Consider the following 199280-nt stretch of genomic DNA (forward strand, 5'->3'; position numbering starts at 1 on the left):
GACGCGTCGTTCGTCGGCCGACTCGAAGCGGTCGGCGGTCGCGTCCATCCACGCCCGGAACGCCGGGCGGTCGGTCGTCTCCGAGTGCGAGCGGTCTCGTGTCACGGTTGGGTCGGACAAGCCCCGGGACGCTCTTGAACGTCCCACACCGTTTACCCCGCGAGCGGCGAGTAGGGACCTTGAACGGCGAGGTAACGACCTCTGGAACGGCTCGGCCGACGCTCCGTTTCGCCCGTTCGAACCGTTCCGGCTCGAACCCGGACCGCTCGGATCAGGGTCGCCCATACGGCCGGACGAGCCCGACCCGGCCTCGGGCACGAGGCCCCTCGTCCGAGTCCGACGACCCCGGCTTCGGATCCGTCGATCCGGGCACTGAACCCGTCGATCGCGACGGACCACCGCCCGGTATCGATCGCGTACCCGCCGGTAACCGACTCCTTCCGGGGCCCCCAGCTTTTTCCTCGCCGCGACCGACCCCGAGGTATGGCACTGACCGGCCGACTCAAGGAGAGCTTCGTGGCGGGACTCATTCTCGTCGCCCCGCTCGCGGTCACCCTCTACATCTTCCGGATCCTGGTCTCCTTTTCCCTGCAGTTCATCGACCCGCTCGTCGCCGAGCTCGGGCTGATCGAGACCGCCGCGAACGTCGAACTCGCCGCGCAGATACTCGCAGTCGTCCTCATCGTCGCGGTCGTCACCGGCCTCGGCCTCCTCGCCCAGTGGTCGATCGGGAGACACCTGTTCGGGAACCTCGGGCGGACGATCAACATCGTCCCGCTCGTCAGCACCATCTACGGCGGCGTCCGGCAGGTGGCGACCTCCCTGGTCGACACCGGGTCGCAGTTCGAGCGGACGGTCCTGGTCGAGTACCCCCGCGAGGACATCTACTCGATCGGCTTCGTCACCGGCGAGGGTACGGCCAGCTTCGACGAGACCACCGGCGACCGGGCCCACTCCGTGTTCCTCCCCAACAGCCCCAATCCGACCGCCGGCCGACTCGTGATGGTCCCCGAGTCGGAGATCCACGAGACCGACATGAGCGTCCGTGAGGGGATGCGGATGATCGTCACCACCGGCATGGGGAGCGAGGCCGAAGGGGCCGACGCCTACGACGGCTACGCCGTGCCCGAGCCCGAACGGGCCGACTGACTCGGAGTATCCGTCGACGGGCCGTCACTCCGGAAGCACGTCCCCCAGCGACGCGCCGACGCCCATCACCACCGCGGTCACGAGACACTGCGCCGCGGCGACCTCGGGCTGGCTCCAGTCGACCCGCCGCCACAGCGTCATGAGTCCGACGGCCATCCCCCCGGAGATGGCGAGGATACCGACCAGTCGCCGCGGGACGACGCCGGCGATCAGGTCGGCCTCGACCGCGCCGAACTGGGCGGCGTGAAGGACGCCGAGGACGACGACGAATCCGAACGCGCCCGTGAGCGCGACGGCGACCGGTGAGTGGGCTATCGCCTCTCCGATCTCCTGGGTGCCGCCTTCGACGATCATCGGGATGCCGAAGAGGAACGCGCCGACGACCGCCTCGCCTGCGTCCCGCAGGTCGAAGGCGTCGCGGATGCGGCCGACGACGCGCGGCCTGTTCGCCCGGCGAGCGGTGCGCATCGTCTCGCGGACCTGCTCGCGCTCCTCGGGCCGGTCGACCAGTTCCTCCAGCGCCTCCAGGTCGTCCAGCACGTCGTCGATGTCCGGCTCCGGTTCGTCGCCGGGGCGCCCGTCCCGCTCGGTCATGTGCCCGTCATCGGCGGACCGCGGCAAAAACGTGTGGCCGCCGCTGGCGAGTCGTGGCGACGGCGAGAGAAACCGACCGCCGCGACTACGCGGCGGCCTCGAAGGCGTCAGTGAAGTCGTTGGACTTCTCGATGACCCGCTCGGCGCCGGCCTCCAGCGCGTCGAGCGCGTCGGTCTGCTCGTCGGTCTTGAGCGTCAGCACGGGGTCGGTCTGGCCCCCGGACTGCTCGGGGTTCACGTCGTAGGTCGCCGCGGTGATCCCCTCGGTCTCAAGCAGCGCGCCCTTCAGCACGTTCATGAACGTGTGACTCTCGCCGGCGATCTCGATAGAGATCATCGTCGGCTCTTTCTCGATGACCCGCAGTTCCATACGCGTATCCAGCCCCCTCGCGCGCATGAAACTTACGTTCCGGCCGCCCGAGCGTCCCGTCACCACGGGCCGGCGACGACCGCCGGCGAGCGCGCTTATACGACCGCGTACACCATCAGCAGGCCGAAATACAGCAACACCAGCAGCGCCAGCGCCTTCAGACGGAACCGCTGTAACTGGCCGGACTCGGCCTCGTAGGCGTCCTCGTAGGCCGCCCGCTGGTCGTCGGTGAGCGTCGACTCGTGAGCGCGCCCGCGGTGGAGCGCGAGCAGTCCCGCGGACTCGAACGGCCGTCCGCAGTACTCGCACTCGGCGACAGGCGCGTCCGGCGGCACGTCGTAGGCGGTGTCGTCGTCGGTACCGGTCGGTCCCCGGGAGGGGGTACTCGGACCCGTGGGGTCTGTCTGTGTCTCGGTCATTGGAGGTAGGGGAGGGGCACGTCCGGTCGGGTGACGATCCAGAGGCTCGCCATCGTGTAAAATATCATGACGGCGATGAAGGGGTACTGGCTGCGGATGGCCTGCAGGCGCCCCGGGAACATATCGAAGGCGGTGACGTGGGCGGCGAGGATGGCCAGGAGGTGTCCGCCGAGGACGCCGGCGATGGCGACGCCGCCGAACCAGCCCGGGACGACGATCAGCCCCGGGTTCACCGTCGCCATCGGCGCGGTCACCGCGGCGACCAGCGCCGGGACGAGCGAGAGGAAGTACCCGAGGAAGTGCGCGACGTGGTAGCCGGCGGCGATGGCCAAAAGCGGCGGCGCGAACCGTCGTGCGAGCGTCCCGCTGGCGACGTAGGTCGGCGCCGTCCGGCGGGCGAGCCGCGAGGCCAGCAGGTAGACGCCGAGGAAGAGAGCGAAGCCGACGACCATCGCGCTCGGGTACAACAGTGGGATCGGAAAGCCGAGGTTCACCAGCGACCGGGCGAGACCTCGCCAGGCCGGCGTCGCGACGAAGCCGTCGAAGGTGGTCACCCAGAGGATCGCGACGACGAACGCCGCCTCGTCGACGCCGTCGAGGCGGTCGGCGGTGAGTCCCGTTCCGGGGAATCGCAGCGAGAGCGACCCGTCGTCGTCGCGACCGACCGGCGCGACGGCGCCGTAGTAGCGAAACACCCGCGAGACGGGGTCGGCCTCGCGGAACCACGTCCCGGTCCCGTAGACGACGGCACCGGCCAGCGTCACGACGGAGTAGGCCACGACCGTGACCGCGAGGATCCGTGGTTCGTCCGCCAGCGGGCTCACGACCTCGATCCAGACGAGCGCGAGCAGGCCCGCGACGCTCGGCCAGGCGCCGAGCGTCCAGCGGTACTCCCGACCGAGGTCCGGCAGCGCCTCGGCGATCGCCCGCCAGGGGTTGACCGCCGGCCACGAGTTGCCGACGAGATAGGTGCTCATCGCGAACCCGGCCCACCAGCCGCCCCAGACGATCACGACGGCCGGGTTCGAGAGCGGGTCCGTCGGCCCGACGAACCCCGTGACGACGATGCCGACGAGCGCAGCCACGCCGAGAGCGCCCGCGGCCCACCGGAGCGCGGTCGGGGCCGGGGGCGCGAACCGTCTCCGGGCGTCGACCAGCCAGTCCAGCGCCGACCGGTCGGTCGCGAACGTCGCCAGCAGGAACGAGGCGCCGACGACCGCGCCGCCGGTCCCCAGCATCAGCCACGTCGGCACGCTCAGCGACTCGCGAGCCGACCCCCCCAGCGAGCCGCCGTGGGCGAACACGGGTCGCGCGGCCGCGGTCGCAGCGAGCACGACCGCGGCCGCGGCCACCGCACGGGCGGCCGCGACCGTTCGAGTCCGTCGTCTGTCCATCTGCCGGAGTTTAGACCCCCCTCCCGGTCAAAGTATCGAAGCCCGACCGCACGGGAGTCGCCGTCCCCGGCGGTCCGCGGTCACCGCCTCGGCGATCCGCGGTCACTGCCTCGGCGATACGGCGCCACCGCCCGCAACGGCCCGCGAACGCCTTCGGAAAACCGCGGGAACGGACGGCTACCGACACCGGGTCCGGACGGTTTGGGAGGCTTTTTAGTGTTGCTGGCGCAAGTCCCGAGTATGAGTCTCGCGGACGATACGTCAGAGGACCACGGGGACCACGGCGGGCATCACCTGCCGGCGGTCGAGGACTGGCCGCGCGGGTTCGGCGAGGCCAGCTGGTGGCCGTTCATCACCGCCGTCGGCGCGGCGGGCATCTACGTCGCCGCCGCCTTGTTCGTGCTCGGCCGAGGTCAGGAACCGCTCGTCGACCCGATGTACGGCCCGGTCGCGGTCGTCGCCAGCGTCGGCCTGTTCCTCGTCGGCCTCTACGGCTGGCTGTATCACGCGTTCGTCGTCAACTTCTGGGAAGGCGGCACGGACGAACACGGCAGCGGCACCCTCCGGCTGGCGATGATACTGTTCCTCGGGTCGGAGATCGCTACCTTCGGCGCCGGGTTCGTCTACTACTTCTTCATCCGCGCGGGGGCGTGGTCGACCGAGGGCTTCCCGGACTTGCTGGGCAGCCTCATCATCATCAACACGTCGATACTGATCGTCAGCAGCTTCACGCTGCACTTCGCACACACCGCGCTGCGGAAGAACAACCGCACCCGCTTCCTGCAACTGCTCGGGCTGACCCTACTGCTGGGTGTCGTGTTCATCGGCGGTCAGATCTACGAGTACTACGAGTTCATCGTCCACGAAGGGTTCACTCTCACCGGCGGCGCCTTCGGTTCCGCGTTCTACGGCCTGACCGGCCTCCACGGCCTCCACGTCAGCCTCGGCGCGGTCCTGCTGGGCATCGTCTTCCTGCGCGGCCTCAAGGGCCAGTACTCCGCCGAGAAGCACACCTCCGTCAGCACCGCCTCGATGTACTGGCACTTCGTCGACGTGGTCTGGGTGTTCCTCGTCGTCGTCCTCTACGTCGGCGCCGAGATCTGAGCGGGAGTTTCAAGACCGCGTCTCTCTTTCTGCGAGTATGGAACCGCTCGACGTCGAGGGACGCTTCGACGTACACGAGTACCGCCACGGCCTGAAACTGGTGAGTCAGGACCGGGCGACGATGCACCTCGAAAACCGTGAGGGGTTCGCCTGCCCGGCCTGCGGCGACGCGTTCGAGGACCTGTTCGTCTCCGAGAAGCGCGAGAACACCTTCGGGAGCCCCGGCGGCCCGTTCTGCGTCGTCCGCACCGACGACCAGGTGTTGCTCCTGACTCACTGACTGCACCGCACCCACTGCGGCGGCCCGCGTCTCGCTCGCTCAGGCCGACCCCGGACTCCAGACGCCCGCAAGTACCAGCGCCAACAGGAGGAAGTACGTCGCTAGCCCCCAGCAGGCCGCGGCGACGACCCACGGGCCACCGGCCAGGAGCGCGACCACGGCACCGCCGACCAGCGCGACCGCACTCCCGACCTGCACGGCGGGCCGCTCCCACAGCTCCGTGGCCGGCGTCTCCGCGACGAACAGCGACTCGACGGCCAGCGCGGCCGCGATCCCGGCCGCGGCGACCGCGGGCCGTGCGAGCAGCGACAGCGACTCCGTCAACGAGAGGGCCGCGGAGAGCGCACCGGCGCTCCCGGTCGCCAGCAGCGCATCGCGAGTCGTCGACTGCACGGGTGGATCGGGGAGGTCGGCGAAAATAGGAGTTGCGGCGCTCAGGTCGTGAACCCGGACTCGGCGTCGTGCTCTTCGAGCACCCACTCCAGTTCCTCGATAGCGCGGAGGATCGCGACCTCCGCCTCGTCCTCCAGCTCCGAGGTCGGTGGGTCCGTTCTGTCGTACGCGTCCTCGAGTTCGGCGATCCGTTTCCGGATGTCGTCCTCTGACCGCATACCGTGATCCACCGACCGGACGGGCTTGATGCTACCGGTCCATGAGACGGTGCCACCGCTTATCCCGCTCCCAGACTCCTGCCTCCCCGGTCGGTCTCGATCGCAATTCCGATAGCGGAGACCGACGCGACAACCGGTACCGACCAGTGGGTTTTTCGTATCGCTCGACTACGTACGGCCGTGAAAAATAGTAATCGCTCGAACAGTTCTGAGTCGGTCTCTTCCTCGCAGCGTAGCAGCCGGAGGATATTCGTCCGTTCGATGGGTTGTCTCGTTGGCGGTGTCGCGCTCGCAGGATGTTCTGGAGATGATATTAACTCGCCGGAACAGGTGACCGACGATCCAGACGGCAGCGGTGACGCTGACGGGGGGTCCGGCGACGGTGGGAAAGAGGGGTCCGGTGGGAGCGAAAACGGGGCCACCGACGAACGCACCGAGCGACAGCCGCCCCGAACCGTCGACGCGGCCCTCGGTGACGTCGTCGAGGACGACCGGCTCGGCATCGTCGCGTACAGCGTAGAGCGGACGACCGCTATCGACGAGTTCACCAGTGCCGACGCCGGGAACGAGTTCGTCGTCGTAGACATGGCCGCCAAAAACAGGAGTAGCGAGCAGTTCATCAGCTTCGCGTCGCTGTTTCAAGTCACGCTTCGAGATTCGGAGTCCTACGAGTACGACCAGTCGATAACGGGCTCGGCGGACGCGCTCGCCAGCGGCGAACTCGCCCCGGGCGAGCTCACGCGCGGGACCATCGTCTTCGAGGTCCCGAGGGAGAGTTCGGGTCTGTCGCTACACGTAGATCTCAGCGAATCGCTGTGGAGTTACGACGGAGCGATAATCGACCTCGAATCCGAGGGAACGGGACGACCCCTCACACAGAACCTCCGAATCGAGACGTACGCGGTCGGCGACACCGTCGAGTTCCGCGAAACCCGCTTCACTCCGAACGAGGTACGCACTTCCACCGGCGGGGAGTATTTCGGCCCCGACGAAGGCAACGAGTTCGTCATCGTCGATATCACTGTCGAGAACTCCAGTGATCAAGAGTTGGCGATCTCGACGCTCCTTCAGACGGATCTGAAAGACCAGGAAGGGCGGACGTACGGCGTATCGATCTCCGCGCTGGCCGAGATCGATCGCGGCTTTTCACAGGGGAATCCCATCGCACCCAACAGTACGCGGCGAGGAGAGATCGCGTTCGAGGTACCAGAGGGTCGTCACCGCTGTATCTGGTGATGGATTTCGATTTCCTCCGCGAAGGAGACAAGACGTTCTTCAGACTCCGGTAAGCGGGTCGCTGTCTGTCCACTTGCCTATTCCGAAGGAAAGAGCCGGTGGAGGGATTTGAACCCTCGGCCTAATCCTTACGAAGGATTCGCTCTAGCCAGTCTGAGCTACACCGGCGCGTTCGGTGACTCCGTTTCAACGTACCGCCGATAACCGCAATAAGGGTTGCGAATCGGGGCGACTCTGTGAGGCGATCACTCGGCTCGGCGCAGTCGCACGTCCAGACAGACGTTCAGCTCGTGGGGCGCGTACGACCGCACGGTGTGGCGCCGCTCGACGGTCACGTCGTACTCCGGCTCGGCCGCCTCGCGGATCGCGCGCTCGCCCGGGCCGTAGGGGTCGTCCTCGTGCTGGATGTCGTAGTAGTGGACCACACAGTCGTCGCTCGCCAGCGCGACGGCGGTGTCCAGGAACTCGTCGGCGCTGTGGGGCAGGTTCATCACCAGCCGGTCCGCCCACCCCTCGTACTCCGCGGCGACCTCCCGCACGTCCCCACAGATGGCCGTCACGGCCTCGGCGACGCCGTTTCGGCGGGCGTTCTCCCGCAGGTACTCGATGGCGTCTTCGTTGATATCGACGCCGACAGCGGTCGCGCCGCGCTTCGCGAACGGGACCACGAAGGGGCCGACCCCGGCGAACATGTCGAACGCGCGCTCGCCGTCCGCAACCTGCTCGGCGACCCGGTGGCGTTCGGTCGCCAGCCGCGGCGAGAAGTACACCGTCGCCAGGTCGAGCGCGAACTCGCAGCCGTACTCGCGGTGGACCGCCTCCGTGCTCTCGCCGGCCAGCACCTCCCAGTCGCGCACGCGCTCGGTTCCCTTGACTTTCGACGCGCGGTTGACGACCGTCTTCACCGGCAGCGCGGACTCCACGATGGCGTCGGCGAGCGCCCCCGCGCGCTCGGGGTCGTCCTCGTCGACGATGACCACGTCGCCGAGACGTTCGTAGGACGGGTCGAACGACAGCAGATCCGCCGGCATCGTCTGGGTCTCCCGCGGCTCGGCCTCGCGGCTGACCAGTTCGAACTCGTCGGGAACGGCCGAGGGGTCGGCGACCGGCACGTAGAGCGATCCGTCGCTCACCGCGATCTCGTAGTCCTCGTCGATCAGGTCGGCGTCGGCCAGCCGCCGACGCGTCGCCTCCCCCTCCTCGCGGGGCACCCGAACGCAGGAGACCTCCATAGCTCAGGTAGGTCGCCGTCGCGCGGTAAGCCTGACGCTTCGGGCGCCGTCGCTCACGACCGCGCCCCGCCCGCCTTACCGGCCACGTCGCGAGCGCTTCGCGGGGCTTAATCCCCTCGGCGACGGAGTCGGGGTATGCTCACCTTCGTCGGACTCGGGCTCTACGACGAGCGCTCGGTCACTGTCGCGGGCCGCGAGGCCATCCGCGCGGCCGACCGCGTCGTCGCCGAGTTCTACACCAGCACGCTCGCCGGCGCGACGCTCGCCGACCTCGAAACCGCACACGACACCGAGATCGAAGTCCGCGACCGCGCCGGTGTCGAGCAGTCGCCCGAGGACATCCTCGACGACGCCGCCGACTCAGAGGTGGTCTTCTGCACGGCGGGCGACACGATGATCTCGACGACCCACACCGACCTGCGACTGCGCGCCCACGATAGGGGTATCGAGACCCGCGTCGTCCACGGGACGACCGCACAGGCCGCGGCGAGTTCGCTCACCGGCCTCCAGAACTACCGCTTCGGCAAGGCGACGACGCTGCCCTTCGAGCGCTCGCACGCCGGTGACGACCTCCCTGGGAGCGTCGTCGCCACCGTCGAGGGGAACCGCGACCGGGGGCTCCACACGCTCGTCTTCCTCGACATCGACGGCGAGAACGAGGCGTACATGCGCGCCGACCGGGCGGCCGCGCGCCTGGCCGACGCGTACGAGGACACCCTCGGCGTCGTCGTCGCTCGCGCGGGAAGCTCCGACCCCGTCGTCCGCGCCGACCGGCTCTCGGCGCTGGCCGAGAGGTCGTTCGGCGACCCGCTCCATCTGCTCGTGATCCCCGGTGACCTCCACCTGATGGAGCGCGACGCGCTCGCCGCCCTCGGCGACGCCCCGACCGAACTCCTCGACGAGTTAGTCGTCTGAACGGGTACTCGCGCTCGTCTCCGCACCGGCCTCCGGCTCGCCCTCGGCGGCCGCTGGCACGTCCAGAGCGGCTCGGAGGTCGTACTCCGAGCCCGTCAGGACGAACAACAGGTCTTCGACGACGGTCAACACCTCCGGGAGCTCGCGGACGACGAGGTACGTGATCCCGACGAGTGCGACCACGGAGAGGCTCTGGGCGACGATCCGATCGACGACGATGTAGGAGACCTGCCGCGGGTCCGAGAGCCCGAACACCGACATGATCAGGCCCGGGAACAGCTGGAAGCGCTGTTCGCCGAATCCGACGGCGATCATGACGTTCCGTCCGAGGTTCAGCGCGTAGATAACCGGGATCGATACCGCGAACGCGCGGAGTTTCCGGCGCAGCGGCGCTTCGACGGCGGCGATCAGCCCGACGAAGATCGCCATGCTCCCGATCCCGGTACAGGCGATGACGATCGTGTAGAAGATCGGGCTCTCCCCGTCCGCGAACACGAACGTGTTGCGATAGAGGTGTTCCTTCTCGCCGACGATGTAGCCGTCGTACGCGACGACCGACTGGCCGTCGACGACCGCCCCGTATCCCGTGACGAGATCGGGGCTCGACCCGATCAGCGAGATCAGGGCGGCCGTCTGGTTCGTGACCGTCTCGATGAGGAACTGCCGCAACACGGGGATCGATTCGAACGGGAAGAAGACCACGCCCATCAGGAGGATCGCCCGCGAGAGGACGAACAGCGAGTCCCGCCCCGACCACAGCAGATACCCGACGTAAAACGAGGCAGGCACGGCGACGAGCGTCCCGACCCCCTCGATGACGCTCCGCTGGACGACCGCGAAGTGGTAGATGAGGCTAAACCAGAAGACGCCGAACAGTCCCCACGCCGCCACGCCCGCCTGTCGGGCGCGCTCGCGGCGGTCGGTCAGCTCCAGGGCCGTCGTCGCGAGAAACGTCCCGAGTACGAGCCACGCGAGCGGGTCGGAAAAGCGCGTGGCCCAGTCCAGACCCGAGAGGACGGCGTCGAGCATCGGTACTGACTCAACGTAACGGGATCGGGAGTATATGCTTTGTCGTTGCGCGCCCGGTGACTCACGAGCGCATGGGATACGAAAACGACAGAGAGCCGTCGCTATCCGGTGTAGCGTCCGAAAAAATGTCGAGCGGTTAGGGGTCGGGCGTCAGCCCGATAGTGCTGCCGTTAGTCGCGACGGCGCGCCGTGAGGAGCGCGGCCGCGAGCAGGGCGATGAGCGAGACGGCGACACCGAAGCCGGGACCGTCACCGGTCGTGGTCGGCTCGGGCGTCTCCGGCGGCTCCTCCGTCGGCGAGGCCGTCGGCGAGCCGCTGTCGGTGGCCGTCGGCGTCGGCTCGTCCGTTGCCGTCGGCGTCGGCTCGTCCGTTGCCGTCGGCGTCGGCTCGTCCGTTGCCGTCGGCGTCGGGGAGTCGGTCGGGGTAGCCGTCTGACTGCCCACGGAGACGGACGCGCTGTCGGTCACTGCGCTACCGTCGGCAGTGTACGGCGCGTCGGCCTCGGGGAAGTCGTACAGGTTGTTCGAGTTGTCGTCGAGGTGCGGCATGGCGACCAGCGTGGTGGTCTCGTTGATCGGGCTGTCGAGGTCGACGCGCACGTTGGAGCGCTGGCCGGCCTCGAGGTAGCGGCTGGTGCCGATTACGTCGCCGCTGGCACTGCCCTCGTGGATGGCGATGAAGCCACCGTCGGAGAGCGTGACGGAGTCGACGACGACTTCCTGGTTGCCCTCGACAACTGCCTGGTCACTGAACGTGACCGTGGCAGTCGCCTCGGCCAGGATCATACCGTCGTAGGCGCTGCCGAGCGGGGTGCCGCCACGGCGCGTCTGGACGGTGAAGTTGATACCGGAGCCGCGGTTGCTGAAGTCACCCGTCGCCGCGAACGTGCGGTCCTCGGTGACGTGGGTGTTCAGCGTGATCAGGAACGGACTCGTGTCCGACTGACTGTTGATGCGGAGGCCGAGCTGGGTACCCGGGGCGACGTTCGTGTCACCGCGGATGGTCTGGCCGGCCTGGTTGCGGATGATGACTTCGTCCTCGCTGTTGGTGTCGATGGACGCGGTCGCGTCCTCGTAGGTCCACAGCGAGCTGACGGTCCCTTCACCCTCGCCACCGATCGTCGGACCGATGGAGTTGTAGCTCTCGAACTCGAAGGAGGCGTTCCAGACTCGCTCGTCGGTGAGCAGGTCCTCGTTGACCTCCGAGAGGTCGACAGCCACGTAGTAGGTGTCGTTGTCGTAGTCAGGGATGACGGCCGTGTTGTCGACGTTCAGGTTGAATTTCTCGCGAATCTGGTTCGCGACCTGGTTCTCCTGGGTGAACGTCGCGTTGAACACGCCAGTGTTCTGGCGGTTGTTGGTGTCGGCGTAGTTCTGCTCCTCGCGCAGGAACGCGATGGTCTCGTTGTCACCGGCGTCCGTGCGGTTGCGGAGCACGCCCTCGATACCGGAGGCCGAGATCTGGTGAACGACCATCTCGTCCTCGGCGGCGAGGTCAGACTGGGTCAGGTTCCCGTCGATCGGGTCCTCGGTGTTGTCGACGTTCTCGTCGATGAACTCGAGGTCGACCTGATCCTTCTTCTCGGACGGGACAACCCACACCTGGCTGCTCTCAGTGGCGCGGGAGTTGATGGAGACAGTGCCGACGTCCTCGGGGTCGACACCGTTATCGCTGAAGTTGTAGTCGCCGCGCTCCGTGACTTCGCTCACGTCCTCGGTGTTGGCCGCGACCATGAGGTCGTAGGAGGCGGAGTCGAGGATACCGTTACCGGCGTAGTCGAGGCTGGAGCCGACGTTCTCGCCGCCGCGAACGGCAGTTACGAAGCCGCCGCGCTCGCCGCCGAACGCCGTGACGTTGTCCTCACCTTCGGCGGTGAAGATACGGTCCTGAACGCCCGTGCCGGACATGTAGGTGTTCCACAGCAGGTTCACCTCACCGTCACCGTCCTCGTCGGCCACGGTCACGTTCGTGATGTAGTTGGTGTCGCTGAGGTCACCGACCGCGACGGTGGCCTGAGCGCCCTCGCTGCTGTCGGAGAGTTCGATCGGGATGCTGACGACGTCACCGCGCTCCTCCTCGAAGACACCGCCACCGAAGGAGGCGGAGGAAGCCGAGGGGAACTCGTCAACCGAGAACTCACCGGCAGTGACCTCGGCGCCGGTGGCGACGTCGGTCACGGTGACCGTGTAGTCGCCCGCGTCGAGGCTCGTCGTGTAGTTGAACGTCTCTTCGAATTCGCCGAGGTTGTTGTAGCCGGTCGTGTCGTACTGCGTCGACGGGCCGTCGACCGTCACCTCGACGCCGTTTGCGTTCGTGCGAACGGCGCTACCGGAGACGGTGATCTCGGCGTTCTCGTTGTGCTCGAACAGCGTGCCGTCCTCTTCGAGGTCGGCGTTGAAGTCGAGCGGGTTGATTCGGAAGTACTCCGAGTCGCCACCACCGAAGTCAACGCGGTAGGTGGTGTCAGTCTGGAGCCTGTTCGAATCGTAGACGATGCTCTCCGCACCGGTGTTCATCCGGGCGTCGAGCAGCAGCGTGTCCGTGTCGTTGTTGTAGAGCTCGAACGGCTCACCGGTCGTGTCGGAGACGATCCGGATCGGAGAGCCAGCGTAGATACGCTGGGGACTGGAGTCGGTTCCAGTGTCCGAGGTGTCGACGACCGTCGCAGACGTCAGGTCGACGGAGACGTTACCGAGGTCTTCCTCGCTGTTGCCTGCGCTCGCGGCCTGCGCTCGGACCGTACCGAAGTCGACGAGCACGTCAGCGGCCGGCGAGATGTCGGAGCCGGTCAGACCGGCGGTGTCGATCGTGTAGCGGAGGTTGTTCCCGTTGTTGGACGGGTTCACGTCCGCGCTACCGACCTCGTACTCGGTGTAGTCGTCCGCGTCGTCACCGGGCTGGCGGACGTACACCTCGGCCTGACCCGCGGCGCTGCCGATCGCGCTGCCGGTCGAGGCGTTGACGGTGTCAGTGTTGAACGTCACGAAGAGGTCGCCGTTGTCCTCGTTGGCCTGCAGGACCTCGGGCGTGGCGGGCGCAGCGTCGTTGATGGTGACGGGCGTCGAACCGCTCACGTCGCTACCGCCGCTGTCGGTGAACTCGTAGTCCACGTCCACGGTCGTCTGAGAGTCGACGGCCGGGAACTGGACCGTCACGACACCGGAGAACTCGATGTCGTACGGGGTACCAGTGTCGAAGTCGGAGCTCTCAGGGCTGATCGTGACGATCAGCTGGTTGTTGGTGCCGCCGTTGGCGTCAGCGAAGCTGACGTCGTCGACGGCGATATCGTTGTCCTGGCCGGCCTCGGTCACGGACGCCGTGTTGGAGGCGCCCGTGTCGAAGGAGGCGACGGAGGGAAGCGTGACAGTCAGCGTGTCAGTGTTCCCGTCGGCCTGGAGATCGTCGATATTGATCTGATAGTCGTGCGTTACCGTCTCTTCGTCGTTCACTGTGCTCGGATCGAGCGTGTCGAACGACGAGGAGTTAGCAGCTGCAGCAGCCGACCCGGTCAATGCGATGGTGCCCGCGAAGACGGACGTGACCATCAGCATCGCCAGGAACAAGCTGCGGAGCTTGTCGTTAGTTCCTGTCATAGTTTGTTAAGTTGTCTGTCAGCGGCCACAGCAGCTTTCCGACCACGCGGACACGCGACCATCAGTCGGCCACGCCGAACCAGCAATGGTGTACTCAATACTGCAGCCATGGGTAGGGGTACGGTAGAAACCACCGGCGGATGTAATAAATGCTTTGTGGTCATACCCGAAGGAAGAAGGGCCGCCCCCCGCCGCAGATCGGCCCGCAGAACGCGTTTGTGAGTGGTTCACGCACTCGTAGCTCGTGTCAGACGCCTGTCTCACGCACCGCTGACGGACGGCGTATTAAATACCGGAAAAACGGCGGTACAGGACGCCTACGACACTGGGGAACGAATGCGACCGTCCGGAACCAACGCAACCGTCCGAAACGAACTGGGCCGTCCGCGATGAACGGGGCCGACCACGACGTGACCACTTCGATCTCGTGGCCGTCCGGGTCCTTCCCGATCATCTTTTTCCGCGTCGGGTATCCTCGGGCCTCCGGCCCTGCGGGTACCACTCGCGCAAAAAGATGGGGCAAAAAGCGGACGCTCGCTTCGCTCGCGTCCGAACGAAAATATAGCTACGACGTGACCACTTCGATCTCGTGGCCGTCCGGGTCTTTCCCGACCACCTTTTTCTCCTCGGGTGTCCTCGGTCGCTGTGCTCACGGCTTCACCGAAAGACTCACTTCGCTCGTCTTTCGAGCCTGCGCTCGCTTCGCTCCCGCAGACGCCGTTCGCATCGAGGCCTCGCTTTACTCGGCCTCGCACTCCCTGTGGGCACCTCTCGTCGAAAAAGATGGGGCAAAAAGGCGGCCGCTCACTCCGTTCGCGGCCGTGCTGTGATCTACGACGTGACCACTTCGATCTCGTGGCCGTCCGGATCCTTCGTGAACGCGTAGTTGTTGTCGCAGCTCTCGGGGTCGCGGTAATCCTCGGCCTCGCGGGTCATGAGGGTGTCCCAGCCGTCGTCGAGGTCGTCGACGCGGACGGCGAGGTGGCCCCAGGCGTCGCCCAGCTCGTAGCTGCGCCCGTCGTAGTTGTAGGTCAGCTCGACGGCCATCGCCTCCTCGGGGGCGCCCTCGGGCTTCATGAAGTAGTTGGCGAAGCTGTCGGCCTCCCACCGGCCCGTGTGCTCGTACTCGAACTTGCGGCTCCACCAGCCGAGGTGGTCGTCGGCGTCCTCGACGCGGACCATCGTGTGGTCGATGCTCCAGCGGGCGCCGTGGTCGCGCTCGACGATCTCGATCTCGTGGCCGTCCGGGTCCTTCACGAAGGCGTAGCCCGGGTTGTCCTCGGGCCGCCGGTAGTCCTCGACGCCCTCGTCCATCAGTTCGTAGTAGGCGTCGTTGACGTCTTCGACGCGGACCGCGATGTGGCCCCACCCGTCGCCCATCGTGTACGAGCGACCGTCGTGGTTGTAGGTGAGTTCCAGCAGCGCGCCGTCGTCGTGAACGTCCTCGGGGCCGAGGAAGACGTTGGTGAAGGTGTCGGCCTCCCAGCGACCCTTCTCCTCGTAGTCGAGATGTGTGGTGTACCAGTCGAGCGATTCGTCGAGGTCCTCGACGCGCATCATCACGTGATCGAGCGTGGCGTCCATACGCGATCGGAGGGTTGCCAGTTCGAAAAGGATACCGAACGCGGAACGTCAGGGACGGCTCGCCCACGCCGCGAACGCGAGGAAGACGGCCCCGAGCGGATAGGCGAGCGTCCCCGCCCGGAACGACGAGAACCCGAGGACCGCGTAGCACACGTCGAACGCCGCGAGCGCGAACAGCCCGGCGGTGACCCGGCGGTCCTCGCGGTCGACCAGCGAGAGCGCGGCGCTGGCGACCCCCGCTCCGTACAGCAGGGTCGCGGTCGGCCACGCCAACAGCTCGGTCGGCAACCCGCGCGTGTACACGAACACGTAGTGATAGACGGACGTGGTCGCGAGCGTCTCGGTGTTGGCGAGCGTCACCGAGAAGACCAGACCGACGGCGTCCTCGTAGGGGATGACGAGCCAGGGGACGACCCCCGCGGCCAGAACGGCGAGCGCACGGCGGTACCGGGAGAGCGACGCGACGGCGGTCCGGCGGGCGCTCATCGGGTCGTCAGGATTCGGAGGACGTCTTCGTCGGCGAGTTCGTGGTCCATCCCGACCTGCTGTTCGTCGTGTTTGGCGCTCGGGCCGGAGACGCGGGCGAAGCGGAACCGCTCCTCGAACTCGCCGCCGAGCTTCGTGCAGGCGTCCTCGATGGTATCGCCTTCCCGCAGCACCAGCGGCTCGTCGTAGTCGACGCCGCGACCGGGCTTGTCCATGTAGACCCGGATGAGCCCGAGTTCCTCCCAGATAGCCTCCTTGAGCGCGTCGAGGCCCTTCTCCTCTTCGGCGCTGATGAAGATCGTCTCGTCGGGGTCGATATCGTAGTCGCGCAGTTGCTCGTGAACGGTGTCGAGGTAGTCGGGTTCGATGAGGTCTGCCTTGTTGACCGAGACCAGCGAGGGGAGGTACTCGCGGTTGTCCAGCACGCCGTCGAGGAGGCGGTCGATGTCGACCTGCTCGCCGATGTTGACGTTGGCGTTGACGTACCCGCGCTCGCGCAGGACATCTTTGATGGTCCGCTCGTCGAGGTCGAGGTCGACGCTGGAGGTGACGCTGATCCCGTCTTTGTGCTTCTTGCGGATGGAGACGTTGGGGGGTTCGATGTCGAGGCGGACCTTGTTGTTGTACAGTTCATCGTAGAGACGCTGGTACTGGTCGATCTCGAACACCGAAAGGACGAACACGACGAGATCGGCGGTCCGCACGACCGAGAGGACCGCCTGGCCGCCGCCGCGGCCGTCGGCGGCACCCTCGATGAGCCCGGGCACGTCCAGGATCTGGATGTTGGCGTCGTTGTGTTTGAGCATGCCCGGGTTGACGTCGAGGGTGGTGAACTCGTAGGAGCCGACCTCGCTCTCGGCGTTGGTGAGCGCGTTCAACAGCGTGGACTTGCCGACGCTGGGGAAGCCGACGAGCGCGACGGTGGCGTCGCCGGTCTTCTCGACGGCGTAGCCCCCGCCGCCGCCGGCCGAGGACTGGTTCTCCAGCTTCTCCTTCTTGTCCGCGAGCTTGGCCTTCAACCGACCGATGTGCGCCTCGGTCGACTTGTTGTAGGGCGTCTCGGCGATCTCCTCTTCGATCTCGCGGATCTCCTCTTCGAGCCCCATTACGATGGAGTCGGCAACCGGTACCGAAAAAGGTGTTCCTCCGACCCGGTCGCGACCGCGGCGGTCGGCCACCGGCCCCGGTCGCCGTCGGAAGCGGTCGCGGACCGACGCGTCACGCGAAAATGTTCTCGATCCGAGACGAATCGCGTTTCGACAAACTAATACGACGAGCGCCGATGAGGATCGATCATGTCCGATCCGGACCGGCTCCGTGACAGTACGGAGATCCTCCTGCCAGCGGACGCCATCGAGGGGTTGCGTGAGGACCTCGAGCGGCGGTTCACGCTCACGATCCGCCGGGAAGAGTGTCGGGTCCGGATCATCGGGAGCCCGGTCGAGATAAAGAGCGCCAGCGACTTCCTGGCGCGCAACGGTATCTCCGTCGCCTGACGGCGGGCAGTAGCCGCGGTCGATTTTCGGGCGCTACGCCGACTCGTGAGCCGGGGATCCGGAGCGGATCGCTTCGGCGAGCAGCGGTTGCATGAGGCCGACGAGCGGGGCGCGCTCGTCGTCGGTCCAGACGGCGCTGTGGCGGTCGACGCCCGGGAGGTCCGTCTCCAGGTCGGAGCTGACGATCAGCTCGCGACCGTCGGCCATGAGGATCGAACTGATCTCGCCGGCGCGGATAGGGTGGGTATCCCACCAGGTCCAGGTCTCGACGACCGACGCGCCGGGGGCGGCGTCGGCGACGGCGTCGCGAACGTCGGGACTCGGCGAGCCGACGGTTATCTCGACGCCGCGTTCGTCGGCCTCGGCGAGCGCGTCGCGGACCTCGTCGGTCAGCAGGCTCTCGACGGCGACGACGACGAGCAGTTCGTCGCCGGCGTCGCCGGCCAGCGCGGCCAGGCGGTCGCTGACGGCGTCGTCGCCCTCGACGACCCAGACGCCGGCCCGCTCGTCGCGGGGCTCGGGTGACTGGAGTCGGGGGAGCAGCCCTTCGAGCCGGTCGAGGCGCTGGCCGTACTCGCGACGGATGGTCTCGACGGCGTCCCGGGGGTCAGGGGCGCGAAAGCGTCGCGGCTGGGCGTCCTGTACGTCGGCGAGCCCGCGGTCGGCGAGCGACTCGACGCTGTCGTAGACGCGCGGGCGCGGCACGTCCGCGACTTCGGCGATCTCGCGGGCGGTGCCGTGGCCGATGCGCACCAGCGCGACGAAACACTTGGCCTCGTAGCTCGTCAGTCCGAACGTCTCCAGCAGCGACGCGGTCTCGGCGACCAGGTCGTCTCCGTCGGGGCCGACGGCTGACTCGTCGTGGGACATGCGGGTTCTCTCAGAGGACATTGCGCGGTCGGTGGTATAACGGTGATCGTTCGCGACGCCGGCCGGGGACGGCGCGACGCTGGACGGCCTCGACTCGGTCGCCTGTCGGCACGGTCGTCACCTCAGGCGACCCGGTCGGCGGCGTCGAGCAGTTCGGTGTAGCGGTCGCGGATCGTCACCGCGGACACGTCGGCGGCGTCGGCGACCTCGTGCTGGGTCACGTCGACGTTGGTGAGCCGACCGGCCGCGTAGATGGCCGCCGCGGCGAGCCCGACCGGGTTCTTCCCGGAGTGGACCGCCTCCCGCTTGCCCGCTTCGAGCAGTTCGACCGCCCGCTGTTTGGTCTCCTCGGGCAGGTCGAGGTCCGAGACCAGCCGCGGGACGTACTGGGCGGGGTCGGTCGGCTCCATCGCGAGTTCGAGTTCGCGCGCGATGTACCGGTAGGCGCGCGCGAACTCCTTGCGGTCGACGCGGCTGACTGTCTCCAGTTCGTCGAGCGTCCGCGGGACGCCGGCCTGACGGGCGCCGGCGTACAGCGACCCGGTGGCCATCGCCTCGATGGACCGGCCGGGGATGAGTTCCTCGTCGAGGGCGCGCCGGTAGATGACGCTGGCCGTCTCGCGGGCGTCCTTGGGGATGCCCAGCGCGCTCGCCATGCGGTCGATCTCGCCGAGCGCCTGCTTGAGGTTCCTGTCCTGGGCGCTCTGGGAGCGGAACCGCTCGTCCCAGGTGCGCAGTCGGGACATCTGCTCGCGCTTTTTCGCCGAGAGCGTCTGGCCGTTGGCGTCCTTGTTCTGCCAGTCGATGACCGACGACAGCCCCTTGTCGTGAAGCATCTCGGTCGTCGGCGACCCGACGCGACTCTTCTGGGCCTTGTCGCGGGCGTCGAACGACCGCCACTCGGGCCCGCGGTCGACCACGTCTTCCTCCAGCACGACGCCGCACTCTTGACAGACCGTCTCGCCCCGTTTTTCGTCGGTGATCCCCGCCGCACCGCACTCCGGGCACTCGTCGCGCTCGCGCTCCGACTCGGACCCCGATTCGGTCTCCTCGTCCGTGCGTTCGATGGGCTGGACGTGACGGCCCGTGACTCGCTGGTTCGTGCTTGTCATGATGTGTCCGGACCGACGACGTGTCGCCGCCGACCCGTGGTTCGCATTCGATACTATGGACTACTAACGTAAATAGTTACTGCGTAGTTGTTACAGAAGTAGTTACAGCACCGCCAGCGTCGTAGACGGCCGGTCCGGGCGGCGAACGGCCACCGATCGGTCCGGGCGGGTCGCCGAGTCGGAGTTGCGGGGCAGTGGTATTGATTGTCGTACCCAACATGTGTCCTTCTCCGGATGTCGTCTGCGAAAAGCAATTCTTAAACCCGCCCCGACGGTTTCGTCGTGTATGGCTGGAACTATCGAAGTGCTCGTCCCGGGCGGGCAGGCCAATCCGGGCCCGCCGCTGGGGCCGGAACTCGGTCCGACGCCCGTGGACGTGCAGGCAGTCGTCCAAGATATCAACGACCAGACCGAAGCGTTCGACGGCACCGAGGTCCCCGTCACCGTCGAGTACGACGACGACGGGAGCTTCGAGATCGAGGTCGGCGTCCCGCCGACGGCCGAGCTCATCAAAGACGAAGCCGGCTTCGACACGGGCAGCGGCGAACCCCAGGAGACCTTCGTCGCTGACCTCTCGGTCGACCAGGTCATCCAGATCGCCGAGCAGAAGCAGACGGACCTGCTCGCCTACGACACGAAAAACGCCGCCAAGGAAGTCGTCGGGACCTGCACCTCGCTGGGCGTGACCATCGAGGGTAACGACCCCCGCGAGTTCAAACAGCTCATCGACGACGGCGAGTACGACGACCACTTCGCCGACGAAGCGGCCGCCTAACGGTTTCGACGGGCCGTCGACCGGTCCGACGAGTTTTCCGGAATTCCGCACCTCGTAGCTCGGCCTATCCGGCTCCGATCGGCCTGCGAGTTCGCCGACGGCGCGCTGCCGGCCACAACGTTATACGCGCCACGGTCGATATTCTGTGTGGAGGTACCACATGACACGGACTCCCGAGCAGGTCGCGGGGCGCATCCAGCACACGGAGGTGAGCCCCACGGCCGACCAGGACCGCATCGAGGAGCTGTGCGAGGAGTGCATCGAGTACGGCTTCGACGGGGCGATGGTACAGGCGTGCTGGGCGCCGCTGGCGCGCGACCGACTCGCCGACACCGACGTGACGGTGTCCAGCGCCGTCGGCTTCCCGATGGGCGGCGACCGCCCGATATCCAAGGCCGCGGCCATCCGGGACGCCGTCGCCGCCGGCGCCGAGGAGGTCGACGTGATGCCCAACATCGGGTTCGTCAAATCCGGTCGGTTCGAGGCGGTCGGTCGCGAGATGGACCTGATCGTCGAGGCCAGCGGCGACGCGACGGTCAAGGCGATGCTCGAACTCGGCGCGCTCGACGACGACGAGGCCGAGCGGGTCGTCGAGTTGGCCGTCGACGCCGGTTTCGACTACGTGAAAAACTCCAGCGGCTGGGGCGAGGGCGGGACGGCGACCGTCGAGCGGATCGAGTTCCTCCGCGAGCGCGCGCCCGAGGACGTGAAGGTGAAAGCCAGCGGCGGGATCAAGACGCTGGCTGGCGCGAACGAGCTGCTCGACGCGGGCGCGGACCTGTTGGGGGCCTCGAGCGGCGTCGAGATCGTCACCGGAGCCGTCGGCGATGGCGAGTACTGACCCGGTCGTCGCCGTCGTCGGCAGCTACAACGTCGGCCTGACGATGCAGGTCCCGGCGTTCCCGGCGCCCGGCGAGACCGTCGTCGGCCGCGAGTTCGCCGAGGGACCGGGCGGCAAGGGGTCGAACCAGGCCATCGCCGCCGCCAGACTCGGCGCCGAGTCGCGCTTCGCCGGCCGAGTCGGTGCGGACCGCTACGGCGACGACGCGGTCGCGCTCTGGGAGGCGGAGGGCGTCGACGCCGAGGCGGTCGGGAGGGACGACGCGGCCCACACCGGCGTCGGCTTCGTGGTCGTCGACGAGGACGGCGAGAACGAGATCACCGTCGCGCCCGGCGCCAACGACCGCCTCTCGGCGGCCGACGTGCGCGAGCGAGCGGCGGCCATCGAGACCGCCGACTGCCTGCTCGTCCAGCTGGAGATCGGCGACGAGCCGGTCCGTGCGGCGGTCGAGACGGCCGCCGAGGCCGGCACGACGGTCGTCTGCAACCCGGCTCCCGCCAGGGAACTGCCGCCCGCAGTACTGGAACAGGTCGACTACCTCACGCCGAACGAACACGAGGCCCGGACGCTGGCTGGCGTCGCCCGCGATGACGACGAGACGGGCAGCGACAGCGACATCACCGACGAGGCGGTCGCTCGCGAGCTGCTCGGTCTGGGTGTCGGTGCCGTCGTCCTGACGCGCGGGAGCGCTGGCGCCCTGCTGGTCTCGGACGACGGTGTCGAAGGAGTCGAGGCGCCGTCGGTCGAGGTCGTCGACACCACCGGCGCGGGCGACGCGTTCAACGGCGCTCTCGCGGTCGCGCTCGCGGAGGGGCTGGACGCCCGGGCGGCCGTGCGGTTCGGTTGCGCGGGCGGCGCGCTCGCGGTGACCGCTCCCGAAGTGGTCCCCGGCCTTCCCGAGCGGGGCGCCGTCGACGACCTGGTCGCCGAGTCCTGGTGACCGCCGCGCGCGTCGGAGCGGTCGGGCGACGGTGGGCGACCTGTTTCACGGCGACTCGCCGTACATCTCCTCGTAGCGCTCGCGGTAGGCCTCGGGCATCGCGACGTTCTCGCCGTCGAACCAGGGCTTCGGGTCGGTCCCGCACTGGAGCACGACGTTCCCCCAGGGCAGGAACTCGCCCGTCCGGACGACGGCTTTCGCCCCCTCGCCGTGGTCGAGGATCTCCTCGTGGGGGACCGTTTCGAGGTCGGCGCCCGACCCGTCGTACAGGTCGCGCAGGAACGAGTCGAAGTCGGGGTTCATCTCCGGTACGTCGTCGGCGTAGACCACTCGTTCCGGGATCAGTTCGTCGTGGATCGCTTCGAGGACCGTCGCCACTTCGGGGACCCCGCGGGTGAGCGCGAGGTCGATCCGCCAGGCGTCCGCCGGGATCGGGAACCCGGCGTCGACGACCATTAGGTGGTCGGTGTGGCCCATGCTGGCGACGGCGTGGCTCAACTCGGCGTTGAGGATACTGTCGGGGTCGCGTTTCATGCCATCGAGTACCACGGCCGAGAGCAAAAAGGGCGGTCACGGTCCGAGGACGGAAGAGACAGCGGCGCCCTCAGCGGCGGATGAAGATGTCCAGCACGACGGCGACGATGATGACGACGCCGGTGAGGAACTCCTGTAGCTCGACGGGCATCCCGTTGAGGACGAGCAGGACCGGGATGACGCCGATGACGAGCGAGCCCAGAAACATGCCCAGCAGGGTCCCTTCGCCGCCGAAGAGGTTGGTCCCGCCGATGACGACCGCCGCGATGACGAGCAACTCGAAGCCGATGCCGGCCGAGCCGAACATCGACCCGAAGTAGGAGATGGCGACGACGCCGGCGAACGACGCCAGTACCGCCGTCAGCACGAAGTTGAGTATCTTGACCCGGTCGGTGTCGATGCCGGCCATGTCGGCGGCGTCCTGGTCGTCGCCGGTGGCGTAGACGTGGTAGCCAAAGCGGGTCTTCTGGAGCAGGAAGCCGAAGACGAGCGTCAGACCGATCGCCCAGAAGATCTGGTTCTGGATCTCCAGCCCGGCGACCGTGACGCTCCCGCCGAAGACGTCGATCAGCGCCAGGTCCGGCGTCTGTCTGGACCCAGCGGGGGTGAAGTAGTAGGCGATCCCGCGGAGGACGCTCATCATCCCGATGGTCGTGATCAGCGACGGGACACCGACCTTCGTGACGACGACGCCGTTGGTCAGCCCCACGATGCCGCCGACCACCAGCACCGCGGCGAGGGAAGCGAGGACGGTGAGGTTGAAATCGTTCAGCAGCATCGCGAAGGTGATTCCGCCGACGGCGTACATCGACCCGACCGACAGGTCGAACTCCCCGCCGATGATGAGGTAGGTCATCCCGATGCCGATGATGATGTAGGGGGCGACCGAGCGGAACAACCGCGAGGTGATGCCGGACATCGAGCCCCAGTTGAAGAAGATGTCCGGTCGCGTGACCGCTATCAGCCCGAAGAGGACCAAGAACCCGAAGAACACGCCGACCTCGCGCCGCGCGATCAGTCGTCCCAGCAGCGAGTCGCCCGAGCGATTCACCGCGCGGGCGTCGCCGGTGTCGGCGGTCCCGCCGTCGGTGGCGACCGCGTGTCCGTCGGTCTCGGGACCGTCGGGACCGGCGGCCGCCCGGTCCGGCGGGGTATCGCGGGCGTCGCTCATGCGGTGGTCTCCTCCGAGTCGACGGTCCGCGAGAGGTCGAACTCCTCGAACTCGGACTCGTCCTCGGCACCCATCATCAGCGCGATGACCTCGTTGCGAGTGACCTCGTCGGCCTCGCGGACGCCCATCAGCCGGCCCTGCGCGAGGACGGACACCCGGTCGGCGATCCCCAGGACGTGGCGGATGTTGTGGCTGATGAGGACGATCGTCAGCCCCTGGTCGCGCAGGTCGTCGATCACCCGGAGGACGTTGCGCGCGCCCTCGATCGACAGCGCGCTCGTCGGCTCGTCCATGATGAGGATATCGGGGTTCGACTGGAGCGCGCGCGCGATGGCGACCGCCTGCTGCTGGCCGCCGGAGGTGTTCTTGACTTTCGCTTCGGGGTCGACGGGGATCTTCACCCGGTCGAGGTTCGTCTCCGCCTCCTCGACCATCCGCTCCTCGTCGACGAGGCGGAGCCAGCGGCCGAGCGCCCCCATCCTGGTCGGTTCGTGGCCGAGGAAGACGTTCGCGGCCACGGTCTGGTTGGGCGCCAGCGCCAGCTCCTGATAGACGGTTTCGATCCCGTGCGCGCGCGCATCGTTGTAATCGTCGAACGACACGTTCTCGCCCCCGACGAATATCTCCCCGCTGGTCGGCTCGTGGACGCCACAGAGCATCTTGATGAGCGTCGACTTGCCGGCGCCGTTGTCGCCGACCAGCGCCATGACCTCGCCGTCCCGCACCTCGAAGTCCACGTCCTCGACGGCGTGGATGTTCCCGAACCGTTTCGTGAGCCGTTCCGTGTAGAGTATCGGATCCTGTTGGGACATTGCTGGAGAATCTCGTGGTGACGGCGCTCGGCGGTCAGGCGCCGTGGTACTCGCGGAGCTGGCCCCAGCCGCCCGAGCGGTTCTGGGCGAACTCGATGTTCGACTCGTCGATGACCTCGGCACCGGTCGGGTAGTCCTTCGGGGGCATCCCACGGTCCATGTAGGCGAACATCTGCATCGTCGGGACGTACCCCTGGCTGTAGGGGTCCTGCCCGGTCGTGTATTTGAGGTTGCCGCTGTTGATGTGTTCGAGCGTCTCGGCGGTCAGGTCGAACCCGCCGCCGACGACGGAGTCGGCCATCCCCTGGTTCGCGATCGCGTTCCCGATGAACCAGGTGAACGCGTCGGCGCCCATGATGCCGTCCAGGTCGGGGTTGGCGGTGAGGTGGTTCTCGATCCGAGAGACCCCCTCGTTGGAGTCGCCGGTGTAGTTGAGCCGGTCGGTCACCTCGATGTCGGAGTTCTGCTGGACGGCCATCTCCATCCCCTCGGCGCGGGCCGACAGGGCGCTGTGGCCCGGGTCCGAGAGACCGGGCGTCACCCGGCTCGCGTCGTCCGGGAGGTTGTCCAGCATCGACAGCCCGCAGACGTAGCCCGCGGCGACCTGGTCCTGGCCGGTGTAGGCCAGCGCCCGGTCGTACTTCTCGCGCATCTGCTCGCGGTCGAGCGCCAGCGTGTTGTAGGTCACCACCGGGATGTCGTTCTCCAGCGCCCGGCTGATCACGTCGTCGTAGGCCGCGGGGTCGGCGATGGTCGTCGCGATGGCGTCCGGGCCGGAGTCGACGACGGAGTCGAGGATGTTGACCTGCTCCTGGACGCTGAACCCGCTCGACGGGCCGGTGAACGTGGCTTCCCAGCCCAGCTGGCTGGCCGCGTCGTGCAGGCCGCCGATCGTCGGGTCGAAAAAGGAGGTGCTGGCGTCGTGGGTGACCATCGTGATCTGACGCGACCCGGGCTCCGACGAGAAATCGAGCGTCGTCGGCGGCGGATTCAGCTGGACGAGCTGATATTCGGGGGCTCCGCCGGATCCCCCGCCGTTGCCACCGTCGTCGGTTCCGGTGGTACCGCCACCACCCGCCGTGTCCGTGGAATCGTCTCCCTGGGTACACCCGGCGAGCCCACCGAGCCCGCCGACCGCGGCGACCGCACCGAGCTGCTTCATGACCTGGCGGCGCGATACACCCTTGCCCACTCGGATCTCGGTAGCGTCTGTGCTATCGCGAGACATGGAACACGGTACCAAGCAGCGCCATTTAGTATTATTTATAATTATGTTACCAGACACTAATTACTACCTCCACACTTTGTTCGGTCTTGGTCACTGATCGGTAGTGATGTGGCTCACAGGTGAACGGTAAGTGTGGTCTCTGTGCGGACCCAGGCGACCGCCTCGCCGCGACGGTGCAGGACCTGATCCAGTACAGCGGCCAGGTCGGCTACCTGCTCCCCGACAACGAGCAGGAACGACTGGGCGCGCTGGACCGTTACGACCTCGACGGGATAGACGTGGGCGAGTGGGCCGACCGCATCGCGACGCTCGTTTCGAACCACTTCGACGTACCGGTCGCCTTCGTCGGCCTGGTCGAGGAGGACGAGGAGAACTTCCTCGGCTGCCACGGGGCCGACCGGGACTCGCTCAACCGTGAGGGAAACATCGCGGCGGGCCTGGAGAAGGCCTTCGCCGGGCGCGTCGAACTGCGCCGCGAGGGTGGGCAGACGGAGATCCGCGCCGACGGCCTCGAAGCCGGCGCCGACGAGTGGCAACGCGTGACGCTCTAGAGCGCGTTCGACGGCTTTAAGTGTCGCATCGGCGTTCGCCGAAACGAGACAGGCTTCGCCTGTTTCACTGACCCGTAGGAGCCGCTGGCGTACTACGGAGGTGAACAATGGCAGATCAGGAAATAGAGAACGCAGTTTCTCGCGCACTCGAGGACAGTCCGGCCCGGAACTTCCGGGAGACGGTTGACCTCGCGATCAACTTGCGCGACATCGATCTAGACGATCCGTCGAACCGCGTCGACCAGGACGTGGTCCTCCCGTCCGGGACCGGACAGGAGACCCAGATCGTCGTGTTCGCGGAGGGCGAGACCGCCCTGCGCGCCGAGGACGTTGCGGAGCAGGTCCTCAGTAGCGACGATCTCGCCGACCTGGGAGACAACGACAACGAGGCCAAGGACCTGGCCGACGAGACCGACTTCTTCCTCGCGGAGGAGTCGCTCATGCAGGACATCGGTCGCTATCTCGGGACCGTCCTCGGTCCGCGAGGGAAGATGCCCGACCCCATCGCGCCGGACGACGACGTGGTGGAGATGGTCGAGCGACTGAAAAACTCCGTCACCATCCGGAGCGGCGACCGACGCACCTTCCACACCCGCGTCGGTGCCGAGGACATGTCCGCCGAGGATATCGGCGACAACATCGACGTGATCCTCCGCCGCCTGCACGCAGACCTCGAGAAGGGTCCGCTCAACATCGACACCATCTACGTGAAAACGACGATGGGTCCGGCAGTGGAGGTCGCCTGACATGAGCGCCGAACGCAAGACCGAGACCATCCCGCAGTGGAAGCAGGAGGAGGTCGCCGACGTCGTCGAGATGATCGAATCGTACGACAGCGTCGGCATCGTCGACATCACCGGCATCCCCTCCCGACAGCTCCAGGACATGCGCCGGGACCTGTACGGGACGGCCGAACTCCGCGTCTCGCGCAACACGCTCATGGAGCGCGCGCTCGCTGAGGTCGACGCCGGTCTCGAGGACCTGACCGACTACGTGTCGGGCCAGGTCGGCCTCATCGGCACCAACGAGAACCCCTTCGGCCTCTACCAGCAGCTGGAGGCCTCGAAGACGCCGGCCCCGATCAACGCCGGCGAGGTCGCCCCCAACGACATCGTCATCCCGGAGGGCGACACGGGCATCGACCCCGGACCGTTCGTCGGCGACCTCCAGCAGGTCGGCGCGGACGCCCGCATCCAGGAAGGGTCGATCCAGGTGCTCTCGGACTCGACGGTCCTCGAGACGGGCGAGGAGGTTTCGAACGACCTCGCGAACGTCCTGAACGAACTCGGCATCGAGCCGAAGGAAGTCGGGCTGGACCTGCGCGCCGTCTTCGCGGACGGCGTGCTGTTCGAGCCCGCGGAACTCGAACTCGACGTCGAGGAGTACCGCGCCGACATCGAGGCGGCGGCCGCCCGCGGTCGCAACCTCTCGGTCAACGCGGTGTACCCGACGGACCGCACGGCCGCGACGCTGCTGCAGAAGGCCCGCGGCGACGCCAAGAGCCTCGCCCTGCAGGGCGCCATCGAGAGCCCCGGGGTCATGGACGACCTCGTCTCGAAGGCCGACGGACAGGTGCGAGCACTGGCGGCGCAGGTCGACGACCCCGAGGCCCTGCCGGAGGAGCTTCAGGACGTCGACGAGCCCGCCGCAGCCGAATCGACAGACGACCAGACCGACAGCGACGATGGCGCCGACGAGTCCGACGACGACGCCGAAGCCGAGGCCGAGGAGGCCGAGGACGACGATGACGACGACGACGAGGACGTCGGCGACGCCATGGGAGCCATGTTCTAACAACAATGGAATACGTTTACGCAGCACTCATCCTGAACGAGACGGACGCAGAGATCAACGAAGCAAACCTGACCGACGTGCTCGAGGCCGCGGGCGTCGACGTGGAGGAGTCCCGCGTCAAGGCGCTCGTCGCGGCGCTCGAAGACGTCGACATCGACGACGCAGTCGAGCAGGCCGCCGCAGTCCCCGCCGCGACCGGTGGGGCCGCGGGCGGCGCCGGCGGCGCCGACGAGTCCGCCGACGAGGGCGACGACGACGACGAGGCCGAGGAAGCCGAGGCCGACGAGGGCGGCGACGACGACGACGACGAGGACGACGAGGCCAGCGGCGAGGGCCTCGGCGAGCTGTTCGGCTGATTCCGGCCACACCTTCCTTCGATTTATTCCGCCGTCGAGTCGCCGGTATCGCCTTTTTGCGGGTCGCCGACGGCCGCGACCGCTCGAGGCCGGCGTCGACCGACGGTGACGACCACGCAACTCGCGATACGAGCGGAGTGTCGTCGATTTCCACACCCAAAGCGACTTTCTCCGGGAGACCTTATCGTCGACTGTCATGGTCGCACTCGACTCCGAGGCGGACGCGTTAGACCGCGGCGACGCCGCACCGGCCTTCGAACTGCCCGGCGTCGACGGCGAGACACACGCGCTGGACGACTTCGCCGACAGCGACGCCCTGCTCGTCGTGTTCACCTGCAACCACTGCCCGTACGCGCAGGCGAAGTTCGACGAGCTGAACGCGCTGGCCGCCGAGTACGACGACGCTGCCGTCGTCGGGATCAACCCCAACGACGCCGAGGCGTACCCCGAGGACTCCTTCGAAACGATGGTCGAGTACGTCGAGGACGGGCGAGTGCAGTACGACGCCTACCTCCGCGACGAGAGCCAGGAAGTTGCCGCTGCCTACGGCGCGACCTGTACGCCGGACCCGTTCCTGTTCGCCCGCGAGGACGGCGAGTTCCGCCTGGCGTATCACGGTCGCCTCGACGACGCGACGAACCCCGACGACGAGCCGACCGAGCGGGAGATGAAGCACATCATCGACCGCGTGCTCGCCGGCGAAACGGTCGACGACGAGTTCCTGCCCAGCCGGGGCTGTTCGATCAAGTGGAAGGACGACTGAGCACGGCGCTGGGCGCCGAGCCTGACGGGTCGCTCGTTCGCTCGGGACAGGTCGAGCGGCGCGACGGCGTACCGGATCGCACAGCGGCCGTCGGCCACGTGCGTCGAAGTCAGCTGGAGTAGTCGCTCGCCTCCGAGGCGCTCACTGCGTTTCCGCCTCGCTGGCCTCGATGCGGTGAACCGGTGCCTTCGGCGTTGGATAATCAGTACTGACAGGTATCCCGACCGGCAGTCGTCCGCTTCACGCGTCGAGTTCGACGCGCCGGCCGCTCTCGGCGGATTCGTACAGGGCTTCGATAGCGCGCATGTCGACCATCCCGTGTTCGCCATCGGGCTCGGGGTCGAGCCCGCGCTGGAGGTAGTTGGCGAAGTAGTCGAACTCCTCGCGCATCTGGTCGACCGGTTCCGGCCGGAACTCGCCCTCGATGTCCGGGCCGGAGACACGGAGTACCTTCCGTGTGTTCGGGAAGAACAGCCCCTCGATGGTCAGCTCGCCCTCGGTGCCGACGAACCGGAGGCTGGAGGTCACCGTCGCGCTGTGGGTGACCGTACACGAGGCGAGCGTGCCGTCGGGGAACTCCAGCTGGAACGCCCCGTGTTCGTCGGTGCCCTCGTAGGCCGGCTGTTCGGACTCCGTCCGGGCGTACACCGCCTGGGGGTCTTCCTCCAGGACGAACCGGATCGTGTTCAGCGGGTAGATCCCGATGTCGTTGAGCGTCGTCCCGCCGGCCAGCTCGGGGTCGAACCGCCAGCTCGTCTCGTCGGCGGCGTCGAGGATCGTGTCGGACATGTGCCCGAGTATCGAGACGACGTCGCCGACGGCGCCGTTCTGTATCAGTTCCCGGGCGCGGCGAGCCACCGGTTCGGTCTGGAGCCGGTAGGCGACCATCAGCGGCACGTCCGCCTCCCGGCAGGCGTCGACCGTCGCCCGGGCGTCCTCGACGGTCGCCCCCAGGGGCTTCTCGCAGAGGACCGCCTTGTCGTGTGCGGCTGCGGCCTCGACGTGGCCGCGGTGGAGTCCGTTCGGCGTGCAGATGTACACCGCGTCGTAGGCGTCGGTCGCCGCGCCGTCGGCGTACTCGTCGTAGGTGAGCGTTCCCTCGATCCCCTCCATGTCCGCCGCGACATCCTCGGCTTTCTCCGTACTGGAACTGACCAGGACCGTCGTCGCGCAGTGGTCGGCGTCCTCGACGGCGGGGAGCGCTTGCTCGCGCGTCCACCACCCGAGTCCGACCATGGCGAGCCGGACCGGGTCGGCATCGGTGGGTACCTCCCAGTCGCGGGCGCTGAAGCTGTCGAGATCGATGTCCATGGACGGTTTTCGTCGGCCGCGATAAATAATCTTCACACGCCCCCCGCCCGCTCGCACAAACCACGGAACCGGCTCCGACGGACCGGAGCCACAACAGCAAAGTGGAGACCCGCGGATCCCCGGGTATGAAGGCGACCGCGAAGGCCCACCCGATCCAGGGGCTCGTCAAGTACCACGGGATGCGCGACGAGGAACTGCGACACCCGTACCACGACTCCATCAGCCTCTGTACCGCCCCGAGCCACACGAAGACGACCGTCGAGTTCGACCCGGAACTGGACGAGGACGACTACGTCGTCGACGGCGACCCCGTCGAGGGGAAAGGCGCCGACCGCATCCGCACCGTCGTCGACGAGGTGCGCGACCGCGCCGGCGTCGACCACCGCGTCCGCTTCCGTTCGGAGAACTCCTTCCCGACGAACATCGGCTTCGGCTCCTCGGCCTCCGGGTTCGCCGCGGCGGCGATGGCCCTCTCGGAGGCCGCGGGACTGGACCTGACCAGGCCCGAAGTCTCGGCGATCGCCCGGCGCGGCTCGGCCTCGGCCGCCCGCGCGGTCACGGGCGCCTACTCGCACCTGCGCACCGGCACCGACGACGAGGACTGCCGCTCGGAGCGCATCGACGTGGCCGACGAACTGGAAGACGACGTCCGGGTCGTCGCCGGGATGGTCCCGAGCTACAAGGAGACCGACTCCGCCCACGCCGAGGCCGCCGAGAGCCACATGTTCGAGGGGCGGATGGCCCACATCCACGGCCAGATCGCGAAGATGCGCGGCGAACTCCGCGACGGCGACTTCGACGCCGCCTTCGAGCGCGCGGAACACGACTCCCTGTCGCTCGCGGCGACGACGATGACCGGCCCCTCGGGGTGGGTGTACTGGCAGCCCCGCACGATCGAGATCTTCAACGCCGTCCGCGAACTGCGCGAGGAAGGCGTCCCCGTCTACTTCTCCGTCGACACCGGCGCCAGCACCTACGTCAACACCACCGCCGAACACGTCGACCGCGTCGAGGAAGTCGTCGCGGACTGCGGCGTCGACACCCGCGTCTGGACGGTCGGCGGCCCCGCCCAGATCCTCGACGAGGACGAGGCGCTGTTCTGAGCCGCCGGGGCCATCCCCGAATCAGACCGCATCGCTGCCGCCGAGGCTGGCCGTCAGCTGCTGGTGGGTCTCCAGACCCGTGTCGAACCGCTGGAGGATCTGCGACTGGTGTTCGGGACAGGCGGTGAGAACGACCATGCCGCCCTCGACCGAGACCATCGGCCGAGTCGTGTCGTAGCGGGCGTTCCGGCAGGCGGGACAGGCGACCCNCCCCGCCGGCGGGGTAGTGGTCGAGCACGCGGGCGGAGTCCTCGGTGGTCAGCCCGCAGATCGTCGAGAATCGGTCTAGATGCGTCTCGCAACTTCGGACCGGGATCGTGAGGTGGTCGAGCAGCAGGAAGGAGACGGTCCGGTCGCTCTCGTCGTCCATCACCGACTGGCAGGCGTCGCAGTCGACGACCGAGCGGTCGCCGCGTCCGTCCGGGTCCGACCACGGAGGCTCCTCGTCCGACATCTACCGGATTGGAGGCCTCCAGACGGGTAAGTGGTCGGTTGCCGGACGATCACTCGGTGTCGTCGGGGTGGACGGCCACCACCGGTACGGGCGACTGGGAGAGGATCCGCTCGGTCGTACTCCCGAGGAGGACGCGGTCGATCCCGGTCCGGCCGTGAGTCCCCATCGCCACGAGGTCCACACCGGCCTCGTCGACGTAGCCGAGCAGGTCGGCGGCGGGGAACCCGTGCTCGACGCTCGTCACCGCGTCCAGGCCCGCCTCGTGAGCGCGCTCGGCGACGGCGTCGACGGCGGCCTCGCCGGCCTCGGTGTATCGCTCCAGCTGCTGGGTCGGCGGTTCGACGCCCGACCCGGCGGCCATCCCGCTCAGGTCGACGATGTTGACCGCGTGGACGGTCGCGCCGAACGCGTCGGCGATAGCGAGCCCGTGGTCGACCGCCGCCTCGGTCGCGTCGCTGCCGTCGGTCGGTACGAGCACGTCGTCGTAGTCGGTGACGGGGTCGCCGTCGGTCTCGCGGGCGGTCAGGACCGGTCGCGTCGTGTGCCTCACGACGTAGCGCGCGACGCTCCCGAAGACGAGCCGCGAGAGGCCGCGTCGACCGTGGGTCCCCATCGCGACGGCGTCGAACTCCTCGTCGTCGGCGTAGTCGACGATGGCCTCGGCGGGGTCGCCGTCGACGACGGCCGTCTCCACCGGGACGCGGTCGTCGGCCAGCGCGGCCGCGTCCTCGACCGCCGACTCGGAGCCCGCCCGCACGCGCTCGCGGAACTCGTCGTCGATGCCGCCGGCGCTGAACGCCCCGGCCGCCCGCTGGAGGTCCGCGACGCCGAGTACCGTCACGGTCGCGTCGAACGACTCGGCCAGCGAGACCGCGTGGCGGGCCGCTCGCTCGGCGTGTGCGCTCCCGTCGGTCGCCACCAGGATCGTCTCGTACATAGCTGATAGTTCGACGCGACGGTATTTGAAACCGAGCGACCGTTCCCGAGCGGCGGGGATCGCGACCGGGACCGCCGCCCGCTCGCCGGGGCGCCGTCAGTGGGCTTTTCTCGATTCGGCCCGCAGTCCCGCCATGCGCGTCGCCGTCCTCGGCGCCGGATACGCCGGCCTGACACTCGCCCGCCAGCTCGAATCGTCGCTCCCAGAGGCGGTGGACCTCGTCGTCGTCGACGAGGACGCCAGTCACCTCGTCCAGCACGAACTCCACCGCGTCGTCCGTCGCCCCGGCCTGGCCGAGGAGATCGTCGTCGAACTCGACGACGTACTCGATCGGGCGACCGTCCGCGAGGCGACCGTCACCGACGTCGACACCGCGGCCGGCGTCGCCACGCTCGACGAGGGCGGAGACGGCGATGACGACGGGAGCGGGACCACGGAGCTGTCCTACGACGCGGGCGCCGTCTGCCTCGGCGCCGAGACGAACTACTACGACCTCGACGGCGTCGAGGACCACGCCACGCCGCTCAAGCGCCTCGCCGACGCCGAGGCGGTCCGCGCGGACTTCCTCGAGGCCGTCGACGCGGGGACGGTCGACGACCCCGCCCGCGTCGTCGTCGGCGGCGCGGGGCTGTCGGGCGTGCAGGTCGCCGGCGAACTCGCCGCGCTCGCCCGCGACGAGGGCGCCCGCGACGCCGTCGAGGTGGTCCTCCTCGAACAGGAAGACAGCGTGGCGCCGAACTTCCCCGAGAACTTCCAGCGCGCCGTCCGCGAGGAACTCGACGCCCGCGACGTGCGCGTCGAGACCGGCCGCGCCGTGGCGAACGCGGACGACGAGACGATCGCGTTCGCCGACGGGTCGGCCGAGGACTACGAGGTGTTCGTCTGGACGGGCGGCATCCGCGGTGCCGACGCCCTCCGCGGCGAGCGCCCGGTCGTCCGCGGCGACCTGCGCTACGAGGACGGCACCTTCGTCGTCGGTGACGCCGGGCGGATCGTCGACACCGACGGCGAGGCCGTCCCCGCCAGCGCCCAGGCGGCCATCCGCGAGGCCGGTGTCGCCGCCGACAACATCGTCCGCCTCGTCGACCACGAACTGTCCGGCGAGGGCGGCTTCGAACCCCGCCTCGACGGCTACCGCTTCGACTCGCTCGGCTGGCTGGTGAGCGTCGGCGACGGCGCCGTCGCGCAGGTCGGTCCCAAGGTCCTCCGCGGCCGCTCGGCGAAGGCGCTCAAGACGACCGTCGGCGCCGGCTACCTCTCTAGCGTCGGTGCCGTCGAGAACGCGGCCGACCTCGTGCGGGAGGAAGTCGGGTGGCCCGACGAGATCGAAAAAGCGGAAGAAGACGGGGACGAACTCGCGGTCGACGACGACCGCTGAGGGGGACGACCGCCGACTAGCCGGCCACTTCGTCCAGATCGAGTTCGGGCGTCGTCCAGATGACGAACTCGCCGTCGCGGTCGACGACGCCGTTGATGTGGTCCTGGTCGACGGGCGAGTCGTTGACCTCGTCTTCGGTGATGGGCGTCACCTGGTTCACGTCGTCGACGACCCAGCCGACGGCGCCCTGGTCGTCGAACGCATCCGGGTCGAAGACGACGATGAGGTCCTTGCTCCCCGCCTCGTCGATGTCGAGCAGGATCTTCGGGTCGAGGATGGTCGTGATCTGCCCGCGCAGGTCGACGACGCCCTCGACGCAGTCGGGGGTGTTCGGGACCCGGGTCACCGTCTCGCGCTTGACGATCTCCTCGACGTACTCGATGTCGAGACAGTACTGCTCGTCGCCGAGCGCGAACTCCAGCACCCGGGTCTCCTCGCCGGTCTCCTGTTCCGCCGCCGCGGCTCGGCCCGCCGCGCCGATCCCCATCTCGGCGGCCTCGGTGTCGTCGGCCGCGTCGTCGCCAGCGGCCGAGTCCGCGGCACTCAGACCGGCCTGGCGCGCCATCTCGGCCACGTCGACGTCCACGTCGCCCACGTCCGCGCCGGGGATGTGCATGGTGCCGTCGCCGTCGTCGGTGTCGGCGTCCCCGCCACCGCCGACCGCGCCCTCGTCGATATTCAGGTCCGCCACCGCCTCGGCGGCCGCCTCGGAGACGGCGTCGTCGGCGGTCTCGGTCGCCTCCCCAGCCGCCGCGGACTCGCCGGGGTCGTCAGCCGCCGCGGGCTCGCCGGAGTCGTCGTCTGCTTCGGGGCCGCCGTCTGCCTCCGTCTCGGCCGGCTCGGCCGGTTCGTCGACGGTCGGCTCGTCCGCTGTGGACTGGTCGTCGTCCGCGTCGCCCGCGCCGTCGGGGGAGCCCTCGTCCGCGTCGTCCTGGTCGTCGCCCTGTGCCTCGTCGTCCGGCCGGGATCCCTCGCGCATCTCGCGGATGCGCCGGGCCCGGTCCATGCGTTCGTCGTCGGTCATGCTGTTACCTCCGCGTAGCCGAACTGCCGGTCGAGATCCGCCGCGATGTCGAGGAACACGTCGGCCATGTCGAGCGACGGGTCGTAGGCGAAGATGGACTGGCCCGCCGAGAACGCCCGCTGGAGCGCCACGCGCTTGCGGACCTCCCACACCGGGTCGTCGGCGAACACCGCCTCGAACCACTCCAGCATCGTCTCGTCCTCGCCGGTGGTCTCGACGCGGTTGGCGACGACGCCGAGCGTGTCGACGGCGATGCCGGTCTGCCCCTCTAGGGCGCCCATCTGGTCGATGAGCAGCTCGATGGCCCGCTCGGAGGTCGCCTCCGTCAGCGCCGGGACGAGGATGTTCCGGGTCGCGTAGATGCCGGTGTCGGTGAGCTTCCCGTAGAACGGCGGGGAGTCGACGACCACGTAGTCATAGTCGTCCTCGACGTGTGAGAGCGCGTCGTCGAGCGTGTCCAGGGCGTGGCCGCCGGCGACGGTGTCGGGAGTGACGTTGACCGCCAGCGCCGACAGCGCCGCCGGGTCGATGTCGACCGCGCCCTCGGTCGCGCGAGCCACCAGGTCCGCGATGGTCAGCTCGCGCTCGGCCTGGAGCATGTCGATGTTGCTCGGGACCACGTCCATCTCGGGGTGCTCGACCACCAGATCGCTCATCCGGTCGCGCTGGCCGCCGTCGGTCAGCACGTCGAACAGCGTCGGCGGTGCCGCGTCGTACTCCTCGAGCAGGCCGAGGCCCTCTGTCGCGTTACCCTGCGGGTCCAGGTCGACGAACAACACGTCGCGGCCGCGCTCGGCGAGCGCTCCCGCGACGTTGATCGCGACGGTCGTCTTGCCGGTCCCGCCCTTCGCGTTGGTCACGCAGATGCGCGCCGGTCCGGTACGTCTCGCCACGTTGTCCCCGAGTCGACGCTACCACCTCAAAAAGGTACGCGCCGGGCTATCAAACGTTGAAATCAGCCGACGGCGCCCGGCCGCCGGACCGCCGGCGACTGGTGCCCGCCCGGGGGGTCGCCGGCAATCGACGGACGAGAGCGGTGCCAGCGGCGCCGAGACGCCGTCAGACGGGCGTCTGACCGTGTGCAAGATTTATCAGGACGGGGCGGAATAGGTTAGCAACGATGACTATCAACCCCCGAGATTATGACCTGAACGAGTTGCGCGAGATGGCGCGCAAGCGCGACGACCTCGACGACCCGCGGTCGAGCGACGGCCGGCCGGAGGACCCGCGACCGGACGACCCGAGCGAGGGTGAGTGGGGCCCCCTCGACGAGATGGGCGACGCGAGCATGTCCGCCGGTGACTCGTTTCGCGCGGGGCTGTACCGCGAACTCCTCCCGCTCGTCGGCGGTCAGGACGACTTGGAGAAACCGTATCTACGGTCGGTGCCGGACACCTACGCCGCCGAGTTCGTCGTCTTCGAGTGGCTGGAGTTCATGCTGATGCACGCCGGCTACAAGGGCGCGGCCGACGCGCTGGGGTACTACGAGTCGATCGACTGGATCACCGAGGACGTGGCCGGCCAGCTCAACGACTACCTGCTCGGGATCGACGAAACCGGCTCGAACGAGGGCAACGACCTCGACGTGGACGACCACATGCTCAGCCTCGTGTACGTCGCGAAGCTCACCGGGATGCAGTAACTCCGAAGGAAGACCGAACCGCACGCACAGACCACGACCGCACCGGTCGCGGGGGTGACCGGCGCTACAGTTCTGCCTCGATATCGTCGACGACGTGGCTGCGCAACAGCTCCAGCAGGACCGTCGCGATGCCCGTGTCCGCGCTCCAGATCGCGGTTTCGGTGCGGATCCCCGGCAGTTCCTCGCCGCCGAGAACGCTGAGCAGGACGGTGTGGCCGTCGACGGCGAGTAGCCGCCCGGCCCCGTCGGCCGTCGGATCGTCGGGGAACGGCGCGAGCGTCACCGCGGAGTCGGCGAACGCCTCGACGAGTTCGGGGTCGTCGACGGTCGCGCTACAGACCCACACGCCGATCTCGTCGGCACGCTCGCGGAGGGTCGCCGCGACCTCCTCGTCGAGCAACTCCGTCCCGCCCGCGTAGAGGACGCTCTGCTCGGCGTCGGCGACGATCTGGCGGATCCGCGAGGAGACGTTGTCGCGACCGTGGACCGTCCAGACGCCCTCCTGATGCTCGTCCTTGTGGTCGGCCCCGTCCCGGGCGCGTTCGAGGTAGTCGAAGGCGCGGTCCTGCTCGCGCTCGAAGCGCTCGGCGAGCGTCTCGCGGGCCTCCTCCAGCGGGACCGCGCGATACTGGATCGGGTTCGACTGCTGGACCTCGACGAGCCCGCGCTCTTCTAAGTTCTCGGCGGCGCCGTACACCTGCGAGCGGGGCACGTCCGTCATCCGGTCCACGTCGCGGGCAGTGCCGGTCCCCAGCCGTTCGAGGGCGACGAACACGCCCGCCTCGTACTTCGAGAGGCCGAGCCGCTGGAGCGCCTCGACCGCTTCGGCCTCGCCGTCGTCAGTCATCGTCTCCCTCCGTCCGACGGTCGTCCGGGCGCGGTTCGGCCCGGGAGTCGCCGCGGGCCCCGTTCGCGTCCGCGCCGTTCGCGGCCGGGCCGCCCGTCGGTGGGCCACTGGCGTGTTCGTCGAGCCACGCGTGAGCGACGCGTTCGAACGCCTCGGGCGAGAGCCGGCCGGCCGCGAGGTGGCGGCCTACGTCCGCGATGTCGCGCTCCTCGACGGGGCCGTCGGCGAGGATGGCCCCCGCCACGTCGGTCGTGACCGGCGCCGCGTCCGGGCCGGCGACCGGAACGGCGTGGTCGGGCAGGAGCAACTCGCCGTCGAAGACGACGGTCTCGCCGTCGGCCAGTCCCGCCGGGACCGCGAGCGTGTACTCGAGCTCCGCCGGCTGGCTCCCTTCCTCGTCGAGTTCCCAGACGGCGTACACCCGTCCGTCGGCGGCGACCCGCTCGATGGGGTCGGGCGAGACGCGGTCGAGGGTGACCGACCCGACCGAGGGCGTCTCGCGGAGGACGACCCGGCCCGAAGCCGACGGGAGCGTGACCGTCACGCGTGCGGTCCCGCCGGGATAGACCCTGGTCGGCTCGACGGATCGAGTAGCGTAGGGCACCGCGTCGCCGTTCGTTCGAGCGCCGGCCGTCGGAGCCGCCCCGGTAGTCGCCGCGCTCGATCCCGGGGCCGCGTCGGTCGTCGCGCCGGTCGCGACGCCGTCACCGCTCCCGGCCGATCCGCCGGCCGCCGGGGACTGACCGTTCGCGCCGCCGATCGGATCCGCGGTCAGCGCGTCGCCGTCGGGTCCGTCGTCGGTCCCGGTCGCGTCGAAGGCGCCGGCGGGCCCGAGGTGGCGACTCCACACCGCCAGCAGGCTCGGGAGCACGAACACGCTCGCGAGGAACGCGTAGACGATGGTGAGCCCGGTGATGAAGCCGAACTGCTGGAGCGGCGGCAGGATGGCGAAGACGAGGACCCCGAAGCCGCCGACGGTCGTCGCCGCCGACCCCAGCAGCGCGCCGCCGGTCCCGGTGACGGCGGTGTGCATCGCCTCGCTGCCCGATCCGGTCCGACCGAGCTCGAGACTGAACCGCTCGCTGAGGTGGATGCTGTAGGCCACCCCGAGCCCGATGGTCAGGCTCGTGATCATCCCCGTCAGCACGTTGAACGGGATGTCGAGCAGGTACATCGTCCCGAGGATCCACGAGACGTTGAAGACGACGGGGAGCAGCGTGACCAGTCCGAGCGTCGCCGACCCCTCCGCGACCCGATAGACGACCATCAGGAAGACGAAGGAGACGACGAGCGTGATGATCAGGCTCTCGACGACCGTGGTGAGCAGGTCCGACTGGACGATCTCGTTGACGATCGGCCGGCCGGTGGCGGTGACGGTCACGTCGCCGCCGGTGACGGCCGACTCGACGTCGTCCATCTGGGTCGTGACCGCCGATCCGGAGGCGCCGCCGCGTAGCGACGCGGTGAGCAACAGCGCCTCGTACTCGTCGCCCTCTCGCTGGACGTACTGGCGGGCCTGGTCGGGTGCGGTCTCGTAGAGCGCGTCGAAGACGCCCGCCACGTCGCGGTCGGGGACGCCGTCGCCGTCGGTGTCGCTGGCGGCCAGCGTCGCGTTGAACGTCTCGTTGGTCGCCGCGACCGACCGCATGACGGTGAGCGGGCTCCGCACGTCCGCCTCGCCGTTCGAGAGGGTGACCGTCACCCCTTTCTCGGCGGCGAGTTCGCCGGTCCTGTCCACCCGTTCGAGCGCGTCGGCGGTCGCCACCTCACCTTCGAAGAGGAACTCCGCCGTGGCGTCCTCCCGGAGGAAGTTGTCGTTGACGTACTCGAAGGTCGCCCGCATCGAGTACTCGCCGGGCTGCATCTCCTCGGGGAGGTTGTCCATCCAGTCGGGGGGCTCCTCGGCGATGAAGTCCGTCTGGGCGAAGGAGGTGTCGACGTTGGTCGCGCCGTAGGCGCCGCCCGCGCTGATCAGCAGCGTGAGGACGATGACCGCCCACGGCGCCCGGTCGGCCGCGGTCGCGCCGACTTCGAGCAGTCGACCGAACGCGCCGCCGCCGGTGCCGAACGCCCGCTTGCGGCGGTCGAAGCCGCGGCCTTCGAGGAAGGCGTCGGCCTCGACCTTGAGCGCGGGTATCAGCGCGCCGAAGACGACCAGCGCGCCGACGATGCCGACGGCGCTGACGACGCCGAACTCCCGGATCGGGCCGACGGGGCTCGTGAGATTCGAGAGGAAGCCGATGACCGTCGTCGCGGTCACCAGCACCAGCGCCGTGCCGACGCCGGCCAGCGCCGTCCGCATCGAGCCGGCGACCGCGGCGGGCCCGTCGCTGTCACCCTCGGTGCCCCGCTCCTCGCGGTGGCGCATGAAGACGTGTATCGCGTAGTCGATCGAGAGCCCGATCAGCAGGACCGGGATCGCGACGAACAGCTGGTTGAACGCGACCCCCATCCAGCCCATGTAGCCGAACGTCAGGAGGAGCGTGAGCGCCAGCCCGAACACGCCCAGCAGGATGTCCAGCAGGTCGCGGTAGGCGATCGTCAGGACGAGCAGAACGAACAGGACCGCGAACGGTCCGACGACGGTGAGGCTGTCCTGCATCGACCGGTTGGTCTCGTCGGCGATGATGCCCGCGCCGAAGACCATCGCGTCACCGCCCAGCCGGTCGCGTGCGATCGTCTGGATCTCGGTCTGGGAGTCCTGGATGCGCGCGCTCGCCGAGCCCTGCGCGACCGCCGACTCGGTCGTCTGCGTGACGACGACCATCGTCGCGTCAGCGCTCGTCGACCCGAGCTCGTAGCTCGTCGGCATCAGCGCGAACGCGCCCGCTCCGCTGCCCTCGCTCAGCACCCCTTCGACGCCCGCCTCGACCGCCGAGGCGTTCATCGACTCGATCTGCTCGATCTGCCGGGTCAGCGGCGGCGTCGACCCGTTCTCGACGGCGGTCCGGAGCGCGGTCCGGTCGGCCTGTAGCGCCGACGCCCGCTCCTGTAGCGCGCGTGCGTCCGGCGCGAGGACGCCCTCGATACCGGCGTACACCTCGCCGAACTGGCGCTGTATCTCACCGGACCGCTGGCGGTAGGTCGACTCGTTGATCTCCCCTTGCCCGTAGGAGGCGTTCAGCGAGGCAAGTTGCGACTGCAGCGTCCGCGCCTGCGAGGTGAGATTCGCGAACATCTCGCTCTGGTTGGCCGACAGCCCCGCGGTGGCGTCGGTCCGGACGGCCGTCAGGTTCCGCTCGATGGCCGCCGACCGCTGGCGGTAGGTCGCGTCGTCGACCTCGCCCTGCGCGTACGAGCGATTGAGCGCGACGTACTCCCCCTGGAGCCCTCGCGTCCGGTTCAGGGCGTCGCTCAGCCGCTCGCCCGTCGCGTTGAGCCGCTGGCGGTCGGCCCGCAACGCCCGGCCGCGCTCGGCGAGAGTCGCCGCCTGCTCCTCGCGGATCGCGGCGGTCGCGACGACGTTGGCGATCCCCGCCGGCGCCTGCGACGTCGAGAGCGTCCGGTTTATCGAGTCGTCCTCGGCGAGCGCGCGCTCGAAGCGCAACTGTTCGAGTAGCGACCCCCTCGCGAGGACGTTGTCCTCACGGACGATCACTTGGACGGTCGTCGTGTTCCCGCTCGACCCGAAGTTCGAGTCGACGTATGCGAGCTTCTCGGCCTCCTCCGAACTCGTTTCGAACTGCGACAGCGACGCCGAGTCCTCGACCTGCGCCGCGCCGACGCCGACCGCACCGATCACCACGAGCAGGGCGACGACCACCAGCCGCCGGTGCTCGACGATCGCGTCGGCCACGTCGTCCATCCCGACCATCAGCGGTCCCTCCGTCGGTCTCTCGATCTATCTGCGTTCATCAAGAACAGCTCTGTTGGTAGTATCCTACTAACGGCTTTGCTTAAACGTGCCGAAGCGACCGCGGGCGTCGCGTCGTCGGAGGGACAGTCCCGACCGGAAACGTCGGACCGGCCGACGGATAGCGGCCGAAGTGTCCCTGTCCCCTAATTTCCGAACCGGCGATCCCTAATTTCCGAGGGGTTCGACGTTCGCAGAAACGATAATGTACGGGGTACATTTATCCGGGGTGACCGTAAAGCCGGGGACATGAGCGACGACGAGCCGGTGCCCATCGGCGTGAAGCTCGGCAGTACCCGCACGGTGATCGCCTACCCCGACGACGACGGCGACATCGAGACCATCCGCACGCTGACCTGTCTGGCGACCTATGAGGACGCGCTCACCGGGGAGGAACGGGTCCTCTACGGCGAGGAGGCGGCCACCGAGTACCCCGACGAGGTCCAGTTCATGCTCCGGTCGGGCCTGCCCGAGGACGAGGAGCGCGCGGAGCTGACCAAGACCTTCTTCGAGGAGGTCATCGACGCCAACGACGTGCCCGAGAACTCCGGCGTCGTCTACGCCATCCCGACCATCGACAACCCCGAGGGCCTCGAAAACCTCGAAGGCGTGATCGAGGACTCCTCGATCGGGTCGGCGCTGGTCGAGAGCTACCCCGAGTCGCTCTGCGGCGCGATCCCCGCCCGCGGCGACGACCTCGAAGCGATCGAGGAGATCTTCGTCGCCGTCAACATGGGGTCGACGAACCTCGAAGCGTCGGGCTACCGCCGCGGCGAGCAGCTCGCACCCTTCACCACCGGCGCCGTCACCGGCAACGAGGTCGACCGGATGATCGCCAACTACGTCGAGGAGGAGACCCAGGGCCGGGTCAACATCGACACCCAGACCGCCCGGGAGTACAAGGAGGAACACGCCGACTTCGACTCCTTCGAGCCGTTCACGGACATCATCCAGCAGCCCGGCGGCGGCTCCCACGAGTTCACCATCGAGCGCAGCGTGATGGACGCCTGCAACGAGTACCTCGACGACGCCGTCGAGGAGTTCTGCAACACCTTCCTGCCGGAGCTCGCCAACGACTACATGAAGGTCTACCAGCTGGCGCTGGACAACCGCATCGTCCTCACCGGCGGCATGGCCTGTATCCCCGGCATCGTCTCCGAGTTCGAAAAGCGGGTCAGCGAGGAACTCGACCGCGAGGTCGAGGCCGTCGCCGCAGACCACCCGGACATCTCGCCGTCGCTGGGCGCCCAGCGCATCGCCGGCCGCCTCGTCGACACCGTCTGAGCAAGCGGCCCCGCGTCAGGCGCCGGCCCAGCACTCGACCCAGGAGACGAACCCATGGGTCGCCGCGTCGACCTCGCCGTCGTCGGTCCGCCGGTCGTATCGGGCCGCGCCGTCCGCGCCCGTCCTGTCGTCCGCACCCGTCCGCTCGCCCGAATCCGCTCCGTCGCCCGCCAGTTCCGCGGGCAACTGTATCGTGAATCGTGCCATCCACGGCCCTCTTTCGAAAGATCGCACGTAAAACTCAGTCAGACGCGCGTCTGCCGGCGGTTCGCACCGAAGCCGACGAATCGCACTCTCTCCGGCGTTTTCGCCAGCCCGACGACCTGTAGGCCCCGAGCGTCGCGACTATCGTCGACGAGGCGCCGGAGCGTAACTATTTATACTGTCCCCCACTGTATTAGGAATATAATGCCCCAGTGCCCGAACTGCGGCGAGCGCATGAGCCACAACGACGAGACGACGAAGCTGACGGAGTACGTCTGCGCTCGCTGTCACCGGACGGAGATCGTGCGAAAGCCCGCGTATCGCGTGACAGCCGAGGAGTCGGCGGCGGTCGGCGCGGTCGCCGACGACGACTGATTCGGAGAAGGCTCGTTCTGTCCGCTCGCGACGCTCGCGAGCCGTGCGTATCGTGGCGAAAACGAGCGGACCGCGACGCTCAGCGGTGGAGGACCGCGTGGCGCTCTATCTCGGGGCCGTCACCGACGGGTTCGACCGTCTCGGTCGGCCAGTCTCCGGTACCGGTCAGTAGCTCGATATCGTCGTCGGTGACCAGGTGGGTGTCCTCGCTTTTCGCGCCCTGAACCGTCGGGTTGTACGCGTAGGTCATGGGCAGGTGGACCGACGCCGCCGAGTCGGGCGTCCCGAACCACTCGCGGCCGGCGTAGGCGGCGGCGCCGCCCTGGTGGTGGTTGCGCCACTCGCCCTCGTAGCCGACCGCGGCGTAGGCGTCCTCGATGGCGTCGAACACGTCGCCCGCGGTGCCGCCCTCGCGACCGACTCGCTGCGTGGCGGCGAGCGCGCTCGCTTCGACGCGCATGGCCGCCTCGGCGCGCTCGTCGAGCCACTCGGGCGCGTCGAAGGCGACCGAGCGGGTGATGCTGGCGTGGAGCCCGTCGCGGACGGCCGTGACCGAAACGAGCGCGTAGTCGCCGAGTTCGCCGTCGCGGGTGGTGTAGTGGCGGTACTTCCGGGTCCGCTCGCCGCTGCCGACGAGGACGACCGGCGAGTCGATGCCGCGGGCGAACAGCCGGTCGCGCAGGCGGCCGCCCACCTCGCGCTCCTCGTCGTCGGCGCTCGCCTCGCGGACGACGGTCTCGACGACCTCGGCGGCGTCCGCGCCCAGCGACCGGAACCGTTCGACGTCGGCGTCGGTCAGCGGCTGGCGGAGCCCCGTCGGGTCGACCGACGCGAACCCGGGCACGTCGAAGTCGGCGGCGGCCGGTGTCGGGCTGTACCGTTCGACGGCTTCGGGGAGGTCCGCCTCGTACCACTGGACGGTCTCGACGGTCGCGTCGTCGGGGAGTTCCTCGTCGACGAGCCGCTGCGCTTCGATGTTGTCGGTGACGACGACGAGGCCGTCGCCGTCGTAGCCGGCGGCGGCGACACCCACGTCGGCGGCGCGGTCGACGACGTTGGTACCGCCGGTCAGCCACGCGAACGAGGGCGGGCGGGCGAACCAGACGGCCTCCAGGTCGTTGTCGGCGAGATACGCGTCGAGTCGCTCGCGGACCGCGTCGGTGTGCGACATGCTCGGTACTGCTCGACAGCGGGAGTTAAAGGCGTCGCGAGGCGCGCCCTGGTGCCACTCGGCTGTGGCGCTCCGCGCGTCGACGGCTGCTATCTGCGCCGGGCGAACAACGCCCCGGCGAGGAGCGCCACCGCCGCCCCGACGAGGCCGAACCCGGGGCCACTACCGGCTGTCCCCGTCGGAGTCGAGGCCGCGCTCTGCGGATCGGACGACGCCACGTCGATCGAGACTGTCTCGGTCGTCTCGCCGTACCGGACCGTCAACGACTGTTCGCCGGTCTCCGCGAGCGGGACCGCGACCGACCCGGCGCCACCGAGTTCGTAGACGCCGCTCCCGTACTCGACCACCAGATTGGCGGTGGCGGCTCCGTCCGCTTCGGCCTCGACGCGCGCTTTCTCACCGCTGACGAACGTCTGTCCCCCGTCCGTCGGGGTCACCGTCACGTCGATCGTCACGTCGTCCCCCGAGGACTGCGACCGGAGCCCCTCGATCGTCTCGTTTTTCGCCGCGAGCCGCGATCGGAGTTCGCTTACCGTCCGATTGCGCGCGTCCAGCAGCGACTGGAGTCGCTCGATACGCTGTTGCTGCTCGTCGACGCGAGAGCCGAGCGCGTCGACCCGGTCCCGAAGTTCCTCGGACGCCGGGACGAACTCCGGAGGCTGTGGGTCGTTCTCCGCGAGCGAGAGCCGCCAGTCGTACGGGAGACGCTCGGGTGTTCCCTCGTCGTCGATCTGGAGACAGAGGACCCCGTCGGCTTGCGGCCAGACCTCGTAGGTCCCCTCGACGCCGGCGGCGATCTCCCGTTCGTAGTCGTAGGTGTTGAGGTCGATGTGTTCGACCGCTCCGGACTCGTTCCGGAAGTTGATCTCCGGGTCCGGCGGACTGGAGACCACGAACGTGTCCGCGCCCTCGCCGGCCATGGCCCGGACCGAGAGATAATCGCCCCGCTGCGCCTCCAGCCGGACCGAGTCGACGTCGCTACCGACGTCGATAGTCCCGCGGAGCGTGGTCGGCGTCTCGACCAGCGGTGCCTCATCGCAGTCGGCGGGGTACTCGTCGGTCCCGGCCGCCGGTTGCGCGACCGCTGTCGCGGAGACGATCACCAGCAAGAACACTACGATCGATGCGCGAGTCATCACGTCTGAGACTGCAATAGAGAACTCACAAAATAGTTTGGAAGACGGCCGCTCGCGGCCGATACCGACCCTACTCGGTCTGGTAGCGTTCGAACAGCGCCGAGAGCTGCTCGGCGCGCATCGTGAGCATCTTCGCGTTGACGTACATCTCAGAGAGCGCGAGGTTCTGCTCCTCGGCGATGGCGGCGACCTGCTCGGCCTCCTCGACGTTCTGTTTGCTGGTTTCGGCGGCCTCGTCGGCGATAGCCGCGACCTCCTCGGAACTGGCCGCTTGGTCGTCGGTGGCGTTGGAAATCTCGGTGACGCCCGAGGCGGTCTGCTGGACGTGTTCGAGGATCGATTCGAGGGCGTCCAGCCCCTCGCCGACCGTCTCCTTGCCCTCGTCGATGGTCGACTGCATGTCGGTGATCTCGTCGACGGTCTCGTCGGTCTGGTTCTGGATCTCGCCGATGAGCCCCTCGATCTCGTTGGTGGCGTCTTTGGTCTCCTCGGCGAGGCTCTTGACCTCGTCGGCGACGACGCCGAAGCCGTTGTTGTTCGCCCCCGCCGAGGCGTGGGCCGCCTCGATCGAGGCGTTCAGCGCGAGGATGTTGGTCTGCTCGGCGATGTCGTCGATGAGGTCGACGATCTGGCCGACCTCGTTCATCCGCTCGTCGAGTTCGGTGACCGTCTCGACGACGCCCTCGATCTGGTCCTGGGCTTCGTCCATGGTGTCCCGAGCCGAGCGGCCGGCTTCGATCCCCTCGACGGTCGAGCGCTCGGTCTGGTCGGCCTTCTCCTTGACCTCGTCCGAGGAGGCGGCGATCTCCTCGATAGTCGCGGACATATCGGACATCTCGTCCGAGATCCCGCTGATCTGTTGGTGTTGATCGTAGAATACGTCCGCGATCTCCTGAATGCGCTGGGCGACCTTCTCGCTGGAGTCGGTCACCGCCTGGGTCGCCGTGGTCACCTGCTCGGAGGAACCGACGACCTCGTCGCTGAAGCCGGCGGCGGCGTCGAACGTCTGCTCGAAGGTCGCGGCCATCTCGTTGAACTCCGCCGCGAGTTCCGCGAGCGCCTCGGAGTCGTCGTCGGCGTCGAGACGCTGGGTGAGGTCGCCGTCACCGAAGGCGTCCAGCGCCGTCCCGACGGTCCGGACGCTCCCCTCGTAGTCGGCGAGCGCGGCGTCGTCGGCGGTCTGGACGCCACCGTCCGGAGCCGCCACGACCGGCGCGGCGGGCCGAGCGTCCGGTCCCGCCGGGCGGTCCGCGAGGTCGGATTCCGCGTCGTCCAGCCGCGACCGGAGGTCGTCGCGCTCGCGCTCGGTCTCCGCCACGACGGTCTGCAGCTCCCGGCGCTCGCTCGCCCGGTCATCGAGCGCCCCGCCGATATCGCGGTAGGCGTACGCCGTCCCCGCCGCGGCCGCGAGAAACCCCAGTCCGCCGAGCGCCGGCCACAGGTCCGGCGCGGCCAGGAGAACCACCACCTGATAGCACGCGTGGGCGAACTGCCCGCCCAGCGCGAACCCGATCCGTCGCTTGAGGGTCGGTCGCATATCCCTACGGTATATCGAACACTCATATAGTCCCTTCTCCCGCGATACAATCTTTGAGAATGGGATGACGCGGACCGCGCGACGCCCGGGGATCCACTCTCGGACCGGTCGCTGGTCTCGCCACCCGTCCCGTCGCCCGGGGGTCCCACCGGCTGTCGCTCGAGTCGCGCCCGACACGTTTAAGTTAATGTACTGATTCGTACATCGTAGAACGAAACAGTCCATCGGTGACACACATGGAAGCATACATCGAATCCGTCACAGACGGGAGAGACCTGACGCTGGAAGCGGCCCGGGAGGCGGCGACGGCCGTCTTCGAGGGCGCGACAGAGGCACAGATCGGCGCGCTGTTGGCGGGGCTGCGCGCGAAGGGCGAGACCGAGGCGGAGATCGCCGGCTTCGCGCAGGGCATGCGCGAGGCCGCCCGGACTATCGACCCCGACCGGGCGCCGCTGGTCGACACCTGCGGCACCGGCGGCGACGACTACGACACCATCAACGTCTCGACGACGAGCGCCATCGTCGCCGCGGGCGCCGGCGTCCCGATCGCCAAGCACGGCAACTACTCCGTCTCCTCGTCGTCGGGGAGTTCGGACGTGCTGGAGGAGGTCGGCCTCGACATGGACACCGCGCCCGAAGCCGTCGAGGCGACCATCGAAGAGGCCGGGATCGGCTACATGCACGCGCCGGCGTTCCACCCGGCGATGAAGGCCGTCATCGGCCCGCGCCGCGAAGTGGGAATGCGGACCATCTTCAACGTGCTCGGTCCCCTCACGAATCCCGCCGGCGCCGACGCGCAGGTCATGGGCGTCTACGACGAGGACCTGGTCGGGCTCATCGGCCGCGCAGTCGCCGAGATGCCCGTCGACCACGCGCTGATCGTCCACGGCTCGGGCATGGACGAGATCACGGTCCACGACGAGACCGCCGTCGCGGAGGTCGAGAACGGCGAGGTCACCGAGTACACGATCACGCCCGAGGACCTCGGACTGGAGACCCACGACATCGAGGCGGTCGCGGGCGGCACGCCCGCCGAAAACGCCGAGGACCTGCTGGGCATCGTCGAGGGCGACGTTCGCGGTGCCAAACGCGACATCATCCTCGCGAACGCCGGCGCGGCCGTCTACGTCGCCGGCATGGCCGACTCGCTGGAGGCGGGCGTCGAGGCGGTCGCCGACGGTATCGACTCCGGCGACGCCGCGAGCAAGCTCGACGACCTCCGGGAGGTCAGCCGTCGCGTCGCCGCCGACGGGGGCCGATGAGCGACGTGAACCGCCCCGATTCGGGAGGGTCGGCGACCCGCGTGAAGGTCTGCGGCGTCACCCGCGCGGCCGACCGCGAGGCCGTCGTCACCGCGGGCGCCGACGCCGTCGGCGTCATCAGCGACGTGCCCGTCGACACGCCCCGCGAGGTCGGCGCGGACACCGCCGCCGACCTGCTCGCGGGCGTCCCGCCGCTCGTGACCGGCGTGCTCGTGACGATGCCGTCGACCGTCGAGGAAGCGGTCGACCTGGTCGAGACCGTCGACCCCGACGCCGTGCAGGTCCACGGCGGCCTCTCGCCGGGCGAACTCGGCGCGCTCGGCCACCGACTGAGCCAGGACGTCATCGTCGCGGTCGACGCCGCGGCCGACGACATCGCCGACTACGCCGACCCCGCCGACGCCCTGCTGGTCGATTCGGTCGACGCCGCCGGCGGCGGCGGCACCGGCGAGACCCACGACTGGGAGCGCACCCGCGAGATCGTCGCCGACCTGGACGTCCCGGTGGTCCTGGCCGGTGGCCTCACCCCCGACAACGTCGCCGCGGCCGTCGAGACCGTTCGACCGTTCGGCGTCGACGTGGCGACCGGCGTCGAACGCGTCGAGGACGGCGACCGCGTCGGCGGCGAGAAGGACCCCGAGACGGTCCGCGAGTTTGTCGCCGCGGCGACGCGGCGGGAGGTGGCCGCGTGAGCGACGCCGCCCTCGAACTCGAACCGTCGAAGGAGGAGTTCGTCGAACTGGCAGACGCCGACGGCCCCGTCGTCGTGCGCGCCGCGGTCGAGTTGGACACCGACCTGGAGCCGCTGGAGGCATACGCCGCGCTGTCGGGCCGGACGACCGACATCGAGGGCGCCGACTACACGTTCCTGCTTGAGAGCGCCGAGAAAGTCGCCTCCAGCGACCCCGACGGCGCGTTCGCCCCGACGACGGAGGATCGGCACGCACGCTACTCCTTCGTCGGCCACGACCCGAAAGGCGTCGTCACCGTCGACGCCGACGGCGCGTCCGTCGAGACGTTCGACGACCGCTACGACAGCTTCTTCGACGCCGACGGCGGCGATACCCTCGACAGCGTCCGCGGCGCGATGCCCGACGTGCAGCGCCGCGGGTTCCCGGACATGGACCGCGAGCACTTCGAGGGCGGTCTCCTCGGCTTCGTCGGGTACGACGCCGTCTACGACTGCTGGCTCGACGAGGTCGGCCTGGAACATCCCGACTCCCGGTACCCCGACGCCCAGTTCGTCCTCACCACGACCACGCTCGTCTTCGACGAGGTCGAGGGCACCGTTTCGCTCGTCTGCACGCCCATCCTCGAACCGGGTGACGACGCCGCCGCACGCTACGAGGAACTGGCGGCGACGGTCGAACGCGTCGCCGATCTGCTCGACGGCGCCACCGACCTGGAGACCGGCGGGTTCGTCCGCGACGCCGAGACGGCCGGCCCGCAGGACGAATACGAAGAGGCCGTCGAGACGGCCAAGGAGCATGTCCTCGCCGGCGACATCTACCAGGGCGTCATCTCGCGGACCCGCGAGCTGTACGGCGACGTGGACCCGCTGGGGCTGTACGAGTCACTGCGGTCGGTCAACCCCTCGCCGTACATGTACGTCCTCGACTACGACGGCCTCTCGGTCGTCGGCGCCAGCCCGGAGACGCTGGTGGCGGTCCGCGGGGACCGCGTGCTTTCGAACCCCATCGCCGGCACCTGTTCCCGGGGGACCAGCCCCGTCGAGGACCGCCGGCTGGCCGGCGAGATGCTCGCCGACGGGAAAGAACGGGCCGAACACACGATGCTCGTCGACCTGGCGCGCAACGACGTGCGCCGGGTGGCCGAGCCCGGCTCCGTCCGCGTCGAGGAGTTCATGAGCGTCCTCAAGTACAGCCACGTCCAGCACATCGAGTCGACGGTCACGGGCACTCTGGCCGACGACTCCGACGCCTTCGACGCGGCCCGCGCGTCGTTCCCCGCCGGGACCCTCTCGGGCGCGCCGAAGATCCGCGCCATGGAGATCATCGACGACCTCGAACGAACGCCGAGAGGCCCCTACGGCGGCGGCGTCGGCTACTTCACCTGGACCGGCGACGCCGAACTCGCGATCGTCATCCGCACCGCTACGGTCGAGGACCTCGACAGCCGCTACGGCGTCGGTGTCCCCGACGAGGCCGCCGACAGCGCCGACCGGATCACGGTGCAGGCCGGCGCCGGTATCGTCGCCGACAGCGATCCGGCCAGCGAGTACGAGGAGACCGAGCAGAAGATGCAGGGCGTCCTCGACGCGCTGGAGGCGATCGAGGTCCCCGACGGCGAGTTCGGTGCCGCCGACGGCGAAGACGCGACCGGAGACACCGTCGAGCCCGAGGAGGTGTCCCGATGAGCGCCGGACAGCGCGAGCGGAGCGACCAGCGGCGGGTGCTGTTCGTCGACAACTTCGATTCGTTCACCTACAACCTCGTCGAGTACGTCAGCGAGCACGCCGACACCGAGGTCGTCCGCAACACCGCCTCGCTGGACGACGTGCGCGACGCCGACCCCGACGCCATCGTGATCAGCCCCGGCCCGGGCCACCCGAAGAACGACCGCGACATCGGCGTCACCAACGACGTGCTGACCGAGATCAGCCCGGACGTGCCGACGCTGGGCGTCTGTCTCGGCCTCGAAGCCGCGGTCTACGCCTACGGCGGTGCGGTGGGTCGCGCGCCCGAACCCATCCACGGCAAGGCCTTCCCCATCAGCCACGACGGCGAGGGCGTCTTCGCCGGGCTCGACCAGGGGATCCGCGGCGGTCGCTATCACTCGCTGGTCGCGACCGAGGTGCCCGACTGCTTCGAGGTGACCGCCACGACGGCGGCCGAGACCGACGACGGCGACACCGTCGACCTGGTGATGGGCGTCCGCCACCGCGAACTCCCCATCGAGGCCGTCCAGTTCCACCCCGAGTCCGTGCTGACCGCGGTGGGCCACGACGTGATCCGTAACTTCCTCGACGGCGTCTAACCGTTTTGACGCCTGCTTCTCCGGCTCCGGCGCGTCGTCCGAGATTCGGAAATCGGCACTCACGCGCCGAAGACGGCGACCGCGTTGTTGACGACGACCAGCGAGGTGACCGCGGCGAACAGCCCGAGAAAGACCGATGCGTTGCGGTCCGAGAGCAGCGACCAGCCGGCGACGAGCCAGCACGTCGCGGCGAACTTCACCGTCCACAGGCCCGCGGGACCGAACGACGCGACCATCGCCCGGACGACGGGGTTGCCCTCCGGGAGCCCGCCGGCCAGCCCGACCATCGTCAGGACGATATCCGCGGCCGTGGTCGCGAGGATCACGACCCACAGCGCGGCGTGAGTCCGGGTCATTCGGCGCTCGCGGCGACGGACGAACAGCCGGTCCTGCTCGCGGCCGTCGGGGACGGACGACTGCGTCACGACTGGCGCTTGGAGCGAGCGAGCAAAAGTCCACTGACGGGACCCGTCGGTCGCCCGCTCGGGTGGGAGCCGCTACAGGACGGAGAAGCCGAGGACGCTGAGGATGTACAGCGTCCCGACGATGATGATACCGATGATCACCAGCCGCCAGGCCATCGACAGCAGGAATCGACCGATCAGGATGATCGCCGCGAGCAGAATGAGGACACCGAGGATCCCCACGGGTTGCGTGAGAACGTCTAACTGGAGTACCACTGCGCTGAGCATACCGGATACAGGCCGGCCCGTGACCATAAGCTTCCGGGCCATCCCGCCGGCGGTCGACGGGCGAGCGCCCCGTTCGACGGTCGGTCCGCGGTCGACGGTCGCTCGCACACTGCGAGGGCACCGCACGGCCCACCGATAGACTCAGTCCTCCTCGACCGGTTCCGGAGACAGCTGGCCGGACTCGACCATCGCTTCGAGCGGGTTGTCGTCGACCCGGAGCGGCAGGTCCACCCGACCGCGCCGTCGCGCGGACTCCCAGGCGCCGAAGATCACTTCCGTCACCGACAGCGCCCGCCGCGCCGAGCACTCCGGTTCGACGCCGTCACGCAGGCACTCGACGACGTGGTCGATGGCCGGCGGGACCGCCGCCGCGTTCTCGACGCCCGAGACCAGCGTCTCCCACCCCTCGCCGTCGCGGCGGACCCGGGCCTGGGCCTCGCTCCAAGGCGTCACCTCGATGACGCCGTCGGTCCCGTGCAGGCGGTGGTGGACGCCGACACCGTCCTCGCCGAAGCCCGTCGTCGCGATACCCTGGACGCCGCCGTCGTAGGCCCACTGGACCAGTCCCTGGTTCTCGTTGTGGGCGCCGTACTTGACGTACTCCTCGCGGTAGTCGACCTGGCCGATGACCCACTCGACCGGCGCCTCGCTGGCGTACATGTGGGCGAGGTCGATGTGGTGGGTGCCGTTGTCCAGCAGCGTGCTCGTGCCGACCTCGACCCGCCGGAGGTCGCCGATGGCGCCCTCCTCCAGCACGCGCTTGGGTTCGCGCCACACCGGCGAGAAGCGCCGCTGGTGGTTGAACGTCAGTTGTACGTCCCGGCGGCTCGCCTCCTGGGCCATCAACCGCGCGTCGCCCCACGTCGTCGCCATCGGCTTCTCGCAGTGGATCGCCTCGGGGACCCCGCTTTCGATGCAGTCCAGCACGATCTCGGCGTGAGTCGGGACGGGCGTCGAAACCGAGACGATGTCGGGCTCGACGGCGTCGAGCATGGCCTCGTAGTCTTCGAAGATCCCGTCCTCGTCGACGTCGAACTCCGCGGCGAAGGCGGCGACGTTCTCGCGGACGATGTCGGCGGCGGCGACGATCCGGCAGTCCTGGCGCTCGCGGTAGCCCTCGGCGTGTCGGTAGGCCATCGCTGCGCTCTCGCCCCACACCGGGTTCTCCGGCTCCGGCCCCGTCCCAATAAACGCGATGTCGTAGGTCATACCCTCCGCGTTACGGCGGCGGGGTAAAAGTCCACGCCTCCCGGAAGGGTGAACCGGCTCGGCGGGTTCTGGACGCCTACGACCGGTACCGGGCGTCGCCCGAGAACAGCACCGCCCCGGTCGGTCGAACGAGCCCGACGCCGACCCCGATCGCCACGCCGGTCAGGTGGCCGACGACGCCGACCTCCGCGGTTCCGGTCGCGAGCGCGAGCAGGCCGAAGACGGCCTGGCCGGCGATCACGGTCCCAAAGAAGACCCACAGCCAGGTGAAATCGCCGTGCCAGCCGCCGGTCGCGACCCGATACCGGACGCTGTCGACGACGACGAGCGCCGTCATCGCGAGCACGACGCCGCTGGCGCCGAGCGTTCCCGCGACCCGACCCGAGACGCCGAGCGACACGTACCAGGCGACCTGCGCGCCGGTCGTGGCCAGCCCAGAGACCGCCGCGAGCGCGAGGAACTGCCGGCGGCCCAGCCGGCGCTCGACGACGCCGCCGAACAGCAACAGCTGGACGACGCTCGAAAGGAGGTGCCGGGGGTCCGTCGGCAGGTGTGCCAGCGGCGCGAGCAGCCAGCCCGGGGACGGTTCAGGGGTCGCGATGAACAGCGTGACGAACGTCCGGTAGCCAAAGCGGTCCCAGACGAACCACTCCGTGGCGAACACGAAAACGAAGAGTCCGCAGAGAGAGACCGTCGCCGGCACGCTCCGTAGCCAGGCGAGCCCCCGCGACGACGCGGAGGCCTCGTCCATCTACCTCAACACTCCGACCAGCCGCAGGACTCGCAGGTCTTGCAGCCTTCGGAGTAGTACAGCGACAGCGACGAGCACTCCGGACACTCCGGGCTCTCGCCGGCGTCGATCAGCTCCTGCTGGTCGCCCTCGGCGGCCTGGCCCGCGTCGGGACCCGGCTCACCGGCGTCGCTGCCGGGCGCGGCGCCCATCGAGACCGAGGCCCCGCCGTCCGTCTCCGGTTCGGCGGTACCGACGTCCTGGTTCGGATCACTGCTTTCCCGGCGCTCTTCCTCGGCGGTCTCCTCCAGCGTCGCCTGCTGGGGGTAGCCCTTGTCGATTTCGTCGTCGAGGTAGCGACGCAGGGCCGTGCCGATGGCGTCCGGGATGGACTGGATCTGCTCGCCCTTGTCCCAGGCGACCTTCGGGCTGCGGATGCCCTGCAGCTCGTCGGCGATCTCGTGGGGGTCGACGCCCGCACGCAGCGCCGTCGAGATGGTCTTGGCCAGCGCCTCGGTGAACGAAGCCGTGAAGCCGCCGGAGTTGCCGATGTTGGCGAACAGCTCGAACGGGCGCTCGGCCTCGGGGTCCTCGTTGATGTTGACGTACAGTTTCCCGTAGCCGGTGTCGATGCGCTGGGTGACGCCGTGGAGCACGTCCGGGCGCGTGCGCTTCTGGGCGTAGTCGGGGCGCTCGCCGTCGGCGGCCGAGAGGATGCCCGAGACCTCGGTGTCGATGGCCGACTGGACGGCGTCCTCTTCGAGGAAGGCGTCGAAGCCGCCGAAGACCTCCTCGATCTGGGCGACGACCTCCTCGGCGTCCATGTCTGCGAACTCCGCGTTCTGGGCGCGGGTCGTGAGCACCTGCTTGGAGCGGGTGCCGTCGCGGTAGTAGGTGACGCCCTTGCCGCCGTGGTCGTAGATGTACTCGAAGACCTCGGCCGCGTCCTCGACGGTGGAGTCGTTCGGGGCGTTCACAGTTTTGGAGATCGCCGAGTCGACGCCCTCCTGGCAGGCGACCTGGATGCCCGCGTGCTGCTTGGCGGAGAGGTCGCCGGTGGTGACGAACAGCTCGCCGACGGCGTCCGGGACCGTCGAGAGGCCATCCACGCCGTCGAACTCGTTTGCGGCCATCTGCTCCTGGGCCTCCTCCTTGACCGCGTCGACGTCGATGTCGTTCTCCTCGAGCACGCGCAGGAAGTAGTCGTCGAACTCGACGAGCATCTCGTCGCCCTGCACGTCGTCGGAGACGTTCTTGTAGTAGGCGACGTTGTAGATGGGCTCGCAGCCGCCGGTGGTGTTGCCGACCATCGAGGTCGTGCCCGTCGGCGCGATAGTCGTCGTGTTGTGGTTGCGCAGCGCGAAGCCGTCTTCCCACTCGTCTGCGTCGAGACCGGTCTGCTTCTCGAACCACTCGCGGTACTCGGTGGGATCGGCGTACTTGGAGTTGTCCCACTCCTCGAAGGTGCCCCGCTCGGTGGCGAGGTCGTGGCTGGCCGACTTCGAGCCGTGGTTGATGTGGCGCATCAGCTGGCGGGCGACCTCGTTGGACACGTCGTCGCCGTACTTCATGCCCAGCTGGATGTACAGCTGGGCCAGGCCCATGACGCCCAGGCCGATCTTGCGCATCTCCCGGACGGTCTCCTCGATCTTCGGGACCGGGAAGTCGGACATCGTGACCACGTTCTCGAGGAACCGGGTCCCCATCTCGATGCGGTGGTCGAACGCCTCGAAGTCGATGGCTTCCTCGAGGAACGCGTCGACCGCGTCCTCCAGGGAGTCGTAGTCGTCGGCGTGTGCCTCCGACCAGACGCGCCAGTCCGGCGCGTTCGTCGCCGCGAGCGTCGAGAGGTTGATGTGGCCGAGGTTACACGCCTCGTACTCCTCCAGGGGCTGCTCGCCGCAGGGGTTCGTCGCGAGGATGCGGTGGTCCGGATGCTCCTCGACGTCGAACGAGTGCTCCTTGTTGATCCGTTCGAGGTAGACGACCCCCGGCTCGCCGTTCTCGTGGGCGCCGTCGACGATGCGCTCCCAGACCTTCCGGGCGGGCACCGAGAGCACTTCGTCCACCTCGACGTACTCGCCGAGGTCGAACATCTCGTACAGTTCCTTCGTCTCCGCGGTCGCGACGTGGGGTTCGTCGGTCCGCGGGTTGGTGAACGTGAACTCCTCGTCGGCCTTGACCGCGTCCATGAAGTCGTCGGTGATCCCGACGGAGATGTTGAAGTTAGAGAGATGGCCCTCGACGGCGTTGCGGAGGTGTTTGGGCACCTTGCCGTCGTCGTCGATGAGCTCTCTGGCCTCCTCCAGCGCGTCGGCGAAGGAGTTGTGCGTGAAGTCGTCGGGGTCGTTCAGTCGCAGGGTGTGCGCCAGCGAGACGTCCTTGTTCTTGGCGTGGATGAACTGGATCACGTCCGGATGGGAGACGCGCATGACGCCCATCTGTGCGCCCCGACGGGCGCCGCCCTGGGCGATGGTCTCGCACATCTGGTCGAACGTCCGCATGAAGGTGATAGGGCCCGAGGCGATACCGCCGGTCGACCCGACGGCGTCCCCGTACGGTCGCAGGCGCCAGAAGGCGTAGCCCATCCCGCCGCCGGACTGGAAGACTTCGGCGGCCTCCTTGGCGGTCTGGTGGATGTTCGTGATGTCGTCGTCGGGCGAGTCGACGAAACAGGCCGACAGCTGCTGGAGCTCGTCGCCGGCGTTCATCAGCGTCGGCGAGTTCGGCATGAACGACAGATCCTCCATCAGCGTCTGGAACTCCTCGGCGGTCTCCTCGACGTGGGTCCGAACCCCCTCGGGCAGTTCCGGGACGACCGTCTCGTAGGCGAACTTGTTGACGTTGTACTGGTTCAGGGTCGTCTCGGCGTCGTCCTCCGCGGTCGTGCCCGTACCGAAGACCTCCTCGGCGAGCTCGTCGCGGCGCGGGTGGTCGGGCTTGAGCTGGTCGGGCGTGACCGTGACCTCGACGCCCCGCTCGTCGGCCTCGTAGACGGCCTCGGCGAGCGCGATGTTCTTCGCGACGCGGACGAACAGGTCCTCCTGCTGTTCGACGAGTTCCCCGTCGGCGTCCTTGCGGAGATAGCGCGCGGGCAGAATATTGTGATACGCGTTCCCCGTGAGACGCTCCTCCAGCGTCGCCCCCTCGGTGCGCTTGATCGGCAGGTCGATATCGTCGACCGCGAGATCGCCGCTACTCATGTGTCCTGTTCCTCCCACTGGCGATACCGGCGCCGGATCGAGAGCGTGTCCGCTGTGGCCTCGTACCTATCATCTGTGACGGAAATTCTGTTTGTTTGGGTCCACAATAACGCTTTGGTTTGCGGGTATTCGTCGCTCGATTCGAATGTCCGAATTCCGAGTAGTCACGTCGCTACTGGCGTCTCAGTCACGCAACCGTGCGTTCCGTTTCATACGGTGATTACCTCTTAAACGTAGGTGAACCGTGGTGAAAGTAGTTCCGAATTGCCGAAGATCGATAGATAGCGGTCGAATCTGCAGTGGAAGCGATCGGGGGTTTCGACTGGAAATCACGTCCGTCCGTCCCCAGTGAACGGACACCACGGGGACAGATCCATGTGTATAATTGTTCTTATATAATTGGATCGCCGAGGGAGACCGCACCTCGCGTGTCACGGACGCGGAACGGGCCGATATTTTATATAAGAATTGAGTTACGTTCGGGCGAACGCCGGGTCAGTCGACCCAGCGGGGGTAGTCCCGGTCGGCCACCAGTCCGAAGGGATTAGCCGCGGGGCGACCAACGAGCGAGCGTGACACCGGACCGGAACGTACTCGGCACCGAACTGGCGACGTGTAGCGAGGACCCGATGACCGGCTACGGCCGCGACGGCTGTTGTCGGCACTTCCCCAACGACGCCGGCCGACACGAGATCTGTGCGGTGATGACCGACGAGTTCCTCCAGTACAGCAAATCACGCGGCAACGACCTGATCACCCCGCGACCGGAACTGGAGTTCCCCGGCCTCGAAGCGGGCGACCGCTGGTGTCTCTGTATCGACCGCTGGCTCGAAGCCGAGGCCGCCGACGCCGCCCCGCCCATCGTCCTCGAAGCCACAGCCGAGGAAGCGCTGGAGCGGGTGCGTCTGGAGACGCTCGAAGCCCACGCTTACGCGGAGTAGACAGCTCCCACGGAACGGACGGCAGCCGCCGACTCCCGTCACTCACGGTTCTGGTGCGACCGGAACTGTCGCGACTCGCAGGTCTGCGAGGAAACCCGAGGCAGAAAAAGGTGGTAGTGGACTCGCGGGGTAGGTGTAACTCGGCTCTACTGCGTGATTTCGGGTGTTAGAGGCCATATTACTCGTCTGGGAGGTGGTCAGTTCGCACGTCCATTTTCTCGCGCTCGGTGCGGGCGTCGTAGTGCTGGTACAACACTTCGAGCGACACGTCCATCCGCTCGCTCACCGTTTCGGGGGGCGTGTCCTCTCGCAGGTGGTAGGTGATGCTCCCGCGGCGGACCGCGTGGGGCGAGCGAGACGACGGGCAGGCGGCGACGTTGCTGTTCCTGCCGCGCGCCTCGCACGTCTCGGGCGTCCGGTCATGCGGGCAACTCGCGTAGGTGCAGGGGTGTAGCGCCCGCATCAGCCAATTGTAGATCGACTGTGCGGTCGGCCGGCCGCCGTCGGCCTTCGTGAACAGCGGGCGCCGGCCATACTCGTCCGTCCCCTGCGTCCGGTTGGGGTTGGCGGCGTAGTCCTCGATGATCTGGTACCACTTCGGGCCGAGGAAGACCCACCGCTCGCCGGACTCGCCGTTCTTGAGCTTCGTGCCCTCGTCGATACGGTGCTCAAGACGGACAGCGTGATCGTCGGGACTGAGGTCCTCCACGTCGAGCGAGCGGACCGCGCCGCGCCGCATCCCGGTTCGCCAGATGAGTGCGAGCAACGCGTGATCGCGACTGGCGTACTGGTACTGACCGAAGTAGGCGAGCGCCCGCTCGGCGCGCTCCGGGTCCAGGTGAACGTCTCGGCTCTCGGCGCCGTCGGGCAGCTCGGGCGCGTGGACCTTCTCGGCCAGCCCCTCGTCGACGGCGTCGATGTCCGCCCACCACCGGCACGCCTGCCGGATCGTGGATAGTTGCTTCTGGAGCGTGATCGGCGCGATGTCCGTTTGCCGCCACGCGACGAAATCGGCCAGTTGCCGGCCGGTCAGCTCGTTCAGGTTGTCGATCTGCTGCTCGTCGCACCAGTCGAGAAAGTGCGCGAGTCGAGTCCGTCCGTTCTGAAGCGTCGACTCGCGGACGGACGGCTCGCGATGCTGTAGGAACCGGTCGACGCCCTCCTCGGGCGCCAGCGGTACGAGGTCGTCGCTCACCGCCGACCACCCGAACAGTCCGGGCACTCGTAGCTTGCGACGCCGGTGCGCGTAGAGCGCGCGACGAGACGGCACCCGCAGTCGGGACAGAAGCGGTACGTCCCTCTCATGGGCCTTCATCACCGTCGTCGTCACTCTTTTCCTCGCTCGCGTCGGTATCGGAAACGGGGGCTTCCGGGTCACTGGACATGATTTAGGCGGCCCCCTCGTTTCGACGACCGGTTTCGCCGTTTTCGTAGTTCTCGTCTTTGCAGAGCACGGTTTCCGGAGTATCGAAGGGCGAGTCGTTCGCCTGCCGAACGCAGTGGCGAACGTACTCAGAGAACTCCATACCGTACTGTTCTCTGTGTTCGTCGATTTCGTCGGCCATCTCCGATGGCATGGAGACGGACGCAATCACTGAGCGCGTCATGCGTTATTAACCAAGTAAGACGTATGCACATAAATTTTTGCGTATGCGAATAGGTTAGGTCTAACAGACTGATTCACCACAGTAATGCTTAGTTAGTTATTAACGAGTAGATAATGCGCTACTCCGGGGACTGGATGGTTCTCGCAGACGACCGCATACTCGAATACATCAGAAAGAACGAGGCTGCGGGGTCTACTGAGATGGCGAATGGAGACTATGTTAGATACTCACAAAGCTACATCTCTCGAAGATGTAAAAAGATGGTAGAGCGCGGTTTACTCAGAGAGGTTGGCTCAGGCGTGTACATGATTACTGAGCGCGGGGAGAAGTACTTAGACGGCGAGATTGACACGTCTGAGGATGTCCCGGACGAGATCCCTGAGTCCGAAGATAATGGCCCGTCAGCAGGCAACAACCACGAAGAGGTCTAAGAGTGGACGACCGAAAGTCGGCTGACTGGATGATGCAGCTCGACGAGCGGATCATGGAGTACATCGACCGCGAGGGATGGGTGTCGCCACGTTTGCTCGCTCGTGAGCGTGGGTTCCCAGAGACAGAGGGGGTAATCCGAGACCGGTGCAAGCGCCTCCGCTATACCGGGTTCATAGAGCCGTTCCACGGTGAGATGTACGATATCACGATAGAGGGTCAGCTTTATCTCGACGGCGAGATCGACGCTCGTCACCAACCGTTCCCAAAGGCGAGTGCAGTGTTTGGCAGGTGGGATTTCCCGCCAGGGTGGACCCCGGGGCCAGTTAGGTTTCGGATATAGTTCAGCACAGTTGTGGCTTCCAGAAGATCTGATCCTTAGAGAATTAGGAAACCGATGAGTTAGAGTCACTCGACCTTTTCGCGCTCAGGAAACCTTCCCTTATGTCGACGGTCAACCGGTGTCTCAGGCAGTAGGCGGGTTTAATGTCGGGCGCTCTGGAGGTGATACACATGGAAGAGGATTCAGAATCTGATTCACAATCATATTCCCAAGAGAGGTTTCGTGGGGAGGTGGATCAAGAACCTGAATTGAAAGAGGCAGCTTATCTGCAGTTTTTCAGGGTTTCAGCCATTTTGGGTGCGCTTCTCGCAGTGACGTTACCGCCTCTGTTCGGATTAGGCGTGGCGACAGTAGTCGGCCTCATGATTCCACATGAGTTCAAGATCTCCGTTGCGGGTACACGCTTACCAGTTGTGTTGCTCGCGCAAGGGGCATTCACCATAGAGATTTTAAGAGGAACGGCCCAAGTAATGTTACAGGACAAACCCGAGTGGAGAAACATCGAACGATGAGCCCCTACGTAATGCACTGGCCCTCGATGGGACTTGAGAACGGCGAGTTCGTTGGCGATGACTTAGATGTAATGAACGACCCCCTCGCTCGTCGCGTCGTTCTTGTTGGCGGCGCTATAGTTGGCCTGCTAAGCCCGTTGCTTCTCTTAGGCGTCTCGATAGCAGCCACCAACATGTACGCCGCAACGGCAGGGCTGAGTATCTTCGGAGGCTCTGCTTTGACCGCGGTGTTCGCGATAGCGCTCGCGATTGCAGGGTTGGATGTCGTGTTGCAAGAGATCGTCTTTTCACCACTAAGACACATCTCGGGGATCTTAGCCCTTTCCGTCGTATATCCGGTCCTTGTGGCGGTCTTGTGGCTCCGCAGAGACTCTACTGAGGTCGAGGACCCGGAGCGACTCGCATCTCTCGCTGGTGAAGGTGCGGCACTCCGAGTACTTTTCTCTCAGATGGTGAATCGCCGACGGAACCGAGTACTCACGGACGGCGGTCAGAAGATGAAATAGTCACGCTGCGTCGTTTTCTGCTTGATAGGTTACTCCTCACCGACCGAGAACTCGTGACTGTACTCGACAGGCAGCTCGGGCTGGCCGAGGATCTCCGCGATCTCCTCGGGCGTGACGCTACCCTTCTCCGTAGCGCGCTGCATGAGAGTCTCGACGGCTCCCGTCGGCACCGCGGCCGTACCGCCGGCCATCCGTAGGTAGTAGTCTGCGGCGGCGTCGAGTGCGCCTGAGCGGGTACTCTCGCCAGTGGCGTCTTCGAGGTTAGTGTATTTGCGTTCGCGAGCGTCGGTGAGTCGGATGCGGGTTGAGTCGGCCATAGATGTGAACACAGTTTCGAGATCCTAGACTTTTGCGCTCACTCGAAAGGGTGGATCGGCCCGGATCCGCCCGTTTTCTCTCACCTTCGCGAAAGGTTCCGGGCCGATTCGGCCGGCGCTCGGGAGAAATTGAACACGGGGGTCTCGGCGATGTGTTCAGATCCGGTCTTTCGAAAAGGCGGACGTGCAACCGCGTGGGTTCGTGGTGGAAGGGGCTTTGTCGCTAATACAGACACAAAGCCTATGCCGAAATATTAGAACGTCTGAATATGCGAGATATCGAGTTCCCTAACCGACCCGGCGGATACGAGTTCATGAACTGGCTGTACTGTCCAGAATGTGGTAGCAAAGCGTCGATGAATCGGCACTCTCCCCGATTCGAACTCAGTTGTCTTGAGTGTGATGAGGAGATGGATGTCACCCTTGGAGTCACCCCACCCTTCCACAGGGTCAAGCCGAGAGACATTGAGCAAGCTGCCGAACAGAATGCAGAACGGGACCCGATGCCCTACCAGCAAATTAGCGTCTCACGAAAGCTCAAGGAGTTGGATGATGAGGAAGTCGCTCAGGAACTAGAGAGGGGAGGATATTCCGACCTCGCTGACAGACTGACGGGCGACTGAGTACCTCCATAGGGTGTCCGTCTTCTCGGCCTTTCGGACGCTCATCAGCACGTCATCGGTGTGGTCATAGTGGAAATCCCCCCTCTATCGGTCTCTAATGTCCGCGACTGTACGAACCGGACAACTGAATCAGTAAAGTAGATCCAATTAAACCCTGTTGAATGAGATTACTTCACCCTCTCCATCTTCTTTGTCAGGGTTCAGTTCAAGCCCTTCGTGAACAACAGCAGTGACCTTCTCTGCATCCAGAGAATGGTGAAGACACCAAAGTCGTTCCTCCGTCTTCACATCTATATCTTTGAACTCAGCGAGATGCTCAGTCAACGTCACTTCGCCTTTTGCGGACCCAAGTTCCTCCACTTCAAACTGCACAAGATCCCCTTCTTCAGCTTCTAAATATTCGTCAAGCATAGAACACCATTTGGCTGACTGCATATATAAACTTTCCAACCCACCTTTATTTGACCGGCTTGGCTTGGGTGCGTTTTCGGACAGTTTGTGTCCGCGATTGGACGCAGAACCGGACACTAACTTCAGAAGGATATTTGAGAGCTATGCGCTCAGTTTGGATCCAAATTCATCCATTGGCGACGGTCCGTTTCTTTGGGTCAAAGTATGCGCCACACCGATAGCACCTGACTGCGACAATTATCTATCAGGTGGTCCTTGATCCAGTAGATAGATTTTGTCTGCAAGGTCTGTTTCTACACCAATCGACTCAAGGTCAACTTCTTCAGATAGGCCATCAGAACACTTCGTGCATTGAAGAAGGAACTCACCATCATCGCTGCTAACTATTTTGAATTTAGAATTATAGCATGTCTCACAAATTACGGCAGGTTTTGTGTAGAGTTCAATACCGAGGTATGACTGTAGAGTTTTGGAGACTCGAAGAATAACATCAAATTTCAGATAACGGTAATAATATACGACCGCTAACCTCATAGGAGTCGATAAGGCCCAGAACAGGAATGTAAATCCGACAAATGTGGTCATAAGGCCCATCTCGGTGCCGATAAGTCCGATAAGAATCAAAAATTGCAGTTCACTGCTGAAATCGTGTAGAAGCCCGCCACTCATAGTGGACTCTGACCAAGTTCCCAACAAATACACTGCAAGAACTGGGATTACTGAAGCGATCGCTATAGATAAAACGGTTGAGAAATATCGGCGGAACGGTGATTTGGTGAGTTTCTCTAAAAGGATATCCTTTCCATCTGACTCTCTTCCAGCCTTCAGAAACGTGGTATGTGATACTTTTAGAAAATTGTACATTTTCAGCGCAATTGTAGAGCCAATCACCCCTAATAGAACCTGAGTAAAGCGCCCGTATGGCAAAAATGGAAACGAGGGTGCAAATAAAAGAAGAGTAATCGTCAAAAACCCAAATGCTGCTAGAATTAGTGACACGCCGACGCGTACGAGGTTTACATAAAGAGAAATTCCAAGGTCGTCATCGGTACTAGATATCGCATTTACATACATCTGGTTAATGGTCGGTTTCAAATCCTCGGGAGCAGACATACTAGTCAATACAAGCAGCTACTATCTTATAATAGTTTTACAGATGTAAGTATAGGAAGCCTACCGCTACGGTTCTTACTCGTCAGACAACCATTTCAAGTCTGACACGATCTTTCGATGTCTCCAGTCCTCCCGATCGGCACCGACCTGCGCTTTCAGGTATAAGGCCTCTTTTCAGCACCAGTCCAGTTCGGCGAGGATGTCGGAAACGTCGCTCACCGGTGAATCACCTCGTACCACGAGACCTTGTGCTGCCGCCCGTTCCGCTGGGCATGCCCGGCGTCGTTCCACTCGCCACCGACGATCTCGGTGACGGTCGACGGCTTCCGCCGGACCACCTCGACCACGTCGTCACTCTCGTCGAATAGCACGAACGCGTACCAGGCGGTCTGGCCCTCTGCGCCCTCCGCCGCCGTCAGCGAGCGGTGTTGGTCCTCCCACAGCCGGAACCGGCCTGCGGCGCCGCTCGCAAGCGTCTCGTGGGTACTCTTCACCTCGTACTTCGTCCCGCGAGGATGCACGCAGTCGTACCAGTCCGCCTCGTTCGGGACGTGCGCCAGCCCGTAGCTCTCGGCGACGTACCGCTCGGCAAAGGCACCCTGGCGCTCGTTCGGATAGCGACGCTGGCTCACTGGGTCCCTCCGTCGCCGTCCGTCGCCGCGTCGGTCGCCCGGATCTCCGCTGGCTCGACGCCGAGACGCTTCGCGAGCCACGCGACCCACACCCGCGACAGCGCCGAGGCGTCGGTCGCCGCCAGCCCGACCGCGGCCATCACGACCGCGGCCAGCTCGACGACGGTGAGCGTGAGGGTCATGCTTCCACCTCGTCGCGATCGGCGTCGGCCGGGTCGAGTAGGTCGGCGCCGCGGAGCGCCTCGCGATGCTCGTGGACCATGTCGACGACACCGCCCCACTCGTCGACTTCCTCCTCACCGCGGAGGATCCGCGAGTTCGTCTGTGCCTCGCGGGCGGCGTCTCGCGCCCACTTGGCCGCGGCGACCGCTGCCGAGGCTGTCACCGCGGCCGCGACCGACACCGCGTAGGCAGTGAACGCAGGCATGGCTACGTCGTCACCAGGGTATTCTCCCCGGTGTTGCCGTCGGAGTCTTTCGCTCGTGCCACGAGGTCGCCGTTGCTGTCGAACCCGATAGCCCACTCGCCGTTTTCGAGAGAGCCGAGCGGGACCATGCCGTCATCCGTCCCGGAGACACCGCCACGGACGACCGTCGTGTCGCTTTCGCTGGCCGTGACGTTGCCGAGGGCCACAGAACCAGTTGCGGTCGCAGTGGCTTCGGGTCCGACCGCGGTCGCATCGTCCTGGCTCGCTGTCGAGCCGTCACCGACAGCCGTCGACGAGGCGCCGTCTGCACTCGTCTCTGCACCGACCGCAGTCGACCGATTGCCGCCGCCGACGGCCTTGTCGCCCATGCCGGTCGCTTGCCCCGCAGAGGCTTCGGCGGCATAACCGACGGCGACACCCCGACCAGTTGACCCAGAATCTACCGTCGTCGACGGACCGACGGCGACGTTCTCCGAGCCGCTCGATATGGCGCTGTCGCCTATCAGGATGTTGGCAGTCTCACCGGACGGAGTCGATCCACTCCCGACAGATATCGAACCACTGCCGGTAGCAGAGGCATTGCCGAACGCGACGGTGTTGGAGCCGTCTGCCGCCGCCTGGTATCCGAACGCGACCGAGAAAAACCCAGTAGCGGCCGCCTGCATCCCGAACGCTTGTGAGTTGATGTTGCTCGCCTCTGCCTCGTGTCCGACTGCGGTCGTCCCGACCGAGGTCGCCGCCGCATCGACTCCGACAGCGGTCGAATCGTCTCCGCTCCCGGATGCACCCGGCCCGATCCCGAGTGCAGACATGCCGCTCGCGTCAGCCGCCACATCGGCCAGTAGCGGCGCGAGCGTCTCCACAGTCGTCCCACCAGTCGACTCAGGGCCGTCGCCAACTTGGAATTGCCCGCCTTCCATCGTCATCGGACGTACACCCCCACAGCGGCCAGCGCGAGCGCTCCGATGACTATCAGCCCCGCCGGGCCAACGGTCCCGGTGACGAGCCCGACGAGCTGACCGAGCATCTTCGCGGGGTTCACAGAACCACCGCCATGAGAACCGCGGCCACGAGAGCCGCGGCGCCGGTCGTTTGCTTGCGCGTCAGGCCACCGACGGCCGGGAGCGTCGGGAACCCGGCCGAGTCGTCTCCCTGGTCGTCGCCCTCGTCGGTGCGGAGCGAGTGAACGCGGATCGTCTGCCGGGCGACCATGCTCGACCCACGGAGTTCGGCGCGGAGCGTCTGTTCGCCGGTGCCGACGGCCGCCATGAGCGTCTCCCACGAGGCGCGGACCGAGACCGTCGCGGTCTCGTTCTGGGGCACGGACCGGCTCCGCTCGCCGACGAGATAGTCCCCGACGTAGAAGGCCACCATCTCGGTGTTCGCGCCGTCCGTCACGTTGTCCAGCGTGGCCGTGAACGTCGGTTCGTACTGGTCCCGGCCGCGGGCGTCCTCCCGCGATCGCACCTCCCGGCTCGACGCGCTCACGCCCGTCAGGTTCACCGGGTCCAGGGGCTCGGGCGGTTCGTCGTCGCCACCGCCACCGCCACCACCACCACCACCGCCGGGGCCAGTGCCAGGGCCGACTCTAACCAAGGACGACACCCCCCAGGGCCAGCGCCCCGATAGCGAGTGCCCCGAACGCCATGTTCCGAGAGACGCCGAACCGTTCGGTGAGCATGTCGGCCAACGCACCCACGAGCGGGAGCGAGCCCCCGCTTCCAGGGTTCGGGTCGGGCTCGGGGTCCGGCGTCGGCTCCGGTTCCGGATCGGGCGTCGGATCGTCCGAGTCGTCGGTGGTCGTGTTGACCGACACCGACGCCGACCCGAGTTCCACGTCGAGCCGGCTGCCGGAGCCGACGGGTACCTCCGCCTCCATGCGCTCGCTCCCGTTCGGGCCGAGCGAGAGCGGGCGGGTACCGAGTCGTTGGCCGTTGACGGTGAGCGGCAGGTCCTCGGTGATGGGCTCCGAGAGCGTGTTGGTCCACTGGACCGAGACCGTCGCCATGCGGTTGCGCATCGGCGGATCCGGCGAGATACTCAGGTTCGAGCCCGTGAGGTAGCCGCTCGTGTTGCTCGTGTCCGATGCGTCGGCCACCGAGATCGTGATCGCGTCCGCACCCTTCGGAACGGGCACCGTCACGTCGGTCGTCGTGGTCTCCTCGGGGTCCAGCGCCTGAGTGAGTACGGCCACCTCGTCACCGTTGACGGTGACGGGCTCGCGGACCGCCAGCGGCTCCGTGGTCCGGTTCGTCAGGCGCACCTCGACGCTCGTCTCACCGCCGCGCGTCGGCCGGTTCTCCTGGGTGTACAGCCGCGTCACGTCTACCGCGTTCACCCACCGACCGGGCGGGCTCAGGCCATCGACGCGCTCGCCGACGGGCACCGTCTGAGGCATCACAGCACCCCCAGAAGGACGATCGCGCCGATTGCACCCGCGGCCAGCATCGTCGTACTCGCACCGAGACTCTTGGCGATGCTCTCGACGTAGCCCATGAGAGACTCGGCTGGCGTCTTCCGAGACGGGTCCCTCGCGTTCTCGTCCGTAGTGACCGTCTGGCGCACGTCGTCGTAGGTGCTCGATTCGATGTTCTGTTCCCAGGTCTGAAAGAGCGGGATCGCGTCTCCAACCTGATGGATACGCACCTCGACGGTGTGCTCTCCGGGGGAGAGCGAGAGCGAGAAGATGGCTTCCCGCTCATTGTCGTTCGCGAGACACAGCTTCTCGGTCCCCTGGCGCTCGCCGTCGACCCAGAGGGTGACGGGCGTCACCCATCCGGTCGGGTCACCCGTCTTGGTCGGACAGGCGCCCGACGACATGATGGGGTCGCCGCCCCGACCCTGCCGGGCGGTGACGGTGATCTGGAACGTGTCTCGCGGCGGTACCTCAGTCGGGATGTCGACGGCCTTGATGGAGGGATTGCTCGACGCCATTTCAGGCACCTCCAGCCGTCTGCGTGCTGTTCGTGGTCATTCGAAGGCCACCATGTTGAACGAAGTGTTGCTCGCGCTCTCGCTGGTCTTCCGGTAGTACAGTTCAGACGCTCCGAGTCCGCCGGGCGGCGCCACGGAGAAGGGTGCCTCGGCGCTCGTGAGCGGGATGTCTCGGTCGGCCCGCTTGCGCGGCTTGAACGCGACCGTGATCGGCGCATCGAACCCGTAGATGAGTACGGAGCTGGCCGAGTAGTCCCAGGCGATCGATTTCTCGTCGGTAGTCGACACCGACACGTCCGTCTCCGAGTAGTAGGCGGCTTCAGCGTCCGCCTCTTCGCCGCGCTGGCCGCGCATCTCCATGAGCATGCACGCCAGCAGCGCGGTGCCCTCGTCCTCGGCCACCTCGTAGAGTAGCGAGTTCGGGCCTTCGCCGAAGTACTCGGCTATCAGGTCGTCTATCGGCGTCTCGGAGCCGATGAGTCCGACGTTCATAGCGCCCCCCGGCCGCGGATGAGCGCGGCGACTGTCGCGGCTTGGACGAGCGCGGTGAGCAGCTCGCTGACCGGCGCGATCACGTCGGCGATCGTCCGGGCCATGCCGGCCGCTCGCGCGAGTAGCGAGCGCCCGCTGTCTTGCTCGCCGTCGGGCTCGGGCTCGTTGACGTCGTCGCCCGCGGCGGTGTCGGTGCTGTCGCTCGTCGTGGTCTGTTGGTTCGGGAAAGAAGCCATAGGTGCGAGAGCGAGCCGCTACGGCCCGCTCATGTTGTTCGCGACCTTGCGCCGGAGCGTCGCGGGGTCCTCGTCCTCGCGGACGGGACGCTGACGCACCGGGATGCTGATCTCGAGGTTGGCGTCCTCGACCTTCTCCGCGTCGAGCGCGGTCGCGTAGTCCTTGTCGAAGAACACGAGGTCCAGCTTGAACTTGGGCGGGATCACTCCCCGGAGTCCGGAGTTGCGCGGGTCCCAGGTGATCTGCCGGTCGCTGTTCGGGTCATCCGGGTTGCTGAACGCCCAGGTGATGCTGTCCTCGGTCTGGAGTTCCTGGGCAGAGTTGCCCTTCCCCGAGGTCCGCTTCTGGATACGGGTGTAGCCGTTGCGGACCACGGTGTACACGTCGACGTCCTCGTCCTCGGCGCCGTTGCCGGAGAACTCGACGGCGTCGATGAAGTCGCCGTCCGAGCTGACGTTGCCGGAGTAGCTGACGCCCGTCGAGTCGGTGACGAGCGTGTCCTTCGACCCGTCGCCGCTCTCGTCGTAGTAGGCGACCACGTTGGCGTCCGAGGTGTACTCGCCGTCCGCGATGTTGGGCATGAAGTCGACCACGGGTGCCTCGGGGTCCAGCGTCTTCGAGACGCCCGAGTCGCCCGAGGCGACTGTGATCGTCTGCTTGGCGACGAGAGCGACCACCAGCGGCTCGCCGACCGGAACCCGCCACACGGAGTTTTTGGGCACGGTCGCCGTCGCCACGATGTCCTCGGAGCCCGTCGAGTACGGGAAGTACTCGAACTTGTCGTTACCGAGGTACACCGGCCGTTCGGGCCGTCCTTCGCCGGATTGGGTACTCGACATGGGTTACTCCTCGCGGACGTTGAGCGGGTAGTTCGCGAACAGGCTGTCGGGGTCGATGACGGTCCCCGAGTTGGCGAGTAGGGCCACCTCGTCGGTGTCGGTGAGCGAGATACTGCCGCCGGGCACCCGCTCGGGGTGGAACGTCACCCGGCGGCGCTCGGCGTTGTCGCCGCTCTGCTGGTCGCGAAGCGAGAGCGTGTTGAACGGAGCCATCGTGAACTCCGCGAACACGGTCCAGGCGCCGAGCGGGTCGTTGGGCTCGCGGTAGCCGAGCCCGAGCCGAGCGCCCCGCGGCATGTCGCCGCCGCCGGTCCGCTCCACGTCCAGGATCATCGGGTAGTTCTCGACGAGTTCCCACACCTGGCCGTCGGGCACCTCCCACACACAGACCGGCGTGGGGTCCTCGGCCACGTTCGCCTCGGTGGTCGCCTCCCGTTGCTCAGTGCTGAGGGTCTCGTCTGCCATTTCAGGCACCCCCCTCACCGAACGCGCGGAGACCGACACCGGTGAACCCGACACCGAGCCCGGCGATGATGACCCCGAGCCAGTCGTCGATGTCCGAGAGGATCGCGCCGAGAATCATCCCGGCGCCGATGACGGACGAGCCGATTCCGGTGACGAACGCGGCCGAGCCGCGGTCGCCCTCGAAGACGGCGTCTGCGAGCGATACGAGTAGTTCGTCGAGGCCCACCATGTCGACCACGGTGGGAACGACCATTGCGGCGCCAGCGCCGCCGACTGCGTGCTTCTCTTCGACGTTGAAAGTCATCGTTCAGAGCACCCTCCAGAAGAGGAACAGTGCGATTCCAGCACCGACGACGAGGCCGATGCCGAGCGGTTCGGTCAGGAAGCTGATGGCTTGGCCCATCAGCCCGGTCGAGCCCCCGGTATCATCCGGGGAGTCGTTGGTCGCTGCCATGCACCCCCTACTACCGGGTGGGTGTGATTATCTATTTGTTCGTTGTCAACAGGATAGCGAACCGCCTACGAGAACGCCTGAAACGCTACGTTTCGCTATTGAAGATGTGACGGGATAGGAACTGGACCGCGGATGTGGCTCTCGGCGCCGGCCACGTCCTTGTAGTAGAGGAACTGGTAGCTGTTCGGGTCCATCTGAGTGACTCGTTCCTTTCCAGGGATGCTAACGCGCCGGAATTTGCTATCTTCGTGCTCGCCGTAGGCGAAGATGATGTAGTTGTCCGTCTGCGTCCAGATCTGGTCGTGAATCTCCTTCGCCTTGTGGGCCGCAAGCACGAGCCCGCAGTTAGAATGCGTGACGTGCCACTTCACGAGGTGCTGAAGGATCTCGGGGATGTAGTTCGCTCCCATCCAGTTGTGCGCCTCGTCGATGTAGAGGTAGCACTCTTGGAGCTGGCCGAACGCCCGGCAGTACTGTTCAAGCACGTCCTCGGTGAACGGCACTTCGCGGATCACCTGCCGAGTCCGTCCGTTGACCCAGTGCCGCAGCACATCTCGGGGGCTGTCCGGGTAGACCGCACCCGGCGGGCCGTGTTCGGCGTTCGGATCGAGACAGATGAATCGCTCGGTTTGGGCGAGTAGATGCTCGAACAGCACGGATTTCCCGCTATTTTTCTGTCCGAGGATGGCGGTGATTTCGCTCAGGTCGATGTCCATCGCGTCACCCCCTACTCTCCCACATCCACAGGGTCGCGCAGGTCGCCCCGCGTCGGCGTCTCGATGTCGAGTTCGTCGTAGAGCCCGCTCCGGGTGAGCGCCTCGTCGAGCGTCCGAACCAGATAGGCAGTCTTCGCCGGGTGCGCTGTCGCGTACTGCCCGCCGAGTGAGACGAGCATACTGTCGACTTGCGTCGGGTCGATCCCGAGCCACGGTGCGAACTGCGCGGCGAACTGTTCCAGATCCTCCATCTCGTCGGGGTTGCGGACCATCTCGTAGCGGATGAACCCGCGAATATCCTGTTCCAGCTCATAGAGTGTTTCAGGGTCGACGCCCGCTCCGGCCGCCGCGGTGCTGAGTCGGTCTGCGCGCTGTTCGTCCGTCTCGTCTGCCTCGCTCGCCGCTTCCTGGGCGAGAGTCATGATTTCGTCCATCGTTAGTTCCAGGTGTCCGAGTCGTCGAAGTCGAATTCGTCCTTTCCGCCGCTCTCGCGCTCGTCTTCGCTCTCGTCCGGTTCGTCGTCGGTCTCGCTCTCCGAGTCGTCCCTCTGGCGCTCTCTGTCGGGCCGCTCTCTGTGCTCGCCTCGCTGGTTGCTATCGTCGCTCTCCTGCTTGCGATACCGGGCGTAGCCCGCTGCCCGTCCACCTATCGTCTGGACCAAACTCATCGCGAGCAGCGAGCCCGTCGACAGGTCGATGTTCTGTTCGTCGCAGTAGGCGACGAGCAGCTGGGCATTCGCCTGTTTCTCGGATTCGGAGAGCGTCCAGCCATCCCAACCGGTCGCCTGGGCGGCTTGGTCGAAGGGCATCCCGAAAAGCGTCGAAACGAGGCTTTCGTCGACGACCATGCCGTTCTGCATCTGCGTCGGGTCGGGCTCCTCCGGCTGGTCCGCGGCACCCGCGTCCGGGTCCGAGCCCTTCAGTGCGCTGAGTACGTCTTCGCGGCGCTCCCGCTCCGCCGGGTCATCCGTATCCTCGACGATTTCCTCTGTACTTCGCTGTTCGTCGCTGTCGTCGCCCTTGATCTTCGAGAGTAGCCCGCCGCTCTCGCTCTGGTTGCTCTCGTTCTGTTCCTCCGGCACCGAGGGCTGTGGCTCTGGTTCTGTCTCTTGTTCCTCCGTAGGCGCCGGCTGAGGCTCCAAGTCGTCGGGCCCGATACCTTCGAGATCCAGCCCCTCGGGCGGTTCTACTGCCGTCCCATCGTCGTCGGGGGCGTTCTCGGGGGAAAGCTTCTCTTTGCCCTCGTGTCCGACTCCGAGACCGTCTGTCTCCGCTGTACTCGCGTCTTCGGTGGTGCTGTCGCTCACTGTGTCTCTCTCGCTGTCCGGCTCTGGTTCGCTACCGGCCTGTTCGTCTGGTTCCTCCGCTCGCTCGTCCGTCTCGCTCTGTTCCGCTGTGGCTTCGAAGTCGAGCGTGTCGGTCAGGTAGTCCTCTAACTCCTGTTCCTCGATACCGACGATACGACCGAACCCGTGTTCGGCCGCGAGACTCTGTTTTTCGCCGTAGTCCAGTGATTCGAGTTCGGCGGCAGAGTCGGGGGTCGGCGGATCGACGGATTCGCTGTTGCTGGCTGTGCTCATGCTATCGAAAGGGTCGGAGCCCTAACTTCTCCCGAATCCACTCAGACCGGCTCACATAGCCGTCGCTAGCGGCTCTCTGATTGAGTTGCTCTAATTGAGCCGGTGAGAGCGAGAATCCGATTGTCTCACTTGACATATGGTACAGCAAATAGTGAGACGGCTACCGATAAAAAACCTGTTAGCAAGTAAATAAATAAGTAATTAACTTACTAAGACCGGGAGAGGTGGGGCTGTCGCAGGTCGGTGGGCGCGCCACCGACTCGGTAACGCTCAGTTCCGTCTGTCATGGAACCACCACCCAGGCGCTGAACTCCTCATTTTTCTCGAACCAGTCCCGGAGAGCGTTCGGAACGCGGCCGTAGACGCTGTAGACTACGGGGAACGCGGCGTCCCACTCGTAGCCAATAAAGTTCACGCGGTCGTCGGGGAACGCCAGCAGGTCGGCCTGAAGCGCGTAGTCGTGGAACCAGTCCGCCGAGGGGTCACACTTCGACAAGGCGACAACGGTCTCGGCTTCGCACTTGACGGCCTTCCGAAGCCAAGGGCCGGGGTCACTGAACGGGTGGTTCAGCCAGACCGTCCCGTAATCGTCCCACGAACGGGAGAGACCGCCGCTCTCGCGAATGTTATCGGCTGCGAGATTCGACGACTGCGAGGCGCAAGGGTCCAGGTCGAAGCCACTGAGAATCTCGGAGATGTCCGAGACGTATTCGAGCGGCGTATTCGCCTTGTCCGACCCCTCTACGAGGTCACCGACGAGCTGGGACTGGCCGGCACCCTCTCGACGCTCACTATTGTCCGAGGCGGTATCACTCACCATCGATGCCCTCCGCGATCTCGTCGCGCTCGGTCAGCGGACGAACGCCGACCTTCCCGCACCGTACGGATATCAACCCGCTCGCCGCCAGCGGGTCGAGTACTTCGCTCCGGATCAGCTCCTTCGGCGTGTTCGGATGCGACTCCCGAGAGAGGATATCTTCGGCCATGTTGACCGAGAGCGTACGCGGTTCCTCGCCAGCGAGAGCGAGGTAGGCGTCCGCCAACTCGGGGTCAGAGGGCAGTACGTACTGCGAACGCTCCGAGGCAGGCAAGTACTCGTCGAGCGCTTCCCGCACCACCTCGCTCTTGGCTTCGCCGTGGGCGTCGAGGTAGTCCGTGAACCGGGCCGCCAGGTCGCCAGAGAGACGCGCTTCGGCGCGTTCCTCGCTCTTGTGTCGGTCGGCGCTCTCGGAGTCGCCGGGGAGTCGGCTACCAGACGAACTCATGCCGCCCTCCTGTCCGCAGATCGGCCGACCGTTGCGGACACAGATGAAACGGGGGTTCGGTGACCCCGCATCCGGGGGGCGGTGAACCTTGGGTTCACTTCGAGTGGACGGTATGGTGGCGGACACCCCCCCGCACCTCTGCGAGAGAGTGGGGTCGGGGTCTCCCCCGTCATCGGCCGACACCTCCGAGGCTCTCCCGAGCCCAGCGGAGTAGGTTGCCGACAGTACCGGGCGCACGGCCGCTCAGGTCGGCGTACTCGCGGACGCCCATCTCTCCGAGATCGCAGGTCAGATAGGCGTCGAGTTCGGCGGGAGAAAGGTCGTCGTAGCGGTCCGGGTCGTCGTCGAGGCGTAGCCAGGCTGGTGGCTCTGGGTAGTCCCGTCCAGTATCGAGGTGCGAAACGACGATCCGACCGCGGGACCACTGCCACCACAGCGAGGCGACGTGAGCGCACCAGCCCTCGTTGAACCGATGACCCTTGCAGGAACAGTCGGCAACGAGGGTCCGGCCCTTCAGCGCCCACGTCACTCTGTGTGCGCTCTCACCGTCGCTGAGTCGGACCATGCGCTCGGCGTCGTTGATGGGGGCGCCCGTGTCAGTCTCCCGCTGCGCGCGCTCCCACGGCGTCGAGAGCGTCCAGTCGTCGGGCATCGCCAGCGTGGGCGGGCCGCCGACTCGGTTCGGGAGATCGTCGCTCGGCTGCCAGCTGCGGCTGCCGAGACTCATGGGCGGACACCCCCGCTATCACTCGCCTCAACGCCGGACGGCGTCGGGGGGAATCCCGCGGCGTAAATCACTGGATCTGCCGCGTCGGTTTCTTTCGGGATTCGCGGACCGAAAGATAGCTCTCTGAGGGGTAACGCTCTAAAAGCCGAAACCCTCGAAAACGGGCCGCACAGCGATGGACTCGCGGGGATTTGAACCCCGGGCCTCTTCCTTGCGAAGGAAGCGATCTGCCACTGATCTACGAGCCCGCGTATATCGCTCGCAGCGCGGAGGGGATAAGTCCTGCGCGTGAGAGCGGCTTCGGCAATCGGTCACACGGTCGCGCCGTCGGGCGACCGGGCGACTGCGGTGGCCGGTGCCACCGTCCCCTCTAGTCCTCGAGGACGATCTCGATGGAGACGTCGTTCGGGACCTGGATCCGCATCAGCTGGCGCAGCGCGCGTTCGTCGGCGTCGATGTCGATGAGCCGCTTGTGGACGCGCATCTCCCAGTGCTCCCACGTCGCCGTCCCCTCGCCGTCGGGGGACTTGCGCGTGGGGACTTCCAGCGTCTTGGTCGGCAGCGGGATCGGCCCCGACAGCTCGACGCCGGTCTTGTTGGCGATGTCGTTGACCTCGCCGCAGATCGAGTCGAGGTCTTCGGGACTGGTGCCGGCCAGCCTGACGCGTGCTTGCTGCATGAGTTAGTCGCGCTCGTTGACGGACATGACCTGCCCCGCGGCGATGGTCTGACCCATGTCGCGGATAGCGAAGCTCCCCAGTTCGGGGATCTCGTTGGCCGACTCGATGCTGAGCGGCTTCTGCGGGCGGATGGTGACGACGGCGGCGTCGCCGTTCTGGATGAAGTCCGGGTTCTCCTCCTCGGCCTCGCCCGTCGCGGGGTCGATCTTCTGGTCGATGGACTCGATGGTACACGCGACCTGCGACGTGTGGGCGTGGAAGACCGGGGTGTAACCCGCCGTGATCACGGACGGGTGCTGCATCACGACGATGCGAGCCTGGAAGGTCTCGGCGACCGACGGCGGGTCGTCGGCGGGACCACAGACGTCACCGCGGCGGATGTCGTCCTGGCCGATGCCGCGGACGTTGAACCCGACGTTGTCACCGGGGCCGGCCTGCGGGACTTCCTCGTGGTGCATCTCGATGGTCTTGACCTCGCCACCGACGTCCGAGGGCTGGAAGCTCACGTTGTCGCCCGTGTTGAGCATCCCAGTCTCGACGCGTCCGACCGGAACCGTACCGATGCCGGAGATGGTGTAGACGTCCTGGATCGGGAGGCGAAGCGGCGCGTCCGTCGGCGGCTCCGGCTCGGGCAGCGCGTTGAGCGCCTCCAGCAGAATCTCGCCGTCGTACCAGTCCGTGTTCTCGGACTCGTCGGCGATGTTGTCGCCCTCGAAGGCCGAGACCGGAATGAACTTCGCGTTCTCCGTGTCGAAGCGGACCTGGTTGAGCAGGTCGGTGACTTCCTCGACGGCCTCGTGGTAGCGGCTTTCCTCGTAGTCGACGAGGTCCATCTTGTTGATGGCGACGATCATCTCGCCGATGCCCAGCGTGCGGGCCAGGAAGACGTGCTCCTGGGTCTGGGGCTGGACGCCGTCGTCGGCGGCGACCACGAGCACTGCGTTGTCCGCCTGCGAGGCGCCCGTGATCATGTTCTTGACGAAGTCGCGGTGGCCCGGACAGTCGACGATGGTGAAGAAGTACTCGTCGGTGTCGAACTCCTGGTGGGCGATGTCGATGGTGACACCGCGTTCGCGCTCCTCGGCGAGGTTGTCCATGACGTAGGCGAACTCGAAGCCGCCCTTGCCCTTCTCCTCGGCCTCTTCCTTGTGCTGCTCGATGACGTGCTCGGGGACGCTGCCTGTCTCGTACAGCAGTCGCCCGACGAGCGTGCTCTTCCCGTGGTCGACGTGGCCGATGATGGCCAGGTTCTGGTGCGGTTTGTCGCTCATTGATTATCTCACGCGCAGAGGCGCTATGTGGGATTCTTTTGGTGGTTAGTGTTAAAACCATTTCGATAGCGATTCCACGTGATCCCTACGCCGTCCTGCGATTTGACAACCGGTCTCACGGACCACGGGTGCACCGTGGGGTGGCGGCCCGGGCGGCTGGCCGCCGGGATTCACCCGAGCACCTCGATCAGTTCGCGGGCGCGGCTCTCCCGGACGGCTCCCTCGGCGACCATGCGGGCCGCGACCTCCGCGACGAGCCCCGCGGGGGCGCCGGCCTGCCGAGCGACGTTCTCCGCGTGGAGTTTCATGTGACCCGCCTGGATGCCTTCGTCGACGAGCGCGCGCAGGCTCGCCAGGTTCTCCGCGAGCCCGAGCGCCGCGACGACCCCCGCGAACTCGTCGGCCGCCTCGACACCCAGGACCTCCATCGCAGCCCGGCCCGCAGGGTGGACCGCGGTCGCGCCGCCGACGGTCCCGGCCTGAACGGGGAGTTCGATGCGACAGACCAGATCGCCGTCCGCACCGACTTCGTAGGTCGTCAGCGGTCCGTACCCTTCCCGCGCAGCGTACGCGTGGGCGCCCGCTTCGAGCGCGCGCCAGTCGTTGCAGGTCGCGACGGCCAGCGCGTCGACCGCGTTCATGATCCCCTTGTTGTGGGTCGCGGCCCGGTAAGGGTCGCCCGCGGCGAACGCCCACGCCTCGACGATGCGGTCGCGGACGGTCTCGCCGTCGAGGCCGTCCGCTCTCTCAGGGTCGTCCTCGTCCTCGACGAGCGCGGCGGGTTCGACGCGACACCTCGCCCGCGCGAGTCGGCAGTCGGCCAGGTTCGACAGGACGCGTAGCGAGACGCGGCCGCCGGTCGCGTCCGCGACGACCGGCGCGACGGCCTCGCACATCGTGTTCACCGCGTTCGCCCCCATCGCGTCGCGAACGTCGACGAGGAGGTGGACGACGACGGTCTCGCCGGCGGGAGTATCGACGACCCGCACGGTCACGTCCTCGCAGCCGCCCCCGTGGCTCACGAGGACGCCCTGATCGTTGGCGACGGCGGCGATCTCGTCGGCCCGTGCCAGCACCCGCTGTCGGGCGGCGGTCGGATCCGACACGTCCGCGACCTGGACCTGGCCGATCATGTACGGCCCGTCCGTGTCCGTGGTGAACCCGCCGCCTGGCCGGGCCAACAGCGCCCCCTTCGAGGCGGCAGCGACCACGCTCGACTCCTCGACGGCCATCGGTACCAGCAGGTCTTCTCCGTCGACGACGAAGTTCGTCGCGACGCTCAGCGGGTACGAGACGCTCCCGACGACGTTCTCGCTCAGGCCGTCGACCGTCTCGCCGACCGCGCCGTCGGCGTCGAGCGCGTCGACCGCCTCGGCGTCGAGATCGCAGCGCTCGACGACCGTCGACAGCCGCTCGGAACGGTCCTCGGTGTAGAATCCGGGGATCCGCGAGTTCATGCCCGCCAGAACAGACGGGTCCGCATAGGGCGTTTCGGTCCCTCGGGGCCGCGCGGCGGGGTCGAGACTCTCTGGCTATCGCTCCGGCAGCCGGCCCACGTCGGCGAGCACGGCGCTCGCGGTCTCGGGGCCGCCCGCGCCGCGTCCGGAGATGTTGAGTTGTCCGGCGTGTTCGGTCTCCAGCTGCACGATGTTCTCGGTACCCGTCACGGCGAGCGTCCCGTTCGCGGGGACGAGTCGCGGCCCGACGCGCACCTCGCCGGCGGGCGTGACCTCGCCGATGAGCCGGACGGTTCGACCGTCCTCGGTCGCCAGGTCGAGCGCGCTCCCGGGAATCTCTTCGATGCCCTGCACCTCGGCGTCGTCGAGGGTGTACTCGCGGCCGTTCCCCGCGAGGACGTTAGCGACGATGACGCACTTCAGCGCCGCGTCGGTCCCCTCCACGTCGAACGCCGGGTCGGCCTCGGCCACGCCGAGGTCCTGGGCCTCCGCGAGGACGTGCTCGTAGTCGAGCCCCTCGGCGGCCATCCGCGTGAGGATGAAGTTCGCCGTCCCGTTGAGGACGCCGCGGGCGGCCGTGATGTGGTCGGAGTCGAAGTCGGCGATCGTCGAGAGGACCGGCATCGCGCCGCCGACGGTCGCCTCGAACAGCACCTGCCCGTCGCTCTCGCGTTCGAGCGCGCGCACCTCGCCGTAGCGCTCGGCGACCGGTCCCTTGTTAGCGAGGACGACGTGGCGGTCGCGTTCGAGTGCGGTCCGGACGTGGCCGAAGCCGGGCTGAGCGTCGCCGAGCGTCGTCGGCGTCGCCTCGACGAGAACGTCGTATTCGCCGTCGAGCGCCGCCTCGGGGTCGTCGCTTCCGACGGCGCCGTCGGTCCGCTTGGACTCCAGCGCGGTCGCCACGTCGATCCCCTCGGGGTCGACGGCGGCCGACGAGGAGTCGGCGAGCGCGGTGACGGTGTGACCGTAGTCGGTGGCCAGCTCCGCGACGGCGGCGCCGACGGCGCCGGCGCCCAGTACCGCGAGTCTCACGCCGCATCACCTACGGTAAGCGGCTCGACCAGACGGAGGTCCTTCTCGGCGGCGATGTCGCGCACGGCGCCGAGCGTCGAATCGGTCTCCCCCTCCTCGGTAGCCAGTCGCAGGCGCGCGCTCGATACGTCCTCGGTCCCCTCAGGCGCCGACAGCGAGAGGTCCGTCACCGTCGCCTCGGTCGTCTCGCGGATGCGCGAGAGGGTGTTCGAGAGGTCGCTGTCGACGATGTGGCCGGAGAGGACGATCGTCAGCGACTCGCTGTAGTGCTGGGCGCCGGCCTGGATGACGTTGATGCCGGCGTCGCGGAGCGCGTCGACGATCTCCTCGAAGCGCTCGGGGGTGGCCTCCAGGTCGACCTCGACGGGGATGTGCCCGCGCGGCGTGAGGTTGCCCCGCTCGTGGAAGATCGAGAGGAGGTTCCCGCCGTTGTCGGCGATCGGGTGCAGCGCCCGCAGCAGTTCGCCCGGCTCGTCGACGAGTTCGAGTCGAACTGTGTACGCGCGTACCTCGTCGGTCGAGTCGCTCATCGCCCGATCACCTCCTCGGTGCGCTCACGTGCGCTCATTAGGGGAGACTCACAGCGGGCGGCTATATCAATCCGGCCATTCCGATCGTCCGACGCCGGTCGCCCGACCGCGACCTCGGCGCCGCGAGCGCCCACGGCGAAACCGATACTTATTACTGACATGTTCGAGTAGATGTAAACGGAATGCCCTCCATACCGACAGGCACGGTTAGCAGTACAGCAGCCAAGGCGCTCGTCGTCGTCGCGTTCCTCGCGGTCGGCGGCGTCGCCGCGGCACAGATGGGCGCACTCGACGGCGTCACGGGCTCGCAGGACTCGGCCCTGCTCGAGCCGGTGCCCGACGGTGTCGACAGCGTCGCCGTCTTCGACGCGAGCGTCATCGAGTCCGACACGGCCGAGCGCCTCTACGCGACGGGGTACAACGCCACGGTCGGCTCGGTCAACGCGACGGAGCCGGGCGAGGCCGACGAGACCGACGACGAGATGGCAACCACCTCGCCGGTCGAGATGGTTCCGGCGAACCTGACGGGCGCGTTCGACGAGGTCGAGAACGAGACCGGCCTCGACCCGCGTGCGATGGATCAGGCCATCGTCTACAGCCAGCGCCAGGCGAACTTCACGTCGCCCCCCTATCAGGGCGTCATCGTCGAGGCCGACTGGCAGAAGTCCGACGTGGTCGACGCGGTTTCGGAGCAGACCAACCGGACGTACCGCAACACGACCGTCGACGGCGTGACCGTCTACAAGCCCGAAGAGCGTGAGGAGGACAACGTCACGACCTTCGGGCCGCCCGAGCCCGACCAGTGGGTCGCCGTCCTCGACGGTAACGAATACGTCTTCGGCACCGAGCAGGCCGTCGCCGACGCCGTCGACGTCGAGGTCGACGACGCCGACCCCGTCGACGGCGACCTGCGCCGTGCGTTCGACGACACTCGTGACGGCTACTTCCGGTACGCACAGAGCTCTCAGAACGTCAACGTCACGCAGATCAACCGGACGATGGGCCAGTCGACCGGCCTGAACGTCACCGCGTACGCCGAGGCGTACAACGACCTCCACATCACCTCGGGGACCTACTACATCACCGAGGACGGCGAGGCCCTGGGCACCGAGTCGCGCATCCTGACGAACTCGACCGACACCGCCCGGGACGTCGAGGACCTCGCGCAGGGGTTCATCTCCATCCAGGCCGGCGCCATCCAGAACGAGACCCTGGAGACCGAGCTCCGCGAAACCGACGTGAGCCGTGACGGCACGACGGTGACCGTCTCGCGGGAGACGGACATCGAGACCGCCGAGACGCTCATCCGCTGGTACGGGTCGATCCTGACCGGCGGCCAGAGCTCGGCGGCGACCGGCGTCGCGACGGGGGCGGCCGCGGCACAGTTCGCTTAAGACGGTCCCCCGTCTCACTGTTCTCGAATGGACGCACCGCTCCTCCGGAAGGAACTGTTCTGGCTCCGCCGCAACTGGCGAGCCGTCGCCGTCGTCTTCCTGCTCGCCCCCGCCCTGTTCGGCGTCGCTACGACCTCCTTCGACCGGACCGTCCCCCAGGACGTGCCGGTCGCGGTCGTGCCCGCCGACGACGCCGTGACCGAGGACGAACTGCAGGCCGTCGCCGGCCTCGCGCGGACGGTCTCCGCGCCGCGGAGCTACGAGTCGCTCGATGCCGCGCGGACCGCGCTCGACCGTGAGCGGGTGTACGGCGTCCTCACCGTCGGTCACGGCCTCTACGAGAGCGGTGCGAACGTCACCCTCTCGCTGGCCGTCGACGGCGGGATGGTCACCTACGTCGACCCGTCGGTAGCGGTGACGGGGACCCTCCGCGACCGCGCGGGCGTGTTCCCGTCGACGGTGACCGTCGAGCGACGGATCGTCGGCGCCCAGCGGACGCTCCCTGAGTTCCTCTTCACGACCGGACTCGTCTACCTGCTCGCGATCTACGCCTTTACCTACGTGCCCTACCACCTGGCCCGCGAGCAACGGGTGTTCGACCGCGTGCGCGTCGAGTCGTCGCTGTGGGCGCTGCTCGCCGCGAAGGCCGCGCTGTTCGCCGCGCTCGGCGCCGCCGCGGTCGCGAGCATGGGCCTCGCCGGCGTTGCCCTCGGCTATCGCGTCTCGGTCGCCGACCCCGCGGCGCTCGCCGTCGTCGGACTGACGGGCGCCGCGCTCGTCGCGGTGAGCCTCGGGGTCACCTTCGCGACCCGATTCTCCGTCGCCGGCCGGTTCGTCAACGTCGCGCTCCTGGGAGGAGTCGTCGCCTTCTCGAACCCCGTCTACCCGACCGGCTTTTTCTCGGCGGTCCGTCGGACCATCGCCGGCTGGAGTCCGGTATACCACGCGACGGTCGTCGTCCGCGCGGTCGCGCTGAAGGGCCTCTCGCCCGGGCTGTTCACCGGCCGTCTGCTCCTGCTGGTCGGTGTCGCCGTCGCGGCGGGCTGCTGGCTCGCGGCCAGTGTCGTCGCCTACGAGCGGAGGGGTCCCGATGGCTGACCGCCACGAGGGGGCCGACGGCGATCCGGCCCACGAGATCCGCCTCGACGGGGTGGTCAGGCGCTACGACGGCGTCACCGCGCTCGCCGGTGTCGACCTCCGGATCGAGGCCGGCGACCTCCACGCGCTGGTCGGCCCCAACGGGTCGGGCAAGTCGACGTTGCTGTCGCTCGTGGTCGGTCTCGACCGGCCGACTTCGGGGACGATCTCGCGTCCCGAGGGCCGGATCGGCTGTGGCTTCCAGACGCCGAGCGTCTACACCGACCTGACCGTCGACGAGAACCTGCGGGTGTTCGCCGCGATGGGCGACGCCGGCGACGACTGGCTCGCGAACGTCCGGTCGGGTCTTGGACTAGACGAGGTTCGCTCGCGCGTCGCCGCGGACCTCTCGGGCGGCTACCAGCGCCTGCTCGACGTGGCGCTGGCGTTCGTCCGCCGGCCCGCCTTCGTCCTGCTCGACGAACCGCTCGACGAACTCGACGACGCCGCCCGCGAACGCGTCGTCGGGTTCGTCGCCGATTACTGCGAGGGCGACCCGACGGTGGTCGTCTCGACCCACCACCTCGACGCCTTCGGTCCGTCGCTCGACCGGCTGACCGTCCTCGCCGACGGCGACGTGCGCTACGACGAGCGCGTCGACGGGAGCGACGACTACCGCGCGATCTATCGCGACCTGGTCGGGTGAGCGACGCGGTGACCACCCCGACGCTGAGGGCTCGCGAGACGGACGGATACCCAGCGCGACTGTAGACAGTTTCTACCGGGAGTCACCGAGCCGGCGAGAAGACCGAAAGAACGGGGTGCGGAGTTAGAAGTAGCCGATCGCTTCGTGGAGTTCCTGCTTCATGCCCTTGCGCTCGCGGATCTCCATGATGGTCTCGCGCTGGAGGTTGTCGGCCATGACCTGGAAGCCGGCGTTCTCGGTGTTCCAGGAGGCGCGACCCTCGGTCGCGCTCCGGATGTCAGAGGAGAAGCCGATCATCTCGTCGACGGGCGCGACGCCCTCGACGACCATCAGGTCGCCTTCCTGGTACATGTCGTCGACGCGGCCACGACGACCCTGAATCTCGCCCGAGGCGGCGCCCATGTGGTCGTTGGGCACGTCGATGCGGACCTCCTGGATCGGCTCCAGCAGGCGCACCTCGGCGTCGATGAGGGCGTTGTGGATGGCCTGGCGGGTCGCCGGGATGACCTGGGCCGGGCCGCGGTGGATGGCGTCCTCGTGGAGCCGCGCGTCGTGGAGGCGGATGAGCGAGCCCTGAACCGGCTCGGCGGCGAGCGGGCCGTCGTTGAGCGCCTCCTCCATCCCTTCGAGGACCAGCTCCATCGTCTCGTTGAGGTGCTGGATCCCCTTCGTGTCGTCGATGATGACGTTCGTGTTGTGGATGTGCTCGACGTTCTGGGAAGTGTCCTTGTCCATGCCGGCCTCCTGGAGCGCCTCGCGGCGTTCCAGCTCGGGCATGTCCATGGAGGCCTCCCCGTGCTGAATGGCCTCGACGATGTCTTCGCCGAGCGGCGTCACGGTGATGTAGAAGCGGTTGTGACGGTTCGGCGAGATGCCTTCGACCTCCCGGGAGTCGGTCTGGGGCGCCTCGCGGAAGACGACGATCGGTTCGCCGGTGTTGATCGGGATACCCTGGTTGCGCTCGATGCGCTGGCCGATCACTTCGAGGTGGAGCTCACCCTGACCGGAGATGAGGTGCTCGCCGGTGTCCTCGTTGATCTCGATCTGGATGGTCGGGTCCTCCTTGGCGACCTGCTGGAGCGTCTCGATCAGCTTCGGCAGGTCGTCCATGTTCTGTGCCTCGACGGACTTCGTGATGACCGGCTCCGAGATGTGTTCGATGGACTCGAACGGCGTCATCTCGATGGACGAAACCGTCGATCCGGCGATGGCGTCGCGGAGACCGGTGACCGCGGCGATGTTACCGGCGGGGACGCGGTCGACCTCCTGGCGCTCGCCGCCCATGTAGATGCCGACCGACTGGATGCGGTTCTTCCCGGCGGTCCCGGAGACGTACAGCTCCTGGCCCTTCTCGATGGTGCCCGAGAAGACGCGGCCGGCGGCGATCTCGCCGGCGTGGGGGTCGATCCCGATGTCGGTGACCATCAGGACGACTTCGCCGTCCTCGTCGACCAGCTGCATCGTCTCGGCCACGTCGGAGTCGGCGTCGCCGCGCCAGATGCGCGGGATACGACGGGGCTGGGCGTCGATGGGGTTCGGGAAGTGCTCACAGACCATGTCGAGCACGACGTCCGAGAGGGGCGTCCGGTCGTGGAGCTCCTGGCGGTTGTCCGCGCGTTCGAGCTCCATGATCTCGCCGAAGTCCATGCCCGTCCGCTGCATCGAGGGCATCGAGACGCCCCACTTGTACAGCGCCGAGCCGAAGCCGACGGTCCCCTCTTCGACGGAGACCGTCCAGTCCTCGTTGATGTCCTCCATCTCCTCGGTCATCCCGCGGATGAGCTCGTTCACGTCGCGGATGACGGCGAGCAGGCGTTCCTGCATCTCCTCGGGCCCCTCCTGGAGCTCGGAGATCAGGCGGTCGACCTTGTTGATGAACAGGGTCGGCTTGACGCCCTCGCGGAGCGCCTGTCGCAGGACGGTCTCGGTCTGGGGCATCGCGCCCTCGACGGCGTCGACGACCACGAGCGCGCCGTCGACGGCGCGCATCGCGCGGGTCACGTCACCGCCGAAGTCGACGTGGCCCGGCGTGTCGATGAGGTTGATGAGGTGGTTGGTGTCCTCGTACTCGTGGGTCATCGAGACGTTGGCCGCGTCGATGGTGATCCCGCGTTCCTGCTCGTCTTCCTCCGTGTCCATCGCGAGCTGCTCGCCCGCGGTCTCGTCGGAGATCATGCCCGCGCCGGCGAGCAGGTTGTCCGTCAGCGTCGTCTTCCCGTGGTCGACGTGCGCCGCGATGGCGATATTCCGGATCTGCTCCGGCTTGTCCATCAGTGTCTCGCATTCCTGTACGATTTTCTTACGTCGGCCCATTATACGGCATTCTATCAATGGGGGCGTCAAAAGGGTGCTGTTTCCATTCGCGTGCGACAACTCGAAGCACGCGGAGCGGCGCCCCGTCGACCGGCGGAACGGCCCGAAACCGTGCCAATTCCCCGCAAGAGTAATACTGGCGTAAACCCTGACTCGGAGCGTATGGACGTGCGAGTGCGCGGCCCCGGTCCCGAAGCGCCGATTCTCGGGGCGCGCGACCTCTTCGAGACCGAACGGACGCTGAAGCGGCCAGTCACCGTCGAGATCCGCGAGGATCCCGACGAGCGGACACGCGTGAGCCACGACGAGGAGAGCCACCTGTTCGTCATCTCACAGCAGGCGGCCACGTCGGCGATGGCGCGCGAGCTCGCGCTTCACGAGTTCGCGCACATGCACCACTACGAGCGGGACCACCCCTCCCACACCCAGTCGATGGAGGAAGTCATCTTCCTCGCGCTGGCCGGTCGGTCGGTCGAGCGGCGCAAGCTCACCCACTGTTACCAGATCGCCAACCACATGAAAGACATCTACGCCGACGACGTGTGGCTGGAGGTCGCACCGGCGGACAAGCTCGTGCCCTTCCTCGAATCCAGCCTCGCGGCGGCTGTCGCGGACCGACCCCGTGACCCGCCCGCATGGGACCGCCTCACCCCGGCAGCGGACCCCGACATCACCGCAGTCAACGCCGCCTTCGCGCTGGGACTGGTCGAACGCCACGACCTCGTCGACGACGACCATCGGATCTACGACCTGGCGCACGCGGCCGCACAGGATGCCCCCGAGATCGACGTGGCGTCGTTCACCCGCCGCTTTCGGACGCTGGCGCGCGACCCCGGCGACAGCGAGTACCGGAAGGCGCTGGTGGACGTGACCCGAGCGTACGCGACCGGCGGCGAGCGGGCCGCGGACTGACCGGAAAACGTTGGGCTGCCCGCGACTCTACTCCTGCGTGAGCCGGACGAGCACGTCGTCCTGCTCGCGGGGGAACCCCTCGTTCGCGCGGCCGTCGCGGTTGGACGTGATCACGTAGATATCCCCGTCGGGCGACTGCTCGACGTGGCGGATGCGCCCGAGTTCGTTCTTCATCGTCGTGTGAACCGTCGCGGTGTAGGCCTGGTCCGACCAGTCGTCGGTCACCTGGGTGTAGGCGTCCTCGGCAGGCGGAAGCGTGCCCCCCTCGGGGGTCAACGTCGTGACGATCAACTGCTGGCTGACGAGGCCGCCGGTGACCATCCGATTCCGCAACGCCGGCACGGCGTCGCCGGTGTAGAACAGCGACCCAGTCGGCGCGAAGCTCTGGGCGCCGGTGTTGAACAGCGGCGGGTGGAAGCCGCTGCCGGGGTAGTCATCGGGCTCGTACACCTCGTTCCAGCTGTAGTTGTCGCCTGGGACCAGCCGGTTGATCTCGTCGCGGCCGGTCGGGCCGTGCTCGGAGTTGACCGGCGTGCCGTCGGGCAGCCAGACGACCCCCTGGGGGTTGCGGTGGCCGTAGGTGAACACTCTGGGGTCGGCGTCGCCGCCCAGGTCGGGGTTGTCCGGCGCGGGCTCTCCCGAAGGGGTCACGCGGAGGATCTTCCCGGCGAGGCTGCTCGGGTCCTGGGCGTCGTCGGGCTGGCCGCCGTCGCCGCAGGTGACCCAGAGGTAGTTGCGCGGCCCGAAGGTGATCCGCCCGCCGTTGTGGTAGCTGTTCGCCGGGATGCCGTCGACGACCGTCGAGACCGGCTCGCCCGGGGTCTCCGACTCGACGTCGAAGGCGGCGACCTTGTTGTACTTCGTCCGCTCGCCGTTCTCCGTTGTCGTGTAGGTGTAGTAGGCGAAGATGTGCGCGGGCTCTGGGAACGTCGGGTGGACGGCGACCCCGAGGGTGCCGCCCTCGCCGCCCTTGACCCACCAGGGGCGCTCGTCCGAGCCCGGTTCCGTGGAACCAGCGTCGATGGCCTCGGTGGGTTCGGCGACTGTGCTGACGTTCTCGCCGTCGAACCGCAACACGCGTCCGACGCGCTCGGTGACGAACATGTCCCCGTCGGGGGCGAACGCGATGTCCCACGGGACCTCCAGGTTCTCGACGAGAACCTCGGCGCCGAGCGTCGCGTCGAGCGGCGAACTCGTCGGCGGTTCCCATCCGGGGTCGTAGCCCGACCAGGATTCGAGCGGGGTGCCGACGACCGACTCCGGGGTGGTCGTGTCACCGGTCGAGCCGCCGTCCGCGTCTCCGTCTGACCCGCCGCTGCCGTCACCGTCGGTGCCGTCACCGCCGCTCCCGTCGGTCGGACCGCCTCCGTCCGTCTGTGTCGCTGTCTGGGTCGAACAGCCAGCCAGGCCGGCGACGCCGGCAGCGGTCAACGCGAGGAACCGCCGGCGCGACCGCCCCCGGGCGGCCGCGTCTCGGTCCGTCGAGTCGCTTTGCATGTCCGATTCCTATTACGCGACCGGAATGAATCTTCCGGGAAGGTAGACGACCAGCGGCCAGGCCGCGAGCGCGACGCCCAGCGCCGCCACCGGGTAGTCCCGCCGCCGAAAGGCGAGCGCGGGGAGCGTCGGATTCCAGGCGAAACACCGGGCGCGCAGCGCGAGCGCCAGCCGGTCGGCACGCAGGAACGACCGCTGCAACCCCCGGGTCAGGATCCGTCGGACGCGGTCGCGCAGCGGCCGGCGGCCGCCCGCCCTGGCGTGGACCGCCCGCCGGGTCGCCCGCAGGTCCGCCAGCACGACCGGGAACAGCCGGAAGACCAGCCCGACGCCGACGCCGAACAGCCGACCGACCTTCCCCGGGACGACCCGCTGGATCGCCGCCCGCGTCTCGCGGACCGGCGTCGTCCGCACGTAGACCGCCCCGACGAACACGACGGGGACGACCCTCGCGACCGACCGCAGCGACTCGACGGCCGGTCCGACGCGGAACCACGGCTCGCCCAGCGCCACGCCGCCCAGCAGGGGCCCGACCGCGAGAAACAGGAAGACCGCCCAGTACGTGCGGACGACCCGCAACGGCGAGAGCCGGCCGGCCGCCAGCGCGGCCAGGGCGACCGCGCCGCCGACGGCGAACCCGCGGGCGGTCGGGTCGGCGAACACCGCGATAGCGAGCCCGAACTGGACGGCGAGTTTCGCCCGCGGGTCGAGCCCGTGGGCGGGCGAGTCGCCGGGCTCGTAGGTCAACATTGCGGGTCGCGGACCCCGAGCTCGTCCAGCCGGTCCAGCGCCGCAGGGGTCGGTTCGTCTAGCGCGACGCGGCCGTCGGTCATCCCGACCACCCGGTCGACCAGGTCGGCCACGTCGCGCAAGTCGTGAGTGACGACGACGAGCCCCGTCCCCTCGGCGGCCAGCGCGTCGAGATGGCCGAGGACGGACTCGCGAGCCGACAGGTCGAGGCCGACCAGCGGCTCGTCGAGCACGAGGTGGTCGGGTTCCATCGCCAGCGCACCCGCGAGGGCGACCCGCGCCTGCTCGCCGCCCGAGAGGCGGTCGATCCGCTCGTCACCGCGGCCGGCCATGTCGACCGCTTCGAGCGCCCCGTCGACGCGGCGGTCGATCTCCGGCCGGTCGAGTCCGAGGTTCTCCGGCCCGAAGGCCACGTCGGCGCCGACGGTTCCGGCGACGAACTGGTCGCGCGGGTTCTGAAACACCATCCCCACGCGCGTCCGTGCGTACACGGGGTCGTCGGTCACGTCGCGTCCGTCGACGCGGACGCTCCCCTCGTCGGGTTCCAGCAGCGCGTCGAAATGCCTGACCAGCGTCGTCTTGCCGCTGCCGTTGGCGCCGACGACCGCGACGGCCTCGCCGTCGTCGATTGTCAGCGAGACGCCGTCGACGGCCGCGGCGTCGCCGTAGCGGTGGACGAGCGACTCCGTCTCGATCATTCCCGGACGGCGACGGCGCCGCCCTCGACGACGGCGACGGTCACGAACACCTTCACCACGTCCGGGACGGCGTACGGAGCCATGAGTCCGGCCGCCCTCCCGACGGAGACCCCCAGTACCTCCGCCATCCACGGGAGACCGACCGCGTAGACGACGACGAGCCCCGCGGCCACCGCCACGAGTTCGACCGGGACGGACAGCTCCGAGACGGGTCGCACCTCGATCCCACGATGGGCGACCGCACCGACGACGACCGCCGACAGCGCGAACCCGACGAGGAAGCCACCGGTCCGCCCGCCGAAGTGGCCGATGCCCGCCGCGCCGTTCGAGAACACCGGCGCGCCCGCCGTCCCCGCCGCGAGGTACAGCGCCATCGCGAACCCACCCCACAGCGGGCCGAGCACCAGCCCGGCGAGGAAGGGGCCGAACGGCTGCAGCGAGAACGGCACCCCGACGCTCGGGATCGGGATCGACAGCTGTGCGAGCGCCGCCGTCAGCGCGGCCAGTACCGCCGCCCCCGCCAGGTTTCGCACCGTGTCGTCGCCCACGAGGTCGACCGATTCGTACTCCTGTGCCATGGGCCACCCTGCTCCGTCAACCGGTAAATAGTCACTGGTATACGAGATCGGCCGGGCAGATGCCGGCCGCGACCGCCGACCGGGGATTTACCTCCCGACAGTTCGCAGTCGGCCCATGGAACACGTCACCGTCCAGGGCGTCGAGGTCCCCGCTGTCGGCCTCGGGACGTGGCAGCTCACCGGTCGAGAGTGCTACGAGACGGTCTCGGCCGCGCTCGAACTCGGCTATCGCCACATCGACACCGCCCAGATGTACGACAACGAAGAGCAAGTGGGTCGCGCCCTCGCTGACTCGGCCGTGGACCGCGAGGACGTGTGGATCACGACTAAGGTCACGCCGGGCAACGCCCGCCGCGACGACGTGGTCGAGAGTACCCGGGAGAGCCTCGATAGACTTGGAACCGACTACGTCGATCTGCTCCTGCTCCACTGGCCGAACCCGCTCGTCTCCTTCCGCGACACCGCCCGCGGCATGGCCGAACTGCGCGACGACGGCCAGATCCGCCACGCCGGCGTCAGCAACTTCCGCCGCTGGCGCCTGCGGCGCGCCCGCGAGAAGTCGACCGTCCCCATTCTCGCCGACCAGGTGCGATTCCACCCCTTCTACACCCACGGGGCGCTCCGCGAGTACTGCGCCAAAGTCGACACGATGCTCACGGCCTACAGCCCGCTCGCCCACGGTGGCCTGCTCGACGACCCCGTCCTCACCGAGATCGGCGAGCGCCACGACAAGACCCCCGTCCAGGTCGCGCTCCGGTGGGTCACGGGCTTCGAGAACGTCGCCACCATTCCCAAGACCACCTCCCGCGAGCACCTCCGCCAGAACGCCGCGATCTTCGACTTCGAACTCACCGACGACGAGCGCGACCGGATCGCCCGCCCTTCCTACCTGAAGTCCACTGGCCTCTTTCTCCGCAACGAGATGGGGATCTGAGTGGCCGAACCTGGAGATCAGCCACAGTGGCGCACGCTGTCGCGCGCTTTCGTGCGCGCGACGGAACCGTGCGAGGGATGAGGAGCGCAACGGAGTGAGCAGCGAGGGAGCGGAGCTCCCTCGGGCCATGCGGGCGACTCGCGGGTCGCCCGCAGACACCGCAATCGGCTGGGGAGGTGTGTGGCCGTCGGCGGTGCCGTGCGGGGCGGTAGCTGCCGCGGTGCCGTGCGGTTCCTGGTGGACTGAAAGGGCGAGGCCCGCTCGCGTTCACGTGGTCGCCTGAGCGACCCCTATCCGAAGCGGCCCTCGACCGCGAGGATATGTCGTTCAGCGACCGCGAGCGGGCCGAGGGCTTTCAGCGCCTGCTGTCAGGTGCGGTCGCTCCTCCAGCTAGCGAGCGGGGCGGGGCTTTCAGCGCCTGCTGTCCCCAGCGAGCACGGTTGAGGCGATTCAGAGCGAATTGGGCGATCCGGTTCAGGGCTCACTCCCGTTCGGACTCCAGTTCCTCGACGCACTCCTGCAGTTCGTCGACCTCCCGGTCCCGGCGAAGCGCGCGCTTCAGGAAGACACCGACGATCAACACCACCGGGACCGACAGCACGGTCGCGAACAGGAGGATGGTCAGCAGTTCCGCACCGCCGCCGGACTGGAGGGGGAGGGGAACCATTGTCGGCCGTGGAACCGCCCTGCGGTTGGGTCTTACGGACCGGTGGGCGTGGGCTCGATGTGGGGCTATCCGAGCGCGTTCGATCGACCAGGCACGAGAGAGATTCCCACGCCGACCACAGGTTGATTGACGGGTCCGGCCAACTCTCGCCCATGGTCGACTCGGGGATCCGACGCTGGAGTTTCACGCGCGACTACGAGGTCGGCGGGGGACCGTGGCCGACCGAGGACGAGGCGACGGTCGCGTACGACGACGAGGAGACGACGGTCACCGTGAGCGGCGTCTTCTTCGACGGCGGCTCGAACCACGAGGGCTGTGCCCGGCGAGTCTCGTACGCACCGAACGAACGGCGACTCGCTGTCGACGTGGGCACCGTCTCGACCGGCGAGGAGTTCGTGATGGACCTCGTCCAGCGGATCCACTACGAGGTCGAAGTCGTCTTCGCCGGCGAACTCCCGGCGGTCACCGAGGTCCGACACGTCTCCGCCCTTGGAAACGAGCAGTTCGCGACGACGCTCGAGCAGTCGGAGGCGTGAACGAACCAGCGGCTCACGGACGAGCGAAGACGGAAAAGCGGAGAGAGATTACCGGGCAGCGGCGGCGACGCGTTCCTTCTCCTCTTTCTGGTTGACGGCGTAGGCGGAGACGTCGTCGTTGGCGGCCGAGGCGAGCTGGTTGGCCAGCGCTTCCTCGGCGTCGGTCGGCGTCTTGAACGAGTCGCTGTAGACGCCCTCGGCGATGAACTTCAGGGCCTGGTCGACGCGGCGCTGGGGCGCGACGTCGACGGCCTTCGGGACCGAGATGCCACCGTACTTCAGGCGGACGGTCTCCTCGCGCGGGGCGGCGTTCTCCACGGCGGAGACGAGGACCTGGACGGGGTTCTCGTCGGTGCGCTCGTGGATGATGTCGAAGGCGTCGCGCGTGATGCGCATGACCTTCTGCTTGTCGCCGGTGTTCTCCTCGGTCTGCATGAGTCGGTTGATCAGCCGCTCGACGATGCTGATCTCGGACTTCTGGAACTGCTTGCCGGCGTGGCGACCCATCGTGTGGGCGATGGGGGTGACGGTGATGTAGCGCTCGGTCGAGGGGTCAGAGTAGTCGATGTTGGTGACCTCCCACTCGCCGAAGAGCTTGGCGGGCGCGTCCTCGTCGTCTGTCCCGGCCGGGGCCTCGGGCTCGGGGGCTTCGTCGTCAGCACTCATGATTATCGGACCGGTTTCTCCGCGTTGCCGCGAACGAGTTCGATCATCGAGACGCCGTTGACCTTCTCGACCTTGTAGTTGACACCCGAGAGGTCGCCCATCGCGCGACCCTTCGCGCCGCCGATGCCGGCGATGGTGACCTCGTCGTGCTCGTCGATGAACGAGATAGCGCCGTCACCGGGACAGAACGCGGTGACCTGCTTCCCGTTCTTGATGAGCTGGACCCGGACGCATTTCCGGATCGCGGAGTTGGGCTGTTTCGCTTCGATACCGACCTTCTCCAGGACGATGCCACGCCCCTGGGGCGCGCCCTCCAGCGGGTCGGACTTCTGTCCGAGGCCCCGCTCGCGGCGCGCGTAGTCGGAGTCGGACCACCGATGCTGTTGGCGGTCCTTCTTCAGTTTGCGGGCGGCGTATTTGCCGTTCGCCATAGTGGCCGTGGATACCCGACGGAGGTACTTAAGCGTCCTCTTTCGGCGCGTGGCCTGTGACGGTCCCACGTGGCCCGGCCGGAGCGGTTTCCACCCGTTGCGGCCTCGACGACCCCTGCGACACCGGCCCGGGCGACACCGGGTCTTTTGCTGCTGGACGTTCCACACACGAGGTATGTCCCGTCCGCTCGACGATGTCATCGACGGCCTCGCCGGTGAGCGCCGCGAACTCGTCGCGGTCAACGCCAGCGAAGGGGCGCCGCTCGACGACGTGATGGCGTATTTCGACCGGTTGAACCTCTCCGACGTGACCCGCGTCGACGACCCCGCGCTCCCCACCGAGACGCTCCTCGCCACCGACGGCGACCGCTGTCTGGGCGCCGTCGACCTCGGCGACCTCCACGCGTACCTCTTCGACTCCGGTGTCGGCACCGGTGCGCTCACCGACGGCGAGCGAGAGGCGAGCGGCCCGGCGGGCGACTCACCGACCGGCGCGAACGACGTGGGCCCGCTCACGGAGATCGACGTGGCCGGAGTCCAGCAGTCCCTCGCCCGCCTGGACAACCGGGTGTACACGGTCACCGGCGAAGCGCGGACACCGATGGTCGGCGTCTCACGCCACATCGAACAGCGGGCGCTGGCCGCCGGCGAGGGGACCGTCCACGCCGGCTTCCAGCGCCTGTCCCGGTTGCGCGACAAACGCCACACGCTGGACACGTACCTCACGCTCGCCGAACGGGGGATGGACACTAACCTCTACGGCGTGCCCGACTGGCGACCGCCGACGGCTGATGGACTGTCGGTCCACGCCGACGACGACGGCGACGTTGTCGGCGACCACTGGTTCGTCGTCGTCGACAGCGACCGGGGCGGCGGCGCGCTCGTCGCCCGCAAGGACGGCCCCGGCGCCTACACCGGCTTCTGGACGTTCCGTCCGAAGCTGGTCGCAGACGTGGTCGAAACGATCGAGACCGACGTGCGACCGCGACTCCGACGAATCGGCGAGTGACGGACCCTGGCGCCCGCCGAGGCCGATTCGCGAGTGCCGTTCGAATAGACAATAGAAAATAATTTATTGTCTTCCAATAGTATTGGTGGGTCATGGGTGTGACAGATCCAGTGCGGTCGGCGCTCCCGGACGACGTGAGCGAGCGAGTGGACGACTTCGAGTCGGTCGCGCTCCTGGGTGCGGTCCTCGTGGTCGCGCTGGTGGTCCGTCTCCGCGCGCTGACGGCCGAGAGCCTCTGGATGGACGAGGTGTACTCGATCACGTACGCGACCGAGCGCTCGACGCTGGCGATACTGACGGAACTTCCCCTCGAAGACCCGCATCCGCCGCTGTACTACCTGTTGCTCCGCGGGTGGACCGCGGTCTTCGGCGCGAGCAAGGTGGCGACCCGGTCGCTGTCGGTCGTCTTCGGCGTCGCGGCCGTCGGCCTGTTGTTCGCGCTCGGGCGGCGCCTCTACGACCGCGAGACCGCTACCATCGGGGCAGCGATGCTGGCGCTGTCGGGAATGCACCTCTACTTCTCGCAGGACACGCGGATGTACTCGCTGTACACCGCGCTGGCGGTCGCGTCGCTGTACTGGTACGTCCGGCTCGTGTTCGACGGCGACCGCTCCCGGCGAACCGTCGCCGGCTACGTCGCCGCGACGGTACTGCTCGGCTACACGCACGTCTTCGGCTTGTTCCTGGTCCTCGCCCAGAACTGCTATCTGGTTGTCCACGCGCTCCGGTCGGAGCGGTCGCGAGCGACCGAGCTCCTCCGGGACTGGGTCGGCCTGCAGGCCGTGACGGCCCTGTTGCTCGGCCCGTTCCTGGCAGTGCTCGGGATGCGGCTGCTGGGATACCCGCCGTTCGACAGCGCTTCGCCAACCTGGATCCCGGTCCCCGAGCCGGGCCTGCTCGTCGACACCGTCGCCCGCTACTTCGAGTACGGCTGGCTGTGGGACTCGTGGGCCATAGGGTTCATCGTCGCCTCGCTCGCGCTCGCCGGCTGGGCGCTGTTCAGCGACGCCGACCCCGAGCATTCGCCGACCGGACGACTCGACCGACTGCTTCCGTCGCGGCGAGCGACCTTCCTGCTGGTCGTCCTCGTCGTGCCGGTCGTGGTCCCGTTCGTCGTCTCGCTGACGGTCGAACCGATCTACCGGGCGAAGTACACCGCCGCGGCGTCGATCGGACTGTTCCTCCTCGTCGCCCGCGGGATCGCCGAACTCCGCTGGACGCAGATCGGCGCCGGCCGCTTCGCCGTCGCGGGGCTGCTCCTGCTGGCGATGGCCGGCTCCGTCGTCGTGCTCCAGGGCTCGCCGCAGAACCCCCAGTGGGAGGGCGCGGTCGAGGGCGTCGAGCGACACGGCGAGGACCCGCACATCGTCGTCGTCGGCGGCGAGGTGCCCGGGCGGTTCTACCCCACCGTCCACGTCGCCGGCGGGGAGTCGACCACCGCCGTCCGGGCGAGCGAGGCCGACACCGTCGGAGAAGTCGTCGCGGAACGGCGCGCACGGGGCGACCAGGTCTGGCTGCTCGTCTCGGAGTGGCGGACCAACCGCTCTCAGCGCCGCGCCATCTCCGAGCAACTCGACAGTCGCGACTTCTGGTACGACGGCCAGCTCGAGTACTTCGCCGTCTGGACGTTCCGGATCGGCAACGTCACCGAGGACGGGTCGAACGCCGAGAACCGACGACCGACCGCTGTCGGCCGAGCGGACGGGAGCCTGCGGGGCGGGTGACGCCGCTGCCGTCGAGAACCGGGCCGGAGAAGTCGGGGGCAGAAAGTCGGCGAGCGGATGTCCGGAAGCGCCGCCCTACGTCAACTCGATCTCGTCGATGTCGAAGTGGCGAGCGGCGAGTTCGCGCGCGGCGTCGATGTTGCGCCCGCCCTTGCCGATGGCGGCGCCCCGATCCTCGTCGGCGACCTCGGCGTAGGCGACCCGGTCGTCGTTCTCGCTGATCGTGACGTTGTACACCGCCGCAGGCGAGAGCGCGCTGGCGACGAAGTCCGCCGCCGTGGGCGCGTCCTCGACGAGCTTGATCTCCCGGTCGAGCTGCTGTTCGACCGACTGGACGTGCTGGCCGCCCGGGCCGATGGCCTCGCCCATCTCGCCGGCGGCGACGAGAAAGACCAGCCGGTCGTACTCCTCGTCGACGACGCAGTCCCGGGCCGTCGCGCCGGTCTCGTCCTCGAACAGCGCGATGAGTCCCATCGCCTCGTCGGAGAGCGTGACGGTCATGCGTCCCGGTCCGTCATCAGTCGGCCTCTTCGGCGCCGTCGCCGCGACCCGCGGCCATCCGCAGGTCCACGTCGCCGGTACCCAGCTTGATCGGCTTGCCGACGATGACGTTCTCGGTGACGCCGTTGAGGTCGTCGACCTCGCCGTGGATGGCGGCGTCGAGCAGGTGGTTGACCGTCACCTCGAACGCCGCGCGGGCCAGCACGGACTCCTTGTTGCCGGAGATGCCGTGGCGACCGATCGATTCGATGGAGCCGCGGTTGGTCATGATGTCCGCGACGAGCATCAGGTGGCGGATGTTCACGTCGTCGAGCCCCTGCTCTTCGAGCGTGTTCATCGTCTCGTTGATGATCGCCTCGCGGGCGGCCTCGATACCGAGCTGGCGGTGGATCTCGTGGATGTTGTTACACGTCGTCCGCGAGGCGTCGACGCCGTCGAGCCCGAGCACGTCGCCCAGGGCCGACCCCTCGGTGTAGAGGACGAACTCCTCGCCGTCGTCGGTCTCCTCCTTCCGGATGACCACGCGCGAGACCTCCTCGATCCCCTTGAAGACGATGTCGCGCAGCTCCTCGACCAGCTGGAGCAGGTCGCGATAGCTGGGCTCGTCCGGGCCGAACTGGACGACCGTCGGCGCCGGCGTCTGCACCTCGACGCCGAGCTTCGATTCGATGGTCGAAGCGATGTCGGTGACGACCGATTCGAGGTTGTCGGCGGTCGGCCACCGCTCTTCGAGGGTGTCCTCGTTGAGGTCGACCTGGACGAGCATGTCGGCGACGTTCGTCGACACGTCGCCCAGCTGGAGGATCTTCGTCGACTCGATCTCCCAGACGACCTCGTGAGCGCGCTCGCGCTCCTCGGCGTACTCGTCCTCGAGGTGGATCGTCATCATCGGGGTGTCGGGCTCCTTCCGGGCGTCCACCAGCTCGATGAGCCGGGGCAGCCCCTGGGTCACGTCGATCTCCGCGACCCCCGCGTAGTGGAAGGTGTTCATCGTCATCTGCGTCCCCGGTTCCCCGATGGACTGGGCGCTGACGGTCCCGACGGGGTCGAGCGGGTCGACGCGCGTGTCGACGTACTTGCTCTCGACCGCCTTCGCGATGTCGTCGACCTGTTCGAGCGTCAGGTCGCCGTGGGATTCGAGCCGCTCGTACACGTCGTCTTTCAGTCGGCGCGGGAGCTCCGTGTCCTCGACCAGGGCCCGCACGTCCTCGGTGATCTCCACGGTCAGTCACCCCCCGCCGCTTCCATCCACCAGTCGTCGGCGTGCTCGGAGATGTTCGTCGGCTCCGGCTCGCGTTCGATGAACTTCGCCTTGTCGGCCTCGGAGTCGAACTCCGCGTCGACGACGCGGTCGACGATATTGTCCACGTCGACGGCCGGGCCTTCCTGGTTCGAAGAGACCTCGACCGGCGAGGTGCCGTCCTCGCCGAACTCGAACTGGACGATGGTGTCGCTGGTGTCCCGAACCGTCCCGTCGTACTGCGTTTCGAGTTCGGACAGCGCGTTGATCAGCCGCCGCTGCAGGTAGCCGGACTTCGACGTACGCACTGCGGTGTCGACCAGCCCCTCGCGGCCGCCCATCGCGTGGAAGAAGAACTCACGCGGTTCGAGCCCGCTCCGGTAGGAGTGCTCGACGAAGCCGTGGGCCTCCGCGGAGAGGTCGTTGGGCTTGTAGTGGCTGAGCGTGCGGTCCTCGTAGCCGCGGTTGATCCGCTCGCCGCGGACCGCCTGCTGGCCGACACAGCCGGCCATCTGCGTGAGGTTCAGCATCGATCCACGCGCCCCCGAATCGGCCATGACGACCGCCGGGTTCGCGTCGCCGAAGTGGTCCTCGGCGATGTCGCCCGCGGTGTCGCGGGCCTTCGAGAGCGTGGACATGATCTTCATCTCCAGGGTCTCGTCGACCGACCGACCGGGCAGCGACTCCAGCTCGCCGGCCTCGTAGGTCTCGATGAGCTTCTGGACGCGACTGTAGGCGTCGTCGATGGCCTCGTCGATCTGGCCCTCGGCCTCCCCCGGGATCGACTCGTCGTCGATGCTGATGGAGAACCCGAAGTGCATGATCGAGCGCATCGCCAGCGTCGACACCTCGTTGACGAAGATGCGCGCGCGGGTCTTCGAGTACTCCTTCGCGATGGTGTCGACGACCTCGCCGCCGAAGCCGCCCACCGCGTCCTCGTCGATGGTCCCCGAGAGCAACTGGCCGTCCTCGATGACGACCTCGTCGCCCGCCGAGGAGGTGAACTCGACGTTCAGGTCGTCGGGCAGCAGCTCCGAGAACAGCGTCCGACCCGTCCAGTAGGCCTTGCCGTCCTCCTCGCCGTCGGGCGCGGGCAGCTCGTCGATCCGGGTCGCACGGAGCAGGTCCAGCGCCTGCGTCTCGTTGAACTGCGGGTTCGTGTGTGTCAGCAGGTAGGTGCCCGTGATGTGGTCCTGGATGGCACCGATGATGTTCTCGCCGAACCGCGGCGAGAGCATCTGTTCCTGCACGCGCATGAGGACGCGCGCCTCCGCGCGGGCCTCCTCGTTCTGCAGCGCGTGCATGTTCATCTCGTCGCCGTCGAAGTCGGCGTTGTACGGCGGGCAGACCGTCGTGTTCAGGCGGAACGTCTTGTACGGCATCACGACCACTTCGTGGGCCATGATGGACATCCGGTGCAGCGACGGCTGCCGGTTGAAGATCACGATGTCGCCGTCGATGAGGTGACGGGACACTTCCCAGCCGGGCTCGACCTTCTCGGCGAGCTCCTCGCAGTTCTTCTCGGTGACCTTCAGGCGACGGCCGTCGTGGCGGCGGACGTAGTTGGCCCCCGGATGGGCCTCGGGGCCGTTCGACACGTAGCGCTGGGCCTCTTCGAGGTTGCGCTCGTTGACGTTCATCGTCTGGGTCATCTCAGTCGCCACGCGGTCGGGGACGCCGACCTCGTTCAGCGACAGCGTCGGGTCCGGCGAGATGACGGTCCGCGCCGAGAAGTTGACGCGCTTCCCGGACAGCGAGCCACGGAAGCGGCCCTCCTTGCCCTTCAGGCGCTGGGAGAGGGTCTTGAGCGGCCGGCCGGAGCGGTGCCGGGCCGGCGGCGTGCCCGAGATCTCGTTGTCCATGAACGTGGTGACGTGGTACTGCAGCAGCTCCCAGAGGTCCTCGATGATCAGCTGGGGCGCACCCGCTTCGCGGTTCTCCATGAACCGCTGGTTGATGCGGATGATGTCGACCAGCTTGTGGGTGAGGTCGTCCTCGGAGCGCTGACCGTTGTCCAGCGTGATGGAGGGACGAGCGGTGACCGGCGGGACCGGAAGCACCGTCAGGATCATCCACTCGGGCCGCGAGCGCTCGGGGTTGATCCCCAGCGCTTCGATGTCCTCGTCTGGGATCTCCTCGAACCAGTCGCGGATGTCCGAGGGCATCAGCTTGTCCATGTCCTCCTCGACGAGGTACTCCGCGGCGGAGCTGACGTCTTCCTCCAGTTCGTCGAGGTCGTTGAGCCGACCGAGCGCGCGCCCGAGATTCTTCAGGCGCTCGATGTCGTTGCGGTCCGGACGGTAGGTGCCCGAGAGCAACTCGCGGATGCGGTCGGCCTCGAAGTCGTCGTCGTCGAGCTCCTCGGCGATATCGCTCGGCCGGACGGCCTCGCCCTCCGGCGGGTCCATCGCGCGTTCGAGGCGCTTGGAGAGCTCCCCGTGGGGGACCTCGATGATCTCGTAGTAGGTGGTCGGCTTCTCGTGTTTGATGTCGAACTGCTTGGCGCCGCAGTACGGGCAGTAGTCGACCTTGCGGCACTCGCGGATGGCCGACTTGAGCACGTCCGACATGTCCTCGTTGAGCTCGGCGGTCCGTTCGAGCTTCTCGCGGTACTCCCGTTTGCGCTCCTCGGCCTTCTGCTCGGCGTCGGCCTCGCGGCGGCCGTCGACGGGGGTCAACCGCGAACACTCTCGGCACGTCCCGCGGAGCAGGCGGCGGATGAGCTTCGCGAAGCCGACGTGGATGACCGGCGCGGCCAGCTCGATGTGGCCGAAGTGGCCGTTACAGGACCCGGAGTGCTTGCCGCAGGTCTTGCACTCCAGCCCGGGGTCGATGACGCCCAGGCGGGGGTCCATCAGGCCCATGTCGATGGGGAAGCCGTCGTCGTCGTAGGTGTCGGCCGTGATGACCTTCGTGGCCGACATCTCGCGGTACTCCTCGGGGTCCATCAGCCCGAAGCTGATCTGACCGATCTCCTGGGGTGTTCCTTGCGCGGACATGTTAGACTGCGTCCTCCAGTTCGATGCGCGGCGCGATGCCGAGCGCCTTCATCTCGTCGAGCAGGAGCTTGAACGCGTAGCTCATCTCGACCTCGTGAATCTCGGTCTCCTCGTCGCAGTTGGGGCAGTAGACACGGCGCTGCTCGACGTTCTCGACCGCCGTCATCCCGCACTCGCCGCAGACGTTGATGAACTCGCGGTCGGACTCGTCGAGCAGTCGCTCCTTCAGCGCCATCGCGGCGCCGTGCCCGATGAGCACGTCCCGTTCCATCTCGCCGACGCGCAGGCCGCCCTCGCGGGCGCGCCCCTCGGTCGGCTGGCGGGTCAGGACCTGCACCGGACCGCGCGAGCGGGCGTGGATCTTGTTCGAGACCATGTGGTAGAGCTTCTGGTAGAAGATGGTCCCGAGGAAGATCTCCGCCTCGATCTGCTCGCCCGTGATGCCCGAGTACATGATCTCCTTGCCGCTGGACATGAACCCGTGGTCCTCCAGCGAGCCGCGGAGTTCGTCCTCGTCCTCGCCGGTGAAGGCGGTGCCGTCGACACGGCGACCTTCGAGCGAGCCGACCTTCCCGCCGATCATCTCGAGGATGTGTCCGACGGTCATCCGCGACGGCAGCGCGTGCGGATTGATGATCAGGTCCGGGACGACGCCCTGTTCGGTAAAGGGCATGTCCTCCTGCGGCGCGATGTGACCGACGACGCCCTTCTGTCCGTGCCGGGAGGCGAACTTGTCGCCCAGTTCCGGGATGCGCTCGTCGCGCACGCTCACTTTGGAGAGCTTCGAGCCGTCCTCGCCCTCCATCAGCGTCACCGTGTCGACGACGCCCGATTCACCGGAGCGCATCGTCACGGAGGTCTCTCGCCGCTTCTGCGGGGAGAGCCCGCCCATGTCGTCCGGCTCTTCGAGGAACCGGGGCGGCGAGGTCTTCCCGAGCAGCACGTCGTTCTCGCCGACGTGGGTCTCGGGGTTGACGAGGCCGTCCTCGTCGAGGTGGGTGTACGCTTCCTCGCCGCGGGCGCCGCGGACCTCGTCGTCGGGGATTTCGAAGTGGTCCTCCTGACCGCCGGGGTAGCGCCGCTCCTCGCCCTCGTAGGTGCGGAAGAAGTGCGACCGGGAGAGGCCCCGGTCGACCGACCCCTTGTTCATGACCAGGGCGTCCTCGATGTTGAACCCCTCGTAGGACATGACCGCGACGACGAAGTTCTGCGCCGCCGGGCGGTCGTCGTACCCGATCTGCTCGGTCGTCTGGGTCTTGACCAGCGAGAGCTGGGGGTAGTGCAGGAGGTGCTGGCGCGTGTCCGGACGGATCCGGTAGTTCGCGCTCGGCAGCCCGAGCGACTGCTTGATCATCCCCGACCCCATCGTAATCCGGGGCGAGGCGTTGTGTTCGGGGTAGGGGATCATCCCCGCGCCGATACCGAACATCAGCTGCGGGTCGACTTCGAGGTGGGTGTGGTCCTCGTTCAGCTCCTCCTCGTTGACGGCGACGTAGATGTCCTCTTCCTCCTCGGCGTCGATGAACTCGATGTATCCGCGCTCGACGAGCTCCTCGAACTCTATGTCGCCGTCCGTGACGGCCTCGACCTCCTCGTCGGAGATGATCGGCTCGCCGTCCTCGATGACGAGGAGGGGGCGGCGGGCGCGACCGGCGTCGGCGTTGACGATGACCTCGCGCGTGCGGTTCTTGACCGAGACGTTGACCATCTCGCTCACGTCACCGCGCCGTCGGGCCTGTCGGATCTGGTCTGCGAGCTGATGCGGGTCGGGGTGCGTCCCGACCAGGCTCCCGTTGACGTAGACTTTGGCTTCTCGTGTTTGCTGGCTCATGTTAGTCGTCCGCTGGCTGCTGGTCGATGGACTCGATGCCCGGGATGCCCGAGACGCCCATCGCCGCCAGTTCCTGTTTCAGTCCCTGTTCGTCCTCGACGTTCTGGGAGAGCTCCATCGCCTGCGCGAAGTTCTTCACCAGTCCGCAGTTCGGTCCCTCCGGCGTCTCCGAGGGACAGATGCGACCCCACTGGGTCGCGTGCAGGTCCCGCGCCTCGAAGTGCGGTTGCGAGCGACTGAGCGGCGAGCGCAGCCGGCGCAGGTGGGAGAGCACGCCCATGTAGTCGGTGCGGTCGACGAGCTGGCTCACGCCGGAGCGGCCGCCGACCCAGTTGCCCGTCGCGATCGGGTGCTCCAGGCGCTCGGTCAGCACGTCCGAGCGAACCACGGTCGACACGGAGAGCTGTCGATTCCGCATGTTCGCGCGTTCGAGCTGGTACTTCACGTCGCGGGCCAGCTTGTTCAGCGCCGTCCGGAACAGGTCCTTCATCAGGTCGCCGCTGACCTTCAGGCGCTTGTTGGCGTAGTGGTCCTTGTCGTCGGCGTCCCGGCGGTCGAGGGCGAGCTCGAAACACGCCTCGGCCATCCGGCAGAGGTAGTACGCCTTGTTGATGCGCACGTCCTCCTCCTCGACGCCGTCCTCGTGGAGGTGCGGCAGGAGGTAGCGGTCGATGACGTAGTTGGCCCGCTTGAGCTGGTAGTTCTTGCCCTGGCCGGAGGCGACGCGTTTGCCGAGTTCCTCGATGGCCTCCTCGGTCGACTGAACCTCGGCAGCCTCCAGGTTCTCGAGCATGAACTTCACGATCTCCGGGTCCTCGGAGACGCGGTGGACGATCTCCTCGTCCGACTCCAGCCCGAGCGCGCGGATGAGCGTCACGAAGTTGATGCTCCCCGAGACCGACGGGAACGAGACTTCGAGCAGCCCGTCGCGGGTCCGCTCGACGAGCACCAGCGCGCGGTAGCCCCGGCGCTGGGAGAACGTCTTCGCCACCTCGATGGTGTCGCCGTACTTCGTGTCCGTCTCGGCGAGGATCTTGTTCGGCGCGAGGTCCTCGCTGGTCATCAGCACCCGCTCGGAGCCGTTGACGATGAAGTAACCGCCGGGGTCGGCGGGGTCCTCGCCGATGTCGATGAGCTCCTCGCGCGTGAACCCGGCGATGTTACACTTGTCGGAGCCGACCATGACCGGCATGCGACCGATCTTGGTCTCGGTCTGGTCGACCACCCGCTCTTCCTCCTCCTCGCCGCCCTTGATGATCGCCATCTCCATGAAGACGGGCGCGGCGTAGGTGATGTTGCGCAGGCGCGCCTCCTGGGGGTAGAGCAGCTCCTCGGAGCCGTCCGCCTCCCGGACGCGCGGGGTGACCACCCGCACGTCCCCGAGTTCGACGTAGACGGGCTCTTCGCCCTCCTTGTCGCCGATGTCCGTCTCGATGGTCGCCTTCTCGTCGACGACTTCCTGCATCCCCCGGTTGAGGAACGCGTTGAACGAGCGGAAGTGGTGTTCTGCGAGCCGTTCCCTCGAGAAATACTCACGCGATATCTCGCGTCTGTCCTGAATATTCATGTTATTCTACGACGAGTCGGTATACGACTGCCCGGTCGGTCGTTCGCGAGTCCCGCGTAACCTGGACTACGTCGCCGGTCTCGACGTCTGCTTCGAGGTCGCGCATCGCGGGGTCGGTCCGCTTGATCTTCGGCAGGTCTGTTTTCTTGATGTTGTACTCCTCGAGCACGCCCTCGATCTCGTCGCTGTCGAGGACCGTGTGGTCGGGAACGAGTTCGTGTTGGCTTACGTCTACCATGTGTTGGCCTGTCTGGGAGAAGTTGCTGTCACGAGATACTACAGGCGCCTATAACCGCGAGCTATAAAACGCTTACCAAGTTCGCCGAGCGGAGCTACTCGCACCGCGAGCAATCGTCGTGAGACCGCGACGTGTTCGGTTCGTGCCCAGGGATACGCGGAAGTCCTTGATAGGTGTTGGGGTATGGGAGGTATTGACACAGCCGAGACGCCGCGATCCGGCGAAGGCGCCGTCGTAACTGGAAAGCCTTTTCCGTGTCTCCCTCGCAGATGTGAGTGTAGCCCGGGTGGTGTAGTGGCCCATCATACGACCCTGTCACGGTCGTGACGCGGGTTCAAATCCCGCCTCGGGCGCTTCTCTCGAACTCGAACCGCGAGCGACCAGCTTGCTGTGTCGCGAGCAACCAAGTTCGAGGAACGCCGTTCGGATTTGAACCCTGGCAGTCGCGCGCAGCGAGCGGAGCGAGCGAGCACGTCTGCCTCCGGTTCAAATCCCGCCTCGGGCGTCTTCTGCTGCGAACCTCACGGCGAGCACCTCGTGTGCTCGCCAGCGTGAGCAGCGAAACGCACTCAACGCGGAATCTGAACCCTATCAGTCGCGCGCAGCGAACGTAGTGAGCGAGCACGTCTGATTCCGGTTCAAATCCCGCCTCGGGCGCTTCTCTGAATCCAACTGGCGAGCGGCGCGTTTCATCGCGCCGCGTACTGGATTCAGTGTGCGCCGTCGTGAGATTTGAAGTAGACCGAGGTTCTGCGCCGGAGGCGCAGGTTCTCGGGCGTGGTTCAAATCCCGCGAGACGCCATCGGCGTCTCTCGACCCTCGCGAACGCTCCGCGTTCGCTCGGTCCCGCCTCGCTCGTCTTCTGTCGATGTCGACTCGCCAGCGGTCGCACCGTCGCGGTCGCTCGCAACCGCTTCGACCGCAGCGGACAGCAGGCGGTGAAAGCCCTCAGCGCGCTCGCTCGCAACCGCTTTGACCGCAGCGGACAGCAAGCGATGAAAGCCCTCGCCGCGCTCGCGGTCGCTGACCGGGATATCCTCGCGGCCTGCGGCCGCTTCGGATAGTGCCCGGTCAGGCGACCACGAAGCGCGAGCGCGCCTCGCCCTTTCAGTCCACCAGGACAGCAACCGCCCCGCACAGCACCGCAGACGGCCACAAACCTCCCCAGCCGATTGCGATGCTCGCTTCGTTGCGCTTCTCATCCCTCGCACAGTTCCGTCGCGCGCACGAGAGCGCGCGACAGCGCGCGCCGAATCGGAGGGGAGACATCGTTGCCCGTCGTGAGTCAGTCCGTCGTCGCTACGCTTCCTGTCGGCCGAACGAACTATGTGGCGAGCCCGTCTCGGTCGGCGTATGGAGTCCGAGAGCGGTCGCCGGTGGCTGCCCGACCAGGCGCCGACGTGGCGGAGGTGCTCGCCGGTGGGCTGGCTGGGGTGCTGTTCCTGGACGACCTGGCGGCGCGCGCGGGCCCGGGATGGACCTGGATCGCCGGGGGATTCGCCGCGACCGTACTGGTTCTCTGGCCTGCCGCGTTGTCGCTCGGTGCGCGCACGGGGGAGTGGTCGCGAACCGGCGGGTCGCTCGTCGGCCTCGCGCTGATCGCGGTGTTCGTCGCGCTGGCCCAGATCGCTCGCGACGTGGGGGGCGTTCTCCAGGCGATCGTGTCCGGGCTGACAAGCGGCATGCTCCTCGCGGCGGCGGTGTTCGTGGCGACCCACGTCTGCTCCCGGGGGACCGTCGAGGGGTGGTGAACGGGCCCGCGAGCACCGACACGGTCGCGTGTCCGCCTGTAGAGACGGGACCGGCGTTAGAGCGGCGCGACGGCGCCCGCTGTGACCAGTCTCGTAGAGTTTTCTCTCGTAGAGTTGTGTCAACCAAACTACTTAACTTGGACGTGTCCCACGGTCGGAACATGGGACACGAGCGCCGCGCCCGGAGTTGGATGCCCGACCGGACCCCGGAGTGGACCGAGGTGCTGGCGGGCGCAGTCGCGGTCGTCCTGTTCCTGAGCAACGCACCCGAGGTAGCTCCGGCCAACAGGGTCTGGATAGTCGGCGGGTCCCTCGCGGCCGCGGCGCTGCTCGGGCCGGTCGGGCGGTCGTCGCTGGCCGAGCGCGCGAGCCGGTGGTCGCTGGCCGTGCAGGGTTTCGCCTTCTACGCGCTGGTCGCGGCGTGTGTCGCGTTCGTCTGGGTCGTTCGCCGGACTCTCGGCTTCCCGTCGGGATCGCTCACTGCCGTGGGGACCGGCGGCTATCTCGCGGTGGCGGTGTTCGTCGCGGCACGCGTTCTGTGGTGGGCGGCCCGGCGAGTCGGTGAGCGGGTCCGCCAAACGGTTTGACATCCTCCCCGCCCTGAAGGGCGAGGATTCCCGACTGCGTTGGGATATTACGGTTCGCGGTTAGCAACCTGTTCTTGTGGGGCGAAACAGCCCTCACTACGGTCGAACAGGTGAACCGCTGGCTGTGCCAACCAGCCGTTATCCCTATCACCGCCATCCGTGGCGAGACTCGGGAGTACCTTTTGCCGAATGTTCTCCGCACCGTTCACGTCCGCGTTCGCCACCGTATCGCACGCCTCACACACGTATAGCCCACGTTCAACTCGCTGATCGTCGTTAGTGTGGCCGCACGCCGAACACGACTTCGACGTATCGCGTTCCGACACCAACGCCACGTCGATGCCTTGGGCTTCTGCCTTGTAGTCGAGAAGCGTCGTGAAGCGATCGAACGCCCACCCGTGCAAGTAGAGGTTGCCGTGGTCGCCCCGATCCCGAGGTTCGCCGTTTTCGTCATCCTCACGGATGCCACCCAGGTCGCCAACGACCAGCGTCCCGACACCTCGTTCGACACACTCCTCGACGATGGCTTTCGAGAGGGAGTGCAGGAAGTGCGTCCGACGGCCCGTTCTCTTTCGGTCGAGACGCTTTGCTTCGCGTGACGCCGAATCGTCCGTTTCGGCACGCTTCTTGGCGAAGTAGTATTCGTCCTCTTTGAGCGCGCCACCGGGATACAACACCGATTCACCACCGAACGAAACAGCGGCAAAGTTGCAGATCCCGAGGTCAACACCGGCCACCTCGTCTCCCGGCGGTTCCGGGTCGATGGTGGTGCGACAGACGAATTGTAGTCGCCACTCGTCGTGTTTGTAGACGGCGCGAACCTGTTGAATGTCCCATTCGGTCAGGTCAACATCCGGGCGAGTTTGGTACTCGCACAGGATGAAGTCCGAACGGTGTTCTTTCAGATTGCGACCTTTCGAGAGGCGAACGCGGGCAAACTGTGCGTCGTGCTTGAAGCCGGCCGCTTTGAACGACACGGTTGAGCGTGGGTGGGAGTCTCCGTTTTTGCGGTAGCCGGGCGGTCGGGCACGGTCGTCGCCGCTCCGACGCTTGCCGAACCAACCGTTGAACGCTTCAGCGAGTTCTTCGAGAACGCGCTGACTGGATTGAGAATGCAAGTCCGTGTAGCGTTCGTGGTCCTTGAGTTCGGTTTTGAGTTCCCCATCGTCGGGAATCTCGCCCGTTTCGTCCCACTGTTGTTGTGCGTAGTAGCGACCGACGTTCCAGAGTTTCGAGGCGGCCCATCCGAGTTGATCGAGGTCGTCCCGAACCAGTTGCTGGTTCGTTATCGTGGCCTCGAAGGTTCGGACGGTTCGACTCATTTTCTGGCTTCATAACCAGTTATGAACGTCGTTATGGTAATAGTGTCGGTTGACGTGGAATATCCAGTTTTGCCATCGAACAGTGGATTGTGTAGGAGCTGTCGGCTGTATCCCCGCCCTGAAGGGCGGGGTTTTAGCCTTGTAACTTCTATAAGCCTGCATGCGAATGGGGCGGTATGGACGAGATCGACAGTCGGGCGATGCCCCGCGTGCTCGTCGAGGAGTTCCTCGAGCGCGAGGAGGGGACACGGACGCTGCTCGACGACCTGGAGCGGGCGACGCTGGAGGGCAACCACGACGTCGTTCGCGAACGCATCCGGGACCTGGCGGAGAACAACCAACACGTCTTCTACGCGGTCGCGCTGTCGCTGTCGGGGTCGAAACAGTTCTACGGCGACGTCGAGGCCCAACTCGGCGTCGAGGCCGCCGACGCGCTTCGGGACCTGGGCGACACGTACCCGGCGCTGGCCGAACCGTTCGGCGTCGTCCGCACCGAACAGACCCGCGAGCGGCGCAACCCCGTGACCGAGCTGGAAGCGACGACGACCTACCACGGGGAGGCCGAGGTCCCGGTGGTGAGCTACACGCCGAAATCGGGCGCGGTGGACCTGTTCGAGGGGCAAGGCTCGCCCGAGGAGGTGCTGCAGTTCGCCTCGTATCTCGTCCAGGCGACGACCGACTCGCTCGACAGCGCGCTCGACCACGACTACTCGGTCAACACCGAGGAACTCGGCGCGCTCATCGACCGCCAGGAGGAACTGGAGAGCGAACTCGGGCGACTGCGAGACCAGATCGACGAACTCCGGCGGACGCCGGTCGGCGACGAGTAGGGCCGCGAGTGACGACGTGCGCGGTCCGGGCGGTGGCGCGCAGCCCTCGTCGTCTCGACCGCGTCACGTCGGATTCGGCACCTGCGACATTTATTACGGACGGGGGGAATAGACCCGGTGGGCTTTCATGGTGGAACGACTGACCAAACAGGTCGAGAAGGAGGAACGGGACCTGCGGATTCTGGAAGCGGTGATCGAGTCGGGACCGATCGGGATCGTCCGGCTGTCCGAGGAGACGGACGTGCCCGAACACAAGGTGCGCTACTCCCTGCGGATGCTGGAGGACGACGAACTGGTCGATCCGACCCCCAACGGGGCGATCCCGGCGGACGGGCTCGACGAGCGCCTCTCCCGAATGAACGACGGCATCGACGACCTGATCGCGCGACTCGAAGCCCTCGAAGACATCTTCTGACGCGACCGCGGGAGCGCCTCGACGGAACCGGCCGCCGGCGGAGCGGTCGCGGGCGGCGTGACACGGGCGTGGCCGTCGCGGGTCCGACGACCGCGAACGAGCGAAACGATCGGTCGGCGAGTAGCCGTTGGGACCGGTCGAACGTCGGCGAACCCCGGTAGGCCGCGGCTACCGCCGAGACCGGGACCGAGGAGTCGTCACCGCGCCGGCCGACCGCAGCCGACCCGTATGTCAAACGGAATTTGAGATTGACCAACCTTCATGAGGGGGTCGTCCGTTCTCCGGTGTGTATGGTGGATAGAACAGACTCGACCAGGACGACCACGGTGTTGTACGTGATCGTCGTGGTCGTCGCCGTCCTGATTGGCACCGTACTCGCGCCGGTCGTCTGGAGTGCCACGCAGTCCGCTTCGGGCGATTCGGGGGACCCCGCCGTGTCGGTCATCACGCTGCGGGCCGGGACAGACGCCGGCCCCGTGAACGACATCAAGGAAGACCTCAGACAAGCGAGAACCAACGAGTCCGTCGAGGCGGTCGTGTTGCGGATCGACAGCCCCGGCGGCGCCGTCGCGTCGAGCGAGGAGTTCTACCTGGCGGTCAACCGGACCGCCGCGCAGATGCCGGTCGTCGCCTACGTCGAGGGGACGGCCGCTTCGGGCGGCTACTTCGGCATCGCGCCCGCCGACAAGATCTTCGTCAAGCCGAGTTCGACCGTCGGCTCAATCGGCGTCATCGTCAGCGCGCCGCTGAGTACGGTCGAACAGTCCGAGGCCCAGAGCAAGACGTATCTCCGGACGGGCCCGGACAAGGCCACGATTGACAAAGACCAGCTGCGCGAGGAGATGGAGACGCTCCACAACGCCTTCGTCGACACGATCGTCAAACACCGCGGCGCCAACCTGTCGCTGAACCGTAGCGGCGTCGCTCACGGCGACGCGTACATCGGCCCGACCGCGATCCGGAACGGCTTCGCCGACGAGATGGGCGACCTCAACTCGGCCATCGCGGACGCCGCGGCGCGGGCCGACGGCATCGACGGCGACCAGTACGACGTCGCCTACAACGAACCGGTCAGCCCCTCCGGCGGCACGATCGTGCTCTCGGAAGACCCCGCGAGGGTCGACGGGAACATCGTCTACGTCGACGGCTCCGACGACGAGGGGACGGAGTTCCAGCAGCCCTACGAGTTCCACGCGGTCTGGGGCGTCCCGGTCACCGAGGACGCCGGGGAGGTGACCAATGAAAGCGAGTGAGATACTCAAGCCGCTCGGCGTCTTCGCGGTCGTGATCGCGGTCGTCCTCGCGGGCACGGCGCTCGTGGGGACGCTTGCCGGGTCGGGATCCGCCGGACCGGCCGACGGCGAGGAGATAGAGGGACAGTCGCCCGGTCAGTTCGCGCCGGAGAACGTCCTCGCGACGAGCGCGCCCGAGGACGGCGAGATATCGATAGACAGCTCCGGCGAGAGCAAGCGCATCCTCGTCGATAGCGGCCACAGCAATCGGTACTCGCGGTCGGACTTGGCGCCGCTCGTCGAAGCGCTAGCCCAGGCCGGTCACGAGGTCGACTTCACGCCGAGCACGCCCGGCGACGGCGGCGGGTTCGGCGAGACCAGCTACAACGCGACGCTGCGCCACTACGACGCGGTGCTGATCGTCCAGCCGACCGCGTCGTTCTCCGACGGCGAGATCGCGGGACTGAGCGCCTACGCCGACGGCGGCGGTCGCATCGCCGTACTCGCCGAGCCGCCCCAGCTGTCGGTGGGCAGCGGCCTGAGCGCACAGGTCACGCAGATCCGCTTTGGCGCCCAGGATCTCGTCGGGGAGTTCGGCCTCCGGATGGGGGGCGAGGGGCTCTACAACATCGAGGACGGCGGCAACGACAACAACTACGAGAGCATCATCGCCAGCCCCGACGGGTCGAGCGCGCTGACCGAGGGCGTCTCGAACGTGACCTTCGATTCGGCGGGCTACGTCGTCCAGACCGGCGACGACTCGCAGGTTCACATGCGCGCTCTCTCCGGCACGCGGACGCTCGAACGGCGGCAGGCGAGCCGGTACCCCGTCGCGGCCCAGAGCGGTAACCTGGTGATGGTCGCCGACACCTCCTTCCTCAAGTCCTCCGAACTGTACGACCTCGACAACGAGCAGTTCGCCGGCAACCTCCTGGAGTTCCTCGTCTCCGGCGACAAGGACGAGGGCGTGCCACAGGGAAGCGACGGTAACGGCGGCTTCGGTAACGGCGGCGGAGACAGTGGCGGCGGAGACGGCGACACCACACCGATCACCCCGACCCCGTAACCCGCTCGGATCCGCGTTCCGACACGTCTCTCGTTCGACCGCTACAGACCCGGAACGAGGCGCGTTCGGTCCGTTATCCTTTCTTGAAACCGACGAGGAACCCGCCGGTGAACCCGGCGCTGACGGGGATGACCGACAGCAGGCTCACGACGATACCGGGGGGTTGGCTCCCGGTCGCGACGTCCGTCGCGGCGCTACTCGCGTTGACCAGGCCCGCGGAGAGGCGCTCCCAGTCGACGACGAGGATGCCCTGCGACTCCAGAAATTTGAACAGCGCCAGCTCGACGCCGACCAGGATCGCGATGATCTTCGCGACTTTCTTCGCCGCGAAGCCGATCAGCCCCCCGATCACCGCGCCCGAGCCCAGTTCCAGCCCGATCTGTTGCAGGCCGATGTCTACCATATCCGTCTCGGTGACGGCGGCGGAATAAGGCTCTTGTGTCCGCCGGCCGGGCCGGGTAACCCCCGTCTACCCGGCGGGTGAGAGGCTGTCGGACCCCGAATCTCGGACGGAACCGTCCGGCGGGCCGCCCGCGTGCGGGTCCTCCGTCCCGACCGACCAGAGTTTAAATACGCGGGCGCCGTACTCCCGCGCGAGTGACGGAGACAGGATCCCAACGGCGGGCTGTCGTCGCCAAACGCGTCGACAGCGGACGGTCCGACACGACGGAAATACGCGAGCTCGCACGCGCGGCGGGGTACGACGTGGTCGGCGAGGTCACCCAGACCAGGAAGGAGGACCCCGCGACCCACATCGGGGAGGGGAAAGTCGCCACGCTCGCGCGCACGGTGATCGAGACCGAGGCGACGGTCGTGGTCTTCGACAACCAGCTCGGGCCGTATCAGACGTACAACATCGGCAACGAACTCCCCGAAGGGGTCAAACTGCTCGACCGCTTCCGGCTCATCCTCGAGATATTCGGCCAGCGCGCACAGACCCGCAAGGCCCAGCTCCAGGTCGAACTCGCGGAGCTGCGCTACGAACTCCCGCGAGCGGAGGCGAAGGCCAGCCTCGCCCGGCGCGACGAGCGACCGGGGTTCATGGGGCTGGGTGAGTACGACGAGAGCCGCGAGCGGGACATCAAGTCCCAGATCTCGCGTATCCGCGACGAACTCGAACGGATCGAAGAGACCGAGGAGCATCGCCGCACCCAGCGCCGCGAATCCGGGTTCGACCTGGTGGCGCTGGCCGGCTACACGAACGCGGGGAAGTCGACGCTCCTGCGTCGTCTGGCCGAGGACGTCGACGTGGACGAGAACGAGGACCTGCATCCGGACCTGGACGCGACCGCCGAGTCCGAGGACCGGCTGTTCACGACGCTGGGGACGACGACCCGACGCGCGGACATGGACCAGCGGGACGTGCTCGTGACCGACACCGTCGGGTTCGTCTCGGATCTCCCCCACTGGCTCGTCGAGTCGTTCAAGTCGACGCTGGATTCGGTCTACCGGGCTGATCTCGTCCTGCTGGTCGTCGACGTGAGCGAACCGGTCGAGGAGATCCGCGAGAAGCTCGTCACGTGTCACGACACGCTCGCCGAGCGCAACGAAGCGCCCATCGTGACGGTGTTGAACAAGGTCGACACGGTCGACGACGAAGAGGTGGCCCGCAAACGGGACGCGCTGTCGGCGCTGGCGCCCAACCCGGTCGCGGTGTCGGCCCGGACGGGCGAACGGGTCGACGACCTCCGCGAGCGCATCCACGCGGAACTCCCGGACTACGAGCGCGAGCGGCTCGTCCTGCCGATGACCGACGACACGATGTCGGTCGTCTCGTGGATCCACGACAACGCCCAGGTCGACTCGGTCGACTACGGCGACCAGGTCGTCATCGAGTTCGAAGCCCGCCCCGCGGTCGTCGAGCGGTCGCGCTCGAAGGCGGGCGAGCTCGTCGAGGCGTCGGCCTGAGCCGGTCGGTCTCGGGACCGTCCCGACCCGCCTACTCCTCCCGGTCCCGACGCCACTCCAGCGCCCGCTCCCGGAGTTCCCGACAGCGCTCGCCCTCGACGGTCAGGTCCGGGACCGGCACGGGCGAGCCGTCCTCGTCGATGGCGACGAAGACGAACTGCGACTCGGTGGTCATCTCCTGTTCGCCGGTCCGGGGGTTCTCCCGGGCGGCCCGGAGGTGGACGTTGACGCTGGAGCGGCCCTCGTCGTAGACGAACGCCTCGATGACGACCACCTCGCCGGTGGGGACCGGCCGGTGGAAGTCCATCCGGTCGATCGAGGCGGTCACGCAGGGTTCGCCGGCGAAACGCATCGCCGACATCGCGCCGAGTTCGTCCATCCACTTCATGACGTTGCCGCCGTGGACGGTCCCGTAGTTGTTGGCGTGGTTGGGCTGGACGCGCCATCGGTTCTCCAGGTAGGTGTCGCTGACTCTCGGCATAGTTCCCTTGACGGGCGGGAGGGTTGTCGGTCTACCGACCGTCCCGTACCGGCCCGGATCGGTTACGGCTCGACGAGCACCTTGATCGCCTCGCGCTCGTCCATCGCGCGGTAGCCCTCGGCGACGTTCTCCAGCGAGACGGTCTTGTCGAAGATGGGCGAGGGGTCGAGCGTCCCCTGGAGGACATCGGCGAGCAGTTCGTCGGCGTAGGCCCGGACGGGCGCGATGCCGCCGCGGATGGCGACGTTGTCGCCGAAGAAGTCGAACAGGTCGAGGCCGTCACCCATGCCGTGAGGGACGCCGACGTAGCCGACGGTGCCGCCGGGACGGGCGACGCCGGCGGCCGTCTCCATCGCGCTCGCTGCGCCGACGCATTCGAGGACGTGCTCGGCGCCGCCGTGCGTCAGGTCAGTGACGTGACCTACCACGTCGTCGACGCCCTCGGACCCGCCCAGCACCGTCTCGGTGGCGCCGAACTCCTCGGCGATGTCGAGGCGGTCGGCGTGGTGGCCGACCGCGACGACGCGGGACGCGCCCAGGCGCTTGGCCGCGAGGACGCCGCAGAGCCCGACGGCGCCGTCACCGACGACGACGCAGGTGTCGCCCTCGCCGACGCCGGCGCTGACCGCGGCGTGGTGGCCGGTGCCCAGCACGTCAGTCAGCGGGAGGACCGACCGGAGGGTGTCCTCGTCGTCGGCGTGGCGGTCGGGGATGCGCACGAGCGTCCCGTCGGCGTGAGGTGACCGGACGTACTCACCCTGGGCGCCGCCGTTGTCGCCGCCCCACCCGTCGCCGTTCACGCAGGAGGTGTGCAGGCCGCGCCGGCAGAACTCGCACTCGCCACAGCTGACGACGAACGGCGCGTACACCCGGTCGCCCGGCTCGACGCTCGTCACGTCCTCGCCCACTTCCTTGACGATGCCCATCGGCTCGTGGCCGATGGGCGAGGGGGTGTCGCGGTCGCTCTGCCCGCGGTAGGGCCACAGATCCGACCCGCAGACGCAGGTGTGGGTGATCCGGACCAGCGCGTCGCTCGGGTCCTCGATCTCGGGTCGCTCCACGTCTTCGACGCGGATGTCCCGCTCGCCGTGGTAGATGGCTGCGCGCATACGTAGTATCACTGAGTCCTCTGAAGGCAAAAAGGCGAAGGTCCCCGCAATCGCGAGATGCCACTCCGTCGAACCGGTCGTGGCGGCGGAACCGACCGGCTCGGCGAGCGCGGACGCCGTCAGTCCAGCACGGTTTCGAGGTGGTCGGCGACGCCGTCCCCGATGGCCATCATGCCCTCGTCGCCGGGGTGGAGCACGTCCCACGTCAGGTCACCGGCCGAAACCACGTCCGTCCCCTCGACGAGCGAGAGGTTGTCGTGGGGCGACTCGGCGACGACCGAGCGCAGCGCCTCGCGGAACGCGCCGGCCCGGTCGGGGTCGCCGCTCGCGGTCACGTCGGCGAAGTACGGGAACAGCGTCACCGCGACGACGGGCTTGTCCGGATGCGCGCCGGCGACGGTGTCGACGAAGTACTCGACGCGCTCGCGGAACTCCGCGGTCGTGAACTCGGCGTTGGCCATGTTGACCGACAGCGCCAGCGTCGCCACGTCCCAGTCGTCGCGCTCGGCGACGTAGTCCGCCAGCTCGGGCTCGCAGTGGGCCGACCCCGAAGACCCGAGGTTCACCGCGTCGAGGCCGCAGTTACGGGCGACCCGCGAGACGTAGCTCAGGTGGGCCGCCGACGCCTTGGCGCCCTCCGTGATCGAGGTGCCGTAGGCGAGATACCGTCGCTCGGGGAGTTCGTCCTGTTCGGGCGGCCGGCAGTCGCCGGACACGTCGTGGAGGGCGACCGGGACGAACCGCTCGAAGACGAGCCGACAGACCCGGCGGTCGAACCGACCGGTGTCGACGGCCTCGTCGAGTTCGGCGAGGCGGTCGGGAACGGAGAGCGTCAGCGTCTCCTCGCCGGGGCCGATCTCGCGGGCCTGCCAGGGCTGGAACGACCCCCAGAAGACGCGCATCTCGGCACGCTCGGGCGTCGAAAGGGTCACCTCGACCTCGGCGTCGTCGCCGTCCGGGACGAAGCGGACCTCGCTGTGAGAGACGCAGGACTGCCGTTCCCGGCCCATCTCGGTGAGCGACTCCCGGACCGACGCGGGGACGCGACAGAGTCGGTCGCCGCCGTCGGCCCAGTCTGCGGGCTCGGTCTCGGCCACGTTGTGCAGGGAGACGGACGGGTACGTATCGGTCATCCGGGCGACTCGTCGGTACCACGGGACATACCGCTTGCGCCTCCGGCGAGGCCGGCCGCCAGGCCGCGACGGGGGTGAGCCGGGACTGTCAGAGGGGGCGCTTGGTCTTCTCGACGACTTCGACCGAGTCGATGCCCGTCTCGGGGTACTCGCCGTCGGCGTCTTTCTCCGCCGACTTCACCATGTCCCAGACGACGTTGAGCCCGGTCGTCGTCCCTTCGAGGGCCTCCATCTCGCAGCCGGTCTTCCCTGTCGTCTCGACGGCGACGGTGAGTTCGATCGTGTCGTCGCCGAGGGCGAACTCGGTGTCGACGTTCGTGATCGGGATCTGGTGGCACATCGGGATCGTCTCCCAGGTGTGCTTGACCGCCTGGATCGCGCCGACGCGAGCGGTCGAGAGCACGTCGCCCTTGTCTACCGCGTCGTCGCGGACCGCATCAACGGTCTCGGGGCGCAACCGGATTACCCCGCGCGCGACGGCGCGACGAGCGGTGTCGGGCTTGTCGCCCACGTCGACCATCTGGGCCTCGCCGGACTCGTCGGTGTGCGTGAGGTCGGCGTCTGCCGATTCAGTGTCGCCGTCGCCCTCGCTCACGCCTCGCCACCCCGGTCGGTCCAGAGGACGCTCGGGATCTCCTCGTGGAGGTCGGTGGCGACGAGACCGTTGTTGCGGCGCTCGTAGACGCGATCGCCGGCCTTGCCGTTGGCGTAGACGGCCATCGCGGCGGCGTGGACCGGTTCCTCGGTCGCCGCGAGCGCGCCGGTGATCCCCGCGAGCACGTCGCCGGTGCCGCCGACGGTCATGCCGGCGTTGCCGGTGCGGTTGACTCGCGTGGTCTCGCCGTCGGAGACCACGTCGTACTCGCCTTTCACGAGTACCGTCTGGCCCAGATCCGCGGCGAACCGCTCGACGATCTCGGTCCGTTGCTCCCAGTCGTCGGTGACGCGCCCGCCCATTTCGGCGAACTCGCCCTGATGGGGCGTGCAGATCAGGTCGGCCTCGGTGTCCACGTCCGGGACCCGCGAGAGTGCGTCGGCGTCGACGACGGCCGTCCCGGAGTACCCCGAGAGGATCCCCTCGACCGCTTCGAGGGTCTCCGCTTCGTCGCCGAGGCCCGGGCCGATGACCACGGTGTCGTGGTGGCGGGCCATCTGGAGGAGAAAGCCCACCTGTTTGGGTTCGAGCTGTTTGCCCTGGTATGGCCGGACGATGAGGTCCTCACCGAAGCCCTGGAGTTCGCGGCCGACGACCATCGGGCACGCGACGCGGACCAGATCCGCCCCCGCGCGGAGGGCGGCCTTCGCGGAGAGTGCGGGCGCGCCGGCGTAGGGTCCGCCGCCGATCACGAGCACCTCGCCGTTCTGTCCCTTGTGGCTCCCGGGGTCGCGGTCGTCGAGGCGAGTGAGGTCGCCCCGCTCGACGAACCGCTCGGCGGCCGCCGGGATGCCGATGTCCGCGACGGTCACCTCGGCGTCGAGATCGGCCAGCCCGGGCTTGGTGTCGTGAAACGTGACCACGCTATCGGCCTCGACGGCCGTCTCGGCGAGCGCGCCCGTCTCGGCGTTCATCCCGGAGGGCACGTCGACCGAGACGACGGTCGCGTCGCTGTCGTTGATCGCGGCGGCCGCGGTGCGTTCGGGCTCGCGCAGGTCGCCCGCGATACCGGTCCCGAGCATCGCGTCGACGACCACGTCGGGGTCGCCGAGGTCGAACGCCGAGGAGTCCCGGACCGTTTCGGTGTCGTACTCGCCGGCCGCGAGGGCGTCCCAGTTCTCGCGGGCGATGTCGGTCGCGATCGCCTCGGGGCGACCCAGCAGACTGGTCGTCACGTCGAAGTCGTCGAGAAAGCGGACCGCGACGAAGGCGTCGCCGCCGTTGTTCCCCCGGCCGGCGACGACGCGGACGCTCGCGCCCGCGTCGGCGACCTCGCGGACCGCTCGCGCGACCGCGTGCCCGCTCGACTCCATCAACTGCTTGCGCGGGACCCCCATCGCCGCGGCGTTCTCGTCGACCACGGCCATCTCGCTGCCCGTAATCATGAACGAGCGTTCGCCCGCCCGCCGGATAAGGGTGGGGGCAACCGGCCGTCCGTTCCGGCGATTTCCCCCGACAGTGACCGGACGGTCCCAGTCACCGCCGGATCTCGAACCCGTCCAGTCCCTCCGGCTCGCCGTACTCCGCTTCCACGTCCTCGACGTGTGCGCGGTCGCTGCCCTCGTGACACCACTCGACCATCGCCTCGACCGCCTCGACCGGGCCCTCGAAGACCGCTTCGACCCGACCGTCTTCGAGGTTCATCACCCACCCGCCGACCCCGCGCTCGCGGGCCTCGTCGCGGGTCGTCGCCCGGTAGAAGACGCCCTGTACCCGCCCCGTGACGTACACGTGTGCTCGCGTCCGGTCTGTCATACACGCCGATACGACGCCCCCGTTCAAAAACACGCGTCACGAGGACCGGTCCTCGGTCCCGGTGGTCCGCCGCGGTGAAACGAGCCGCTGTGGGTTGTACACCTGTCGATATGCCCGTCGACAATTGGACGATACCGGATCGATTCGCCGGAACAGTGTCTGAAGTTCGCGCCCGGCCGCGCAAAACTACGACGTGTTCCAACAGTACTTTGACGGTTTCCCACGGAGGCGTGAGCATGAGTGACGAGGATCTGAACCGCGGGCTGGAGGGAATCAGGGTGGCGGAGACGCGACTGAGCGACATCGACGGCGAGGCGGGCGTCCTCACCGTCGGCGGGTTTCCCGTCGACGAGCTGGCGCGCAACGCCACCTACGAGGAGAGCGTCTTCCTGCTGTTCGAGGACCGGTTGCCGTCGGCCGACGAACTCGCGGAGTTCCGGGCGGACCTGGCCGGTCGTCGGGCGATCGGTGACGAGGTCCGGGCGGTCCTGCAGCGGGCGGCCGAAGAGGAGAAACCGGCGATGGACGCGTTGCGGATGGGCGCGGCGGCGGCGAATCTCGGCGCCGGCGAGGAGGACCCGGAGGCCGACGCCCGGCGCGTGATCGCCGTCTTCCCGACCGTCGTCGCGACCTACTGGCGCTACCGCGAGGGTGACGAGCCGGTCGAGCCGCGCGAGGACCTGCGCCACGCGGCGAACTACCTGTACATGCTGAACGGCGAGGAGCCGGACGAGGCGGCCGTCCGGGGGCTCGAGACGTACCTCAACACAGTCATCGACCACGGGCTGAACGCTTCGACGTTCACCGCCCGCACCGTCGTGTCGACGGAGTCCGACGTGGTCTCGGCGGCGACCGCGGCCGTCGGCACGCTCAAGGGACCGCTCCACGGCGGCGCGCCCGGCCCCGTCCTCGACATGCTCCGGTCGATCCACGAGTCGGGCGACCCCGAGGGGTACGTCCACGAGAAGCTGGAGGCGGGCGAGCGACTGATGGGCTTCGGCCACCGCGTCTACCGCGTCCGCGACCCGCGGGCCGCAGTCCTGGAGGCCGCCGCCTCGGAGTTCTACGACGAAGCCGGCGACTCAGACTTCTTCGAGACGATCACGGAGTTCGAGGACGTGGCCGTCGAGGTCCTCGCCGAGCACAAGCCCGGCCGCGACCTGGAGACGAACGTCGAGTTCTACACCGCCGCGCTGCTCGACGGCGTCGGCGTCCCGAAGGAGCTGTTCACGACCTGTTTCGCCGTCTCGCGGGTCGGCGGCTGGACCGCTCACGCGCTCGAACAGCTCGACGACAATCGACTCATCCGCCCGCTTTCGTCCTACGTCGGCGACCGCGACCGCTCGTGGACGCCCGTCGACGAGCGATAGCGGTCCGGCGCGGCCGGAGCCGCTTCTGCGCTATCGCAGGTAGTGGAACACGTAGGTCTGCGTGTACCCCGCGTACTCGCCGCCGAAGGCCGCGCGGATTGCCCGGGAGGTCTCGGCGTAGTTGCCGCGGTCGCAGTCGGGGTAGTACTCCTCGATGGTCGTCCGGATCCAGGTGTCCAGCGGCACGGCTTCGAGGTAGTCAAGTGCGAACAGGGCCACACAGTCGGCCACCTTGTCGCCGACGCCGACGAAGCGGGTGAGCGACTCGCGGGCGTCCTCGTAGTCCAGCCCGACCGCCTCCTCGGGGTTGGCCTCGCCGTCGGCGACCATCCGCGCGGTGTCGCGGACGTACGGTGCCCGATAGCCCAGGCCGAGATCGCGGAGGTCGGCCTCGCTCGCCTCGGCCAGTTGCTCGGGCGTCGGGAACGCGTGGAAGGTCCGGCCGTCGAACTCGACGGTCGAACCGAACGCGCGTTCGAGTTCCCGCTGCATCCCGTGGATGCGGGCGACGCGCATCTGGGCCGAGCAGATAAAGGAGACGAGCGACGGGAACGGCGGATCGTCGACGAGGCGCATCCCCCAGTAAGCGTCGAAGGCCGACTCGACCACGTCGTCGTCGGGCGTCGCCCGGCGGATGGCCGGGAGGTCGTCGTCCAGCCGCAGGCGCTCTCGAAGTATCGGCGCGGCGTCGACCGACGACTCCCACTCCAGGCGGTCGTCGACCTGGCGGACGCGGACAACGGCCGGCTCACTCTCGACCCGGACGACTGTCTCGTACCAGGCGTCGCCGCCGTAGGTGCCGCTCTCGTCGTACATCCGGCCGTCGGCGCGGTCCCAGAGGTACGACTGGCCGCTCTCGACGGTCGACTGCAGGTCGAAAGGCCCCGGGAACTCCGCGAGGGCGATCGCGCCGCGTTCGACACTCATACCCGGGCCAGGCGTCGAGCCGTCTTCGACCTTTCGAGAGCGTCTCGGCGCGCGAGGCGGGTCACTGCGGAGGCGCCCCTCCGCCGACCGGTGTGTGTCGTGCTATCGAGGCGAACCTTCATGTCACTGCGAATCGAAGGCGGGCACATGGACTGCAGAGTCGTCGTCGAGGCCGCCGTCCCCGTCTACGACGTCGAGACGGCGGACGAGGCGGTCCGGATCGCCATCTCGAAGACGGGTGAGATGCTCAATCCGGACCTCAACTACGTCGAGATCAACATGGGCGAGCGGTCGTGTCCCCACTGCGGCGAGGAACTGGAACCCGCGTTCCTCGCCGCCGACGAGAGCCTCGTCGCGCTCGAACTGGAGATAATGGTGTTCAACGTCGAGCGCGAGGAACACGCCGCCCGGATCGCCCGGAAAGAGATCGGCCAGCGCCTCGAGAACATCCCGCTCGAAGTGCTCGAGATCGAGCAGACCGACGACGACGACGAAGGCGACGAGGACGAGTCGTCGGCCGACGGGAGCGGATCACAGTCGGACGAGTCGCCCCCGTCGGACGGCGACAGCGCCGACGAACGCGGCGACGGGGGGGCCGACGACGACCGCGGCGACGACGTGCTGCCGGAGTTCGAGGAGCTCATCGACGAGTCGTAGCGAACCCCGTAGTTCTCTGTTTTCCCCGGTCCGGGACGAACGTCGTCAGTTCGCGCGCACGACGAAACCGAGGACAATTGCGCAACTGCTGAGCGGTCGTGAGTGCGACAGAACGGGACGGGTCGTTCAGTCGGCGGACGCTGGAACGCGCTCGCGCGTCTCGGACTCCATCTCGGACGTGATGCCCTTCGCCAGAGCGAAGACGGCGTTCTTGTGGTCGGTCTTCGATTTATGGATCGAGGTCGGCCGCACCCCCAGGGAGGTGTACTCGTCGTGTTCTACCTCCTCGCCTGTGTCCATCTCGTAGTGATTCTCCACCTGAGCAAGCAGGCCGTGAAGGTGAATGAGCTCCTGCTTTTTCATAGTCAACCGGTCCTAACCACTGGAGGGTAATAGTAGTATCCTGAGTCGCGTTAACACACCGCTGCATAAAAACCGTGTACAAAAGGCTCTCGATATCGGTTTCGGCGGCGCGGTCGAGCCGACAGTGGGGCCCTCGGGCCGATCGGTTCGGGGGTCCGGGCGCCGCGAGCCCGGGGTTGAAAGACTTTTAGGCGGGGACGGGCTTCTCACGGGTATGGACTACGACGACATGCTCGACCGGGCGATGGAGGAGACGCCGGAGATCGAGGGGAGCTCCGACCGGTTCGAGGTGCCGGACCCGAACATCCGTCAGGAAGGGAACGTGACCGTCTACGAGAACTTCCAGGACACCTGCGATCGCCTCGGCCGCGAGGACGACCACGTCATGCAGTTCCTCCAGAACGAGCTGGGAACTAGCGGGCACATCGACGAGAGCGGCCGCGCCCGCCTGACCGGCGAGTTCAGCGACCGTCGGGTCACCAACGCCATCGACGAGTACGCCGACGAGTTCGTCCTCTGCTCGGAGTGCGGGCTCCCCGACACCCACTTCGAGCGCGAGGGGGGCGTGCTGCTCCTGCGCTGTGAGGCCTGCGGCGCGCGCTCGGCGACGAGCGGCTAACCGAGGCTCTTCAGCGTCTGCAGGTCGCGGTCGGTCCGCGTGAACTCCGCGAGCCGCCGGCTCGCGTGGCAGTTGGGACAGTGATAGAGGGTCGTGTGTTCGGGGAGGTCCGTCGGCGTCGACTCCCAGTCTTTGGTGCATTCGGGACAGAGCAATCGGACGTACGCTTCCTCCATGTGTGATATCATCACACAGGACGAATACAAAAAGACTGGTGCGGCGGACGCCGCGAGCGACGGGTGGCGGTCGAGCCGGAGAGCCCGCCGATCAGGCCGGGGCGTCGACGGATTCGAGGAGTTCCTTGTAGCGGTTGCGGATAGTGACCTCGGAGATGTTGGCGACGTCGCTGACCTCGCTCTGGGTGACCTTCTCGTTGGTCAGCAGGGCGGCGGCGTACACCGCGGCGGCCGCGAGGCCGACGGGGCTCTTCCCGCTGAGGATACCCTGGTCGCGCGCGCTCACGATGAGTTCGCGGGCGCGGCGCTCGGTGTCGTCGCTGAGTTCGAGGTCCGAGACGAACCGCGGGAGGTAGCTCTCGGGGTCGGCCGGCTTGATCTCCAGGTTCAACTCGCGGACGACGTAGCGGTAGGTCCGCGTGAGCTCCATCTTCTCGACCCTGGAGACGGCGGTCATCTCGTCGAGGCTGCGCGGGGTGTTGGCCTGCCGGGCGGCGGCGTACAGCGACGCCGTCGCGACGCCCTCGATGGAGCGGCCCGGCAGGAGGTTCTCCTCCAGCGCGCGGCGGTAGATGACGCTGGCGGTCTCGCGGACGGTCTTGGGGAGCCCGAGCGCGCTCGCCATGCGGTCGATCTCACCGAGGGCCTGCTTGAGGTTGCGCTCCTTGGAGTCGCGCGTCCGGAAGCGCTCGTTCCAGGTGCGCAGGCGCTGCATCTTCTGGCGCTGGTTCGACGACAGCGAGTTGCCGTAGGCGTCCTTGTTCTGCCAGCCGATGTTGGTCGAGAGGCCCTTGTCGTGCATCATGTTCGTCGTCGGCGCACCGACGCGGGACTTCTCGTCCTTCTCGGAGGGGTTGAACGCCCGCCACTCGGGCCCGCGGTCGATCTCGTCTTCCTCGACGACCAGTCCGCACTCCGCACACACCGTCTCGCCGTGCTCGGTGTCCGCGTCGAGCCGACCGCCACACTCGGGGCACTCCTGTTCTCGCTCGCTCGCCGACTCCTCGGTCTCCTCCCGCAGTCGTTCGCTCGTCTGTTCCTCGGCGCCGGTTCGAATTGTCGTGTCGCTCATGATTGGTCTCCGGAGCGGCTCACCGGTGGCGAAAGCCATAAAAATCCGATGCCGCGTTTCCTAACAACACGTAAGTCCGAAAACTACTTAAAGGTTTCGCCGGAAATAGTGTGTGATTTGATCGCAAACAACAAGATGGCGCTGGGATCGGTGCCGTTTCCGGCGGTTCCGCGGTGAGCCGGTAGGCGGGGGGGTTGTCGTGGCCCGTGTCCCGCCCGTCGACGAACGGAGCAGGGCCGGACTGGGCGTCGAGACCGGAGCCGACCGGGCTTCAGGCGCGTTCGACGCGCAGAAGTATCACGGCAAACACCCACATGAATAGGGCGCCGACGGGGACGGTCGGCTGGTGCTGGAAGAACATGGCGGTGGAGACGGAGAACGCGACCGCGAGCACCGCGAAGCACGCGCCGAACACGCGGACCGGGTCGAGCGTCAGGCGGGCCGCGATGGAGGCGGGGACTGCGTCGGTGAGCGCGTCCGGGGCCGCGTCGGCGACCCGCACCTCGGCCCGCTCGGCGGCGGCTTCGAGCCACTCGTCGCGCGCGTAGTAGACGACGCTCAGCAGGAGCATGCACCCGAAGAAGGCGGCGGTCGCGAGCCAGAGTCGGCCCTCGGGGACCTGATTCGTCGGGACGAACCCGGGGATCTCGAAGACGAACTGGACGAGTCCGTCCAGCGACTGCCGGCCGAGGGCGATCCCGAACAGATAGTGAAACTGGAGGAAGACGAAGCGGATGTTGACGACGGTGAACGTGCCGTCGATCCACGACGGCGATTCGCGCAGCACCGAGACCGACCACGGCAGGAGGGCGGTCAGCCACGTCGCGAGGACTGCCAGTTCACCGGCGTACTCCGAGCGGACCCACATGGTCTGGGAGACCCGGCGTCGCCACAGGTATAAAAGCTACCGGCTCCGGGGTCGGAGCGTCGGAGCCGAGGTGGTCCGGCGTCGAAGCGAGCAGCGGGCGCGGTCATCGGTCGCGTCGGCGTTACGTTCATGCACGCCCGTTCCCTAGTGGCGGATATCGAATGAGGCGCGATTACGTCACGCTGGAACTCCGTCACGTCGACCGGGACGGCGACCGCCTGCCGACGGCCGTACTTCGCTACGACGGTCCGTCGACCCTCCTCGAGGAGCGCCTCACGGACGCCGGGGGTGAGCCGCTGGGCCGCGAGCGCGTGGATATCGCCTTCCGCCTGCGGACGGCCGACGGCGACGCGACCGGCGTCTTCAGTCTCACTAACCGGCTGACCGGGGAGTTCGTCGTCGAGGTCAACGCCGACGCCGAATCGGTGCGCGAGCTCGTCGACGCCGCCCGCCGGGACGACGACCCAGACGACGCCGACGGTTGCTACCGCGTCGTCGTCGAGCGCGACGGCGAGGCAGTCGCCAGCTACGAGAAGCGGACCCTGCTCGTCTACGACGACGAAGGGGGGCTCCTCCGACAGCACAGCCTCATCCCCAGCGGCGTCGAGCTGTAGCCGCTCTCGGGATCGCACCGCCTGCGCCGGCTGCCCGGCCGGTCGTCCTACCCGTCGAGCGCCGCCGCCAGCGCCGGCAGCGCTTCCGTCGCGTCGGCGCGGAGGTCGTAGTCCGCCCGCTCGGAGTAGTCCGTGGCGTCGAGGTTGCAGACGGCCAGCGTCGCTCCCGACTCCGCGGCGACCTCGGGCAGCAGCGCCGCCGGTCGCACCGTCAGCGACGACCCCACCGCGAGGAACACGTCGCAGCGGCGCGCGGCGGTCTGGGCCCGGTCGAACGCCTCGTCCGGGAGCGGCTCCCCGAACAGCACCACGTCCGGCTTGAGCACGCCGCCGCAGTCGCAGGTCGGCGGTCGCTCCCCGTCGCGGACGCGCTCCCGGACGGGACCGGCCGACCCCGTGGCGCCGCATCGGTCACAGACCACGCGGGCGCTCGTGCCGTGGAGTTCGACCACCGCGTCCGACCCCGCCGCCGCGTGCAGTCCGTCGACGTTCTGCGTGAGGAGTGTGTCGAGATGCCCCCGCGCTTCGAGCGCCGCCAGCGCCTCGTGGGCGGCGTTTGGTTCGACGCCGCCGCCGTACATCGTCTCCCGGAGCGCGAGCCGGTCGGTCCAGAACCCCTCGGGGTCGGCGTCGAAGCGTCGCCGGTGGAAGTCGGCCGGGTCGTGGCTCTCCCAGACGGGGTCGGGCCCGTCGTCGCTCGGCGCTCCCCGGAACGGCGGGATCCCCGACGGAACGCTCACGCCCGCCCCGGTGAGCGCGACGGCGCGCTCTGCCTCGCCGATTTCGGACGCCAGCGCCGACAGCACCGCGTCGTTCGCTTCCATGTTCTCGCCGAGGGGCGAAACCGGCAAAAGTCACCCGTCGGGACACCGGTCCGGAGGATTAAGTTCGACGACGCCCGAGACGGGCCCATGTGCTACGAATCGCTTTTGAACGGGGAGGCGACCGAGCGCTCCGTCCGGGAACTCCTCCGGCAGGAGCGCGCGGCCGCGCTCCGCAACGGGCTCGCCGCCGCCGCGCTGGTGGTCGCGGTGCTCGTGGCAGACGGCGCCACGGCACCGCTGGTCGCCGGCCTCGCGGTCGCAGCGGTCGCGCTGGGCGCGGTTCTCCATCAGGCCGTCCTGCTCGCCGGTGCGACGGCGCTGCGGGTCCGGTACCGCCTGGGCGCGACCGACCCAGCGGCGTCGTGAGTGACCGCACGCGTCGCCGTTGTCGAGGGCGGGAACCGGAGAGATGGGGCGGGTGCAGTGGAGCGAAAGAGGGGGTACGGCACCGACACGCGTGATCGGTTTTTCCGGCAATAGATGCCTCGTGGGCCAATTTTCGTGAACGATGTCTGTCGGTGTACTCGGTTCCGGGCCGGTCGATACCGTCGGGATTTAAGCGCTCGCCGACCGCGAGTTCGAGTGACATGCGACTGCACGAATATCAGGCCAAGCAGGTCTTCTCCGACGCCGGTATCCCGACACCGGCATCGGAGCTCGCGGGGACCGTCGACGAGGCGGTCGCCGCGGCGGAGGAGATCGGCTATCCGGTCGCCATCAAGGCACAGGTACACGTCGGTGGGCGCGGGAAAGCCGGCGGGATCAAGCTCGTCGACGACGCCGAGGAGGCCGAGGAGGCCGCCGAGGACATCCTCGGGATGGATCTGAAGGGCTACACCGTCGACCGCGTCCTCGTCGAGGAGGCCGTCGACTTCGAGAACGAGCTGTACGTCGGCGTCACGATGGACCGCGGCGAGGGCAAGCCCGTCGCCATGGTCTCGACGAAGGGCGGCGTCAACATCGAGGAGGTCGCCGAGGAGGACCCCGACGCCATCGCCCGCGAACACATCGACCCCGCGTTCGGCATGCACCCCTACCAGGCCCGCAAGGCCGTCTACGACGCCGGCGTCGACAGCGAGATCGCCCGCGACGTGGCCTCGGTCCTGACGACGCTCTACCAGCTGTGGGACGACCGCGACGGCGCCGACGCCGAGATCAACCCGCTGATGGTCACGAGCGACAAGGACGTCATCGCCGCCGACGCCGTCTTCAACGTCGACGAGGACGCCATGTTCCGCCAGCCCGAGCTCCAGGAGATGGAGGAGGAAGGGGAGTTCGCCGAGAGCGAACTCGAACAGAAGGCCGACGAGTACGGCTTCGACTACGTCCGTCTCTCCGGGAACGTCGGTATCATCGGCAACGGTGCGGGTCTCGTCATGACGACGCTGGACCTCGTGGACTACTACGGCGGCGAGCCCGCCAACTTCCTCGACGTGGGCGGCGGCGCCAAGGCCGACCGCATCGCCAACGCGCTCGATATGGTGTTCTCCGACGACAACGTCGATAGCGTCGTCTTCAACATCTTCGGCGGGATCACCCGCGGCGACGAGGTCGCCAAGGGGATCAACCAGGCGCTCGAACAGTTCGACGAGATCCCCAAGCCCGTCGTCGTCCGCCTCGCCGGCACGAACGCCGCGGAGGGCATGGAGATCCTCAACGAGGACCTGGTGACCGTCGAGCAGACCCTCGAATCCGCGGTCCAGCGTGCGGTCGATTACGCCGAGGAGGTGGAAGCATGAGTGTTCTAGTCGACGAAGACAGCCGCGTCATCGTGCAGGGTATCACCGGCGGTGAGGGCAAGTTCCACACCGAACAGATGATCGAGTACGGGACGAACGTCGTCGCCGGAGCCGTCCCCGGCAAGGGCGGCCAGGAGGTCGCGGGCGTCCCCGTCTACGACACCGTCGCCGAGGCCGCCGAGGCCGAAGACGCCGACACCTCGGTCGTGTTCGTCCCGCCGGCGTTCGCCGGCGACGCCTGCTTCGAGGCGCTGGGCGTCGACGAACTCGATCTGGTCGTCACCATCACCGAGGGCATCCCCACGCAGGACGTCTCGCGAGTCTACCGCCGCCTGCAGGAAACCGACGCCTACCTGGTCGGTCCGAACTGCCCCGGCGTCATCACGCCCGGCGAGGCCAAGCTCGGCATCCTGCCGGGCAACATCTTCGAGGCCGGCCGCGTCGGCCTCGTCTCCCGCTCGGGCACGCTGACCTACCAGGTCGTCGACAGCCTCACCCAGCGCGGCATCGGCCAGTCGACCGCCATCGGCATCGGCGGCGACCCGATCATCGGCACCTCGTTCGTCGAGGCGCTCGCGCTGTTCGAGCAGGACGACAAGACCGACGCCGTCGTCATGTGCGGCGAGATCGGCGGCGAGGACGAGGAGGAGGCCGCCGAGTACATCGACGAGTACATGACCACGCCCGTCGCCGGCTTCATCGCCGGCCGCACCGCCCCGCCGGGCAAGCGCATGGGCCACGCCGGCGCCATCGTCTCCGGGTCCGGGACGGGCACCGCCCAATCGAAGATCGACGCGCTCGAATCCGCGGGCGCCCCCGTCGGCGACACCCCCGAGGAAGTCGTCGACAACGTCGAAGACCTGCTGTAACGGCTCCGTTCTCTCCGTTTCTGGCGTCCATGCGAACTGTTTTCCGTAGAGTATTCGAACGGCCGACAACATGGCCGCCCTCCCCGACGACAGGACCGCCCCCGGGTCCGTGGACGGGACGCTCGTCGACCTCGGCTGGATGGTCACCGGTGTCCTCGTCTTCGGGTCGCTCGTCGTCTTCGAACCGCTGTTCGTGTCGGTCGACCCGACACCCGCGACCGTCGCTGGATCGGCGCTCGCCGGCGTCGTCGTCGGGACCGCGGTCGTCGTCCTCTCCGTCGAGAGCGAGCGGGCGCGTTCGTTCTGGGCCGAGAGCGGCCGCCGCCGGTTCGTCGTGCTATTCGCGTTCATCATGGGGATGCAAGCCGTCTTCCGGCTGTTTCCGGGCTTGACGGTTCTCTCGGCGCTCGTCGCCTTCCTGGTCGCGATTCCGGCGCGACTGGTGTCGTACTACAGACACCGCGACCGCCAGTGATCGTTCGGGCGCGGTCCGTCGCGTGTCCGCGGCCGGAAGGTACTTTTCCGTTCGTTTGAGACTGTGAGTGACTGTGACGAACTCGACGACGGACGTGGACCCGCGGTTCGAAGCGACGACGGACCCGACGGGGGTCCGGATCGTCGACCCGGTCGAGTCGGTCGCGTTCGCGATGGGGACGGACCGGCGGGTCGAGCCGACACCGGTCGACACCGACTCGTTCGATGTCCCCGTAGACGCCGCGACGACGGTCGAGACGGGCGCGATCCGGTTCCCCCACCACGTCGGCGTCGTCGTCAGGACGAGAGACGGCGAGCAGGTCGAAGACCTGTCGTCGTCGGACGAGCGCCGACTCTCCGCGGGGAGATACACGCTCGAACTGGGTACGACGCCGGTCAAGCTCTACTTTCACGTCGACGGTCCCGTCACGATCCGGACCCACGACGACAACGCGGGGTTCGAGTTCGGGTCGCCGAGACGCGTTCGGATCGGTACCCGAAGCTATCACGAACGGCCGGTGGCGACGGTCACGACGACCCCGGACCCGTCGGAGGTAGCCGCGGTCGTCTCCCGGTTCGGGACGGCGCTGAAGACGACCTCTCCGGAGCGGTCCTGGCCGACGCTCCGCGGGTATCCGCCGCTCGTCGAGGTGGGCGACGAGACGGCGGTTCCCGACTCCCTCTCGCCGCCGGATACCGGCGTCTCGATCACGGTTCGACCCGACCTATCAGACTGCTTCGCGGTCGCGCCGCTGGCGTTCTACCTCGGTGCGACGGTCGAGGTGGGAGCGGAGCCACGCCTCCGCGCGGACGGCCGGGAGTGGTCGCTGACGGCGACCGGCGACCTCTCGGCGACGGCCACCGACGTCCTTCAGCGACAGTTGACGCTCGACTGTGTGGTCCGAACCGCCGGACGCTTCGACCTCGAGTTGGTCGAACGGAACGCCCTCGAACCGCGCCTGCCGTTCGACCTCGAAGCGATGTACGAGGCGGACCTCGCCGACCGGGTCGGCGCGTACATGGACGTTCCCCACGAGCGGGTCGCCGACGCGGTCCCGCGGTGGAAACTGACGGTCGACGTCGTCCCGAGCGCGGACCGGCTGGCGGCCCTCCCGCATCTGGCCGCCGAACTGGCGGCGGTGCGCTGTCCGGACGCCGCGACGCTCGACGACCCCCGATCGCCGCGCCGAGCGGAGAACTCCGACCCGTCCCGAACGCGGTGGCTGCCCGACGGGACGAGTGCGGGGAGCGCGTCGATGCGGTCCGCCGGAGCGACGTGGGACGAGTCGCTCGTTTATCCTCCGCCGAGTTCCAGCGTCGAACACGCGTACCTCGGCGACGGCGTCCCGGTCGGAACGAGCGAGATGTCGCCGGCGGCCTACGAGCGGAAGTTCGACCGCGAGGTCTCCGACGACACCGGGATCGGCGTCACCGTCGTCGGCCCCGGCGACCGGGCCGGCGAGGACGATACGGTCGCGGACATCTACGCCCGGCGGGGACTGGAGTCGTTCGACACGACCGTCCTGGCCGACCCGTCCACGCCGGAACTCCGGGCGGCGCTGGCGTCGGACGTGGACTTCTTCCACTACGTCGGCCACGTGGACGACCGCGGGTTCGAGTGCGTCGACGGGTTCGTCGACGCTCGAACCGTCGACGACGTTGGGACCGAGCTGTTCTTCCTCAACGGCTGTACGTCGTTCGCCCAGGGACGAGCCCTGGTGGACGGCGGGGCGACCGGCGGGATCGTGACGGTCGCAGACGTCTTCGATAGCGTCGCCACTCGCGTCGGCGAGACGCTGGCGCGGCTGCTCGGCCAGGGCTACTCGCTGGCCTCGGCGCTCCGCGTGCTCGGCGCCGCGACGACGTTCCCGGCGGAGATCTACACCGTCGTCGGCGACGGATCTGTCGCCGTGACCGCGAACGAATCGGTCACGCCTCTGGGGTTTCGCCTCTCGTGGGACCATGGGCTCGTCGCCGTCCCGTTCTGTTTCCCGACCGAGCGGGCGCCGCTCGGCACCGTCACCGTCCCGTTCGCCGCCGAGGACGGCCGACACGTCATCGCGTCCGGCGACGGCGCCTCGATCGAGACCACGGTCGACGCGTTCGTCGGCAATCTCGACACCGAGCCCTACCCCGTCTTTCTCGGCGACGAACTCCACTGGTCGCCCGACCTCACCCGTGCGGACATCGAAGCGTGGGTCGAAACGGTGCGCGACCGGACGTGACCGGCCGACGCGCCTTTCACCGCGCCGGCCCAACGCCGAGGCGTGATAGTCGCCGAGACGGCCGAGGGCTATCAGTTCGTCACACAGCCCGACCACGCCGCCCTCGCGGGACAGTTCGCCGACGCGTGGGGCTCCGAGTCGGTCGACCGCCCCGACCCCTTCGACTCGCTGGTCCTCGCGGCGTACGCCCACGACACGGGCTGGCGGACCTACGACCGTCGCCCTCACCTCGCCGACGGCGACCCGGTCGACTTCCGGGAGATGCCTCCCGACACCTGGATCGACCTCTACGACGAGGGGACCGACGCCGTCGTCGGGATGGACGCCTACGCCGGCCTGCTCGTCTCGATGCACGGCGCCGGCCTGCGGAACCGCCGCTACGGCCTCTCTCCGGAGTGGCCCGCGACGCCGGCCGAGTACCGCGAGTTCGTCGAGCGCGAACACCGGCGCCAGCGTCGACTGCTCGACGGCCTCCTCGACGACCCGGACGGGACCACCGGCGGAGGCGGAACGGTCGGCGAGGACGAAGCGATCGGTGGAGGCCGAGCAGGCGAAGCGGACCGCGACGGGCCGGTGGGCGAGGCCGACCGCGACCTGCTCCGCTCGCTCCACGCGGACGAGGGCGTGCCCGGAGACTACGACGGGCGGCTGTGGGCGGACTACCGCCGGCTCCAGGCGTGGGACGCCCTCTCGCTGTCGTTCTGTATCACGGACGATCCGCCCGGGTACGGGGAGGTCGAGGCCGTCCCGACGAGCGGGCCGCGCGGCGAGGCGACGCTGTCTGTGACCCGCGTCGGAGCCGGGGAGTACGCGGTCGACCCCTATCCGTTCGACGAGTCGCCGCTGACCGTCACGGTTCCCGTCCGGACCGTCACGACGCCAGTCGACGACGACTCGTCACTCGCGCGGGCCTACTACGCCGCGGGCCGCGAGACGCGACGGTTCGCGCTGCGACGAGGCGAGGCGTAACCGTCGGCCCCGGGACGGGCGAGCCATACGCTTATTAACGACCGGGTCCCCCACTTGACAAGGAGACATCATGGGGGAGATGGGACGCGACGTGCGGGTGCTGCACGTCGACGACGACGAGGACCTGGCGGCGGTCGCGAGCGACTACCTCGAACTGGAGAGCGACCGGCTATCGGTGGCGACTGTCTCGGACCCGGAGCGGGCGCTGGAACGGGTCAGGTCGGAGTCGTTCGACTGCGTCGTCAGCGACTACCAGATGCCGGAGATGTGTGGGTTCCAGTTACTGGAGGCGGTGCGGGCGGAGTACCCGGACTTGCCGTTCGTCCTCTTCACCGGGAAGGGGAGCGAAGAGGTGGCGAGCGAGGCGGTGTCGGCCGGCGTGACCGACTACCTCCAGAAGGAGACCGGAACCGAGCAGTACGCGGTGCTCGCGAACCGCGTCGAGAACGCCGTCGCCGCGGCGCGGGCCGAGCAGCGGGCCGAACGCCAGGAGCGCATCACTGCACTGGTCAGGGACATCAACCGGCGGTTGGTCGAGGCTGACACCATCGCGGCGGTCGACCGCGCGGTCTGCGAGGCGTTCGCCGACTCGGAGACCTACCGATTCGCGTGGATCGGCGAGCCAGACCCGGAGACGGGCGAGATCGTCACGCGTGCCGCCGCGGGCGGGGCCGACGAGTACCTCGACGGGGTGACGGTCCGTCACGACGACACGCCGCAGGGGCGAGGCCCGGCCGGCCGGGCGGCTCGCTCGGGCGAGGTCCAGTACGCCGCGGGCGTCCCCGACGACGAGACGCCGGCCGCCTGGCGGACCGTCGCCGAACGTCACGGGGTCGAGTCGGTCGTGGCCGTCCCGCTGTCGGCGGACGCGGGGTTCCACGACGTGCTCGCCGTCTACGCGGACACGGCCGACGCCGCGAGCGAGACCGAGCGGGCGGTGCTCGCGGAACTCGGCGACACCGTCGGCGAGGCCCAGGCGGCCGCCGAGACGCGCCGCCGGCTGGAGGGGTTGCACGCGGTGACCCGCGAACTGGTCGACGCGGAGACGAAATCGGAGGTGGCGCGGCTGACCGTCGACGCGGTCCGCGACACGCTGGGCTACCCGAACAACCTCGTCAGGCTCGTCGACGACGACGACCGGCTCAGGCCCGTCGCCATCTCGGAGGGCGCGGCGGTGATGCTCGGTAACCGACCCGCCTACCCCGTCGGCGAGGGGACCGCCGGGCGCGCCTACGCCGACGGCGAGACGCTCGTCGTCGACGACGTGCGGGCGATCGACGACGGCTACGACCGGAAGGACGCCCGCGCGTCGATGTACGTCCCGATCGGTGACCACGGGACGCTCTCGATCGGTGACACCGCCACCGGCGTGTTCGACGACTCGGACGTGTCCCTCGCCGAGATATTCGCGGCCAACGCCGAGGCGGCGCTCGACCGCGTCGAGCAGGCCCAGACCCGGAAGCGACAGAACGAGCGGCTGTCGGCGTTCACCAGCGTCGTCTCCCACGACCTGCGGAACCCGCTGTCGGTGCTCGTCGGGTCGCTCCCGCTGGCGGAGGAGACCGGCGAGGACGAACACTTCGAGCGGTGTTACCGCGCGCTCGACCGGATGGAACGCCTCATCGACGACCTCCTCCGACTGGCCCGCGAGGGCGAGACGGTCGACGCGCCGGCGCCCGTCGGCCTGGCGACCGTCGCCCACGACGCCTGGGACACCGTCGACACCGCCGGCGCCACCCTCCGCGTCGAGACCGACGCGACCGTCATCGCCGACGGGTCGCGCCTCCGGCAGCTCGTCGAGAACCTCTCCCGCAACGCCGTCGAACACGGCGGCGACACCGTCACCGTCGGCGACATTCCCGAGGACGAGGGTTTCTTCGTCGCCGACGACGGCCCCGGGATCGACGAGGACGACCGCGAGCGCGTCTTCGAGAGCGGCTTCTCGACGTCGCCCGAGGGCACCGGGTTCGGGCTCGCGATCGTCGCCGAGATCGCGTCGGCCCACGGCTGGTCGGTCTCGGTCTCCGACAGCGACGCCGGCGGCGCCCGGTTCGAAGTCCGCGGGGTCGACGTCCGGGAGTGACCGGACCCGGCGGACCCGCGGCGGACAAGCGATTTATCGTCGGCCGTCCACGTGGTGTGATATGGAAGACCAGGCGTGGCGGTCGGTCGAGGTCGTCCGAAACAAACAGGGGGAGCCCCACGTGCTCCAGCAGAAGGTGACGGTGTACACCGCCGGCGTCACCGAGGAGTCCTCGGGCTACACGAAACCGGAGGTCCAGCACCGGCTCGTCCCGCTCCGGAGCCTCGTCGAGTTCGACGGCGGCTGAGTCGAGGGCCGTCGACGCGCCGGTCGCCAGCGCGTCGACTCGACTCAGCAACGGGCGCGCTCGCCCGGGAGCGCCACGTGCGATACTTTATGAGGGAGTCCGCGACCACTCACCATCGCCGTGGGAGCGCGCACGCTGGTCGCGATCGAGCGCGACGCCGACGGGTACGACCTGCACCGCTCGCAGTGGGGCGGCGAGCACGTCGACCGGCTCGTCGACCTCGTCCGGGCCGACGAGGCGCCCCCCGACCTCGTCGACCCGGAGCCGTTCCGCTCGGGCGTGTCTGCCGACGAACTCCTCGACTCGCTCGACCCCCGGGAGTTCGAGGCGTTCGTCGTCGCCGACGACCGGACCGAGGCGTACCTGGTCTGCCGGCTGGGCATCGAGACCGGTCGGGAGGCCGCGACCGCGGACGACGATGCGGTCGCCGCGACCGGCACCGAGTCGGCGGCGCTCGTTCCCTGGCCGGGCGAAGCCGCCGCCGAGCGGCTCCGTCGGTTCGTCCGCACCGCGAAGGACCTGCTCGGCGACGCGGTCGACGCCGGCCTGGTGCCCGCTCCCGCGGCGACACAGTATCTCGCCGTCCGGATCGCTCGCCACCCCGATACGCCCGACCCTGCCGCGATCCTGTGGGTCGAGGGAGGTGGTCCGGGACCGTAGCCCGCCGACTCGTCCCGTGTCGCGCGGTTTTTACCCCCTGACGCCCAACCGGGAGGCGTGACTGCCGTCGAGGACGGACTCCGGCTGGAGACGCGCGAGCGCCCGAGCCACGGGACCGCGCGGGACCTCGTGGCCGAGGCCATCGACACCGGCGCGCTCGTGACGGTCGTCGGCCGCTGCACCGTCGACTACGAGGGCCGTGCGTCGAGCACGCTCGGTCCCGGCGAGCGACTGGTGATGCTCAAGCCCGACGGCGCCGCCCTGGTCCACACCGACGAGGGCCAGCAGCCGGTCAACTGGCAGCCGCCGGACTGCGACCACGAGGCCCGCCTGGCGGATGGCCACCTCGTCGTCGAGAGCCACCGCGAGACGCCGGAGGAACACCTCCGGGTCGACTTCGAGGCGGTGCTGGAAGTGTCGGCCTACGGCCTGACCGACGAACGCGACCTCTCACTGGAGGGGACCGAGGAGGACCTTCGCCAGCGGATCCTCGACGAGCCACACCTCATCGAGGAGGGGTTCGTCCCGCTGGCGACCGAGCGGGGGACACCCGCCGGCGCCGTCGACATCTACGGCGAGGACGCCGAGGAACGTGCCGTGGCCGTCGAACTCAAGCGACGCCGGGTCGGACCCGATGCCGTGGGCCAGCTCGGCCGGTACGTCGACGCGCTGGAGCGGGACCTCCACGCCGACCGAGAGGTGCGGGGCATCCTCGTCGCGCCGTCGGTCACCGACCGCGCGAGTCGGCTGCTCGCCGAGCGCGGGCTGGAGTTCGTGCCGCTGACGCCGACCGGCGGGACCGCCGACGACTGACCGCGAAGCCATTCCTCGGCGGTCTCACGCCGCTACTCGTCCAGTGACTCCTTCAGCTCGGCGAGGGCGTTCATCGCCTCCAGCGGCGTCATCGTCGCCACGTCGAGTGCCACCAGCTTCCGCTCAAGATCCGAGGCCGGGCGGTCACCGCCGCCTCTGGTCTCTTCGTCGGCGGTGCTGCTCACGCGGACGTTCTCGCCGGGGTCGTACCCGTTAGCGTCGGCCGCGGGTTCGCCGCGCTCGTCGGAACCGCTCTCGCCGAGCAGTTCCCGGGAGCGGTCGACTACCTCGGCCGGGACGCCGGCGAGCTTCGCCACCTCGATGCCGTACGACGCGGCGGCGGCGCCGGGCGCGACCTCGTGCTCGAAGGCCACCTCGCCGTCGGTGCGCTCGGTCTCGAAGTGAAGGTTGAACACGCCCGACAGGTCGTCGGCGATGGCGGTCAGCTCGTGGTGGTGCGTGGCGAACAACGTCGTCGCGCCCACCTCGTCGTGGACGTGTTCGGTGACCGCTCGGGCGATCGCGAGGCCGTCGGCGGTGCTGGTCCCGCGGCCAACCTCGTCGAGCAGGACCAGCGAGTCCTCGGTGGCGTTGGTGAGGATGTCGGCGAGCTCGGTCATCTCGACCATGAACGTCGAGCGGCCGCCGGCGATGTCGTCGCTGGCGCCGACGCGGGTGAACACGCGGTCGACGACCGGCAGGCGCGCCTCGGCGGCGGGGACGAAACTCCCCGCCTGAGCGAGTACGGAGGTGAGCGCCACCTGGCGCATGTACGTCGACTTGCCGCTCATGTTCGGGCCCGTGACGACGGCGAAGAAGTGCTCGTCGTCGAAGTGGGCGTCGTTGGGGACGAACCGCTCCTCCGTGCGCTCGACGACGGGATGGCGCCCCGCCGCCACCTCGAACTCGTCGGCCCCGACGGCGGGCCGCGTGTAGTCGAACTTCGCGGCCACGCTCGCGAAGGAGACGAACACGTCCAGCCGGGCGAGACGGTCGGCCAGCGCCTGCACGCGCTCGGACTCCTCGGCCACGTCCCGGCGGACCGCACAGAACAGCTCGTATTCGAGGTCGTCCGCCCGGTCCTCGGCGCGGATGATCTCGTCTTCGCGCTCTCTGAGCTCCGGCGTGACGAACCGCTCGGAGTTCTTCAGCGTCTGTCGGCGCTGGTAGTCGTCGGGCACGCTGTCGAGGTTGGGGTCTGTCACCTCGATGTAGTAGCCGTGGACGGAGGTGTGGCCGACCTTCAGCGAGTCGATACCGGTGCGCTCGCGTTCGCCCGCTTCGAGGTCGTCGATCCACGCCTTGCCCTCCCGTTCCGTCGCTCGCAACTCGGCCAACTCCTCGTCGAAATCGGGCTCGACGATGCCGCCCTCCGTGAGGTCGGCGTCGGGGTCGCGCTGGATGGCCTCGTCGATCAGCTCGCGCACGTCGGTCAGCGGGTCGAGGTGCTCGCGCAGCTCGACCAGCGTCGCCGAGTCGGCGTCGGCCAGGGCGGCTTCCACGTCGGGGACGACCGCCAGCGTGTCGTGTAGCGACCGCAGGTCCCGCGCCGTCGCGCGGCCGCGGGCGACACGGGATATCAGTCGCTCGATGTCGTACACGTCGTCGAGCAGGTCGTGCAGGTCCTCCCGGAGCGTCACGTCGCCGGTCAACTCGGCGACGGCGTCGTGGCGGGCGGCGATGCGGTCCTCGTCGAGCAGCGGGCGGCGCAACCAGTCGTCGAGCTTCCGCCGGCCGAGCGCGCAGGCCGTCTCGTCCAGCGCGTCCACGAGGGTGAGCGCCCGGTCCCCGTGGACCGCGCGGCGGTCGAACAGTTCGAGACTCTCCAGGGCGACCCGGTCGAGCAGCATGTACTCCCGCGGGTCGTACCGCGTGAGGGGGTTGATGTAGTCGAGCGTCGCCGTGTCGTCGACACCGTCGTCGCCCGCGGTCGAACCGGGGCCGGCCACTTCGGCCGTCGAGTCGTCACCGATGTCGCCGGCGTCGGGGTTGCCGCCGCGAGTGTACTCGGCGTAGGCCAGCAGGGCGCCGCAGGCCCGGACCTCGGCTTCGTCGGCCAGCCCGAGGTCGCCGAAGTACGCCTCCACGCGCTCGCGCGCCCGCTCGGCGTCGAAGGCCGTCCGTTCGTAGGGCGAGACCATGCAGTCGCCGTCGAACACGTCCGCCGGAGCCGCCGGACCGACGATCGCCTCCGCTGGTGCGAACCGCCCGAGTTCGTCCGCGATGGAGTCCAGTCGGTCGGCACCGGTCGCGTAGCAGTCACCCGTCGACACGTCGAGCAACGCGAGGCCGTAGGGCCCGTCCCCGTCGCCGCCAGCGCCCGCGCCGCCGCCCGCACGGCTCGTGTCTCGCGTCGACGCGTCGCCACCCGGGCCGTCCGCAGTGAGACAGGCGACGTAGTTGTTGTCGGCGCTCCGCAGGAGTTCGTCCTCGGTGAGCGTCCCCGGCGTCACGACGCGGGTGACCGCCCGGTCGACGACGCCGCTGACCTCGTCGGGGTCCTCGACCTGGTCGGCGACCGCGACGCGATAGCCCGACTCCAGTAGCCGCTCGATGTACGACTCGGCGTTGTCGATCGGGATCCCCGACATCGCGTACTCGCCCGTCGAGTCCTCCCGTTTCGTCAGCGTGATCTCGCAGATGCGAGCGACACGCTCGGCAGCTTCACAGAACGCCTCGTAAAAGTCACCTACTTGAAATAAAACGAGCGAGTCGTCGTACTCGCGACAGAGTTCGAAGTACTGGGCCATCATCGGCGTCAGGTCCTCTTCGCGCTCGGCCATCTTCGCCGGCGCACCCAGTGCCGCGTCCATGGGTGTGTGAGAGCGGGTCGCTCGGGTTATATCCATCGGCTTTCCGTCTCCGACTCCGTCGACGATCCGAGGAGGGCCGAGCGTTCGGTCCGTGTTGCGTATCATCACCGCTTCAGTAGCAATGGATAGTCTTGGCCGTTTCAAACGATGGCGGTTCGGTCGCTGATCCAATTTCTGAATCCCCTTCCGTGCGCTCGATCGTTCGAGAGGTTACCCGGTACCACGCTCCGAACGGCATATCCAGGATCGGGGGCGGTGATGGCGTCTCTGTAGCTGTAACTGGTTCCATGTCTACCGCTTCTGTACTCAAATGGCCGGTGACTCCCGCGACGTACCCGTCGGGTATCTCTGACACGGCCGCAGTACCCGTTCGTGTCAGAATCGACGGTGTCTCGGGTACCGTGGGTTCGGCGACGTAGCGATTGTGTCGAAGTACTTTCTCGAAATCCTCTGCCCACGATGCTACCGAGGATTCGGTCACTGACCCGGGAAACTCGGGGTATTCCAGTGACCCGATCCCGCCTGCTGTCGGTTCTGTCGGCTTCGGGATGTCTTCGGCAGTACACGGTTCCGGCGTCCGAGTCGGAGTCTCTTTCGATGGAGTCTGTGACGGCGACAGAGCCGATTCTGTCGTCGATGTCGGTGCTCCCACTCGCTCTGTCTCACTGAGAGAACAGCCTGAGAGGGTAGCGAGACTTCCGAGTGTGGCCAAAATAGCCCGCCTGCGGTACGAAACCATACAGTGAAACGGAAGAGTTCAGAGTAAGTGCTTTGTGTCGCTGAGAAGACGCTACCGAGTGTCATCCGTTTCGATGCACTCGGCGGACGGCTCCCCCTCTACTGAGCATTCGCGCGCCCTCGGCGCGCGATTCACGGGACCGAACGCAGTGAGGTCCCGCTTTTTCACCCATGTTTTTGCACCGGGGGTTCCCACAGCGAGCGAAGCGAGCGAGGAAACCCCCGGTCGAAAAAGATGGAAACTAGATGGTCTAGTAAGTCTTCGCCCAGTAAGCGGTCTCCTGGGCGTCCTCGCCACAGATGGCGCAGTCGTCGTGGATCGGCTCCGCGTCGCGGTCGAGCGGGACCATGACGATCTCGGCAGCCAGCGCGTCCTTGATCGGATCCTCGCAGTCCTCGTCGCCGCACCAGCCGGTCTTGACGTAGCCGCCGTGCTGGCCGATCGTGCCGAGGATCTCCTCGCGGGAGTCGGCCTCGCGGATCTCCCCTTCCAGCGTCTCCTCGGCGCTGGCGTAGAGCTTGGCGTAGACCGTATCGAGGTGGTCCTCGACGGTCTCGGCGATGTCGGCGCGGTCCTCGACGCTGTTCTCGCCGTCGGGGCGGTGGACGAGGGTGAGCTCGTCGTCGTCGACCTCGTTGGGCCCGACCTCGATGCGCAGCGGGACGCCTTTCAGCTCCCACTCGTTGTACTTGAAGCCGGGGTTGCGGTTGTCGCGGTCGTCGAGGTTCACGCGGACGCCGGCCTCGTCGAGTTCGGCGGCGGCGTCGGCGGCGTACTCGACGACTTCGTCCTTGTTGTCCTCCTGCCAGATGGGGACCATGACGACCTGCGTGGGGGCGAGCGTGGGCGGGAGCACGAGGCCCTGGTCGTCGGAGTGGAGCATGATGAGCGCGCCCATCGAGCGCCAGGAGAGGCCCCAGGAGGTGGTGTGGGCGGTCTGCTCTTCTTCGTCCTCGTCGGCGTAGGTGATGTCGAACGCCTCGGCGAAGCTCGTCCCGAGGTAGTGTGAGGTGGCGGCCTGGACGCTTTTGCCGTCGGGCATCAGCGTCTCGATGGTCGTCGTCGTGTGGGCGCCGGGGAACTTGTCGTGGGGCGGCTTGCGGCCCTTCAGCGCGGGCATGGCCATCACGTCCTCGTAGAGGCGCTCGTACTGGTCGAGGCGGGTCATCGTCTCGTCCCAGGCGCCGTCCTCGTCGCGGTGGGCGGTGTGGCCCTCCTGCCAGAGGAACTCCTTGGTGCGGAAGAACGGCTTGGTCTCGGTGGCTTCCCACCGGACGACCGAACACCACTGGTTGAGCCGCATGGGCAGGTCGCGGTGGCTGCGCACCCAGTCAGCGATGAAGGGGGTGATGATCGATTCGCTGGTGGGGCGGACCGCCAGGCGCTCTTCGAGTTCGTCGTAGCCGCCGTGGGTCACCCACGCGACCTCGGGGTCGAACCCTTCGACGATGTCCTTCTCCCGTTCGAGGAAGCTCTCGGGGATGAACATCGGGAAGTAGGCGTTGTCGACGCCGGTGTCCTTGAACCAGCCGTCGAGGTGGTCCTGGATGCGCTCCCAGATCGCGTAGCCGCGAGGCCGGGTGACGATGAACCCGCCCATCGGTGCGTAGTCGGCCAGCTCAGCCTTCTGGACGACTTCCGCGTACCACTCGCCCGTCGAATGCTCCTTGCTCTCGGTGATACCGAGCTCTTGCTCGCCACTCATTGATTGAAACTCAGACCGCGCTGTATTAAACCGACTGTGTTCTCCCGACCGGCACTCGCCCGTAGATACATAAACAATCTCCCGACCATCCCCGGACGCGGCTGTGTCCCGGAGTTCCAGTCGGACGCTCGTGAGATCGAAGCAACCTAACACGTAGCGAGCGGAAGCCCACCTCTTCAGGAGTGGGTGTGAGCGACAACACGGCTCATCAATCCACGCGCTACGCCTCGTCTGGATGTTCCGCCGCCTCAAGTCCCGCTTCGATTACCTCTCGATAGGCTTCTTCGAGACTCTTGTCTTCCTGTTCGGCGTAGTCTTTCACGCGCCCGTTCAGCGTGTGCGAGATGTCGATGTTTGGACGCATCGTCTATGTCCAAAAGACACTTAGACATAGAGTTACAAATGTCTGTCGTCGTGAGGCGAACCAACACGTTCGCGGTGCGCCCGCGCTCCGAGCAAGACGAGCAACTGCTCCGCGACCTGTTGGACGCCTCCGCCAGCCTGTGGAACGAACTGAACTACGAACGGCGTCAGCAGTTCTTCAATGGCGACTCTGTGTGGGATACCGCCGACTACCGCAAGCAGTACGTCGGCGTCCTCGGCTCTGCCACCGCCCAACAGGTCATCCGGAAGAACAGCGAGGCGTGGCGGTCGTTCTTCGCCGCCCGCGAAGACGGCGAAGACACCGCCCCGCCCGGCTACTGGGGCAACGAAGACGACGGCAGGGAGTTGCGGACGTACATCCGCAACGACCAGTACACCCTCGAAACTGGCGAGCGGAGCCGCCTCGAAATTCCGGTCGGCCAAGACCTCAAAGACGAGTATGGGCTTGGCTACCACGACCGCTTGCGCCTCGAAGTCGCTGGCGACTCGAAGTGGAAGGGCGAACAGGGCCGGTTGGCACTGTACTACGACGAGGTGAGCGACACGTTCAGGGCCATTCAACCTGTCACCGTGCCTGCTTCTCGACAGGATTCACCACTAGCCGACGAAGCGGCTGCTCTGGACGTGGGCGCGAACAATCTCGTCGCCTGTACTACCACAACTGGCCAGCAGTACCTCTACAAAGGCTGCGACCTGTTCGCCCGCTTCCGCGAAACCACCGAGGAAATTGCTCGCCTGCAATCCAATCTCTGCGAGGGACGGTACAGCAGTCACCGAATTCGACGCCTGTACCGCAAACGAACACGACGGCGCGACCACGCACAGGGCGCGCTCGTCCGCGACTTGATGGAACGGCTGTACGACGAAGGCGTAGCGACGGTCTACGTGGGCGACCTCACGGACGTGCTCTCGGAACACTGGAGTGCCGAGGTGAACGAGAAGACCCATCAGTTCTGGGCGTATCGCTCGTTCATCGGCCGACTTGCGACGACCGTCGAGGAGTACGGCATCACAGTCGAAGTCAAGTCCGAAGCGTACACGACAGTCGAGTGTCCAGCGTGTGGCGAGCGCGAGAACACGAAGCGCAACGGAGATGTGTTCCGATGTCCGTGTGGCTACAAGGGGCACGCCGACCTCGATGCGTCGCGGACGTTCCTCGAACGACAGGCTAGCGAACTCGGAGTCGGGTCGATGGCACGGCCCGTGCGTCTCACGTGGGACGACCACAACTGGTCGGAGTTATCACGCTCTCCCGAGAGGGCCAGTCCCAATGAGGAGCGCACAAACCGGAGTACCGGCGACGGGAAACTTGCCTCCGTGGATGCGGCATAGCCAACATCCCCACCGGAGGAATCCCACGGCTTCAGCCGTGGGAGGATGTCAAGAAGCCCCGGTTGGCCGTCTCACACCGGTCGTCCTTCGTGACCGTTCCGGGACCCGCCGTCCAGAAGGCATTTGTTAGTTAGGGGTACATTCAGGGCCATGGACAGGGGGCGGCGTCGGCTGGCGATCGTGGGACTGCTGGCAGCGCTGGCGGTGCTGGCGGGGTGTTCCGGGCCGGCTCCCGAGACGGAGGTGGTCTGTGACGAGTGCGTGGACGCGGTGTCCGCGGTGGCCGAGCGGACGAACCGGTCGGTCGCGGTCGGCGAGAGCGCGACGCACGTGTATCTGAACCGGAGCGGCGACCCGTGGGTCGAGGGGCGCGTCGCCCTGGACGGGTCGGGCGTGGAGGCGCTCCGCACGAACGAGACGCTCCTGAACCTGGTGGCCACGGAGCTGACGAACGCCGACGAAGCGCGCTACGAGGACGGATACAGCCGACCGGCGTTCGACAGGCGAGGGATCTCGGTGGCGATGGACGGTGGGACCCTCGTCGTCGGCTACCGGGTCCCCGAGGTGACCGAACGCACCGTCGGCGGGACGGTGTTTCTCGACCGGTTCTACCGCCAGGACGGCGAGGGTCGAGCGGACGAGACCGACTTCGACGAGCCGATCGCGATCGAGACCGACCGGCTCGTCGTCCACGGCCCCGAGGGCACCGAACCGCTCGTCGAACCGCCCGGAGCGGCGACCCGCGGCGGCCGCGTGGTCTGGACGGACGACTCCATCTCGACGCGAACGTATCTGGTGTTCGGGAGCCCCGGGACGCCAGCGGCGCTCGCGACCGTCGTGACGACACTCGACGTGCTGGCGTGGGCGGGTCCCCCCGCGGCCTGGGGGACGGCCTTCGCGTGGGTGGTGCTCGTGCCTACGCTCGCGCTCTGTCTCAACTACACCGGTCGAGTCGAGCGGTCCGGCGGCTGGTCACCGCGGTCGGACAGGTGGTTTCAGGCGCTCGTTCTCGCCCCACTCGGGGTCGGCGTGGTCTGGGGCGGACTGGAGTCCCTCGGGAGTCTGATCGCCCTCGCCGTCGTCGTCGCCGTGGTGGTCGTCGGCGGCAGCTACGTCCCCTGGGAGTCGCTCGCGCGCTCCGAGGACGCCACCGACGAGCCGAGCGACGACGGGCGAGCGGACGGAACGGAACGGGACCAGGGGCAGACGACTGCCGACGGCGAGTACCCGAGGGTGTACTACGAGGACACTGCGACGACGATCGGACGGCTCGCCCCTGACATCGTCGCGACGCCGCGAGCGCGCGAACGGGCGCGGGTCGCCGCGGCCGCTGTCGTGGTCACGGCGCTGCTGACGCTCGTTCTCGCCGCGGCCCACACTGCGTCCTACGCCGGATGGGTGGTGAACATCGCGGCCCTGACGACGCCGGCGGCCTTCACGGTGCTCGGCTTCGCAGTGGCCGACCGAGCACGCACACGACTGCAGTGGACCGCCACGGCAGCCGCTCTGACCGGAGTGTGGCTCCTCGCGTTCGGCCGGCTCGTCGACGTCGGTGCGCACGACGGCAGCGTGGTCTGGCTGGTGATCGGCTGGGGAGTCGTCGCGTCGTACGTGGGCTCGTTGCTCTTTTACGCCGGTCTCTGGGCGTCCACTCGCTGATCCAGTGAGCGCAGTCCGTTCGGACTCGACGGGTCTCCGCCGCCAAACCCACCCGCCGCGCTCTTGCGACGAAAAGACGGACGTTCGTCCGGTGTGGTGTCCGATACCACACAATAATTAAGTATAAACCACGCTTCCCTTCACGTATGTCCTCCGCCAGCCCGGTGCGGACGGCGCCCCTTTCGCTGCAAGACCGACGCGACGCGCCGACCCGACGTTTCCCGACACCGCCGGTGGAGCCTTTCGCGACAACATAGTTCGACTCAGCGGCGCGCCGGCCGCGGCGCGACCCACCTCGACGGTTCGACAGCGCACGCACTGCGAACGACGAGCGGTCCACCACACCATGAGCACCATACGAGACACGGATCTGATACGGACGAACGACTACGCGGAAGACAGCGGCGAGGTACGGGTTCTCGACCCGGACGGCAGCCTCCTCCCGGGCGCGACCGAGCCCGACCTCTCGGACGAGGCGCTGGTGACGATGTACGAGGCGATGAAGACGGCCAGGCGCTTCGACGAGCGGGCGGTGAGCTGGCAGCGCCAGGGCCGGCTGGCCACGTACGCGCCGATGAGCGGCCAGGAGGCCGGCCAGGTCGCGAGCACGCTCGCGCTCGCCGACGAGGACTGGGTGTTCCCGACCTACCGCGAACACGCCGTCCGGCTCGTAGCGGGGTTCGACCTGCCCGACATCCTCCGCGGGCTGATGGGCGCGGAGCTGCCCGTCGGATCTGCGGGCGGGCCGACCGTCGCGCCCGAAGCGATCCCCATCGCCACCCAGCTCCCGCACGCGACCGGCGCGGCGATGGCGGCTCGCCACCGCGGCGACGAGTCGGTCGCGCTGACCCACTTCGGCGACGGCGCCACGAGCGAGGGCGACTTCCACGAGGCGCTCAACGTCGCCGGCGTCTTCGACGCACCGGCCGTCTATCTGTGTCACAACAACCAGTGGGCGATCTCGGTGCCGCGGGCGCGCCAGACGGCCAGCGCCACGCTCGCACAGAAGGCCGACGCCTACGGGTTCGAAGGGATCCGCGTCGACGGGATGGACCCGCTGGCGGTGTACTCGGTCGTGCGCTACGCCCGCGAGAAGGCGCTCGACCCGGACGCGGAGGATTTGCGGCCGACGCTGATCGAGTCCGTCGAGTACCGCTACGGCGCCCACACGACCGCCGACGACCCCGACGTGTATCGCGACAGCGAGGAGGTCGAGTACTGGCGCGACCGGGACCCCGTCGACCGCCTGGAGACGTTCCTCGTCGAGACCGGCCGGCTCGACGAGTCGGCGGTCGAGTCGATCGACTCGCGCGTCGACGACCGCGTCGCCGAGGCCATCGAGGCGGCGGAAGCCGAGGCCGCACCCGACCCGGACGACCTCTTCGAGGACGTGTACGACGAGATGCCAGACGGCCTCGACCGGCAGCGCGAGCAGTTGCGGCGGCTACGCGAGCGCCACGGCGACGCGCTGTCGCGGGAGTGAGGACCGCCGGGCGGCCGAACGGCTACTCGCTGCCGGTACCGTCGCTCCGCTCGACCGCAAACGGACTGTCGCCCTCGCGCCACTCCCACCCCGGAAGGCGTGTCTGGAACCCCGCCGCGAGCGCGGCGTCCAAGTCGTCGAGCCCCGCTGGGTCGCCATCGTCGACGCCGGCGGGGCCGACCGTCTCCTCGACGGCCACGTCCGCGTAGTGGAAGGTAGCCTCGCCGAGCAGTCGAAGCGGCTGGTCCCCCGCGATCGTCCCCGCGAGTTCCCGCCCCAGCAGTTCGTCGACGACGAATCCGGGGTAGTCGTCGACCACGTCGAGGTCTCTGAGGATGCGAACCAGCGCGGCGACGTTGACGGCGCGGTCGCCGTCGGCGAACACCTCGTCGACGGCGCTCCGGTACTGCTCGGCGGTCACCTCGTCGACCTCGGTGTCGAACCGCTCGCCGAGTTCGGCGCGCGTCTCGTTTATCAGCGCGACGACGACGGGCGCTCGTTCGCGGACCCACTCGCGCTCCTCGGCGACGACGGCCGGTGTGATTCGCATATCGGCCCCTCTCGTCGGAACGTCTACTGTTTTGCGAAGGCTTTTATAACGCCGGGAGGTTAGGGCCAAGTAAGCCGGTTTTCCGGACACTTCCGTCTAGGGTCCGGAGTGGATTCCCCCAGTAGGAAAACCGACCTATGAATATTCCTTCCAGACTCCGGCAGGCACGCCGCGACGTGCGGGACGGCGAGCGGGCAGGCGCTCCCGACGCCCGGCGACCGGCCGGTCCGACCCTGTTTTCGCAGCTATGAGTCAAGTAGACAAGCAACTCGACGATATCAGAGCAGAGATCGAACAGGAGGTCCCGAGCGGCATCTCCATCACGGAAGTCGCCTACGAGGGACCGGAACTGGTCGTGTACACCCGCGATCCGAAGACGTTCGCGAGCAACGGCGACCTGATCCGCAGGCTCGCCTCGAAGCTCCGCAAGCGCATCACCGTCCGGCCCGACCCCTCCGAGCTCTCCGAGCCCAGCGACGCGAAGGCGACCATCGAGAACATCATCCCCGAGGACGCCGGCGTCACCGATCTGGACTTCCACCACGACACCGGCGAGGTCGTCGTCGAGGCCCAGAAGCCCGGGATGGTCATCGGCCGCCACGGTTCGACGCTCCGAGAGATCACCCAAGAAGTCGGCTGGACGCCCGAGGTCGTCCGCACGCCGCCGATCGAGTCCTCGACGGTCAAGAACGTCCGCAACTTCCTCAAACAGGAACGGGACGACCGCCGGGACATCCTCGAACGCATCGGCCGCCAGATCCACCGCGAGGAGATGTCCGACGACGAGTGGGTCCGCATCACCACGCTGGGCTGCTGTCGCGAGGTCGGCCGCGCGGCGTTCATCCTCTCGACGCCCGAAACGCGCGTCCTGATCGACTGCGGCGACAAGCCCGGCGCCGAGGACGAGGTACCGTACCTCCAGGTCCCCGAGGCGCTCGGGTCGGGCCCGAGTTCGCTCGACGCCGTCGTCCTCACGCACGCCCACCTCGACCACTCTGCGCTCATCCCGCTGCTGTTCAAGTACGGCTACGACGGCCCCATCTACTGCACGGAACCCACCCGCGACCTGATGGGGCTGCTCACGCTGGACTACCTCGACGTGGCCTCGAAGGAAGGGCGGACGCCGCCCTACGAGTCCGAGATGGTCCGCGAGGCGATCAAACACACCATCCCGCTGGAGTACGGCGACGTGACCGACATCGCGCCGGACATCAAGCTCACGCTGCACAACTCCGGCCACATCCTCGGGTCGGCCATCTCCCATTTCCACATCGGCGACGGCCTCTACAACGTCGCTTTCTCCGGGGACATCCACTACGACGACACGCGCCTGTTCAACGGCGCCGTCAACGAGTTCCCCCGCGTCGAGACGCTCGTCCTCGAATCGACCTACGGCGGCCGCAACGACTACCAGACCGACCAGGCCGACTCCGAGCGCAAGCTCAAGGAGGTCATCAGCGACACCATCGAGCGCGACGGCAAGGTGCTCATTCCCGCGTTCGCCGTCGGGCGCTCCCAGGAGATCATGCTCGTCCTCGAAGAGGCCATGCGGGAGGGCGACATCCCCGAAGTGCCGGTCCACCTCGACGGCATGATCTGGGAGGCGACGGCCATCCACACGACCTACCCCGAGTACCTCCGGGACGACCTGCGCGACCGGATCTTCCACGATGACCAGAACCCCTTCCTCGCCGACCAGTTCAACCACATCGACGGCGGCGAAGAGGAACGCCAAGAGGTCGCCGACGGCGGCCCCTGCATCGTCCTCTCGACCTCCGGGATGGTCGAGGGCGGTCCGATCATGTCCTGGCTCCGCCACGTCGGCGGCCAGGACGAGGGCACGATGGTCTTCGTCGGCTACCAGGCCCAGGGGACGATGGGTCGTCGCATTCAAAATGGCTGGGACGAGATCCCCGTCAACGACGGCGGCGGCCGCGCCGATACCCTCTCGCTGAACATGGACGTCGAGACCGTCGACGGCTTCTCCGGCCACGCCGACCGTCAGGGCCTGGAGAACTTCGTCCGCACGATGAACCCCCGCCCCGAGAAGGTGCTCTGCGTCCACGGTGACGAGTCCTCGACACAGGACCTGTCGTCGGCGCTGTACCACGAGTTCAACATGCGCACGTTCGCCCCGAAGAACCTCGAGACGTTCCGGTTCGTTTGAGGCCTCCGCCTCGGTGACCGACGCCGCACTCGCCGAACCGAACCGCATTTCTCGCCGCCACGTGCAAGGCCGTCCGTGAGCGCGCGCTTCGACCGCCTCGACCCCAGGTATCCGCTCGCCGCCGGCGCCCTCGTCGCCCTCGTCGCGACCGCGGGGAGCCTCTACCTCTCCGAAGGGATGGGACTGGTGCCCTGCGAACTGTGCTGGTACCAGCGGGTGCTGATGTACCCGCTGGTGGTCGTCTTCGGCGTCGCGCTGGTCGAGGGTCGTCCCGGCGTCTACCGCACCGTCCTCCCGCTGTCGACGCTCGGGGTAGCCGTGGCGGCGTACCACTCGTGGCTGCAGATCGCTGCTGGCGGTCGGTGCGGGCTCGGCGGCGGCTGTGCGGCGGTGCAGCTGCGCGTGGTCGGGCTGACGATCCCGAACCTGTCGCTGATCGCGTTCGGCCTGATCACTGCGACGGTGACGGGGCTGTTCGTCGTGGAACGGTGACGACGCGGCCGGGGCGACGACGCCGCCGAGCGTCGAGACGCTACGTCGGGTCCCCGTAGCCGAGCTGCTCGTCGAACTCCGACTCGAGTTCGTCGAGTTGGGCTTCCAGTTCGTCGATCCGGTTCTGGAGGCGGCGGAACTCGACGCTGTCTTCCAGCGCCGAGGGGTGTTTCTCGACTTCGAGGACGTTGCGCTTGACCCGGAGCGTGCTGAGTTCGCGCTGGGCCTCGTCGTACTCGTCGAGCAGTTCGAGGCGCTCGACCGTCTCGACGAGGTCGTCGCGGTCGACCGGTTTGACGAGGTAGTCGTCGCAGTCGATCGTGACGATGTCGAAGTCGGGGTCGACGGCCGTCACCAGCGCGACCTGACAGTCGACGTTCCGGGCGCGGATCTCCTCGAGCACCTCGTCGCCGGAGCGGTCGGGCATCCGGCGGTCGAGCAGTACGACGTCGACATCGTCGTCGACGGCCGCGAGCGCGGCTTCGCCGCTGTCGACCGTCCGGACCGCGTAGCCGAGCGGTTCGAGATACAGCGCGAACGACTCGCGGACCACCTCTTCGTCGTCGACAACGAGGATCGTGGTTCTGTCGTCCGAGGACCCGTCGGATGACTCCGTCTCCCCTCCCTGCATCGGCCAGACGTAGGATGTTCCGATAGAAAAACCCACCCGTCTCGGAACGGCGATCAACTATCCAACAGTTTTTGTAGCCGGGCCGAGTCCGTGCCACCCCTCGGCATCGCACGAGCGGCCGGTTCCGGTCCGGAAGGCGCTTCCGGGACCCAAGCGGTTACCACCGCTCGCTCACACTGTCGCGGTATGGAGTACGTCCGACTCGGCTCGACGGGACTGCAGGTATCGCCCATCTGCCTCGGCACCTGGCGCTTCGGCCTCGAACACGAAGACAGCGGCGTGATGGAGACCGACCGCGAGGACGCTCACGAACTGCTCGACGCGCTGGAGGAGCGCGGCGGCAACTTCATCGACACCGCCAACGGCTACGGCGGCGGTCGTTCCGAGAAGTGGATCGGCGAGTGGCTCGAAGACAGGGACCGCGAGGACTACGTGATCGCCTCGAAGTGCTACTGGTCGGACGTGTCTCGCTTCCAGGAGAACCTCTCGAAGAAGAACGTCAAGGCCGAAGTCGAAGGGTCGCTGGAGAAGCTGGGAACCGATTACCTCGACTTGCTGTATCTGCACCGCTTCGACGACGACACGCCCATCGAGCGCACGCTTCGGGCGGTCGACGACCTGATCAGCGAGGGCAAGGTCCACTACGTCGGCATCTCCTCCTGTGACGCCTGGAAGCTCACGAAGGGCCTGTGGAAAGCCGACGTGAACAACTACGAGGCCTTCTCGGTGACACAGCCCCAGTACTCGGCGACCTACCGCGACCCGGTCTCGGAGTATCTCGACGTCTGTGCCGACCAGGACATCGCGGTCTGTCCGTACTCGCCGCTGCACGGCGGGTTCCTCACGGGCAAGTACGAACGGGTCGGCGACGGCGAGGTGGAGACGCCCGACGGGTCGCGGGGCGACCTCGACGAACACTTCACCGACTGGTATCTCGACGACCAGGCCTGGGACGTCCTCGACGAGATCCGCGCCGTCGCCGACGAGGTCGACGCGACGCCCGCGCAGGTGTCGCTGCGCTGGCTGATGGACCACGAACGGTTCACGTGCGTCCCGATCGTCGGCGCCCGCACCGTCGACCAGCTCGACGAGAACCTCGACGCCATCGAAGTGTCGCTGTCCGACGACCAGTGGGACCGTATCGACGCGGCCACCGAGGCCTGACGGGGGCGTTTCGGTCGCCAACGGCGGCCGGTCGGCCCTGCGTCCGGTGGTTGTCTGAACCCGCCGTTCGCCGACGTTAAGCACCCATTTCTCGCCGTCCGGCGGTGAATACTAAGGGCGCGGTGGGCCGTACCGGGTGGCAGATGAGTATCGATCCAGCCGACGGGCCCGCCGCGGTCGTCGTTCCGGCGATCGCCGCACCGAGCAGCGTCGCCTGCGTGCGTTCGCTCGGGAAGCGCGGGATCCACACCATCGTCGTCTCCGAAGACGAGGACGCCGCCGCCTTCCGGTCGCGTTACGCCGGCGAGACGGTCGTCGTCCCCGACCCCCACGAGGATCTGGTCGCCTACAAGGACGCCCTGCTCGCGCTCGCGATGCGGCCGGACGTGCTGACGGTCCTGCCCGTCCGCGAGGAGGACGTGTACGTCCTCGCACAGCACCGCGAGGCGTTCGAACCCCACGTCGAGACGCCCTGGCCGACCGCCGAGGGACTGCGGCGGGCCCAGGACCGGGTCGAGCTGTTCGACGCCGCCGAACGGGCCGGCGTCCCCGTCCCCGACACCCGCCTGCTCGACGAGGTCGACGACTGGGACCGCGAGTGGGTGGTCAAGGGCCGATACACCCTGCTCGCCGACGCCTACGTCGACGGCCTGCCGCCCGAGCGCTCTCGGGACCCCCCCTCGACGCAGTACCTCAACGGCGACAAACCCGAGGTGGAGACGATCCGGCGTCAGAACGGTCACACCCCGATCGTCCAGGAGTTCCTCCCGACGACCGACGAGTACGCCTTCTTCGCGCTGTGCGACGAGGGCGAGCCGGTCAGTACCTTCCAGCACCGCCAGGTCCGCGCGTACAACTACGCCGGCGGCCCGAGTTCGTTCCGCGAGTCGGTCTCGATCCCCGAGCTGGACGAGGCCGGTCGCGCGCTGCTGGACGAGCTGGAGTGGCACGGCCTGGCGATGGTGGAGTTCCTGCGCGACGAGGCCGGCGAGTTCCGGCTGATGGAGATCAACCCGCGGCTGTGGTCGTCGCTCCCCTTCTCCATCCGAGCGGGCGCGGACTTTCCCCACGACTACTGGCTGCTCGCCCGCGGCGAGCGCGATCGGATCGCCGACGATTACGAGGTCGACACGGCCGGCCACCTCATCCGGGGCGAGCTCTCTTATCTCCACAGCGTCCTGTTCGACGAGGAGGAGCTCGTCGAGCGGCCGGCCCGCAGCGAGGCGTTCTCGGCGGTCGCCGAGTCGCTCCGGGAGCACCCCCGCTTCGACTACCTCCGTCTGGACGACCCGCGCCCGTTCGTCCGCGATGCGCTGAACACGCTACGCTGACCCGCGCCGTCACGCCCGAGCGAAGATGCTGCCGCCGGTGGTCCTCGACGCCTGCACCGAGCGCCCGCTTGGCTCCGCCAGCCGCCTCTCCGCCGGTCGCCGCCCTCGCGCGGTCAGGACTTGACGCTATCGTACACCGAGTAGAGGCGCTTGTAGACGGGATACGGCGTCGCGCGGGCGACCGACCGGAGCGCCCGGTCGGCCGCCGGCGGCTCGGAGCGGTCGGCGATGGCCTCGATGTCCGTCTCCGCCAGCCAGTTCGCGAACCCCCGGGCGCCGTCGACGGGGTAGTCGCGGTCGGGGTCGACCCGCCGGGCGAACTCCGTCCAGTAGACGCCGTGGTGGTGGTCGACCAGCCAGTTGCCGGCCTCGATCTCCCGGCGGGCCCGCTGGAAGGTCGCCGCGTCCACGTCGAAGCCGTGGTCGTTCGGGTCGACGCCGGCCATCGCCAGTCCGAACGCCGTTCGCGCGCACTTCTCGCAGCGGTTGCAGTTGCTCGCCTCCGCCGAGGCCTCGCACGCCCGGACCGGCACGTCGTCGTCGCGCTCGTCGAAGAAGTCGGCGACGACCTCGATCCGGTCCTGGCGGGTGAGCGAGAATCCGTCGTGGACGACCGTCGTCCCGGTCCAGGCAATCTCGTCGTCGATGGCGGGGTCGGACCCCCAGGGGATCGCCCCGCCGTCCCAGTACTCGAACCGGTCGGGCGTCGGGAAGCCCTCCCAGTGGCTCGCCGCGATGAACAGCCGCTCCATCCCCTCGGCGACGGCCAGCGGCGCGACCAGCCCCGCGAGCCCCAGGCCGCTCCCGACGGCGCTGTACCACGCGCCGTCGTGGTGGGGTTTGAACTCCGCGTCCAGTTGCCGGGTGTCGAGGAACTCCAGCATGTTCGAGCGGACGAACTGCGTCTCCGCGCCGAACCGCTCGCCGTACTCTTCGATCCGCCGGGTCGTGTGCGCCCAGGAGCGGTCGTCGTCGACGCCCACGAGCCAGCCGCGGACGTTGATCAGCGTCGGGTCCGCCTCGCGGTGACGGGCGTAGGTCGCCAGCGAGTCGACGCCGCCGGTGAACAGCATCCCGGTCTCGCCGTCGACGGTCGAACGCTCGGTCTCGGGGGCCGACTCGGCGACGACCCGGCCGCCCCGGACGAACGGATACATCCCGTAGAGCGCCGCGCCGACCGTCTCGAGACACGAGAGGAACCGCCGGTCGACGGTCGGAACCCGAACGTCCGCCCCGACCGCCCACGCGACCGGGCAGACGTGCGCCAGCACCGGGATCGCCAGGATCGACTTCGGCAGGTCCGAGACGTCGACGTCGTACTCGACGTAGAAGGGGGAGTCGTCGAAGAACGGGCGCAGCTCGTCGCTGTAGGAGACGGTCGACTCGATGCGGGAGCCCTCGACGGTGACCGACTCGACGGTGACGGCCGGCGACTCCGCGCCGGGGCCGGACCCGGTCGCTCCGTCGGCGTCGCCGACGGCCGCGATGATCGGGGGGACAGCGGTTCGGAACACGCGGCCGACCAGTAGTGCGCCGATATAAAGTATGCGCCCGATACGGCCGCTCTCGCGGGGTCGGCGCCCGTCTCGGCGGGGACCGCCGGGGAGGCGCGACCGTTCAGGACCGGGGAGACAGTTCGCGCACGGCGTCGTAGGCGGGGGACAGCCGGGCGTACACCGGAGCGGGGACCGCGCGAGCGGCGGCGCGGACGACCCGGTGGGAGACCGGCGGGCGGGACCTGGCGGCCGCCGCTCGAAGGTCGGCCGTCGCCAGCCAGTCGGCGAACGCGTCGACGCCCGCGAGCGGGTACGAGGCGTCGGGGTCGACCGCCGCCTGCAGGTCGAGCCAGTAGGCGAGGATGTGGAAGTCGACCAGCCAGTTGCCGGCCTCGATCTCCCGGCGGGCCCGCTCGAAGGTGGCCGCGTCCACGTCGAAGCCGTGGTCGTTGGGGTCGCGGCCGGCCAGCGCCAGCCCCAGCGCCGTTCGCGCGCATTTCTCGCAGCGGTCGCAGTTGCTCCCGGTCGCCGACGCCTCGCAGGCCCGGAGCGGCAGGTCCGGCGCGTGCTCGCCGAGGTAGTCGGCCAGCACCTCGACGCGCTCTTGGCGGGTGATCTCGAAGGCGTCGTGGACGACCGTCGTCCCGCTCCAGGCGATCTCGTCGTCGATCGCCGGGTCCGACCCCCAGGGGATCGCCCCGCCGTCCCAGTACTCGAACCGCTCGGCCGTCGGGAACCCTTCCCAGTGGGTCGCGGCGAGGTACAGCCGCTCCATCCCCTCGGCGACGGCCAGCGGCGCGCAGAGCCCGGTCAGTCCCAGCCCGCAGCCGACGGCGCTGTACCACGCGCCGTCGTGACGGGCCTTGTAGTGAGCGTCGAGCATCGCGGTGTCGAGGAACTCCAGCATGTTCGACTCGACGAACCGGGCGTCCGTACCGAGGCGGTCGGCGTAGTCGGCGATCCGTCGCCTGGTGTGTGCCCACCGCTCGTCGTCGTCGACGCCCACGAGCCAGCCCCTGACGTTGATCAGCGTCGGGTTCGCCTCGCGGTGGCGAACGTACGTCGCCAGCGAATCGACCCCGCCCGTGAACAGCATGCCGGTGCCGTCCGCACCGGCGGGGTCGCCCGCGGCGAGGGCCTCCGAGCCGGCTGACCCGGTCGTCACCTGCTCGTCCCACTCGGGCGCACGCTCGACGAAGACGCGCCCGCCCTCGACGAAGGGATACATCTCGGAGAGCGCGCGACCGACGGTCTCGAGCGAGTCGAGAAAGCGGCGGTCGGCGACCGGGACGCGCACGTCGGCGCCGGCCGCCCACGCCACCGGACAGACGTGCGCCAGCACCGGGATCGTCAGGATCGATTCGGGCAGGTCGGACACGTCCACACCGTATTCGGCGTAGAAGGGGGAGTCGTCGAAGAACGGTCGTAACTCGTCGCTGTAGGAGACGGTCGCCTCGATACGAGGGCCGTCGGCGGTGACCGAATCGACGGAGACGACGGGCGACTCGGCGTCGGGTCCGCTCGCGCTTCGACCGACCACAGACAGAAGGGGTTCGCCACTCGGGATCACGGACCAAACGACTCGCGCCACCGGATAAAGTATGTTTCAGCTATCGGGCGTAGCGCTCCGCCTACGCACAGTTGTCGAGTTGTAACCGGGAGTACCCAACGAGTTGGGGTGTGCCTACGCCGGGACCGGCGTCGTGGCCGGCCGTCGAACGGTTCGGTCGAACAGCACCGCCTCGTGTTCGGCGACGACCGCGTCCCAGTCGTGGGCCCCGGCGGTGACTCGGCCTGCGCGGCCGAGCGCTCGAGCGTCGACCGCGCCGCCGACCAGGTCGTCGAGCGCGTCGACGAGCCCGTCGGCGGTCCCGTCGTACAGCAAGCCGTTCTCGCCGTCGTCGACCAGTCGTCGGTGGGCGGGGATGTCCGTGGCGACCACGGGGGTGCCGGCGGCCATGTACTCGAGCAGCTTCGCGGGGAAGCTGATACGGTAGGACTCGACGTCGGCCAGCGGGGAGACGGCGATATCGGAGTCGGCGAGCACCTCGGGAACCGCCTCGTGGGGAACGATCCCGAGCCAGGTGACCCGGTCGCCGATCCCGAGGTCGCGCGCCCGCTCGCGGAGGGACGCCATGTAGTCGTCGCCACCGCCGCCGGCGACCCGGAACTCGACGTCGCGGTCGGTCGCCGCGACGGCGTCGAGGACGTGTTCGAGCCCGCGGGGCGGACCGATCGAACCGACGTAGGTGATCACCCACGTGTCGTCGGGGCCGCGGGCGGGTTCGCGCGTCGAGTCGACGGCGAAGCGGTCGGTGTCGACCCCCATCCCGATGACGGCGGCCTCCGAGAGGTCGACGCCGTACTCCAGCTCGGTCGTCTCGCGGATCCCGTCGGTCAGACAGACCACCTCCGAGGTGCGGTCGAGCAGGCGACCGACCGCCCAGGCGTACCTGGCTTTGACCGCGATCCGGGCTCGCCTTCGGGGGGACAGTCGCCCGTGGGCGGCGTCCGAGAGGTCGCGCTTCTGGCGGACGGGGACCGACTGGAGCCCGACGACGAACCGCGAGCCGCCGGCGCGGGCGGCCAGCCACCCCTGGATGATCGTCTGCTGGAAGCCGTAGACGGCGCCGAAGCGGTAGCGAGCGCCCAGCGCGACGGCGTACAGCGTCGACGCGACGAGGAAGAGCAGTCCCGAAAGGATGGGCACCTCGCCGGTCGAAATCTCGTGGTGGACCACGCTGTCGGGGAACTCTCCGTCCTCGTCGCGGTCCGAGAAGCGCCGGCTCAGGACGTGGACAGTGTGGTCCGCCGAGAGTTTCCGCGAGAGGTAGTGGGGGACGGTCGCGCTGTAGGGCGACGATATCTCGCGGTGGTGGACGAGCAACACCGAGTCGCGGTCGCCGCCCCCGCCGGACCGACTCATCGGCGGACCCCCGACCAGTCGCGATACGGCCGCGGTGGTTCGCGATACGGTCGAGCGGCTGTCCGGCGGGCACCGGCGACGGTCGTCGTGCGCGACCGGCCGGCTGCTGGGAGCCGCGGGTCGACGACACCGCGAGTCGCGATACCTGGCATCGGGCGACCCGACCGACCGACGCCCAATAAGTAAGAGCCGGGTAACTCGCCGTCGTCGCCAGTCGCCCGGCGACGGCTATCGACCGGATCGAACGGCAACGGTCGTCACAGGCCACGACCGCACCGCGAACGACCCCGCACGCCACCCGTTCACACTCGGTAGTCGGTCGCCGAGTGCGTCGCGGCGCTAGCAGAAGGATACCGGAGCGCCCGCCGCCGTCGACGCCGCGTAATAGTCCATAGGCTGATAATAACATTCCCGGGTGGTCCGGTGAGGTGGCGTATGAGCATCGGCATCTACGGCGTCGGATTCGTCGGCAAGGAGGTCGCGGAGCTGGCCGTCGAGCGCGGGCGGTCGGTCGCGTGCGTCGACGTGGACCCCTCGGTCGTCGAGCGGATCGAGGCCGAGGAGTACCTCGCGGTCGGCGACCACGAGCGCGTCTCGGCGACCACGGACGGCGCGGCGGTCGCCGCCGAGGCCGACACCTGCCTCGTCACCGTCCCGACGCCGGTCGACCGGGCCGAACGGGTCGACCTGGGTCCGCTGCGGGCGGCCAGCGAGACCATCGCCGAAGGGCTGCGGAGCCGCGACGCGCCCGAGCCCTGCCTCGTCGTCGTCGAGTCGACCATCCCGCCGGGGACCGCCCGCCGGGAGATCGCCGAAGTGTTCGACACCTACGGGCTCGAACTCGGGACCGACTACTACCTCGCGGCCGTGCCCGAGCGGGTCGACCCCGGCAACGAGGCGTGGCCGCTCGAACGGATCCCCCGGGTCGTCGGCGCCCTCTCCGAGCCGGGGCTGGAGCGGGCGACCGCCTTCTACGACAACCTGCTCGACGCCGAGGTCCACCCGGTCGACAGCGTCGAGATCGCCGAGGTCTCGAAGATCGTCGAGAACGCCTTCCGCGACATCAACATCGCCTTCGCCAACGAGATCGCCGTCTCGCTGGACTCGCTGGACGTGGACGCCCGCTCGGCCATCGAGGCGGCGGCCACCAAGCCGTTCGGGTTCATGAGCTTCGATCCCGGCGCCGGCGTCGGCGGCCACTGCATCCCGGTCGACCCCCACCTCCTCATCGGCGAGGCCGAGGACGCCGGGTTCACTCACGAGCTGCTGACCGTCGCCCGCACGATCAACAGCCGGATGCCCGAGTACGTCGCGGACATGACCGTCGACGCGCTCACCCGCGAGCGGGTCCTCCCGCAGGACGCCACTGCGCTGTTGCTCGGCCGCGCGTTCAAGCCCGACCTCGCGGACGACCGCAACAGCCCCTACTTCGGGGTCCGCGAGGGGCTGGCCGACTACGACGTGACCGTCGAGACGTACGACCCCATCCTCGCGGCGGAGTCGTCGGTCGACTCGCCGTACCAGCCGGTCGACGCGGTGGTCGTCGTCACCGACCACGAGGCGTTCGCGGACCTGGATCCCGAGCGCTTCGCCGAGCTGGGCGTCTCGACGGTCGTCGACGGCCGCGACGCCTTCGACGCCGAGGCCGTCGAGGCGGCCGGACTCCGCTACGAGGCCGTCGGGGAGGTCTGAACCGATGCGGGTCTTCGTGACGATCCAGCACCCCGCCCACGTCCACTTCTTCCGCGAGGCCATCGCGGAGCTGGAGGCGGCGGGCCACGAGGTCTCCGTGTTCATGCGCGACGTGGCGATCGCCGCCGACCTGCTGGAGAGCTACGGCATCGACTACGAGGTGCTCGCCCCGACCAGCGACTCGCTCCCCTCGCTGGCGCGCTCGCAGTTGCGCTACGAGATCGCCCTGCTCCGGCGGGCGCGCCGCGAGGACCCCGACGTGGTCACCGCCATCGGCGAGCCGGCGGTCGCCCACCTCTCGACGCTGCTCGACTGCCGGTCGGTCGTGTTCACCGACACCGAACACGCCACCCTGCAGAACCGGATCACCTTCCCGTTCGCCGACCGCGTCTGCACGCCCGAGGCGTACATGGACGACCTGGGCGACGAGCAGGTCACCTACCCCGGGTTCCACGAACTCGCCTACCTCCACCCCGACCGGTTCGAACCCGACCCATCCGTCGTGGCTGACGCCGGTATCGACCCCGACGAGCGTCTCGTCGTCCTGCGACTGGTCGCCTGGGACGCGCTGCACGACGTGGGCGGCGGCGGGTTCGCGGACGCCCGCGCGGTCGTCGACGAGCTCGAACGTCACGGGACGCGGGTGGTGATCACCGCCGAGGCCGACCTGCCGCCGGATCTCGCCGACCGGCGGGCGACCGTCGCGCCCGAGGACATGCACCATCTGTTGGCCCACGCGGATCTGTTCGTCGGCGAGAGCGCGACGATGGCCGCCGAGTCCGCCGTACTAGGGACGCCCGCCGTCTTCGCCTCGACGCTCGAACTCGGCTACCTCGAAGCCCTGGAGTCGGAGTACGGCCTCGTGGTCAACACGACTGGCGAGGACCGCCAGGCCGAGGCGCTACGGCAGGCGAGTTCGATCCTCGCCGACCACGACGGGATCGACTGGGCCGGGCGCCGGGAGCGGTTGCTCGCCGACTGCGTCGACACGACGGACGTGATCCTGTCGCAGATCGCCGATAGCCCTGCCAAGCGACCGGCCGCCGAGGTCGACGCCCCGCGGCCGGTCGCCGAGCAGCGGTGACGGCGGGGCGCCGGTGGCGAGAAGCCCCGGCGACACCTGACCGGCGGGTAAACGACTCCTACGGGAAGTACAGGAGACATAACAAATGCGCCGAGGTGCTACGAACGATCAAATGGCCCCCGATCGGTTGTCACGACGACGATTCCTCAAAGGGACAGCAGCGGCCGCGATAGCGGTCGGCGCGGCGGGGTGCGGGTCGGACGAGCGCGATCCGACCGACGGTGAGGACGCCGGGACGCGGATCGACCCGGCCACGCCGACGGACGCGCCGACGGCGACGGCCGAGCCGACGGCGACCGGGTCGCCGACCGCGACTCCGATCCCGGAGGTCGTCGCCGAGTACGGCGACCAGTTCGACTCGATCGTCAACGTGGCCGACGCCGGGGCCGACCCGGAAGGGGGTGAGCCGATCAACGACGTGCTCACCGACGCGATCGCCGAGGACACGCTCGTGTACTTCCCCGCCGGCCGCTACGCGCTCGACTACATGGAGATCGAGGACGTCTCCCGGTTCGGACTCGTCTCGATCCCCCACGAGCGGACCGTCATCGTCCCGAACGGACCGATAGACGAGATCGGCAACCACTTCGTCGACTTCAGGGGCGTCGGGGACATCCTCCTCGACGGCCTGGAGTTCGACTTCACCGAGTCCGGCGTCGGCGGAGCGGTCAGGACGATCGCCGAGGGGAACGTCATCGCCCGGAACCTCCGGACCCACGGGAAGCTGCCCGACCGGAACAGGGAGCGCAAGCACGTCGCCTATCGGTTCGAGGTGCGGAACCCACAGAGCAAGGGGCTCGTCGAGCGGGTCGTCGCCCGCGACGGCGGCCACGACGGCGGTAACGGCGTCGGCATCTACGTCGGCAAGGACCACGCGGGCTCGCTCACCTTCCGCGACTGCGAGATCGCCAACTTCCCGAACAACGGGCTGTACGCCTCGGCGCCGGGCCAGACCCTCGACGGCTACACCGGGAACAACGGCGATATCCACGTCCGCGGCGGCCGCTACGAGAACAACAACATCGCCAACGTCCGGATCGGCTCGACCGGCTCGACGGTCAAGGACGTGACCGTCGTCGTCGACGAGGTACCGCCGAGCCCCTCGCGGAGCCACCTCAACGTCCGCGGGATCAGGCTGCGAGCCCGCAGCGACCAACTGGTCGAGAACTGCGAGGTCCGGATCGGCGCGAACGCGGGCCGCGGGTTCGGCGCGATCTCCTACCACCCGGTCCACGGGAGCTCGACGGTCCGCGACACGACGATCACGGTCGACCGCGACAACTTCAACGCGATCGACGCGACCGACTCCAGCAACGGCGGCTCGGAGGCGCCGCTGACCTTCGAGAACGTCACCGTCACCGGCGGCGCCAGCGGCGGCGCGGCCGTCGACATCGCCGATCGCCCGGGGACGACGCTGCGAAACTGCCGGATCGAACAGTCCGGGGCAGACCGCCGCGGGATCGTGTTCGTCGACTCCGAGAACTGCGCCGTCGTCGACTCGACGATCCGAGTGACCGGCGTCCCGATCGAGACCAAGAACGCCTCGGTCGACCGCCGGAACCTCTCCATCGAGACCCTGCGACCCGGGCAGGCCACGGTGGCACCCGTCGACGACGACGGCTGATCCGCACCGCCGGCGGTCCCCGGCCCGCCGGTAACCGGCCGGTAACGACTGCTTACCGGGCCCGTGACGCGTGACGGCGACGCGTGTCGCCCGCCGAAGTGGGGGGACGGACCCGCGTCGCGGCCCGCTCGCAAGCCGCGCTCGACGGTACGTATCCGTCGCGACGTGGCACGGACTCCGCAACCGATCGGTACGGAACCGAACGCAACGGTCGGAGATCCGGTCGTATCGGGTAGCGTCCCCGCAGGTACCCTTTTCCCAGTAGATACGGCTTACCCGCGATATGGTGAACGGTAACCAGAACGAACCGGATAGCACGAGCGAGGAAACTCGTCGCACCTGGCAACCATCGGGCGACGAGTTCGGCCGCCGCTCCTTTCTGAAGCTCGGCGCCGGGGCCGCTGCCGCCGGCACGCTTCTCGCCGGCGAGGCCGCCGCCGCGCCGACCACACGTCATCTGGAGATCGTCTCGACGGACGAGCCGACCGAGACGGGCGGGCTCGCGGTCAAATACGAGTTTACCGCGACAGGGGAGATCGTCCCCGATACCGGGAACGGCCGCAACTCGTCGGAAGGCAACGACTCGGTCGCGCAGAATGACGACGGCACCTGGACCGCCACGGGCAAGACCGGCAACGGCTTCGGCGACGCCTACAGCGTGACGGGCCGGATCGTCGACTTCTCGGCGGCGGGCTCGTTCGAACTCTACCTCGACGGCGAGGCGGTCGCCGTCGGGGACGTCGTCACCGACTACGAACACACGATCGAGGTCCTGACGACCGAGGACCCCTCCGAGCTGGACTACACTTTCACGACCACCGGCGAGATCGCCCCGGACTACGACAACGGCGACGACTCCGCCAGCGGCAACGACTCCGTCACCGAGAACGACGACGGCACCTGGACCGCCGACGGCTACACCGGCAACGGCTACGGCGACGCCTACTACTTCGACGGGGAACTGACCGACTTCGGCCCCGTCGAGGCGTTCGCCGAGGTACGGGTCGACGGCGCCGCGGTCGACCTGAGCCGGTTCGAGTCCGGGCCCGACCGACACACGATCGAGGTGCTCACTACCGAAGACCCCTCGGAGCTGGACTACACCTTCACGACCACCGGCGAGATCGTCCCGAACTACGACGCCGCGGAGAACGCCGCCAGCGGCAACGATTCCGTCGCCCAAAACGACGACGGCACGTGGACCGCCGACGGCTACACCGGCAACGGCTACGGCGACACCTACTCCTTCGAGGGGGAGCTGACCGACTTCGGCCCCGTCGAGGCGTTCGTCGAGGTGCGGGTCGACGGCGCCGTGATCGACCTGAGTCAGTTCGAGTCCGAACCCGACCTGTCCGCGACGGCGGGGCGAACGATCGAGGTCCTGACGACCGAGAACCCCTCCGAACTGGACTACCGCTTCGCGACCACCGGTGAGATACGGCCAGTCACTGACGCCGAGGAGAACGCCGCCAGCGGCAACGACTCGGTCCGCGAGAACGCCGACGGCACCTGGACCGCCGACGGCTACACCGGCAACGGCTACGGCGACACGTACACCTTCGACGGGGAGCTGCTGTGGTTCGGTCCCGACGTCGACCACGCCGAGGTGCGTATCGACGGCAGCGTCGTCGACCTGAGCGGGTACGAGCCGCCGGAGCCGGCCGTGGTGATGGGCGGCGGCGACGGCTACTCGGGGACCGTCCCCGAGTCCGAGGCCGACGTGGTCGTCTCCTCGCGCGGCGAACTCACGTCCGCACTGGGCGGCGCCGACAGGGGTGACGTGGTCTACGTCGACCCCTCGGCGAGCATCGATGTCCCTGACCGGGAGCTGACGATCCCCTCGGGCGTGACGCTGGCCTCGGACCGCGGTATCGGCGGCTCCGACGGCGGGGAGATCCGCGCCGACCGGGTCTACGGCGAGGGCCCCCTCCAGACCGGCGACGACGTGCGGGTCACGGGCCTGCGGGTCAGCGGCCCGATCACCGAGTACGTCGACTACAGCCGCCCGGTCCACAGCGGCGTGACGGTCAAGGGGACCGGCTGTGAGATCGACAACGTCGAGATCTCCGGGTTCAGCTACGCCGGCGTCAAGCTCCAGGAGGCCGCCTACGTCCACCACTCGCACATCCACACCAACGCGATGGACGGGCTGGGCTACGGGATCGTCTGCAACCAGGAGGGCGGGGACACGCTCGTCGAGTACAACGAGTTCAACCTCAATCGCCACTCCGTCGCCAACCGCGGCTACGCGGGCTACGAGGTCCGCTACAACCACTTCGGCGAGGACGCCATCGCCTACCAGGTCGGCACCCACCGCCCCGGGGCGACGACCCTGGAGATCCACCACAACACGTTCGTCCCCACGCTGCACCTCAATTCGGGTGAGGACCCCGAGTCGCACGTCAGCATCCGCGGGGTGCCCGACGACGTGGCCGACATCCACCACAACTGGTTCCACAACCCCCGGCGCCCGGACCCGGGCCGCGGCAGGGAGTCCATCATCCAGCCCCACGTCGAGGAGTTCACCAACCTCGACTACCGGAACAACCACTACGGGAGCGACGAACCGGCCGACGACGACATCGGCTGTCCCTGACGCGACTCGGGCCCGCCCGCGTCGGGACCTCCGACAGCCCCCGTCTCCCGCGCGCACGCGAGGTAACCACCCGTTTCTGCCCGGTCGACCGCGGACCTCGTTCGAGGGGGTCCGGAGTGCGCGTTCCCCGCTCGTCGGCCGTCTCGGGTAGGCCGTTCCTACGCAAAGGCTCGGGAAGCCGCAACTAACCGGACGGATCCGGTACGGAAGCGGCGCGCAACCGTGGGGTCTACGCACCGCGAGCGCAGGTAGCCTTATCCCAGAAGCAGTGACTTACCGCGATATGGTGTTCGGAAACCAGAGCGAACCGACGGGTGGCGAAACACGAGACGGACGTAATCGGTCCCTACCGGGCGGTTCCGGCGGGCTCGGGCGACGGTCGTTTCTGACGGCGGCCGCCGCGGCTGTGGCCGTGCCGCTGGTCGCGGGGAGCGGGCGGGCCGCGCAGGGGTCGGGCGGCCGGCGCCGGATCGAGATCGACAGCACTGGCTCGGAGCCGGTGAACTACGAGTTCACCGCGACGGGCGCGGTCGAAGCCGTCCGCGGCGACGCCGAAGGCAACGACTCGGTCGCCGAGAACGACGACGGCACCCGGACCGCGACCGGCGCGGTCGGCTCGTGGGGCCGGGATACCTACACGTTCGAGGGCCGGATCACCGGCTTCTCGCCGACCGAGGGCGAGTTCGAACTCCGGGTCGACGGCGTCCGGGTCGACCCCTCGGCCGTCGCGAAGGAGGAGACGCTGAACTCGCTCCCGACGGCGAGCGACGTGCTGGGCGGCGGGACGGGGTACCCCGATGCGGTGCCGCAGTCGGCGGCCACCACGGTCGTCTCCGACATCGACGGGCTGGAAACGGCGCTGAACGGCGCGTCGAGCGGCGACGTAGTCTACGTGGCCCCGTCGGCGACGATCGCGGTCGGTAAGCGGGAGCTAACCGTCCCCTCGGGCGTGACGCTCGCCTCGAACCGGGGCATCGACGGCGCGAACGGCGGGGAGATCCGCGCCGACGAGGTCCACGGCGAGGGGCCGCTGCGCACCGGGAACCAGGTTCGGATCACGGGCCTGCGGGTCACCGCACCGAACGACGAGTACATCGAGTACCGACGCCCGGTCCACAGCGGCGTGGTCGTCGACGGGAAGGGCTGTGAGATCGACAACGTCGAGATCTCCGGGTTCACCTACTCTGCCGTGAAGCTGCTGCACTCGGCGCGGATCCACCACTCGCACATCCACTCCAACCCGATGGACGGGCTGGGCTACGGCGTCCTCTGTATCGGCGGCGACAGCACGCTGGTCGAATACAACCGCTTCAATTACAATCGCCACTCCGTCGCCAACCAGGGCACCGCCGGCTACGAAGTCCGCTACAACCACTTCGGCGACAAGGCCGTCGCCTACCAGGTCGGCACCCACCGCCCCGGGGCGACGACGCTGAAGATCCACCACAACACGTTCGTCCCGACCAAACACATCAACTCCGGGGAGGACCCCGAGTCGCACGTCAGCATCCGCGGGGTGCCCGACGACGTGGCCGACATCCACCACAACTGGTTCCACAACCCGCGCCAGCCGGCGCCGGGCCGCGGTACGGAGTCGATCATCCAGCCCCACTCGAACACGTTCAAGAACGTGAACTTCGACACCAACCACTACGGCCCGAAGCAGCCGTCCGACGCGACGGTCGGCTGCCCGCGGTAAGGAAACGGCCGCCGGGAACCGACGCCGGTCGCCGCGGAGCCGACCCCGGGCCACCGAGGCCGGACCGTCAGACATGCACTCGCGGTAAGGGAACGGACCCGCTTGGGCTCTCCGCGGACGCGCCGTCTCTCTCCTCTTCTCTCGACCGCTCAGAGGTACCCCAGGTCCTCGAGCCGGCTGGTCATCCGCTGCTCGGCGCCCTCCGAGACGGCGGTCGTCTCCAGTTGGCGCTCGCGGGCGACGTGTTCGTCGACGATCCCGCGCAGTCGCTCGACGACCTCGGGGAACTCGTCGGCGACGTTCTCAAGCTCTTCCGGGTCGGATTCGAGGTCGAACAGCTGGCACAGTTCCCGGTTGCGTCCCTGGATGTACTTCCAGCCGTCGTAGCGGACGCCGTCGAGCCAGCGCTCGCGCTCGCCGGAGGCGCCCACGGCGCGGACGTGGGCCGGTCGGTGGTCGATCGACCCCGAGAGGAGGTCCTGGCCGGACACGCCGTCGGGCCGGTCCACCCCGGCGGCGTCGAGCAGCGTCGGGAAGATGTCGACCGAGCGGACCTGGTCGTTCACGCGACCCCCGTTCGAGACGCCCGGGCCGGCGACGGCGAAGGGGACTCTGGTGAGGAAGTCGTAGACGTGGTAGCCGTGGCCGATGCGGTGGAAGGCGTTGGGGAACTCGGTGGCGCTGGCCTTCCGCAGGGAGTTGTACCACTCCTCGGTCTCGATGCCCCGGGGCCGGAGGTACTGGTCGTACACGTCGCTGCGGACGTTGCGCGTGCGCTTGTCGGTGAAGGGGATCGGGACCTGGTTGAAGCCGATGATAGCGGCGCGGTGGCGCCACGTGCCGTCGGCGAACGCCTCGCCGTGGTCGCCGGTTATCGCCACGACCGTCTCCGAGAGGTCGACGACCTCCAGCAGGCGCTGGACCTTCTCGAAGACGCCGCGGACGGCCGCGTCGTAGTCGATCTCGTCGCCGTCGGCGTCCGGCGGCAGGTCCTTGTGGACGTGGGCCTCCCAGAGGTGGAGGTACCTGAACCACGGCCCCTCGGCCTCGTCGAGTTCCCGTCGGTACTCGTCGAACCAGTCGGTGTAGACGGTGGTGTCGCGCTCGCGGTAGTCGTAGCGGTCGAAGCCGGCGTTGAGGCCGGTGTCGTCGGTGATCGGGCCGGTGACCGACGCCGAGGTGTCGTAGCCGGCGGCGTCGAACGCCTCGGCGAGCGTCGTCGCGTCCTCGGCGAGCGAGAAGTCACGCAGCGAGAGGACGCCGTGGTCGGGCGGATAGGTGCCCGTCATGTAGCTGGCGACGCAGGGCGTCGTCGACGACGCCGCGGCGACCATCGTGTCGAAGGCCGTTCCCTCGCGTTCGAAGAACTCGAAGAGCGGCTTGTCCGCCCCGTAGTCCCCGAACGCGAAGTCGCTCCGCAGCGCGTCGACACAGACGAACAACACGTTGGGGCGCGCTCGGTCCATACGCGGCTCGACCGGGCTCTCGCCATTAGCTATGACGACCGTAAACCCCGATACTTCGACCCTACTCGTGGGTAACGGCCGTTTAACAAGGGAGAGCGCTCGCGGACGGGGGAGACGAATGACTCAGGTTCGCGCGAGGCGACAGCGGGCAGCGACCCACCGAACGGGCCGACGGTCGAGCGCGGCCCCCGGAACGTAGCATGAACCTGCGAGACTCTATCCTGAAGCTGTTCTCCGGCAGTATCGTCCTCGCGCTCGTCGAGTTCGCCGCGATCGCCTGGTTCACCCAGACGCTCGGCACCGGCCCGATGGGGTCGTTTTTCGTCTTCCAGGCGGTCGTCGGGATGCTCGGCATCCCGATCGACCTGGGCATTTCGAAGGCTGCCGAGAAACAGCTCTCCTCGACGGGGTCGACCGGCGAGATCCTGACGACCGCCGCCCTCACGAAGGGCGCGCTGATGCTCCCGTGGATCGGCGCGCTGGTCCTGTTGACGCCCCGAGTCGAGTCGTACGTCGACGTGGCCGGGGTCGTGCCGCTGGTGGTCCTCGGCCTGGTCGCCGCCCAGAGCCGCGGGCTGACCCTGCGGTTGCTCGCCGGGCAGATGCGCGTGGACAAGAACGCCGCGCTGAAGGTACTCGGCAAACTCACGTGGGTGGCCGTCGGCGTCGCGCTCGTCGTGCAGGGCTGGGGCGCGAGGGCGCTCATCGTCGCCTACATCGCCGGGCGATTCGTCACGGCGCTGGGCGCGCTCGTCCGGATGGATCTCGCTGTCGCGTTGCCCAGCGTCGCGCGAGCGCGGAGCCTCGTCGACTTCGGCCGGTACGTGTTCATCGGGAACGTCGGCGGCTTCGTCTACCAGTGGATGGACGTGGCGATCCTCCGGCTGTTCGTCGGGGTCGACCTCGTCGGCGCCTACGAGATCGCCTGGCGCGTCGCCAGCGTCGCGATGATGCTCACCGAGGCGATCCGCACCTCGCTGTTCCCGCAGATCTCCCAGTGGCACGCCGAGGACCGCATCGACCGGATCGAGTCGGCCTTCGAGCAGTGGCTCCAGATCCCGCTGTACCTGACGATCCCCGCGTTGGCCGGCGCGGTCGTCCTCGGCCGGGAGGTCCTCGGAACGCTGTTCGGTCCCGAGACGGTCGTCGCCTATCCCGTCCTCGTCGTCTTCATGACCGAGAAGATCCTGCGGTCGGTCCAGCTGGTGTTGGGCCCGTCGCTGTTCGCGATGGACAAGCCGAGCCTGGGCTACCGCGGGAGCATGGCTGCCATCGTGACGAACCTCGTCCTGAATCTCGCGCTGGTGCCGCAGTTCGGTATCCTCGGGGCGGCCGTCGCGACGACGCTGTCGGCGGCGACCGCGGCCGTCGTCGCGCTCACCTACGTCACCCGCTTCGTCGACGTGGTCGTCCCGTGGGGACGGATCGCCTGGAGCGTCGGCTCGGCAACGGCCATGGGACTCGCCGTCTACGCCCTGCAACCGTACCTCCCGGGCGGCTGGCAGCGCGTCGCCGTCGGCGTCGCGGCGGGCGTCGCCGTCTACGCGCTCCTGTTGCTCGCCCACGAGGGCATCCGCCTTGAGATGCGCACCGCGATCGAAGACGTGACCGGCTCGTGGTCCTGACCGCGGCCGGACCGACGGTTCGAGTGAGCCCCGTTCGTTCGGGCATTGGGCCGAGATCCAACAGGGTGAGCGGGGTTTATATCCCGGATTCCACGGGATCGCGAACGCACGCGTGCGTCGTTAGTCGCGGTGATAAACGGCGTAGTCGCATCATTACAATGGACGAACCGGGGAACGATCGGGTGTGAACGGGTTCGAACGTACAGTACAGTCGAGGGGTTCGAACCGGCCGACCGGCCGGGGCGGCGCCGTCCGGAGGCCGACCGCGTCGCGAGGGTCACGACGGACGGTGGAACGATAGATGGTTCGAACGCTTCAGCTGGTCACGTCGCGCAGACCGTTTTTCGAACAGCAAGTAGCGGTGCTCGAACGCAACGGAGTCTCCTGCACCGTCGTCCCGGTCCCGGGCGGGGGGCGCGGGCGCTCGCTGGCGGAGTACGTCCGCTTTTACGCTCGCGTACTCAGGGCCGCTCGCGGTCCGGAGATCGACCTCGTCCACGCCAACTACGGCCTGACAGCGCCGGCGGCGCTGGCCCAGCCGGTGCGGCCGGTCGTGCTCTCGCTGTGGGGGTCGGACCTGCTGGGCCGCTACGGGCCCGTCAGTGAGCGGTGCGCGCGCTTCGCCGACGAGATCGTCGTCATGTCCGACGAGATGGCGACCGCCTTAGACCGGGAGGCGACGGTCGTCCCCCACGGGATCGACACCGAGCGGTTCGCCCCCCGGCCCCGCGAAGAGGCCGTCGACGCCGTCGGCTGGGACGGCGACGCCGCGCACGTTCTCTTCCCGTACGACACCGAACGCGCCGAGAAGAACTACCCCCGCGCCGAGCGAGTCGTCGAGCGGACGCGAGGGGCCGTCGAGGGGCCGCTCGAACTCCACGCGGTCTCGGGCGTCCCGCACGAGGAGGTGCCGACCTACATGAACGCCGCCGACGCGATGGTGCTCACCTCCGACCGCGAGGGGTCGCCCAACGCCGTCAAGGAGGCTCTGGCGTGTAACCTGCCGGTCGTCGCGACACCGGTCGGTGACGTGCCCGATCTGCTCGACGGCGTCGACTGCTCGGCCGTCGCCGACACCGACGCGGGCCTGGCCGACGCGCTGGCCGGCGCGCTCGCCCCGTCAACCGACCCGAACGGTCGCGAGCGAGCGCGCGAGTTCGGGCTCGACCGCATGGGCGAGGACCTGCTCGGCGTCTACGAGCGGGCCCTCGACGAGGAGGTGAGCGCCGCGTGAACCGACACCCGACGACCTGGCTTCCCGACACTCGCTTCGACGTCGCGGTCGCGGCCGTCGGCCTCGCGCTCGCGATAGGGCTGCTCCCGCTGGCCGTGCTGACCTCGTCGCTGTACGTCCGGACGGTGCCGGTCGTTCTCGGCACGGCCTGTGGCGTCTACCTCCTCTCGGTCCGCCGGGACGACGACATCGAGCGGCGACAGCCGACGATCGACGCCAGCGGCGTCGCAGCCGCCGAACTGACCGCGATCGCGCTGATCGCCGTCGCGACCTGGGCCGCGCTGGCCGGGACGCGAACCCTCGGGATTCTGCTCGCGAGCGGCGCCGTCGGCGCGTTCATCCTGTTACAGACCGTCTTCCTGGCCGACGACGCGCTCGACGAACGACTCGTGCTCGCCCAGATCCTGGCCCACGCGTTCGTGGTCCGGTTCACCGGCCTGTTCACGACGCCCGGGTTCGTCGGCGTCGACAGCTGGGAACACGTCACCCAGTACGCCGCGGCCGTCCAGGCGGCCGACTCGCTCGCGCCGCTGGCCGGCGCGAAGTACTTCTTCGCCCCGTTTCACCACCTGGTGACCGTCGTCGGTTCGGACCTGCTCGGCGTCCCGCTACGCCTCTCGCTGTACCTGGTCGTCGGGAGTACAGTCGCACTCTCGGTGCTGCTCGTCTACGGGACCGCCCGCTACTTCGTGGACGCCCGCTGGGCGCTAGTGGCGGCCGGTGCCTTCGCGATGACCGACCAGGCGATCCGCTGGGGGATGCACATCATCCCGACGAGCCTCGGGCTCGTCTTCTTCCTCGGCGTCGTCTTCGCGGTCGCGCGCCTGCTCCACGCCGAGACCGGCTACGCCGACTGGGCGCTGCTTGGCGGGCCGATCGTCGCGGTCACGCTCACCCATCAGGTGTCGGCGTTCGTCTCGCTGGTGTTCGTCGGGTCGGCGGTGGTCGCCCAGCTGGTCGTCGGCCGCGCCGGCTGGGCGAACCCGGCCGGGATCGCGGGCTCGATGGATCTGGGCGCCGAGTCGGGCGACCCGATCACCGACGGCGCCTCCCGAACGTCGCCCGGCGTCGTCGGCCTCCACTGGGCGTTCGCCTTCCACCTCCTGTTCACGGGGGCGGTCTGGGCGGCCACGCCCTGGAACGGCCAGCCGTTCCTCACGCGGATGGTCGAACTGGTCGTCCTGACGCTACGGAACTCCGCGGGATTCCTGAACCTCGCCGGGAGCGGGGGCGGCGGCGCCGCCACCGCGGCCGTCGGCACCGAGACGGCGTCGCAGCTGATGACCCGCGTGGCGACCTACGTCGACGCCGTCGGCTTCCTCGTGCTCCTGTTCGCGGCGGTGCTGGGCGGCCTCGCGCTGGTTCGACGCCACCGCTCGCCACAGGCCTCGCACACCCTCGTGATCGCCATCGGCGCGATGCTCTTCTTCTCGCTGGGGCTGCCGCTGTTCGGGATCCGCTCGTTCCTCCCCGGCCGGTGGTTCGCGTTCGCGTACGCGCTGATGGCCGTCGTCGGCGCCGTCGGTCTGCACCACCTCGGGGCGGCGTTCTCGGCCCGCGCCGCGGCGGCCGTGCTGGTCGTCCTCCTGCTGGTCTTCCCGTTCGCGATGGTCGCCGGCCAGAAGGCGACGCTCGACGACCCGACCTTCGACGACCAGTGGTCCCAGTACGCCTACTCCGAGTCGGAGATCGCCGCCATGGGGACCATCGGCGAGACGACCCCCGCCAGCGCCGGCGCGGTGTTCACCGACCACCCCTGGCGCACGGCGTTCAAGAGCAGCGGCGCGTATTTCAGCGACACGATCAACCTCACTCGCGTCGACGGGACGGACCCGCCGTACGACAGGGTAGTCTACCGCGACTACCAGTCGACGGGCGCGCCGAAGTTCGTCACCACCGGCGGCGCCGTCGTGACCCGTCGAGTCACCCACGACCAGATCTGTCCCGGCGGCAGCAACCGGGTCTACCAGAACCAGAACGCCGAGCTGTGTACTCGACCGGGGGCCTGACACCATGAGCCACGAGTCCTCACCACGTTTCGGCGGCCTCGCCGACCTCGCGCTGGTCGTCGTCCTCGTCGCCGTCTTCGATATCGTCGTCGCGCTGTCGATCGATATCCCGGCGCTGCGCGTCGCGCTGGGGCTCCCCGTCGTCCTGCTGGCGCCGGGGTACGCGGTCGTCGCCGCGCTGTACCCCCGCGGGCATAGCCGCTCCGACCCCAGGCGGCCCCGCGCAACCGCCTCGCCCGCGAACGGGTCGTCGGTCGACGCTATCAGTCCCCCCGTCCGCGCCGGCCTGACGGTCGCGGCCAGCGTCGCCGTCGTCGCGGCCGTCGCGTTAGCCGTCAACGCGAGCCCCTGGGGCATCGCAGCGCTCCCGGTACTCGCGTGGCTCACCGTCGCGACGCTGGCCGCCGTCGCCGTCGCGGCCTACCGCCGCAACCGGGTGCCCGCGCACCGTCGCTACGCCCCGTCCCTTCGACTCGGATCGGCCGCTCGCGTCTTCCGTCCGCGGCTCTCGGCCTCGTTCGTGCTCGGGCTCCTGCTGGTCGCCAGCGCCGTCGGCGCGACGGCCGTCCTCGCGACGACCGACACGAACGCCGCCGGCACCGACGAACAGTTCACCGAGTTCGCCGCGCTGACCCAGAACGCCTCCGGCGAGTACGTCACCGCCAACTACACCGGCGCCGTTGAGGCCGACCGGCCGATGTACGTCGAGGTCATCAACGGCGAGGGCGAACGCACCGACTACACCGTCGTGCTCGTCCGCGAGACGGTCGACCGCCGGGACAACGTGACCGTCGTTCGTTCGGCGACCGAACGGGCCCGCGAGGACCTCTCGCTACGCGACGACGCAGTCCGGTACCTGGAGTTCGACCCCGAACCGGCCGCCGGCGACGCGCCCAGTCGGCTGCGGGCGTACCTCTACCGCGGCGACGCGCCCGACGTGCCCTCCCGTGCGTCGGCCTACCGCTCGCTGCAGGTGTGGTACACCGACGACCCGATCGAAGAAGCGACGGCCGCCGCGAACGCGACCGCCGGAGACGAGCCTGCAGCGGGTGACGCCACCGCCGCGATCGCCGCCGGCTAACCCTCGCACCCGCCCCGCCGCGGACCCCTCTCCAGTCCGCCGTCCCCGCCGACCGCTTCCGCCTTCACTTCGCCGACCGGTTTCCTCCTAGTCCCCGGCGGCTTCCGCCGGGTCGACGACTTCGCCCGTTCCGGGCGAGACGCCGACCTGGTCGCAGAGATCCGCCAGCGGACAGGCTTCGGGGTCGTCGAGACACGCCGGTTTCCGCGCCGAACAGTACTCGCGGCCGAACTGGATCATCGCGGTGTGACCGAAGCCACATTTCTCCTCGGGGACGGCGGCCTCCAGCGCCTCGCGGACGCCCTCGTGGTCGGCGTCGGCGGGCGCCAACCCCATCCGCCGGGCGATGCGGTGGACGTGCGTGTCGACGGGGAAGACCCCACCGCGACCGCCCGAAAAGAGGAGGACGCAGTCGGCGGTCTTCGGCCCGACGCCGTTCATGTCCAGCAGCGTCTCGCGGACGACGTTCGGCTCGCCCGTCTTGACGAACTCGTCGAACCCGTCGGCGCCGCCGTACTCCTCGCAGATCCGTTCGGCGAGTGCGACGATGCGCTCCGATTTCTGATTGTACAGCCCCGCCGAGGAGATGGTCTCGGCCAGTTCCTGCTGGTCGGCGGCCGCGAGCGATTCGGCGAGGTCGCCGCCGGCCGCGGCGCTCACGGCCTCGCCGTCGGGTCCGTACCGATCCATCAGGGCGTCGTGAGCCGGCTGGCTCGCCACGTCGGAGGTGTTCTGACTCAAAATCGTGCGGACGAGACACTCGAAGCCGTCGCGCCCGCCGTAGGCCTTCTGCCAGTAGATGTCGCCGAGGCGGTCGACGACGGCCTCGGCGCGGGTGTCGGCGTCGCCGGGCTCGAAGGCGGCGGCCTCGCCGCCGCCGGCGGTTCCGCCGCTGATGTTCTCCGCGGGTTCGGGGTCCTCGGTCATATCCGGAACCGAGTCCCGCAGGCCCTTAACGGTGCAGACGCGCTGGCGGCGCCCAACGACGAGCGTCGCTCGGGCGTCGGTTCGGGAGGTGCCCGGTCAGGCAGGCTCGACTTCGAGCGTGAGCGTCGCGTCGGCGCCGTCCGCCAGCGCGGCGACCAGTTCGCGGTCCACGTCGGCCGCGGCGCCCGACGCCCCCACCAGAACCGTGCGGTCGTCGACGTAGTCGCTCGTGCGGATCACGTGGCTGCGCTCGTTCTCGAAAGAGAAGTCCGGGTGGCCGCGCCCGGTCACCTCGTGGGTGTGGCCGCCGGCTTCGATGGTGGCGGTGATCGTCGCACCGTGTGCCTGACATGCCTCGACGAACGCGTCGTCGAAGTCCGTGGGGACACGGTCGGCCTCGATCGCGAGGATGCAGTCGCCGGCGGGCGTGAGGAAGTCGTCGCTAGTGAACTCCAGCGTACTGACGTGTTCGGCGGTGACGTTCTCGTGTCCCTGTGCACGGACGACCTCGACGAGTTTCCCGCCGTCGCGCTCGGCGGCGGACTCGTCGGCCGTCCCGGAACCCCCGACTGCGGCGTCGTCGCTCATGCGTGAGGGTTCGGACGCCGCTACTTCAGGGAGTCGAAGTCGACCCGCTCGGCGGCCGGCTCACTCGCTGGGCGCGGCGACGGTGATCGTGACGTGCCCGCAGTCGCACTCGTAGGCCCGCCGCTCCCCGCCGTTGGTGCGGAAGACGAGCATGCAGTCGCCGTCGGTGAGCCTCCGTGAGCAGTTCGCCGCCTCGCACCGGCAGGCTATCTCGCTCAACATATCCTCGAGTTCGACCCGGGGACATATGAACCCGAGCCGTACCCTGAGTGAAAGTATAAACGCAAGACTGCGGTGGGGTACCCCCTCCCGTACGGCGGTCTTCAGCGCGAAAGTGAAACGGGGTCCGAACGGGGTGGCCGCGCCGGCGCGTCCGTCCGACGTAACTGATATACCACCGGGGAACGCGGACGTTGGTATGCCGAGCAAGTGGAGCGGTGCGGCGGTCGACCCCGGCGGCGGCAAGCCGGCGCCCGGCGAGTGGCAGCCGGTCGAGGTCCCCGGCCGGCCGGCCGTGTTCGCCGGCGAGGACCGGGTCGCCTACCGGACCGTCTTCGACGACCCGCGCGACCCCGACGACGACCTGGCGCTCCTGGCGATCCGCGGGTGCTACGCGGGTGCCGAGGTGTGGCTCAACGACGAGCTGGTCGCCGAGTCCGACACNCATCAGAGTGCCCTTCGAACCGGACGCGGAGAACGAGCTCGTCGTCGAGTGCCGAGCGCCCGAGGATCGGTTCGGCGGCATTCACGACACCGACCGAGTCCCCGTCGAGCGGTCGGTGCCGGGGATCTGGTGGGGGGTCGACGTGACCGGCCAGCCCGACCCGTTCGTCGTCGACGTCGACCTGCGGCCGCGCGCGACCGCGGAGGGGGCGACCATCGACGCCGCCGTCGAGGTGTACGCCAGCGAGTCGCTGGACGACCGACTGACGCTCACGACCAAACCCGCCGGCCACCGACGCGGTCGCGGGATGATGGACCGGGCGAGCGTCTCGGCGGCGGCCGGCGAGCGCGCGGTCGTCGAGAAGTCCATCGACGTCAGGGACCCGTCGCTGTGGTGGCCCCGCGGAATGGGGCGCCAGCACCGCTACGAGGTGCGCGCGAAGCTCGGCGACGCCGCCCGGACGAGCACGACCGGAATCGCGACCGTCGAGGGGACCGACGCGGGCGGGCTGCGCGTCAACGGCGAGGACGTGCCCGTCCGCGGGGTCGCGCTGACGGACGCGGCGGTCGCGGACGTCGACCGAGCGGCCGAGGTGAACGCGAACCTCGTGCGTGCGCACGCCCACGCGCTCCCGGAGGCGGTCTACGACGCCTGCGACGAGGCGGGCCTGCTCGTCTGGCAGGACCTGCCGCTGACCGGTCCCGGCGTGTTCGACATCGCGCGCGGACAGGAAGTGGCCGAGCGGCTCGTCGGCACGTACGCTCACCACCCGAGCCTCGCGGCGGTCGGCGTCCACGACGAGCCCACCGATACCTTCGCCGAACGCGTCGGCTCCGGGCTGGTCGACCGCCTGCGCTTTCGCTACCGGGTCTGGCGGAGCGGCTACGACCGCGGCGCCGCCGCGGAAGTCGCCGAGGCCGTCCCCGACGGCGTCGCGGTGTACCCCGTCGTCGGCGAGCCCGGCACCGACCCCGACGCGGCGGCGCTCTATCCGGGGTGGGACTACGGCGGCGTCGACGACCTCCAGTGGGTCCGCGAGCGCTACGACCTCGACGGCGCGGTCGGCGAGTTCGGCGCGGGGTCGCTACCGGAGGGCGTCGACCCGGCCGAGGCGGGCGAGGAGGGCGGTCCCGACCTCGCGGGGTTCGACCGGGCGAAACACGACGCCGTCGTGGGGAGCGACGACCCCGCGGCCTCGCAGGCCTACCAAGCGGAACTGGTCCGGGGGGTCGCCGAGCGGCTTCGGACCGACGGCGTGCCGGTCGCCGTCGCCAACGCCCTCCGGGACGCCGGCGACGCCGGGATGGGCGTCTACGCCCGCGACGGGACGCCGAAGGACGCGGTCGAGAGTCTCGCAACGGCGTTCGAGCCGGTCCAGGCGTTCCTCGTGGGAGCCTCGGCCGGCGAGTGCGACGTGGTCGTCGCCAACGACGCCCCCGAGACCATCTCGGGGACGGTCACCTGGGAGGCTGGCGACGAGTCGGGCGAGGTCGAGGCGACCGTCGACGCGGGCGACCGGGCGGTCGTCGACACCATCGACGTGCCCGGATCCGCCTCCTCGGTCGAACTCTCCGTCCGGGTCGGCGACGCGAGCGTCGAGAACGTCTATCGTTTATAAGCATCGGCTACCGTGTGGTAATCCCTGACGTGACGTTATCGGGCCCGTGTGACTGTGAAACAGCCACATGGACCACCGGAATATTTAAACAGGGGGAGACGCAAGGCTTTGGTACCAGAACGTCTCCGGCGTTCCGGCTGTATCGCACTTCGACCAGCATGACAGGACACCCTTGTTGTCGGCGTCAGCCACTTCGTAGCGGTTGCCCTGTTTCTCGCCGGAGCGGGTATGGCATAGAGGTACAATTATGGCAGACTCGATAGACGAATCCAAGAACGTATCGGTGACAGACGACGACCTCGAGAACAAATCCAAAGGCGAGCTCATCAAGCTCGCCGGGCAGCTGCGAGATCGACGAAACGATCTCAACCAGATGGCGTCCGAGCGCGCCTCGGACCGCGACGACCTGAACGCGAAGACCCGCGAGAAGGTCGACGAGGCCCAGGAACACCGCGAGCAGCGCGACGAGCTCAACCAGCAGGTCCAGGAGCACAAGGAGAAGCGCAACGAGCTCAACGCCGAGGCTAACGAGCTGTTCGACGAGGTCGAGGAGCAACGCGACGAGCTCGAGCTCGACGAGGGGAAAGACATCGAGCAGCTCGAAGACGAGATCGAGGACCTCGAGTTCAAACAGCAGACCGAGGTCCTCTCGGCCGAGGACGAGCGCGAACTCATCGAGAAGATCGAGGACAAGCGCGAGAAGCTCGCCGAGAAGAAGGAGAAGCTCAACCAGGGGGGCGATCTGGAAGGGGTCAAGGAGGAAGCCGAGGAGATCCGCTCTGAAGCCTCCAAGCACCACCAGAAAGTCACCGAGCTGGCCGACGAGGCACAGGAGCACCACAACCAGATGATCGAGGCCTACCGCGAGGCCGACGACATCCGCGACGAGGCCGACGAGATGCACGAGAAGTTCGTGGAGGCCCAGGAAGCGGCCGACCAGCACCACGAGGACTTCGTGCGCGTCCAGAAGCGCCTGCGCGAACTCGACAAGAAAGAAGAGGAAGAGGAGCGCGAGGCCCTGTCTCTTATACACATCTNATGGTCGTTATTATTATGAGACCTCGGAAGGCGAGACCCTCGACACCGAGGACCTGATGAAGCTCCAGAAGACGGGGCTGCTGTAACTGCGACCGCTCTCTCTGCGTTTTTCGCCGCCGCGTAGCCGCTGCTTCGCGGCGGTCCGGTTTCAGCGGTGCGGTCGCTCGGACTCGTTGGACTGTTCGGGACCGCTGCAAGCGCCCCGCGACTTTTTGCCCGCGGCCCGCGAGAGACCGCACATGGTTCGGGGTGTGGACGACGACGCGGGTGGTCGGGAGCGGTCTCGACGGGGGGTGCTTCGGTGGGGACTCGCGCTCGGCGTCGGCGCACTGAGCGGCTGTTCGCTGTTCGACGAGCCGGACGGCGACGAACCGACCGTCACGTCGGCCCCGGTCGACGACCGCACGGCGACGGACACCGCCGCCGGACCGGCCGCACGGCCGGGAACCGTGACGGACGGGGCCGACGTACGACCTGAGACGGCGACGCCGCGGAACCGCCGAACCGACCGGCCGACGGCGACGCCCGTCCCGACCGACGGCTGGCGGGTCCTGCAGGCCGACGACGCCCGAACGGGGTGGCGACCCGACGGGACGGGCCCCGAGAGCACGGCGGCGCCCGACCCCGACGGCGAGGCCGATAGCGGAGCGGAATCCGGCGATGGGACGAGTGAACGACCGGTCGGGTCGGTGTGGTCGACCGATATCGGCGGTGCGGTCCGGGGGTCGGTCGCGGTGGCCGACGGGACCGCCTACGTCGGGAGCGAATCGGGGGTCGTCGCCGCGCTGTCGGTGTCGGGTCCCGGTGCGTCGGGGAGCGATCCGACGCGTGCGCTGGAGGAAGCCGCCGGCTGGACCTACGAGGCGGGGACGGCGGTGCGCGCGACGCCGACCGTCGCCGACGGTGTCGTCTACTGCGGTGACGAGGGCGGAACGCTGACCGCGCTGGACGCGAACGACGGGCGCGAGCGGTGGTCGTTCGCGGTCGCGGGCGACCGGGCCGGGCCGTCGGCGGTGCGGAGCGGGCCGGTCGTCGCGGACGGGACCGCCTACGTCGGCGCGACGGACGGCCGAGTCTACGCCGTCGACACCGCGGACGGCGCCGAGCGGTGGCGCTTCGACGCGGGCGGGTTCCTCGGCGTCGCGGCTCCGGTCGCGCTGGCCGAGGGACGCGTGTTCGCCGGAAGCTACGCCGGGCGGCTCTACGCTCTCGACGCCGAGACGGGGCGCGAGCGGTGGTACTACGCCGGGCGAGCGGCGACGCGGGCGTGGTCCGGACCGACCGTCGCCGACGGCGTCGTCTACGCCGGGACCAGTCTGGAGGGCGTCCTCGCCGTCGACGCCCTCGACGGGACCGAGCGCTGGCGTCGCGAGACCGAGGGGCCGGTGTTCTCCTCACCCGCGGTCGCCGACGAGACACTCTACGTGGGGACCGACGCGGGCGCCGTGCTGGCGCTCGACACCGCCGACGGGACCGAACGCTGGCGGCACGAGGTCGACGGCGCCGTCAGGTCCTCGCCGGCCGTGGTCGACGGCCGCGTCTACGTCGGGACCGACGGCGGGTCGGTACTCGCCCTCGACGCCACCGACGGGACCGAACGCTGGCGGATCGCCCTCGACGGTCGCGTGACGAGTTCGCCGGCGGTCGTCGACGGCCGCGTCTACGTCGGCGACGGGACCGGCGTCGCCCACGCCCTCGCCGCGACTGAGCGATGATCCGAGTCGAGCGACGCTCCGAGCCGAGCAGTGACCCGAGCCGAGCGGCGCCGCGGACAGCGGCGCCACTCAGGCGGTTTCGGGGATCGGATCCGCGAGGACGACCGCCTCGCCGTCGACGACCGCTTCGCCCTCGCCGTCGGTGACGACGGTGGTGAGCCGGTAGCGGTCCTCTCCGACCACCTCGACGACCTCGCATTCGGCGGTGACGCGGTGGCCGATATCGACCGGTCCCAGGTAGCTGACTTCCTGGGAGAGGTAGACTATCAGTCCGGGGAGTCGCGCGAGCGCCGCGCTGACGACGCCGGCGACGAGCGTCCCGTGGACGATCCGCCGGCCGAAGCGCGTCCCCTTCGCGTACTCGTCGTCGAGGTGCAGGCGGTTCGTGTCGCCGCTGGCGTCGGCGAACTCCTCGACCTCGGCTCCGTCGAGCGGCTTCGAGAACCGCACCACGTCCCCCACGTCGATGCGTTCGGGGTGGCCGACGTACTCGAACGACCAGTCGGCCTTCTCGTAGGCGGTATCGGCGCGTTCGGTCTCGCGGACGCGGCCGTCGTCTCCGTCGGCGTCGGGTGCGGCCCGGCGGACGTGCGGGAGGTACTGCGAACAGGCCGTCGTGGTGACAACGCCCAGGAGGTCGCCGTCGTCGACCACCGGCAGCGCCTCGACGCCGTGGGTCCGCAGGCGCTCGGCGGCCTCGACGACGGACTCGCCCGGACCGACCGTGTGAACGGGGCTCGACATCACGGCGGTGGCCGTCAGCGACGCCGGGTCGCGGCCCTCGACCAGCAGCGCGACCGCGTCCGCCTCGGTGACGATGCCGACGACCTCGCCGGTGTCGACGACGACTACCGACTCGACGCCGGGCTCGTCGAGCCGACGCGCGACGGCGAGCACGCGCTCGTCCGGCCGAACCGTCTCGGCGTCCTCCATGAGTTCCGTGACTGCGGGCGGGCGAAGCATCCTGGCGGTCGTTCGCCTCCACCGTCCTTGAGAATACGGGCGCTACGGATTCACCCGGACCCCTCCGGACACACGGCCGCATCGCCTCCCGGACCCACTCGACCGAGACGCGCTCACTTTCGGTATCGGCCGCGAGAGACGAAGGCTATGCACGCTCGTGCGCTCGCGCTGGCGGCCGGAGTGGCCGCCTTCCTCGCGGTCACCGAAGTCGCGCTCCATTGAATCCGCTGTTCGTCGGCCTCCCGGTCGGTGCCGTCGCCGTCGAGACGTTCTGTCCCGACCTCCCGGGCGCTCACGCTCGCGACCGTCGTGGCGATTCTCACGGGGGCGGGGACGAACACTCCGGACCTCGCCGACGCCGATTCGCCGGCGGGCTAACTGGGCCGGAACCGCTCCAGCACCGGGATCTCCTCGACCCGCTCGTCGTCGAGCGCCGCCCAGTCGATGCCGCCCGGGCGCTCGAACGGCGAATCGGTTCGGATCGTCCGCTCGGGGGTGACGACGATATCGAGCGGTACGTCGTGGGCGTCGGGGTCGATCCCCTCGCGGACCTGCGACTCGTGGACGGTGGTGACGACGGTCGTCTCGGCGTCGACGAGGCCGAGTTCCGAGAGGACGGCGAACTCGAGGTCGCTGTAGCCCTCACCCTTGCCGACGCGGGCGCCCGACGGGGAGACGGCGACGCTGCCGACGAGGACGAGGTCGATCCGGCCGACTGCGTCGGGACCGACCTGCTCGGCGTGGTCGGCGACGCCGGAGACCGTGGCGGCGGCGTCGGGGTCGGCGAGCTCGCCGGGGTCGAGGCGGTAGAAACAGCGCTCGTCGCGCAGGCGCGGGACGGCCATGAAGACGGTCGTCCCGGCGTCGAGGGCGGCCCGGCGGGCGGGCAGTTGCGGGGCGTCCGGATTGGCCTTGATCCGCTCGGCCTCGTCCCACTCGGACAGGTCGGACAGGCGTTCGGCGGCCCGGTCGGCGCCGGCGAAGTTGGGGATGCGGCCGTGGGGCGGGAAGGGAAAGCGGGCCTCGCCGCTCTCTTCGAGGTGGTCCCAGACGCGCTGACGGAGGGGCTCTTTGTCGGTGGGCATCGCTCGCCGGTCAGAGCACGTCCGAGGCGGCCGTGTCGGTGCCCACGTCGGTGGTCACGTCGATGTTCTGGATCAGCTGGACCAGATCGGCCAGTTGCGGGAACGTGTAGACGGTGACTTCCACGTCGGCGTCGCTGGCGACGATGTGGGAGTCGACGACGAAGGCGATCTCCTCGTCGGGCCAGCCGCCCATCTCGTCGACGATGTCGCTCGCGGGGCCGAAGACGAACGAGGGCGTGGACATGTCGATGGTGGTGTCGAGGACGTTCGCCCAGCCGTCGATGAAGCCGGAGGTCATGATGTTGCCGATCTCCTGCATCGCCGACCGCTCCATGTCGGTGAAAAAGCCGTCGTCGGCCTCGCCGCTGCCCATATCGCCGACCATCCCCTGGGCGAGCCGTTTGCTCCCTTCGGGTTCGAGCATGAACAGGATGTAGCCGTAGGGCGCTTCGGTGAGTTCGACGTAGATGCCGACCTGCTGGTGCTCACCGAGGTGGGTTCGCACGTCCGCGATATCGAGGAAGTTGATCTTCGAGACCTCGATCTCGGTGTGGAGCCCGGACAGCTGGTTGAGGTGTTCGGAGACGGTCGTGGCTCCCTCCTTGGCCATGTCGTTGAAAAGCTCCAGTTTCCGCACGTCGACCTCGTAATCCATACGCTTCGGTTGGACCGGATCACCGTAAACGTGCTGGCGGCTGATGGGCCGACGAACGGCGTGCGAGACGGGTACCACCGGGTTCGGGCGATCCGCGACGGAGGCGAACGTGGCGGTGTCTCCGTCGATCCCGGCGAGTGGGCTCGGACGGGCCAGGGTGGGTTCGGTTGCGTTTTCGATCGGGTAATTCCTCGATACCGGGGGAGAGGCCGCATAGGCGACGTATACTCTTGGGCGTGTCGGCCGCGATAGCAAACGGCGGGTGGGAGGTTCGATCCGCCCCCGGCGACCGACCAACCCGTCGCGACTCCACACACATGCCGCTCGTCACGACCGATCCGACCGCCATCGACTCGTCGGCCCTCGACGAGTACCTCGGCACCGTTCCGGGTTCCGTGTCCGACCTGGAACTGCTGCTGTGGGTACTCGTCTGCTGGGCGCTGGTGCTCGATATCGTTCTGACCGCGTACGGCCTCTCGATCGGTCTCGTCGAACGCAATCCGCTCATGAGACAGGCGCTCGAAACGTTCGGCCTGGCGGCGCTCGGACTCGCGAAGGCCGGCGCCGTCGCCGTCGCGCTCGTCTTTCGCTTTCTCTGGCCCGAATACGCGATCGTCGCGCCGCTCGGCCTCGCGATCCCCTGGATACTCGCCGTACTCATCAACGCCACGCTCCTGGCGTCGCTGTGACACTTCCGTCACGACTGCGCTCCCGTCACGGCCCACCCCGTCACGGCCGCGTTTCCCCCCCTCTGACCCCTTTCGCGGCCTGAACGCCGCTGGATCCCACCACAGGATTTCGCGATCTGGTACCCCTTCGAGGTTTCAGGGGCGTTCGGTCCACGCGTTGTCCGCTGTCCCGCGACCGCAGCCGGCGGTGCGAGTTTGATACGAAACGATCCTTTTTTGACAGTCTGTTACGACGTGGCGAACGCACGATCCACCCCTCTGGGTGGGGGGTGGCGTGCGGTGGGTACGATGCGCGGCACACCACTGACAAGTGTAGACAGATCGCGGGGGATCGGCGACCGATTCGGCTTCGCGGCCGACGACCGTGTCGTCGAGGGAGCGCTGTGGGCAGTCGTCGCCGCGTCGGTAGCACTCGACGTGTACACCACGTGGCTGGGACTGTCGATGGGGCTCTCGGAGGGCAATCCGGTGATGCGCTGGGCCATCGGCGGCCTGGGGATCGCCGCGCTCGGCGCGGCGAAACTCCTGGTCGTCTGCGGCGCCGGCGCGCTCCGGACGCTTCGCCCCCGATACGGGACTGTCATCGCACTGGGGCTCGCGCTCCCGTGGACGGTGACCGTCCTCGTCAACGCGGTCGCACTCGCGACCGTCTGACCGCCAGCGAGCGTGTCCGAACGCCCGGGACGGCCGTGGGATCCGTCCCAGTGGCTCCCCCATCTCTCCACAGGCGGACACGCCCCTGGTTCGGTCGCTCCCCGACGCGTCGCTACTCGTCGGGCCGCTTCTCGGCCAGCACCGTCCGGTCGAACTCGCAGACCAGCGTGTCCGCGCCGTTCTCGACGCGATAGGCCTCGACGTGCATCGTCACGACGCCGCGCTCGCCGTCGCTCGTCTCTCGCTTGTCGGAGACCGTCGACTCCGCGCGGAGCGTGTCCCCGTGGAAGACCGGTTCGGGATGCTCCACGTCGTCGTACGAGAGGTTCGCGACGATCGTCCCGTCGGTCGTCTCGGGGATCGATAGCCCGACCGCGAGGCTCATCGTGTAGAGGCCGTTGACCAGCCGCTCCCCGAAGCGCGTCTCGGCGGCGAACTCGGCGTCCAGATGCAGCGGCTGCTGGTTCATCGTCAGGTCGCAAAAGCGCTGGTTGTCCGACTCGGACACCGTGCGACGCTTGTCGTGGGCGACGGTCTCGCCCACGTCGAATTCCTCGTAGTAGCGCCCTGGCATGGCTCGACCGTCGGTTCGGCGGCGGTTAACCGTTGGGCCGTCTTCCGCGGCGCATCGAGACGAACACAGCGGACATCCTCGTTTCGGAGCCGACTGGAGCGACCCAGTCGCCGCGTTCGTCGCGACTCGTTCCCGAAGAGACACCCCCATCGGTCCGGACATTTATATCCGGGTGGGCGACCAGCCACTCGCGTGTCCGGAACGACGCGGTTCGCGGTAGTCTGTCTACTGGTAACGGGAGCCCTCGCGCCGGCAGTCGGAACGGGTATCACCGACCTGGCAGTCGGAGCGGGAGCGGCCGGACCAGTGGCGAGTGCGGCCTTCGACCCCACCGACCCGTCGAACGCGACGGACGCCCGTCAACCGTCTCGACCGCGGATCGTGGCGGTCTATCCGAACCCCGTCGCCGACGGCGACCGCGGCGAGTTCGTCGTCGTCGACGCGCCGAACGGGACGGACCTCGGCCGGTATCGACTCTCCGACGGCGACAGCGCGCTCGTCGTGCCGAATCGAACGGTGACCGGCCGCGTCGCGGTCACGACGGCTCCGGCGGCGGTCCGGAACCTCACTCGTCTCACGGTCGTCGCGGCGAACGGGAGCGTCGCGCTGGCAAACGGCGGGGAACGGCTCCGCCTTCGCCGCGGAAACACCACGGTCGCACGCGCCCGGTATCGCGAGGCGCCGGAGGGGAAGATCGGCCGCTTCGACGACCGCGGCGCGCTCGCGTGGCGACCGCTCGGGCGGACGAACCGCTCGGTCGTCACGGCGACCGGCGGCCAGGCGCGGGCGTTCACGCTCCCGGACGCACCGGGGGTTCCGCTCGACGTGGTCCGCTCCGCTGACAGCCGGATCCTGCTGGCGGGGTACACGTTCACCTCCGAGCGGGTCGCGCGGGCGCTCGAACGCGCACAGCGTCGTGGTGTCGACGTGCGTGTCCTCCTCGACGGCGGGCCCGTCGATGGGATCACTCGCCGCCAGGCTCGGCTGCTCGACGTGCTGGTCGACGCCGGCGTCACCGTGAAGCTCCTCGGCGGCCCCCACGGCAGATACGCGTTCCACCATCCCAAATACGCCGTGGCGGACGACCGTGCGGTCGTCCTCACCGAGAACTGGAAGCCGGCGGGGACCGGCGGCCACGCCAGCCGCGGGTGGGGTGCCGTCGTCTCCCAGCCCCGGATCGTCGACGGGCTCGCCGAGACCTTCCACGCCGACGCCGGATGGCGCGGCGCTCGCCCCTGGTCGCAGGTCCGACGCGGACGGTCGTTCGAACGGGCGACCGTCGCGAACGGCTCCTATCCCGGCCACCGGTCGCCCGAGACGGTCCCCGTGAACCGAACCCGGTTGCTCGTCGCACCGGACAACGCCGGCGGGGCGGTCACCGCCGCGCTCGACGACGCCGACGACTCCATCGACGTGATCCAGATGAGTATCGACGGGCCCGACCAGCGCTTCCTCCGGGCGACCGTCCGGGCCGCCCGCCGCGGCGTCGACGTGCGCGTCCTGTTGAGTAGCGCGTGGTACGTCGAGGATGAGAACCGACGGCTCGTCGAGCATCTGCGCGAAGTTGCCGAACGCGAGGAGCTGCCCCTGTCGGCGAGACTCGCCGAGCCCGAGGGGGATTTCGAGAAGATCCACGCCAAGGGCGTCGTGATCGACGGCGACCGGGTACTCGTGGGCAGCCTCAACTGGAACGGCGAGTCCGTCCGGCAGAATCGCGAGGTCGTCCTCTCGCTCGACGGAGCGGCGGTCGGCGAGTACTATCGCGAAGCGTTCGGAGCCGACTGGGGCGAAGGGGGAGGCGGGTCGTCGCTCCCGGTCGGGATCGTCGCGGGAGTCGCCGGCTGTCTGGTGCTCGCGACACTCGTCGCCCGGCGGATCGACTTCGGAGAGAACGTGGGCGTCGGTGGCCGGACGTGACGAGCGCGACGGGACCTCAGTCCTCGGCGAAGGCGGCGGAACTGCCGAGTTCCTCGTCGATCTCGGCGTCGGCCATCTTCTCGACGAGGGCGTCGATGACGGTCTCGCGCATGCCCCGGACGAACTTGATCGACCCGACGACGAGGTGGCCGCCGCCGCTGACGCCGCCGCCGTCGACCTCTTCTTTGAGTTCCTCGACCATGTTCGGGATGTCGAGGCGGACGCCGTCGGAGCGGAGGACGGCGAAGTCCGGACCGTAGCCGATGGTGATGACGGGGTCGCCGGTCTCGGCGACCTTGGAGTCGTGGACCTTGCCCGTGGTCTTCCCGGGGGCGGGGTAGGTAAAGCGGTGAGCGTGGTTCTCCACGTCGAGGCGATAGAGGTGCGCGTCGTTGTCGAGACGCTCGTGGTCGACGTGGGGCATGGCGGCGTCGAGCTGCCGTTCCACGTCGCGCTCGGCGCGGGTCGCGAGGAACGAGACGAGGTCGCGATGGCGCGCCTCGTCGTCGCAGTCGACGTTGAGCGCGTCGGTGACGAGCTGGCCGCCGTCGTCGTACTTCAGCCAGAAGGTGGCGTAGTCGAGCGCCTCGCCCACGTCGCGGAGTTCGGCCTCGTCGTAGCCCTCCTCGCGGGCGAGTTCGAGGTAGTCGTCCATCGCGTCGGCCTCGGACCGGTCCGAGAGGCCGGCGACGGCGGGGACGTGTCGGAGCTCCTCGGTGATGCCGGGGTCGATCATCCGCGCGAGTTCGACGCACATCATCCCCGTCGTGATGCGGTAGTCCTCGTCGTGCAGATAGGGGTTGACGTGCTCGTCGAGCAGGCCGCCGACGGCGTCGGGGTCGGGGTGGTGGTGGTCGACGACGACGATGGGCACGTCGTAGTGGGCGAGGTTGCGGTAGGCCGGCGTGTCCTCCTCGGTCGAGCCGTTGTCGAGCATCAGCAACAGCGGGAGGCGCTGGCCGTGGCGCGTGCGGTCTTCGAGCGCGAAATTCAGGTCACGAGTCACGTCCTCCATCTCGTAGTACGGCGCCTTGCTCGGCAGGCGCTTGAGGAGGTGCTGGGCGGCGTCGGGGTCCTCGTAGGTGTCCTCGATGAACCGCTCCAGCGCCACCTGCATCGGGACGCTGGCGCAGATGCCGTCACCGTCGGCGTGGTGGCGCATGCGGATCGGACGCCCTTCGAGGATCTCCCGGCGGAGGCGCTCGGCGACGGCGCGCAGGTCGCCGCGCAGTTTCTCGAAGGCCGCCCACTCGACGAGCGGTTCGGGGTCGTGGGGTTCGGCCATCTCGTCGAGGTCGTCGGCCTGCTCTGTCCGAACTTCCTCGGCGTCGCCGCCGTCGAGGACCTGCAGGTCGTCGATCTCGACCTGGACGGCGCCCTCGCGGGTCTCGACGTAGCCGTCGACGCGGACCACGTCGTCGAGTTCGACGTCCTCGTAGGCGCGGACGCCGGCCTCTTCGAAGGCCGTACACGGCGCGATGCCGGTCGCGTCGCGGACCTGGAAGACGGTCGGGCCGCCCGTCTGTTTGATCTGGACGACCACGCCCTCCAGCGTGACCGACTCGCCGACGACGTCGCCGAGGTCGGCGACGGCGTGGCTGTCGCGAGCGATCGTCTCGACTTCGTAGTCGGGCAGGTCGACCTCGTCGAAGGCCAGGTCGCCGTTGTCTCGCACCTCTTCGAGTTCGACGACGAGTTCGTCGCCGACCTCGTAGGTGCCCAGCAGGTTCGACCCGTGGACGAGGCCGGACACGTCGTCCGAGAGGTCGACGAAGACGCCGTACTCGACGACGCCGTTGACTTCCGCGAGGTACAGGTCGCCTTCGGAGACGTACTCGAAGTCGCAGTTCGAATCGAGGTCGTAGACGGTCGTCCCACCGTCGGGGACGGCGACGCCGGAATCCCCGGCGTCAGGTACAGGAACCATTTGTACTCGATACCGCTCCGCCGGCAGTTTAACCTTCGGAAAGCGTTCCGCCAGCATCTTTTTCACGGAGGAGTGTCCTCGCTCGGTTCGCTCGCGCGGATAGTAACGGCGCTGTAGAATGTCACAGAACAGTTCAAGCTGATTGATTTCGAGTCCGCTGAGGATGAATCACCTGCTCAGTGGGGGTTGCGTACTGACCGCTGGTGATTCTATCAGGACCAGTTGAGATGTAGAGTCGTGTGCGAGATACAGGGCGCGTCTCTTGCAATCGGTTTGGGACTGATTCTCCTGAGAGTCACAACACCGGACTCGGGTGGCACTCCCCTCTCTCTGAGAGGTGGACGTAAGCAAAGCGTTAACTATGTACTTATTAACACTACTCCATGCGAGCGGCTCCGCTCTCAACGTTTGCTGTCGTCGCCCTCCTTGTCCTCGCAGGCTGTAGTGGCCTCCCAGTCACGGGCGAGGGCGAACCGACACCTGATGCGTCCCCCTCTGATTTCCCGAACGCGTCGGCCATCGACCACTCCGTGTTCGACACCCACGCGGCCGCGATGGGCAACACGAGTTTTACCCTCACGACCGAGATGGTCCAGAAGGACCGCGTTCCATGGAATGATGAGAAGAACTTCTCGTACAAGAACGAGACGGCGCAGTATCTCGCCGAGCCCAGCGACTCACAGTACCTCGTCCACACCACCGGCTACTTTTCGGTGAACGGGAGCACCTACTCGAACGGAAGTACGGTATACGTGCTGGCACAGGAGAACAACGAGACAACTGTGACCGTGCAACCCGTCTTCATCACGTCGGTGCTCAACGAGTCAGGGGAGAATTATCTCTGGCGCGGTGGGCTCCTCGGCGACGAATACGATTCCGGCGCTATCAACGCCACCTACGAACGGAAGGGCATTGAGATGTTCCAGGGTGTTCCAGTGATGCGGTACGAGGCTACTGGCCCCGACGCACTGACCGGCGGGTGGGCACCGAGCGAGAACGCGAGTTGGAACTACGAGACCTTCTCCGCGACACTCCTGCTCGACGAAGACGGCATCGTTCGCCACTACCAGTACAAGTTCGTCAGACCCCCCGAGTTACTAGATAATGTGAGGTATTCGCGGACATACACTCTCTCCGACGTGGGGACCACTAACGTCGAGAAACCAGACTGGGCGATGAACGCGACAACCGGGTCATAACCACTTCACTCGATACCGACCGAGTCGCCCGGTTTGATCGATCCGTCCGCTGCACTGAGCATCCGGCGCCGAAGGCGCCGGTTCACCGAACTCGCGCTCCGCGCGAGTTCGGCCTGTCTCGTGAACGAAGCGAACGAGATGGTTCGAGACGGCTCTGCTGTCTCGTCATGCCGAAAATCTCCGATTTTCGAGCACCTCGTCAGAGCTCGCTCTGACGGTGTTTTCACCCATGTTTTTGGCGAGGGGGTCGCCGATGGCGACCCCCTCGCGAAAAAGATGGTTTGGAAAGCCTTGTTACGCGGGCTACCCGACAGAGAAACATGGGAATCTTCCGCTCGGGCGAGGTGGTCGGCATCGCCGAGGCCGCTCTGGAGTTCGCGCTGGAGGCCTCGGAGGACGCCCACCCCGACGAGTACATGGGGTTTCTGCGCGGTGAGGACGCCCGGAAGTTCGACCTGGACTACGAGGGAACGGTCCTGACCGACATCCTCGTCATCCCGGGGACCGAGTCGAACCCGGTCAGCGCGACCGTCGACTCCAGCATGATCCCTAACAGCTCCAGGGCCGCCGGGTCGATCCACTCCCACCCCAACGGCGTGCTCCGCCCGAGCGACGCCGACCTCCAGACGTTCGGCAAGGGGAAGGTCCACATTATCATCGGCGCACCCTACCGGAAGTCCGACTGGCAGGCGTTCGACCGCGAGGGCAACCCCGTGGACCTGCCGGTGCTCGACATCGAGATGCCCGAAGACGAGTTCTTCGACTTCTCCCAGGAGGACATCGACGCCGAACTCATGGAGGAACGCGACTACGGCGCCGAGGGGACGGACTTCCGCTCGGAACCCGACGACGAGTGGGGCGAGCGATGACCGGCGACCGATCGGGCGCGAACCCCGGTTCGGACGCCGTCGTCGTCGCCCAGGGCACCTTCGACATCCTCCACCCCGGCCACCTCCACTATCTCCGGGACGCGAAGGCGATGGGCGACCGACTGGTCGTCATCGTGGCCCGCTCGACGAACGTGACGCACAAGGAGTCGCCCGTCGTCCCCGGCCCCCAGCGCCGAGAGATGGTCGCCGGGCTCGACCCCGTCGACGAGGCGCGACTGGGCCACCCCGAGGACATCTTCGCACCCATCGAGGAACTCGACCCCGCGGTCATCGCGCTGGGCTACGACCAGCACCACGACGCCGACGGGATCCGAGCGGCGCTGGCCGACCGCGGCATCGACTGTGAAGTCCGCCGCGCTACCGCTCACGAGCCCGACTACGAGGGTGTCCTCTCCTCGGGACGGATAATCGATCGGATCCTCGACGAACGCGGGTAGGTGTCCGTTTCGCGTCGCCGAACGCGCTCCCCGGAGTGTTGGCAGAACGTGTAATCGTCACAAAGTTTAATTCACACCGGCACGCGCCGGGAGGGTATGCAACGGGTCACGGTGGACGACGTGCCGTCGTGGGCGTACCGGGGGCTGGAACTACTGGTGGTCGGGCCGGCTGTGGTGGTCGCGCTGTTCGCGTTCGGTCTGTTTACGATTCTCGACGGCCCGATGGCCGGTAGTCCGTTCTCGTTCGGGGCGCTGGGCGTCGGATACGTCGGGGTGCTCGCGCTCGGATTCTTCGGGCGGCTCCTCTTGCCGCCGCTCGTGTATCTGGACAGCCGAAGCCTCTCCGGCCGGGAGATCGACTGGGAGCCGAACTCGATACTCTACGGAATCTTCGGATTCGTCTTCGGCTGGCTCGTCGTCGCGGAGTACCTCTACAAGCGCCACACCTACGTCGTGGACTGGGTCGGCTCGGAGGCGTGGTGGTACTGCGCGCTGGTCGGTGCGGGCGGACTCGCGGTCGGTGTCCTGTCGTTCGCGGCCGGGCTGTTCGGGACGCTCCCGGTGATCTACCTCGGACTCCCGCTGTTCGCCATCGGCCTCTACAGGGACGCGACGTACGTCCGCCTCAACAGCGAGTGGCACCCGAACCCGATCAATCACTTCCTCGCGGCGCTGTTCTCCGGACTGTTCGTCGTCCTCTGGATCCCCTACTTCGGCTACTACGTCTACAAGCGCCACACGCACCTCGGACTGCTCTGACCGTTCGCCGCCGCTCGCGAATCCGGCCGGCGGTCGGTAGAGAAAACGGAACCGACGCTTCGCAGGAACCGGTACTACAGCAGGTCGTGTTCGGCGAGGCGCTCGACGCCCTCGCGCAGGCGGTCCTCGTCGTTGGCGTAGGCCAGACGGACCCAGCCGGGCGTGCCGAACGCGCTGCCCGGGACGGTCGCGACGTGGGCCTCCTCGATGGCTTCCTCGGCCCACGCGACGTCCTGGGCCTCCTCGCCGTCGCCCTCGACGCGGGTGTCGGCGACGGGCAGCATGATGTAGAACGCGCCGTCGGGCGTGGGCACGTCTTTGCCGTACTCGGCGAAGAGGTCGACCAGCATGTCCCGGCGGTCCTCGAACGCCGAGCGCATCTCCTCGACGGCCTCGTCGGTGTTCTCCAGGGCCTCGACGCCCGCGTGCTGGACGAAGTTGACGGCGCAGGTCACGGAGTGGCCGTGGATCTTGCCGGCCTGGTCGACGACCGACTCGGGCGCGGCGTAGTAGCCCAGCCGCCAGCCCGTCATCGCGTAGGCCTTCGAGAACCCGTTGAGGGTGATGGTTCGGTCCTCCATGCCCTCCAGCGTGCCGATGCTGGTGGCCTCGACGCCGTCGTAGGTGATCTCCTTGTAGATCTCGTCGGAGATGACGGTCACGTCGTGTTCGACGGCGATGTCGCGGACGCCCTCCAGGGCCTCGTCGGAGTAGACGGCGCCGTGGGGGTTGCCCGGGGAGTTGACGACGAGGATCTCCGTGTCGTCGGAGACCGCTTCGGCGAGGTCGTCGAGCGCGGGTTCGAGCTGGAAGTCGTACTGGGCGGTGTCGACGCGGGTGAGGCTCCCGTCGGAGAGCTTCACCATCGCCTCGTAGGAGACCCACGCGGGGTCGACGAGTGCGACCTCGTCACCGTCGTCGATCAGGGTCTGGAAGACCTCGAACAGGCCCTGCTTGCCGCCGGGCGTGACGACGATGTTCTCCGTGCCGTACTGGGAGAGGCCGTCGTCGTGGAGCTTCTCGACGATGGCGTCTTTGAGCGCGGGGATGCCGTTCGAGGGAGTGTAGCCGGTGTGGCCGGCGTCCATCGCGTCCTTGCCGGCCTGCTTGACGTTCTCGGGGGTGTCGAAGTCGACGATGTCGCCGACCGAGAGGTCGACGACGTCGACGCCCTCGGCCTCCAGTTCGGATGCCTTGTTGCTGATCGCGACGGTGGCGCTCGGTTCGATTCTGCCGACGCGTGCTGCGAAGTCCGTGTCCATGGTTGTGTCGTGATGTAGTCGTCCGCGGTGTCTCTCAGGGCAGTGCTTCGACGAGGTCGACGGCGCTGTCGACGACCGTCGCGCCGTAGTCGGTGCGGGCCTTCGCCTCGGCCGTACTCATCCCGGGGCCGATGATCCCGAAGGTGACCGGGGTATCACGGTCGAGGCTCACGTCGGTGAGCCCCTGGGCGGCGGCGTCGGCGATGACCTCGTCGTGGTCGGTGTCGCCTTCGACGATCGCGCCGAGGACGGCGACGGCGTCGATGTCGTCGCGGCGGGCCAGTCGGTCGGCGGCCAGCGGCGTGTCGTAGGAGCCGGGCACCTCGACGGTCGCCGCGACCTCGGCGTCGCGCTCGGCCGCCGCGTCGCGCGCAGCGGCCTCCATCCCGTCGATGACCGAGCCCTCCTTGTCGAACTGGGCGACCACCAGACCGAGCTGTACCATACGCGGGGCGAAGCCAGCCCGCCTAAAAGAACTACCGAACCAGCCCCGCCCGCCACCGCCTGACGGCCGCCAGCCCCGGACCGCACCGACCCGGTTTCGGTGTCTCAAACGGTTGTTTTTCCAACCGGAATCGCTCTTTCCCCGCCGGGTGAGGACGACAGTGATGACAGCCACGGAGGGGGGAGGTCGATTACGAGCGGTCGCGGCTCGGCTCCGAGCCCGCAGCGGTGTCGACCGCGTCACGTTCGCCGTCGTCGCGGTGGTCGTCGCCGCGTTCGCCGCCCGGTTCTACCGACTGGGCGCCCGAACCGCACACTTCGACGAGGGTCGCGTCGCCTACTGGGTCCTCGACTACGCCGCGAGCGGGAACTTCCGATACCGGCCGATAATCCACGGGCCGTTTCTCCAGCACGTCAACGAGGTCATCTTCGGCGTCCTCGGCCCGACCGACTTCGCGATGCGCGTCGTCGTCGCTGTGGTCACCGGCCTGTTCCCGCTGGCGGCGCTCCTGTTGCGCGAGCGACTGCGCGACATCGAAGTCGTCGTGCTCGCGGCCTTCTGGGCGTTCACGCCCGTCGTCCTCTACTACTCGCGGTTCATGCGCGGCGACCCGCTGGTCGCGGCGTTCATGGTCACAGCCTTCGCACTGTTCGTCCGGACCGCCGACACCGGTCGGCGCCGGTACTTCTACGCGGGCGTCGGGTTCGTCGCGCTCGGATTCAGTGCAAAGGAGAACGCCCTGCTGTACCTGCTGTGCTGGGTCGGCGGCGCGGCACTCCTGCTCGACCACCGGCTGTTCCGCGCGGCCGACCGCGGCGAGGACTGGACGGCGGTCGCGACCGCTCACGGCCGACGCGCGCTCCGGGTCGGCTGGCGCCACGCCAACGCGCTCCTGTTCGGTGCGCTCTGTTTCCTCGCCGTCGTCGGCTTCTTCTACGCGCCGCGCGGTGAGACGGCGGTCGGGCCCGGACTCGGAGCGGCGCTGTCCGACCCGTCGCTCCTGCCCGCGGCCCTCCGCGAGGCGACCGTCGGCTCCGTCACGGCGCTGGCGGACACCTGGGTGAACAGCCCCCACCAGGACCACGCGTATCTCCCGTATCTCGGCCACTTCCTCGCGACGCTGCGCGCCGGTGGCTTCGCGGTCTGCGTTCTCGCGGTCGCTGGGTTCGTCGCCGACCGCTACCGGTCCGACGGTCCCTCGGACCTCGTCGCGATCGCCTTCTACTGGGGCGTCGTCTCGGTGCTGGGCTACCCGATCGCGACGGACATCAAGGCGCCCTGGGCGACGGTCCACGCGGTCGTCCCGCTGGCGATCCCGGCCGCCGTGGGGCTCGGCCTGTTCGTCCGCTGGGGCCGGGACGCCCTGGGGGACGACGACCGGGTGAGCGCGGGGCTGGCCGCGCTGGTCCTCGCCGTCGTCGTCGCACAGGTCGCCGTCGCGGGCGCCGGGCAGGTCTACCAGACCGACCACCGCGAGGGCAACCAGCTCGTCCAGTACGCCCAGCCGGCGCCGGGCGTCCAGCCGGTGATGCGCGATGTCGGTACCGCCGCGACCGACCACGCGGGGACGGACGTGGTGCTGTACGGCGACTACTTCGTCGACGCGCCCGGCGCGACCGGTCCCCGCCGGCCCGCCTGTTCCCCGTGGCAGCAGGTCCTCCCCTTGCCGTGGTACTTCGAGCGGGCCGATGCGACGGCGTCCTGCGTCGATTCGGCCGAGGCACTGACCCGAACGGTCGAGCGGGCGCGTCCGCTGGTGGTCGTCGCGCGGGCCGACGACGTGTCGGACCGGCCCGCGGCGCTGTCGGGCTACGAGCGGCGGACGCGCCTGTTTCGCGACCGGGACACGCGGACGCACTTCTTCCTCCGGGGCGACCTGGCGAACGCGACCGCCGGCGGCTGACCGCCGACCCCAGAGAGACACGCTTATTCCGTCCGGTGGGCAATCTCGGCCCAATGACACTCACCTCGCCCGGACCGACGCTCGGCGTCGTCGGCGGCGGTCAGCTCGGCAGGATGCTCGCCGAGGCCGCGTCGCCGCTGGGCGTCGAGGTCGTCGTCAGCGACCCGACGGAGGACCCGCCGGCCGCACCCGTCACGCGCGATCAGATCCACGGTGGTTTCGACGACTACGACGCGGTCCGGGAACTCGCCGAACGAGCCGACTATCTCACCTTCGAGATCGAACTCACCGACCCGGACCTGCTCGAAGAAGTCGCCGCGGAGACCGACACGCCGGTCCACCCCCACCCGGAGACGCTCCGGCTCATCGAGGACAAACTCGTCCAGAAGCGCCGCCTCGCCGACGCGGGCGTCCCCGTCCCCGAGTTCCGCGAAGTGAACTCGGTCGACGAACTCCGCGACGCGCTCGACGACCTGGGCTATCCCGCGATGCTCAAGGCCCGCAAGGGGGGATACGACGGCCGCGGCAATGTCCCGGTCGAGTCACCCGAGGACGTGGACGAGGCGTTCGCCGAGATCGTCGACGCCGCCCAGGGCGGGAGCGCCGAGGACCCGAGCGGTGTCGCCATGGTCGAGGAGATGGTCGACTTCGAGCGCGAACTCGCGGTGATGGGCTGTCTGGGCAGCGAGCAGTGGGGCGAGGGCGACGAGCCCCAACGGGACACGTTCCCGGTCACCGAAACCGTCCACCGCGAGGAGATCCTCCGCGAGACTCGCTCGCCGCCCGAAGCGGACGAGAGCGTCCGCGAGCGCGCTCGCGAGGTCGCGCTGGACGTGCTCGACGTGATGGAGGGCCGGGGCGTCTACGGTATCGAACTGTTTCAGGCTAGCGAGCCGCGGAGCGGCTCGAATACGTCGAGCGGGCAGGGCCCGCGAGACGCCGACGGCGAGATCCTGCTCAACGAGATCGCGCCGCGGCCGCACAACTCCGGCCACTGGACCATCGAAGGCTGTCACACCTCCCAGTTCGAACAGCACGTCCGCGCCGTGACCGGTCGCCCGCTCGGCGACACCGGCCGGCGCGCGCCGACGGTCTCGGCGAATATCCTCGGCGATGTAGACGAGCGACAGGCGGCGACGCTGTCGGGCGAGGACACCCTTTTCGAGCGACCGCGCGCACACCTCCACTGGTACGGGAAACGGGAGGTGTACCGCCTGCGGAAGATGGGCCACGTCACGCAGGTCGGCGAGGGCGACGAGCGGACCGACCGACTGCTGGCGGACGTGCGCGAGCTGCGCGACGATCTGACCTTCCAGTAGACTCGTCGCGACCGGTCGCTCCCCACCGTCTCACCCGCATTCGTTCCGCCCCGGATCGCACACGCTTACGGGCCGGCCCCGCGCACACTCGTCCATGACCGCGGACTCCGTCCAGTCGATAATCGACCAGCTCCACGAACAGGCCGAGATGGACCTGCCGAACGAGGCGACGCCCGACGTGGGTATCGTCATGGGGTCGGATTCGGACCTGCCGACGATGGCCGGCGGCAAAGGCAAGCGCCCGGGCGCCTACGCCGCTCTGGCCGAGGAACTCGGCTTCGAAGAGCAGACCGACTACACCGAGGCCCCCGAGAGCCGCTTCACCTTCGAGACCTTCGTCGTCTCGGCCCATCGCACGCCCGACCTCATGTACGCCTACGCCGAGACGGCCGAGGCGCGGGGCATCGACGTGATAATCGCCGGCGCGGGCGGCAAGTCGGCCGACCTGCCGAACATGACGGCCTCCATCGCCTATCCGCTGCCCGTCATCGGCGTCCCGGTCCAGGAGAAGTCCGTCGACTCGGTGATCGGGATGCCCCAGGGGGCGCCGATCACGGCTGTCGACGCCGGCAAGTCGTTCAACGCCGCGCTCACGGCGGCCCAGATCCTCTCCCGGGAGCACACGGAGATCCGCGAGCGACTGGTCGACTATCATCGGGGCCTGCAAGAGGACGTGGGGGAGGTCTCGCGTGACCTCCACGAGATGGGAACCCCCGGGTTCAAAGACGACTACTGGGACGAGGAGTAGCCCGTCGCCGCGACCGGCCACTGCGTAGTCGGTCCGTCAGTCCGGTTTCTGCCCGGAGATCACCCGTACTTCGTCGTCCTGTCCGAACGGTCCGCCCAGCTCGTCGAGCCGTTCGCGAACCTCGGTCTCGAAGTCCTCGCGCTCGTCGCCGAACCTCGCCGGCGAGCAAAACGAGAGCGAGAAGACGTACCCCACGACACCGTCGACGCTCCACTCGCGGGTCCGCTCGAACGTCGCCGTCTCGACGGCCTCGAACCCGTGGTCGGTCAACAGCTCGTCGTAGGGGTTCTCGTACGGTTCGGTTCGCGGGCCGGTCCGTTCGGGGAGGTCGTCGAGATGGGACGCGGCGCAGTCGTACACCTCGTCCTGCCAGCCACGGCGGCCCTTGGTTAGCCACTCGGTGTCACCGAAGACCGCGACGCCGCCTCCCGGGTTCGTCAGTTCGCGGACGCGGTCGAGGGTCGGCCCGCGCTCCATCCAGTGGAACGCGCGTCCTACGGTCGTCAGGTCGAACGGCCCCAGACCGTCGCCGAGCGAGCCCCTGAGATCGGCGTCGGATCCGCGAACAAACTCGACGCTTTCGACGCCCGCTCGGCTCGCCGCCTCGCGCGCGCCATCGAGCATCGCTTCGTTGGGATCGACCCCGAGGACGCGGCCGACGCGGGCGGCCAGGGGGACGGCGATCTGGCCGGTGCCACAGCCGAGGTCGAGCGCGCGCGAGGACTTATCGAGGTCGAATCGGTCGACGAGGGAGTCGAGCGGGCGATCGCCGTAGCGAGGGCGGTGCTCGCCGTAGTGGGATTCGGCGCTCGCGAAGGGGTCGTCGGGGGCCATGACGGGGTCCCTTATGTAGTGCCGGCGAGGAAAGAGCGTGTCGGTCCGAGCGGGGAGGTAAGTGAGCCGTACCGTCGGTCGAACGGGTTCCGGGGAATCGCGGCCCGAAAGCGCCCGAGGACAACAATCAACCCTTATATGGCACCACACCAAACCGTCGAACGATAGAGAGTCATGAGTAACCCATGGATAGCCATCGGGGCGCTCGCCGTCGTCGCGCTCGCCATCCCGATCACGATGATGGTAGCGTCGGCGCTGCTGCGGCCGAGCGTGCCGGAACAGGGGAAACGCGCCGTCTACGAGAGCGGCGAGGTCCCGACGGGCGACACGCGCATCAAGTTCAACATTCAGTACTACATGGTCGCGCTGTTGTTCGTCGTCTTCGACATCGAAACCGTCCTCATCTTCCCGTGGACGGTCATCTACCGCGACGCGGTCGCCAACGTCGGACTCGCCGAGGCGCTGGTCCCGATGCTCGTCTTCGTCGGTATCCTCGTCATCGGACTCGGCTGGGCGTGGCGTAACGGCGCGGTCAAGTGGATCCGCAGCCCGCGCGCGCAAGCACAGCGGGTCGAACAGTAATCATGAGCAGCGACCACACACCAACGGCCGACGGCATAGAGACGCAATCGACTCAGGAGGCGCGGCTGGGTGAGGGCGCGGACGACCGCTTCAACTCGACGCTGCGGGAGGCGTTCGGCTCGACGCCGTTCATCCTCACGAAGTTCGACCAGTTCATGAACTGGGTCCGCGGCTCGTCGATGTTCATGCTGCAGTTCGGGATCGCCTGCTGCAGCATCGAGATGATGCACACCTACGCGGTCAAACACGACCTCGACCGCTTCGGCGCCGGCGTTCCGCGGGCCTCGCCCCGACAGGCCGACGTGATCATCATCCCGGGCACCATCGTCTCGAAGTTCGCCCCGCGGATGAAGCGCGTCTACGACCAGATGCCCGAGCCCAAGTTCGTCGTCTCGATGGGCTCGTGTACCATCTCGGGCGGCCCGTTCCAGGAGGGCTACAACGTCATCAAGGGCGCCGAGGAGGTCATCCCGGTCGACATCCACGTCCCGGGCTGTCCCCCGCGCCCCGAGGCGCTCGTCTACGGCGTCGCAAAGCTGCAGGAGCGCATCGCCAACGGCGAGTCCGCCCCGGTGACGGTCAAGCCCTACGAGCTGGAGCAGTTCGGCGACCTCGAACAGGACGAACTGGTCGACAAGCTCGCCGACGAGATCGACGAGGAGGACCTGGTCATGCGGTACAACTGGAGTGACTCGCCA

201 protein-coding genes, 3 tRNA genes and 1 pseudogene (1 of these 205 cut by a window edge) are annotated in these 199280 nt (G+C 68.1%); 91 read left to right on the forward strand and 114 right to left on the reverse strand.

Annotated elements, in window-relative coordinates:
• Positions 1-105, reverse strand: the beginning of a protein-coding gene (locus tag C475_RS17310; protein WP_006885165.1) for an HTH domain-containing protein. 450 nt of this gene lie to the left of the window's left edge; the window shows 105 of its 555 coding nt (coding positions 1-105); it begins with the start codon at positions 103-105; its stop codon lies beyond the left edge, outside the window.
• A 378-nt stretch (positions 106-483) separates the two neighbouring features.
• On the opposite strand from C475_RS17310, the gene C475_RS17315 reads away from it, so the two are divergent.
• On the forward strand, positions 484-1149 hold the full coding sequence (locus C475_RS17315) for a DUF502 domain-containing protein (protein ID WP_006885166.1): 666 nt from the start codon (positions 484-486) through the stop codon (positions 1147-1149).
• A 24-nt stretch (positions 1150-1173) separates the two neighbouring features.
• Here C475_RS17315 and C475_RS17320 read toward each other — a convergent pair whose 3' ends face one another.
• The 4 genes from C475_RS17320 to C475_RS17335 form a co-directional block, all read right to left on the reverse strand.
• A complete protein-coding gene (locus C475_RS17320) occupies positions 1174-1743 on the reverse strand; it encodes a hypothetical protein (RefSeq protein ID WP_006885167.1) in 570 nt (189 codons plus the stop codon).
• 85 nt (positions 1744-1828) lie between these two features.
• Positions 1829-2113 (reverse strand): DNA-directed RNA polymerase subunit L, encoded by a 285-nt coding sequence (locus C475_RS17325; RefSeq protein ID WP_006885168.1) that lies wholly within the window; start codon positions 2111-2113, stop codon positions 1829-1831.
• 95 nt (positions 2114-2208) lie between these two features.
• A complete protein-coding gene (locus C475_RS17330; protein WP_006885169.1) occupies positions 2209-2532 on the reverse strand; it encodes a hypothetical protein in 324 nt (107 codons plus the stop codon).
• Positions 2529-3926, reverse strand: coding sequence for a hypothetical protein (locus C475_RS17335; RefSeq protein WP_049930825.1), 1398 nt, complete (start codon positions 3924-3926; stop codon positions 2529-2531). Before C475_RS17335 ends, C475_RS17330 begins: the two co-directional genes overlap by 4 nt.
• A 240-nt stretch (positions 3927-4166) precedes the next feature.
• On the opposite strand from C475_RS17335, the gene C475_RS17340 reads away from it, so the two are divergent.
• A complete protein-coding gene (locus C475_RS17340; RefSeq protein ID WP_006885171.1) occupies positions 4167-5030 on the forward strand; it encodes a cytochrome c oxidase subunit 3 in 864 nt (287 codons plus the stop codon).
• Between the two features lie 37 nt (positions 5031-5067).
• Positions 5068-5310: a DUF7385 family protein gene (locus C475_RS17345; protein ID WP_006885172.1), complete on the forward strand. Its 243-nt coding sequence runs from the start codon at positions 5068-5070 to the stop codon at positions 5308-5310.
• A 39-nt stretch (positions 5311-5349) separates the two neighbouring features.
• On the opposite strand, the gene C475_RS17350 is transcribed toward C475_RS17345, so the two are convergent.
• Positions 5350-5703, reverse strand: coding sequence for a hypothetical protein (locus tag C475_RS17350; protein WP_006885173.1), 354 nt, complete (start codon positions 5701-5703; stop codon positions 5350-5352).
• Between the two features lie 41 nt (positions 5704-5744).
• Positions 5745-5921 carry a hypothetical protein gene (locus C475_RS24475; protein ID WP_006885174.1) on the reverse strand — a complete coding sequence of 59 codons (177 nt, stop codon included), beginning with the start codon at positions 5919-5921 and terminating at the stop codon, positions 5745-5747.
• A gap of 330 nt (positions 5922-6251) precedes the next feature.
• On the opposite strand from C475_RS24475, the gene C475_RS17355 reads away from it, so the two are divergent.
• Positions 6252-7157, forward strand: a complete 906-nt coding sequence (locus C475_RS17355) for a DUF4352 domain-containing protein (RefSeq protein ID WP_006885175.1) — start codon at positions 6252-6254, stop codon at positions 7155-7157.
• Between the two features lie 93 nt (positions 7158-7250).
• Here the strand turns inward: C475_RS17355 and C475_RS17360 are convergent.
• Positions 7251-7325: transfer RNA gene (locus C475_RS17360), tRNA-Thr, on the reverse strand.
• 77 nt (positions 7326-7402) lie between these two features.
• The gene (locus C475_RS17365; RefSeq protein WP_006885176.1) at positions 7403-8389 is read right to left on the reverse strand and encodes a class I SAM-dependent methyltransferase; all 987 of its coding nucleotides are present in this window, start codon (positions 8387-8389) and stop codon (positions 7403-7405) included.
• 135 nt (positions 8390-8524) lie between these two features.
• Here C475_RS17365 and dph5 point away from each other — a divergent pair, with 135 nt between their 5' ends.
• Positions 8525-9304 (forward strand): diphthine synthase, encoded by a 780-nt coding sequence (gene dph5 / locus C475_RS17370; RefSeq protein WP_006885177.1) that lies wholly within the window; start codon positions 8525-8527, stop codon positions 9302-9304.
• Here dph5 and artA read toward each other — a convergent pair.
• The 5 genes from artA to C475_RS17395 form a co-directional block, all read right to left on the reverse strand.
• On the reverse strand, positions 9293-10333 hold the full coding sequence (gene artA / locus C475_RS17375) for an archaeosortase A (protein WP_006885178.1): 1041 nt from the start codon (positions 10331-10333) through the stop codon (positions 9293-9295). The two genes, dph5 and artA, sit on opposite strands and share 12 nt — an antisense overlap.
• A 170-nt stretch (positions 10334-10503) precedes the next feature.
• Positions 10504-13926 (reverse strand): DUF7282 domain-containing protein, encoded by a 3423-nt coding sequence (locus C475_RS17380; RefSeq protein ID WP_082223353.1) that lies wholly within the window; start codon positions 13924-13926, stop codon positions 10504-10506.
• 831 nt (positions 13927-14757) lie between these two features.
• Positions 14758-15510 carry a VOC family protein gene (locus tag C475_RS17385; protein WP_006885180.1) on the reverse strand — a complete coding sequence of 251 codons (753 nt, stop codon included), beginning with the start codon at positions 15508-15510 and terminating at the stop codon, positions 14758-14760.
• A gap of 48 nt (positions 15511-15558) precedes the next feature.
• Positions 15559-15996 carry a TIGR04206 family protein gene (locus tag C475_RS17390; protein WP_006885181.1) on the reverse strand — a complete coding sequence of 146 codons (438 nt, stop codon included), beginning with the start codon at positions 15994-15996 and terminating at the stop codon, positions 15559-15561.
• Positions 15993-17102, reverse strand: coding sequence for an OBG GTPase family GTP-binding protein (locus tag C475_RS17395; protein WP_006885182.1), 1110 nt, complete (start codon positions 17100-17102; stop codon positions 15993-15995). Before C475_RS17395 ends, C475_RS17390 begins: the two co-directional genes overlap by 4 nt.
• 189 nt (positions 17103-17291) lie before the next feature.
• Between C475_RS17395 and C475_RS17400 the strand changes: the two genes are divergently transcribed.
• Entirely contained in the window at positions 17292-17492 is a 201-nt protein-coding gene (locus tag C475_RS17400) for a VNG_1110C family protein (protein WP_006885183.1), read from the forward strand.
• A 33-nt stretch (positions 17493-17525) separates the two neighbouring features.
• On the opposite strand, the gene C475_RS17405 is transcribed toward C475_RS17400, so the two are convergent.
• Together C475_RS17405 and C475_RS17410 are read right to left on the reverse strand one after the other, a co-directional pair.
• Positions 17526-18383 (reverse strand): TrmB family transcriptional regulator, encoded by an 858-nt coding sequence (locus tag C475_RS17405; RefSeq protein ID WP_235728475.1) that lies wholly within the window; start codon positions 18381-18383, stop codon positions 17526-17528.
• A gap of 101 nt (positions 18384-18484) precedes the next feature.
• A complete protein-coding gene (locus C475_RS17410; RefSeq protein WP_006885185.1) occupies positions 18485-19474 on the reverse strand; it encodes a transcription initiation factor IIB in 990 nt (329 codons plus the stop codon).
• 286 nt (positions 19475-19760) lie between these two features.
• Between C475_RS17410 and C475_RS17415 the strand changes: the two genes are divergently transcribed.
• The 3 genes from C475_RS17415 to C475_RS17425 all read left to right on the forward strand — a co-directional run bounded on the left by C475_RS17415 (position 19761) and on the right by C475_RS17425 (position 22030).
• The gene (locus C475_RS17415) at positions 19761-20249 is read left to right on the forward strand and encodes a 50S ribosomal protein L11 (RefSeq protein WP_006885186.1); all 489 of its coding nucleotides are present in this window, start codon (positions 19761-19763) and stop codon (positions 20247-20249) included.
• 160 nt (positions 20250-20409) lie between these two features.
• Positions 20410-21090 carry a deoxyribose-phosphate aldolase gene (deoC, locus tag C475_RS17420; protein ID WP_006885187.1) on the forward strand — a complete coding sequence of 227 codons (681 nt, stop codon included), beginning with the start codon at positions 20410-20412 and terminating at the stop codon, positions 21088-21090.
• Positions 21077-22030, forward strand: coding sequence for a ribokinase (locus C475_RS17425; RefSeq protein ID WP_006885188.1), 954 nt, complete (start codon positions 21077-21079; stop codon positions 22028-22030). Before deoC ends, C475_RS17425 begins: the two co-directional genes overlap by 14 nt.
• Positions 22031-22075: 45 nt before the next feature.
• Here C475_RS17425 and rbsD read toward each other — a convergent pair whose 3' ends face one another.
• From rbsD to C475_RS17445, 4 genes are all read right to left on the reverse strand, one after another.
• Positions 22076-22564: a D-ribose pyranase gene (rbsD, locus tag C475_RS17430; RefSeq protein WP_006885189.1), complete on the reverse strand. Its 489-nt coding sequence runs from the start codon at positions 22562-22564 to the stop codon at positions 22076-22078.
• A 70-nt stretch (positions 22565-22634) separates the two neighbouring features.
• Positions 22635-23735, reverse strand: a complete 1101-nt coding sequence (locus C475_RS17435) for an ABC transporter permease (RefSeq protein WP_006885190.1) — start codon at positions 23733-23735, stop codon at positions 22635-22637.
• The gene (locus C475_RS17440) at positions 23732-24547 is read right to left on the reverse strand and encodes an ATP-binding cassette domain-containing protein (protein WP_006885191.1); all 816 of its coding nucleotides are present in this window, start codon (positions 24545-24547) and stop codon (positions 23732-23734) included. Before C475_RS17440 ends, C475_RS17435 begins: the two co-directional genes overlap by 4 nt.
• Before the next feature lie 34 nt (positions 24548-24581).
• Positions 24582-25775 carry a sugar ABC transporter substrate-binding protein gene (locus tag C475_RS17445; protein ID WP_049930831.1) on the reverse strand — a complete coding sequence of 398 codons (1194 nt, stop codon included), beginning with the start codon at positions 25773-25775 and terminating at the stop codon, positions 24582-24584.
• Between the two features lie 119 nt (positions 25776-25894).
• On the opposite strand from C475_RS17445, the gene C475_RS17450 reads away from it, so the two are divergent.
• The 5 genes from C475_RS17450 (at position 25895) to C475_RS17470 (ending at position 29239) form a co-directional block, all read left to right on the forward strand.
• On the forward strand, positions 25895-26326 hold the full coding sequence (locus C475_RS17450) for a hypothetical protein (RefSeq protein WP_006885193.1): 432 nt from the start codon (positions 25895-25897) through the stop codon (positions 26324-26326).
• 107 nt (positions 26327-26433) lie between these two features.
• The gene (locus C475_RS17455; RefSeq protein WP_006885194.1) at positions 26434-27072 is read left to right on the forward strand and encodes a 50S ribosomal protein L1; all 639 of its coding nucleotides are present in this window, start codon (positions 26434-26436) and stop codon (positions 27070-27072) included.
• Position 27073: 1 nt separating this feature from the next.
• Positions 27074-28120: a 50S ribosomal protein L10 gene (locus C475_RS17460; protein ID WP_006885195.1), complete on the forward strand. Its 1047-nt coding sequence runs from the start codon at positions 27074-27076 to the stop codon at positions 28118-28120.
• A 5-nt stretch (positions 28121-28125) separates the two neighbouring features.
• Positions 28126-28476 (forward strand): 50S ribosomal protein P1, encoded by a 351-nt coding sequence (gene rpl12p / locus C475_RS17465; RefSeq protein WP_006885196.1) that lies wholly within the window; start codon positions 28126-28128, stop codon positions 28474-28476.
• A 196-nt stretch (positions 28477-28672) separates the two neighbouring features.
• Positions 28673-29239 carry a thioredoxin family protein gene (locus C475_RS17470; protein ID WP_006885197.1) on the forward strand — a complete coding sequence of 189 codons (567 nt, stop codon included), beginning with the start codon at positions 28673-28675 and terminating at the stop codon, positions 29237-29239.
• A gap of 240 nt (positions 29240-29479) precedes the next feature.
• On the opposite strand, the gene gfo6 is transcribed toward C475_RS17470, so the two are convergent.
• Complete coding sequence (gene gfo6, locus C475_RS17475) at positions 29480-30550, reverse strand: D-xylose 1-dehydrogenase Gfo6 (protein ID WP_006885198.1); 1071 nt, start codon at positions 30548-30550, stop codon at positions 29480-29482.
• A 125-nt stretch (positions 30551-30675) separates the two neighbouring features.
• On the opposite strand from gfo6, the gene mvaD reads away from it, so the two are divergent.
• Complete coding sequence (gene mvaD / locus C475_RS17480) at positions 30676-31653, forward strand: phosphomevalonate decarboxylase MvaD (RefSeq protein ID WP_006885199.1); 978 nt, start codon at positions 30676-30678, stop codon at positions 31651-31653.
• A gap of 21 nt (positions 31654-31674) precedes the next feature.
• Here mvaD and C475_RS24665 read toward each other — a convergent pair whose 3' ends face one another.
• Entirely contained in the window at positions 31675-31812 is a 138-nt protein-coding gene (locus C475_RS24665; protein WP_006885200.1) for a hypothetical protein, read from the reverse strand.
• A gap of 344 nt (positions 31813-32156) precedes the next feature.
• The gene (locus C475_RS17490) at positions 32157-33044 is read right to left on the reverse strand and encodes a universal stress protein (RefSeq protein ID WP_006885201.1); all 888 of its coding nucleotides are present in this window, start codon (positions 33042-33044) and stop codon (positions 32157-32159) included.
• A 133-nt stretch (positions 33045-33177) separates the two neighbouring features.
• Between C475_RS17490 and C475_RS17495 the strand changes: the two genes are divergently transcribed.
• A complete protein-coding gene (locus C475_RS17495; protein WP_006885202.1) occupies positions 33178-34422 on the forward strand; it encodes an NAD(P)/FAD-dependent oxidoreductase in 1245 nt (414 codons plus the stop codon).
• 16 nt (positions 34423-34438) lie between these two features.
• Here C475_RS17495 and C475_RS17500 read toward each other — a convergent pair whose 3' ends face one another.
• Positions 34439-35446: a chemotaxis protein CheW gene (locus C475_RS17500; RefSeq protein WP_006885203.1), complete on the reverse strand. Its 1008-nt coding sequence runs from the start codon at positions 35444-35446 to the stop codon at positions 34439-34441.
• Positions 35443-36339: a ParA family protein gene (locus tag C475_RS17505; protein WP_049930834.1), complete on the reverse strand. Its 897-nt coding sequence runs from the start codon at positions 36337-36339 to the stop codon at positions 35443-35445. Before C475_RS17505 ends, C475_RS17500 begins: the two co-directional genes overlap by 4 nt.
• Before the next feature lie 227 nt (positions 36340-36566).
• On the opposite strand from C475_RS17505, the gene C475_RS17510 reads away from it, so the two are divergent.
• Complete coding sequence (locus C475_RS17510) at positions 36567-37088, forward strand: FlaD/FlaE family flagellar protein (RefSeq protein WP_049930837.1); 522 nt, start codon at positions 36567-36569, stop codon at positions 37086-37088.
• 64 nt (positions 37089-37152) lie between these two features.
• Here the strand turns inward: C475_RS17510 and C475_RS17515 are convergent, their stop codons facing one another.
• Together C475_RS17515 and C475_RS17520 are read right to left on the reverse strand one after the other, a co-directional pair.
• The gene (locus C475_RS17515) at positions 37153-37935 is read right to left on the reverse strand and encodes a TrmB family transcriptional regulator (RefSeq protein WP_049930902.1); all 783 of its coding nucleotides are present in this window, start codon (positions 37933-37935) and stop codon (positions 37153-37155) included.
• Positions 37928-41749, reverse strand: a complete 3822-nt coding sequence (locus C475_RS17520; RefSeq protein ID WP_006885207.1) for an MMPL family transporter — start codon at positions 41747-41749, stop codon at positions 37928-37930. The genes C475_RS17515 and C475_RS17520 overlap by 8 nt, the downstream gene beginning before the upstream one ends.
• A gap of 288 nt (positions 41750-42037) precedes the next feature.
• On the opposite strand from C475_RS17520, the gene C475_RS17525 reads away from it, so the two are divergent.
• A complete protein-coding gene (locus C475_RS17525; protein ID WP_006885208.1) occupies positions 42038-43072 on the forward strand; it encodes an acetate and sugar kinases/Hsc70/actin family protein in 1035 nt (344 codons plus the stop codon).
• Positions 43073-43087: 15 nt separating this feature from the next.
• Here the strand turns inward: C475_RS17525 and C475_RS17530 are convergent, their stop codons facing one another.
• Entirely contained in the window at positions 43088-43279 is a 192-nt protein-coding gene (locus C475_RS17530) for a hypothetical protein (protein ID WP_006885209.1), read from the reverse strand.
• A 201-nt stretch (positions 43280-43480) separates the two neighbouring features.
• On the opposite strand from C475_RS17530, the gene C475_RS24480 reads away from it, so the two are divergent.
• Positions 43481-43651 carry a hypothetical protein gene (locus C475_RS24480; RefSeq protein WP_193366323.1) on the forward strand — a complete coding sequence of 57 codons (171 nt, stop codon included), beginning with the start codon at positions 43481-43483 and terminating at the stop codon, positions 43649-43651.
• Between the two features lie 79 nt (positions 43652-43730).
• Here C475_RS24480 and C475_RS17535 read toward each other — a convergent pair whose 3' ends face one another.
• The 3 genes from C475_RS17535 to C475_RS17545 all read right to left on the reverse strand — a co-directional run bounded on the left by C475_RS17535 (position 43731) and on the right by C475_RS17545 (position 47495).
• Positions 43731-44822, reverse strand: coding sequence for a M24 family metallopeptidase (locus tag C475_RS17535; protein ID WP_006885210.1), 1092 nt, complete (start codon positions 44820-44822; stop codon positions 43731-43733).
• A gap of 89 nt (positions 44823-44911) precedes the next feature.
• Entirely contained in the window at positions 44912-45958 is a 1047-nt protein-coding gene (locus tag C475_RS24970; RefSeq protein ID WP_049930839.1) for a hypothetical protein, read from the reverse strand.
• A gap of 70 nt (positions 45959-46028) precedes the next feature.
• Positions 46029-47495: a methyl-accepting chemotaxis protein gene (locus tag C475_RS17545; protein ID WP_006885212.1), complete on the reverse strand. Its 1467-nt coding sequence runs from the start codon at positions 47493-47495 to the stop codon at positions 46029-46031.
• Between the two features lie 236 nt (positions 47496-47731).
• Between C475_RS17545 and trpD the strand changes: the two genes are divergently transcribed.
• Genes trpD through trpG form a run of 4 tightly spaced genes read left to right on the forward strand, consistent with a single transcriptional unit; the run spans position 47732 to position 51754 of the window.
• Positions 47732-48757 (forward strand): anthranilate phosphoribosyltransferase, encoded by a 1026-nt coding sequence (gene trpD / locus C475_RS17550; protein WP_006885213.1) that lies wholly within the window; start codon positions 47732-47734, stop codon positions 48755-48757.
• Positions 48754-49449, forward strand: a complete 696-nt coding sequence (locus C475_RS17555) for a phosphoribosylanthranilate isomerase (protein WP_006885214.1) — start codon at positions 48754-48756, stop codon at positions 49447-49449. Before trpD ends, C475_RS17555 begins: the two co-directional genes overlap by 4 nt.
• Positions 49446-51134 (forward strand): anthranilate synthase component I, encoded by a 1689-nt coding sequence (trpE, locus tag C475_RS17560; RefSeq protein WP_006885215.1) that lies wholly within the window; start codon positions 49446-49448, stop codon positions 51132-51134. The genes C475_RS17555 and trpE overlap by 4 nt, the downstream gene beginning before the upstream one ends.
• Positions 51131-51754, forward strand: coding sequence for an anthranilate synthase component II (gene trpG / locus C475_RS17565; RefSeq protein ID WP_006885216.1), 624 nt, complete (start codon positions 51131-51133; stop codon positions 51752-51754). The genes trpE and trpG overlap by 4 nt, the downstream gene beginning before the upstream one ends.
• 59 nt (positions 51755-51813) lie before the next feature.
• Here trpG and C475_RS17570 read toward each other — a convergent pair whose 3' ends face one another.
• The 5 genes from C475_RS17570 to C475_RS17590 all read right to left on the reverse strand — a co-directional run bounded on the left by C475_RS17570 (position 51814) and on the right by C475_RS17590 (position 57588).
• A complete protein-coding gene (locus C475_RS17570; RefSeq protein ID WP_006885217.1) occupies positions 51814-52179 on the reverse strand; it encodes a DUF5658 family protein in 366 nt (121 codons plus the stop codon).
• Between the two features lie 72 nt (positions 52180-52251).
• The gene (locus tag C475_RS17575) at positions 52252-52446 is read right to left on the reverse strand and encodes a hypothetical protein (RefSeq protein WP_049930841.1); all 195 of its coding nucleotides are present in this window, start codon (positions 52444-52446) and stop codon (positions 52252-52254) included.
• 141 nt (positions 52447-52587) lie between these two features.
• Positions 52588-53655: a Gfo/Idh/MocA family protein gene (locus tag C475_RS17580; RefSeq protein WP_006885219.1), complete on the reverse strand. Its 1068-nt coding sequence runs from the start codon at positions 53653-53655 to the stop codon at positions 52588-52590.
• A gap of 76 nt (positions 53656-53731) precedes the next feature.
• Positions 53732-54406, reverse strand: a complete 675-nt coding sequence (locus C475_RS17585) for a rhomboid family intramembrane serine protease (RefSeq protein ID WP_006885220.1) — start codon at positions 54404-54406, stop codon at positions 53732-53734.
• 5 nt (positions 54407-54411) lie between these two features.
• A complete protein-coding gene (locus C475_RS17590; RefSeq protein ID WP_006885221.1) occupies positions 54412-57588 on the reverse strand; it encodes an adenosylcobalamin-dependent ribonucleoside-diphosphate reductase in 3177 nt (1058 codons plus the stop codon).
• A gap of 572 nt (positions 57589-58160) precedes the next feature.
• Between C475_RS17590 and C475_RS17595 the strand changes: the two genes are divergently transcribed.
• Positions 58161-58529: a DUF2237 family protein gene (locus C475_RS17595; RefSeq protein ID WP_006885222.1), complete on the forward strand. Its 369-nt coding sequence runs from the start codon at positions 58161-58163 to the stop codon at positions 58527-58529.
• Positions 58530-58707: 178 nt separating this feature from the next.
• Here C475_RS17595 and C475_RS17600 read toward each other — a convergent pair whose 3' ends face one another.
• Positions 58708-59724, reverse strand: coding sequence for a tyrosine-type recombinase/integrase (locus C475_RS17600; protein WP_049930904.1), 1017 nt, complete (start codon positions 59722-59724; stop codon positions 58708-58710).
• A 193-nt stretch (positions 59725-59917) separates the two neighbouring features.
• Positions 59918-60136, reverse strand: a complete 219-nt coding sequence (locus C475_RS17605; protein ID WP_049930844.1) for a ribbon-helix-helix domain-containing protein — start codon at positions 60134-60136, stop codon at positions 59918-59920.
• Positions 60137-60249: 113 nt separating this feature from the next.
• Between C475_RS17605 and C475_RS17610 the strand changes: the two genes are divergently transcribed.
• The 4 genes from C475_RS17610 to C475_RS17620 all read left to right on the forward strand — a co-directional run bounded on the left by C475_RS17610 (position 60250) and on the right by C475_RS17620 (position 61926).
• Positions 60250-60567 carry a helix-turn-helix domain-containing protein gene (locus C475_RS17610; RefSeq protein ID WP_006885225.1) on the forward strand — a complete coding sequence of 106 codons (318 nt, stop codon included), beginning with the start codon at positions 60250-60252 and terminating at the stop codon, positions 60565-60567.
• A 2-nt stretch (positions 60568-60569) separates the two neighbouring features.
• Positions 60570-60908: a hypothetical protein gene (locus C475_RS17615; protein ID WP_193366320.1), complete on the forward strand. Its 339-nt coding sequence runs from the start codon at positions 60570-60572 to the stop codon at positions 60906-60908.
• Between the two features lie 170 nt (positions 60909-61078).
• Entirely contained in the window at positions 61079-61420 is a 342-nt protein-coding gene (locus C475_RS23315) for a hypothetical protein (RefSeq protein ID WP_152436472.1), read from the forward strand.
• On the forward strand, positions 61417-61926 hold the full coding sequence (locus tag C475_RS17620) for a hypothetical protein (protein ID WP_006885227.1): 510 nt from the start codon (positions 61417-61419) through the stop codon (positions 61924-61926). Before C475_RS23315 ends, C475_RS17620 begins: the two co-directional genes overlap by 4 nt.
• Positions 61927-61955: 29 nt before the next feature.
• Here the strand turns inward: C475_RS17620 and C475_RS17625 are convergent, their stop codons facing one another.
• Positions 61956-62243, reverse strand: coding sequence for a hypothetical protein (locus C475_RS17625; protein WP_006885228.1), 288 nt, complete (start codon positions 62241-62243; stop codon positions 61956-61958).
• 269 nt (positions 62244-62512) lie between these two features.
• Between C475_RS17625 and C475_RS23320 the strand changes: the two genes are divergently transcribed.
• Complete coding sequence (locus C475_RS23320; RefSeq protein ID WP_152436473.1) at positions 62513-62866, forward strand: hypothetical protein; 354 nt, start codon at positions 62513-62515, stop codon at positions 62864-62866.
• Between the two features lie 147 nt (positions 62867-63013).
• Here the strand turns inward: C475_RS23320 and C475_RS23325 are convergent, their stop codons facing one another.
• The 27 genes from C475_RS23325 to C475_RS17750 all read right to left on the reverse strand — a co-directional run bounded on the left by C475_RS23325 (position 63014) and on the right by C475_RS17750 (position 80127).
• Positions 63014-63277 carry a hypothetical protein gene (locus C475_RS23325; RefSeq protein WP_152436474.1) on the reverse strand — a complete coding sequence of 88 codons (264 nt, stop codon included), beginning with the start codon at positions 63275-63277 and terminating at the stop codon, positions 63014-63016.
• Between the two features lie 237 nt (positions 63278-63514).
• The gene (locus C475_RS23330) at positions 63515-64390 is read right to left on the reverse strand and encodes a hypothetical protein (protein ID WP_152436475.1); all 876 of its coding nucleotides are present in this window, start codon (positions 64388-64390) and stop codon (positions 63515-63517) included.
• A 215-nt stretch (positions 64391-64605) separates the two neighbouring features.
• Positions 64606-65022 (reverse strand): hypothetical protein, encoded by a 417-nt coding sequence (locus C475_RS17635; RefSeq protein ID WP_006885229.1) that lies wholly within the window; start codon positions 65020-65022, stop codon positions 64606-64608.
• The gene (locus C475_RS17640) at positions 65019-65204 is read right to left on the reverse strand and encodes a hypothetical protein (protein ID WP_006885230.1); all 186 of its coding nucleotides are present in this window, start codon (positions 65202-65204) and stop codon (positions 65019-65021) included. Before C475_RS17640 ends, C475_RS17635 begins: the two co-directional genes overlap by 4 nt.
• Entirely contained in the window at positions 65201-65449 is a 249-nt protein-coding gene (locus C475_RS17645; RefSeq protein ID WP_006885231.1) for a hypothetical protein, read from the reverse strand. Before C475_RS17645 ends, C475_RS17640 begins: the two co-directional genes overlap by 4 nt.
• 2 nt (positions 65450-65451) lie before the next feature.
• Positions 65452-66375, reverse strand: a complete 924-nt coding sequence (locus C475_RS22480; protein ID WP_082223354.1) for a hypothetical protein — start codon at positions 66373-66375, stop codon at positions 65452-65454.
• 112 nt (positions 66376-66487) lie between these two features.
• A complete protein-coding gene (locus tag C475_RS17655; protein WP_152436476.1) occupies positions 66488-67045 on the reverse strand; it encodes a hypothetical protein in 558 nt (185 codons plus the stop codon).
• Positions 67038-67847, reverse strand: a complete 810-nt coding sequence (locus tag C475_RS17660; RefSeq protein ID WP_006885234.1) for a hypothetical protein — start codon at positions 67845-67847, stop codon at positions 67038-67040. The genes C475_RS17655 and C475_RS17660 overlap by 8 nt, the downstream gene beginning before the upstream one ends.
• On the reverse strand, positions 67847-68383 hold the full coding sequence (locus C475_RS17665) for a hypothetical protein (protein ID WP_006885235.1): 537 nt from the start codon (positions 68381-68383) through the stop codon (positions 67847-67849). Before C475_RS17665 ends, C475_RS17660 begins: the two co-directional genes overlap by 1 nt.
• A 36-nt stretch (positions 68384-68419) precedes the next feature.
• Positions 68420-68875, reverse strand: a complete 456-nt coding sequence (locus tag C475_RS17670; RefSeq protein WP_006885236.1) for a hypothetical protein — start codon at positions 68873-68875, stop codon at positions 68420-68422.
• Positions 68872-69111: a hypothetical protein gene (locus C475_RS17675; RefSeq protein WP_006885237.1), complete on the reverse strand. Its 240-nt coding sequence runs from the start codon at positions 69109-69111 to the stop codon at positions 68872-68874. Before C475_RS17675 ends, C475_RS17670 begins: the two co-directional genes overlap by 4 nt.
• An 18-nt stretch (positions 69112-69129) precedes the next feature.
• Complete coding sequence (locus C475_RS17680; protein WP_049930849.1) at positions 69130-69951, reverse strand: hypothetical protein; 822 nt, start codon at positions 69949-69951, stop codon at positions 69130-69132.
• A gap of 3 nt (positions 69952-69954) precedes the next feature.
• The gene (locus tag C475_RS17685; protein ID WP_006885239.1) at positions 69955-70416 is read right to left on the reverse strand and encodes a hypothetical protein; all 462 of its coding nucleotides are present in this window, start codon (positions 70414-70416) and stop codon (positions 69955-69957) included.
• Position 70417: 1 nt separating this feature from the next.
• Positions 70418-70720 carry a hypothetical protein gene (locus C475_RS17690; RefSeq protein ID WP_006885240.1) on the reverse strand — a complete coding sequence of 101 codons (303 nt, stop codon included), beginning with the start codon at positions 70718-70720 and terminating at the stop codon, positions 70418-70420.
• A 3-nt stretch (positions 70721-70723) separates the two neighbouring features.
• Positions 70724-70870, reverse strand: coding sequence for a hypothetical protein (locus C475_RS24000; RefSeq protein WP_006885241.1), 147 nt, complete (start codon positions 70868-70870; stop codon positions 70724-70726).
• A 95-nt stretch (positions 70871-70965) separates the two neighbouring features.
• Positions 70966-71586 (reverse strand): AAA family ATPase, encoded by a 621-nt coding sequence (locus tag C475_RS17695; RefSeq protein WP_006885242.1) that lies wholly within the window; start codon positions 71584-71586, stop codon positions 70966-70968.
• Between the two features lie 11 nt (positions 71587-71597).
• Positions 71598-72008 (reverse strand): hypothetical protein, encoded by a 411-nt coding sequence (locus C475_RS17700; protein WP_152436477.1) that lies wholly within the window; start codon positions 72006-72008, stop codon positions 71598-71600.
• A gap of 14 nt (positions 72009-72022) precedes the next feature.
• Positions 72023-73165 carry a hypothetical protein gene (locus C475_RS17705; protein ID WP_006885244.1) on the reverse strand — a complete coding sequence of 381 codons (1143 nt, stop codon included), beginning with the start codon at positions 73163-73165 and terminating at the stop codon, positions 72023-72025.
• Positions 73166-73448: 283 nt separating this feature from the next.
• Positions 73449-73985, reverse strand: a complete 537-nt coding sequence (locus C475_RS17710; protein WP_006885245.1) for a phage N-6-adenine-methyltransferase — start codon at positions 73983-73985, stop codon at positions 73449-73451.
• Positions 73975-74430, reverse strand: coding sequence for a hypothetical protein (locus tag C475_RS17715; protein ID WP_006885246.1), 456 nt, complete (start codon positions 74428-74430; stop codon positions 73975-73977). Before C475_RS17715 ends, C475_RS17710 begins: the two co-directional genes overlap by 11 nt.
• A gap of 169 nt (positions 74431-74599) precedes the next feature.
• Complete coding sequence (locus tag C475_RS17720) at positions 74600-75157, reverse strand: hypothetical protein (protein ID WP_006885247.1); 558 nt, start codon at positions 75155-75157, stop codon at positions 74600-74602.
• Positions 75158-75333: 176 nt separating this feature from the next.
• Positions 75334-75405 (reverse strand) — tRNA-Ala (locus C475_RS17725).
• A gap of 122 nt (positions 75406-75527) precedes the next feature.
• The gene (gene rpsJ, locus C475_RS22835) at positions 75528-75836 is read right to left on the reverse strand and encodes a 30S ribosomal protein S10 (protein ID WP_006885248.1); all 309 of its coding nucleotides are present in this window, start codon (positions 75834-75836) and stop codon (positions 75528-75530) included.
• A 3-nt stretch (positions 75837-75839) separates the two neighbouring features.
• Positions 75840-77108, reverse strand: a complete 1269-nt coding sequence (tuf, locus tag C475_RS17735) for a translation elongation factor EF-1 subunit alpha (protein WP_006885249.1) — start codon at positions 77106-77108, stop codon at positions 75840-75842.
• Between the two features lie 170 nt (positions 77109-77278).
• Positions 77279-78565: a hydroxymethylglutaryl-CoA reductase, degradative gene (locus C475_RS17740; RefSeq protein ID WP_006885250.1), complete on the reverse strand. Its 1287-nt coding sequence runs from the start codon at positions 78563-78565 to the stop codon at positions 77279-77281.
• A 75-nt stretch (positions 78566-78640) separates the two neighbouring features.
• On the reverse strand, positions 78641-79597 hold the full coding sequence (locus C475_RS17745) for a homoserine dehydrogenase (RefSeq protein ID WP_006885251.1): 957 nt from the start codon (positions 79595-79597) through the stop codon (positions 78641-78643).
• Complete coding sequence (locus C475_RS17750; RefSeq protein WP_006885252.1) at positions 79594-80127, reverse strand: hypothetical protein; 534 nt, start codon at positions 80125-80127, stop codon at positions 79594-79596. The genes C475_RS17745 and C475_RS17750 overlap by 4 nt, the downstream gene beginning before the upstream one ends.
• 182 nt (positions 80128-80309) lie before the next feature.
• Here C475_RS17750 and C475_RS17755 point away from each other — a divergent pair, with 182 nt between their 5' ends.
• From C475_RS17755 to C475_RS17765, 3 genes are read left to right on the forward strand one after another with little or no spacing between them, the layout of a single operon-like run.
• Positions 80310-81521, forward strand: coding sequence for a hypothetical protein (locus C475_RS17755; RefSeq protein WP_006885253.1), 1212 nt, complete (start codon positions 80310-80312; stop codon positions 81519-81521).
• Positions 81522-81548: 27 nt separating this feature from the next.
• Positions 81549-82619, forward strand: coding sequence for an ABC transporter permease (locus C475_RS17760; RefSeq protein ID WP_006885254.1), 1071 nt, complete (start codon positions 81549-81551; stop codon positions 82617-82619).
• Positions 82612-83304, forward strand: coding sequence for an ATP-binding cassette domain-containing protein (locus tag C475_RS17765; protein ID WP_006885255.1), 693 nt, complete (start codon positions 82612-82614; stop codon positions 83302-83304). The genes C475_RS17760 and C475_RS17765 overlap by 8 nt, the downstream gene beginning before the upstream one ends.
• 123 nt (positions 83305-83427) lie before the next feature.
• Here C475_RS17765 and C475_RS17770 read toward each other — a convergent pair whose 3' ends face one another.
• Positions 83428-85617 (reverse strand): elongation factor EF-2, encoded by a 2190-nt coding sequence (locus tag C475_RS17770; RefSeq protein ID WP_006885256.1) that lies wholly within the window; start codon positions 85615-85617, stop codon positions 83428-83430.
• Between the two features lie 162 nt (positions 85618-85779).
• Between C475_RS17770 and C475_RS17775 the strand changes: the two genes are divergently transcribed.
• Positions 85780-86529: a DUF5781 family protein gene (locus C475_RS17775; RefSeq protein WP_006885257.1), complete on the forward strand. Its 750-nt coding sequence runs from the start codon at positions 85780-85782 to the stop codon at positions 86527-86529.
• A gap of 27 nt (positions 86530-86556) precedes the next feature.
• On the opposite strand, the gene C475_RS17780 is transcribed toward C475_RS17775, so the two are convergent.
• Genes C475_RS17780 through C475_RS17795 form a run of 4 tightly spaced genes read right to left on the reverse strand, consistent with a single transcriptional unit; the run spans position 86557 to position 90052 of the window.
• On the reverse strand, positions 86557-88026 hold the full coding sequence (locus C475_RS17780; protein ID WP_006885258.1) for a PQQ-dependent sugar dehydrogenase: 1470 nt from the start codon (positions 88024-88026) through the stop codon (positions 86557-86559).
• A 12-nt stretch (positions 88027-88038) separates the two neighbouring features.
• Positions 88039-88776, reverse strand: coding sequence for an energy-coupling factor transporter transmembrane component T family protein (locus tag C475_RS17785; protein WP_006885259.1), 738 nt, complete (start codon positions 88774-88776; stop codon positions 88039-88041).
• Positions 88770-89474, reverse strand: coding sequence for an energy-coupling factor ABC transporter ATP-binding protein (locus C475_RS17790; protein ID WP_006885260.1), 705 nt, complete (start codon positions 89472-89474; stop codon positions 88770-88772). The genes C475_RS17785 and C475_RS17790 overlap by 7 nt, the downstream gene beginning before the upstream one ends.
• Positions 89471-90052, reverse strand: coding sequence for a biotin transporter BioY (locus C475_RS17795; RefSeq protein WP_006885261.1), 582 nt, complete (start codon positions 90050-90052; stop codon positions 89471-89473). The genes C475_RS17790 and C475_RS17795 overlap by 4 nt, the downstream gene beginning before the upstream one ends.
• A 115-nt stretch (positions 90053-90167) precedes the next feature.
• On the opposite strand from C475_RS17795, the gene C475_RS17800 reads away from it, so the two are divergent.
• Positions 90168-90986 carry an aldo/keto reductase gene (locus tag C475_RS17800; RefSeq protein ID WP_006885262.1) on the forward strand — a complete coding sequence of 273 codons (819 nt, stop codon included), beginning with the start codon at positions 90168-90170 and terminating at the stop codon, positions 90984-90986.
• A 481-nt stretch (positions 90987-91467) separates the two neighbouring features.
• Here the strand turns inward: C475_RS17800 and C475_RS17805 are convergent, their stop codons facing one another.
• Positions 91468-91653, reverse strand: a complete 186-nt coding sequence (locus C475_RS17805) for a hypothetical protein (protein ID WP_006885263.1) — start codon at positions 91651-91653, stop codon at positions 91468-91470.
• A gap of 152 nt (positions 91654-91805) precedes the next feature.
• On the opposite strand from C475_RS17805, the gene C475_RS17810 reads away from it, so the two are divergent.
• A complete protein-coding gene (locus tag C475_RS17810) occupies positions 91806-92189 on the forward strand; it encodes a hypothetical protein (protein WP_006885264.1) in 384 nt (127 codons plus the stop codon).
• Between the two features lie 48 nt (positions 92190-92237).
• Here C475_RS17810 and C475_RS17815 read toward each other — a convergent pair whose 3' ends face one another.
• Positions 92238-92855 carry a 30S ribosomal protein S7 gene (locus tag C475_RS17815; protein ID WP_006885265.1) on the reverse strand — a complete coding sequence of 206 codons (618 nt, stop codon included), beginning with the start codon at positions 92853-92855 and terminating at the stop codon, positions 92238-92240.
• 2 nt (positions 92856-92857) lie between these two features.
• Positions 92858-93286: a 30S ribosomal protein S12 gene (locus C475_RS17820; RefSeq protein ID WP_006885266.1), complete on the reverse strand. Its 429-nt coding sequence runs from the start codon at positions 93284-93286 to the stop codon at positions 92858-92860.
• Between the two features lie 175 nt (positions 93287-93461).
• On the opposite strand from C475_RS17820, the gene C475_RS17825 reads away from it, so the two are divergent.
• Together C475_RS17825 and C475_RS17830 are read left to right on the forward strand one after the other, a co-directional pair.
• Entirely contained in the window at positions 93462-94295 is an 834-nt protein-coding gene (locus C475_RS17825; RefSeq protein ID WP_006885267.1) for a DICT sensory domain-containing protein, read from the forward strand.
• 98 nt (positions 94296-94393) lie between these two features.
• Entirely contained in the window at positions 94394-96019 is a 1626-nt protein-coding gene (locus C475_RS17830; RefSeq protein ID WP_161625212.1) for a glycosyltransferase family 39 protein, read from the forward strand.
• 75 nt (positions 96020-96094) lie between these two features.
• Here the strand turns inward: C475_RS17830 and C475_RS17835 are convergent, their stop codons facing one another.
• From C475_RS17835 to C475_RS17860, 6 genes are read right to left on the reverse strand one after another with little or no spacing between them, the layout of a single operon-like run.
• Entirely contained in the window at positions 96095-96520 is a 426-nt protein-coding gene (locus C475_RS17835; RefSeq protein ID WP_006885269.1) for a NusA-like transcription termination signal-binding factor, read from the reverse strand.
• Positions 96521-96536: 16 nt separating this feature from the next.
• Positions 96537-97742: a DNA-directed RNA polymerase subunit A'' gene (rpoA2, locus tag C475_RS17840; RefSeq protein WP_006885270.1), complete on the reverse strand. Its 1206-nt coding sequence runs from the start codon at positions 97740-97742 to the stop codon at positions 96537-96539.
• A gap of 2 nt (positions 97743-97744) precedes the next feature.
• Positions 97745-100759, reverse strand: a complete 3015-nt coding sequence (locus C475_RS17845; protein ID WP_006885271.1) for a DNA-directed RNA polymerase subunit A' — start codon at positions 100757-100759, stop codon at positions 97745-97747.
• Between the two features lies 1 nt (position 100760).
• On the reverse strand, positions 100761-102590 hold the full coding sequence (gene rpoB, locus C475_RS17850) for a DNA-directed RNA polymerase subunit B (RefSeq protein WP_006885272.1): 1830 nt from the start codon (positions 102588-102590) through the stop codon (positions 100761-100763).
• A 1-nt stretch (position 102591) separates the two neighbouring features.
• Positions 102592-104157, reverse strand: a complete 1566-nt coding sequence (locus C475_RS17855; RefSeq protein ID WP_006885273.1) for a DNA-directed RNA polymerase subunit B'' — start codon at positions 104155-104157, stop codon at positions 102592-102594.
• Between the two features lies 1 nt (position 104158).
• Positions 104159-104395, reverse strand: a complete 237-nt coding sequence (locus C475_RS17860) for a DNA-directed RNA polymerase subunit H (RefSeq protein WP_006885274.1) — start codon at positions 104393-104395, stop codon at positions 104159-104161.
• 280 nt (positions 104396-104675) lie between these two features.
• On the opposite strand from C475_RS17860, the gene C475_RS17865 reads away from it, so the two are divergent.
• The 4 genes from C475_RS17865 (at position 104676) to C475_RS17875 (ending at position 106733) form a co-directional block, all read left to right on the forward strand.
• Positions 104676-104748: transfer RNA gene (locus C475_RS17865), tRNA-Asp, on the forward strand.
• A gap of 585 nt (positions 104749-105333) precedes the next feature.
• The gene (locus C475_RS25190) at positions 105334-105459 is read left to right on the forward strand and encodes a hypothetical protein (protein ID WP_268869921.1); all 126 of its coding nucleotides are present in this window, start codon (positions 105334-105336) and stop codon (positions 105457-105459) included.
• Positions 105460-105771: 312 nt separating this feature from the next.
• Positions 105772-106146, forward strand: coding sequence for a hypothetical protein (locus tag C475_RS17870; RefSeq protein ID WP_152436479.1), 375 nt, complete (start codon positions 105772-105774; stop codon positions 106144-106146).
• A gap of 161 nt (positions 106147-106307) precedes the next feature.
• Positions 106308-106733 carry a hypothetical protein gene (locus C475_RS17875; RefSeq protein ID WP_006885276.1) on the forward strand — a complete coding sequence of 142 codons (426 nt, stop codon included), beginning with the start codon at positions 106308-106310 and terminating at the stop codon, positions 106731-106733.
• A 47-nt stretch (positions 106734-106780) separates the two neighbouring features.
• On the opposite strand, the gene C475_RS17880 is transcribed toward C475_RS17875, so the two are convergent.
• Positions 106781-108055 carry an RNA-guided endonuclease InsQ/TnpB family protein gene (locus C475_RS17880; RefSeq protein WP_006885277.1) on the reverse strand — a complete coding sequence of 425 codons (1275 nt, stop codon included), beginning with the start codon at positions 108053-108055 and terminating at the stop codon, positions 106781-106783.
• Between the two features lie 176 nt (positions 108056-108231).
• Here C475_RS17880 and C475_RS17885 point away from each other — a divergent pair, with 176 nt between their 5' ends.
• From C475_RS17885 to C475_RS17900, 4 genes are all read left to right on the forward strand, one after another.
• Positions 108232-108885 (forward strand): hypothetical protein, encoded by a 654-nt coding sequence (locus tag C475_RS17885; protein ID WP_006885278.1) that lies wholly within the window; start codon positions 108232-108234, stop codon positions 108883-108885.
• A 127-nt stretch (positions 108886-109012) separates the two neighbouring features.
• Positions 109013-109300 (forward strand): winged helix-turn-helix transcriptional regulator, encoded by a 288-nt coding sequence (locus C475_RS17890; RefSeq protein WP_006885279.1) that lies wholly within the window; start codon positions 109013-109015, stop codon positions 109298-109300.
• Between the two features lie 290 nt (positions 109301-109590).
• On the forward strand, positions 109591-110553 hold the full coding sequence (locus C475_RS17895) for a S49 family peptidase (RefSeq protein ID WP_049930861.1): 963 nt from the start codon (positions 109591-109593) through the stop codon (positions 110551-110553).
• Positions 110540-111598 carry a DUF4350 domain-containing protein gene (locus tag C475_RS17900; RefSeq protein ID WP_006885281.1) on the forward strand — a complete coding sequence of 353 codons (1059 nt, stop codon included), beginning with the start codon at positions 110540-110542 and terminating at the stop codon, positions 111596-111598. The genes C475_RS17895 and C475_RS17900 overlap by 14 nt, the downstream gene beginning before the upstream one ends.
• Positions 111599-111671: 73 nt before the next feature.
• Here C475_RS17900 and C475_RS17905 read toward each other — a convergent pair whose 3' ends face one another.
• The gene (locus C475_RS17905) at positions 111672-112001 is read right to left on the reverse strand and encodes an FUN14 domain-containing protein (RefSeq protein WP_006885282.1); all 330 of its coding nucleotides are present in this window, start codon (positions 111999-112001) and stop codon (positions 111672-111674) included.
• Between the two features lie 194 nt (positions 112002-112195).
• Between C475_RS17905 and hflX the strand changes: the two genes are divergently transcribed.
• On the forward strand, positions 112196-113506 hold the full coding sequence (gene hflX, locus C475_RS17910; RefSeq protein WP_006885283.1) for a GTPase HflX: 1311 nt from the start codon (positions 112196-112198) through the stop codon (positions 113504-113506).
• 31 nt (positions 113507-113537) lie between these two features.
• Here the strand turns inward: hflX and C475_RS17915 are convergent, their stop codons facing one another.
• The 6 genes from C475_RS17915 to C475_RS17940 all read right to left on the reverse strand — a co-directional run bounded on the left by C475_RS17915 (position 113538) and on the right by C475_RS17940 (position 118639).
• Positions 113538-113987, reverse strand: coding sequence for an acyl-CoA thioesterase (locus tag C475_RS17915; protein ID WP_006885284.1), 450 nt, complete (start codon positions 113985-113987; stop codon positions 113538-113540).
• A 62-nt stretch (positions 113988-114049) separates the two neighbouring features.
• Entirely contained in the window at positions 114050-115096 is a 1047-nt protein-coding gene (locus C475_RS17920) for a zinc-dependent alcohol dehydrogenase family protein (RefSeq protein WP_006885285.1), read from the reverse strand.
• 119 nt (positions 115097-115215) lie between these two features.
• The gene (locus tag C475_RS17925) at positions 115216-116229 is read right to left on the reverse strand and encodes an SGNH/GDSL hydrolase family protein (protein ID WP_006885286.1); all 1014 of its coding nucleotides are present in this window, start codon (positions 116227-116229) and stop codon (positions 115216-115218) included.
• A gap of 88 nt (positions 116230-116317) precedes the next feature.
• The gene (moaC, locus tag C475_RS17930) at positions 116318-116824 is read right to left on the reverse strand and encodes a cyclic pyranopterin monophosphate synthase MoaC (protein WP_006885287.1); all 507 of its coding nucleotides are present in this window, start codon (positions 116822-116824) and stop codon (positions 116318-116320) included.
• A complete protein-coding gene (locus C475_RS17935; protein WP_006885288.1) occupies positions 116821-118269 on the reverse strand; it encodes a bifunctional ADP-dependent NAD(P)H-hydrate dehydratase/NAD(P)H-hydrate epimerase in 1449 nt (482 codons plus the stop codon). The genes moaC and C475_RS17935 overlap by 4 nt, the downstream gene beginning before the upstream one ends.
• A 91-nt stretch (positions 118270-118360) precedes the next feature.
• Positions 118361-118639, reverse strand: coding sequence for an acylphosphatase (locus C475_RS17940; RefSeq protein WP_006885289.1), 279 nt, complete (start codon positions 118637-118639; stop codon positions 118361-118363).
• A 236-nt stretch (positions 118640-118875) separates the two neighbouring features.
• Between C475_RS17940 and C475_RS17945 the strand changes: the two genes are divergently transcribed.
• Positions 118876-120009, forward strand: a complete 1134-nt coding sequence (locus tag C475_RS17945; RefSeq protein WP_006885290.1) for a citrate synthase — start codon at positions 118876-118878, stop codon at positions 120007-120009.
• Positions 120010-120039: 30 nt separating this feature from the next.
• Here C475_RS17945 and C475_RS17950 read toward each other — a convergent pair whose 3' ends face one another.
• The gene (locus C475_RS17950; protein ID WP_006885291.1) at positions 120040-120936 is read right to left on the reverse strand and encodes a DNA-3-methyladenine glycosylase family protein; all 897 of its coding nucleotides are present in this window, start codon (positions 120934-120936) and stop codon (positions 120040-120042) included.
• 147 nt (positions 120937-121083) lie between these two features.
• Between C475_RS17950 and C475_RS17955 the strand changes: the two genes are divergently transcribed.
• The gene (locus tag C475_RS17955) at positions 121084-121593 is read left to right on the forward strand and encodes a DUF555 domain-containing protein (protein WP_006885292.1); all 510 of its coding nucleotides are present in this window, start codon (positions 121084-121086) and stop codon (positions 121591-121593) included.
• 126 nt (positions 121594-121719) lie between these two features.
• Here the strand turns inward: C475_RS17955 and C475_RS17960 are convergent, their stop codons facing one another.
• Positions 121720-121956, reverse strand: a complete 237-nt coding sequence (locus C475_RS17960; RefSeq protein WP_006885293.1) for a UPF0058 family protein — start codon at positions 121954-121956, stop codon at positions 121720-121722.
• A gap of 214 nt (positions 121957-122170) precedes the next feature.
• On the opposite strand from C475_RS17960, the gene C475_RS17965 reads away from it, so the two are divergent.
• A complete protein-coding gene (locus tag C475_RS17965) occupies positions 122171-122575 on the forward strand; it encodes a translation initiation factor IF-2 subunit beta (RefSeq protein ID WP_006885294.1) in 405 nt (134 codons plus the stop codon).
• On the opposite strand, the gene C475_RS17970 is transcribed toward C475_RS17965, so the two are convergent.
• The 3 genes from C475_RS17970 to C475_RS17980 form a co-directional block, all read right to left on the reverse strand.
• Entirely contained in the window at positions 122572-122751 is a 180-nt protein-coding gene (locus tag C475_RS17970) for a DUF7836 family putative zinc-binding protein (RefSeq protein ID WP_006885295.1), read from the reverse strand. The genes C475_RS17965 and C475_RS17970 overlap by 4 nt on opposite strands.
• A 91-nt stretch (positions 122752-122842) precedes the next feature.
• Positions 122843-123823: a transcription initiation factor IIB gene (locus C475_RS17975; RefSeq protein WP_006885296.1), complete on the reverse strand. Its 981-nt coding sequence runs from the start codon at positions 123821-123823 to the stop codon at positions 122843-122845.
• A gap of 271 nt (positions 123824-124094) precedes the next feature.
• The gene (locus C475_RS17980; RefSeq protein WP_006885297.1) at positions 124095-124691 is read right to left on the reverse strand and encodes a DUF7549 family protein; all 597 of its coding nucleotides are present in this window, start codon (positions 124689-124691) and stop codon (positions 124095-124097) included.
• A 161-nt stretch (positions 124692-124852) separates the two neighbouring features.
• Between C475_RS17980 and C475_RS17985 the strand changes: the two genes are divergently transcribed.
• Positions 124853-125305, forward strand: a complete 453-nt coding sequence (locus tag C475_RS17985; protein ID WP_006885298.1) for a DUF5793 family protein — start codon at positions 124853-124855, stop codon at positions 125303-125305.
• A 47-nt stretch (positions 125306-125352) separates the two neighbouring features.
• On the opposite strand, the gene C475_RS17990 is transcribed toward C475_RS17985, so the two are convergent.
• A complete protein-coding gene (locus tag C475_RS17990) occupies positions 125353-126129 on the reverse strand; it encodes an SIR2 family NAD-dependent protein deacylase (RefSeq protein WP_006885299.1) in 777 nt (258 codons plus the stop codon).
• 87 nt (positions 126130-126216) lie between these two features.
• Between C475_RS17990 and C475_RS17995 the strand changes: the two genes are divergently transcribed.
• The 10 genes from C475_RS17995 (at position 126217) to nucS (ending at position 136208) form a co-directional block, all read left to right on the forward strand.
• Positions 126217-126495: a hypothetical protein gene (locus C475_RS17995; protein WP_006885300.1), complete on the forward strand. Its 279-nt coding sequence runs from the start codon at positions 126217-126219 to the stop codon at positions 126493-126495.
• A gap of 221 nt (positions 126496-126716) precedes the next feature.
• Positions 126717-127868, forward strand: coding sequence for an ADP-forming succinate--CoA ligase subunit beta (gene sucC / locus C475_RS18000; protein ID WP_006885301.1), 1152 nt, complete (start codon positions 126717-126719; stop codon positions 127866-127868).
• Complete coding sequence (gene sucD / locus C475_RS18005; RefSeq protein ID WP_006885302.1) at positions 127865-128737, forward strand: succinate--CoA ligase subunit alpha; 873 nt, start codon at positions 127865-127867, stop codon at positions 128735-128737. The genes sucC and sucD overlap by 4 nt, the downstream gene beginning before the upstream one ends.
• 70 nt (positions 128738-128807) lie before the next feature.
• Complete coding sequence (locus C475_RS18010) at positions 128808-129212, forward strand: hypothetical protein (RefSeq protein WP_006885303.1); 405 nt, start codon at positions 128808-128810, stop codon at positions 129210-129212.
• A 73-nt stretch (positions 129213-129285) separates the two neighbouring features.
• Positions 129286-131436 (forward strand): hypothetical protein, encoded by a 2151-nt coding sequence (locus C475_RS24005; RefSeq protein WP_006885304.1) that lies wholly within the window; start codon positions 129286-129288, stop codon positions 131434-131436.
• A gap of 42 nt (positions 131437-131478) precedes the next feature.
• A complete protein-coding gene (locus C475_RS18020; RefSeq protein WP_006885305.1) occupies positions 131479-132405 on the forward strand; it encodes a DUF3891 family protein in 927 nt (308 codons plus the stop codon).
• Positions 132406-132475: 70 nt separating this feature from the next.
• The gene (locus C475_RS18025) at positions 132476-134488 is read left to right on the forward strand and encodes a GAF domain-containing protein (protein WP_049930864.1); all 2013 of its coding nucleotides are present in this window, start codon (positions 132476-132478) and stop codon (positions 134486-134488) included.
• A gap of 61 nt (positions 134489-134549) precedes the next feature.
• Positions 134550-134735: a hypothetical protein gene (locus C475_RS18030; RefSeq protein ID WP_006885307.1), complete on the forward strand. Its 186-nt coding sequence runs from the start codon at positions 134550-134552 to the stop codon at positions 134733-134735.
• Between the two features lie 120 nt (positions 134736-134855).
• Complete coding sequence (locus tag C475_RS18035; protein ID WP_006885308.1) at positions 134856-135395, forward strand: DUF6735 family protein; 540 nt, start codon at positions 134856-134858, stop codon at positions 135393-135395.
• 57 nt (positions 135396-135452) lie between these two features.
• Complete coding sequence (gene nucS, locus C475_RS18040; RefSeq protein WP_006885309.1) at positions 135453-136208, forward strand: endonuclease NucS; 756 nt, start codon at positions 135453-135455, stop codon at positions 136206-136208.
• A 32-nt stretch (positions 136209-136240) separates the two neighbouring features.
• Here nucS and mutS read toward each other — a convergent pair whose 3' ends face one another.
• The 3 genes from mutS to C475_RS24010 form a co-directional block, all read right to left on the reverse strand.
• Entirely contained in the window at positions 136241-139021 is a 2781-nt protein-coding gene (gene mutS, locus C475_RS18045) for a DNA mismatch repair protein MutS (protein WP_006885310.1), read from the reverse strand.
• 989 nt (positions 139022-140010) lie between these two features.
• A complete protein-coding gene (gene proS, locus C475_RS18050) occupies positions 140011-141465 on the reverse strand; it encodes a proline--tRNA ligase (RefSeq protein ID WP_006885311.1) in 1455 nt (484 codons plus the stop codon).
• Between the two features lie 220 nt (positions 141466-141685).
• Positions 141686-141829: a hypothetical protein gene (locus C475_RS24010; RefSeq protein ID WP_006885312.1), complete on the reverse strand. Its 144-nt coding sequence runs from the start codon at positions 141827-141829 to the stop codon at positions 141686-141688.
• A 38-nt stretch (positions 141830-141867) separates the two neighbouring features.
• On the opposite strand from C475_RS24010, the gene C475_RS18055 reads away from it, so the two are divergent.
• From C475_RS18055 to pdhA, 3 genes are all read left to right on the forward strand, one after another.
• Positions 141868-143181 (forward strand): IS200/IS605 family transposon protein TnpB, encoded by a 1314-nt coding sequence (locus C475_RS18055; RefSeq protein ID WP_006885313.1) that lies wholly within the window; start codon positions 141868-141870, stop codon positions 143179-143181.
• Positions 143182-143331: 150 nt separating this feature from the next.
• Complete coding sequence (locus C475_RS18060) at positions 143332-144840, forward strand: hypothetical protein (protein WP_049930866.1); 1509 nt, start codon at positions 143332-143334, stop codon at positions 144838-144840.
• Positions 144841-145186: 346 nt separating this feature from the next.
• On the forward strand, positions 145187-146323 hold the full coding sequence (gene pdhA, locus C475_RS18065) for a pyruvate dehydrogenase (acetyl-transferring) E1 component subunit alpha (protein WP_006885315.1): 1137 nt from the start codon (positions 145187-145189) through the stop codon (positions 146321-146323).
• Positions 146324-146345: 22 nt separating this feature from the next.
• Here the strand turns inward: pdhA and C475_RS18070 are convergent, their stop codons facing one another.
• Positions 146346-146873 (reverse strand): hypothetical protein, encoded by a 528-nt coding sequence (locus tag C475_RS18070; protein WP_006885316.1) that lies wholly within the window; start codon positions 146871-146873, stop codon positions 146346-146348.
• Between the two features lie 247 nt (positions 146874-147120).
• Between C475_RS18070 and C475_RS18075 the strand changes: the two genes are divergently transcribed.
• Positions 147121-149040, forward strand: a complete 1920-nt coding sequence (locus C475_RS18075) for a beta-CASP ribonuclease aCPSF1 (protein ID WP_006885317.1) — start codon at positions 147121-147123, stop codon at positions 149038-149040.
• A gap of 75 nt (positions 149041-149115) precedes the next feature.
• Positions 149116-149532 (forward strand): disulfide bond formation protein B, encoded by a 417-nt coding sequence (locus tag C475_RS18080; RefSeq protein WP_006885318.1) that lies wholly within the window; start codon positions 149116-149118, stop codon positions 149530-149532.
• Between the two features lie 40 nt (positions 149533-149572).
• Here C475_RS18080 and C475_RS18085 read toward each other — a convergent pair whose 3' ends face one another.
• Positions 149573-150163 (reverse strand): response regulator, encoded by a 591-nt coding sequence (locus C475_RS18085; RefSeq protein WP_006885319.1) that lies wholly within the window; start codon positions 150161-150163, stop codon positions 149573-149575.
• 186 nt (positions 150164-150349) lie between these two features.
• On the opposite strand from C475_RS18085, the gene C475_RS18090 reads away from it, so the two are divergent.
• Positions 150350-151327 carry an aldo/keto reductase gene (locus tag C475_RS18090; protein ID WP_006885320.1) on the forward strand — a complete coding sequence of 326 codons (978 nt, stop codon included), beginning with the start codon at positions 150350-150352 and terminating at the stop codon, positions 151325-151327.
• A gap of 143 nt (positions 151328-151470) precedes the next feature.
• A complete protein-coding gene (locus C475_RS18095; protein ID WP_006885321.1) occupies positions 151471-152658 on the forward strand; it encodes a carboxylate--amine ligase in 1188 nt (395 codons plus the stop codon).
• Between the two features lie 113 nt (positions 152659-152771).
• Here the strand turns inward: C475_RS18095 and C475_RS18100 are convergent, their stop codons facing one another.
• The 3 genes from C475_RS18100 to C475_RS18110 form a co-directional block, all read right to left on the reverse strand.
• Entirely contained in the window at positions 152772-154172 is a 1401-nt protein-coding gene (locus tag C475_RS18100) for a hypothetical protein (protein ID WP_006885322.1), read from the reverse strand.
• 103 nt (positions 154173-154275) lie between these two features.
• On the reverse strand, positions 154276-155694 hold the full coding sequence (locus C475_RS18105) for a hypothetical protein (protein ID WP_006885323.1): 1419 nt from the start codon (positions 155692-155694) through the stop codon (positions 154276-154278).
• A 144-nt stretch (positions 155695-155838) separates the two neighbouring features.
• Complete coding sequence (locus C475_RS18110; RefSeq protein ID WP_006885324.1) at positions 155839-157080, reverse strand: glycosyltransferase family 4 protein; 1242 nt, start codon at positions 157078-157080, stop codon at positions 155839-155841.
• Positions 157081-157515: 435 nt separating this feature from the next.
• Between C475_RS18110 and C475_RS18115 the strand changes: the two genes are divergently transcribed.
• The 5 genes from C475_RS18115 to C475_RS18135 all read left to right on the forward strand — a co-directional run bounded on the left by C475_RS18115 (position 157516) and on the right by C475_RS18135 (position 165775).
• The gene (locus C475_RS18115) at positions 157516-158772 is read left to right on the forward strand and encodes a nucleotide sugar dehydrogenase (protein ID WP_006885325.1); all 1257 of its coding nucleotides are present in this window, start codon (positions 157516-157518) and stop codon (positions 158770-158772) included.
• Between the two features lie 4 nt (positions 158773-158776).
• A complete protein-coding gene (locus tag C475_RS18120) occupies positions 158777-159856 on the forward strand; it encodes a DUF354 domain-containing protein (protein WP_006885326.1) in 1080 nt (359 codons plus the stop codon).
• A gap of 127 nt (positions 159857-159983) precedes the next feature.
• On the forward strand, positions 159984-161480 hold the full coding sequence (locus C475_RS18125; RefSeq protein ID WP_161625213.1) for a right-handed parallel beta-helix repeat-containing protein: 1497 nt from the start codon (positions 159984-159986) through the stop codon (positions 161478-161480).
• 283 nt (positions 161481-161763) lie between these two features.
• A complete protein-coding gene (locus tag C475_RS24975) occupies positions 161764-164076 on the forward strand; it encodes a right-handed parallel beta-helix repeat-containing protein (RefSeq protein WP_006885328.1) in 2313 nt (770 codons plus the stop codon).
• Between the two features lie 412 nt (positions 164077-164488).
• Positions 164489-165775 carry a right-handed parallel beta-helix repeat-containing protein gene (locus C475_RS18135; RefSeq protein WP_152436482.1) on the forward strand — a complete coding sequence of 429 codons (1287 nt, stop codon included), beginning with the start codon at positions 164489-164491 and terminating at the stop codon, positions 165773-165775.
• A gap of 149 nt (positions 165776-165924) precedes the next feature.
• On the opposite strand, the gene C475_RS18140 is transcribed toward C475_RS18135, so the two are convergent.
• Entirely contained in the window at positions 165925-167241 is a 1317-nt protein-coding gene (locus tag C475_RS18140; protein WP_006885330.1) for a sulfatase family protein, read from the reverse strand.
• A gap of 200 nt (positions 167242-167441) precedes the next feature.
• Between C475_RS18140 and C475_RS18145 the strand changes: the two genes are divergently transcribed.
• The 4 genes from C475_RS18145 to C475_RS18160 all read left to right on the forward strand — a co-directional run bounded on the left by C475_RS18145 (position 167442) and on the right by C475_RS18160 (position 173190).
• A complete protein-coding gene (locus C475_RS18145) occupies positions 167442-168866 on the forward strand; it encodes an oligosaccharide flippase family protein (RefSeq protein WP_006885331.1) in 1425 nt (474 codons plus the stop codon).
• Between the two features lie 301 nt (positions 168867-169167).
• The gene (locus C475_RS18150) at positions 169168-170100 is read left to right on the forward strand and encodes a glycosyltransferase (protein WP_049930872.1); all 933 of its coding nucleotides are present in this window, start codon (positions 169168-169170) and stop codon (positions 170098-170100) included.
• Positions 170097-172109, forward strand: a complete 2013-nt coding sequence (locus tag C475_RS18155; RefSeq protein ID WP_006885333.1) for a hypothetical protein — start codon at positions 170097-170099, stop codon at positions 172107-172109. Before C475_RS18150 ends, C475_RS18155 begins: the two co-directional genes overlap by 4 nt.
• A gap of 4 nt (positions 172110-172113) precedes the next feature.
• On the forward strand, positions 172114-173190 hold the full coding sequence (locus tag C475_RS18160) for a DUF1616 domain-containing protein (protein WP_006885334.1): 1077 nt from the start codon (positions 172114-172116) through the stop codon (positions 173188-173190).
• 87 nt (positions 173191-173277) lie between these two features.
• On the opposite strand, the gene C475_RS18165 is transcribed toward C475_RS18160, so the two are convergent.
• From C475_RS18165 to C475_RS24490, 3 genes are all read right to left on the reverse strand, one after another.
• The gene (locus C475_RS18165) at positions 173278-174117 is read right to left on the reverse strand and encodes an endonuclease III domain-containing protein (protein WP_006885335.1); all 840 of its coding nucleotides are present in this window, start codon (positions 174115-174117) and stop codon (positions 173278-173280) included.
• Positions 174118-174213: 96 nt separating this feature from the next.
• Positions 174214-174705, reverse strand: a complete 492-nt coding sequence (locus C475_RS18170; RefSeq protein WP_006885336.1) for a DUF371 domain-containing protein — start codon at positions 174703-174705, stop codon at positions 174214-174216.
• A gap of 60 nt (positions 174706-174765) precedes the next feature.
• Positions 174766-174927: a hypothetical protein gene (locus C475_RS24490; protein WP_006885337.1), complete on the reverse strand. Its 162-nt coding sequence runs from the start codon at positions 174925-174927 to the stop codon at positions 174766-174768.
• Between the two features lie 449 nt (positions 174928-175376).
• Between C475_RS24490 and C475_RS18175 the strand changes: the two genes are divergently transcribed.
• From C475_RS18175 to C475_RS18185, 3 genes and pseudogenes are all read left to right on the forward strand, one after another.
• Positions 175377-176987: a glycoside hydrolase family 2 protein gene (locus C475_RS18175; protein WP_006885338.1), complete on the forward strand. Its 1611-nt coding sequence runs from the start codon at positions 175377-175379 to the stop codon at positions 176985-176987.
• Positions 176988-177234: 247 nt separating this feature from the next.
• Positions 177235-178111, forward strand: a pseudogene (locus C475_RS18180) (coiled-coil protein).
• 153 nt (positions 178112-178264) lie between these two features.
• Positions 178265-179740 (forward strand): outer membrane protein assembly factor BamB family protein, encoded by a 1476-nt coding sequence (locus tag C475_RS18185; protein WP_049930875.1) that lies wholly within the window; start codon positions 178265-178267, stop codon positions 179738-179740.
• A 69-nt stretch (positions 179741-179809) separates the two neighbouring features.
• Here C475_RS18185 and C475_RS18190 read toward each other — a convergent pair whose 3' ends face one another.
• The 3 genes from C475_RS18190 to C475_RS18200 all read right to left on the reverse strand — a co-directional run bounded on the left by C475_RS18190 (position 179810) and on the right by C475_RS18200 (position 182443).
• Positions 179810-180703 carry a MaoC/PaaZ C-terminal domain-containing protein gene (locus C475_RS18190; RefSeq protein WP_006885341.1) on the reverse strand — a complete coding sequence of 298 codons (894 nt, stop codon included), beginning with the start codon at positions 180701-180703 and terminating at the stop codon, positions 179810-179812.
• A 374-nt stretch (positions 180704-181077) separates the two neighbouring features.
• Complete coding sequence (locus tag C475_RS18195; RefSeq protein WP_006885342.1) at positions 181078-181788, reverse strand: 5-formyltetrahydrofolate cyclo-ligase; 711 nt, start codon at positions 181786-181788, stop codon at positions 181078-181080.
• A 10-nt stretch (positions 181789-181798) separates the two neighbouring features.
• A complete protein-coding gene (locus tag C475_RS18200; protein WP_006885343.1) occupies positions 181799-182443 on the reverse strand; it encodes a chemotaxis protein CheC in 645 nt (214 codons plus the stop codon).
• Between the two features lie 317 nt (positions 182444-182760).
• Here C475_RS18200 and C475_RS18205 point away from each other — a divergent pair, with 317 nt between their 5' ends.
• Together C475_RS18205 and C475_RS18210 are read left to right on the forward strand one after the other, a co-directional pair.
• Complete coding sequence (locus C475_RS18205; protein WP_006885344.1) at positions 182761-183132, forward strand: DUF5658 family protein; 372 nt, start codon at positions 182761-182763, stop codon at positions 183130-183132.
• Positions 183133-183420: 288 nt separating this feature from the next.
• Positions 183421-183786 (forward strand): DUF5658 family protein, encoded by a 366-nt coding sequence (locus C475_RS18210; protein ID WP_006885345.1) that lies wholly within the window; start codon positions 183421-183423, stop codon positions 183784-183786.
• Between the two features lie 112 nt (positions 183787-183898).
• Here C475_RS18210 and C475_RS18215 read toward each other — a convergent pair whose 3' ends face one another.
• Positions 183899-184522, reverse strand: coding sequence for a MaoC family dehydratase (locus tag C475_RS18215; RefSeq protein ID WP_338034241.1), 624 nt, complete (start codon positions 184520-184522; stop codon positions 183899-183901).
• A 144-nt stretch (positions 184523-184666) separates the two neighbouring features.
• Here C475_RS18215 and C475_RS18220 point away from each other — a divergent pair, with 144 nt between their 5' ends.
• Complete coding sequence (locus tag C475_RS18220) at positions 184667-186277, forward strand: phospholipase D-like domain-containing protein (RefSeq protein ID WP_006885347.1); 1611 nt, start codon at positions 184667-184669, stop codon at positions 186275-186277.
• Between the two features lie 16 nt (positions 186278-186293).
• On the opposite strand, the gene C475_RS18225 is transcribed toward C475_RS18220, so the two are convergent.
• Entirely contained in the window at positions 186294-188204 is a 1911-nt protein-coding gene (locus C475_RS18225) for a DHH family phosphoesterase (RefSeq protein ID WP_006885348.1), read from the reverse strand.
• 383 nt (positions 188205-188587) lie between these two features.
• On the opposite strand from C475_RS18225, the gene C475_RS18230 reads away from it, so the two are divergent.
• The 4 genes from C475_RS18230 (at position 188588) to C475_RS18245 (ending at position 191489) form a co-directional block, all read left to right on the forward strand.
• Positions 188588-189403 (forward strand): DUF7537 family lipoprotein, encoded by an 816-nt coding sequence (locus C475_RS18230; RefSeq protein ID WP_152436483.1) that lies wholly within the window; start codon positions 188588-188590, stop codon positions 189401-189403.
• Between the two features lie 320 nt (positions 189404-189723).
• Complete coding sequence (locus C475_RS18235; RefSeq protein ID WP_006885350.1) at positions 189724-190272, forward strand: Mov34/MPN/PAD-1 family protein; 549 nt, start codon at positions 189724-189726, stop codon at positions 190270-190272.
• The gene (locus C475_RS18240) at positions 190269-190730 is read left to right on the forward strand and encodes an adenylyltransferase/cytidyltransferase family protein (RefSeq protein WP_006885351.1); all 462 of its coding nucleotides are present in this window, start codon (positions 190269-190271) and stop codon (positions 190728-190730) included. Before C475_RS18235 ends, C475_RS18240 begins: the two co-directional genes overlap by 4 nt.
• Before the next feature lie 96 nt (positions 190731-190826).
• Complete coding sequence (locus tag C475_RS18245) at positions 190827-191489, forward strand: hypothetical protein (protein ID WP_006885352.1); 663 nt, start codon at positions 190827-190829, stop codon at positions 191487-191489.
• A gap of 74 nt (positions 191490-191563) precedes the next feature.
• Here C475_RS18245 and C475_RS18250 read toward each other — a convergent pair whose 3' ends face one another.
• On the reverse strand, positions 191564-192751 hold the full coding sequence (locus C475_RS18250) for a pyridoxal phosphate-dependent aminotransferase (protein WP_006885353.1): 1188 nt from the start codon (positions 192749-192751) through the stop codon (positions 191564-191566).
• A 34-nt stretch (positions 192752-192785) separates the two neighbouring features.
• Positions 192786-193196 (reverse strand): 6,7-dimethyl-8-ribityllumazine synthase, encoded by a 411-nt coding sequence (ribH, locus tag C475_RS18255; protein ID WP_006885354.1) that lies wholly within the window; start codon positions 193194-193196, stop codon positions 192786-192788.
• 163 nt (positions 193197-193359) lie between these two features.
• Between ribH and C475_RS18260 the strand changes: the two genes are divergently transcribed.
• From C475_RS18260 to purE, 3 genes are all read left to right on the forward strand, one after another.
• Positions 193360-195099, forward strand: a complete 1740-nt coding sequence (locus tag C475_RS18260) for a flippase activity-associated protein Agl23 (protein ID WP_006885355.1) — start codon at positions 193360-193362, stop codon at positions 195097-195099.
• Positions 195100-195152: 53 nt separating this feature from the next.
• Positions 195153-196418 carry a 5-(carboxyamino)imidazole ribonucleotide synthase gene (locus tag C475_RS18265; protein ID WP_006885356.1) on the forward strand — a complete coding sequence of 422 codons (1266 nt, stop codon included), beginning with the start codon at positions 195153-195155 and terminating at the stop codon, positions 196416-196418.
• 94 nt (positions 196419-196512) lie between these two features.
• Entirely contained in the window at positions 196513-197166 is a 654-nt protein-coding gene (gene purE / locus C475_RS18270; protein ID WP_006885357.1) for a 5-(carboxyamino)imidazole ribonucleotide mutase, read from the forward strand.
• A gap of 36 nt (positions 197167-197202) precedes the next feature.
• Here purE and C475_RS18275 read toward each other — a convergent pair whose 3' ends face one another.
• Positions 197203-198000 (reverse strand): class I SAM-dependent methyltransferase, encoded by a 798-nt coding sequence (locus tag C475_RS18275; RefSeq protein ID WP_006885358.1) that lies wholly within the window; start codon positions 197998-198000, stop codon positions 197203-197205.
• Between the two features lie 174 nt (positions 198001-198174).
• Here C475_RS18275 and C475_RS18280 point away from each other — a divergent pair, with 174 nt between their 5' ends.
• Both C475_RS18280 and C475_RS18285 read left to right on the forward strand, forming a co-directional pair.
• Positions 198175-198582 (forward strand): NADH-quinone oxidoreductase subunit A, encoded by a 408-nt coding sequence (locus tag C475_RS18280; RefSeq protein WP_006885359.1) that lies wholly within the window; start codon positions 198175-198177, stop codon positions 198580-198582.
• Between the two features lie 2 nt (positions 198583-198584).
• Positions 198585-199280: NADH-quinone oxidoreductase subunit B (locus C475_RS18285; protein ID WP_006885360.1), on the forward strand; the 696-nt coding region annotated here is incomplete at its 3' end.

This window comes from Halosimplex carlsbadense 2-9-1 (assembly GCF_000337455.1).
Classification (GTDB): Archaea; Halobacteriota; Halobacteria; order Halobacteriales; family Haloarculaceae; genus Halosimplex; species Halosimplex carlsbadense.

Bases quoted from the DNA above. Each gene is read 5' to 3' on its own strand.
- C475_RS23325 (WP_152436474.1), bottom strand. From the start codon at position 63,277: ATGCTTGACGAATATTTAGAAGCTGAAGAAGGGGATCTTGTGCAGTTT.
- C475_RS17640 (WP_006885230.1), bottom strand. From the start codon at position 65,204: ATGACCCTCACGCTCACCGTCGTCGAGCTGGCCGCGGTCGTGATGGCC.
- C475_RS17795 (WP_006885261.1), bottom strand. From the start codon at position 90,052: ATGGCACAGGAGTACGAATCGGTCGACCTCGTGGGCGACGACACGGTG.
- C475_RS17575 (WP_049930841.1), bottom strand. From the start codon at position 52,446: ATGCTCAGCGCAGTGGTACTCCAGTTAGACGTTCTCACGCAACCCGTG.
- C475_RS17755 (WP_006885253.1), top strand. From the start codon at position 80,310: ATGCCCTCCATACCGACAGGCACGGTTAGCAGTACAGCAGCCAAGGCG.
- C475_RS17845 (WP_006885271.1), bottom strand. From the start codon at position 100,759: ATGTCCGCGCAAGGAACACCCCAGGAGATCGGTCAGATCAGCTTCGGG.
- C475_RS24975 (WP_006885328.1), top strand. From the start codon at position 161,764: ATGGTGAACGGTAACCAGAACGAACCGGATAGCACGAGCGAGGAAACT.
- C475_RS17510 (WP_049930837.1), top strand. From the start codon at position 36,567: ATGACTATCAACCCCCGAGATTATGACCTGAACGAGTTGCGCGAGATG.
- C475_RS17610 (WP_006885225.1), top strand. From the start codon at position 60,250: ATGCGCTACTCCGGGGACTGGATGGTTCTCGCAGACGACCGCATACTC.
- pdhA (WP_006885315.1), top strand. From the start codon at position 145,187: ATGAGCACCATACGAGACACGGATCTGATACGGACGAACGACTACGCG.
- C475_RS17890 (WP_006885279.1), top strand. From the start codon at position 109,013: ATGGTGGAACGACTGACCAAACAGGTCGAGAAGGAGGAACGGGACCTG.
- mvaD (WP_006885199.1), top strand. From the start codon at position 30,676: ATGAAGGCGACCGCGAAGGCCCACCCGATCCAGGGGCTCGTCAAGTAC.
- C475_RS18090 (WP_006885320.1), top strand. From the start codon at position 150,350: ATGGAGTACGTCCGACTCGGCTCGACGGGACTGCAGGTATCGCCCATC.
- C475_RS17985 (WP_006885298.1), top strand. From the start codon at position 124,853: ATGAGGCGCGATTACGTCACGCTGGAACTCCGTCACGTCGACCGGGAC.
- tuf (WP_006885249.1), bottom strand. From the start codon at position 77,108: ATGAGCGACAAACCGCACCAGAACCTGGCCATCATCGGCCACGTCGAC.
- C475_RS18145 (WP_006885331.1), top strand. From the start codon at position 167,442: ATGAACCTGCGAGACTCTATCCTGAAGCTGTTCTCCGGCAGTATCGTC.
- C475_RS18055 (WP_006885313.1), top strand. From the start codon at position 141,868: ATGTCTGTCGTCGTGAGGCGAACCAACACGTTCGCGGTGCGCCCGCGC.
- C475_RS17925 (WP_006885286.1), bottom strand. From the start codon at position 116,229: ATGACCGATACGTACCCGTCCGTCTCCCTGCACAACGTGGCCGAGACC.
- C475_RS17960 (WP_006885293.1), bottom strand. From the start codon at position 121,956: ATGAAAAAGCAGGAGCTCATTCACCTTCACGGCCTGCTTGCTCAGGTG.
- purE (WP_006885357.1), top strand. From the start codon at position 196,513: ATGACCGCGGACTCCGTCCAGTCGATAATCGACCAGCTCCACGAACAG.
- C475_RS18225 (WP_006885348.1), bottom strand. From the start codon at position 188,204: ATGGTTCCTGTACCTGACGCCGGGGATTCCGGCGTCGCCGTCCCCGAC.
- C475_RS17875 (WP_006885276.1), top strand. From the start codon at position 106,308: ATGGGACACGAGCGCCGCGCCCGGAGTTGGATGCCCGACCGGACCCCG.
- C475_RS17425 (WP_006885188.1), top strand. From the start codon at position 21,077: ATGGCGAGTACTGACCCGGTCGTCGCCGTCGTCGGCAGCTACAACGTC.
- C475_RS17585 (WP_006885220.1), bottom strand. From the start codon at position 54,406: ATGGACGAGGCCTCCGCGTCGTCGCGGGGGCTCGCCTGGCTACGGAGC.
- C475_RS17385 (WP_006885180.1), bottom strand. From the start codon at position 15,510: ATGGACGCCACGCTCGATCACGTGATGATGCGCGTCGAGGACCTCGAC.
- C475_RS17785 (WP_006885259.1), bottom strand. From the start codon at position 88,776: ATGTTGACCTACGAGCCCGGCGACTCGCCCGCCCACGGGCTCGACCCG.
- C475_RS17765 (WP_006885255.1), top strand. From the start codon at position 82,612: ATGGCTGACCGCCACGAGGGGGCCGACGGCGATCCGGCCCACGAGATC.
- C475_RS18115 (WP_006885325.1), top strand. From the start codon at position 157,516: ATGAGCATCGGCATCTACGGCGTCGGATTCGTCGGCAAGGAGGTCGCG.
- C475_RS17680 (WP_049930849.1), bottom strand. From the start codon at position 69,951: ATGTCGAGTACCCAATCCGGCGAAGGACGGCCCGAACGGCCGGTGTAC.
- C475_RS17645 (WP_006885231.1), bottom strand. From the start codon at position 65,449: ATGCCTGCGTTCACTGCCTACGCGGTGTCGGTCGCGGCCGCGGTGACA.
- C475_RS18235 (WP_006885350.1), top strand. From the start codon at position 189,724: ATGGGAATCTTCCGCTCGGGCGAGGTGGTCGGCATCGCCGAGGCCGCT.
- C475_RS17815 (WP_006885265.1), bottom strand. From the start codon at position 92,855: ATGAGTGCTGACGACGAAGCCCCCGAGCCCGAGGCCCCGGCCGGGACA.
- C475_RS17525 (WP_006885208.1), top strand. From the start codon at position 42,038: ATGAGCGACGACGAGCCGGTGCCCATCGGCGTGAAGCTCGGCAGTACC.
- C475_RS17580 (WP_006885219.1), bottom strand. From the start codon at position 53,655: ATGACCTACGACATCGCGTTTATTGGGACGGGGCCGGAGCCGGAGAAC.
- C475_RS24010 (WP_006885312.1), bottom strand. From the start codon at position 141,829: ATGCGTCCAAACATCGACATCTCGCACACGCTGAACGGGCGCGTGAAA.
- C475_RS17395 (WP_006885182.1), bottom strand. From the start codon at position 17,102: ATGGGGCTCGAAGAGGAGATCCGCGAGATCGAAGAGGAGATCGCCGAG.
- C475_RS18245 (WP_006885352.1), top strand. From the start codon at position 190,827: ATGCAACGGGTCACGGTGGACGACGTGCCGTCGTGGGCGTACCGGGGG.
- C475_RS17770 (WP_006885256.1), bottom strand. From the start codon at position 85,617: ATGGGCCGACGTAAGAAAATCGTACAGGAATGCGAGACACTGATGGAC.
- C475_RS17915 (WP_006885284.1), bottom strand. From the start codon at position 113,987: ATGCCGAGAGTCAGCGACACCTACCTGGAGAACCGATGGCGCGTCCAG.
- C475_RS22480 (WP_082223354.1), bottom strand. From the start codon at position 66,375: ATGACGATGGAAGGCGGGCAATTCCAAGTTGGCGACGGCCCTGAGTCG.
- C475_RS17905 (WP_006885282.1), bottom strand. From the start codon at position 112,001: ATGGTAGACATCGGCCTGCAACAGATCGGGCTGGAACTGGGCTCGGGC.
- C475_RS18280 (WP_006885359.1), top strand. From the start codon at position 198,175: ATGAGTAACCCATGGATAGCCATCGGGGCGCTCGCCGTCGTCGCGCTC.
- rpoB (WP_006885272.1), bottom strand. From the start codon at position 102,590: ATGAGCCAGCAAACACGAGAAGCCAAAGTCTACGTCAACGGGAGCCTG.
- C475_RS17700 (WP_152436477.1), bottom strand. From the start codon at position 72,008: ATGACTCTCGCCCAGGAAGCGGCGAGCGAGGCAGACGAGACGGACGAA.
- C475_RS18190 (WP_006885341.1), bottom strand. From the start codon at position 180,703: ATGCTTCGCCCGCCCGCAGTCACGGAACTCATGGAGGACGCCGAGACG.
- C475_RS18060 (WP_049930866.1), top strand. From the start codon at position 143,332: ATGGACAGGGGGCGGCGTCGGCTGGCGATCGTGGGACTGCTGGCAGCG.
- C475_RS17945 (WP_006885290.1), top strand. From the start codon at position 118,876: ATGAGTGACGAGGATCTGAACCGCGGGCTGGAGGGAATCAGGGTGGCG.
- C475_RS18205 (WP_006885344.1), top strand. From the start codon at position 182,761: ATGCCGCTCGTCACGACCGATCCGACCGCCATCGACTCGTCGGCCCTC.
- mutS (WP_006885310.1), bottom strand. From the start codon at position 139,021: ATGGACGCGGCACTGGGTGCGCCGGCGAAGATGGCCGAGCGCGAAGAG.
- C475_RS18170 (WP_006885336.1), bottom strand. From the start codon at position 174,705: ATGAGCGACGACGCCGCAGTCGGGGGTTCCGGGACGGCCGACGAGTCC.
- C475_RS17695 (WP_006885242.1), bottom strand. From the start codon at position 71,586: ATGGACATCGACCTGAGCGAAATCACCGCCATCCTCGGACAGAAAAAT.
- rbsD (WP_006885189.1), bottom strand. From the start codon at position 22,564: ATGAAACGCGACCCCGACAGTATCCTCAACGCCGAGTTGAGCCACGCC.
- C475_RS24970 (WP_049930839.1), bottom strand. From the start codon at position 45,958: ATGACTCGCGCATCGATCGTAGTGTTCTTGCTGGTGATCGTCTCCGCG.
- C475_RS24480 (WP_193366323.1), top strand. From the start codon at position 43,481: ATGCCCCAGTGCCCGAACTGCGGCGAGCGCATGAGCCACAACGACGAG.
- C475_RS17660 (WP_006885234.1), bottom strand. From the start codon at position 67,847: ATGCCTCAGACGGTGCCCGTCGGCGAGCGCGTCGATGGCCTGAGCCCG.
- proS (WP_006885311.1), bottom strand. From the start codon at position 141,465: ATGAGTGGCGAGCAAGAGCTCGGTATCACCGAGAGCAAGGAGCATTCG.
- C475_RS17390 (WP_006885181.1), bottom strand. From the start codon at position 15,996: ATGAGCGCCCGCCGGACCGCCGTCGCGTCGCTCTCCCGGTACCGCCGT.
- C475_RS18160 (WP_006885334.1), top strand. From the start codon at position 172,114: ATGAGCCACGAGTCCTCACCACGTTTCGGCGGCCTCGCCGACCTCGCG.
- sucD (WP_006885302.1), top strand. From the start codon at position 127,865: ATGAGTGTTCTAGTCGACGAAGACAGCCGCGTCATCGTGCAGGGTATC.
- C475_RS17500 (WP_006885203.1), bottom strand. From the start codon at position 35,446: ATGACCGACGACGAACGCATGGACCGGGCCCGGCGCATCCGCGAGATG.
- C475_RS17965 (WP_006885294.1), top strand. From the start codon at position 122,171: ATGGACTACGACGACATGCTCGACCGGGCGATGGAGGAGACGCCGGAG.
- C475_RS23320 (WP_152436473.1), top strand. From the start codon at position 62,513: ATGCGAGATATCGAGTTCCCTAACCGACCCGGCGGATACGAGTTCATG.
- C475_RS17825 (WP_006885267.1), top strand. From the start codon at position 93,462: ATGTCCCGTCCGCTCGACGATGTCATCGACGGCCTCGCCGGTGAGCGC.
- C475_RS18025 (WP_049930864.1), top strand. From the start codon at position 132,476: ATGGGGGAGATGGGACGCGACGTGCGGGTGCTGCACGTCGACGACGAC.
- C475_RS17980 (WP_006885297.1), bottom strand. From the start codon at position 124,691: ATGTGGGTCCGCTCGGAGTACGCCGGTGAACTGGCAGTCCTCGCGACG.
- C475_RS17455 (WP_006885194.1), top strand. From the start codon at position 26,434: ATGGCAGATCAGGAAATAGAGAACGCAGTTTCTCGCGCACTCGAGGAC.
- C475_RS24665 (WP_006885200.1), bottom strand. From the start codon at position 31,812: ATGGTCTCGGTCGAGGGCGGCATGGTCGTTCTCACCGCCTGTCCCGAA.
- C475_RS18210 (WP_006885345.1), top strand. From the start codon at position 183,421: ATGCGCGGCACACCACTGACAAGTGTAGACAGATCGCGGGGGATCGGC.
- C475_RS17535 (WP_006885210.1), bottom strand. From the start codon at position 44,822: ATGTCGCACACCGACGCGGTCCGCGAGCGACTCGACGCGTATCTCGCC.
- C475_RS17760 (WP_006885254.1), top strand. From the start codon at position 81,549: ATGGACGCACCGCTCCTCCGGAAGGAACTGTTCTGGCTCCGCCGCAAC.
- C475_RS18250 (WP_006885353.1), bottom strand. From the start codon at position 192,751: ATGGACACGGACTTCGCAGCACGCGTCGGCAGAATCGAACCGAGCGCC.
- C475_RS17410 (WP_006885185.1), bottom strand. From the start codon at position 19,474: ATGACAAGCACGAACCAGCGAGTCACGGGCCGTCACGTCCAGCCCATC.
- C475_RS17720 (WP_006885247.1), bottom strand. From the start codon at position 75,157: ATGAGTCTCGGCAGCCGCAGCTGGCAGCCGAGCGACGATCTCCCGAAC.
- C475_RS17790 (WP_006885260.1), bottom strand. From the start codon at position 89,474: ATGATCGAGACGGAGTCGCTCGTCCACCGCTACGGCGACGCCGCGGCC.
- C475_RS17605 (WP_049930844.1), bottom strand. From the start codon at position 60,136: ATGACGCGCTCAGTGATTGCGTCCGTCTCCATGCCATCGGAGATGGCC.
- C475_RS17380 (WP_082223353.1), bottom strand. From the start codon at position 13,926: ATGACAGGAACTAACGACAAGCTCCGCAGCTTGTTCCTGGCGATGCTG.
- C475_RS17895 (WP_049930861.1), top strand. From the start codon at position 109,591: ATGGTGGATAGAACAGACTCGACCAGGACGACCACGGTGTTGTACGTG.
- C475_RS17810 (WP_006885264.1), top strand. From the start codon at position 91,806: ATGGTCGACTCGGGGATCCGACGCTGGAGTTTCACGCGCGACTACGAG.
- C475_RS17775 (WP_006885257.1), top strand. From the start codon at position 85,780: ATGGACGTGCGAGTGCGCGGCCCCGGTCCCGAAGCGCCGATTCTCGGG.
- C475_RS17935 (WP_006885288.1), bottom strand. From the start codon at position 118,269: ATGATTACGGGCAGCGAGATGGCCGTGGTCGACGAGAACGCCGCGGCG.
- C475_RS18265 (WP_006885356.1), top strand. From the start codon at position 195,153: ATGACACTCACCTCGCCCGGACCGACGCTCGGCGTCGTCGGCGGCGGT.
- C475_RS17820 (WP_006885266.1), bottom strand. From the start codon at position 93,286: ATGGCGAACGGCAAATACGCCGCCCGCAAACTGAAGAAGGACCGCCAA.
- C475_RS17690 (WP_006885240.1), bottom strand. From the start codon at position 70,720: ATGACTTTCAACGTCGAAGAGAAGCACGCAGTCGGCGGCGCTGGCGCC.
- C475_RS18215 (WP_338034241.1), bottom strand. From the start codon at position 184,522: ATGTCCGGACCGATGGGGGTGTCTCTTCGGGAACGAGTCGCGACGAAC.
- C475_RS17325 (WP_006885168.1), bottom strand. From the start codon at position 2,113: ATGGAACTGCGGGTCATCGAGAAAGAGCCGACGATGATCTCTATCGAG.
- C475_RS17860 (WP_006885274.1), bottom strand. From the start codon at position 104,395: ATGGTAGACGTAAGCCAACACGAACTCGTTCCCGACCACACGGTCCTC.
- deoC (WP_006885187.1), top strand. From the start codon at position 20,410: ATGACACGGACTCCCGAGCAGGTCGCGGGGCGCATCCAGCACACGGAG.
- trpD (WP_006885213.1), top strand. From the start codon at position 47,732: ATGGAAGCATACATCGAATCCGTCACAGACGGGAGAGACCTGACGCTG.
- C475_RS17435 (WP_006885190.1), bottom strand. From the start codon at position 23,735: ATGAGCGACGCCCGCGATACCCCGCCGGACCGGGCGGCCGCCGGTCCC.
- C475_RS17520 (WP_006885207.1), bottom strand. From the start codon at position 41,749: ATGGTCGGGATGGACGACGTGGCCGACGCGATCGTCGAGCACCGGCGG.
- artA (WP_006885178.1), bottom strand. From the start codon at position 10,333: ATGCTCGACGCCGTCCTCTCGGGTCTGGACTGGGCCACGCGCTTTTCC.
- C475_RS18030 (WP_006885307.1), top strand. From the start codon at position 134,550: ATGGAAGACCAGGCGTGGCGGTCGGTCGAGGTCGTCCGAAACAAACAG.
- C475_RS17970 (WP_006885295.1), bottom strand. From the start codon at position 122,751: ATGGAGGAAGCGTACGTCCGATTGCTCTGTCCCGAATGCACCAAAGAC.
- sucC (WP_006885301.1), top strand. From the start codon at position 126,717: ATGCGACTGCACGAATATCAGGCCAAGCAGGTCTTCTCCGACGCCGGT.
- C475_RS17620 (WP_006885227.1), top strand. From the start codon at position 61,417: ATGAGCCCCTACGTAATGCACTGGCCCTCGATGGGACTTGAGAACGGC.
- C475_RS17990 (WP_006885299.1), bottom strand. From the start codon at position 126,129: ATGGAAGCGAACGACGCGGTGCTGTCGGCGCTGGCGTCCGAAATCGGC.
- C475_RS18230 (WP_152436483.1), top strand. From the start codon at position 188,588: ATGCGAGCGGCTCCGCTCTCAACGTTTGCTGTCGTCGCCCTCCTTGTC.
- C475_RS17675 (WP_006885237.1), bottom strand. From the start codon at position 69,111: ATGGCTTCTTTCCCGAACCAACAGACCACGACGAGCGACAGCACCGAC.
- C475_RS17315 (WP_006885166.1), top strand. From the start codon at position 484: ATGGCACTGACCGGCCGACTCAAGGAGAGCTTCGTGGCGGGACTCATT.
- C475_RS17940 (WP_006885289.1), bottom strand. From the start codon at position 118,639: ATGACAGACCGGACGCGAGCACACGTGTACGTCACGGGGCGGGTACAG.
- C475_RS24475 (WP_006885174.1), bottom strand. From the start codon at position 5,921: ATGCGGTCAGAGGACGACATCCGGAAACGGATCGCCGAACTCGAGGAC.
- C475_RS18165 (WP_006885335.1), bottom strand. From the start codon at position 174,117: ATGACCGAGGACCCCGAACCCGCGGAGAACATCAGCGGCGGAACCGCC.
- C475_RS17495 (WP_006885202.1), top strand. From the start codon at position 33,178: ATGCGCGTCGCCGTCCTCGGCGCCGGATACGCCGGCCTGACACTCGCC.
- C475_RS17545 (WP_006885212.1), bottom strand. From the start codon at position 47,495: ATGCGACCGACCCTCAAGCGACGGATCGGGTTCGCGCTGGGCGGGCAG.
- C475_RS17460 (WP_006885195.1), top strand. From the start codon at position 27,074: ATGAGCGCCGAACGCAAGACCGAGACCATCCCGCAGTGGAAGCAGGAG.
- C475_RS18185 (WP_049930875.1), top strand. From the start codon at position 178,265: ATGGTTCGGGGTGTGGACGACGACGCGGGTGGTCGGGAGCGGTCTCGA.
- C475_RS17590 (WP_006885221.1), bottom strand. From the start codon at position 57,588: ATGAGTAGCGGCGATCTCGCGGTCGACGATATCGACCTGCCGATCAAG.
- C475_RS17515 (WP_049930902.1), bottom strand. From the start codon at position 37,935: ATGACTGACGACGGCGAGGCCGAAGCGGTCGAGGCGCTCCAGCGGCTC.
- C475_RS18070 (WP_006885316.1), bottom strand. From the start codon at position 146,873: ATGCGAATCACACCGGCCGTCGTCGCCGAGGAGCGCGAGTGGGTCCGC.
- C475_RS17710 (WP_006885245.1), bottom strand. From the start codon at position 73,985: ATGGTGAGTGATACCGCCTCGGACAATAGTGAGCGTCGAGAGGGTGCC.
- C475_RS17855 (WP_006885273.1), bottom strand. From the start codon at position 104,157: ATGAATATTCAGGACAGACGCGAGATATCGCGTGAGTATTTCTCGAGG.
- C475_RS23315 (WP_152436472.1), top strand. From the start codon at position 61,079: ATGGAAGAGGATTCAGAATCTGATTCACAATCATATTCCCAAGAGAGG.
- C475_RS18120 (WP_006885326.1), top strand. From the start codon at position 158,777: ATGCGGGTCTTCGTGACGATCCAGCACCCCGCCCACGTCCACTTCTTC.
- rpl12p (WP_006885196.1), top strand. From the start codon at position 28,126: ATGGAATACGTTTACGCAGCACTCATCCTGAACGAGACGGACGCAGAG.
- C475_RS18240 (WP_006885351.1), top strand. From the start codon at position 190,269: ATGACCGGCGACCGATCGGGCGCGAACCCCGGTTCGGACGCCGTCGTC.
- C475_RS18085 (WP_006885319.1), bottom strand. From the start codon at position 150,163: ATGCAGGGAGGGGAGACGGAGTCATCCGACGGGTCCTCGGACGACAGA.
- C475_RS18140 (WP_006885330.1), bottom strand. From the start codon at position 167,241: ATGGACCGAGCGCGCCCCAACGTGTTGTTCGTCTGTGTCGACGCGCTG.
- C475_RS17665 (WP_006885235.1), bottom strand. From the start codon at position 68,383: ATGGCGTCGAGCAATCCCTCCATCAAGGCCGTCGACATCCCGACTGAG.
- dph5 (WP_006885177.1), top strand. From the start codon at position 8,525: ATGCTCACCTTCGTCGGACTCGGGCTCTACGACGAGCGCTCGGTCACT.
- C475_RS23330 (WP_152436475.1), bottom strand. From the start codon at position 64,390: ATGTCTGCTCCCGAGGATTTGAAACCGACCATTAACCAGATGTATGTA.
- C475_RS17835 (WP_006885269.1), bottom strand. From the start codon at position 96,520: ATGACCGTCACGCTCTCCGACGAGGCGATGGGACTCATCGCGCTGTTC.
- C475_RS17705 (WP_006885244.1), bottom strand. From the start codon at position 73,165: ATGAGCACAGCCAGCAACAGCGAATCCGTCGATCCGCCGACCCCCGAC.
- C475_RS17685 (WP_006885239.1), bottom strand. From the start codon at position 70,416: ATGGCAGACGAGACCCTCAGCACTGAGCAACGGGAGGCGACCACCGAG.
- C475_RS17405 (WP_235728475.1), bottom strand. From the start codon at position 18,383: ATGTCCTCTGAGAGAACCCGCATGTCCCACGACGAGTCAGCCGTCGGC.
- C475_RS17800 (WP_006885262.1), top strand. From the start codon at position 90,168: ATGGAACACGTCACCGTCCAGGGCGTCGAGGTCCCCGCTGTCGGCCTC.
- C475_RS24490 (WP_006885337.1), bottom strand. From the start codon at position 174,927: ATGTTGAGCGAGATAGCCTGCCGGTGCGAGGCGGCGAACTGCTCACGG.
- ribH (WP_006885354.1), bottom strand. From the start codon at position 193,196: ATGGTACAGCTCGGTCTGGTGGTCGCCCAGTTCGACAAGGAGGGCTCG.
- C475_RS17780 (WP_006885258.1), bottom strand. From the start codon at position 88,026: ATGCAAAGCGACTCGACGGACCGAGACGCGGCCGCCCGGGGGCGGTCG.
- C475_RS17470 (WP_006885197.1), top strand. From the start codon at position 28,673: ATGGTCGCACTCGACTCCGAGGCGGACGCGTTAGACCGCGGCGACGCC.
- C475_RS17885 (WP_006885278.1), top strand. From the start codon at position 108,232: ATGGACGAGATCGACAGTCGGGCGATGCCCCGCGTGCTCGTCGAGGAG.
- C475_RS17920 (WP_006885285.1), bottom strand. From the start codon at position 115,096: ATGCGCGCAGCCATCTACCACGGCGAGCGGGACATCCGCGTCGAAGAC.
- C475_RS17445 (WP_049930831.1), bottom strand. From the start codon at position 25,775: ATGTCTCGCGATAGCACAGACGCTACCGAGATCCGAGTGGGCAAGGGT.
- C475_RS18200 (WP_006885343.1), bottom strand. From the start codon at position 182,443: ATGGATTACGAGGTCGACGTGCGGAAACTGGAGCTTTTCAACGACATG.
- C475_RS18075 (WP_006885317.1), top strand. From the start codon at position 147,121: ATGAGTCAAGTAGACAAGCAACTCGACGATATCAGAGCAGAGATCGAA.
- C475_RS17400 (WP_006885183.1), top strand. From the start codon at position 17,292: ATGTCCGATCCGGACCGGCTCCGTGACAGTACGGAGATCCTCCTGCCA.
- C475_RS17335 (WP_049930825.1), bottom strand. From the start codon at position 3,926: ATGGACAGACGACGGACTCGAACGGTCGCGGCCGCCCGTGCGGTGGCC.
- C475_RS17975 (WP_006885296.1), bottom strand. From the start codon at position 123,823: ATGAGCGACACGACAATTCGAACCGGCGCCGAGGAACAGACGAGCGAA.
- C475_RS17330 (WP_006885169.1), bottom strand. From the start codon at position 2,532: ATGACCGAGACACAGACAGACCCCACGGGTCCGAGTACCCCCTCCCGG.
- C475_RS17750 (WP_006885252.1), bottom strand. From the start codon at position 80,127: ATGAGCGACTCGACCGACGAGGTACGCGCGTACACAGTTCGACTCGAA.
- rpsJ (WP_006885248.1), bottom strand. From the start codon at position 75,836: ATGCAGCAAGCACGCGTCAGGCTGGCCGGCACCAGTCCCGAAGACCTC.
- C475_RS18275 (WP_006885358.1), bottom strand. From the start codon at position 198,000: ATGGCCCCCGACGACCCCTTCGCGAGCGCCGAATCCCACTACGGCGAG.
- C475_RS17715 (WP_006885246.1), bottom strand. From the start codon at position 74,430: ATGAGTTCGTCTGGTAGCCGACTCCCCGGCGACTCCGAGAGCGCCGAC.
- C475_RS17670 (WP_006885236.1), bottom strand. From the start codon at position 68,875: ATGAACGTCGGACTCATCGGCTCCGAGACGCCGATAGACGACCTGATA.
- C475_RS17995 (WP_006885300.1), top strand. From the start codon at position 126,217: ATGTGCTACGAATCGCTTTTGAACGGGGAGGCGACCGAGCGCTCCGTC.
- C475_RS17805 (WP_006885263.1), bottom strand. From the start codon at position 91,653: ATGGTTCCCCTCCCCCTCCAGTCCGGCGGCGGTGCGGAACTGCTGACC.
- C475_RS18110 (WP_006885324.1), bottom strand. From the start codon at position 157,080: ATGAGTCGGTCCGGCGGGGGCGGCGACCGCGACTCGGTGTTGCTCGTC.
- C475_RS17320 (WP_006885167.1), bottom strand. From the start codon at position 1,743: ATGACCGAGCGGGACGGGCGCCCCGGCGACGAACCGGAGCCGGACATC.
- C475_RS17625 (WP_006885228.1), bottom strand. From the start codon at position 62,243: ATGGCCGACTCAACCCGCATCCGACTCACCGACGCTCGCGAACGCAAA.
- C475_RS24000 (WP_006885241.1), bottom strand. From the start codon at position 70,870: ATGGCAGCGACCAACGACTCCCCGGATGATACCGGGGGCTCGACCGGG.
- C475_RS18195 (WP_006885342.1), bottom strand. From the start codon at position 181,788: ATGCCCACCGACAAAGAGCCCCTCCGTCAGCGCGTCTGGGACCACCTC.
- C475_RS17490 (WP_006885201.1), bottom strand. From the start codon at position 33,044: ATGTACGAGACGATCCTGGTGGCGACCGACGGGAGCGCACACGCCGAG.
- C475_RS18010 (WP_006885303.1), top strand. From the start codon at position 128,808: ATGGCCGCCCTCCCCGACGACAGGACCGCCCCCGGGTCCGTGGACGGG.
- C475_RS17880 (WP_006885277.1), bottom strand. From the start codon at position 108,055: ATGAGTCGAACCGTCCGAACCTTCGAGGCCACGATAACGAACCAGCAA.
- C475_RS17555 (WP_006885214.1), top strand. From the start codon at position 48,754: ATGAGCGACGTGAACCGCCCCGATTCGGGAGGGTCGGCGACCCGCGTG.
- C475_RS17530 (WP_006885209.1), bottom strand. From the start codon at position 43,279: ATGGCACGATTCACGATACAGTTGCCCGCGGAACTGGCGGGCGACGGA.
- C475_RS18095 (WP_006885321.1), top strand. From the start codon at position 151,471: ATGAGTATCGATCCAGCCGACGGGCCCGCCGCGGTCGTCGTTCCGGCG.
- C475_RS18150 (WP_049930872.1), top strand. From the start codon at position 169,168: ATGGTTCGAACGCTTCAGCTGGTCACGTCGCGCAGACCGTTTTTCGAA.
- C475_RS17415 (WP_006885186.1), top strand. From the start codon at position 19,761: ATGGCTGGAACTATCGAAGTGCTCGTCCCGGGCGGGCAGGCCAATCCG.
- C475_RS17740 (WP_006885250.1), bottom strand. From the start codon at position 78,565: ATGAACTCGCGGATCCCCGGATTCTACACCGAGGACCGTTCCGAGCGG.
- C475_RS17440 (WP_006885191.1), bottom strand. From the start codon at position 24,547: ATGTCCCAACAGGATCCGATACTCTACACGGAACGGCTCACGAAACGG.
- C475_RS17955 (WP_006885292.1), top strand. From the start codon at position 121,084: ATGGACTGCAGAGTCGTCGTCGAGGCCGCCGTCCCCGTCTACGACGTC.
- C475_RS18260 (WP_006885355.1), top strand. From the start codon at position 193,360: ATGACAGCCACGGAGGGGGGAGGTCGATTACGAGCGGTCGCGGCTCGG.
- trpG (WP_006885216.1), top strand. From the start codon at position 51,131: ATGAGCGCCGGACAGCGCGAGCGGAGCGACCAGCGGCGGGTGCTGTTC.
- C475_RS17340 (WP_006885171.1), top strand. From the start codon at position 4,167: ATGAGTCTCGCGGACGATACGTCAGAGGACCACGGGGACCACGGCGGG.
- C475_RS17900 (WP_006885281.1), top strand. From the start codon at position 110,540: ATGAAAGCGAGTGAGATACTCAAGCCGCTCGGCGTCTTCGCGGTCGTG.
- gfo6 (WP_006885198.1), bottom strand. From the start codon at position 30,550: ATGGACATCGATCTCGACAGCTTCAGCGCCCGCGACTGGGAGGTACCC.
- C475_RS17345 (WP_006885172.1), top strand. From the start codon at position 5,068: ATGGAACCGCTCGACGTCGAGGGACGCTTCGACGTACACGAGTACCGC.
- C475_RS17365 (WP_006885176.1), bottom strand. From the start codon at position 8,389: ATGGAGGTCTCCTGCGTTCGGGTGCCCCGCGAGGAGGGGGAGGCGACG.
- C475_RS17950 (WP_006885291.1), bottom strand. From the start codon at position 120,936: ATGAGTGTCGAACGCGGCGCGATCGCCCTCGCGGAGTTCCCGGGGCCT.